The sequence below is a fragment of the Paenibacillus sp. J2TS4 genome (assembly GCF_018403245.1).
Taxonomy (GTDB): domain Bacteria; phylum Bacillota; class Bacilli; order Paenibacillales; family NBRC-103111; genus Paenibacillus_L.
Genome location: NZ_BOSH01000002.1, coordinates 519044 through 681875 on the forward strand (window position 1 = coordinate 519044; position 162832 = coordinate 681875).

140 protein-coding genes, 3 pseudogenes and 5 riboswitches (1 of these 148 only partly in view) are annotated in these 162832 nt (G+C 48.9%); of the genes and pseudogenes, 33 read left to right on the forward strand and 110 right to left on the reverse strand.

The features are described from left to right. The 3 genes from KJS69_RS06585 to KJS69_RS06595 form a co-directional block, all read right to left on the reverse strand. Positions 1–789, reverse strand: the 5' portion of a protein-coding gene (locus KJS69_RS06585) for an efflux RND transporter periplasmic adaptor subunit (protein WP_213582776.1). It extends 681 nt beyond the left edge of the window; 789 of the gene's 1470 nt are visible here — the first part of the coding sequence; the start codon lies at positions 787–789; the stop codon falls past the left edge of the window. A 131-nt stretch (positions 790–920) separates the two neighbouring features. Further along, positions 921–1079 carry a hypothetical protein gene (locus KJS69_RS06590; RefSeq protein ID WP_213582778.1) on the reverse strand — a complete coding sequence of 53 codons (159 nt, stop codon included), beginning with the start codon at positions 1077–1079 and terminating at the stop codon, positions 921–923. 222 nt (positions 1080–1301) lie between these two features. After that, positions 1302–2792: an MDR family MFS transporter gene (locus KJS69_RS06595; protein WP_213582779.1), complete on the reverse strand. Its 1491-nt coding sequence runs from the start codon at positions 2790–2792 to the stop codon at positions 1302–1304. Positions 2793–3171: 379 nt separating this feature from the next. On the opposite strand from KJS69_RS06595, the gene KJS69_RS06600 reads away from it, so the two are divergent. The 3 genes from KJS69_RS06600 to KJS69_RS06610 all read left to right on the forward strand — a co-directional run bounded on the left by KJS69_RS06600 (position 3172) and on the right by KJS69_RS06610 (position 7065). After that, the gene (locus KJS69_RS06600) at positions 3172–4233 is read left to right on the forward strand and encodes a Gfo/Idh/MocA family protein (protein WP_213582787.1); all 1062 of its coding nucleotides are present in this window, start codon (positions 3172–3174) and stop codon (positions 4231–4233) included. A 17-nt stretch (positions 4234–4250) separates the two neighbouring features. Then, positions 4251–5090, forward strand: a complete 840-nt coding sequence (locus KJS69_RS06605) for a Gfo/Idh/MocA family protein (RefSeq protein ID WP_213582789.1) — start codon at positions 4251–4253, stop codon at positions 5088–5090. A 373-nt stretch (positions 5091–5463) separates the two neighbouring features. Continuing rightward, complete coding sequence (locus KJS69_RS06610) at positions 5464–7065, forward strand: Vga family ABC-F type ribosomal protection protein (protein WP_213582790.1); 1602 nt, start codon at positions 5464–5466, stop codon at positions 7063–7065. Positions 7066–7665: 600 nt separating this feature from the next. Here the strand turns inward: KJS69_RS06610 and KJS69_RS06615 are convergent. From KJS69_RS06615 to KJS69_RS06640, 6 genes are all read right to left on the reverse strand, one after another. Then, complete coding sequence (locus KJS69_RS06615) at positions 7666–8919, reverse strand: multidrug effflux MFS transporter (protein WP_213582792.1); 1254 nt, start codon at positions 8917–8919, stop codon at positions 7666–7668. Positions 8920–9563: 644 nt separating this feature from the next. Beyond that, positions 9564–11447, reverse strand: coding sequence for a right-handed parallel beta-helix repeat-containing protein (locus KJS69_RS06620; RefSeq protein WP_213582793.1), 1884 nt, complete (start codon positions 11445–11447; stop codon positions 9564–9566). 80 nt (positions 11448–11527) lie between these two features. Continuing rightward, positions 11528–12520 (reverse strand): ComEC/Rec2 family competence protein, encoded by a 993-nt coding sequence (locus tag KJS69_RS06625; protein ID WP_213582795.1) that lies wholly within the window; start codon positions 12518–12520, stop codon positions 11528–11530. A gap of 218 nt (positions 12521–12738) precedes the next feature. Further along, complete coding sequence (locus KJS69_RS06630; protein WP_213582797.1) at positions 12739–14370, reverse strand: type 2 periplasmic-binding domain-containing protein; 1632 nt, start codon at positions 14368–14370, stop codon at positions 12739–12741. Between the two features lie 153 nt (positions 14371–14523). Then, positions 14524–15408, reverse strand: coding sequence for a carbohydrate ABC transporter permease (locus KJS69_RS06635; RefSeq protein WP_213582799.1), 885 nt, complete (start codon positions 15406–15408; stop codon positions 14524–14526). Between the two features lie 12 nt (positions 15409–15420). After that, entirely contained in the window at positions 15421–16344 is a 924-nt protein-coding gene (locus KJS69_RS06640) for an ABC transporter permease (protein WP_213583074.1), read from the reverse strand. 268 nt (positions 16345–16612) lie between these two features. Between KJS69_RS06640 and KJS69_RS06645 the strand changes: the two genes are divergently transcribed. Next, entirely contained in the window at positions 16613–18874 is a 2262-nt protein-coding gene (locus KJS69_RS06645; protein WP_213582800.1) for a helix-turn-helix domain-containing protein, read from the forward strand. 270 nt (positions 18875–19144) lie between these two features. Here the strand turns inward: KJS69_RS06645 and KJS69_RS06650 are convergent, their stop codons facing one another. Further along, positions 19145–20896, reverse strand: a complete 1752-nt coding sequence (locus tag KJS69_RS06650) for a sensor histidine kinase (protein ID WP_213582802.1) — start codon at positions 20894–20896, stop codon at positions 19145–19147. After that, a complete protein-coding gene (locus tag KJS69_RS06655; protein ID WP_213582809.1) occupies positions 20893–21573 on the reverse strand; it encodes a response regulator transcription factor in 681 nt (226 codons plus the stop codon). The genes KJS69_RS06650 and KJS69_RS06655 overlap by 4 nt, the downstream gene beginning before the upstream one ends. Positions 21574–21910: 337 nt before the next feature. Between KJS69_RS06655 and KJS69_RS06660 the strand changes: the two genes are divergently transcribed. Beyond that, positions 21911–22471 (forward strand): CDP-alcohol phosphatidyltransferase family protein, encoded by a 561-nt coding sequence (locus KJS69_RS06660; protein ID WP_213582811.1) that lies wholly within the window; start codon positions 21911–21913, stop codon positions 22469–22471. Between the two features lie 15 nt (positions 22472–22486). After that, a complete protein-coding gene (locus KJS69_RS06665) occupies positions 22487–22975 on the forward strand; it encodes a DedA family protein (protein ID WP_213582813.1) in 489 nt (162 codons plus the stop codon). Between the two features lie 304 nt (positions 22976–23279). Here KJS69_RS06665 and KJS69_RS06670 read toward each other — a convergent pair whose 3' ends face one another. The 19 genes from KJS69_RS06670 to KJS69_RS06760 form a co-directional block, all read right to left on the reverse strand. Continuing rightward, positions 23280–23687, reverse strand: coding sequence for an NUDIX hydrolase (locus KJS69_RS06670; protein ID WP_213582815.1), 408 nt, complete (start codon positions 23685–23687; stop codon positions 23280–23282). 23 nt (positions 23688–23710) lie between these two features. Next, positions 23711–24328: an NUDIX hydrolase gene (locus KJS69_RS06675; RefSeq protein WP_213582817.1), complete on the reverse strand. Its 618-nt coding sequence runs from the start codon at positions 24326–24328 to the stop codon at positions 23711–23713. Positions 24329–24414: 86 nt separating this feature from the next. Further along, the gene (locus tag KJS69_RS06680; RefSeq protein ID WP_213582819.1) at positions 24415–24852 is read right to left on the reverse strand and encodes a MarR family winged helix-turn-helix transcriptional regulator; all 438 of its coding nucleotides are present in this window, start codon (positions 24850–24852) and stop codon (positions 24415–24417) included. Positions 24853–25021: 169 nt separating this feature from the next. Further along, the gene (locus KJS69_RS06685; protein WP_213582821.1) at positions 25022–26446 is read right to left on the reverse strand and encodes an MFS transporter; all 1425 of its coding nucleotides are present in this window, start codon (positions 26444–26446) and stop codon (positions 25022–25024) included. Positions 26447–26715: 269 nt separating this feature from the next. Next, on the reverse strand, positions 26716–27300 hold the full coding sequence (locus KJS69_RS06690) for an ATP-dependent Clp protease proteolytic subunit (RefSeq protein WP_249730396.1): 585 nt from the start codon (positions 27298–27300) through the stop codon (positions 26716–26718). Between the two features lie 20 nt (positions 27301–27320). Next, positions 27321–27536: a hypothetical protein gene (locus KJS69_RS06695; protein WP_213582823.1), complete on the reverse strand. Its 216-nt coding sequence runs from the start codon at positions 27534–27536 to the stop codon at positions 27321–27323. Continuing rightward, complete coding sequence (locus tag KJS69_RS06700) at positions 27533–28129, reverse strand: ArsR/SmtB family transcription factor (RefSeq protein ID WP_213582824.1); 597 nt, start codon at positions 28127–28129, stop codon at positions 27533–27535. The genes KJS69_RS06695 and KJS69_RS06700 overlap by 4 nt, the downstream gene beginning before the upstream one ends. Before the next feature lie 616 nt (positions 28130–28745). Next, the gene (locus KJS69_RS06705) at positions 28746–29012 is read right to left on the reverse strand and encodes a metal-sensitive transcriptional regulator (RefSeq protein WP_213582826.1); all 267 of its coding nucleotides are present in this window, start codon (positions 29010–29012) and stop codon (positions 28746–28748) included. Positions 29013–29312: 300 nt separating this feature from the next. Next, positions 29313–29903, reverse strand: coding sequence for an SUKH-4 family immunity protein (locus tag KJS69_RS06710; RefSeq protein ID WP_213582828.1), 591 nt, complete (start codon positions 29901–29903; stop codon positions 29313–29315). Positions 29904–29988: 85 nt separating this feature from the next. Beyond that, positions 29989–30501: a hypothetical protein gene (locus KJS69_RS06715; protein ID WP_213582830.1), complete on the reverse strand. Its 513-nt coding sequence runs from the start codon at positions 30499–30501 to the stop codon at positions 29989–29991. Positions 30502–30565: 64 nt separating this feature from the next. Further along, on the reverse strand, positions 30566–30955 hold the full coding sequence (locus tag KJS69_RS06720) for an NUDIX hydrolase (protein WP_213583076.1): 390 nt from the start codon (positions 30953–30955) through the stop codon (positions 30566–30568). Between the two features lie 139 nt (positions 30956–31094). Beyond that, positions 31095–31589, reverse strand: coding sequence for a DUF4358 domain-containing protein (locus tag KJS69_RS06725; protein ID WP_213582832.1), 495 nt, complete (start codon positions 31587–31589; stop codon positions 31095–31097). Continuing rightward, positions 31586–32716 (reverse strand): DHHW family protein, encoded by a 1131-nt coding sequence (locus tag KJS69_RS06730; RefSeq protein ID WP_249730397.1) that lies wholly within the window; start codon positions 32714–32716, stop codon positions 31586–31588. Before KJS69_RS06730 ends, KJS69_RS06725 begins: the two co-directional genes overlap by 4 nt. Positions 32717–32748: 32 nt before the next feature. Then, positions 32749–34155 (reverse strand): MBOAT family O-acyltransferase, encoded by a 1407-nt coding sequence (locus tag KJS69_RS06735; protein WP_213582834.1) that lies wholly within the window; start codon positions 34153–34155, stop codon positions 32749–32751. A 36-nt stretch (positions 34156–34191) separates the two neighbouring features. Then, complete coding sequence (locus tag KJS69_RS06740) at positions 34192–34866, reverse strand: GDSL-type esterase/lipase family protein (protein ID WP_213582836.1); 675 nt, start codon at positions 34864–34866, stop codon at positions 34192–34194. Positions 34867–34885: 19 nt separating this feature from the next. Further along, positions 34886–35563: an N-acetylmuramoyl-L-alanine amidase family protein gene (locus KJS69_RS06745; protein WP_213582838.1), complete on the reverse strand. Its 678-nt coding sequence runs from the start codon at positions 35561–35563 to the stop codon at positions 34886–34888. A gap of 1257 nt (positions 35564–36820) precedes the next feature. Continuing rightward, positions 36821–38641 (reverse strand): sensor histidine kinase, encoded by a 1821-nt coding sequence (locus KJS69_RS06750; RefSeq protein ID WP_213582840.1) that lies wholly within the window; start codon positions 38639–38641, stop codon positions 36821–36823. Beyond that, positions 38638–39315, reverse strand: a complete 678-nt coding sequence (locus tag KJS69_RS06755) for a response regulator transcription factor (protein ID WP_213582842.1) — start codon at positions 39313–39315, stop codon at positions 38638–38640. The genes KJS69_RS06750 and KJS69_RS06755 overlap by 4 nt, the downstream gene beginning before the upstream one ends. A gap of 50 nt (positions 39316–39365) precedes the next feature. Continuing rightward, a complete protein-coding gene (locus tag KJS69_RS06760) occupies positions 39366–39782 on the reverse strand; it encodes a GNAT family N-acetyltransferase (protein ID WP_213582844.1) in 417 nt (138 codons plus the stop codon). A gap of 260 nt (positions 39783–40042) precedes the next feature. On the opposite strand from KJS69_RS06760, the gene KJS69_RS06765 reads away from it, so the two are divergent. Next, the gene (locus KJS69_RS06765; RefSeq protein WP_213582846.1) at positions 40043–40807 is read left to right on the forward strand and encodes an ABC transporter ATP-binding protein; all 765 of its coding nucleotides are present in this window, start codon (positions 40043–40045) and stop codon (positions 40805–40807) included. Further along, positions 40782–42671, forward strand: coding sequence for an FtsX-like permease family protein (locus KJS69_RS06770; protein WP_213582848.1), 1890 nt, complete (start codon positions 40782–40784; stop codon positions 42669–42671). Before KJS69_RS06765 ends, KJS69_RS06770 begins: the two co-directional genes overlap by 26 nt. Positions 42672–42732: 61 nt before the next feature. Here KJS69_RS06770 and KJS69_RS06775 read toward each other — a convergent pair whose 3' ends face one another. The 13 genes and pseudogenes from KJS69_RS06775 to KJS69_RS06835 all read right to left on the reverse strand — a co-directional run bounded on the left by KJS69_RS06775 (position 42733) and on the right by KJS69_RS06835 (position 54823). Next, a complete protein-coding gene (locus KJS69_RS06775) occupies positions 42733–44037 on the reverse strand; it encodes a response regulator transcription factor (protein WP_213582849.1) in 1305 nt (434 codons plus the stop codon). Further along, positions 44034–45860 carry a cache domain-containing sensor histidine kinase gene (locus tag KJS69_RS06780; RefSeq protein ID WP_306434395.1) on the reverse strand — a complete coding sequence of 609 codons (1827 nt, stop codon included), beginning with the start codon at positions 45858–45860 and terminating at the stop codon, positions 44034–44036. Before KJS69_RS06780 ends, KJS69_RS06775 begins: the two co-directional genes overlap by 4 nt. Positions 45861–45879: 19 nt before the next feature. Beyond that, positions 45880–46707, reverse strand: a complete 828-nt coding sequence (locus KJS69_RS06785) for a carbohydrate ABC transporter permease (protein WP_213582851.1) — start codon at positions 46705–46707, stop codon at positions 45880–45882. A 2-nt stretch (positions 46708–46709) separates the two neighbouring features. Continuing rightward, positions 46710–47594 carry a carbohydrate ABC transporter permease gene (locus KJS69_RS06790; RefSeq protein ID WP_213582853.1) on the reverse strand — a complete coding sequence of 295 codons (885 nt, stop codon included), beginning with the start codon at positions 47592–47594 and terminating at the stop codon, positions 46710–46712. A gap of 85 nt (positions 47595–47679) precedes the next feature. Continuing rightward, entirely contained in the window at positions 47680–49065 is a 1386-nt protein-coding gene (locus tag KJS69_RS06795) for an ABC transporter substrate-binding protein (RefSeq protein WP_213582855.1), read from the reverse strand. A gap of 251 nt (positions 49066–49316) precedes the next feature. After that, positions 49317–50108, reverse strand: coding sequence for a helix-turn-helix domain-containing protein (locus tag KJS69_RS06800; protein ID WP_213583079.1), 792 nt, complete (start codon positions 50106–50108; stop codon positions 49317–49319). Between the two features lie 351 nt (positions 50109–50459). Beyond that, positions 50460–50708 (reverse strand): annotated as a pseudogene (locus tag KJS69_RS29610) (acetylglutamate kinase); the annotation flags it as partial. Positions 50709–50796: 88 nt separating this feature from the next. Continuing rightward, the gene (locus tag KJS69_RS06810; protein WP_213582859.1) at positions 50797–51336 is read right to left on the reverse strand and encodes a histidine phosphatase family protein; all 540 of its coding nucleotides are present in this window, start codon (positions 51334–51336) and stop codon (positions 50797–50799) included. A 40-nt stretch (positions 51337–51376) separates the two neighbouring features. Next, a complete protein-coding gene (locus KJS69_RS06815; RefSeq protein WP_374706616.1) occupies positions 51377–52060 on the reverse strand; it encodes an NAD(P)H-dependent oxidoreductase in 684 nt (227 codons plus the stop codon). A gap of 104 nt (positions 52061–52164) precedes the next feature. Continuing rightward, complete coding sequence (locus KJS69_RS06820) at positions 52165–52485, reverse strand: winged helix-turn-helix domain-containing protein (RefSeq protein WP_213582863.1); 321 nt, start codon at positions 52483–52485, stop codon at positions 52165–52167. Then, complete coding sequence (locus KJS69_RS06825) at positions 52478–53110, reverse strand: hypothetical protein (RefSeq protein ID WP_213582865.1); 633 nt, start codon at positions 53108–53110, stop codon at positions 52478–52480. Before KJS69_RS06825 ends, KJS69_RS06820 begins: the two co-directional genes overlap by 8 nt. A 40-nt stretch (positions 53111–53150) precedes the next feature. Beyond that, entirely contained in the window at positions 53151–53903 is a 753-nt protein-coding gene (locus KJS69_RS06830; protein ID WP_213582867.1) for an ABC transporter permease, read from the reverse strand. After that, complete coding sequence (locus KJS69_RS06835; protein ID WP_213582868.1) at positions 53903–54823, reverse strand: ABC transporter ATP-binding protein; 921 nt, start codon at positions 54821–54823, stop codon at positions 53903–53905. Before KJS69_RS06835 ends, KJS69_RS06830 begins: the two co-directional genes overlap by 1 nt. A gap of 402 nt (positions 54824–55225) precedes the next feature. Here KJS69_RS06835 and KJS69_RS06840 point away from each other — a divergent pair, with 402 nt between their 5' ends. Then, entirely contained in the window at positions 55226–56041 is an 816-nt protein-coding gene (locus KJS69_RS06840) for a DUF368 domain-containing protein (protein WP_213582869.1), read from the forward strand. 149 nt (positions 56042–56190) lie between these two features. On the opposite strand, the gene KJS69_RS06845 is transcribed toward KJS69_RS06840, so the two are convergent. The 4 genes from KJS69_RS06845 to KJS69_RS06860 all read right to left on the reverse strand — a co-directional run bounded on the left by KJS69_RS06845 (position 56191) and on the right by KJS69_RS06860 (position 58786). Next, a complete protein-coding gene (locus KJS69_RS06845; RefSeq protein WP_213582871.1) occupies positions 56191–56976 on the reverse strand; it encodes a class I SAM-dependent methyltransferase in 786 nt (261 codons plus the stop codon). A 155-nt stretch (positions 56977–57131) separates the two neighbouring features. After that, positions 57132–57620, reverse strand: a complete 489-nt coding sequence (locus KJS69_RS06850; RefSeq protein ID WP_213582873.1) for a DUF3995 domain-containing protein — start codon at positions 57618–57620, stop codon at positions 57132–57134. 34 nt (positions 57621–57654) lie between these two features. Beyond that, positions 57655–58176 (reverse strand): phosphatase PAP2 family protein, encoded by a 522-nt coding sequence (locus tag KJS69_RS06855; protein WP_213582882.1) that lies wholly within the window; start codon positions 58174–58176, stop codon positions 57655–57657. A 22-nt stretch (positions 58177–58198) separates the two neighbouring features. After that, on the reverse strand, positions 58199–58786 hold the full coding sequence (locus tag KJS69_RS06860; protein ID WP_213582884.1) for a YqaA family protein: 588 nt from the start codon (positions 58784–58786) through the stop codon (positions 58199–58201). A gap of 474 nt (positions 58787–59260) precedes the next feature. On the opposite strand from KJS69_RS06860, the gene KJS69_RS06865 reads away from it, so the two are divergent. Further along, positions 59261–60619 carry a PASTA domain-containing protein gene (locus KJS69_RS06865; RefSeq protein ID WP_213582886.1) on the forward strand — a complete coding sequence of 453 codons (1359 nt, stop codon included), beginning with the start codon at positions 59261–59263 and terminating at the stop codon, positions 60617–60619. Between the two features lie 96 nt (positions 60620–60715). Here KJS69_RS06865 and KJS69_RS06870 read toward each other — a convergent pair whose 3' ends face one another. After that, positions 60716–61825: an AI-2E family transporter gene (locus KJS69_RS06870; RefSeq protein ID WP_213582888.1), complete on the reverse strand. Its 1110-nt coding sequence runs from the start codon at positions 61823–61825 to the stop codon at positions 60716–60718. 239 nt (positions 61826–62064) lie between these two features. Here KJS69_RS06870 and KJS69_RS06875 point away from each other — a divergent pair, with 239 nt between their 5' ends. After that, positions 62065–62649 (forward strand): DUF421 domain-containing protein, encoded by a 585-nt coding sequence (locus KJS69_RS06875; protein ID WP_213582889.1) that lies wholly within the window; start codon positions 62065–62067, stop codon positions 62647–62649. A 77-nt stretch (positions 62650–62726) separates the two neighbouring features. Here KJS69_RS06875 and KJS69_RS29615 read toward each other — a convergent pair whose 3' ends face one another. The 10 genes from KJS69_RS29615 to gcvT all read right to left on the reverse strand — a co-directional run bounded on the left by KJS69_RS29615 (position 62727) and on the right by gcvT (position 73439). After that, positions 62727–62792 carry a hypothetical protein gene (locus KJS69_RS29615; RefSeq protein ID WP_249730415.1) on the reverse strand — a complete coding sequence of 22 codons (66 nt, stop codon included), beginning with the start codon at positions 62790–62792 and terminating at the stop codon, positions 62727–62729. A 32-nt stretch (positions 62793–62824) separates the two neighbouring features. Further along, on the reverse strand, positions 62825–63124 hold the full coding sequence (locus KJS69_RS06885; RefSeq protein ID WP_213582891.1) for a hypothetical protein: 300 nt from the start codon (positions 63122–63124) through the stop codon (positions 62825–62827). A gap of 182 nt (positions 63125–63306) precedes the next feature. Further along, a complete protein-coding gene (locus tag KJS69_RS06890) occupies positions 63307–65613 on the reverse strand; it encodes a thiamine pyrophosphate-dependent enzyme (RefSeq protein ID WP_213582893.1) in 2307 nt (768 codons plus the stop codon). Positions 65614–65659: 46 nt separating this feature from the next. Next, on the reverse strand, positions 65660–66664 hold the full coding sequence (locus KJS69_RS06895) for a 2-oxoacid:acceptor oxidoreductase family protein (RefSeq protein ID WP_213582906.1): 1005 nt from the start codon (positions 66662–66664) through the stop codon (positions 65660–65662). A 773-nt stretch (positions 66665–67437) separates the two neighbouring features. Continuing rightward, entirely contained in the window at positions 67438–67611 is a 174-nt protein-coding gene (locus KJS69_RS06900) for a hypothetical protein (RefSeq protein ID WP_213582908.1), read from the reverse strand. A gap of 175 nt (positions 67612–67786) precedes the next feature. Further along, positions 67787–68437 (reverse strand): cysteine hydrolase family protein, encoded by a 651-nt coding sequence (locus KJS69_RS06905; protein ID WP_213582910.1) that lies wholly within the window; start codon positions 68435–68437, stop codon positions 67787–67789. Positions 68438–68785: 348 nt separating this feature from the next. Beyond that, the gene (locus KJS69_RS06910) at positions 68786–69310 is read right to left on the reverse strand and encodes a hypothetical protein (RefSeq protein ID WP_213582912.1); all 525 of its coding nucleotides are present in this window, start codon (positions 69308–69310) and stop codon (positions 68786–68788) included. Positions 69311–69368: 58 nt separating this feature from the next. Next, complete coding sequence (gene gcvPB / locus KJS69_RS06915) at positions 69369–70847, reverse strand: aminomethyl-transferring glycine dehydrogenase subunit GcvPB (RefSeq protein ID WP_213582914.1); 1479 nt, start codon at positions 70845–70847, stop codon at positions 69369–69371. Then, entirely contained in the window at positions 70844–72196 is a 1353-nt protein-coding gene (gcvPA, locus tag KJS69_RS06920; protein WP_213582916.1) for an aminomethyl-transferring glycine dehydrogenase subunit GcvPA, read from the reverse strand. Before gcvPA ends, gcvPB begins: the two co-directional genes overlap by 4 nt. Before the next feature lie 148 nt (positions 72197–72344). Beyond that, positions 72345–73439 carry a glycine cleavage system aminomethyltransferase GcvT gene (gene gcvT / locus KJS69_RS06925; protein WP_213582917.1) on the reverse strand — a complete coding sequence of 365 codons (1095 nt, stop codon included), beginning with the start codon at positions 73437–73439 and terminating at the stop codon, positions 72345–72347. A 238-nt stretch (positions 73440–73677) separates the two neighbouring features. Next, positions 73678–73770: riboswitch (glycine riboswitch) on the reverse strand. Positions 73771–73774: 4 nt separating this feature from the next. Continuing rightward, a riboswitch (glycine riboswitch) is annotated at positions 73775–73875 on the reverse strand. 235 nt (positions 73876–74110) lie between these two features. Between gcvT and gcvH the strand changes: the two genes are divergently transcribed. After that, complete coding sequence (gcvH, locus tag KJS69_RS06930; RefSeq protein WP_213582919.1) at positions 74111–74500, forward strand: glycine cleavage system protein GcvH; 390 nt, start codon at positions 74111–74113, stop codon at positions 74498–74500. Positions 74501–74929: 429 nt separating this feature from the next. On the opposite strand, the gene KJS69_RS06935 is transcribed toward gcvH, so the two are convergent. Then, on the reverse strand, positions 74930–76006 hold the full coding sequence (locus KJS69_RS06935; RefSeq protein WP_213582921.1) for a Gfo/Idh/MocA family protein: 1077 nt from the start codon (positions 76004–76006) through the stop codon (positions 74930–74932). A 138-nt stretch (positions 76007–76144) separates the two neighbouring features. Beyond that, positions 76145–77005 (reverse strand): AraC family transcriptional regulator, encoded by an 861-nt coding sequence (locus tag KJS69_RS06940; RefSeq protein WP_213582923.1) that lies wholly within the window; start codon positions 77003–77005, stop codon positions 76145–76147. Between the two features lie 379 nt (positions 77006–77384). On the opposite strand from KJS69_RS06940, the gene melA reads away from it, so the two are divergent. Continuing rightward, complete coding sequence (melA, locus tag KJS69_RS06945; RefSeq protein ID WP_213582925.1) at positions 77385–78683, forward strand: alpha-glucosidase/alpha-galactosidase; 1299 nt, start codon at positions 77385–77387, stop codon at positions 78681–78683. Positions 78684–78811: 128 nt separating this feature from the next. On the opposite strand, the gene KJS69_RS06950 is transcribed toward melA, so the two are convergent. Next, on the reverse strand, positions 78812–79615 hold the full coding sequence (locus tag KJS69_RS06950) for a LysM peptidoglycan-binding domain-containing protein (RefSeq protein ID WP_213582927.1): 804 nt from the start codon (positions 79613–79615) through the stop codon (positions 78812–78814). Between the two features lie 2 nt (positions 79616–79617). Continuing rightward, a riboswitch (cyclic di-AMP (ydaO/yuaA leader) is annotated at positions 79618–79785 on the reverse strand. Positions 79786–80154: 369 nt separating this feature from the next. Between KJS69_RS06950 and KJS69_RS06955 the strand changes: the two genes are divergently transcribed. After that, positions 80155–81852 carry an S-layer homology domain-containing protein gene (locus tag KJS69_RS06955; RefSeq protein ID WP_213582929.1) on the forward strand — a complete coding sequence of 566 codons (1698 nt, stop codon included), beginning with the start codon at positions 80155–80157 and terminating at the stop codon, positions 81850–81852. Between the two features lie 152 nt (positions 81853–82004). On the opposite strand, the gene KJS69_RS06960 is transcribed toward KJS69_RS06955, so the two are convergent. Then, entirely contained in the window at positions 82005–83672 is a 1668-nt protein-coding gene (locus KJS69_RS06960) for a DUF4091 domain-containing protein (RefSeq protein WP_213582931.1), read from the reverse strand. A 431-nt stretch (positions 83673–84103) separates the two neighbouring features. After that, a complete protein-coding gene (locus KJS69_RS06965) occupies positions 84104–84658 on the reverse strand; it encodes a helix-turn-helix domain-containing protein (protein WP_213582933.1) in 555 nt (184 codons plus the stop codon). A gap of 138 nt (positions 84659–84796) precedes the next feature. Between KJS69_RS06965 and tdh the strand changes: the two genes are divergently transcribed. After that, a complete protein-coding gene (gene tdh / locus KJS69_RS06970) occupies positions 84797–85840 on the forward strand; it encodes an L-threonine 3-dehydrogenase (protein ID WP_213582940.1) in 1044 nt (347 codons plus the stop codon). 44 nt (positions 85841–85884) lie between these two features. Beyond that, complete coding sequence (locus KJS69_RS06975; protein WP_213582943.1) at positions 85885–87069, forward strand: glycine C-acetyltransferase; 1185 nt, start codon at positions 85885–85887, stop codon at positions 87067–87069. Between the two features lie 123 nt (positions 87070–87192). Here the strand turns inward: KJS69_RS06975 and KJS69_RS06980 are convergent, their stop codons facing one another. Both KJS69_RS06980 and KJS69_RS06985 read right to left on the reverse strand, forming a co-directional pair. Continuing rightward, positions 87193–88638, reverse strand: a complete 1446-nt coding sequence (locus KJS69_RS06980) for a class I adenylate-forming enzyme family protein (RefSeq protein WP_213582945.1) — start codon at positions 88636–88638, stop codon at positions 87193–87195. Positions 88639–88808: 170 nt separating this feature from the next. Beyond that, positions 88809–89945, reverse strand: coding sequence for a M24 family metallopeptidase (locus KJS69_RS06985; RefSeq protein WP_213582947.1), 1137 nt, complete (start codon positions 89943–89945; stop codon positions 88809–88811). Positions 89946–90371: 426 nt separating this feature from the next. On the opposite strand from KJS69_RS06985, the gene KJS69_RS06990 reads away from it, so the two are divergent. After that, positions 90372–91901 (forward strand): MDR family MFS transporter, encoded by a 1530-nt coding sequence (locus KJS69_RS06990; protein ID WP_483874562.1) that lies wholly within the window; start codon positions 90372–90374, stop codon positions 91899–91901. Positions 91902–92075: 174 nt separating this feature from the next. On the opposite strand, the gene odhB is transcribed toward KJS69_RS06990, so the two are convergent. After that, complete coding sequence (odhB, locus tag KJS69_RS06995) at positions 92076–93344, reverse strand: 2-oxoglutarate dehydrogenase complex dihydrolipoyllysine-residue succinyltransferase (protein WP_213582951.1); 1269 nt, start codon at positions 93342–93344, stop codon at positions 92076–92078. A 21-nt stretch (positions 93345–93365) separates the two neighbouring features. Then, entirely contained in the window at positions 93366–96230 is a 2865-nt protein-coding gene (locus tag KJS69_RS07000) for a 2-oxoglutarate dehydrogenase E1 component (RefSeq protein WP_283777441.1), read from the reverse strand. Positions 96231–97036: 806 nt separating this feature from the next. Here KJS69_RS07000 and KJS69_RS07005 point away from each other — a divergent pair. Together KJS69_RS07005 and def are read left to right on the forward strand one after the other, a co-directional pair. Further along, positions 97037–97294 carry a helix-turn-helix domain-containing protein gene (locus KJS69_RS07005; RefSeq protein ID WP_213582952.1) on the forward strand — a complete coding sequence of 86 codons (258 nt, stop codon included), beginning with the start codon at positions 97037–97039 and terminating at the stop codon, positions 97292–97294. Positions 97295–97343: 49 nt separating this feature from the next. Next, the gene (gene def / locus KJS69_RS07010; RefSeq protein WP_213582953.1) at positions 97344–97862 is read left to right on the forward strand and encodes a peptide deformylase; all 519 of its coding nucleotides are present in this window, start codon (positions 97344–97346) and stop codon (positions 97860–97862) included. A gap of 167 nt (positions 97863–98029) precedes the next feature. On the opposite strand, the gene KJS69_RS07015 is transcribed toward def, so the two are convergent. The 8 genes from KJS69_RS07015 to KJS69_RS07050 all read right to left on the reverse strand — a co-directional run bounded on the left by KJS69_RS07015 (position 98030) and on the right by KJS69_RS07050 (position 107436). Next, positions 98030–98860, reverse strand: a complete 831-nt coding sequence (locus KJS69_RS07015) for a DUF92 domain-containing protein (protein WP_213582954.1) — start codon at positions 98858–98860, stop codon at positions 98030–98032. Between the two features lie 95 nt (positions 98861–98955). Then, positions 98956–100170, reverse strand: coding sequence for an MFS transporter (locus tag KJS69_RS07020; RefSeq protein ID WP_213582955.1), 1215 nt, complete (start codon positions 100168–100170; stop codon positions 98956–98958). Between the two features lie 13 nt (positions 100171–100183). Continuing rightward, entirely contained in the window at positions 100184–100642 is a 459-nt protein-coding gene (locus KJS69_RS07025; protein WP_213582956.1) for a MarR family winged helix-turn-helix transcriptional regulator, read from the reverse strand. A 384-nt stretch (positions 100643–101026) separates the two neighbouring features. Next, positions 101027–102328, reverse strand: a complete 1302-nt coding sequence (locus KJS69_RS07030) for a beta propeller repeat protein (RefSeq protein WP_213582957.1) — start codon at positions 102326–102328, stop codon at positions 101027–101029. Between the two features lie 341 nt (positions 102329–102669). After that, positions 102670–104595, reverse strand: a complete 1926-nt coding sequence (locus KJS69_RS07035) for an FtsX-like permease family protein (RefSeq protein WP_213582958.1) — start codon at positions 104593–104595, stop codon at positions 102670–102672. Further along, entirely contained in the window at positions 104570–105340 is a 771-nt protein-coding gene (locus KJS69_RS07040) for an ABC transporter ATP-binding protein (protein ID WP_213582959.1), read from the reverse strand. Before KJS69_RS07040 ends, KJS69_RS07035 begins: the two co-directional genes overlap by 26 nt. Positions 105341–105745: 405 nt before the next feature. Further along, positions 105746–106732 (reverse strand): sensor histidine kinase, encoded by a 987-nt coding sequence (locus KJS69_RS07045; RefSeq protein ID WP_213582960.1) that lies wholly within the window; start codon positions 106730–106732, stop codon positions 105746–105748. Continuing rightward, positions 106729–107436, reverse strand: a complete 708-nt coding sequence (locus tag KJS69_RS07050) for a response regulator transcription factor (protein WP_213582961.1) — start codon at positions 107434–107436, stop codon at positions 106729–106731. Before KJS69_RS07050 ends, KJS69_RS07045 begins: the two co-directional genes overlap by 4 nt. Positions 107437–107561: 125 nt before the next feature. On the opposite strand from KJS69_RS07050, the gene KJS69_RS07055 reads away from it, so the two are divergent. From KJS69_RS07055 to KJS69_RS07070, 4 genes and pseudogenes are all read left to right on the forward strand, one after another. Then, positions 107562–108584: a phosphotransferase enzyme family protein gene (locus KJS69_RS07055; protein WP_213582962.1), complete on the forward strand. Its 1023-nt coding sequence runs from the start codon at positions 107562–107564 to the stop codon at positions 108582–108584. A gap of 232 nt (positions 108585–108816) precedes the next feature. Beyond that, positions 108817–109200 carry a hypothetical protein gene (locus tag KJS69_RS07060; protein WP_213582963.1) on the forward strand — a complete coding sequence of 128 codons (384 nt, stop codon included), beginning with the start codon at positions 108817–108819 and terminating at the stop codon, positions 109198–109200. Positions 109201–109230: 30 nt separating this feature from the next. After that, positions 109231–109656, forward strand: coding sequence for an SRPBCC family protein (locus tag KJS69_RS07065; RefSeq protein WP_213583083.1), 426 nt, complete (start codon positions 109231–109233; stop codon positions 109654–109656). Next, positions 109649–109972: pseudogene (locus tag KJS69_RS07070) on the forward strand (ArsR/SmtB family transcription factor); the annotation flags it as partial. The gene KJS69_RS07065 and the pseudogene KJS69_RS07070, both read left to right, overlap by 8 nt. A gap of 502 nt (positions 109973–110474) precedes the next feature. Here the strand turns inward: KJS69_RS07070 and nagZ are convergent. Then, a complete protein-coding gene (gene nagZ / locus KJS69_RS07075; RefSeq protein WP_249730398.1) occupies positions 110475–111755 on the reverse strand; it encodes a beta-N-acetylhexosaminidase in 1281 nt (426 codons plus the stop codon). A 244-nt stretch (positions 111756–111999) separates the two neighbouring features. Here nagZ and hfq point away from each other — a divergent pair, with 244 nt between their 5' ends. Then, the gene (gene hfq, locus KJS69_RS07080) at positions 112000–112257 is read left to right on the forward strand and encodes an RNA chaperone Hfq (protein ID WP_213582964.1); all 258 of its coding nucleotides are present in this window, start codon (positions 112000–112002) and stop codon (positions 112255–112257) included. Positions 112258–112323: 66 nt separating this feature from the next. On the opposite strand, the gene KJS69_RS07085 is transcribed toward hfq, so the two are convergent. After that, a complete protein-coding gene (locus KJS69_RS07085; RefSeq protein WP_213582965.1) occupies positions 112324–113136 on the reverse strand; it encodes an AAC(3) family N-acetyltransferase in 813 nt (270 codons plus the stop codon). A 223-nt stretch (positions 113137–113359) separates the two neighbouring features. Here KJS69_RS07085 and KJS69_RS07090 point away from each other — a divergent pair, with 223 nt between their 5' ends. The 3 genes from KJS69_RS07090 to KJS69_RS07100 all read left to right on the forward strand — a co-directional run bounded on the left by KJS69_RS07090 (position 113360) and on the right by KJS69_RS07100 (position 117973). After that, positions 113360–114070 carry a response regulator transcription factor gene (locus KJS69_RS07090; protein ID WP_213582966.1) on the forward strand — a complete coding sequence of 237 codons (711 nt, stop codon included), beginning with the start codon at positions 113360–113362 and terminating at the stop codon, positions 114068–114070. Beyond that, entirely contained in the window at positions 114067–115428 is a 1362-nt protein-coding gene (locus tag KJS69_RS07095; protein ID WP_213582967.1) for a sensor histidine kinase, read from the forward strand. Before KJS69_RS07090 ends, KJS69_RS07095 begins: the two co-directional genes overlap by 4 nt. 196 nt (positions 115429–115624) lie before the next feature. Continuing rightward, complete coding sequence (locus KJS69_RS07100; RefSeq protein WP_213582968.1) at positions 115625–117973, forward strand: Ig-like domain-containing protein; 2349 nt, start codon at positions 115625–115627, stop codon at positions 117971–117973. A 66-nt stretch (positions 117974–118039) separates the two neighbouring features. Here KJS69_RS07100 and KJS69_RS07105 read toward each other — a convergent pair whose 3' ends face one another. Next, a complete protein-coding gene (locus KJS69_RS07105; RefSeq protein WP_306434396.1) occupies positions 118040–118315 on the reverse strand; it encodes a DUF1294 domain-containing protein in 276 nt (91 codons plus the stop codon). Between the two features lie 302 nt (positions 118316–118617). Here KJS69_RS07105 and KJS69_RS07110 point away from each other — a divergent pair, with 302 nt between their 5' ends. Further along, entirely contained in the window at positions 118618–119109 is a 492-nt protein-coding gene (locus KJS69_RS07110) for a cation:proton antiporter regulatory subunit (RefSeq protein ID WP_213582969.1), read from the forward strand. Positions 119110–119190: 81 nt separating this feature from the next. Here the strand turns inward: KJS69_RS07110 and KJS69_RS07115 are convergent, their stop codons facing one another. From KJS69_RS07115 to KJS69_RS07155, 9 genes are all read right to left on the reverse strand, one after another. After that, positions 119191–120405: a cation:proton antiporter gene (locus tag KJS69_RS07115; RefSeq protein WP_213582970.1), complete on the reverse strand. Its 1215-nt coding sequence runs from the start codon at positions 120403–120405 to the stop codon at positions 119191–119193. A 16-nt stretch (positions 120406–120421) separates the two neighbouring features. Beyond that, positions 120422–120919 (reverse strand): cation:proton antiporter regulatory subunit, encoded by a 498-nt coding sequence (locus tag KJS69_RS07120; RefSeq protein ID WP_283777445.1) that lies wholly within the window; start codon positions 120917–120919, stop codon positions 120422–120424. Between the two features lie 911 nt (positions 120920–121830). Then, the gene (locus KJS69_RS07125) at positions 121831–122028 is read right to left on the reverse strand and encodes a hypothetical protein (RefSeq protein WP_213582973.1); all 198 of its coding nucleotides are present in this window, start codon (positions 122026–122028) and stop codon (positions 121831–121833) included. A 286-nt stretch (positions 122029–122314) separates the two neighbouring features. Continuing rightward, entirely contained in the window at positions 122315–123526 is a 1212-nt protein-coding gene (locus tag KJS69_RS07130; protein WP_249730399.1) for an alpha-D-ribose 1-methylphosphonate 5-triphosphate diphosphatase, read from the reverse strand. Positions 123527–123853: 327 nt separating this feature from the next. Beyond that, positions 123854–125509 (reverse strand): MDR family MFS transporter, encoded by a 1656-nt coding sequence (locus KJS69_RS07135; RefSeq protein WP_213582977.1) that lies wholly within the window; start codon positions 125507–125509, stop codon positions 123854–123856. Between the two features lies 1 nt (position 125510). Further along, a complete protein-coding gene (locus KJS69_RS07140; protein WP_213582979.1) occupies positions 125511–125954 on the reverse strand; it encodes a MarR family winged helix-turn-helix transcriptional regulator in 444 nt (147 codons plus the stop codon). 314 nt (positions 125955–126268) lie between these two features. Then, the gene (locus tag KJS69_RS07145) at positions 126269–127903 is read right to left on the reverse strand and encodes a DUF4127 family protein (protein WP_213582981.1); all 1635 of its coding nucleotides are present in this window, start codon (positions 127901–127903) and stop codon (positions 126269–126271) included. Positions 127904–128044: 141 nt separating this feature from the next. Continuing rightward, positions 128045–128737, reverse strand: a complete 693-nt coding sequence (locus tag KJS69_RS07150) for a hypothetical protein (protein WP_213582982.1) — start codon at positions 128735–128737, stop codon at positions 128045–128047. Between the two features lie 137 nt (positions 128738–128874). Then, positions 128875–129078 (reverse strand): hypothetical protein, encoded by a 204-nt coding sequence (locus KJS69_RS07155; protein ID WP_213582983.1) that lies wholly within the window; start codon positions 129076–129078, stop codon positions 128875–128877. A gap of 74 nt (positions 129079–129152) precedes the next feature. Here KJS69_RS07155 and KJS69_RS30105 point away from each other — a divergent pair. Next, a pseudogene (locus KJS69_RS30105) lies at positions 129153–129248 on the forward strand (SMI1/KNR4 family protein); the annotation flags it as partial. 69 nt (positions 129249–129317) lie between these two features. Here the strand turns inward: KJS69_RS30105 and KJS69_RS07160 are convergent. From KJS69_RS07160 to KJS69_RS07200, 9 genes are all read right to left on the reverse strand, one after another. After that, entirely contained in the window at positions 129318–130175 is an 858-nt protein-coding gene (locus tag KJS69_RS07160) for a MetQ/NlpA family ABC transporter substrate-binding protein (RefSeq protein ID WP_213582985.1), read from the reverse strand. Positions 130176–130210: 35 nt separating this feature from the next. Then, entirely contained in the window at positions 130211–130870 is a 660-nt protein-coding gene (locus tag KJS69_RS07165) for a methionine ABC transporter permease (protein ID WP_213582992.1), read from the reverse strand. After that, positions 130857–131873 carry a methionine ABC transporter ATP-binding protein gene (locus KJS69_RS07170; protein WP_213582995.1) on the reverse strand — a complete coding sequence of 339 codons (1017 nt, stop codon included), beginning with the start codon at positions 131871–131873 and terminating at the stop codon, positions 130857–130859. Before KJS69_RS07170 ends, KJS69_RS07165 begins: the two co-directional genes overlap by 14 nt. Positions 131874–131950: 77 nt before the next feature. Next, positions 131951–132070: riboswitch (SAM riboswitch) on the reverse strand. Positions 132071–132149: 79 nt separating this feature from the next. Then, on the reverse strand, positions 132150–133022 hold the full coding sequence (locus KJS69_RS07175; protein WP_213582997.1) for an MBL fold metallo-hydrolase: 873 nt from the start codon (positions 133020–133022) through the stop codon (positions 132150–132152). A gap of 64 nt (positions 133023–133086) precedes the next feature. After that, positions 133087–133578, reverse strand: a complete 492-nt coding sequence (locus KJS69_RS07180) for a MarR family winged helix-turn-helix transcriptional regulator (RefSeq protein ID WP_213582999.1) — start codon at positions 133576–133578, stop codon at positions 133087–133089. A 175-nt stretch (positions 133579–133753) separates the two neighbouring features. Then, positions 133754–135898, reverse strand: a complete 2145-nt coding sequence (locus KJS69_RS07185; protein WP_213583001.1) for an MMPL family transporter — start codon at positions 135896–135898, stop codon at positions 133754–133756. Between the two features lie 451 nt (positions 135899–136349). Then, the gene (locus KJS69_RS07190; RefSeq protein ID WP_249730400.1) at positions 136350–137486 is read right to left on the reverse strand and encodes an NAD(P)/FAD-dependent oxidoreductase; all 1137 of its coding nucleotides are present in this window, start codon (positions 137484–137486) and stop codon (positions 136350–136352) included. After that, entirely contained in the window at positions 137479–138243 is a 765-nt protein-coding gene (locus tag KJS69_RS07195; RefSeq protein WP_213583003.1) for a methyltransferase domain-containing protein, read from the reverse strand. The genes KJS69_RS07190 and KJS69_RS07195 overlap by 8 nt, the downstream gene beginning before the upstream one ends. A 168-nt stretch (positions 138244–138411) precedes the next feature. Next, positions 138412–139548 (reverse strand): type III polyketide synthase, encoded by a 1137-nt coding sequence (locus tag KJS69_RS07200; protein WP_213583005.1) that lies wholly within the window; start codon positions 139546–139548, stop codon positions 138412–138414. Between the two features lie 301 nt (positions 139549–139849). Here KJS69_RS07200 and KJS69_RS07205 point away from each other — a divergent pair, with 301 nt between their 5' ends. Continuing rightward, a complete protein-coding gene (locus KJS69_RS07205; RefSeq protein ID WP_213583007.1) occupies positions 139850–140923 on the forward strand; it encodes a M42 family metallopeptidase in 1074 nt (357 codons plus the stop codon). Positions 140924–141184: 261 nt separating this feature from the next. Here the strand turns inward: KJS69_RS07205 and KJS69_RS07210 are convergent, their stop codons facing one another. The 6 genes from KJS69_RS07210 to KJS69_RS07235 form a co-directional block, all read right to left on the reverse strand. Then, a complete protein-coding gene (locus KJS69_RS07210; protein ID WP_213583008.1) occupies positions 141185–142231 on the reverse strand; it encodes a hypothetical protein in 1047 nt (348 codons plus the stop codon). A gap of 556 nt (positions 142232–142787) precedes the next feature. Beyond that, positions 142788–143792, reverse strand: coding sequence for a Gfo/Idh/MocA family protein (locus KJS69_RS07215; RefSeq protein ID WP_213583010.1), 1005 nt, complete (start codon positions 143790–143792; stop codon positions 142788–142790). Positions 143793–143886: 94 nt separating this feature from the next. Continuing rightward, positions 143887–144714: a carbohydrate ABC transporter permease gene (locus tag KJS69_RS07220; protein ID WP_249730401.1), complete on the reverse strand. Its 828-nt coding sequence runs from the start codon at positions 144712–144714 to the stop codon at positions 143887–143889. Further along, entirely contained in the window at positions 144711–145652 is a 942-nt protein-coding gene (locus tag KJS69_RS07225) for a carbohydrate ABC transporter permease (protein WP_213583011.1), read from the reverse strand. Before KJS69_RS07225 ends, KJS69_RS07220 begins: the two co-directional genes overlap by 4 nt. A gap of 111 nt (positions 145653–145763) precedes the next feature. Continuing rightward, positions 145764–147140 (reverse strand): ABC transporter substrate-binding protein, encoded by a 1377-nt coding sequence (locus KJS69_RS07230; protein WP_213583012.1) that lies wholly within the window; start codon positions 147138–147140, stop codon positions 145764–145766. A gap of 260 nt (positions 147141–147400) precedes the next feature. Further along, the gene (locus KJS69_RS07235) at positions 147401–149659 is read right to left on the reverse strand and encodes a helix-turn-helix domain-containing protein (RefSeq protein ID WP_213583013.1); all 2259 of its coding nucleotides are present in this window, start codon (positions 149657–149659) and stop codon (positions 147401–147403) included. Between the two features lie 227 nt (positions 149660–149886). Here KJS69_RS07235 and KJS69_RS07240 point away from each other — a divergent pair, with 227 nt between their 5' ends. Continuing rightward, positions 149887–150900 (forward strand): LLM class flavin-dependent oxidoreductase, encoded by a 1014-nt coding sequence (locus KJS69_RS07240; RefSeq protein ID WP_213583014.1) that lies wholly within the window; start codon positions 149887–149889, stop codon positions 150898–150900. Positions 150901–151111: 211 nt separating this feature from the next. Here KJS69_RS07240 and aroC read toward each other — a convergent pair whose 3' ends face one another. Further along, positions 151112–152167: a chorismate synthase gene (gene aroC / locus KJS69_RS07245; protein WP_213583015.1), complete on the reverse strand. Its 1056-nt coding sequence runs from the start codon at positions 152165–152167 to the stop codon at positions 151112–151114. Positions 152168–152390: 223 nt separating this feature from the next. Between aroC and KJS69_RS07250 the strand changes: the two genes are divergently transcribed. Both KJS69_RS07250 and KJS69_RS07255 read left to right on the forward strand, forming a co-directional pair. Next, positions 152391–153290, forward strand: a complete 900-nt coding sequence (locus tag KJS69_RS07250) for a LysR family transcriptional regulator (RefSeq protein WP_213583016.1) — start codon at positions 152391–152393, stop codon at positions 153288–153290. Between the two features lie 119 nt (positions 153291–153409). Further along, positions 153410–154303: a LysR family transcriptional regulator gene (locus KJS69_RS07255; protein ID WP_213583017.1), complete on the forward strand. Its 894-nt coding sequence runs from the start codon at positions 153410–153412 to the stop codon at positions 154301–154303. A gap of 67 nt (positions 154304–154370) precedes the next feature. Here the strand turns inward: KJS69_RS07255 and KJS69_RS07260 are convergent, their stop codons facing one another. From KJS69_RS07260 to nrdI, 7 genes are all read right to left on the reverse strand, one after another. Next, positions 154371–155114: a class I SAM-dependent methyltransferase gene (locus KJS69_RS07260; protein WP_213583018.1), complete on the reverse strand. Its 744-nt coding sequence runs from the start codon at positions 155112–155114 to the stop codon at positions 154371–154373. Positions 155115–155205: 91 nt separating this feature from the next. Further along, entirely contained in the window at positions 155206–155685 is a 480-nt protein-coding gene (locus tag KJS69_RS07265; RefSeq protein WP_213583019.1) for an 8-oxo-dGTP diphosphatase, read from the reverse strand. Positions 155686–155743: 58 nt separating this feature from the next. After that, entirely contained in the window at positions 155744–156361 is a 618-nt protein-coding gene (locus tag KJS69_RS07270; RefSeq protein ID WP_213583020.1) for a class I SAM-dependent methyltransferase, read from the reverse strand. A gap of 101 nt (positions 156362–156462) precedes the next feature. After that, positions 156463–157170 (reverse strand): SDR family NAD(P)-dependent oxidoreductase, encoded by a 708-nt coding sequence (locus tag KJS69_RS07275; protein WP_213583021.1) that lies wholly within the window; start codon positions 157168–157170, stop codon positions 156463–156465. Positions 157171–158213: 1043 nt separating this feature from the next. Beyond that, complete coding sequence (gene nrdF, locus KJS69_RS07280) at positions 158214–159209, reverse strand: class 1b ribonucleoside-diphosphate reductase subunit beta (RefSeq protein ID WP_213583022.1); 996 nt, start codon at positions 159207–159209, stop codon at positions 158214–158216. Positions 159210–159225: 16 nt separating this feature from the next. Beyond that, positions 159226–161280, reverse strand: a complete 2055-nt coding sequence (nrdE, locus tag KJS69_RS07285; RefSeq protein ID WP_249730416.1) for a class 1b ribonucleoside-diphosphate reductase subunit alpha — start codon at positions 161278–161280, stop codon at positions 159226–159228. A 10-nt stretch (positions 161281–161290) separates the two neighbouring features. Further along, entirely contained in the window at positions 161291–161671 is a 381-nt protein-coding gene (nrdI, locus tag KJS69_RS07290; protein ID WP_213583024.1) for a class Ib ribonucleoside-diphosphate reductase assembly flavoprotein NrdI, read from the reverse strand. A 209-nt stretch (positions 161672–161880) separates the two neighbouring features. Then, positions 161881–162077, reverse strand: a riboswitch (cobalamin riboswitch). Positions 162078–162832 lie beyond the last annotated feature (755 nt).

Sequence of the window (162832 nt, forward strand, 5' to 3'; positions counted from 1 at the left end):
TCCTTCTTGGGCCGGAAAAGCGATCGTAACATTAAACAACGATACTCCATTGGAAGGAGATCCTTCATCGGCAATCTTCACAACCTCTCCTTCAAGCTGCAGCTCTTCAAGAGCATCCAAATGAATCGTGGCAGGCTGCCCGGTCTTCACCTTCGGAATGTCCAGTTCATCTACCTGAATGACCGTTTGCAGATGGTTATAGTCGGTTATAGTACAGATGGCAGTGCCCTCCTGAACCCTTTGACCGTCTGTCGAAATGTCAATGGCGGTCACCTTCCCGGATATGGGCGCTGTGATGGTAATAACGTCTTGCTTTTGCTTCTCCAGCTCTGCGACCGACTCTCGATTGCTCTGCATTTCCAGGTTCAGCTTCTCGATTTCCAAAGCCGCATCCTCCCGTCCGCCATCACTTCCCGCTTCCAGGAACTTTTTTTTCAACTGCTCCAGCTGCAGCTCTTGCTTTTGGTATTCCGTGTCCAGCTTAGAAATATTATCGTCTACATCGGGAGGCTCATAACTCGCAATCAGTTGACCCTTCTCAATCATGTCGCCCTCTTTGATCAGCAAGGGCATCAGCTTTCCGGCTTCGTTAGCCTTAACAGCCTTGCTGTTCACTACAGAAACAGTCCCCGAACCGGATACTTTGACGCTAAGATCGCCTCGCGTTACCGTTGCCGTTTGCAAGGGAGCAGCAAAAACCTTTTCTTTAGTAAAGAAGGATTGGTACCCATAATAACCACCTGCTGACAGTAGCACCAAACCAACGCAAGCAAAAACCCACTTTCTCATTCACGCACTCCTTTCGATGTTTGGCCCAGTTTCGATTCGGTTCTACTAGTCTAGCAAAAAAATATGAACAAACTATGACCGACCCGCAGAATTGGATAAAGAGCGATGAAACGCAAAAAAACACGGTCGGATTAAAACCGTGTCCATGGTGTTGGCGGGTTCAATGACTCAGGAGCAGCGATAGACGGGGGCGTCCCCATCTGCTTCCTGCAGGCATCGCGTCGTACTTTATTGTAATCATCCAATGCCGCGATCAGAATGGTTTTCAAGCTGGGGATAATATTATTCAATAGTCTCTGCTGCTTTCGGCTAGAGAAGGGCCGATTATATCCGTCACGGCCCGGTATAGATTTGGGGGGCCATTTCACATAGTGTATATTTTACAGATCATAAAGACTTAGCAGCCGGAATCTGTGTAGACGGCCAAATGATCTTTGGTAAAGGCGAGACGGCAATGATTCACACATGCTCGTCGTAGTAAACAAAGCCGTTTCGTCCTCTCCTCTGCATTCCTATGCTTGTCCCTCTTGGGCAGAGTCCGCCTCTTCCCCTCTAGGCATAGCCCGGTAAATAAACCAGGTCATAATAAACGCGATTAAGGCTAAGCCGAAGGAAATGAGGTAAACCAGCTCGACTCCGGAAACCAAAGCTTCGTTAATCGTTGCCGGGTCTTCGGGATTGGCCGCCTGCTTCAGCAGGTTCGTCTGCCTGGCCGTCATTATACTGATAAACACCGAAACTCCGATAGCGCCGGCTACTGGCTGCAAAGTGGTCATCACTGCCGTTCCATGGGGATAGAGATGTTTAGGCAGCTGGTTTAATCCATTCGTTTCTGCAGGCATCATAATCGCGGAAATCGTGAGCATGAGTGAAATATATCCTGCAACAAGCATCCATATCGGAGTATCCATGCTAAGCATGCTTAACAGGAATAGCGTTACAGCTAATATGAATGTCGCCGGAATCATGAGTACGCGCGGACCGAATTTGTCGAATAAGCTTCCCATCAAGGGCGAAAGCAGTCCGCTTAATAGACTGCCGGGCAATAGAATTAATCCAGCGTTTGCCGGAGAGATAGCCAACGGGCCCTGCATATAGATTGGCAAAATAATCTCCGAAGCGAACATCGCCATAATAATAATCAAGAACAACAAGACGCCAAGGGTATACATCGGGAATTGAAACACACGCAAATCAATTAAAGGCTCCTTCAGCTTCAACTGCCTCAGTGTAAAAAACAGTAGCGCCAGTCCCCCTATAATAAAAGGAAGCAAGAAGTCCCGACTTAAAAAACCGGCCTCACTTTCACCCGCCGAGCTGAACCCATACACGATCCCGCCAAAAGCAAGTGTCGAAAACACTATGGAGAGAACATCAATTCTGGGGCGGGTTACCTCTGATACATTGATCAAATATTTATAGGCAAAAAAGAGAGAGAATATGGCAAAAGGAATGACTACAATAAACAGATAGCGCCACCCCAAATAGTCTACGATCACTCCGGACAAGGTGGGTCCGATGGCGGGAGCAAACATGAACACCAAACCGACGATTCCCATAATGGCCCCGCGTCGTTGCGGCGGAAATAACAAGAGGAACACATTAAAAATAATCGGGATTAATAGACCTGTCCCCGCTGCCTGCAAAAATCGGCCGACTAACAGAATCGGGAAGGTCGGCGCCATCGCGCAAATGATCGTTCCTACAGTGAAGACGCCCATCGTGCCTAGAAACAATTGCCGCGTCGTGAACCACTGCAGCATTAATGCCGATATAGGGATGACAATGCCCATGACCAGCATAAATCCGGTTGCCATCCATTGCACCGTCGACACATCAATATTGAATTCATGCATTAGTGTGGTTAAAGCAATATTTAACAAAGTTTCATTCAAGAAAGCGAAGAACGCCCCGATGATTAGAGAAATAATAATCGGCATCACCTTGACATTCGGATCGTCAGCTAGAAATTCGTAAATTTTACGCTCATTGATGTTATTCATGATCTGATTTGTCTCCTTGTCTATTCATGACTTGTGGTTTGGAGGAATGTGGTTAAAAATACAAAAATTCACCCTACTATAATATCAATGTTCGATGACCATAACAAATTAAAAAACAATTAAAATTAAACAATCCCTATTCCCACCAGCTTATAAAGTCAGTTGTAATCTTCCCTCGGACACCTATTCCACCGCACATAGATTTTTCGGCAAAATAAATGCATTGGTACCTTTATTTCAGCGCATTTGAAAAATTCAATTTTTTAAATCAGAAATGACAAAAAATTTCCCCATAAATGGTTGTATATTTCTTGAAAACCGTTACAATATACTTGTCAAAATAACTTTTGTTGGAAATGACCACGGGGAGGGAATTTGGATGGAGAAAATGAAAGTTGCCATTATTGGCTGTGGAACGATCGCAAACAGTGCCCACATTAAGGCATATCTGGCCAACCCAAATGCGGAAATTAAATATTTCTGCGACATTATTAAGGAAAGAGCCGACAAGGCTGTTCAAGATTACGGGTGTGGTCAAGCGGTAGAAGATTATCACGTCATTTTGAATGATCCGGAAGTAGAAGCCGTTTCCATTTGTACTCCGAATGACGGACACGCCGCGATCGCCATCGATTGCTTGCGCGCAGGCAAGAACGTCCTCTGTGAGAAACCCGCTGCGAGAACGTATGCGGAAGCGCTGGAAATGCAAAAGGTGCAGCATGAGACCGGCAAAGTTCTCAATATCGGCGTGGTCAACCGCTTTAATACCGGTGTGAATATCGTTAAGAAAATGATCGAAAACGGAGAACTCGGCGAAGTCTACCATGTGTATGTCAGCTTCCGGGTTCACCGCTCTATTCCCGGGCTCGGCGGCGCCTTTACGACCAAAGCTATTGCCGGCGGAGGTGTGTTGATCGATTGGGGCGTTCACTACCTGGATGTCGTAATGTACTGTACTGGCGATCCTAAGCCGAAGACGGTCAGCGGGCAAGCTTATTGCAAGCTTGGCAAAGACATGGAGAACTACACGTATACGAAGATGTGGGCGGGCCCCCCGAATTATTCCGGTACATATGATGTAGACGATTTTGTAACCGGATTGATCCGCACCGAAGGGCCGACGATTTCGTTGAACGGCGCCTGGGCACAAAACATCGGCGTCAACGAAACGTATATCGATTTTATAGGTGACAAAGCCGGGATTCGTCTGCAATACGGGGCTGACTTCAAGCTGTACAGCGCTAAGAACGGCGCTTTGCTGGAGACGATGCCGAATTACAATTCGACCGATATGTTCCAAAACGAGATTGACAGCTTCCTGAACTGCATTCGCACAGGTGAGAAGCTGCCGTCCCATATCGATACGGTCGTGCTGACTTCCCAAATCATTCAGGCCATCTACGATTCTTCCGATCAGCGGGCGGAAATTTCATTCGAGTAACAAGGAGGCGTTAAGACGTGAAAACGATTGGATTCATCGACTACTTTCTCGATGAATGGCATGCCAACAAATACCCGGGATGGATCCAGCAGGCGACGGACGGTGCAATGAAAGTCGCTTACGCCTACGGCAAGAAGGACTCTGAGCAAGGGCTCGACAACGCCACCTGGTGCCGGAATATGGGAGTCGAGCTGCTTGCTTCCATAGAAGAAGTCATTGACAAAAGCGATTACTTAATCGTGCTTTCACCCGACCATCCGGAATTTCATGAAGAGTTGGCCATTCCTGCATTGAAATCGGGCAAACCGACTTATGTCGATAAGACGTTTGCCCCTGACCGGGCGACGGCGCAGCTTCTATTCGATACGGCAGCCAAGCATGGAACGCCGCTCTATTCCTCTTCAGCTCTGCGCTTTGCCACGGAATATGTGGAGGCAGACAGACAAGGGATAGAATCTATTTGCAGTATGGGGCCCGGAACATACGCGAACTATTCCATCCATCAGATTGAACCGATTGTTTCCTTGATGGGCAGCAAGCCGGCCCGGGTCATGTATATCGGCACGAAGCAATCTCCTGCCCTGCTCATCCAATTTTCGGACGGCAGACAGGCGACGATTAATCATTTTGCGGACAGTTCCTTCGGCTTAGCGATAGGTTATGAATCGGGGCGCTCGGTTCATCTGAAGCCGGAATCGAATTTCTTCGGCTTATTCATTGATAATCTGGTTCAATTTTTTAAGTCTGGCCAACCGACGGTCGATCCATCGGAGACGGTGGCGGTTATTACGATCATCGAATATGGCGGCAAGGCCGCTCTCACTCCGTTCCAATGGGTGGAGCTTCCGCAGGACTGACTAGCCTGCAATCCAACTAGTTGGCGCTGTCCCATAGTACCAATACGGGCGGCAGGTCCATTTGACAAATGTTCACGTATCGTTTAAAGTTTCAGTATACGACAAGAACGGAAGGGTGAAATCAACTACAATGGATAACTAATCCTATTTACGAAAACCGTTATATTGAAGGTATTTTGAAACAGATGGGTTTTTCTGTCTTGTTTTCATTACCTTCAATCGGAGTTTTCAGAATAGGATTGGACTTCTATAGTTGAGCCCCAGAAGGATGATCTGTCTCTTCTGGGGATCTACCTATGCTATGCCTCCTATTCTGAATGTGGATAGGGGGCATTTTTTGTCCCCATAAAACAGAATAAATGGGGATGATTTTATGATTTTACTGGAAGCTCTTCATATCAAGCACTATGTCAAAGACCGCTTATTATTGGACATCGCTCAATTACAAATTCACCATGCGGACCGGATCGGGTTAGTTGGCCGGAATGGCAGTGGAAAGACAACTTTGCTGAACCTATTGGCCGACAAGCTTTCTCCCGAAACGGGTACCGTTCTGCGCCATGCTTCCTATGAACTGTTGCCTCAGCTTAAAAAAACGGACACAACCAAAAGCGGCGGAGAAGTGACCCAGGCTTACATTAATGACGCCATCATGAAAGCTCCGCAAATTTTATTGGCGGATGAACCGACCACGAATTTGGATACCGAGCATATCGAATGGCTGGAAAAGAAGCTGCTTCAGTGGAAAGGCGCTTTCGTCATCGTCTCTCACGATCGTGCATTTCTGGACGCCCTTTGCACAACGATATGGGAAATTAAGGAAGGGCAGTTGACAGAATATAAAGGCAACTTCAGCGATTATGCAGAACAAAAAGAATTGGAGCATCGGCAAAAGACATTAGCTTATGAAAAATACGAAATGAAGAAAAGGCAGCTTGAAGAAGCTTTGGACTTGAAAGTGAAAAAGGCTGAAAAAGCGACTAAAGCACCCAAAAAAGTTAGCCCATCGGAAGCCAGAATAACGGGTGCGAGGCCATACTTTGCCAAAAAACAAAAAAAGCTGCAAAAAGTTGCAAAATCGATTGAAACGAGATTGGAGAAACTGGAAAAAGTAGAGAAAATTAAAGAAACGCCTGCAATTAAAATGAATTTGCCTAATGCAGACACAGTTAAAGATCGAATCATTATTCGTGCAGAAAAGGTTCCGGGGGTTATAGGTGAACGTTTGCTATGGAACAAAACAAGCTTTCAAGTTCGTGGCGGAGATAAACTGGCGATAATCGGTCCGAATGGCAGCGGCAAAACGACTCTTGTGAAAAAAATAATCAACCAGGAGAAAAGCTTCACGATTTCACCATCCGTAAAAATTGGTTACTTTAGTCAAAACATAAATATCGTAGATGTTGACAAGTCGATTTTGGACAATGTCCGCTCCACTTCACGGCAGGATGAAGCCCTCATTCGCACGGTACTGGCCAGACTGCATTTCTTTAGAGACGATGTTTATAAGAAAGTTGCGGTTTTGAGCGGAGGCGAACGAGTCAAAGTGGCACTGGCCAAAATATTTTTAAGCGATATTAACACATTGATTTTGGACGAACCGACGAATTTTCTCGATATCGAGACCGCCAGCGCCTTGGAATCGCTTCTCAAGGAATATGAAGGAACCGTCATTTTCGTCTCCCATGACCGTCGTTTTATTGAAAATATTGCCACTCGAATTTTGACTATACACAATAAAGAGATCAAATTATTTGAAGGAACCTATCAACAATATAAACAGTATGAACAAGCCAAACCATCCAAACCATCCGAGGTCCAAAAAGAGCGAAATACGCAGGAAGATCAGCGGCTCTTACTTGGGACGAAAATATCTGAAGTTCTAAGTCGCTTAAGTATTGAACCAAGTGAAGAACTGGAAAGAGAGTTTCAATTGCTTTTGGAGGAAAAACGAAAATTGGACACCTTGGAATAACAGTGAAAAGGTTATATGGAGATCGAGGCACTTGTAAAACGCAGTTGCCTATAAATGTAGAAGCTATTCAGCCGATAACGAAGCAACAAGCCGTTCTGCAGCGTGAAAGCTGCGGGCGGCTTTGTTTACCACAATAGAATTTATAAGTTTCTGCTTCCTGAGTTCCATCAAATTCTATTTGGCGATAAAAACAACCTTTAAACGCGGTCGCTCTTCCTCGAAGTACTTCGATAGGAGTTTTTCTCATTAATCATCGTTGCCGCCCCGTTCTTGACTATTGGCTGATTTTTGGCGCCAAAACTAACTGGATTTTATACAGCTAAATAAGCGAAATCTGAAGATTTTTGCAAACTAATTGGAAATCATACAGTTAGATCGAACGAAATCTAGCCAAACCCTCCCCATCCCCATTTCTAACTGTAGGTACTCCATGTAGTTCGGCTATTTTGCGAGAAAAGTAAGAACTAGCTGGATAAATTCCATTTAGTCGGGTCAGGTTGCCCCTAAGATTTAGAACTGATCATCATACTAAAATAAGACTACCGAGAAACAATTCTCGATAGCCCTATATATAATTTTGTACACTTCTCCCCTCAATTTTTATCCAAGCTCAGAATTAAGCCGTCGCTTTTTTCTGTGGATCAGGACGAAGTAGCATACGATCGATCCAATATCGGCACAGGCGATAACGATTCCCATTGGAATGGCGGTCGCTTCTCCGCCAAGTCCGACAAGCGGTGCCACCAGAGCGCCGAAGATAATGGACAGCAGCCCAAGCAAGGCGGAAGCGCTGCCTGCGGATTTTCCTTGATTTTGCATAGCCAGGGAAAAAGAAGCCGTGCTCACCATTCCGACACTCGATACGACGAAAAATAATGGAATCATAACGCCATATAACCCGGCCTCCAGCATTATCATAGTGAACAGCGAAACACCGGCCAGTGATGCGATGCATAAGCCTCCGATTAACAGTTTTGTCTCGCTGATTCGGCCGGCCAGCCTGCCGGTCACTTGCGTGGCTATAATGATGCCCAGTCCGTTAATGGCGAAGAATAGACTGTACATTTGCGGTGAAGCTCCGTAAATCTTCTGAATGACAAACGGCGAACCGGAAATATAAGCGAACATTGCCGCAGATACTAAACCTTGGGACAAAGCATAGCCCATAAATATACGGTCGCGGATCAGCCCGCTAAAGGTTGAGACTGTATTCCTGATCCCGCTCTTCGAGCGGCGTTCGCGGGGAAGCGTCTCCGGCAAGCTGAAGAAAGCGGAAATAAACATGAATACCCCCAGCAGGCTCAGGACGATAAAGACTCCCGACCAGGTGGTGAATCTCAGCAATTGACCACCGGCTATCGGAGCCAGAATCGGGGCTGCCCCATTGACCAGCATCAACAGCGCAAAAAACTTGGTCAACTCCACTCCCGAGTACATATCCCTCACCGTAGCACGGGAAATGACCACTCCTACCGAGCCGGACAAGCCCTGAATCAAGCGGAGCACGATCAAAGCTTCTATCGAAGGACTAAAAGCGCACAAGAAGGAGGAAACGGTAAATATCGACAGACCGACAAGTAACGGAATTCGGCGCCCATATACGTCACTCATCGGTCCGGCAAACAGTTGACCAATCCCCATTCCTGCCAGAAAAAAGGTCAGACTCAATTGAACGAGCGATGGTGTCGTCTGGAGATGCTCTGTCATCGTCGGCAGCGAGGGCAGATACATATCGATGGAGAGCGGTCCAATAGCCGCAAGCATTCCTAGCAGCGCCGCCATTTTGATCCGATGAGATCGGGCAGGCCTCGGGGGCAATGCTTCTATCTCTGTGTTCTTCTGCAGTTGGCTCATTTCTCCCTCCCTAACCTTTCTAGCCTAGTATTTCAAAAAAATAGAGACTTAAGTCTACAGACTAACTTATTAATTGTAAGCATATCCATTTTTATTGTCAATTCTATATGTGAAACATTCCAAGCTAATAATAGGTGGCACTAAAGAATTCATTCCGTTCTGAAAGAAAGTCCCTCCGCAGCTTTACATGCTGGATCAACGTTTTTTTCTAGGCCAACGATACGGCTCCACATGCTGAAGCATCGTCCGAAACACAACCGCCCACTGGGCTTCGTTCAAATGTTATACAGGCATACAAAAAAGAGGGCAGGATCAACCTTCCCTCTTTATAAGCATCCCTATAAGGTTACCGTAGAAAATGGGCGGACCATTCCGATTGCTCTGCACAGGCAGAGGCTTTGAGCAGTATTCAATTATCTGCACAAAGTTCTCAATCGAATGAAAAACGTACCCACACGTAACCCTCCGTTCTTTCAAAGTATCCTCATCCTAACATATCGGGGAACAGACCTGCAATCTGATCACTCTGTAATAAACCGTTATAATTAAGCTTTCCGCCCCATTCTCCTCCCGTATGTCGCACATGTCCCGCGATTCCCCCGTTATCCTTACACTTCCGCTTCTTTATTGGACTGACATTTCATTCAGCCTTGGGTAAACACAGGTGCTCCATTGTTGCCGATCGTCATCTTGTATCTCGTTCCGTTCGGAGCATGGACATAAATACCATCGAAATTGCTCGACCCTTGAACGAGGACAGCGGCGGTTTTGCCTTCGGCACAGTTGTCGGCCACCTGTACATTGCTCGTCGTACCCGTAACGTTGATGCCATATTGGTTCTGGTTGCCGGACGGAGCTTTGCTGACCGTATTCCCGGCGACCTTACCATTCTTCGCCTTGTTGGCTACGAGGATACCGCTGCGTGTATTGTCGGTTTCGGTGGCAGGCGAGCTGATCGTGTTCCCTTCCACGCGAAAACCGTCCATACTTTGGATGAAGATCCCCGTTCTGCCGCAGCGCCGTATCTGGTTATAGCCTACATAGATGCCTGACGTATGTCCTTTATCCTGATAATCTGCGTCCGGCTCCTCGGTATACACCGCCTCCGTTTTCATATCGAGAAAACGATTGCCGCTGATGGACACCTCGCTAACGTAAGATAACAGCATTCCACGATATTGATTTCGGAACAGATTATTGGCAACCGTCACGTTATGAGTCCATCGCAGCGTGATGCAGTTATGGCTTATCGACCCCTCCTCGAAGAGGTTACCGGAAATGATCACCGACTCCATTTTGGCATAAACCGCATTGGTTTTGGGCCATCCTGCACCATAAATATTTTCCGACAACGTCCCTTTGAATACATTTCCCGATATCACTATGTTTCTACCTGATTGGGGGAGCCCGCTCTGAACCCCGTCCGCGTCTTTCGACGATTCGGTATTGGCCTGCGGATTCGACAGCATGATTCCCCGGTTGCAATTCAGAAATAAATTGTCTGTAACAAACAGCTCCGTATATTTGAAACTTCTTACTCCGGCGAAGGTCATTCCTTCGAACGTATTTCCATAAATTTTAATATTCGAATTGTACAAGTTATGCACGGCATAATGGTTGCCCACTCCGGCTGGCCAGGCCTGGGTGCCCGGGGTACCGCTGGCCCCGAAATAACAGTTTCGGATGGTAATGTTCCGGCAGGGAGTTCCGTCGAATACTCCAATCAGCGAAAATCCTTCCTTAGTATGGTTAGCAATCTGAATCGCTTCGGCATAATTCCTGGTTTGATTCGGTGTATCATCCCTATAGCCGAGGAAGCGGCAATTTTCGATCAGCACGTTCTCGCAAGCATTCATGTCAACTCCGTGCGCCGAAACGACGTCTCTCAACTCCACATTGCGAATAATGATGTTCCTCCCTCGGGCCAGACCGAAGCCGTTAAAGTCATCCGGGTATTGAAGAATGTTCCCTTCCCAGACACCCCCCTCGATAATAATATCGCCATGCCCTTCGTATCCCTGGAAGCTCGCGTTCAGCTTGCCGTTGACCATAAAAGAATAGTCGTGGCAGCGCAGCAGGGTGGCGCCTTGCTCCATACTGAATCGGGTATGGCGATAAATTCGCAGCGTATCGGTCACTTTATAGGTACCTCTAGGGACGACAACATGTGTATAGTGATTATGCTGAGCCTCGTTAAGCGCATTCTGTATGGCCGCCGTATCGTCGGTTTCTCCGTCACCGACGGCTCCGAAGTCGCGAACGTTGAGCACCGGACACGTTCCTCTGGCGGAAACAGAAGGTTTATCCGCTTGCTCGTAGACATCGCCAGTCACGGACATGGCAGAAACGCCGGGAACCGCCCGCAGCATACTGCTTCCGGCAACGAAGGCAAGCCCGCTCATTCCCAGAGAGGTCAACACCTTCCTCCGGCTGATTTTAGCCTCTTGTTTCTCTGGCTTCTCCAGCCTCGCTTGCTTCCCTGGTATCCCGCGCTCTTCCCGCGGCTCCCGAATCTCCTTTTCCAACATCCCTCATTCCTCCCTCTTTGGCATCGATAGCTTGCTATTATCCTATTTATACGGACCCATCCAGCCTTCATGCCCCTGCCCTAAGTGCCCCCTCCTTTTTGGGGAGGCTCCCAATCCTTCTCCGTCATCACTTGAATCGTCTGACCATCAGAGTGAAGCAGGATATGGCCGTGTAAGCCTGTGGAATAAACCTCTACACCTTTTTTCTCCAACCTTTCCTTCAGATTCGGACTCTGAAAATTATTCTGGCTCATAATGACGATCTTCGGCGAAACCGCTTGCAGGAATGCTTCCGACGACGAGGTCGATTCACTGCCGTGATGGGGAATGTCCATCATATCGGACTTCAGCTTTGCTGCCCATGGAGAGGCGGTAAGCTCAATTTCCCGGTGCTTGTAAATGTCCGCAGTGAATAAAAACGTGCGCTCCCCATACGTCATTCGGAAGACCATCGAATAATCGTTAATTTCTGGTGGGGAGAAGGCTCTCACCGCATCGGGCAACTCCCCCTTCGGCGGGCTGAGCACTTCGAATCGAACCTGATCGCCAAGCTGAAAAACATCGCCTTCTTCCAGCGTTCGCACAGGAACCTTCTTCTCTTCCATAGGGCTCATCGCATTGTTATACGCGGAAGATTTCGTGTACGGCAGGTTGACCATATAAAATTGCTTTATTTCCTTTTCCTTCGCCACAGCAGCAAAGCCGCCGATGTGGTCAATATGCGGATGCGTATTGAGAGCGATGTCCAGTGTTTCGATTCCCAGTCTGTTCAAATAATCGATCACTTGCGTTCCTGCTTCCGGAAGCCCTGCGTCAATCAGCATCGTTTGGCCGTCCGGGGATATAATCAGGAAGCTGTCCCCCATCAGGTCCTCGCCTTCCAGAAGAAAATATCGAATGGTCAGCTCATCTTTGTAAGCCTCCCTATCGAAAATTTGCTCCGTGCGTACACTCGCCGCTTCCGGTGCCGGCTCCATCGTGGAAGACTCCTTGCTGCAGGCCGTAAGCAGCAATATAACGGCGAGCGCTGTCCATATCGCTCTGCTGACGACAGTCAAGCGATTGAAGGACATCTCGATAACCTCCTTCCTTGATCATGTAAATTGGGAGGAGCGTCAAGCCGCCAATCCTCCTTCCAGGAGTCTGTCCGACAGAGCGCGCCCTGGTGACATCCTGCTTAGTCTGCTCCATGGACTCTGCCTCTTGGCGCCGACAATATGGCTCTTTAAGATTCGTCCATCGTTTCATCGGACGGGACTCCTTGGATGGCGTGGATCGAACGATAATCAGCTTAATTGCTTCCCTTGTAACGCTCGTAAGCCTGATTGTAAACTTTCATATAATCGTCCAGTCCCATTTTCTTAATCGTATCGACATATTTATCCCAATCGGACATCGGCTGGGAGCCGGTAATAAATTTCGCTTCCATCTCGGTAATGTAAGACTCGATATCGGAGCCGACCGTAGAGCGGAACTCGGTTTCCTCCTCCGTATAGTTGAAGCCGTTCCACAGCTCTTTAACTACATACGGTGCCGCTTTCTCCCCGGCCGCCAATGATTCGGGCAACGTTTCGGAGCCTTTGAAATACTTCTCCTGCACATACCCGGGGTAGCTGCCGCCAAGCCAAGTAATGTATTTGGCCAACGCTTGGTCCATCGTAAGCCCCTCTGGATTATTGGTAATCTCCTCTACAAACTCCAGCTTGCCTTCAGGAGTGGTTCGGTAGGTCTGTCCCTCGATGCCCATGAAGTAAAATGTAGCCCCTTCATCACCGAAGAAATGGTCGATCCAGCGAACGGTCGCTTCCGGGTGCTTGTTCTTATCCGTAATGACAAAAGCTCCCGGCCAGACGGCAGGCACTTTAACGTGAGTGTATAACTGATCGCCGTACGGTCCCTTGAGAGCTCTGAGACCGACATACCCCGCCTGATTAAGCTGGGTCATCGGATTCGGATTGATGGTCGCCCCGAAGACGCCTTTCTGACCTTTGGCATACAGCGCAGCCGTTTTGATCGTAAAAATTTCCTTATCGATCAGACCCTCGGTATACAGCTTGCGTACATATTCGATCACTTCCTTGTATTTCGGATCAACGCGGAAGAAACGAAGCTCATTCGTCTCCGGATCAACATCCACGTATTTATGGCCCAGACCGCGGTTGCCAAAGCCCCATGCTCCCCGAATCTGCTCCAACAGCGGATTGATTCCCGCGCCGGCATAAGGAATTTCGTCCGCCTCCCCATTCCCGTTCAGATCGGTTTCCTTGACGGCTTTTAAATATTGATACAATTCCTCGGTGGTCGTTGGCTCCTCCATGTCCAGCTTATCCAGCCATTCCTTGTTCACCCACAGCGGCGTACCGATGAGCATGGGCAAGAATTCCGGGCTGTAGAACGATGGGAAGGAATAAATGTTGCCGTCCGGCATCGTCAGGCCTTTTTTCAGGTCCGGGTATTTCTCCAACAAACTTTTAAAATTGGGCGCATAATTATCGATCAGGTCATTCAGCTTGATAAAAGTTCCCTGGGCTCCATACTTCATCAGATCTGCGGCCGGGACCCTTGCAGAATAGAAGGCATCGGGATAGTCGCCGCCGGCCAAAGCCAAATTTCGTTTTTCAGTCAAATTCTCGAACGGGACCAGCTGGAAGGTGATGTTCATGTTCGACATCTTGGCGTATTCCTTCCATACGAGTGTTTCCTCGAAATTGTTGCCGTTCGTTGCCGCTTTTCCTGTAAAAAAAGTAAGGGAAATCGGTTCCTTCACAATCGGCATCCCCGTCTCATTCAAATTTGTAACCTCTTCCTTTTCCGGCTGGTCACCCTTCCCTTCCGCCGGTTCCTTGCCGCCACTGCAAGCAGCCAACAAGCCGCCGGCCATTGTGACAGTCAACATGGCGGAGATCCATTTATTACTGCGCATTCCTTCTTCCTCCCTTTTCTCCAAAAAGTATCTATCGGCTAGTAGGGGGCTTAGCCCCTAACAAACCCAAAATTTGTTACGCACCCATCCAAGTGATACATCGCATATCACAAAGCCAATGTCTCCCAACCCCCGGCTCAACCGTGTTGAGACTCAGCCTTTGACGGCGCCGATCATGACGCCTTTGACAAAATATTTTTGCAGGAACGGGTACAGCAATAAAACCGGCAAATTGGCTACAATGACGACAGCGTATTTAATCGCTTCGCCTTCCATGACGTTGCGGGCATGGGAGTCATCACCGACCCCAAGCATCTCCTGCATCTGCCCCTGGATCAGAATTTCCCGCAGAAACAGCTGCAATGGGTATTTGTGGCGGTCGGTCAAATACATAAGGGCACTAAAATAGGAGTTCCAGTGGCCAACACTGTAGAACAATATCATGACCGCCAGAATGGGTAAAGACAACGGCAGCACGATTCGCATAAGGATGCCCAGATTGGAACAGCCGTCTATCGATGCGGCCTCCTGCATCTCATAAGGGATGGAGCTTTGAAAAAAAGTCCGCATGATCAAAATGTTGTATACGGATACCGCTCCCGGAATAATGAGCGCCCACATGGAATTGAGCATGCCCAGCTTTTTGACCAGAAGGTAGGTAGGGACCATTCCCCCGCTGAAAAACATCGTAAACACCATCAGCGCTGCTATGAGATTACGCCCGTACAAGTCTCTTCGCGAGAGCGGATAGGCCGCCGCCACAGACAGAATCAGGTTGATAGCCGTACCGACGGTCGTATACAGGATCGTGTTCATATAGCCGGACAGAATTTCCTGGTTTTGGAATATTTTCTTGTAGCCCATCCACGTAATGTCTTTGGGCCACAGCCACACCTCCCCCTGCATGACCGCTTCCGGGTTGCTGATGGATGCGGCGAGGACAAAGATCAGCGGATACAGCACGATGACGGATATGACCGCCAGAATGGCGTGGACAAGCCCTTCGAACAGCTTATCGCCGAAGCTTGGATTGTTCATGCTCTACACCTCCTACCATAAACTTGTATCATTCACTTTGCGGGCAATCCGGTTAACAATAACGAGCAGGATGAAGTTGACAACGGAGTTGAACAGCCCGACCGCCGCAGAATAGCTATATTGCCCGTCAATGATTCCTTTGCGGTATACATGGGTGGCAATAACGTCCGAGGCCGGCATATTCAGCGAATTTTGCATTAGAAATACTTTCTCGAAGCCGACGCTGAGCAAAGAACCCATATTCAGAATAAGTAAAATGGTGATCGTCGGAACGATCCCCGGCAAATTGATATGCCAGATACGCTGCCAACGGCTGGCTCCATCTACGCGGGCCGCTTCATGCAGTTGCGGATCGATCCCGGTCAAGGCGGCGAGATAAATAATCGAACTCCAACCCATCTGCTGCCAAACCCCCGAAAGGACATATACGGATTTGAACCAGGCAGGCTCGGTCAGGAATTCGACCGGTTCTCCACGGAACCATATAATGACCAGATTAATCAGACCGGTCTGCGGTGACAGAAAAATAAGGATCATTCCCACCATGACAACCGTGGACAGGAAATGCGGCGCGTATGTGACCGTTTGCACAAAACGGCTGAACGTTCTCGATCGAACCTCGTTAATCATCAACGCCAGAATAATAGGAACCGGGAAGCCGACGAACAGCTGATACAGCCCGATGCCAAGAGTGTTTTTGAGCAGCCGCCAGAAATAATAGCTTTGAAAAAAACGTTCGAAATGCTGAAAACCTACCCAGGGGCTGCCCCAAATGCCTTTGGTTGCGATAAAGTTCTTGAATGCAATCTGCACGCCGTACATCGGAACATATTCAAAGAGAATAAAGAACGCGATGACCGGCGCCAAGAGCAAATACAAGTCCCAGTTTTTCCGAATCCGTTTTGTGATCACGGACCTTTTTCTACTGAGACCCATCTCCGCCTGCACCGGCGGTAATGGTTGTTTTGACAAGCTCCCACCCTCCTTCGTCTATTCAATCCGGAGCATACCAGAGCACCCCGAGAAATTGAATATACACTTCTTTCGGTAGCTTGCAGCACATTGTCATGCAGAAAAAAATGATAACTATATAAAAAAGGGCATGTTTTACAATAAATCGACTTTAAGTATAATGAATACATATTTGATGTAAGCGCTTCTATTAATAGGAAGCCCTGATTAAACGGTAAGGGAGCATGTTCGATTGAAATGGGCCGTATTGAATCGCCAAAGCTTAGTCTTCAAAGTTTTTTTCAGCTTTCTCGTCATCATTTTGCTTTTTTCCGTTTTTAATCTGCTGTCCGTCCACTTGTTCAACCAAAGCGTGCAAAACGAAATTATCCAATACAACCGCTTGATACTGAAAAACACGGTGGAACGGTACCAAACGCATATCGAGAGGGTCAAGACACTGCTGTTCGACATCTATATGAATGAGCAAGTCGTAGCTTTCAACCGTAAGCTGCACAGGAAAACAGAGGCGGAAATCGATTATTGGAAAGCTGGGGATGTGGTGAAGAGTGTTCGCTCGCCGGCGTACAACCCGATGTTTTTTCTTAACAATCTGTTTCTTTATTTCGATTCACGATCTTTAATAGTAGAAAAAGAAGGAACTGTCGAGGCGGAGATGCTGTTCTCCCAGTTTTACGAGAGTGATGCCTATCCCCTATCCTATTGGAAGGAGCAAATGAACCGTAACAGCAACTATGTGCTGCATCCGGAAGCAACGTTTACCGTTTCTACCGTAAATTCGTCGGTGGATGTTCAGCTCATCCCGTTTTCATTCCGGGCAACTTCGTCCAATTACATGCTCATCGCTCTGCTGGACGCGCGGGCACTGCAGGAAGCGTTCTACGGAATCGATAACCGGCATTTCATGATTGTGACGCAGGACGGATCGCTTCTCTACCGTTCCTCCGACACGCTGTCGGCGAACGATATCCCCGTCTTCGCCAACGGTAAAGAATACGGCTTGGTCGGCAATTATTATTTCTTCATCGAAAGAACGGCCGACCTCACTTATGTGACGGCGGTGCCTTATGCGAATATTGCTTCTCAAGTCCGGAACGCAAGTCTGCTGCTACTTCTGATTTGTATCGTGTCTATTGTGATCGGGGTGTTTGCCAGCGTGTTCTTTAGCCGCAAGATCAACCGGCCTGTGAAACAGATGGTTACATCGATTATGCGCAGGGACCCGGTCAAGCTGCAGAGCGCTATTCTCGAGTTCGACTTGATTCATCAGAACATTTATGAGCTGATGAAGGAGAAGGAAACGATCCAGAAAGACCTGACCGGCAAAAGATCGCTGTTGACCAGCTTTGGCTACATCAACAAATTGAAGGCGATAACGTCCGATATTAACGAATGGAAAGATATCGCCGAGATGGATGAACCGTTCGTGATCGTGCTCTATCAGCTTCATTTCAAGACACGGACCGTAGCCAGCAGCCAGATGCAGACGGATCGGATGGCTTATTACATTCAGGAGTATATCAATGTCGTCATTTCGGAAAGAATGCCTTCCTCTCATACGTTTCAAATCGAGAATAACCAGATTCTCTCCCTCATCCGAGCCGAGGAAATACCGGGGGCACTGGACGAGACGCTGACGATGCTGAAGGAGATTCTGGATCGCGACCAATCCTATTTTTTGGTGACCATCGCTGTAAGCTCGATCTATGGCCAGGCGGCCGATCTTAACGATGCTTACCGCCAGGTGTTAAAGCTGGCCGAGCAGGCAAGACCGCTCGATGAGACCCAGGTGATCCGCGAATACCGGCGAGTGCCCGCCCATCCCGTGCTTACGGTGCCCCAGGAGCAGGAGCTGTACGCCAATTTGCAGGCGGGCAACCACCTTTTCTGCATCGCCTTCATGGAACGGATATTGGATCAGTTGGATAAAAAAGAAGCGAGCCTTCAGCAGCTTCGCGAGCTCGCTCTGGGAGTCATCGTGAGGGTAGCCAAAATGCTGGAGCCCTACGGGGAAGATGCGGATTCCTCCATGCGGCAGACGCAGCTTGAGCTTATGCAGGAATGCTGCACCATTGAGCAGTTCAAGCAGTTTCTTGCCCAACTGTTACATACCGCTGGAGCGATCATTCAGTCGAGAAAACAAGGCGAGGATCCGACCATTGCCTTCGTCATGGATTATGTGGAGAACCGGTTTGCCGAAGATTTGTCGCTCGATCTGCTGGCCGATAAACTGAACTTGTCCGTAGCCTACTTGTCGGTCTATATTAAGGAAAAAACGGGGGCTAATTTCAGCGAACACATTAATGCCGTTCGTATAAGCAAAGCGAAGGAGATGCTGCTCGATACCGATCTCAGCGTGAAGGAAATCAGTCTGAGGATCGGTTACCGCAACGTAACCTCCTTCATCCGAATGTTCAAGAAGATAACGGGCATACCGCCGGGAGAATACCGAAAAAGCAAAATGTTCGAATCCGGAGTCGGAGAGATGCCTTGAGCTGAGATGCCCCGACCCAGATATTGTGGCACTAAAGAAAAGTTCACCTCATGTTCCCGCCAGAACGACAAATCGCCCGGGAGGACTTCTTCACAGAAGGTCCCTCCCGGGCTGATTTTTCGGCAATAATAATTACTCATGACCTTTCAGTGGGGACTAGGTGCACTTTACCTCTTTTCCACTCTCATGGGCCATTCATGAGGAAACAAGTGCCATTATACCTTTAATTCCCCACTCCAGGTTCAATTAAAAGCAGTTCAATGGGCCGGTTCACAAAACAAAATAAAAAGCAACGCCCCGCTTCGTGTTGGCGACTCCGTACTCGCTTTCATGCAGCTCCAGAATATGCTTGACAATGGCGAGTCCGAGCCCGGTTCCTCCGGTTTTTCGATTACGGGACCGCTCTGCGCGATAGAACCTTTCCCACACGTGCTCCAGCTGATCCTCCGGTATCGGTTCCCCTTCGTTCTCAATGGACATCCGCATTTTGTCCTCTTCGTTATCGATCCTGACCGTAATCTCGTTGCCAGCGGTTGCATACCGGATCGCGTTCATCAGGATATTGAAGATAACCTGCTCGATTTTTTCCTGATCCGCATAGACGACCGGCTCGCTGGCTGTAACGGTCACCACCTTCAACTGCTTTTCATTCAGATGATGGGACAGCTTATCGACAATTTCCTCCATCAGCTCGCTAACACAAAAGCTGGTTTTTCTCAGCCTGATCGTTTTGGTCTCCAGCTTAGTAAGCTCCAGCATGTCTTTTACGAGGTTTTCCATCTTTCCGGTCTCATCCAGAATGACCTCGATATATCGCTCCCGCTTATTTTCACCCACCCCGTCCTTCAAGCCTTCCGCAAAGCCTTTGACAATGCTGAGCGGCGTTTTTAACTCATGAGAGGTGTTAGACATAAATTCCTTCTGCATCCGTTCGATCCGCTGCTTCTGCTCCATTTCCTCCTGAAGCTGATGATTGGTCTCTTGCAACTGCTTCAGAGTATCATCCAGCTTCTCAGACAGACTGTTCAAGCTGTCGGACAGGCTTCCGAACTCATCGTTGCTGCGGATGGGAGACTTCACCGAAAAATCGAGCTTCGCCATGCGAAGGGCAATCCGATTCAAGGAAAGAAGCGGCTTGGAAACGATTTTGGAAAAAATCAGGGACAGAAGCAGGATTAGGGCAAAGCCACCTATCCCGATGTATACATAAAATAATTGCAGCGCGTCGTTCGCTTCACTAATCTGCTGCAAGGAGGTTAACGCCATGATCAACTCGCTAACCTGCCCGTCCCGCATCACGGGTTGAATAGCGATTAGAGAGCGGATTCCCGTCCATGGCTCCGTCCATTCCGCCGACAGAATATGACCATTGTGCAGTCGGGCAGCATGAGCCTCCGACAGCGGAAACCATTCGTCCAGGGCGAGAAACAGAAGGCCTTGCCGCAAATTCCATTGGTTGGGACCCGGCAGCAATAAATCGGTAATCGTACCGGAAACTCGATCGAGCTCTTCCGGCTCTTCAATCCCCTTCAAAGTGCCGATGTCCTTTACGCCCGGTTTTTTGATGACGAGCGGAAACAGAAAATCATTCGTCTCATCCTCATACAGTCCCTCAGCTTCTATCTTGTCTCCGAGCGTAAGATTCGCGTTCCATAAATTTTCCAGATCCGAATGGTTAAATAAGGAGAGAGAAATCTTGACACTGTGACCGTCTTCCTCCTGAACGACGATACGGAACGGATTGTCATACTTCACTTTGCCGTCCGGATTCAGAATCGCTAACTGGGATTTATTATGAGTCATGAACAACGCGATTTCCCGGCTCATGCGCTTGTCATCCCACTGCTGCGTTACATAATATTGTTCGAAAGCCTTCAGCTTTCTTTCCAAATCGGCGCCTTTCTTCTGCTGATAAAATTTCTCGAAAAACAGCAGCTGCCCCAGCATGATGATCGCATAGAATAATAGAAAGAAGAGTGCTGTAATCGCAAACAGTTTGAAAATTACGCCTCTTTTTTTCATTGATCTTCCTCAAATTTATAGCCGGCCCGGATGACTGTCCGAATATGACGAGCCTCATCTCCCAGCTTGCTCCGCAATTTTTTGATATGCGTATCTACAACCCGCAAATCCCCGAAGTAATCGAACCCCCATACGTGATCGAGAATAGTTTCCCGGGAAAGCACGATGCCGGCATTTTTGATTAAATATAAAAGCAATTCATATTCCTTCGGTGTCAAATCGATTCGAGTTCCGTCCAAATCGACCAGATGAGCCCGCTTGTTGATAACAACCCGGCCAAACGTGACCAGGTGATCTTTTTTACCGATCGTGCCTTCCACCCGTTTCATTAATGTTTTGGCCCGGGCCACCAGCACCTTTGGGCTAAAAGGCTTGGTGACATAATCATCCGCCCCTAATTCGAAACCCATCATTTTATCATCATCTTCTGATTTGGCGGTCAGCATAATGATCGGAATGTCCGACTTGGCGCGAATCGATTTGCAAACCGTCCAGCCATCGCATTCGGGCATCAGAATATCGAGGATAACAAGGTCCACTTTCATGTGTGCCAGCATATCTAACGCTTGTCTGCCGTTCTCCGCCTCATAAACCGTCCAATGGTCCCGTTCAAAGTAATCCGCAACGATTTCACGGATTCGGCTTTCATCTTCAATAAGAAGAACCTTCCTTTTCATGTGTGCCTCCAGTTTCCAAGTCACCTCTGGCCTGCCCCTTTCATCGATAAAGGCAATATAACCGGCAGCCGCGACCGGCGGCTTTCCATTTCTCCAGGTTTTCCCTAAGGCGAAAACCTGGAGAATGGTTCCGTTCCTAGTATAACAAACCGATGTGTATTTTGTGTGTTAGCCTGTGAGAAATCGGACAAGAAAATCACTTTTTGTTAAGAATATACACATGAAATACACACGGGCAGGGTATAATGGGTCAAATACGCAACTTTGTTGGAAAAGGTTGTCAGATTCAAGCCATTTGCAGGTGGCGAATCGCATGCATTAAGGAGGAGCCATGACGATGATTATAGAATTGATCCCTTTATTTTTTACTACGGGGAGTTTAAGTGCGGGAGTCCTTTCACTTATTCATGTTTTTGAAGGTTATACCGCTTATGCCGTGTTGTTTGTCATGCTGGCGGCAGTGATTAACGGTCTCGGATGTTACATGACAGCCAAGATGCAGCTGGTTAACGAATTCGGCAAAGAGCTGCGGTCTTTGTCGGAGCTCATTTCATTCGGTGCCGCTCCGGCGATGATATTGTATGTCGTTGTCCTCCATCAGCTGGATGCCTTCGCACTCGGTATCATCATTACGTCTTTGTTCCCGATTTGCGGCGCACTGCGGCTGGCCAGGGACAATATCCAGACAACGCCCGGAGGCTATTATGTTGGACTACCCGTACCTATCGCCGGATGTATGCTCGCGATGCTTGCTCTTCTTGGTACACAGCTGGATAAACTCTTCCTCGCTCTAGCCGTCGTCCTTCTCTCTTATCTAATGATCAGCACGTTCAAAATCCCCGCAGGGCGCAAAGTCAAATCATTGCCGGACGAAAGGGACTTTTTGAACAACCTCTAGAACGGAGATACAGATATGGAATTTGTCCAGGAAATGATCGCACAATACGGATATATTGCTCTATACTTCCTCCTTGCCCTGGGAATCATTGGTCTTCCTATTCCCGATGAAGTGCTGATGACCTTCGTCGGTTACTTGGCTTCCATTGGAATATTTGGTTATTCAGCCGCCGTATCCGTCAGCTTGCTCGGAGCTATGTCCGGGATGATTCTAAGCTACGAGCTGGGTCGTAAAATTGGCAAGCCGCTGATATGGAAATATGGCAAATGGCTTCTCCTTACTCCGGAGAGACTAGAAAAAGCCGAAGGCTGGTTTAATCGATATGGCCTGTGGACGGTCAGCTTCGGCTATTTCATTCCGGGCATCCGTCACCTCACCTGCTACCTGTCCGGAATAAGCGGGATCGAGCGGCGCAAATATTGGTTGTTTGCAGGTGCCGGAGCTCTGGTCTGGTGTGTCTTGTTTATTACGTTGGGCTATTTTATCGGCGTGCAATTCGAATAAGACGTGAACCTCCCTGACTTACTCGCTATCTCTAGTTGATGTCGGGGCTTCTTACCACGGACAACTTCATGTACCTATTGTAGATAGGGATTTGCCCGATCTACTCCATATCAGCATACTCCAGCGAAGATGTTCGGGAAAGGCGTCATTCATGCTTCGCTTAGGAATGAGACTTCTGACGCAAGTTGTTAAATCAAACTAGCCTATACGGTTCCATAGCTGCGGCCATGGGATTGCTATGCAGCTTCGCACCGCATTCTAAAGTGCGGTGCGAATTCCCGAGAGGAATGGTACGCATCCTTGATCACGAAAGGGATTTCAAATATTCCAGCAGGAACGCCCGGTCTTCCGGAAAGGACAGCTCCAATTCCTGCAGCTCCTTGGCCGACTTCCATGCAATGTCATAGATAAGACCATCGGGGTCCTGGATCTTAGCTGTCCCGCCTATCCGTTCTACCGCGAAATAGGTAACCGTAAATTCGATCTGGTTATGCTTTCCTTGCTTCTTCTGAATCTCTTTAACTACCTTAACCTCGTATCCCGTTTCCTCATATACCTCTCTAACACAGCATTCCTCCAGTGTCTCGTCTCCTTCTTGCCCTCCCGACGGCACGGACCACACTTTCTTTTCTTCCGGCTTGCCCTGAAGCACCATAAGCAGCTGGCCTAAATCGTTAACACATACTCCGGCTGAGCCCGACCACGAATCCATCCAAGCTTCCCCTCCCTAAATGATTAATCGAACATAACTTCTTTATCCGGTTCCCTTAATAATTGGAATAGCGACCGGATTTGTTGGACCGTGTTTCGTGATTTAGACAATTCGGGCAACTGATCCTCTGCAAAAAATTCCACTTGCTCGGTTTCCGTTCCTCCCTTCGCTTCTCCCCCGATAATTTCACATAAAATAAACAGGATATACTCGTCGAATTTCGCCGAAGGGTGATCGTGAAGCCTTTTATCCAGAAGGGCCAATAGTCGAATCGGCTGGACTTCGAAGCCGGATTCTTCTCTAATTTCCTTGACGGCTATTTCTTTGGGAGACAGACCAATATCCGCCCACCCTCCTGGCAGAGACCATTTTCCGTCTGCTATTTCTTTGACCAGTAATAGTTTGCCCTCCTTGAATACCACCCCACGTACAGCGACTTTGGGTGTAGCGCCTCCCGACTCGCCGGCAAATAATGTGCTGATCCTCTCTGTTCCCGCATCTCGGCAGTTCTTCATAATGTCCGCACGGACGAGGGCCAGCTGTTCGAATCGTTCCCTATCAAACGTGTCTTTAGCATGGGCAAACCCTGCTTCGCTTATAGATTGAAGCCGCTGTGTCCACTCCCGCCATTTATGCTCCATAACTCCATCTTCCTCCTTTCTTGTCTTCATATCAGGATAAAATAAAAGGGACAACGGTATAGGAGTTGTCCCTGATGTCTTGGAAGTTATTTTAACATTTGGGTTAATTTTTCGATGCATCTTTCAAATACAGCAATTTCTTCCGGTGTAAACTGACGGCTGAGCTCTTGATAAAACTCATGATGAACCGCTTCGTGTGCACGGTAAGCCGACTTCCCGGTTGCTGTTAACGAAATGACAACGGCTCGTGAATCGTTCGGGTGAGAGCCGCGCTGAACCAGTTCCTTGCTCTCCAGCTTGGCAACCAGTTGGGTTACCGCTCCTTTGGTTACCCCGAGTCGGCCGGCTAGCTCACTCATCAGCATCCCGCTATCGCAGCCTATCGCATCAATCATGTGAATTTCACTGGGAGTCAGGACACCAGCCTCGCCAAAACGACGGGGTTCGCGCTCCAGCCGCTGTAATTGAAAAATAAGCCGGCCAAGAATATGGCTTCCCTTACCTGCAGGTTCAGTTGGAATCATGTTTTATTCGCCCCTATAATAATTTAGTTCTTAACCGATAGCATGTCAAGAATAGGAAAACCTTACGTAGTTTAACCTCCGAATGAGATCTACATATGTGGCACTAAAGAAATCGACCCTTCCGTTCCGAAGGAAAGTGCCTCCGAAGGATATGTATCGGTCCGCACTGCTAATCCATTTGTCGTTGAATGACTCTATGACGCTGTCCGAGGACGGTTTCACTCCCCAATATGGCCAAGCCGATCACACTTACGAGGATATTCATAGCAAAAGGAGTCAGCCATTCGCCAGAAGCCGATGCTTCACCGCTCCCAGCCGCGTCATTCATGAGCCCGAGTCCCAGAGCCGCGCCAACCACCATACCGGCATTGCGGGTTAAAGCAATGATTCCACCTATCGTCCCGATAAGAGAAGAAGGAACTTGCCTCAGAATGAAGCTGTTATTGGGAGCGGCAATGAGCCCCATCCCGATCCCGGTCAGAATCAGAGACGCGATAATTCCAAATAGGGCCGGAGTATCAGGAACCAGCATAAATAATAAAGACCCGCCTCCCATAGCGCATAAACCTATAAATAAAAACGGTCTGGAGCCGTAACGGTCGGACAGACGCCCGGACAGGGGGCCGGTGAAAGCGAGCGCCAGCGGATAAGCGGCCAGCAAATACCCCGCTTCTGCAGGTGCGAATCCGGCAGAAACAGTCATATAGAAGGGCATGACGACCAGAAGAGTATTAGCCAGAATAAAAGAGAGAAAGCTGACTGCTAATCCGGAAACGACGGCCGGGATACGAAAAACATTCATCGGCAAAAAGGGAGAGCTGTGAGTCGAGCCCCGCCATATGAGCCAGGACATGGACAGAGCGGCCAGTAAGAACAGAATTCCGGTATTCAGGGAAAGCCAGCCCCATGTATTCCCGTTCGAGACTGCGATGATGGCGAAGCTGATAGCCGCCGCAAACGAAACCGCGCCTGGAATATCGACTTGGCCGTTACGGCTTGCCGGGACTTGGACCGGAATGAAGCGATAGGCCAGCCATGCTGCCGCAAGGATGATGGGGACATGGACTATAAACAACCAATGCCAGTTAAGCCACTGTGCAATAAATCCGCCGGCGATGGGACCGCTCATCCCGCCCAGGGCGACAGCCGTGCTTAAGATCCCCATGGCCCGACCTCTAGCATTCGCGGGCATATGAATCGCAACCAGCGCCATATTGGTTGCTTGAAACATCGCGGCGCCGATCGCCTGCACCATTCTGAAGGCAAGCAGCAGAGTAATATTCGGGGAAAGTGCAACCAGCAGCGAGCTCGCTGCGAAGAACACATACCCGAGATTATGAATCCGGCGATGACCATATCGATCCCCGAGCTTCCCCATCAATGGAAGTAAAGCTGCGATGACTAACAAATAGCCGGTCGTTATCCATTGAACGATTCGGATCTCCGTTGCAAACAGCTCGGCCAAATGAGGAAGCGAGACATTGACAACGCCGGCCGTAAAATGGGAAACAAATGCGCCCATACAGATAGCAGCCAGCATAAACGTCGGATTTGGTTTGGCAGAACGTTCAAGAGACAGTGGTAAAGAATTCATGACGGGTTCTCCATTCCTAAGCTGATCATAGTATAGTTTTTCTAAATCTATCTCATTAATTAGTTTAGTTTCTATACTATATGGCTGTCAAGCCCTCCTTTTCCAATGTCCAAACAGCCATAAGGAATTACATCCCCACAGGGAAAGCCAAAAAGACCGCGAATGTTACCAGCATCCACGGTCATCAGGACAAACTATTCAGAGAAGAAAGGGGCGATGACGTACTTCACTTCCGCGACCCCGTCATGAACCTCCCCTTACGCAACTATTTACTTACAAATCCGGTCTATCAAGCCATATTCCAGCGTCTCTTCGGCAGACATATAATGGTCCCGGTCCGTATCCTTCTCTATTTTCTCCAGAGGTTGCCCGCACTTGTCCGCCAGTACGCGGTTGATCCGATCGCGGGTCTTCAGAATGTTCTGGGCATGGATAGCGATATCCGCCGCCTGGCCTTTGATTCCGCCGCCGCCCACCCACGGCTGGTGAATCATCACCTCGGCGTTCGGGAGAGCGAGCCGTTTGCCGGGGGCGCCTGCGGCAAGCAGTACGGCGCCGAAGGAAGCGGCGAGCCCCACGCAAATCGTGGACACATCCGGTTTCACATGCTGCATCGTATCGTAAATCGCAAATCCGGCGGACGTCGATCCCCCCGGGCAGTTAACGTACAGATGGATATCCTTATCGGGGTCATCCGCAGCAAGAAACAGCAGCTGAGCGATAACGGCGTTAGCTACTGAATCGTCAATGGCGGAGCCCAGAAATACGATTCGGTCCTTCAGCAGTCTGGAATAGATGTCATAGGACCTCTCTCCGCCCCTGCTCTGTTCCACTACGACTGGCACTATACTCATTTCGTTCCAATCCCCTTTCTTTAAGCCGCACAACGAAGCGAATGATTCGCTGTACCTGCGTTCTTGTTAGCTTGCGGCAGGCCAAAGCCTGAAGATACTACGCGAATGACAGGCATCTTCACCCCGGCTTCGCCGCCTGTATGCCATTCTTGTACGGTCGCCTCGCGGCCTTCCTCTGCTGCTTTCTCCCAAACCACTATCGGCCGGGCTGTGACCGGTTCACTTTTGATATTCATTGGTTACCTCCTTGTTCGGGTTCAGGATAAACGGCCATCAATACGCGATAGCCATTCTTATTCCCTGCGGTTCGATACTTCTCCGCCAGTGCCTTCATCGCCTCCGCATAGTCGCGGATGAACGATTGCCGGTCCGCTTCATCCGGCAAATAGACCTCTGTCTCCAGCGTGGCGCTTGGAATCTCCTCCGCTTCATCGGATGCCTCCATCAGCCGCAGAGCATCGCTGCGCATTCGCTCCGAAACGGTAATCAGATGCCGCAGCGCACCTTGATCCTTCATCCTGCTTACCGTCTCCTCCGGCCAACCGAACGATTCCGGAATGATAAATGTTCTGGCGATCGATTGATACAGCACCTCGATCAAATTCTTCACTTGACGGGTGCCGCTTCTCTGGATCAATCCGACTTTTTCAAGCGATTTCAGATGATAGTTGATTTTCTGCGGGGCTTCCCCTAGCTGCCGGCCGACCTCTGAGGCAGAGGAAGGCTCGTTCAGCATTCTCAAGATCTCCGCCCGCAAAGGATTCAGCAGCGCAAGCGCCTGTTCCGGGCTTTCCAGCCTATAGACTTCCATTATGTCTGTTTCCGCCATCGTCTTTGCGCTCTCCTAAAAATTATTTTTTACGTAAATTTATTTTATTATGATGAGTTAGTTTTGTCAATCTTATCCGTGAAAGTTATGAATCCAAATTTTTCTGATCCAAGGGGATACGGGTCCAAAGGAGGCCAGCCCCATAGTTGCCCACATATACCAATACATGTGGCTTCAATCAAATTATTTATAGGTTTGAGGCATTTTTTTAGTGGAGTTGTTACCAAATCAAAGTGCAAAAATACCTCTTAAATCCAAATTTTTCCCGAAAATGGAGATTAAAGCGCAAAAGTACCCTTTAAATTGGCGAAATCGTCGTTTTCAACAAAAAAGCGGAAAATGGAGTGCACCTTTACACCTTAATCACAAAAATGAATAGAACTGTGGAAATGAGGTGCACTTTAGCACCTTAATGTTATTCCTCTTTCGGTTTGCTACTGTGAGACGGCACGAGTCGCCTGTCTATGACTTCCTACCCTTCGTCACCTTTATTCAAATAATTCATAATTGAAAAAAGAACCTCCGTTCCCCCAATATATAAGGGTCCGAAGGTTCTTTGTCTATGGTTGGGCACGGATAATTTTTCAGAACATCTTGAGCAGATTGTCGCGCTTCATTACCTGCTTTTAATTAGCAATTCGACGGCTTCCTGAACCATCTTGCTCGTATCGCGGCCCGCACCCTTCTCTTCCAGAATGCACTGTTCCAGGTTGACTGCTACCACATAAGCAACCGCTTTGTCCACCGCACTGCGGACAGCGGAAAGCTGACTCACTACATCTTTGCAATTCTTTTGGTCCTCCATCATTTTCAGAACACCGCGAACCTGTCCTTCAACGCGGCGAAGTCTTCTTTTAACATCATCATCGTAATTCATAGTCATCTTGTTATCCCCCATCGGTACATTACATGTATAGGTATATTATAGCTTAATTCACACGAATTTCACGTTTAGTACTTATCCAATTCGTGAATCAGGCGCTGCATCATCAAGTCTCCCTCTTCCTTCGCTTTATCGCAACCCTTTTGCTTCATTGTTACGCATTTTTTAGATGCCTATTATTCTATCAAATCCTTTTTCATTCTTCCAAAAAATTTCCAGCATTAGACAGATTGTCGCGAAGCGCATTAAAATATAATAAGATGCTTCTTCTTGGTCCCGTCATTGTTCTTGTCCTGGCGTCTATAACAGACCGTCTTCCAGTTGCTCCAGCACGCAGTTCCACCAATGGTTTTCCTCCGCCAAACTGCTCGCATCCTCTTCTTCAAAACGGGCTCGCATCCGGGCCAGTTCTGCCTTTCGATTGAAGGCTTGCCGTTTCGGAGGCTTCGGAACGACTTCGCCGCGGCGAAAGGCAGCGAGACGCTCACGCGCTTCCTCCAGAGTCATGTGCGTCGCCGTATCGCCTTCGGACTGACTGGCGGTGAACGATCGTATGCAAGACAGAAATAACAGAAACCGGCGGATATCCGTGTTTACGAATCCGGCCTGCCCGGAGGCGGGATGGAAACTATACACATGTCCGGAATGTTCAGCCAGCCCCAGAACCGCTGTTTCCGGCTCCCATTCGTATCCGATGGGCAATAGCTTTTGTTCACCCGCTTGGATCAGCCCCATGTCCGGGAACGATTGAAAGCGAACGCCCAGAACGGCATGGGCTGGATCGACAAGAGGAAGCCCCTCGTCAAGCAGACGTGCCTCCGTACGCTTGGGTAAATTAACAGATCGGACGAGAACGGGATCATACCGGACAACAGGAGTATCTCTCTTCACAACTTCACCCCCATCTTCAGAATTAAACTCACTATATTCGTTGTGAATGAACTTCTTTTTCAAATGCCATACATATGGTTATATTTCACTTTGCATTCCATGCGGCATTACTCAACTCAACAGAGAACTCATAAAACTCGCTGGTTAGTTTTTGTTCATTAATTTCCTGTTTGTTCTCGATCCGGAACTCTACATTTGTCCTGACTTTGTACTGTCCGGGCTTATCTATGACGAATGTATAATACTCTTCGCTTCTATGTTCTTCTCCATTGATATGGAGAACCTCATCCGGTTTTAGTTGTGTCAGAAAGCCTATATTGTTTCGAAAGAGCATGCCGCTCTTTCGTTTGAGCGGATTTCCTTCCGCATCCACAATTTCATAGGTAAACATTCCGGCTCCGTGAGAGATCTCCCAAGAATGTTTCGAGTTGTTTTTCAGGTAACCGGTTATTATAAAAGGCTCATTCGCTTGGATACCCTGTAGTTCCTCAATCCCCACCTCTAACATACTTGCGTCAGGTTGGACGCTATTGGAACAACCGGCCAATATACTTATGAACATGAACGCAACTACTATTGCATTCGCAACCGCCTTCATAGCTTGTCCTCCTGCTTTGCAACGATTTCCACACAGTTATTTCACCAGAATCCGCTTTAAAATACTAACTTGAGAAGCCGTCAGGCTTTGCAGCCTCAAACTTGATCTTGTTCAAGTATAATTCCAAAGTCTTTCTACTTCCACCTCGATTTGGTGAAATCGCCGGAAATTCGTTAATCTTAAATATCTTTACTCTTCCTTCCTCACTGCTCGTTATTTCACCACCTATGGCACGTGCATGAAAATAAAAGCTAATCATAGGCCCTGGATAACCTATATTTCTCTTAAATTCCAGACAATCTACAATCTCTATATCTAATCCGGGTTCCTCTTTCGTTTCACGTATAGCTGCCTCTTCTGGTGATTCTCCATATTCTGCATGGCCACCGGGAAGGGCCGCAGGGAATTCCTCTGGCGAACGGGGTGGCAGTATGGCTACAATTAAGCGTGCGATCTGAGACGCCGTTCGAGCCGAAAAACCCGGAGCAGGCCTCTTCGCAGTTCAGGACAACTACGAATAGGCCTGCTCCGGGCCAACGACTACTATATATTTACAATTCTAACATAAATTTCTGCCGTTTACCGTTCAAAAATTAAAACGTGCCATCAAATGCGCGTTCCATCAGATCGGCCTCGTGGGAGACCGCCAAAAGAATAAAGGGGCCTTTGGTTTTCAAGACATGCTTTTCGATAAGAAAGTATTCGTCCGGACGATAGTCTTTAAATTTTACCGTTTGTGCTTCGATTCTTTGCCGTATTTTCTCTTTGACGCTTTCCACCTGATTCACATCTTTTACTTTGATGACAGCCAGCTCGTCCGCCTTCACATTGGATGAAGCCGTATAAAGGATAAAATCCTCCACCTCCCCGGCATCGATATGGTACAGCTTACTCAGCTTGCTGCTGTCCCCCTGCTTCATATCATCGAGGTTCACCGCCTGCCGGATTCGTTCCCCCACTTCAGCGGCCGACAGAGCATCGGCAGCCCCGTTCTCCTTGCCGGAACAACCGGCCATAACACCGACAGCCACGGCGAACGCCAGTATCGCGGCTATAAACTTCCCAATCTCTTTCCTGTAGCTTCTCATTCGATCCCCTCCGATAGCTTCTTAATAGATGGGTCTTCCAAAAAGGTTTGGATATTATAAAGCAGAAGCATGTCATCGATATCTTGTTCCTGCACGAGCTTCACCAAGTCTTCTTCGTAATAGCGCAGGTCTGCGACGTATATTTCACTAAAGTGCTCCGCTAAGAAAGGAATCAGGTTGTTGGCGTACGAATCTTTGACCACCAGCAATTTCTTTCCCTCCGGATGGCCCGTTGTTATATGGATAAGCGCATGATTGCCGTTAAGAAAAACCGCATACTTATCCTTCTTATTGAGATTGTCCATCTCATACAAGGAATCCGACGTTTGTTGTTCTTCGACATACTCAACCGTATAGCTCCGATCCTTCTTCGGCACATAAAGCTCGATACTGTCTGGCTGCATATGTCTGAATCCGCTCTTCGAATAGATTGAACCGTAAAATTCTTTCGTGACCTGCCGGATATGGAAATCTTCCCCCTCCTGTGGGGTGATCCCCATTTGCCTGCAAAGCTCCCGATAGGCGTAATAGGCGCCCCGGGTCGTCCAATGATGGTCCGTTTTGTAAAAAATGGGCTCCTCCCGTTCGGCATACAGCGCAGGATAGACGTCGACAAATCGAATATCGCTATGGAGCACTTGCCGGACTTGGTCCAAATACTTCGGTTCATCGCCGGCCGGGGCATAGGCCGGAAGTTTATCCTTGAGCAGGGTGACAGCCGTGGGCACAAGCATCACGTACTTATGAAGGCCCGGCGTGGCACTATCAAACGAATGAATGGCCTCTATCTTGTCTTCCAAGTCCCCGGCCGCCGGCTCAGTGAATTTTTGAATGAGATATCCGTCATCGCCCAAGTAAATTCCGTTGCTCTCCTTCTTTCCCATGAGCCGGTCCGCATCGGATTTCACGCCAATCCATACATCCCTGAAAGCAAATTGATCGGATACATACTTTTCGTAATTGGAAGTGAACCTTCCAGATACAAGAGCTTGCAGTGAAAAATCCGGAAGCCGCTCCAGCACCCGATTTTCCGATTCCGAGAATGCCCTGTCGGGCGTAAGAAGGTGGAGAGCGCCAATCGTGCCAATAAACAGCAGCAGCAGGATGGCCATTAGATTTCTGTACATTTTGTCATACCTGTTCAGAGCCGGCGCCTCCTTCAAAATCGAAAGTATAAGAATGGATTGTAGGTTTCATTGACCAAATAAGCCGTAGACAGAATCATAAATATGAAATAAATGGCCGGAACGGCGATTGCGCCTGCCATGTTTCCTCTTTCCCTAAGGGAAGACAACACTCTCCGGGGAAGCGGCGTTGCGCATAACGCCAGCACGATCAACAGGATGAAATTGGCCGACAGATCACAAAATGCTTGATGATCCGCAAATCCGTGCGCACCGAATCCGAACATCGTTCCGATGAATGTCCAGGCGGATGCCAGATTGTCAAATTCGAAGAATACCCACCCGATGATGACGATCAGAAGCGTGTAGAGATGTCCCACGAAGCCGGGGCTGCGCTGCAGCCATTTCAGCAGAAACAGCTTCTCGGCCGTCACGAAGAAACCGAAATACAAGCCCCATACAATAAAATTCCAGCTTGCCCCATGCCATAATCCGGTTAAAAACCATACGACCAACAAATTGCGGAGCTGTTTCGGAAGACCCGACCGATTACCGCCGAGTGGAATGTAGACGTACTCCCGGAACCAGGAACCCAACGAAATATGCCATCTGCGCCAAAATTCCGTAATGCTTTTGGAAATATAAGGGTAATTGAAGTTTTCCATAAAATCGAACCCGAACATTTTGCCGAGTCCCCGCGCCATATCCGAATACCCGCTAAAATCGAAATAGATCTGCAGGGTAAAAGCGATGATGCCGAGCCAGGCGGAAAGAACGCTCAGTTCTCCCATCGGCGTTGCCTTCACGCTCGCCCACAGCAATCCGATATTGTTCGCAAGCAGTACTTTCTTGGCCAGTCCCCGGATGAACCATTCCGTCCCTTCGCCAAACCGGTCCAGCGTCATCGTTCGGGAAGCCAGCTGCGCGGCGATATCGCCGTATTTAACGATTGGACCCGCAACGAGCTGCGGGAACATCGTCACGTAAGCGCCGAAAGAGATCATATTCCTCTGTACGGGCACTTTGTTCCGGTATACGTCCACCACGTAGGACATGGTTTGGAACGTATAGAAGGATATGCCGATCGGCAGCGGAAGCTCCGCCGCCTGGATTTGGAGGTGAAATAGCTGGTTGAGATTGTCTACAACAAACCCGGCATATTTAAAGAACCCGAGAATGCCTAAACTGCCGGCGATGGAGCCGATGAGAACCGCTTTGGCCATCGGCTGGCGATGTCTGTACTTATCGATCAACAGCCCGTTGGCATAGTCGAATACGGTCGAGAAAATCATGATAAAGATATACAACGGCTCGCCCCATGCATAGAAGATCAGGCTTGCAACGAGCAGGACGGCATTTCTCAGCTTCTTTGGTGATAGATAGTAAATAAGAATGGTGGCCGGCAGAAAGAGGAACAGAAAGATCAGGCTGCTAAAGACCAAATTCCGTCACCTCCGGTTATGAACCCGTCCCGCATATTACTTCACTTGATCCTTCAACATATCCAGCACTAACGGATAGAACCCGGCTTTAAAATGAATGCCGTCCGCATCGTACAGGTTGGGATGGTCGACAATGATTGGCGATAAATCGACAAATCCGACTTGTTCCTTGGCAGCCAGTTCTTTCAACCCCTGATTGTAATCCGCGATATTGCGATAACGGGGCTCCTCCTTCTCCGCTTCCGCAGTTACGGGGGTAACCGCTAAAATCGTTATGGCGGCATCCGGCAGCTTCTCCTTGATCGTACCGATCAATTGGGCGTAGTGCGTCAGTGCGTATTCCTTGGGATTGTCGGTAGGCCACAGAATATCGTCCGATCCCAATTGAATGAAGATATGTTTCGGCTTACGCTTAACCAAATCGTCGATATCTTCGAGCGCGAATTGGGCGGTTTTCCCCGCTCCCGCAAGCACATTCGCCTCATCCAGCACATCGTGGAACGACAGCCCCTCCGTAATCGAATCCCCCAGAAATACGCTCGTTTGAAACAGAGTCGCGTATGTAGCTTGTTCTGGAGCTGCGGGGTTCGCCCCCTTTTCTTGAGCCACAGACCCGGGCTTCTGCCCGCCTTCCGGGTTCCCGCACGCCGCCAACGATAATGCGACGAGTCCTATTAGCAGGGTAATCATCCTTTTTTTGGTCATGTTCATGTATGTCCCTCTCCCGTACTTAGTTTATTTTTAAATATTCCTTCATCCCGTCCAGAATGGAAGCGGCAATCCGATATTGAAAATCGTCTGTAAACATCTGAGCCTCGTCCTGCGGATTCGTGACATAACCCACTTCCAGCAGCACCGCCGGCATCTTCGTATCTTTCACAACGAAAAAATCCTCTTTCTTCACCCCGCGGTCGCGGAATCCGGTCGCCCCAGCCACATGCTTGTGCATAAGCTTGGCCAGATTAAGCGATTCTTTGCGGTAGTAATAAGTTTCCGTACCCGAAACATCGGGATCGGTATACGTGTTGCCATGAATGGATATAAATAAATCCGCATCCATCTGATTAGCAAATTCGGGTCTTGCCCGATCAATGGAAGACAGGAATCGGTCATCGGTTCGGGTCATATAGACCTCGATTCGCGGTTCTTGCTGCGCCAGTTCCTTCACCTTCTGTGATAGCTGCAGCGTAAAGTCCTTCTCGTCTTTGCCGCTGGCGCCGGCAGCGCCCCGGTCCTTGCCCCCGTGTCCCGGATCAATGACCACTTTATATACCGGGGCATCGGCGATATCCGCAGCCCCGCTCTCGCTCGCGCGAATTTCGCTGGTGTAGCCGGCCTGGAGCTTGTACACGGCAAAAATAAGGATGGCGGCCGCAAGCCATTTAAAGTACGGTTTCCATCGCTTCATCGCTCTCCCCCCTTTCCGTCAACCTTACATGCGATGACCCTGCTCCGAAATTCAGGCGGATAGTTGGGCATCGATATGGCTTCTGCATCGATCTCGCTCAAGGCGGACTCTTGCTGTCACGCTCCCACCTCGCAAAATAGAATAATAGAGAGAGATAAAGATAAGATGCAGATGATATAAAAGTAGTTTAAAAACTTAAAATAACCCCAGGTCCCCGCTTAGTTGTCATTTTCCCTGAGAGAAGCGATCTAGGAGTTTGTCCAAATGAACACGTAACTTATATGAGCATGCAGAATCACTACATAAAACCGGTGGTATAGCGAATTTATGCTTTGATGCTGCGCCGTTTACAAGGGGATATCCTTTCACTGGACAGACTACTAGCTGTATTCCCGGATACCCCTTCACCGGACAGTCTCCTTGCTGTAGTTTATGTAGGTAAATTAAAGCGATTGGTAGAAAGTAAGTGATTAACGGAGTTTTTCCCGTTAGTTTTGATTTTTCATATCATAGGGGGACATTAGCTGGAGGAAATCCATTAAGTTATCCAGGCCAATGCCTGCCGAGGTACAGTCAGGAAGACAGTTCTATTGGCCGGGAATGGAATCGGCATATAAATGTGGAGAGAAGCCCCACAATTTGATTCGGAGTCTACTCCAGCGGCGGATAGCCAGTGGTCTAAGGAGATCTAAAGAAGCCATGAGGTGATTTCAAGCTGCGAAAAATACAAAAAAGGGACCGTCCCAAAAGAGGGTTTGCGAATTTTCAGCCCCGCTCAGCACCGATTTTTTTTCGAGAAAAAGGACCTCACCATCCACCTTTGCAGTGGAATGCGAGGTCCTTCATTCGTAATATATACTGGAGGTTCTCGTTTTATGCGAACTCCTTCGGGACAGCCCACTCCCCCGTCGGGTAGTGTAAAAGACGGACGATAGTCCGGATCTTTTTTGGAAAAAAGCTGCCCCGTGCCTGATTCTAAAGCGAAACTGCAGGTCTTTTTGGGGAAAAGGCGCGCCATGCTTGATTCTAAAGCGATAATGCAGGTCTTTGGAGTGATTTTTGCGAAATCGCCCCATTTGCCAAAAAGACCTGCACATTTGACCGTCTTTCGCTCTCTTTGTAGAAAACGGCCGGATTTCAATGTGTTTTTGCTCGTCTTTGCGCCGTCCTTGACATCCATGCTCACGGTGGAACATTCCGTTCAGGCCGTTTCTCAGTCGTTTGGAAAACTACTTTGGAGATTGGAGACAGCCCACTCTACACTTTTTTATTCAGATGGAAATAAAACATTACGCCTTCGGTTGTATTGGTGACACCGTACGGCACGCCGTGCAGCTCCAGAATCTTCTTGGAGATTGCCAGACCCAGTCCGGTTCCTCCGGTTGCCCGATGGCGGGAAGCTTCGCCGCGATAGAAACGGTCCCATATCTTCTCCAGCTGTTCCTTCGGAATATGGGCTCCTTTATTTTCGATACTTACCCGGACGGTGTCCCGCTCCTCGACGGCCGAAAGAATAATGGATTCCTGTTCCGGCGTGTAACGGATCGCGTTGGTGAGGAAATTGACAACCACCTGCTCGATCCGGTGCTGATTGGCCACAACCTCGACAGGGGCGAGACGGGTATGCAGATGCAATGACTTGCTCTCCAAGTCCGAAGCGAATTTCGCGCAAACCCGCTCTATAAGTGTATCGAGAGGGAACGAATCCATCTGCATCTTGTAAGTGCCCGACTCATATTTCGCCAACTCCAGCATGTCCCCGATGAGCAGATCCATTCTTTTCACTTCATCTTCCATCGCCGCAAAATAATGATCCCGCTTATGGCTGGCAACCCCATCCTTCAGAATGGACAGACAGCTTTGGATGACACTTAACGGAGTTTTCAATTCATGGGACACTCCGGCTATAAATTCCTTTCGCGTATTTTCCAGCTGCTTTTCTTTCTCAATGTCCTGCTCCAGCCGGGTTATATGGGAATGCAGCCGTTCGGACAGCTCGTTTATATTGCGGGACAAGTCCCCGATCTCATCCTTGGTCGTTACCGGAATTTTCTCGGTGAAATCCAGGCCGGCCATTTGCTGCGCCGTACGGTTGATTCGCAGCAGCGGACGGGCAATCCGGCGGGAATAATAGAAGGAGGCGAGCAGCACGAGCAGAAGTGTGGCGATAACGATGTATACATAGTAATCCTGCATTACATCCGCGGCTTCACTCACCGGCTGAAGCGACACCATCGCAAACAGGTAGGCGGGATTCCCGTTCCGGTCTTCGAAGCGATCCACGAACAATTTGTAATTCACCTGGTTTTCTTCAATATCTATAATCTGGCTCGCATTCGCGCTGTCATCATAATCCCCATACAGAAGATCCGCTTGAAAGCTCTTGACCCGATCCAGAAATAAATGGTTCGTATAACGCGATGCTTCCGCCCCTTCCGGGGTCCGAACTTTTATAATCGTTCCTTTGACAAGAAACGACGGGTACTGATCAAAATATCGGTTCGGATTCTCAAACCTGGGGACGACCTCATATTCTTTGTTCACCATCTGCTGATTTTCCAGCCGGCCTTCCTCCCTCAGCCGGCCTGGATCCCTTCCCATCCGCTGCGGAACCGGCTGATTGTTCATCAGCAAGCCTTCAATAGCGATCCGTTCTCCCTCTTGAATCCATGTAGTGAGGAATGGATTGTCCTGACTGAAATCCTCCACATTCATGACGCTGTACAGCGGGATGGTCATCGTTTGGCCTGAAAGGGCAGGATCGTCAGAACGCTCCAACCGAACCTCCATATAAAAATCTCCGAAATAATTCAGATTGCCCATAGCGTCCAATGTAGTGACCCAGGTATTATGCCTTTGATAAAAGTCTTGTTCCAGCTTGGCCACGGCCTGCGGGTCCCCGGCATTATTGAAGTTGTCCTGCTTATAAGCTTGAAGGGCCGCCTGCACCTTCTCTACTTTCTGATGCACATAAAATTGCTTGAAGAAGACGGTCTGCCCGACAAAAAGAATCGCAAGAATGAACAGGCATAATGCGGTCGTTAATAGAAAAAGCTTGAGTACGATGCCTCTTCTCATGGCTGATCCTCGAATTTATAGCCCGAACGGACAACGGTGACGATACATCGGGCACTCTCTCCCAGCTTGGAGCGCAAATTTCGGATATGACTGTTGACCGTACGATCATCGCCGACGAAATCATATCCCCAAACTTTCGTAATTAGCTGCTCCCTGGTGATGATGATCCCCTTGTTCTTCATCAGGTAGGCCAGAATTTCAAATTCCGTATGCGTCAAGCTGCAGTTCGTCCCGTCCACCGTAACGGTGCGGGAAGGAAAATGGATCGCAATCCCGCCGTCGGATAAAGTATCGCTCTCCTGCCCGCTAACCCGCCGGTTTTCGAGAAGCCGTTTGGCCCGTGCCAGCAAAATGGGAGGACTGTACGGTTTGGTGACATAATCGTCAGCGCCCAGCTCGAAGCCGAGCAGCGTATCGTCCTCGTCCGAGCGGGCCGTCAACATAATAATCGGAACGTTGGACGACTTCCGGATGCGCCGGCATACCGCCCATCCGTCCAATTCAGGCAGCATGATGTCCAGAATGATTAAATCCACTTCATGCTCCTGAAATAATGCCAGCGCTTGTTTCCCATCTCCCGCTTCCAGCACCGCATAGCCTTCGTCAAGCAAATAATCCTTCATGATTTCCCGTAAAATAGGTTCGTCTTCCACAATCAGTATCGTTTTTGACATGGCTAATCACCTGCTGCAATTTTTCTTGCTATGCTATCACGTTTGCGATTTCAGCACAAATCTAGGGGTCGCCTCATAAATCTATTCTGGTCTCGGATAAACCCGAATGGTTCATAGAGTCCATGCGCGTCTTGTGTGCCTAATACTCCGGTCAAACCTCGCAATTCCTCTGAATGGACAATCACTTCTACTAATTTCTTGCCGATTCCTTGTCCTCTATAATCTTCATCAATAATCACATCGCATAAATAGTACAGTGTTGCCCCATCGGTAATAACTCGGGCAAAGCCGATTTGCTTCGCATGGTGATATACCCCGTAACAGATCGAATTTTGGATCGATGCTTCCACCTTTTCCATCGTTCTTTGGTTAGCCCAGTAAGAGCTGGATAAGAACCGATGGATCGTTTCGAGCTGTAATAAAGCCTTATCTTTGCTAATCATGTATTCTCCAAAACTAAGCTTCATAGTCCTCTTTCCCTCCTATTTCTTCATTCTATCTTTTCCGCGTCTGCTGAAAATCTCCATCCGGTCACTTCACAATTTTTAATTTGCTTTTAAGTATACACGTTTGACGTTTGTAATTCATTCAGCTGGTTTAACTTTTCTTTTGCAGATTAACATGACAATAATGAAAGCTTTCCGTAAGGAAGATCAATGGCTCTATTATTCGGAACCCATTACAGTTAATTGTATAGATAAGATTAAAAAGGAGTGTGTGGATCCCCATGTTGGAGGTTCGGAATGTATCCAAAGTCTATGAAGGCAAAGTAGCTTATCAAGCGCTGGCCAATTTGAATTTGGCCGTGAAGCAGGGAGAGTTTGTCGGTATCATGGGACCATCCGGCAGCGGGAAAACGACCCTGCTGAATGTCGTGTCGACCATTGACAAACCCTCTTCCGGAGAGGTATGCATTGCCGGGAAGAACGCGCATCAGTTGAATAAGCGTCAATTGGCGTTATTTCGCCGCCGGGAGCTTGGATTCGTCTTTCAGGATTTCAATCTGCTGCAAACTTTGACCGTTAAGGAAAATATAATTTTCCCGCTTACGCTGGAAAATGTAAGCATCCAAGAGCAGGAGGATCGAGTTCAGCGGATCGCGGACAAGCTGGGCATCACCAGCATCCTGAATAAGCGGACTTATGAAATATCCGGCGGTCAATGTCAGCGCACAGCGATCGCCCGGGCGATCATTCACGACCCCAAGCTGATTCTCGCGGATGAGCCGACCGGCAACCTCGATTCCAAGGCGGCTAAAGATGTGCTGGAGACCCTGCAGAGGCTGAATCAGGATGAGGGCGCCACTATGATGATGGTCACGCATGACTCTCAGGCAGCGAGCTACTGTGACCGCGTTATTTTCATTAAGGACGGTACGCTTTACCGGGAGCTGCACCGGACCGACAGTCAACAGGTCTTTTTCCAGGAAATTATGAACGTACTGACGTCTATAGGGGGAACGCCAGATGAATTTTCGGCAGTTCGCGTTTAAGAACGTATTTCGCAACAAACGGCTGTACGCCGGCTATTTCTTCAGCTGCGCTTTCTCAGTCATGATCTTCTTCGTCTACTCGATGCTGGTTTTCCATCCCGAATTGAACTTCTCCAACCAGGGCAATTGGGGAAAAGGCGCACAGACCGGAATGGATGTTTCCCAATACATCATTTATTTCTTTACGTTTTTCTTTATTTTGTATTCCATGAGCGTCTTCCTGAAATCGCGCAAGAAGGAATTCGGTATTTGCATTATGCAAGGGATGTCTGATTTTCAACTGAGAAGGCTTGTTTTTCTGGAAAATGTCATCATCGGACTGGCCGCGACGGTATCCGGCATTGGCATCGGGCTGCTGCTGTCCAAGGGGATGCTCATGCTGGGCACCTCAGTGCTATCTCTGGAGAAGCCGTTATCTTTCTATCTGCCTATTACGGCAGCCGGGTTTACTTTCGTAGCCTTTGTGCTTCTGTTCGTGTTCATTTCCTTGTTCACCGCCATGATTTTGCGCAGCAGCTCGCTGATCGACCTGTTGAAAGGAACGGCCAAGCCAAAGCCCGAGCCCAAGGCTTCCACCGCACTCGCCATTCTAGCGGCGGTGCTGATTGCTGTCGGTTACCTCATTGCGTTTCTGGTTAAAGGGATTCTCGTTATATTCGCACTGCTGCCCGTTGCGGTGATCGTCGGTGTCGGGACCTACTTCCTGTTTACGCAGCTGAGTGTCTATATTATCCATAAGCTGAAAAACAAGCCCAAATTGTATCGCAGCCGAACGAACCTGATTACGCTGTCGGATCTGGCTTACCGGATGAAAGACAATGCCCGTATGTTTTTCCTGGTGGCAATTATATCGACGGTCTCCTTCTGCGCCATCGGTACATTGGTCGGGATGAATTCCTTGTTTACGACCTTGATATCCGAATCGAGTCCTGCCCTCAAGTACGAATCGTATGCCGGAAACAAGCAGCAGGATCAGCATACCGCGCTTATTGAGGAGAGGCTGACGGAGGCCAATATCGCTTACGAGCGGCTCGTCATCCAGAAGAAGACGGCATCCGATGCTGTAACGAATAAGTCCTACAGAATCCTTTCGCTGTCCGATTATAATCGCCTGATGAATAAGAATGTGAGCTTAGGTGATGAGGAGGTTCTCTTGTTCTATCCCGATGATATGGGATTCGGCGGCAAACAGGCCCAAGGCGAGGAGAAACAGATCACTCTGCAAGAAGGGCACCCGATCACGGTAACGGAAAATACCGTGCTGCCGACTCCACTTCAGCAAATAGAAGCCTCGGGCATCGCCATTGTGTCCGATGCTATGTTTCTTTCGCTGCCGGAATCGTCGGAGGACTCTACCTCGTTCGTATACGATGTGAAGGATTGGCAGCAAACATTGGGTGTGTCCAAGCTGCTTATTGAGGAGATAACAGAGCATGGAGAGCATTTTCACTTGACCTCCCGGGCCTATGCCTTGAACGATATCAATCAAGGATTTGGTCAAATTCTGCTGACCGGACTGTTCATAGGCGCCGTATTCTTCGTTGCCGCGGGGAGCTTCCTGTACTTCCGTCTATATGCAGACCTCGACCAAGACCGTGTGCAGTATCGTTCCATTACAAAGCTGGGATTAACGGATGGAGAGCTGTCGCGGATCGTATCGACGCAGATCGGATTGTTGTTTCTCGTGCCGATCGTCGTTGCCGTCATTCATGGGGCGGTCGCCTTGAACACTCTGCAGAATACGTTCAATGTGAATCTGGTCAAGGAATCAGCGCTTGTGCTAGGCTCCTTCACAGTCATTCAATTGGTTTACTTCTTGTTCATCCGTGCCAATTATGTGAGGAAGCTGAAGGATGTCATGTAGAATGCCTCAATGAATAACGAATCTGCAAAGGAGCAGCCGAACATCGGTCTGCTCCTTATTTCTACCCCCGCCGCGCTTTGCGCCCTGTCTTTCTCTCCCGGTATTCGGAAGGAGTGATGCCGGTATACTTTTGGAATACTTTGGTAAAATATCTTCTTTCCAGATACCCTACCTGCTGACCGATTTGCCTGACGCTTTTATCACTTCTTAACAGGTAGGATTTCGCCAATTCCATCCGCTGCTTCGTAACATATTCGACGAAGGTTTCGCCGAAATAATTTTTAAACAGCAGGCTGAAGTAGCTTGTGCTAATCCCGAGATGGTGGGCTATCTCCTCAATTCCGAAGTCGGACGACAAACGGCGATGAATATAATCTTTGGCAGAAATCATCAGCAATTCACCGGGCTTCTTGTCGGAACGGGACGAACGGCCCTCTGCAAGCGACTCGGCTTGATAATGAATGAACGGCTTCTTGATGGGCTGTACCAACAAGCTCCACTGAATGTTTTTATAGGCTTCTGCTAATTGGTCCTGCTGGATGGGTCCTGGGTGGATCCCGATGCTAACGGTTAATTTCACATTTTGTTGGACGCTATGCTGGAGTTGGGCCGCCCTGCGAATCATGTCGTTCTTTGGTAACGGCAGCGTCTCATTATCCAACGGGAGAACGATGCACCATTCTCCCTCTTGTGTCTGTATGACAGCGAAACTCGAGCCATCTTCACGCATCGTCTCTTCCAGAACGTTCTTCACTGCAAAATTCCATAGCTTGCGTTCCTTCTCGTTCCAAGCCAGCGATTGTTGGGAGTAATCGTCTATCGCGATCAACATAATAGCGTATCCCATCTCTCGTTCCTGATCGTTAACTCCTCTTAAATAATAGGCGGGAATGGACGAATACCCCATTAAAACATCCAGCATCATTTTTTCGTTAGCCAGGTCAAGAACTTTGCTCCACTCCCTTTGCTTTCTATGCTCTTCCAGCTTGTCGGCGCGGATCCGCTCTGCCAGCTCGCGAACGGTCTTCTCCAACTGCTCATAGTTGATAGGCTTGGAAATATAGTCTCTTACGCCGTATTGCAAGGCGATCTTGGCATACTCAAACTGCTCGTACCCGGTGATGAGCAAAATTTCACAGCGGATGTCCCGCTTCCGAATCTCCTGTACAAAGGTCAGCCCGTCCATTTCCGGCATGCGGATATCACATAGAATAAAATCAGGCATCCCGGCCTGGATAGCATTCAGCGCTTCCTTGCCGTTCTTGGCAAGTTGGACTTGAACATTCATTTCTTCCCATGGAATGACCTGTTTTAAATTATGCAGAATCGGAATTTCATCGTCGATCAACATCGCTTGCAATTTCATGCAGATCCCCCACTCTCATATTTCGGAAGGGTACATTGAATAATCGTTTCCTTATTCCGCTCCGAACAAATCATTAATCCGTACCCCGCCCCATACTGGATACGAATACGGTCCGCCACGCTGCGAACGCCTAAACCGCGCCTCTCTTGGTGAAAATCAGGGACAGCCGCTCCCCCGTCACTCTCCTCCTCCTGCAAATAGCGGAATCGCTGCAGCTGCTCATTGGAAATTCCTTTTCCATTATCTTTAATATAAAAAATAACCTTCTCCCCTTGCAGACCGGCGGTAACCTGGATAAATCCTTTGCGTCCTATGCCTTCAAAACCATGCTGAATGCAGTTTTCGACCAATGGCTGCAGGGTCAGCTTAAGAATGGTGCAATTCATCACTTCTTCCGGAATCGCTAGCTCAAAATCGAATAGTTCCTGAAAACGAAATTTTTGGATTTCTAAGTAACTGCGTAAATGCTCGATTTCTTCCCGAATGGTAATCTCTTCCCGATCCTGAATGCTGATCCGCAATATATTCCCGAGACGGTACACCATTTGACTGACCTTTCTACCTTCGTTCTGCACAGCCAGCACGTTGATGGACTCCAAAGCGTTGAACAAAAAATGAGGCTTGATTTGCGCTTGTAGAACACGCAATTGAGCTTTCATCTGATGATTTTGCTCTTGCTTGACCTGCTCCAGTAAGACATGGACTCGTTCGACCAATCGGTTGAACCCTTGGGCCAGCAGATGCAGCTCATCGCGGCCGTTCGGCCGAATGCGGACCTGAAGATCGCCGTTCTCTACTTTACGCATAAAACGAACAATTCTGACGATCGATTTCGTAATCCGATTCATAAATAATAAGAAGAACAAGAAGGCAGCCAGCAAGCTGACAAATAATATGCCGACAATCCATTTGGTGAAGGTCATCATGTCTTGAGATAAGGAATTCCAGGAAGCAACGGAAATCAGATACCAGTCGAAGTCCTGCAATTTATCCATGGAGATAACGCTTTCATTGTCTCCAAAATGCCGCTTGAAGCTTTGATAGCCCGGCTCAAACTTAATCTCTCCGGGAATATAGCTGTGAATATTTTGGCCGCTGGCTTCTTCCAGATGGTCATATAGAATTAATCCTTCTTCATTCACGATTAAAAAACGGGTGTTCGCTAAATTTTTATTATTGCTAAAGGCTCTGAAGATTTGAGAAATGTCCCAGTCTTTAATCTGCACCGTCAAGATCCCTATTCTTTTCAGCGTACTGACCTCTTTCACCAGCCGGATTTGAGTAAATACCGAAGAGAAGCCGGACAGCTCCGGGTACTCGTAGGGCCCCACCCATACCGGCAGACCATTAAGCTCCATCACCTTGGAGTATAGAGAATGGTTCCTCAGCTCATTCAGAGGATAAGTGATAAAGCCGTCCTTGTTAAAAAGAGAAATCGCTCCAGGGCTCGCACCTTCCTGCAGATTATAGAGATAGGCGTAGCTTATGGCTGGATAACCATAGAGCATGCTTCTGAACATCCGCTGCTTTTCATTCAATTCCAAATAGTCGGCGGCCGTCAAATCTTGAACTCCCGGGTCCTTGGCATTGATGGCTGTTTCAAATACGGAATTCGCAATTCCGCTATCGGTAATTTGGTTCATTTGCTTAAACACATATTGAATATTCTGGATGATGGATTTGACCGAGAACTCGGCTTGTTGGCTGTATTGCTTTTCGATGAGGTTGAAAGCGACGAAGAAGATGAGCAAACCAATCAACAGAAGCGGCATAATGATGAGGGTAATAAAGGCGGCTGACAGCTTCCAACGCAATTTCATCATTAAACCGATCCTCTCTTGTTTAACCTTTAACGCTTCCTGCGGTCACTCCTTCGATGATTTTCTCTTGCAGCACCGCATAGATGAGCAGAACCGGAGCTACACTGAACACAATGCCTGCCGACATTTGGGCATAGTTCGTATTATACGCATCGCGAAAGCCGACCATCCCCACCGGCAGCGTCCGCAGCTCATCGTTGGAAAGGAAGTAATTCGCTAATAGAAACTCATTCCAATTTCCAAGAAAATTAATAATAAAAACCGTAACGATTGCCGGGATCGTTAATGGTATTACAATTTTAACAAATATTGCCTTTGCGCTCAATCCATCCATAATCGCCGCTTCTTCAATTTCACTCGGCAAGGAGCGCATGAATGCCGCCAGAATGATGACCGAAAAAGGAATGGCATTGGCGACATAAGGGACAATGAGTGCCAAATGAGTATTCAAAATATCCAGCTTGCGCATTAGTCCATAAATCGGAAGCAATAATGCATTGTTCGGAATCAGCATGCCCAGCAGAACAAACTGAAACAGAAAGGCGCTAAGCTTATGGAATCTCATCCGGGTGATAGCAAAGGCCAGCATGGACGCAAACAAGATAGACAGCACGGACGCAAGAACACCAATATATAAGCTATTGAAAAAATAGGTGCTGATTTTAGCGTTAACCCAGGCGGTCACATAATTTTGAAATTGAAACGACGTCGGAAAACCAAACGGATTCATAGCTATCGCCTGATTATCGGTTTTGACCGAGGAAAAGAGCACGAACAAAAAAGGATAGAGGATAATGACTAAATAGATCATTAAGAAAAAGTGCGGAATCCATTTCTTTAACGCTCTCATGATCAATACTCCGTCCTTTCACTTCGACTGGCAATAAGAACTTGATACAAGACTGTAACGATTAACGTAAAAATAAAAATCAACACGGCAATGGTATTGCCAAAGCCATATTTAAAGTTCGTTATCGCATACCTGATCATATAAGTGGCCATCACATCCGTTGAGCCCGCCGGCCCCCCTTTGGTCATGACAATGACGATATCCGCCGCTTTCATAGCCCCGGCTATGGACAGCATGATGACGACCGATACGATCGGCATAATAAGAGGAAGTGTAATTTTCATAGCCGCTTGGAATTTGGTTGCTCCATCTATCGCGGCCGCTTCCTCCAATTCTCTAGGAACCGCCAGAATCGCCGCCAGCACCATCACAATATAAAAACCGGTCCACTGCCAGGCGTTAGTGATTAGAATCGAGAGCATCGCCCATCGCTTCTCCGCCAGCCAATAAATCGGCTCGACTCCAAACAAACCGAGAAATTTATTCAACAAGCCGATGTCCGGGTTATAAATAAATCCCCATAAGATCCCGATGACGGCAGTCGACATGATGGAAGGCAGAAAAACAGCCGTTTTATAAAGCCCCTTCAACCGTTTGACATTGGCAATGAGCAAGGAAAAGACAAGGATTACCGGGACTTGAATGAAGCAGGAAAACAGGATGAAGTACACGTTATTTCTAACGGACTTCCAAAAGGCGATATCCGTCAGAGCCGTCTTATAATTACTTATGCCAATGTAAGTCACGTCTTTGGAGATGCCGTTCCAGCTTGTAAAGCTGTTCTGGACCGCGCTGATGATAGGATAAATAAAGAAAGAGATAAACAGCAGGAGCGCAGGCACCACAAATACGATGTAGGTGAGAGGACGTCTCATGGCTTTATTCATCGTTACCTCCGATATATTCATCGTTGTTATATTTTGAGAAAGGATACCTCCTTCTAACCGGAGGTATCCTTCTCCCTGCAGCAAACTATTCTCCTGAAGCGTTAGCCGCCTCCTGCGCTTTTTGCAAGTTATCCAGCATCTTCTCGGGTGTAAGCTCGCCTCCTATCACCTGCTGGATGCCGATATCGAGAGCTGTTTTTATCGAGGATTGCACCAGCGCGTCAAAGGCCGGGAAGGAGATGTCAATTTCACTGACTGCCTGGAATATATCCTGCATCAGAGGATCGTTGGAAGCAGCCGTTAATTGAGCTTGATCGATCTTCATAGCCGGCAGAACCCCATCCTCTTTTAAGCCGCGAATTTGCATTTCTTCCGTCCACATATTTTTAATAAACTCTTTAATCGCCTGCAATTTCTTCGGGTCTTCTGCCGCTCTGGCGGAGAAGCCGTAGCCATTATTCGTATCCTGCATGACGACGATCTCGCCGTTCTCCTTCAGCGGAGGCATATTGAAGAATCCGATCTGGCCGACCTTATCTCCAGCTTGCTGCGGGTCCGTGAAGACGGAATTGGCCCAGGAACCGTCCATCATCATAATGGCTTCCCCTGATATAATCTGATTCCTCATATCGGCATATTCCAGACCCAGCTCGCCTTTTTTGAAATACCCTTTGTCCACCCATTCCCGATGCTTGGCGAATCCTTCCACCACCTTGGGGTCCGTCCACTTCGCTTCGCCTGTTTTAAATCCATAAGTAATTTCAGGACCAGCGTAGTAGGACCATAAATTATTCGTGGTCATGAGAGGCACCCAGCCGTCCTTGGAGCCTTGGGCAAAGGGAACCTTGCCGTCCGCCTTAATCGCTTCCGCGATTTTTTCCAGCTCGTCAATCGTTTTGGGAATGCTGAAGCCTTTTTCCTCAAAGTAAGCTTTGTTGTAAAAGTACCCTTCAATGGATCCGCCAATAGGCAGTCCATAAATCTTTCCATCGTGGGTGAATGGGTCCAGGCTCGTGAATTGATCCTTCAAGCCGAGCTCCTCCAGAATCGGAGTAAGGTCTAGGACCAAGCCTTCCTTCCCGTAGAGCCCGGCATCCGGGCTGCCAAACACATCGAAGATATCCGGCGGACTGCCGGCAGCCATCTCTCCCCTCAGCTTCTCCGTCCGGTTCACTTCCGAGTCCACCGCGTCCAGCTTGAACTTCAAGCCCGGAATCGCGGCTTCCGTTTTGGCTACGACATCCTCCAGCAGCGCCAGACGGAACCTTTTGGCATCTCCAAGCTGGGTATGACGTATGGTCAATTCGAACGGCTCTGACGTTTCCGGCGACGGTGACGGGGCCGGCTTATTGTTTTCCGGCGGACTGCTCCCGTTATTATTGGTTGCTTCTCCCTGATTGCCGCCACAGCCAGCTAACACGATGGAGACGATGAATAGGAACGAGATAAGGAACGATACATGCTTCTTCATGGAATGACCCTCCCCATAAACCATTTATTTTTTCGCTACAAGGCTATTATAAGTTCATTCCATATTTTGGGTAAGGATGACATTTCGATCATATGGGGATAAAATTATCTACTCTACAGACTTCCCGGACGATTACATGTCTTAAGCTAATCTTTTTCATTAATATAGTTTAGTCTCTAAACTTTTTAATTATCATAGGAGAAGTCGCAGCTTCTCCCGCTGTCATCCCGTACATTTCTGATCTATGATGGCTAATTAACAGATTGAGATAAACTGTTAAGGAAATTATTCATCAACAAGGGTAGTGAAATGAGAATGGGCGGATCGTCCAAGCGCGGGGTGTGAAGCATAACTTGCTGATAAGGGACGGAGGAATAAGGTTTGACTATAATGGGCTGCCTTGACCGGGTACGCAAAGTGGCCTGCGGCAGCAGAATATCCATCGCCTGCATCTCCCAGGAGACCGATGTTGCCATCAGGTAATAAGTACCCGGTTTAACGTCCGTAAAGCAAAATTCCCCTAATGAGGAAAGAATCGTTCCGTACAGAGGAATGCCTTCAGGAATGGGCTTGGCAAACAAGCCAATCAGAATGACACCCTCAAATGGAATCTCTGCCTGCACATTGCCTTCTATTGTGGAGAATGGACCGGCAGCAGGAAGGTAGGAGGACCAGCCTTTAAGCCTTTGCAAGGACCGGAAATGGTTATCCGCATGCAGAACCTGATTCCGGAAGTCAGACGGCGATACGCCTACCCGTTCGGTAAATCGGGTAGTGAAAGTTCCCAGACTTTGTTGCCCGATCTCCAGACCGATATCCCGAACACTCATATTCGTTTGCAGCAATAAATCCTTAGCCTTTTGTAATCGTAAGGAGGATACATAATAATGCGGGGAAAGCCCCATTCTCGCTTTAAAAATACGGGTAAAATGATACGGGCTATAGCCGACAAAACGTGCAAGCTGGGAAAGCGGCAGCGGTTCATAAATATGCTGATGAATATATGCGATCAACTCGTCTATTTCCGGGTACCGATTAATCATCATCTTCTCCCTTATTATCGCATCGCAGTTTGAGCAAAACATGCCTTTACTTTCAAAGTTCGGGGCTTCTTCTACCAATTATATAATATCAAAATTTCATCCGAATCTGTACCCGATTTCTCACTAACTTATATCTCTCTACTTAGGCATAGCTACTTCCTCCCTCGGACAGCTCATGCTCATACGGTGTAATACGTGAAGGTCAAGGAATAGCGAGCATGTCCCCCCAAACTTTATGAGAAAATGTTTGGCAGTTGCTTTGAGAAAGCACTCAACATTCAGGCTTCTAACTGTTATCCCCTTGGTTCAGAACAAAAGTTCTGAGCCAAGGGGATATTGGTCAAAAAAGCCCTTTTCTTGCTTCCAAATTCTCGACACACCGGATTTGAAATCTTTGGCAATCATATTAACTGCTTCTGCTTTAGTCAAAGCCAGATGTTCATAGAACATCTTTCTTACTTCTTCTTTAGAGATCGGAGTGATCTTACTCCAAAATTCAGCGATGTCATCTGCATTTGCATGCCACTTTTTATCTATAGCAGCTACTTTATTTGGGTCGCCGGCTATTGCCGCTTTGACAAGATACGCGGCCCGGACAACTTCATGTACCTATTGTAGATATGGATTTGCCCCATCTACTCCATATCCAAGTACGGGGTATCTTTAAATTCGCTCGCTTCGATTTCACTTATTCCCAGATTCTGCTGATGGAAGCACCCCTTAGATCCACAGCTGCACGATAAACATCCGGATTGGAAAGGCTCTGCCAATCGTCAAAACCAAAGCTTGAAATAAAATGTTTTAATATTAGCGACATTAAAGCACCGTGGGTGACTACGGCTATATTGTTTTCCGGTCGATCATGCAGTTCATTAAGGACGGCTATTCCTCTACTCATAGCTTCATTCGACGATTCTCCGCCCGGGAATTTGAGATCGAGATCGGAATAGGTATCCTTGAGCCGCGACAGCCAATCCTCGTAATTTTCCGTACTTAACACCCGTTCCTTTAATCTCTCGTCCGTGTGACAGGGCAATTGATTCCTTTCGCAAAATGGCTTTATCGTCTCTACCGCTCGAACATAGGGACTGGAAACCACCCATTCAATCCCTTTGTCCTCCAGCATTTCCGCTAATCGTTCCGCCTGCTCCTGTCCTGTTCGAGTTAAGGGTGCAGCTGGTTCTTGCCCAGTAGCTTGGCAATGTCTGATGAGGTATATGGTTTTCATAGATCGTCTCCCCTCCCTTTGATCTCCCCAGGCCTTCACGTTAATTCACCCACTGGACAATCTCTTCAAGATTGAGCCGGGATTTGGAGTATTTGGGCTCATTCGCTCTATAGCCGAAGGCCACCATAACCGAGATGTCCAGTTTTCCGTCCTCCAGCAAGCCCTCTTTTCTCAATATTTCATGAGCCTTATCATAGTCAAAGCCCTCGATCGGACAAGAATCGATTCCTATCAAAGCAGCAGCGGTCATCATATTCCCCAGTGCAATATAGGTTTGTTTACACGACCAATCGAATAAGGCACGTTCGCTATCCAGTAAATGCCAGTCCGATTCTTGAAATTCTTTATACCTGGGCATCAGCTTCTCAATGAGATGATCCGGATAATTTTTAACGTTTTTCTGAAGGTTCAGGACATATTCGGAATCGTATTTCACATCTCGTCTGGCCAGAATAACGACAAAATGACTGGCCGTCGGAAGCTGGCCCTGGGCTCCCCAGGCCACCTCTCTTAACTTTTCCCTCAATTCCTTGTTTTGAATGACCAGGAACCGCCAGGGTTCATAGCCGACCGAGCTGGGAGACAGCCTTCCGGCCTCCAGAATAAACCGGAAATCCTCTTCAGGAATCAGCTGTGCCGGATCAAATGTTTTAGTTGCATGTCGAAAATAAAAAGCGTCGATAATTTCCTGTTTTTTTGCCTTCTTCGCATCCTTATTCTGCATCATATTCACCACTCATTAATAGGTTTAATCCGGAATCCATGCCGCTTGGTTGTGGACATAACGCCTCTTAAATAGTCCCTGCTGCACCCCGTCTGCTGCCATGATCAACGCTTGGTATTCGGCGATTGCGCCATTTGAATAATCCGCTCCAGCCCTTCAATATATTGCTTGAACATATTCAATCCCAGCTCCGTTGGACTGCAGACCGTTTTTGGCCGTTTCCCGGCGAACGTCTTTTGCACATCGATGTAACCGGCCTGCTCCAGCACGCGAATATGATTGCCGAGATTTCCTTCAGTCAATTGAAGCTCATTGCGCAAAAATCCGAAGTCGCAGGACCCGTTTACGACTAACAGACTCATGATGCCAAGACGGGCCTTGGCGTGGATTGTCTCATCTATTGCGTCAAAAATATTATCACCCATGACGCTTACTCCGCCAATGAAGGAATAATCCTGTTACGATATTGCTCCCTCCGCCAAGCAGACCCAAAATAAGAAATTGATATTCTCTTAAAAATAACCAGGTCGCTATCGATAGCAGGATAAACCAGCAGCCGATGACAGCCGGACCTTTGCCAATTAACGAGGCCAAGGATACATATGAAATGCCTACCAGAATAACCCAGAAGAACGAGGCGTACTCAAGTCTTACTATACCCGAAACCATCATGAAGAACCCGGACAGCATCATGACAAGGAACGGCAGCCAGAACATCCAGGCATAGGACCCGCCTTCCTGTGAAGTCGAGGCGATTCTGCGGGACTGCCTAATCCCTACCACAGTCGACAGAATCCCTCCCAGAATAGCAGAGATCGGCCAATACCACATAGGCCACACGGACAGATCGAAGTGCATCCCGATAAAACCGATCATCATGTGAGCTCCCCAAATATAGAGATAGGGAGGAGAGTGATCCAGCTTTTTCTGGTTGCGGGCAATTAATTGTTTAATAAATTCAATGTCCTGCAGCGCCTGCTGAGGCTCTGAAATCTTCATCGGCTCGCCCGATGTTTCCTTGCGGATTTGCGGATCCTTATCCATGCTCAACCTTACCACTCCCGAAGCCTACATAATTTACCTTCCTTCGTTATCGATTTTCCCATCGAAAGAGTAATAATGCAAGCATACCGCTAATAATCGTAAAACCAGCGAGCACGATCAGCTCCAATCCGAATCCTGACAGCGGTTGGCCATGCCATACCCCTTTCACTAGATTAACGAAATAGGTCATCGGGATCCACTGACTGGCAGACTGCAGAACCTTGGGGAAAATCTCCAGCGGCATCGCAATGCCTGAGAGAAACAACATCGGAAAAAAGATAACCATCGCCAGCCCGCTTGCCGCTCCCGGACTGCTGACGAGCCCCGACAAAGCAAATCCGATACTGAACAAGCCAATCATTCCAAATAACAAACATCCTAAAAACACCACCACAGATGCCGCGGAAAGCTGAATATCCCAGAGCAGCTTGGCAATGACGATAATTTCGACAGCGCCGGCCAGTACCAGAACAAGCCCCTGCACCGCGTGGGAGACCAGCACCGCTGATTTATGAATCGGGGTCACCCGGAATCTTCTCAGCATGCCATTCTCCCGATAAGTAACCATATTTATGTTAAGCGTAAACAGCGCTACAGACATAACATTCATCGCGCATAAGGCCGGGACATAGTCATCGATATATCGGCTGCCTGGAACGATCTGTCCTGGGGCATCGCCGTACATCGAGCCAAATAAGAGCAGCATCAGCGCGGGATAAACCAGCACCCAGAAGATAGTAATCCAATCCCGCAAATACAGCCGGAAATCAAAAGCCGTTAGTCTAATAAACGCGTTCATCAGGCTTCCCTCCTTAACGGTGAGGTCAATTCGTTAAAGACCTCGTTCATCGACGTTTCCTCCAGCTTCAGCCTGCTGACCATCCAGTTTTCCGCATCGGCCTGACGAAATAATTGCTGCAGCGTACGATCAATGTCGGTAGAATGCAATCGGATCAAATCCGGCTCCCATTCCACGTGGATGACATGAGATAGCGCCGCCAATGCTTTCTTGCTGGTCTGCCCGGTATTCTGGAAGCTGACCCTCTTCGCCCCGCCGAGCAGGTCAATAAGCCGCTCAGGAGTATCCAACGCAATCAGACGGCCGCGGCTCATGACGGCTACCCGGTCGCACAGCTCTTCCGCTTCTTCCATGTAATGGGTCGTAACGACAATCGTCCGGCCCGCCTCCCTTAATTGCTTAATCATTAGCCACATCTGATTCCGGGCTGTCGGGTCCAACCCCATGCTCGGCTCATCCAGGAAGACGATATCCGGATCGTTAATCAAGGCCAGTGCCAGCGATACACGCTGCTTCCAACCGCCGGATAAGGACTTGAAGGAGGCGTTTTGTTTATCCTGCAACCCAAGGAAACGGTTAATTTCGTTGAGATCGGATGTTCTGTCATAGAACGAAGAAAAAACGTTCAGAATCTCCTTCACCTTGGCATTCCCGGGGACCGAGGTCGATTGAAGCAGAACACCTATTCTCCGTTTAATGTCTTCCGCCTGGCTGCGAATATCTTTGCCCAGCACCTTCACACTGCCGCTATCCGCAACCCGCAGTCCTTCAATCATTTCGATCAAGGTCGTTTTACCCGCCCCGTTCGGTCCTACGACACCAAAGATTTCCCCTTTGTTGACCTGCAAAGATACATCATTCACGGCTACGTTAGCTCCATATTTCTTTATAACATGATCAAGCTCAATCACCGTATCCACTTCCTCACCCTCTCCCATAACTGCAATATTTATTTACTCTGAAATACAGAGTAATCTGTTTTTCAAATAATGTCAACGGCTTTGGCCGCTTTTCATCCAGAATTTATAGATTGCCACGTACCTGAATTCAGCCCTTAGTTCACGGCTTGACATAAGGCGATCAACCGGCTCCGAGGAATCTCGTAAACGAAGCGTCAACAGCCACGTTATCCAAAATGGTTCAAAATATGCAGCACTTTAGTTGGAAATTGGTTTCTCTCAACGATTTGGGAGGCGGAATGACAGATAAATATGGTATAGTATTTCTGGGCCAAAAACTGATGAAAGACGAAGAACTTTTCAAAGAAAAATCTCAAATCTATTTTTACTATGCTATTGGATAATAAGAGAGGACAGGATGACATGGAGTGGAGAAACATTTATAGAGGCTTGCTAATAGGAGCCACAGATTTAATCCCGGGAGTAAGCGGAGGCACACTGGCTATTATGCTGGGAATTTATGATCGGCTGCTGGAAGCGATCAGTGGGTTTTTTAGCCGGGAATGGAAACGCCATATCGGATTTCTCATTCCGCTGGCTGTCGGAATGGGAACAGCTTTAATTTTATTGAGCCGGTTGATCAAGTATCTTTTGGCGCATCATTACGAGCCTACCCAATTCTTTTTTGTCGGTCTAATTATCGGCATCGTCCCCTTCCTGCTGAAGCAATCCGATGCTAAACGTAATTTTTCAAAGCGGCATATTATCATGATGCTTGTCGCGGTTGTACTGGCTGCTTCCCTGGCCTTTCTGCCAACGGATAACTCTGCAGAACCGATTACCAGTTTATCGTTTCTTACTATCCTGGGCCTATTCTTCTCCGGCTGGCTCGCCAGTATGGCCATGCTGCTGCCAGGCATTAGCGGCTCCTTCGTGCTGCTCCTGCTGGGAGTATATCCTACGGCGATCCATGCTCTTTCCGAGCTGAATGTTCCACTCATCGCCACGATCGGAGCAGGAGTCATCATCGGTTTTATAGTGAGCAGCAAAGGGATCCGTTATTTGCTTTCCCATTATTCCCACACGACTTACGCTGTCATTATCGGCCTGATCTTTGGGTCCGTCGCGGTGGTGTTTCCCGGCTTCCCAAGCCATATAGAGACTATAGCTGTTAGTGCCGTTACTTTTGTTGCGGGTCTCAGCTTGGCCCTGGCCTTCGGCTCCAGAACCCGCCCATAACGGACTCATGCTCTAATAACGAGGGAGTTTCTCAGCTTAGCTTCACCGCTTATCATTGCTTGGCAAAAAAGACAGTCAAACCAGCCTATGCGCTGTCCGACTGTCTTTTCTTAAACTCAGCTCACTAAAGCATTGAAGACCTGCTTCATTTACGGCATCTGCAAAACCGCAACGGAATATTGGTGCGGAATGACAAGCAGTACGTCGCATTTGCTTAAATGATTCTTTATTTCGGTTAGAATATCGTTTTTGGCAGCTTCCTCCACCGAAGTCATCCACGAAATCGTCCTCACCTTCCCGCACCATTCTTCAATGGAGAACGATAGATCGTAATCATATTCCCATACATCAATAAGCTGGAAGCCAGCCTCTTCCCACTCCCGAAACCAATGAACAGGGAATCCGCATCGTCTTTCCTTGGTCTCGCCCATAGCACCGGCCGGCTTCACCTCCACCCCGCTATCCTTGACGATTTGCAGCGTTTGTTGGGCGACTTCCGATAGACGGGGGACGAATACGGATTGAATAACGATTAGGTGTCCTCTTGGTTTAAGCAGCCGCTGCACTTCTCGGATAACTGCGGTGCGGTCAAACCAGTGCCACGCCCTCAAGGCGGTAATGACATCCTGGCTGCGGTCCGGCCAATCCACAATCTCAGCTTGTGAATGAAGGTACTGTATGTTGTACCCTTGCGAAGAATCCAGAGCTGCCGCTTCCTTAATCAAGCTCCGTTCCGGTTCAATCCCGACTACTGAAGCACCCTGACTGGCCAATGCTCTGCTGAAGATGCCGCTGCCCGAGCCCAGATCCATTACTTTCTTCCCAGAGAGCTCTACGCCTCTCTGCTTGAATTGTTCAAAGATGACTTGCGGAAGCTCATCGCGAAACTTGGCATAATCGCTGGCAACCTGACCAAAACTGACTTTTTTGAGCATGCTTTAATCACCTCAAAGCAAGCTTACATCCACATCCATAAAAAGTAAAACTAATCATTTCTTTCAAATATATAAATTGTTTTTATGTGTCATGCTGCCAACCATTTCGCTGCGAGCTAAGTTTGGACTGCCGATCGCTGTTATCCCCGGATTTCTCATGATTTGACCCTTGAAAAGGTTGAAATCCGCTTAAACTTTATACTTGCCATCATATAGAGTACTCCACCAACCATCCAGAATGGCTCCCAGAAATACAAGCGCCAATGTATAGCATATATATTAAGCTCCATGTGGAGCCATCCCAGTTTGGCTAAGCCGATAGTTGTGAAGTTAGCCGCTCCATATAACAATAAAACTATTCCAGCTATCCAAGCGGTGTAGTATATCATTTTATTCCAGAGCCGGGAATGCCACTTTTTTAGCATGAATAACAGCAGCACTCCGCCCATCACCTTCACTATTCCGGTAAGCCATACCACAGGTAAGAAATCAGGATCTCTTTCAAGCGCCAGACGGTATATTTGACCTCCCAACGATTCCAGGCCCATCATCCCGCCAGCCGCCCAATAAAAACTCATTCCTGCAAAAATAAAGGACCATAAAGCTCCGGCGAAGACAGCCCATGTCCTGCTAATAAATTTCATAAGAGCTTCATCCTCTTCCTTCACAAGCTTGAGGTCAAAAATCAATAAAAAGAACAACCAGCAGCGCGGTTACCGTCCCTAAAGTTCCTCCCGCAACACAATCCGAAGGAAAGTGGTAGCCCCAGTAAACTCTGGACAACCCGACCAGCAGAGCGAGTAGGATCAGCAGGATGGAAACAGGCATCGGAAAAAGAAACAGAAAAGGCGTGACAACCGCAAAAATGGCTGTCGTATGACCAGATGGAAAGGAATAATCTTTAAGCGGAAAATTCCCTAATTTAACTTGCTCCAAAATACGAAAAGGACGAATTCGCTGGACCTTTTTTTTAATGAGAGTGGTAATGAGATGGCTGACGATGAGGGCGATCAGACTGTGCTTGCCCGCCCCCCTCCAATCTTCCGGAGCAAACCAAATAACGATCAAAGTGCACAGAATGGTAAAAGTAGCTCCGCCCATATGAGTTATCCATCCTAATAACCGATCCAAAAATCCGTTGCTGATTCTCTGATTGCACCACACAAACAGAGCGTGGTCGAATTGTTTTAACCGTTGCAACTTAATGATTCACCTCCGGATTTCAGCTTTCGCTCTCCGGCGCTTTACCTTTCTTCCGCTTACGATAATTTCGTATGAACAGCCACACTGCGGTGATCAGAACACCAGCCAGCAGCAGAATGATTCCCAGCACTCGACCTACCATATGCTCCGCCGCTCTGCCATAGATATAGAACATGAAGCCGACGGCGTAAAACTTGACCGCACGCCCGATCGCAGCATAAACCAGCAGCTTCCACAACGGATAGTTCATACAACCGGATAAAATAGTAAACAGTTTAAACGGAATCGGAGTAAACGAGCCTATCAGTATGGCCGCTTCCCCATGCCGACGAAACAGCGCCGTGGCCGCATCCAGCCACTTCTGTTTAATGATTTTGCTCAAAACTAAATTTCCTGACGCCTTGCCAATTCCGTAGCCTATCGGCGTCCCCGCCAAACAACCGGCATAGCCCAGCGTAGCTAGCCAGAGGGCCGATTCCGGATTCAAGGCGCTTAATGATAACTGAAGAAATAAAGCGGGAATCGGAAATAGAATAGCGTCTATCATGGCATGAATAAACAGTCCCGCAGCACCGAAGTTACGCAAAAACTCTAATATTGCATCCATCAAACCGTTTTCTTTCTTAAGCAACCTTCAGAATTCAACGGCTGGAGCACAAGCTTTCGTCCGAAGCTTAACATATTGTCCTGTCCCGCGTCCATAGCTTTGGAAGCATATTTGCACGGAGCCGCCATTATGAGTCGAATCATCTTTGTCTGTATGGCGCCGAAATCGGTTTGAGGCATCTTCCACTTGTTTTCTTCTGGCATTTCCATGACCCCCAACGAAAAAATGATAGCCTCATTTTAATCGGATCTATCGATTTGCAGAACCGACTGACGACGAGACTTGATCCTAGACCTAAGTCGTGGACCCGTCTGGAAATAGATTACCTTTGGGCTGAATAGGACAATTCTCACCGGCCCCTTGCGGAATGGCATCGATGTTAGCGGTATAATTTATTCTCCTGTGTGTTCTCTGTCCATCCTTAACCGCTCTATGATAATATGTAGGAAGTGGTAGACGAGGAGGAATACGATTATGGAGCTGCTTATCGGCAAACGATATAGCTTGGTCAAGCAAAAAGCATCCTTAATGGATGGATTCTTATATAGCGCTAGAGATATTTCTTTGCAGCGGGACGTCTTTCTTTTTTTGACCGAAAAGCCTGGAGAATCTGCAACGGAAATTTACTTTCACACGATTGGGGAAGCCGCTCGGATCAATGACGAAAGATTCATCCATATTCTTGATGCAGGAGTAGATAAAGATTATATTTTTATTTCCTTACACGCTTGTGAAGGGTATCCGCTGCTCCACGATCTGACCCATCCTGGCCGAACATCGCGAGATATTCTCGCTTTGTTGTTTGAGCTGGGGCGGGGTCTGCAAGAAGCGGCCGAGAATGATATGGATTATTTTTCCGTCACCGCCGAAAATATTTGGTGCCATAATGGCACGTATAAATTTATCAATTATTGGACGGAAGGAGCAAAAAACCGCAAAGGGGTCAAAGGACTCTGTATTCTTCTGTATCAGTTGAGTTCGCGTTCTGCAGAAATTCCATTGGATCTTCACAACTATGAACAGCAGCTGCGCGAGACGATGAGCGACCTGCCTATGCCGCATCGAGAGAAATTGATGGCTATCGTTCGACGTGCTATGAATGGCGAAGAATCGCTGCCTTCCTTTTTATTTGGCCTGCACGATCTTATTGTAGGAAGTGAACAAGAACCGCGAACTTATATACCTAGCCGCAGCACGAATGAAAGGCTCCAGATGAAAGCGGACAAAGACGCCCCTCATTCAATGAAAGCTGCTGTAGAAGAGCCCATAGAAAATAGGGAAGAAGAGGACTCCGATAAGAAATCGACCTCTCCCACAAGGAAAATATTTATTGCCGGGGTTTCCGTCGTCTGTGTCGTTCTAATCATTGGAGTTTTCTTACAAAAAACGAAAGGAGACTTGGCCGACCCGTCCCCCTCTCCCCCGCCGGTGACGACGCCAGGACCAGATTCCACAGAGCCCCCCGCCATTACGGATAATGACAATCCAGACGGCAGCTCAGACAACGGCGGACAGACTAAGGAGAAGGATAAGACCGGAGATGGGAATCAGGAAGGGCAACAAGATCAGGAAGATCCGCCAACGGATGCTGGTGATGAGCCAGATGAGGACGGAGCCGGCATCGATCCAGAACAGGCTATCGTTCCTGTCCCGAATCTGATTGGGCTTAGCAGAGAAGAGGCCGAGCAGACCGCTCTCGATAACGGGCTGCGTTACGAATATCATATCGAAAATAATGATGAACAGCCGCAAGGCAATGTATTTAAACAGGAGCCTGCGGCGGCAGAGGAAGTTCCGAAGGGAACTAATATTACCTTCTGGGTGAGCAGATAAGATTAGTAGATCCGGCTGCCGAATCGTATCGGCAGCTTTTTTCTTTCGAGATTTACCTTCATCCGCGGTTCCAACGGTCTAGTTTCATTTGCAGCCTCATATCGGATTTTGTTTCTCATGCAGCTTGCGATTAATGAACGTGTCAATGGCTGTTTTAATGACCGAGAATACAGGAACTGCGATAAACATGCCAATGATTCCGAACGTCCCGCCGCCAATCAGAATGGCCATAATGACCCATAGCGGGCTGATGCCGACCTTGCTGCCCAATATTTTCGGACCGAGGTAATAGCCGTCGAACTGCTGAACCAGGAATACAAACAGGGCAACCCATATAGCCTGCAATGGTGAGACGAATAATGTGATGATCGTTACGAAGACCATCCCGACTAGAGGTCCGAAGTACGGAATAACGTTCGTAATCGTGATGACGACAGCGGCCAGCAGCGCATGAGGCGCCTTCAATGCAAGCAGACCGAGAAAGCTGATGAAGCCGACAATTAGCGAATCGAAGATAACTCCGGCAAAGTATCTGGAAAATACTTCATCGACCCTTTTCACCGATTGAACGATTTTATCCGCACGCGCTTCCGTAAAGAGTGCCTTGAGAAGTCTTTGTGCCCCTACGGCCAGCTTCTCTTTATCTTTTAACATATAGATAGATATAACCAAGCCAAGAACAATGTTGATTAAAGTAGAGGTCAGCATAAATAGACCGGACGTAATATTGTTAAGAATCAATCCAAGAATATCGCTTACCGAATTGGACAAGGAATTAATCATTTCCTGAGCATGGTCGGCAATCTGATATTTCTGCGCCCACTCATGGCTTAGAATATTTTCCGTTATCCATGTATTCGTCTCCCGGATATAATAGGGCATATTGGACAGTAAGCGTGTAACGCTGTCAATGACCTTCGGAGAGACATAGGTAATGGAAACAATGATAAATCCAAGCACCCCGGCAAAAACGATCAGGATGCTGATCAACCTCTTGAACCGCAAGCGGTGCAGCTTCGATTCAATAAAATTGACGATCGGTCTAAGTAAATAGGCGATGAAGAAGGCAATGAAAAACGGAGTCAGCAGCTTTAGAATGGACGAAACCCAGGTCAGTACATAACCAACGTTGTCGATTAATTTATATAACAGTAAAGCAATGATCAGAACGACAAAAAAATAGATTGTTCTTTTATATTTTAACACTAGACCCTCCCCATGCTTCATCCGGTCAGGCTTCCTGGAAGCCGGGCCCGTAGACTATGTATTGACTATACTTGATTCAACCCTTTATTTTCAACTTAAGGCGGACGCAACCTTCCTGCTGTTCTCATTCCCCTAAATCATTTCACTTCTTTCATCTCTCCACCCTCCTGCTAATTGGGTATAATTGTCGAAAGCGGAGACAAGCTATTCTTGACAAACATTTAAGGAGGCAGTTTTAGATGGGCTTTCTTTGGAATGCTCTAATCGTTTTATTTTGCGGGTTTATCTTTCTAAGAATTCTGGGCAAAAAAACGGTTGCCGAAATGACCGGACTGGAAATCATCACCTTGCTGGCGATGGCATCCGTCATGGGACATGCTGTGTCCGAGGACGGGTTATGGAAAACATTGCTCACCCTAGCAACTTTTGTAGTATTGCTACTAACCGTACAGTACTTGGCATTGAAATTCAACTTAATGGAAAGATTATTTATGGGCAGGGCTACACTTGTGATTAAGGACGGAAAGATTATCACTAAAAACTTGAAAAAGCTGCGAATCACCGTGGATCAGCTGGAGGCGAGAATGAGAGAAAAAGGAATCGCTTCGTTCAGCGATGTCAAAACGGGGACAATCGAAATCAACGGGCTGCTGGGCTATGAACTGATGAGACAGGCTCAGCCGGTAACCATTGGAGAATTGGAGAAGATTCTGGCCCAGCTTAACTTGATGCGGCCTAAGGAAAGATCGCAGCCAAGCATGAATCTGTTTGACGAAGTGATAAGCGAAGAGCACCGTCCCCCTATTCAGCCGGATTTGGATTAATGAGCAGTCGTCAATTTCTATATAATGAAAAGAGAAGAGATACAAAAAAATCCCGGAGGGTTCCCGGGAATTATGGATTAGGACAAAAACGCCCGCAGCATCCAAAGATTTTTCTCCAGCTCGGCTTGAATATTAACCAGCATGTCCGCGGTAGGCCGATCCCCTGCATCTTCCGCTATGGCTGCGGCTCGCTCCAGGAGTGGTTGTGACCGTCATAATATAATCGGACCTTAGGGCTGTTATTTAGTTTGACATTAAACAGCTTTAGTGTCCTTTCGTCTACCTCCACTAACGTCCAAAGGTCTGCATCCTGCAAGCCAAAACTTCTAATTAATTCCGTCTGTTCTATCTTTGGGATGCCGTTCTCTTCGTCCATCTCATTATACCAAACCCCGTAGTACTCCATATTGTATTTGTTAAGCTGCAAGCGCGTATAAACCTGCTTCGTCTCGGAATTCCAGCATATGTAAGGCAAGGCCTGTACTCTCTCCTTTCATGGCTAAAAAGTTCTCCAAGCTGCTTTTCCTCCGGCTGCGCTAGCCAACCTGAAATTCGGATTTATAAAGGCACCCCGCCATAGACGGTGGTGCCTTTGCTTAGCCATAACAGAACCTGGACGGTCACACATTAGGTCGCGCGCCTAATTCAAATCAGCCTCTACAGAGCAGGGTGCTCGTGCTTAGCTTTCAGAGCAGACCAACGTCTCTCGACCTCTGCTTCGAACGCCTGTAAAGCCTCCGCGTACTCCTCCTTCACCATGTGCTTTGTTTTCCCCATTGTTTTCAACCAGTCCACCAGTGGAATGCGCTTCTTCTTTTCATCTGGATTGTACGTAATATTCGTTATTCCCCGCTCCACTTCATACAGCGGGAAGAAGCAGGATTCGACAGCCGCTCCCACAATGTTCGAGCCGTCCTGATCTTCCGACAGCCAATTTAACGGACAGGCGATCAAGATTTTCCCGTAGACCAGCCCTTCATTCTGCGAGTACCATTGAGCTTTGGCCGCTTTGCGGACCAAATCCTGGGGATAGGCCTCAGAGCCGGTGAAGACGTACGGAATATGGGTGGCCGCCATAATTTGCGCTGTGTCTTTATGATGAAACAACTTGCCTCCCTGGAAAGATCCTACATTGGAAGTAGAGGTGCGATGCCCCATCGGCGTCGAGTAAGACAATTGTGCCCCTGTGTTCATATAGCCTTCATTATCGTACTCCAGAATGATCATTTTATGATTGCGCAGCGCAGCCCCAATGGCCGGGCCCATGCCGATATCCATTCCTCCGTCTCCGGTAATCATGACGAAGGTAAAGTCATCGGGCAAGTTCAAGTCATCCAGCTCGCCTCTTCTTTTACGCTCCCAGAACATCTCCACGACTCCGGAGAGAGTGGCGGCTCCGTTCTGAAACAGGTTGTGAATGTAGGTGGCCTTGTGGGAGGAATATGGGTATCCGGTCGTAACGACCATCGCGCAGCCGGTATGGAACAGGGCGACGATATCGCCTTCGATTCCTTTGAAGAACAGCTCCAGCCCCGAGAAAATCCCACAGCCTGGGCAAGCTCCGTGACCCGGAGCGATTCGTTTGGGCTTGCGGGTTAGCGATCGCAGCGGAGGCATTTTGACCGTCAGCTTGCCGCTTTGCTCATCCGGCTTAACCGTAATAAGCCCGGTTTTAAGCTCCTCGAACTTCATGGGCTTCAGAACGCGCTTGGGCGCTTTCGCAGGATCGCCTGGAGTATGTCCGAAATAGTCAAACGGAACCTCCACCTTGCCCTTATTCACGGCATCCATAGCCAATTGGAAGAAGTGATGGCCGTCCTCGGCATAGAAATCCTTGCCGCCCAGGCCGTATACTCTGCTGATAACCTGCGTGTCCCGGTTCCCATGGGTGAACAGAGCCGCCTTCACTTCCAGAACCATATTGCCTCCGTGTCCGCCATAGGAATCCGCCCGGTCGCCCACCGTCACTGCTTTAACCTTCCTCAGTGCTTCAGCTATCGCCTTGGCGGGAAACGGGCGGATCATGTTAGGCGAGATAGAGCCCGCTTTGATTCCCTCGGCCCGCAGTTGATCGACGACATCTTTAATGATCTCGGCGGAAGAGTTGAGCAGGAGCACCGCCACCTCCGCATCCTCCATCCGGTACAGATCCAGAAGCGGGTAATCTCGCCCGGTTAATTCGCAATACTCCCGCCGAATCCGGTCGTAGACTTCTTCCGCCTTGTACATGGCCATAGACTGCTGATAACAGTTGTTAATATAATCAGGTTCGTTCATGTACGGACCTACCGTAATGGGATTATGGCGGTCCAGTGTATCCGGAAACCCGCGAACCGGCTGCTCTCCGATAAACTTGTGAACATCCGCGCGATGCGCAAACGTCTGTACTCTCCGCTTTTGATGAGAGGTGAAGTATCCGTCGGAAGCTACCAATACAGGCAGACGGACCTCAGGATCCTCAGCCAGCTTGATTGCCATAATATTCATATCATATACGGCCTGCGGGTCCCGGCACATCAGGATCGGCCAACCGGTGTTCAAGGCGTAGTATAAATCGGAATGATCCCCGTGTATATCCAGCGGCCCCGACACGGACCGGCACACCAGATTCATCACCATCGGAAAGCGGGTCCCCGATTGCACCGGCATCTGCTCCAGCATGTACAGATAGCCGTTGGCGCTCGTAGCGTTGAACACCCGGCCGCCCGCCGTCGACGCCCCATAGCAGACTCCCGCAGAGCCGTGTTCGCCATCAGCGGGAATCAACACAATATCATGCTGGCCATTTGCCTTCATCAAATCGAGAAATTGGGCTACTTCCGTCGAGGGGGAGATCGGAAAGTAACCCATAATGTGATAATTTATTTGATGGGCCGCATAAGCCGCCATCTCGTTTCCCGATTCATAGACAATCCTTTGTTCGACCTTCCCTTGACCTATTTCTTTCTTCAAATCCATTGCCATTGGCTATTCCACCCTTCTCCTTATGGAATGATCTACTATGGATTCCTTATAAAGCCAAGTCAAAACGGTGCGGAACCCGGTGTTGATCGGCATAGCCCTCCTCTTCTCTCGCGCTGGCCAACGCTTCCGTAGGACAAGCCTGAACGCATTTAAGACAGCCTTTGCAGTACTGATAATCGATGCCTTGCAGAAACATTTGCGGACGCCCTCGCCTGTCCTCCTGCTCATCCCAGACGAAGCAAAAATCCGGGCAAACGTTATCGCATGCCGCGCAATGAATACATTTGTCCAGGTCAAAATGAGGCATCATCCCCGCCCGGGATATGCTCAAATCTTTCAATATACTATTCCCCGGATTAGTAATCGTTCCTCCCATCGGCTGTGTGGCATAGCCTAGCAGCGGAGTATCCTGACGTACATAGCCCGGCATAACCTCGCCTTCCGGGAGCTCGAACGTTTGGGACTTAACCTCATTGTAACCCCTTTCAAACGTGTTGAGCGCCGGTTGAACCGCTTGGGGGTATTTCTTTTCAAGAGACTTGCGGATGACCTGCTTCATTTGATCCGGATCGAGAAACGGACAAAGCTTGAACAGGGCTCCAAGCATCGCCATATTGACCCGGTTTTTTTCCTCCAAGGCGATAGCAATGGCATCTAATACGGCTATAGTGCCGCCCTTCAGATTCATTCTTTGTTTAAGCTGTTCGGGGGTTTTCGCTGAATTGACCAGAACAAGGCTGTCTTCGTAGATTCCGCTGATGACGTTGATGGTTTTGGATAGAGATTCATGGAAGATACCGACAATGTGAGGCCGTTCGACTGGAGTAGTATCGCGGATGTTAGTAGTATGATCGCAAAAACGGATGTGCGCCTTAACAGGGGAGCCTTTCTTTTCCGAACCGTAAGAGGAGAAGCTAACGCCGTTCAAGCCGGAACCGACGACACCGGCTTCCGCAAGCATTTTGCCCGCCAGGTTGGCCCCGAGACCGCCAATCGATTCCAATCGGATTTCAAAAAATCCCAGTTCATTTAGTTTTGGCAAAGTAACCATAGCACTGCTCCTTTCGCAGGATCATTACATCCAATATATTTCGAATATTTCTATAATTTAATATTATCAGTTAATTCTCTATAATCAACCATTTTTTGTATCCAAAAACCGAAAGACAAGCCCTGATCTGCGAAAAATGACGCCCGGATTTGAAACGAATGAGCAAGGTGTAATCATTTAATTTAATTAATATTTAATGTTATTAATTAAAATTTCGGAGCATCTTAAAATTGGGGGTGATTTTGCAACATAGTATGAGCTGGAATCCAATAAAGCCACTTATAGAAGTTATTCATTAGCCGCTCCATAAATGCCCGTAGAATGTATGAATTTTGCTTGGGGAGGCTTTCTTTGATGCCATAGTGAACCTCCCCGACTTACTCGCTATCGTGAGTTGAAGTCGGGGCTTCTTACCACGGATAACTTCATGTACCTATTGTAGATAGGGATTTGCCCGATCTACTCCATATCAAAAGTACGGGGTATCTGTGAAGTTGTCTTAGTAAGCAACCTATGCCTCTTGTAGACATCGGGGGCGGAACAGCCCGTCTACTACTTTCTTGCCTAAGCAATCCGTAGATACTTCATCTTGCTTTCTACATCAAAATGCAGGAACTCGCCATAGAATGCTTGGCTGAGTATATTCCTGGCTCACCTTGAACCCGTCTTTGACCCATTTCGTATTGTAGTGCTTCTTGATCTTATAGGGGTATTTAGCAGATTGGATGCCCTTACGCACCGCTTGGTGGGCGACGTCTCGTGCGAACAAGTACTTATGACTGCTTCTGAAGCTCTGACTGCGAAATCCATTTCCGATGCTCCAAATAGTAGTTCTTAGCGAGCTGCAAGCACGTATTCCACACCTGGGCAGATTCGCGATTACAGGCATATAGTCGCTCGATATCTCGTTTGGAGGCATGGAACCGTACAATTTGAACACTAATCATAGAACCCACCCCGAACATTTGTTCCATTCTTACACACATACATTCCTGTTCGGGGAATTTTTCACATCAAAGTGACTAGAACAAATCCAGGCTTTCCCTGCATATCTCCGTTCGGGAAAGGCCTCATTCATCTCCCACCTGCTTCGCTGAGGAAGGAGACTTCTGACGCAAGTTGTTAAATAACCAGAGTTGAAAGAGATTCCAAAACATCGGCTGCTTTACATACCGTTACGCCTATATTCCCCATCTCCTGTATCCCTCTATCATACACTTGTGACATGGCATCCTTAACCATCACTATACGAAAGTCTCTTTCACTAGCTTCGTACATGGAGGTACGCGGGCAATTCGGAAAATTACAGCCCGTGAATACTAGTGTATTCATTCCTTGATTTTGCAGGAAGCTCTCTAGATCCGTTTTATAAAATGCACCCCAACGAGATTTATACATGACCCATTCTTTATTACCTATCGATTGGAATTCGCCGTTTAATAACTTGCCGGCATTCAACTGTTTGTAGTCCGGTGGCCGAATCTCTTCCGCCAATTCCGCACCCTCACTATTTGGAGCAGCGATTCTGGCCCCATTCTCAACGGCTTCTTTACGGCATAAATCCACATTGGAACCATCTTCCTTGTAGTAACGAATCACATGTAAAACAGGTAATCCTTTTGCTCTATATGCCTCCAGGACCTGATTCATTGTCGGCAAAACCGCGGCTGTCCCTGTGATTTCAGCAGGGGCACCTGGTAATGTGAAGTCGTTTTGTGTGTCGACGGTTATAAGAATGGAGTGCTCCCAATGCGGCTCTGTATATTTACTCATTTTGTCCCTCCTCTTTCAGCGCTACTATTATTAACATTATATAAGATTATGGTTGGGCTTAGCTAACCCTTTTCAACAGTGAATTGTGTTCTATTTCATTCAACTTCAGGTGCGTTCGCGCAAGGATCATCTGATATGGATGGGACACATCTATAGAACCAGCAAATGTGCAGGTCTTTGGGAGGGGTTGAATTGAAATCAGCAAATGACATGCAATTGTGCAGGTGAATTTAGCCTTTTGGCCGATTTTCCACTTTTGGTGGCGAATGACCTGCACTATCGCACGTCTTCTTCAATATTTGCTGATTTTCGCAAACTGACATGTATTTCTGCATGTCTTTGCGATTTTCAAGAGGTTATTCTCATCGCAGAAATAACAAGAGGAGCGAGGGGACAACCGATAGACCCGGATTTATCCCCTCGCCAATACGGTGCATCCACAGAACAGTGCGGTCCTTGCGGAGTAGGGTTGCTTTTTGCACTATGCCGTCCATGCGCGGTGCACAGCTGCTCTGCACTTGCCGTCCATGCGCGGTGCACAGTTGCTCTCTCCACTTGCCGTCCATGCGCGGTGCACAGTTGCTCTCTCCACTTGCCGTCCATGCGCGGTGCACAGTTGCTCTCTCCACTTGCCGTCCATGCGCGGTGCACAGTTGCTCTCTCCACTTGCCGTCCATGCGCGGTGCACAGTTGCTCTCTCCACTTGCCGTCCATGCGCGGTGCACAGTTGCTCTCTCCACTTGCCGTCCATGCGCGGTGCACAGTTGCTCTCTCCACTTGCCGTCCATGCGCGGTGCACAGTTGCTCTCTCCACTTGCCGTCCATGCGCGGTGCACAGTTGCTCTCTCCACTTGCCGTCCATGCGCGGTGCACAGTTGCTCTCTCCACTTGCCGTCCATGCAGAGCCACAGTTGCTTTCTTCACTGAGCTATCAATAAGGAGCGCAGCTGCAATTCAATACAGGCTTGCGGGCCGCCAACGTTTCATCCAATCTTTGGACAACCGTAGAATACGGCGCGTTTTTCACCAAATCGGGATTCTCTTCCGCTTCCTTGGCAATTTGAATCATCGCTTCGATGAAGCCATCCAGCGTCTCCTTGCTCTCGGTTTCGGTCGGCTCTATCATGATGCATTCCTCGACATTAAGCGGAAAATAAATCGTTGGCGGGTGATATCCGAAATCGAGAAGCCGTTTGGCTATATCTAATGTGCGTACTCCGAGCTTTTTCTGGCGGTTGCCGGAAAGCACAAATTCATGCTTGCAAAATCGCTCATACGGAACATCGAAATACGGAGCGAGCTTCTTCAACATGTAGTTGGCATTAAGAACAGCGTTCTCCGACACCTGCCGCAAGCCCTCCCCGCCGTAACTCAATATATACACATAGGCGCGCAGCAGAATTCCGAAGTTGCCATAGTAGCTTTTCACTCGGCCGATGGAGTGAGGCCGCTCATAATCGAGGAAGAAGCTTCCGTCTTCCCGACATGCAACAATCGGCGCGGGCAAGAAAGGAATCAACTTCGCTTTCACGCCTACCGGTCCGGCTCCCGGCCCCCCGCCTCCATGAGGTGTGCTCATCGTCTTATGCAAGTTGAGATGAACGACGTCAAAACCCATATCACCGGGACGGGTAATCCCCATAATGGCATTGGCGTTAGCCCCGTCATAATATAACAGTCCTCCGGCCTCATGGACAATGCCGGCTATCTCCTCGATCCGTTCTTCGAATAAGCCTAGCGTATTCGGATTCGTCAGCATCAGGGCCGCGACGTCGGGACCGATCGCTTCCCGCAGCGCCTCCAGATCGACCAAGCCTCGCGAATCCGATGGAATCGTGACCGTTTCAAAACCGGCTACTGATGCGCTGGCGGGATTTGTCCCGTGGGCAGAATCAGGGACGATGACCTTGGTCCGTTGTTCCCCACGGCTTTCATGATAGGCACGGATCATCATTAGCCCGGTCCATTCTCCATGGGCGCCGGCCGCAGGCTGCAGAGTGATTTGGTCCATGCCGGTAGTTTCTCTCAGATCCTCCTGCAGACGATACAGCACTTCCAACGCTCCCTGTATCGATTCTTCCGGCTGGTAAGGATGAATTTTGGCAAAGCCGGTAAAACGGGCCACATCCTCGTTAATCTTCGGATTATACTTCATCGTGCAGGAGCCCAGTGGATAAAACCCGTTGTCTATTCCAAAATTCCGCCGGGACAGCTCAGTATAATGACGAATGACATCAACTTCATAGACCTCCGGCAGTTCAGCTTGCTTCTCCCGCAGCATCGATGCAGGCAGGAGAGTCGTCCATTCGACTTCCGGAACATCGCTAGGCGGCAAGGAATAGCCGATGCGTCCGGGCCTGCTTAATTCGAAAATGGTAGCTTTGTCATGCTTCTCACCGTTGCCGGTCATAGCCATCCCTCCAATGCAGATGCGAATAATTCTATCTCTTCCCGACTCCGCTGCTCGGTGACGGCGACCAGCATATGCCCGGCCAGTTCGGAATAATCCCGTCCCAGATCGAATCCGCCGATCATGCCGGAAGCCAGCAAGTGCCGGTTAAGCTCCCGGATATCGCTTCCTTCCGGCAGCTTGATTACGAATTCGTTAAAGAAAGGCGCGGAGAACGGCAATTCTATCCCCTTGATAGAGCTAAGGGCTTGCGCTGCAAAATTCGATTTTTGCAGGTTAAGGGCGGCAACCTCGCGGATGCCCTGTTTGCCCATCGTCGATAAGTAGACGGATGCGCATAAAGCTAGCAGCGCTTGGTTGGAGCAAATATTGCTCGTCGCTTTTTCCCTGCGAATATGCTGTTCCCGCGCCTGCAGCGTCAGGACGAAGCCTCTCTTGCCATGACGATCCACCGTCTGCCCGACTATCCGCCCGGGCATTCGCCTCATCCATGGAGTCGAGGCGGCAAAGTAGCCGCACGTAGGTCCTCCAAGAGCGGCGGGAATACCGAGCGGCTGGGCGTCTCCCACCACGAGATCGGCTCCCATCGCCCCCGGCGCCTCCAGCAGGCCGAGCGCCAGCGGATTGCTGCTTACGACAAGCAAGCCCTTCACCCGATGAATGAGCGGCTCGATAGCGCGGATATCCTCGACACAGCCGAAAAAGTTGGGCGATTGCACGAGAACGGCCGCCGTCTCTTCATCGATCAGGGAAGCCAGCTGCCGCACATCCGTTACTCCATTCGCATAGCCGGCTTCTACTACTTCGACATTCAATCCTTTGGCTGTTGTCCGCAATATTTGCCGGGCTTCGGGGTGGACCGTGCCGGAGACGATAAGGCGCTTGCGTTTGGTCGCTCCGACCGCGAGTGCGCCAGCCTCGGCCAAGGCAGTCGCCCCGTCGTACATCGAAGCATTGGCAACGGCCATACCGGTTAGCTCGCAGATGTAAGACTGGAATTCGAAGATCGCCTGCAGCTCCCCCTGGCTGATTTCCGGCTGGTACGGAGTATACGCCGTATAAAATTCCGATCGGGAAAGGACATGGTTGATCACGACTGGAATATGATGATCATAGATGCCCGCTCCCAGAAAACAGGCATACTGCTCAAAATCTGCGTTCTTGGCGGACAGCTTACGCATGAGGCGAAGCAATTCCGGCTCGCTTAACGCAGCAGAAACATTCAGCTTTCCTTTATGCCTGACACTGTCGGGGATATCGGCAAACAGTTCGTCCATGGAGGATATTCCGATGTCCGCCAGCATCTCTTTCCGATCCTGCCCGGTCAACGGCAAATAACGGTGCATCATCGCTTCAAGCTCCTTTTTTAATAAGAGTTAGATTACTGCTATGCTAAAGCCCCCTCCGACAGCAGCCACATCTGGCTTTCCGGCCCTATTCCGTAACTAAGAGGAGTGTGTCTCGTAAAGATGTATCAAGCCGTATCTAAGGAATGCCTCACTTTCCGGATCGTTTATAGAATGGAGTGGGAACGACCTTGGCCTTAAGTCTTTTTCCACGGATCTCCACCCAGATCTCCGTTCCGGATTGCGCATAGGAGCGGTCGATCAGGGCCAGACCGACATTCTTTTTCAAAGTGGGAGATTGAGTGCCGGTCGTCACTTCCCCAATCCGGTCATTGCCGGAGTAGATCGGATAAGTGCTTCTCGGAATTCCACGATCCACCATTTCGATCCCTACCAGCTTGCGGAGAGCTCCCGCCTTCTTTTGCTCCAGCAGAGCCTCACTACCGATGAATTCGCCCTTATCCGCTTTGACGAACATACCCAGCCCGGCTTCAATCGGAGTAATGTCGGCGGACAACTCCTGGCCGTAAAGCGGCAGCCTCGCTTCGAACCTGAGCGTGTCTCTTGCTCCCAATCCTGCCGGAACGAGCCCCTCTTCTTCGCCCAAGGTCAACAAACGCTCCCAAAGTAGGATCGCATCATCCCGGTGGACGTAAAGCTCGAAGCCGTCCTCTCCTGTATATCCGGTTCTGGACACAATGGCTGGAACTTCGGCGACCTTCACATCCTTCATGAAGTAAAACGGCTTCAATCCGGATACCGGGGCATCAATCGCCTTCTGCAAAATCCGTTCGGCCTGCGGACCTTGTAAAGCCAGCAGCGCCGTCTCTTCAGATACATCCTGATATTCGGTGTCCTCACCAATATGCTGATCTATCCACTCTATATCCTTCTCCACATTGGAGGCATTGATAACGAGCATAAATTCTTCTTCGTTAAACCGGTAGACGATCAGATCGTCGACTACTCCACCGTGCGGATAGCACATAAAGCTATATTGGACCTGGCCGTCTTCCAGCTTGGACACGTCGTTGGTGGTTAACCGTTGAAGGAATTCAATGGCCCCTGGACCGAGCACCTTCACTTCCCCCATGTGCGACACATCGAACAATCCAGCCTGCTGCCGGACGGCGTGATGCTCCGATTGAATTCCGGCATATTGCACAGGAAGCTCCCAGCCTCCAAAATCGATCACTTTGGCTCCGTACTTTTCATAAATCGGAAACAGCGGCGTTCTTTTCAGCATCCGACCCTTCCTCCTTGTCAGTTATCAAACAAAGAACTATTAAACACCCACTATCAGCATAGGCAACTGTATCGATTTTCATGATCTGCAGCCTTTTCGCCAAGGATAAACGCCTGCGTCGCACTTGATCTCTGATCAAGAAAGCCTGCATTTACCGTCGAAATTTACCGATAACGATTTTTGTGAATATTTCACAAAAAAACAGAGCGAAACAACACAGTTCTCCTGCGTTATTTCGCTCTGTCCTTTTACCTGAGAGTTGCCTCTAGCCTCCTGCTGCCGCTAAAGTTTCCCCTTGGGTGTCCTCGCAAAATGCGGGATCTCTCCAGAGTTGCGTCCGATACAGGTCCTTTTGCCTGAGAGATTCACCTTGCGGCTTACTCCTTCGGCGTTACCGTCTGACTCCGTCAGCGGCAATCTCTCCCTTGTATCCTCATTCGCCTATATGGATTGTATTATGATCGTACTCCAATTTATGTGCACCCGCTAATGAGCCATGCAGATTAATTCCCCATTCCGTGTGTTAAATGGGTATATATCCCATTATTTCACAACTTCTCTGTTTGTCAACCCTTTTCCAGCCTCCTTGACACCCGTTCTTTAAGTATAATAAGCTATTAGCGAATCCGTTAGACGCAGTTCGAATATGTGTAGAAGTGAGGGATTTGTCAATGAGCGAATTAAAATCCGGATTATTGTACAGTAAAGAACATGAGTGGGTACAGAAGCTTGATGGCAATAAGGTCCGAATCGGAATAACTGATTTTGCACAAAATCAGCTGGGCGACATCGTTTTCGTTGAGCTGCCGGCTGAAGGAGACGAAATTACTGCCGGGGACAGCACAGGCAGTGTCGAATCCGTCAAAACCGTATCGGACATTTATTCCCCCGTCACAGGCAAAGTAGTCAGCGTTAACCAAACATTGGACGACTCCCCGGAGCTCGTCAACACCGATCCTTACGGACAAGGCTGGATGTTTGAAGTGGAATTGGAGAGCGAAGAAGCTCTGGCCGGTCTATTGAGCGAGGAAGATTACCGCTCCTTTACAGACAGCGAGTAATAAGTCACACCGGGGAACTCTTGAGGATCGCCGCGGTGTCTGGTCCTCGCGCATCCGAAGCGGGGCCAAGCACGATGTATGAAAGCGAGTTTGTAACTGCGCAAGTTCACCCGCGATATATTCGCAACTAGCAAAACCGCCCAGTTCTCTGTGGCGGTTTTGCTAGGATCAGGCCCCATCAAATCCGGTCTGACCCCAACTGCCGGAGCCTTCCCCACTGAAGGATGAAGATCAATTCTATCAGGTGAAAGCTTTACTAAAGCGTCGTGCCGCAACTTGACGAAGCAAGGAATAGAGTAACCAACCCGCAAAAGCACCGCTTCCGTAGTAAATGATGTCGTTAATATTAAAAGCAATAGAAAAACCCGCCTATAGCCGGTTTGTATCCGTCCAAGCGGGTTGTATAAATTATTAATGCCATTAACCATTCTAGAAGCTATGGTTAGAAAACTCCGGATTTTGTCGGAAGCATTCTTCCATGACAGCAATTTGCTGACGGACTTGCTCAGGGGTAATATCCAGCGGCTCTCCGTTAGCTAGTGTATTATAGAGCATTGTATAGAATTTCATACCCATTTGGTCGAAGAAGCTCCCGCCATCTTCAGAGATGCTCCAGCTCTCTTCATACCATTTCAGTTCTTCCCCACAGTAGGCAGGAGTACCATCGGCCTTGCTCAGCGGCTCGCTTACCACGCTCTGGTCGGGCGCTTCTTCGGGCTTGAAATATTTCCAATCCAGACGCTGGATCGACCCTTTAATCCCGCCGAGCGTTCCTTGTACATTATAGGTCCCTTCCGGGTAAATACAACAGGACGATATTTCGACGTCGATATTCGGGCGTCCATTGCCGTGCAGAATTAGCTTAACATAATCCTCCGCGTCTCCGAACGAAACGGCCCGATCCATGATACAGGTCACTTTCGGCATAATATCGGTGCCGTATAATTGAAGAGCTTGGTCTACAGGATGAGGACCGGTATTCAGCAGGTTCCCCCCGTTTTTCTCTTGCAGCGTCTGCCAATCCCATCTTCTGGCAAACCCGTTATAGGAAATATTCACTTGAACAACCCGGCCGATAACGCCCGAGTCGATAATTTTGCGAATTTGCTCAAAGGCTGGAGAGTAGCGGGATTGCTGATAGATCGCCAGCACTTTTCCTGATTTCTTGGAGGCTTCAATTAATTGGTCCACATCGGCGACTCTTCTGGCCAATGGTTTTTCACAGAGGACGTTGAATCCGTTGTTAAGACATTCCAAAGAGACGGGTACGTGAAGCTGGCTGGGTGTCGCGTTGACGATTAGATCCAGATCGTCCCGTTGGAACAGATCTCGGTAATCGGCGTAAGCGTCACAATGGAGCTCGGTCTCCGCCCTTGTTCTACGTTCTTCCAGCGGATCGGACACCGCGACAATCTCAAATAATTCCGGCAGCTTCTGAATTATGTAGCCGTGAATATCGCGACCGCTTCTGCCTTGACCGATAATCCCTACCTTTAATCGTTTCATTAGGTGCAACCTTCCTTTTCTGGATTGGATATTTACCTATGTTCTACCATATCAACGGAAGATCAGATTGACAAGTCCTTTCTTACAGGGAGACAAATCTATTTTTAAACGTACTATAGATAAAGCCGTCTAGCCCCTCTAATATTGGCAATCATAGACGGACTCGGCCTGCTCCTCCCGATAACGGGTTGGAGAGCTGCCGAACCATTTTTTAAATTGCTTGGAAAAATAAAGCGCATCCGGAAAGCCGACACTGGAAGCCACCTGTTCGATGGTCAGCGGCTCCCGCAGCAAAATCCGGGCACGCTCCATACGAATTTTGAGCAAAAATTGCATAGGGGACATTCCTGTATGCTGCTTGAAAATTTTAGATAAATAGGAGCGGTGGTAGCCCAGCGTATGCGCCATCTGCTCTATCGAAATCGGCTGAGGATATTGCAGATTCAACCAGCGAACCGCCTGCTCCACCTGAAGCTGTCCCGGGTCCGCACTGGAAGAGCGGGAAGGCAGCACCTTCAGTTGTTTACCATATTCCGCAAGAACAAGACGAAAATAAGCTCCCGCCTGTAAGTCGCAGAATGGCTGACCTTCCTTAAGGACTCGGGCTATTTTATGAAATAGAACAGTAATTTTACGGTTGCCTGTCGTGCTTACCGTTGGCTGATGTGGAGTGATTTGAAGCTCTGCCAACAATTCATCCGCCCGGCTTCCCTTGAATCCGATCCATAGATATTGCCAAGGCTCCTGCTCGTCCGATTCGTAGCTGGACAGCTCCGATGGAAAGATAAAGAAGTGCCCGCCCTCGGTAATTTCGTAATCCCTCCCCCGGCAGCGAAAGGTGCCTTTGCCGGAAATGACATAGTGGACGAGATGATAGTCGAGTAATTGCGGACCTACCTTGTGCCTTGCCGGAGTTTGCGCATAGCCGGAAAATAATACAACCAGTTCCCCTGTTCCCGGGTATGGATTCAAGGAAACCGTATGAGTGGGTGTGCCCATTTCGCATCTCTCCCTTTCTTTGGCTTTCTGCTTTCATTGTCTCTTATCGGGGGTATCCGGGATCTATCTTATGGTCTATCTTCCTTTGTATCTAAGTCTGTATGTATACCATCTGGCTGCTGCCAATTGCGAAGGAAGAGCGCGGCTTTTCTATCTGTCTGACACTCAGTTCTCCTTCATTGTCACGCAGAATTCTGCTCAGGTGCCGCCGGACTTCTATTTACAAGGTAATGCAACTTGCCGTTCTTTTCAAGACTAATCAGAGCAAATAAACAACATTTCTCCATATGAAAGTGGTATGATTCCATATGCAAGCTTCCTCCCAGACCGTATAGTTTATGGTAACGCATCACTTTACTATTAAGGGAGGAACAACAACATGTCCAAAATTACTTTTCTCGGAGCTGGAAGCACCGTCTTTGCCAAAAATGTTCTGGGCGACTGCATGCTGACCGAATCGCTTCAACAGTTTGAGCTTGCTTTATTCGATATCGACCCTGAGCGATTGAAGGATTCCGAAAATATGCTCAACAATTTAAAACAATCGACGGGAAGCGGTTGTCGGATTACTGCCTACTCTGACCGCAAGGAAGCATTGCGAGGCGCCAAATACGTTGTCAATGCCATTCAAGTGGGAGGATACGATCCTTGTACGATTACGGATTTTGAAATCCCCAAAAAATACGGCTTACGTCAAACGATTGGAGACACCATCGGCATCGGCGGTATTTTCCGCAACCTCCGGACGATTCCAGTTATGCTGGACTTTGCCCAGGACATTCAAGAAGTCTGCCCTGACGCCTGGTTCCTGAATTATACGAACCCGATGGCTGTATTGACGAATGTTATGAATACCCACGGCGGTGTCAAAACAGTAGGCTTGTGCCACAGCGTTCAGGCCTGCATGCCCCATCTGTTTAAACAATTGGAAATGGACGCCACCGGAGTTCAGACCAAAATTGCCGGCATTAACCATATGGCCTGGCTGCTGGAGTGCACCAAAGACGGAATCGACCTGTACCCGGAAATCAAACGGAGAGCGAAGGAAAAGCAGCAAGAAAAACATCACGACATGGTCCGGTTTGAACTCATGTTCCGCTTCGGATATTATGTTACGGAATCGTCCGAGCATAATGCGGAATATCATCCGTACTTCATCAAAAGAAATTATCCCGAGCTGATTGACCGCTTCAATATTCCGCTGGATGAATATCCGCGGCGCTGCGTTAACCAAATCCAGAGATGGCAAACGATGCGGGAAGAATTGGTTAACAATCGCAACCTGGAGCATCACCGCTCCAACGAGTATGCCTCTTACATATTTGAGGCGATGGAAACCAACCGCCCGTTCAAAATTGGCGGCAACGTGATGAACACCGGACTCATCACCAATCTTCCTCAAGAAGCGTGTGTGGAAGTTCCCTGCCTGGTCGATTCAACCGGGGTGACACCGACCTATGTGGGAGATTTGCCTCCACAATTGGCGGCACTTAATCGGACCAACATCAATACGCAGTTGTTGACGATCGAAGCGGCCATAACCCGCAAGAAAGAACATATCTATCATGCTGCTCTATTAGATCCACATACATCAGCCGAGCTATCGATCGATGATATTGTGGCTCTGTGTGACGATCTAATTGAGGCTCACGGTGACTGGCTCCCTAAATTTCACTAATTTTTTGACTAAATAGAAAAAAAGACAGCCTCCGACTTTGGCCGGAGGCTGTTTCTATTGGATAGTATCTAATCATTGTAACTTTCTATGAAATAAACCGGCTGCTGCAACTTATACAGCTTAGCAAATTAGTCCAGAATATAAACGGTTACATCCTGAATGCCAAATCGATTAACTTCGGAACGGCTGCCGGGCATGAATATGTCAATTCGATTGCCTTTAATGGCCCCGCCCTGGTCTGTCGCTTTGCCTACCATTCCTCCTACAGGCAGGCCTGCGCTATTATATCCGGTAATATAAACGGTAGAATTCATCGGAATCACCGACGGATCTACAGCGATCGTCCCCAATTGCAGCGGGTTGCCGTAATAATCGACCGGTCCCCACCCATTCTCTTCGTGAGAAGCGGAGTACGCAGTAGCTTTCGCATTAATCACTTTGCTATAAGTATAGGATTCCCCCGAAGCAGTCGTAATGGTGGAGGCATCGCTGGCAGGAGCCGGGATTACGGTCGGCTGGGACTCCGCCATTAAAGCCGTCATGCGATTATTCGTAAATCCTTCCGGAAGCGCAAGCACGATTCCCGGGTATAGATTGAGCGGATCATACTGGGGATTAGCCGCCATTAACAGATCCAGAGGAATATTTAATTGTTGTGAAATCTTCCAGAAGGAATCTCCCTGCTGCACCGCATAGGAATTCGCGCCGGATACCGGAAGATTAACCGTTTGCCCGGCTTGCAGATTGTACATATCCAAATTCATATTCGCATTTATAATAGATTCCAATGAGATTTGGTGCTTTTGAGAGATCGTCCATAAAGTATCGTCATCCTGCACCTGATAGGTCGCGGCAAAAGCCGGAGAAGCCAAGCTGGCAAGCGATACACCTAACGTTAGCGTCAACGCAGTTTTTCTCACAAACCGTTTCATGCTGCACTCCTTTTCACTGCCTGCGGAGTTAGTTGTCGGATTCGGAATAAAGGATACATCCCTACGCCCAAAAAAGCGATTCACCCCAGTGCCGCGCAAGCCCATAGGCGGCACAACGGATCCCCCGCACTTCAAGTTAAATTTTATTGAAGTTTCGGCGGTTAAAGTCTAGCATAAAACAGCGGCCCTTTGAATGAGTAAAATATGGAAGGAGCGATCCGTTAATCAGAGATGCCCCCATTTTACGGACAAGTGAAAAGAATGTGAAGAAGACCGGCGGAACCTGCTTTGGCGGAAACTCCCATCCCGTTTTCCATCTTTTGGCCGTTTTAGTTTCCTGCATTCTCCTTTATAGTTAAATTAGAGCATTCTAAGAGAAAACCTCTATCGGAGTATTTAGAGGAAGAGCCGACAAGATCAGCGAAATGGCTTCAATTAGAGGCTTTTTATCGCCTAATAGAATTATTCAGGAAGTAGAAAGTTATAGAATGCTATGGCGGTTTTAATATTGGAGATCTCACAAAAAGGAGAGTCATCGGTTGTCCAGCATCTTTAGAAAAACGATCCTTACCGCAGCCATTGCCGCATCTCTGCTTTCCAGCTCCGTTCAGGCGGAAGCCGGGAAATATAATATGTCCTATTTATTCCACGGTTCACCCGGAAAATATATCGATCACGTGGATAAAGCCAAAGGCTCGCTTGATGTCGTTTCCCCCTCCTACTTCAAGCTCAACATAGACGGCACTTTGCAGCTTTCCCCTTCCCTCGACCCAACCTTTATTAGGGAAATGCATAGCCGCAATATCCGCGTCGTTCCGTACTTAAGCAATGATTGGGACCGGGAGCTCGGCATTCAGGCTCTGATGAATACGGAGCAATTGGCTGAGCAAATGGCCGAAGCCGTACATACCTATCAACTGGATGGAGTAAATATCGATTTAGAGAATATACCAACGCCATACCGCGATAACTTGACCTCTCTAGTTCAACGCCTTCGCAGCCTGCTCCCGGAGGATAAAGAGGTTTCCGTAGCAGTAGCCGCTAATCCGGAAGGAAGTGAGCAAGGCTGGATCGGATTGTATGATTACAAGGCGCTTGCCGAACATAGCGATCATTTAATGATTATGGCCTATGACGAGCACTATGAAGGAGATCTCGCCCCCGGATCGGTGGCCAGCCTGCCTTTCCTAGAGCAATCCATCCGCTACGCCCTCACCCAGGCGCCTGCGGACAAAATTGTTCTCGGCTTCCCTTTCTACGGTCGGATGTGGAACCTGAATGGAGCCCTGTTGGGTATTCCCGTGCAAAACCGGATGGTGGATGACCTTGTCCGAACCTACCACGGAACCGTGCAAGTGGATTCGCCAAGCGGATCTGCCCGGGTTACTTTTACCGTCCGGCCTTCCGATCCAGCCTTAACCGTGAACGGAAGGAAGCTCACTCCTGGCAATTACGAGCTGTGGTACGAAAACGATACGACGCTAATGAACAAGCTTGAATTGGTGGAGAAATACGGATTGAAGGGAGCCGGAAGCTGGAGCTTGGCTCAAGAGGATTCGAGAACTTGGGATTTCTTCCGTCTCTGGTTGAACGGAGCGGCTTATCCTGACAGTATCGGCCACTGGGCACATAATGAAATTGCCGAAGCTTTCAGCCGCGGCTGGATGGATGGAATGACGGAGACGACCTTCTCGCCCGATGGAACATTAACGAGAGCCCAGGCTGTCACAGTCTTGTCCCGCATCGCAGAACGGACTATGGCGGCAGCGTCGGCAGGCGAGCCGATCCCAGGCGTGACCGGCGCTCCTCTGCCGGGTATCTCGCCAAACCCTATGGATGACCGGAGCTCGAACCAGATGCTTAATCTTCTTGGGCGTCAAGCTTTCTCTGACGTTCCGAGCGATCATTGGGCTGCCGAGGCGATTGCCTGGGGCTATGCCACCGGTGTCATCGACGGCATCGAGCCCGGCCGATTCGCGCCGGACGAGCCGCTGACCCGGGAGCAAATGGCCGCCATCCTTGCTCGCTGGCTGGATTTCCCCTCGGCCGGGAGCGGCGGCAATGCCTCCTTCTTCAGCGATGTAGCGTTCGATCGCTGGTCCTATTCCGCGATTCGGACTTTGTCCTTGAACGGAATCATAGATGGCTTTGCCGACCGGACCTTCCGTCCGTCCGAGCCGGTCACGCGAGCGCAAATGGCCGTGCTGATGAACCGTCTTTTTGTTTCTTCTGAATAAACGAACCAAGAATGAACGCCTCCGGCGTCCTTGATCTCTGATCAAGAAAGCCTGCTTTTACCGGCGAAATTTACCGATAGCGAATTTGATAAATTCTCTAATTTTGTAAAAAAGAACGCCCTGGGCAAAGGGCGTTCTTCCTATTAATTCTATTAATCAGGCTGCTTCGACAAATATTCCTTGATGGTCTGATTGATTTGCTCCCGCTTGTTTAATAACCAGTCGGAATCTCTCGGATACTCACGGAAAGTCATCTCCTTCTCCAGCCCATCCTCGACGAGTTTCATGACCTCCTCTTTGCCGATCAGGCTCTCCAATAGCTGCAGTGCGCGCAAATCCTGAAAGGCATCATAGAACACTTTCAAACGGAGTGATTCAACCACCTGACCGCCTTTTCCCGGGTAAACTACAAAGGCGTCTCCCGCCGGAAAGCCGTAGTTGGAGTCCGTGTTCGTATAAGGATCGATAGGCTTGATCGAATATTGGGCGTACCAGAAGTTATAGCCCCAATGCAGGAAGCCGGCAATATCATATTTATATAATTGATAGCCCAGTATCCGGTTTCGCGCAGACGGCATATTCAAAAATCGGTTCGCTACTTCCTTATACTGCGAGCAGCAGTAATACGTCCATAGATTGGGTACTTTGTTATCGAGGAACGGCTCGATGTGATTGCTGGCCGGAATAGGATTTTTGACATAGCCTTTTTCATAAAAATCATAATCAGACAGAGCGTCGATCATCGGAAAATCAGACAGGTATTGCTTCAATAGATCGCTTGCTCTTTGGTAGCTTTCCAAATGCTTCTTATGCGGCTCATCGGAAACGTGGAAATAGCTGCGGTCCTCCAACTGATTATCCTTAATAAAGCGGACGAGCTCCGGTAAAAATTGCGATAAGAACACTCGGTAATCGTCCCCGGCTGCATCCGTCTCCCAACCGAATATGCGCCGCGACTCCCCATTCACTGTTGCCACGATTTTAGGGGCATGCTCGGCCCCCCACTGAGTAAACAGATGGGAGAACTCAAAATACCGGATTCCATGTGTCGTGCTAAGTTCGATCCATCTCTTCAGCTTATCGAAAGCAAAGCGATACGTATCGCCGGTTTTCTCGACGTCCACCAATTGAACGGTCGGACGCTCTTCTCCTACCTTCGTATCCAAAGGAGGGGTGAACAAAGGGGTTAAAATCATATTCATTCCATGCTTTGCCGCAGTCTCCATGAAATTCTCTATCACTTTCCAATGCTCTTCGCTGAATACAGGATAGGAATAATAGGTCGCCAGACAGTCGGTATGAAACCAATTGGTATACTTCAGCTGCTGTTCAGGAAGCTCGGCGCCAATCACCTCCAGCTCGAACGTTCCCTCAGCAAGACACTCGCCGGAATGCTCGAAAGAGATGCGAATCGGATAGATGCCCGACTTCACCTTGCCCTGAAGGTCTACTGTGATCCATAGGGAACGCCAATGTCCGGGCAGACCCGCCAAGCCTTCTTCCGGAAGCTCATACAGAGGATCGGGAAACAGTCCCGGCGTCGAACGCAGGATGTAATCGTCGTGGTCGTGGTAGGCAACCATTTCTGCCGGAACCAGTCCAACAGAGCGAACCGTTACCACTTCTTCCAGCTCCGAATCCACCTTGATATCGATCCATTTCAATAGCAGCTTGGATCGATAAGCCATTTGAAAGGAAAACATTTCGTTAGCGAGAGCGGAGCCCCTGTGATAGGCTTTGGCCTTCAATTGTTCATCTGCGAACACCTTCTCCAGCGAGCTTAAGCAGCGAATTTCGAGTTTTTCCAGCTTGGTACTCAACCGGTATCTCCTCCTTCAATATACTATGATCCAGCTTCGGTTATCTTGATCCCACTTTATCTATCACAATCATCCCCAAGATTTTCCCGCGCTTCCCTGACTCCGGTCTTTATTAGGGATTCAACGGTACACACAGCTTCCTAGTTAATTGGGATAACCTGCATATTATCCATTCGACATTGATAAACTGTGTCCCTGCTTATCCAGTACGAAATTTCAATATACGGCCCCATTGGCAGGGAAAGGGATATTTTTGCAACCTTTTTCTGGTTCAGTCGAATGAACCTGTAATGTCTCTAATCCCATTGCATAACCTAATAGAAAATCAGGCTGTTATTTACGGCTTGCTGCGCATTACAACTTACTGCAAAGGAACTTGCTATCTACGTGCAGATATATTCGGCTTGTTGTATACAGCAACAGCATTCGATTTACGAAGAATAGTAAATGAGAGCGTAGAATTTCGTTTTTTGATCGACTGGATTGTGATAGATATGGGGGAGATCGCCTTGAAACTGGATGGCGCTCTCTTGTTTAACGTTATAAACTTCATTCTGGATAGTGACTTGAAGCTCCCCTTGAATCACATAAATAGATTCCTCTACCCCCTCATTGTGCGGTTCCGATTCATGTGTGCAGCCCGCTTCCATCTCTACAATAAATACTTCAAATCGTTTACGCTGGTTATAAGGAATCAGCGGGTAAGAGCGAAAACTTCCTTCCGCCTCCATGAATGGGCTCAAATCCTCCAGCCGGGTAATGGATACAGAAGGCTCACTTTCTTCGATAAGTGAAGTGAATGAGATGTGCAGTCCATTCACGATTTTCCATAACACCGATATAGTGGGATTGGAATCCCCCCGTTCAATTTGACCCAGCATCGCTTTGCTTACTCCCGTAAGCTCCGATACCCGTTCGAGGCTAAGTGACCTCGCCTTGCGAATCGCGAGTAAATTTCTGCCGACTTTTTGATGAATTGGTTCCATAGGTCCCTCCTACTTAAATGGCGCTAATAATCGCCCCTGTATACAATATAACATATTTCTGTAATATATAGCATTTACATTATAACATCCATATGTATAATATAATGTATAAGACGAAGTGAAAGGGGGAGATTGGCCATGAGTCGTATGATGGAAGCGTTGGTTAAGGAGCATAGAGGCTTTGGAGCCGTATACAAACAAGTCCCGATCCCGGATTACGGGCCCGATGAAGTATTGGTTCGGGTAAAAGCCTCCTCGATCTGCGGCACCGATGTGCATATATACAAGTGGGACACCTGGGCAGAAAGCACTGTCGTTACCCCAAACGTATTTGGCCATGAATTTGCCGGTGTCGTAGAGGCTGTTGGCGATCGTGTGCTGAATGTAAAAGTAGGTGACCACGTGTCGGTTGAAGGGCATTTCGTATGTCGAACTTGTAAGGCATGCCGTACCGGAAATGCCCATGTTTGCTTGAATACTCGATCGTTCGGGATAACCATCCCGGGATGCTTTGCTCAATATGCCGTCATTCGGGCCGATCAGGTTATCCATAATCGGCCGGATGTGCCGTTTGAACTAGCCTGTCTGCAGGATCCGTTAGGCAATGCGGTACAAGCGGTGCTGGCTGGAGACATCGTGGGCAAATCCGTCGCAGTCATTGGAGTCGGACCGATCGGTCTGTTGGCGGTCATGGTTGCCAAAGCATGCGGGGCGGGTCAAGTATTCGCCATTGATGTAAATGATTACCGTCTTGCCCTGGCGGCACGTCTTGGCGCGGATATGACTATTAACAGCCGGGATGGCTCGCTGGTGCAAACGATACTCCAGCACACTAATCATGAGGGTGCGGAAGTCATTCTCGAGATGTCCGGGCATCCAGCGGCTATACGTGAAGGATTCGAAGCGGCCGCCCCGGCCGGCAGGGTTGCGCTGCTCGGCATTCCATCGAAGGAAGTATCGTTCGATGTGGCGCGCCACATTATTTTTAAAGGCTTGCATATAGATGGCATTACTGGAAGACGGATGTACAGCACATGGTATCAAATGAAGGGGCTTCTGGATAACCACCGGATGGAGTTATCCCAGCTGGTCACTCATCGTTTTCCGCTGGAACAATTTGAAGAAGCCTTTTCACTAATGATGTCGGGGCAATGTGGAAAAGTTGTTTTTATTCATGAATAAAGGCAAGGCTATTCTCCAGGACTATGGAAGGGAGGACTATTCGGATGACATTTATGAATCGTTTGCAAAAAGAACTGGAATTGCTTAAAGAGGAGGGCCGATACCGTGACCTGACAGCATGGGACAGCGGCTCGGGGCCATGGATGAGTCTCAACGGCCGTAAAGTGCTGCAGATGTCTTCCAACAATTATTTGGGCTTGACCGCCCATCCGAATTTGAAGCAAGCCGCGGTCCAGGCGATCGAAACCTACGGTGCAGGCAGCGGATCCGTTCGGACGATAGCGGGAACACTCGATATTCATCAGCGTTTGGAGGAGGAGCTGGCCCGCTTCAAAGGAACCGAAGCCGCGCTGGTCTTTCAATCCGGATTTACAGCAAATTTGGGCATTCTTTCTTCCCTGCTCGGTCCAGACGACGTCGTAATCAGCGATGAATTGAATCATGCCTCAATCATTGACGGTATTCGATTGACCAAAGCACACCGCAAAATTTACGCACATAAAAATATGAGCCAGCTGGAGACTTGTCTGCAAGAAAGTGCTCATTACGCCCAGCGCTTTATTGTTACCGACGGCGTCTTCAGTATGGACGGCGATATTGCACCGCTTCCTGAAATCGTTGATCTTGCGGAAAAATATGATGCACAAGTGTATGTGGACGATGCTCACGCAAGCGGAGTGCTTGGGCGGAGCGGCAAAGGCTCCGTAGACCATTTTGGCCTAAACGGACGTGTATCTATTCAAGTCGGGACTTTATCGAAGGCCGTCGGGGTCGTCGGAGGTTATTTTGCGGGACCGCTCGTAATTAAACAATACCTGATCCAAAAGGCGAGATCGTTTTTGTTCAGCACCTCTTCGACTCCTGCGGATGCCGTTTCCAGCCTGGCCGCCATTGAAGTGCTCAAGAACAGCACTGATCTCATGGAGCGCCTTTGGTCGAATACGAAATACTTTCGCGATTCCTTGCACGAGTTGGGCTTCAATACGGGGGAAAGCGAGACACCGATTATTCCTATCATGATAGGCGCTCCCGACAAAACATGGAAGTTCTCCGAGCATTTGTTGGAGCAGGGAATCTTCGCCCAAGGGATTGTCTATCCGACGGTCGCCTTGGATAAGGGCAGGGTGCGGCTCATTGTAACAGCTGCCCACACTAAAGAGGACCTGGATTTTGCTCTGGCGAAGCTGCAGAAAGCGGGCAGACAGTTCGGGTTGATTGGACAATCCTGATTGGACGGCCAACACTCGAATCGTTAACAGCGATACACAGCATCAGGTCCCTGACATAATATAAATAGCAAAAGCAGGAACAAACACCCTCCTGCTTTTGCTTTTACCCTTCTGTTTGTGCTTCTACATTTCTGCCGCTGCACCGGCTTCAACATATTCCTTCAACAATCTCTTGGCCACTTTACCATTGCGGTTCTTGGGGAGCTCCTTCAGAATGCTCCATTTTCTCGGACGTTTATGCGGCGCCAGCTTGAGCGCACATTGCCGTTTAATCCAGGACAGCTGATTGGGCTCTTCCAGCACAAGGACAGCATGGATGATTTCCCCTCTGGTCTCATCATCTTCCCCTAACACCGCTGCTTCCTCAACTCCTTCTATTTCTATAAGGACGGCTTCGATTTCGGCGGCATGGATCAAGCTGCCTCCTGATTTGATCACATCCCGATCCCGACCAACCAATACGATTCTGCCATCTTTCCTGCGATAACCGAGATCGTGGGAGGTTACCCATTCACCGTTCCAGCTCTCTTCGGTCAGTTCCTGCTCCGAAGCATAGCCTTCGAAGGCCTGCAAGGTGCGGACATACAATTTGCCAGGGAAATCCTCTGTCGCATGGAATAGTCGGCCTTTGTCATCCAAAAACGCGATCTCGACTCCCGGGAACGGACAACCGACGGTGTCGGGGGCTTGCTTCGCATCCTCCGGGCTGACCAGCGTCACATATCCCATCTCGGAAGATCCATAGTATTCATACAAGGAGCTTGCGTTAAAGCAGCTCTCGAACTTCCATCTCTGAGACGGTGACAGCTTCGCACCAACCGAAATGACCGTCCGCGGCATCCTGTTCCGAGAATTAGGAGACAATCGCTTCTCCGAGTAACGGAGTAACGAGTCGATAAGCGCTGGAGTTATCGTTACACAAGTAGCTTCATAGGCCAGAAGCCCTTCGGGCGTATAGTTGTCCATCAGTAAGACCTCTGCCCCTGTCGCCAATCCGTGAACGGCCGGATATAGCTGGGCGGAATACGACATCGGAAGAGGAACGACAATTCGCTCTTTGTCGCCTAACCGGAACGACTCGGTCCAGCCCTCAAGACCACATGTCCATGAGCGGTGACTTTTAACATAGCCCTTGGGCTTGCCTGTCGAGCCTGACGTATACCCGATCAGAAACAGGTCCTTGACCGATTCCGTCTGCCGCAAGGGCAGCTGTGATGCAGGAGCCGGTCGCTGACGCCGCACTTCATCCGGCCGCAGCATCCAATGCGGCGGGACCGAGGCGAATAATTTATCCCGTTCGTCATCCGTCGTCTCCGGATGAAGCGGCATGATGATGCCGCCCAATGCCAGCACGGCAAGCATATCCGTCACCCATTCAATGCTGTTCGGTCTTTGCAAGCTGAAGATTTCCCCCTCTGCCGCTCCAGCTCCTGCCCTCCTAAGTTCTCGTACCCTTTCTTCTACCTCTCCCGTCCATTCCCTGTAAGTCAATCGCCGACGGGAATCCGCTATCGCCCAACGATTAGGCATCCGTTGTGCCTGTTTACTGATGATTTCTTCTATTCTCATTCTGTTCGTGTTCTCCTGTTTTTACTCTTTTGCACACAGTTTTCAATCATGGACCAACCGAATGACTCGTTTATCAGCTTTACTTTAACGAATAAACTGATCGTCCCCGGTAATTATTTAAACGGGAGCCGGCCCGAAATCGACCGTCTCCCGTTCGTTATCTCATTTGATTACAGATTAGTATCAAAAGGAGTTAGATTTTCCGGGCCTCCCTCCCGGATCACATAAACATTTTCTATCCGAATGCCGAAATGTTCTATGTAAATTCCAGGCTCCACACTGACGACCATGCCTTCCTGCAGCATATCCTCACTGCCAGGGACCAGGTAAGGCCCTTCCTTATCGCTCACCCCAACACCATGTCCGAGATGATGGACAAGTGAATAACCGTGGCCGATCGATTGCAAAATTTCGTTTGCCGTATGAAACAGCTGCTTGGCGGAGGCTCCCGGCTTCAGCAGCTTTTCCACCTGTTCAAGCGCTTTCATCACAACTCCGTGCGCCTTCTGCTGGAGCTCTGTCGGCCGTCCCCCAATACAAATCGTCCGGCAATTATCCGCATGGTAACCAAGAATAGTCGGAAACAAGTCGGCCATCATTAAATCTCCGTTACGAACTATCCGAGAAGTCGGCGGTCCTCCGATAGAATGAGTCCTTTCCCCGGTTACTAGATCGGACATACCCGCAAACTGAACGATTTGCTGGGTTTTCCGAATCGCTTGATCCGTCATAGCAGCGAATAAATCATATTCTGACATGCCTTCCTGGGCACATTCTCTCAGCGTATGGTAGCTCACTCCGTTCACGGCAGCCCCTGCCCGGATTCTGGCTATTTCATAAGGCTCCTTCAACAGACGCATCCCATTGAGGCATGAACGGGCATCGCCCCACTCTGCTCCGGCAAACTTGCGGCTCAACGGATCACTCCAGACCGTCGGGTAAGCGTCCGTCGCTATCTTTCCGGCTTCCATCGAGCTCACCGTATCCGCTATAAGCTCTGCCGCATTTTTCAACGGATCGGCCCATACATTCATATTATACGTCGGGTAAAGTTTGACATCGACGAAGGCAGGCAGCTTCTTTGGCTTATCCGATTCTCCGACAACATAAACGGCCTTTCCTTCCTTCGTAATGAATAACGAAGCCGGATGTTTGACCAGACCTTCGATATCCAGCAAATAACGATGGACTACAGGATCCGACATCCAACAAAGGTCTACGCCAGCCTCATTCATAAATCGAACCAGCTTATCCAGTCTGCCTAACAGAACGCTTTCTTCAGCCCATAAAGCTTCAGTTGAAAACATATAGACCATCCCCTCCTCAACATAAAAAAACAATAGCTCTGGTGAAATGATTCTTCAACCGCGCCTTCCGGTAATTAAAGGGTCCGACGTTGACTGCGGGTTCAATGGAAGATTATCAATAAAATAATCTCAAAAGATGATAACATAAACAGAATACCATAGATTATGAGAAAAAGGCTTCAGTAGTGGCTTTTCTTATCGCCAAATACAATTGGGCGGGATTCTGGAAGCGAAACCTTATCATTTTTTCCAGACAAAAATATATTCAAATGACGCAACCTTAACTATAATAAATAATGTCAGTCGATGAAGGTGCCGTCGTCATCGCAGCTTAATTGGCTAATAAACAAGGCGCTTGACCACAATTAGTCCTTGACAGATCGAGCACTGATTTCAAGGTTGAGCCATATAAAGGAGATGCATTTATTGATTGCCAATCAAAGAAATATTGGATATGTTATCGCCGGGCTTCTGCTCGGTATCCTTATGGCGGCCATGGATAATACGATTGTCGCCGCAGCTATGGGAACGATTGTTTCCGAACTCGGCGGAGTAGATAAAATCGTCTGGGTTACTTCAGCTTATATGGTAACGACTATGGCGGGAACGCCGGTTTTTGGGAAATTGTCCGACATGTACGGCCGCAAACGCTTTTTTATTTTTGGAATGCTGGTGTTCCTGCTCGGATCCGTCCTTTGCGGAACGGCACAAAGTATCGAACAGCTCAGTATATACCGAGCGATTCAAGGGATTGGCGGAGGCGCCCTGATGCCCATCGCCTTTACCGTTGTATTCGATATTTTCCCTGCGGAAAAACGGGGCAAGATCACTGGCCTGTTCGGCGCGGTATTCGGCATTTCCAGCATATTCGGACCTTTACTGGGCGCCTATATTACCGAATACATAACCTGGCATTGGATATTCTATATCAATCTCCCGCTTGGCTTGGTCTCGCTTGCTTTTATTTATATTTTTTATCATGAGTCACTCGCGCATTCCAAGCAAAAAATCGATTGGTGGGGAGCGTCTACTCTTGTAGCAGCGGTAGTAAGCCTGATGTTTGCCCTTGAATTGGGCGGACAACAGTATGCTTGGAGCTCACCGGTCATTATCGGGCTTTTTGCAGCCTTCATCTTGTTTTTAGCTGTATTTTTATATGTGGAAACGAAAGCCGCAGAACCGATTATATCGTTCAAAATGTTTAAAAATCGTTTGTTTGCTGCTAGTAATGCGGTAGCCTTGTTCTATGGCTCCACTTTTATTGTCGCGACGATTTATATTCCGATTTTTGTGCAGGGCGTATTTGGCGGTTCCGCCTCGCAATCCGGCCTCATTCTGATGCCGATGATGATTGGATCGGTTGTAGGCAGCCAGACCGGAGGTTTCCTGACGATCAAAACGAGCTACCGCAACATAATGATCTTTTCCGGCTTTTGCTTCGTTACCGGTATTTTCCTGCTGTCGACGTTGTCTCCCGAAATGGCCCGATCGATGCTTACCTTCTTCATGATTATTACCGGGTTTGGCGTCGGTTTTTCGTTCTCCGTCTTAAGTATGGCGGCCATTCATGGCTTCGATATGCGGCAGCGCGGCTCGGCGACGTCTACGAACGCTTTTATGCGTTCCTTGGGGATGACCCTTGGAATCACAATTTTCGGCATTATCCAGCGGAATAAATTTGCCAATGGGCTGGAGGAAGCATTGGGCGGTGCCGCCGGATCAGCTCCGATCAACATTCAAGATCCCCGGGAAATGCTGTCACCGGAAAAGCGCTCCCTCATTCCGGCGGAATTGCTGGATAAAATGACGGACACCTTGTCCTCGTCCATCGCCCAGACCTTCCTGTGGGCACTCGTCCCGGCAGTGCTCGCGCTAATATTTGTGTTTACCATGACCGGCGAACGGCTGCAGATGTCGGAAAAAAAAGCGGTACAGCCCGCTCCCAAAATGCGCTGATATCTTCACTTGTTCAATACGAGTGCCTTTCTCGGCGTGCGCTCCAGCGTCACGAAGGTTCAGATCAAAGCGATTTGCTGCATGCTTCACCACTTTCTGGAAACCCAAAACCCCTCCGAGGAGCTCAGAGGGGTTTTGGGATTACTTATTTAAAAGGAGAGTTGCGCCCACTCATTACCCTTCGAGCAGCAAAGACTCCGGATCTTCCAGCAATTCCTTGACCGTAACGAGGAAGCGGACCGCTTCACTGCCGTCAACGATACGATGGTCATAAGACAAAGCGATGTACATCATCGGGCGGTTTTCCATCCGCTCTTCGTCAATGGCAACCGGACGCCATTGAATTTTGTGCATGCCCAGAATACCTACTTGCGGTGTATTCAGAATAGGAGTCGATAAGAGCGATCCGAACACCCCGCCATTGGTAATGGTGAAGGTTCCGCCTTGCAAGTCAGCCAACGACAGCGAATTGCTGCGTGCTTTGCCTGCCAAGTCGACGATTTCTTTTTCGATTTCGGCAAAGCTTAGACGGTCGGCGTCGCGGACTACCGGAACGACCAGACCTTCTTTAGCGGATACGGCAATACCGATATCATAGTACTTCTTGGCTAAAATTTCTTCGCCGGAAATTTCGGCGTTCAACAATGGGAAAGCTTTAAGAGCACCGACAACAGCTTTAGTAAAGAACGACATAAAGCCAAGTCCAACTTCATGCTTTTCTTTGAACTTATCCTTCCGGCGCTTCCGTACATCGAGGATTGCAGACATGTCCACCTCGTTAAATGTCGTCAGCATCGCCGCCGTTTGCTGAGCTTCTACTAAACGGTTAGCGATGGTAATCCGGCGCCGCGACATCCGAATGCGTTCAATCGGCTTGGCCGGGTTAATGACTGCTGGCTCCGCTGCCTTGACAGACTCCGGACGTTGGGCAGCCGGAGCTTTAGCAGCTTGCGTGCCAGCGGCAAACGACTGGACATCGCTAGGATAAACTCTGCCGCTCGGGTCTACCGCTTGCACTTGACGCAAATCGATTCCTTGCTCTCTGGCCAGCTTTCTGGCGGCTGGAGTAGCTAATGGCGCTGCCTCCGCAGATGGCTGACTGGTGCTGCTAGCCGCAGGAGCAGCAGCTTCAGCTTGAGGAGCAGCCGGGCTCTCTTGAGCAGAAGCTTCGGCAGCCTGAGCTGCTGGAGCGGCTCCGGCTGAAAGAGCTCCCGCTCCAATCATCCCGATCACTTCGCCCACCTGAACGGTGTCTCCTTCTTGTTTAAGAATCTGGGTCAGCACGCCATCCTGTTCAGCGGTGATTTCCAAATTTACTTTGTCGGTTTCCAGTTCAAGCAGCAGATCTCCCTGGCTGACCGACTCCCCTTCTTTTTTAATCCATTGGGCAATGGTTCCTTCCGAGATCGATTCGCCAATCTCAGGTACTATGATTTCACTCACAGCTGTATCCTCCCTGCTTTATTAGTTTTCAAAGAAGCTTCGATTTAATGCATTCGAGATCAGCCGTTGCTGTTCCATGCTATGGACGGACTGATAGCCACTTGCTGGGCTGGAACGATCCGGACGGCCAATATAACGGACATTGACTTTGCTCGGAGCTATCGACCGGATACGGGGATCCATAAAGAACCAGGCCCCCATATTGCGAGGCTCTTCCTGAACCCAGACGATATCCTTCAATTTGGGGTAACGCTGAATGATAGCTTCGATTTCGCTTTGGGCGAACGGATACAGCTGCTCGACACGAATGATGTGGAGCCAGTCATAATCCTGATTTGCGTCTGCTTCCAAAGCCTCTTCCAGATCAATCGCTACTTTGCCGCTGCAAAGAATCAGCCGTTCCACTTTTTTCGGATTAGCTCCGAGACCAGCTTGCTCCAATACGGGCCGGAAAGTTCCTTCACTGAATTCGGAGCCCGGGGAAGCTACCCGCGGATTACGGATTAAGCTCTTGGGAGCCATCAGCACGAGCGGACGCGCATCTTCGGTTTCCGTTAATGCTGCCTGCATACGGAGCAGATGGAAATATTGGGAAGCGCTGGTTAAATAAGCAACCTTCCAGTTCTCCTCGCCGGCGAGCTGCATAAACCGCTCCAATCGAGCACTCGAGTGCTCTGGGCCCTGTCCTTCATAACCATGCGGCAGGAGCATGGCCAAGCTTGATTTTTGCCGCCATTTGCTGCCACCAGCCGAGATGAATTGATCAATAATAACTTGGGCCGCGTTAGCGAAGTCGCCATATTGGGCTTCCCACAGAACGAAGGTTTCTGGCGCAAATACGTTATATCCATACTCAAAACCAAGGACAGAGGCTTCCGACAACGGGCTGTTATAGACCGCGAACGAAGCTTTAGCCTGCGGCAAGCGGTGCAGCGGTGAATATTTCCGACCTGTCTCCGCATCGTTAAGCACCACATGTCGATGAGCAAAGGTGCCCCGCTCTGAATCCTGACCGCTTAACCGAACCGGTTTGCCGTCCGCAAGAATCGTCGCAAAAGCGAGCGTTTCGGCCAAGGCCCAATCGACTTTTTCCCCATCCTCCAACGCATTGGCGCGTCTTTCCAGTATTCGTTTAAGCTTGGGGTAGACTTTGAAGTCTTCCGGCCAAGCCAGTAAATCCCGATTGATTTCCTTAAGCAGCTCCTGCGGAACCGCCGTAACGATACTTTGCGAGCTCAGCCCATTTCCGGCTCCATTGCCATTAACGCCATTCTCCTGGGGCGGGTTATCTTTAATTTCGTCATAGGCTTCCTTAAGACGCGCAGCAATATTCTGTCTCATTTGCTCGGTCTTTTCTTCCGTTATGAACTTATCGTTAATCAGCTTACTGGCGTACAGCCTGCTGACCGTCGGATGATTCTTCACTTTGGAATACATAATCGGCTGGGTCGTTTCCGGATCGTCAGATTCATTATGGCCGTAGCGGCGGTAACCGATCAGATCAATCAGGAAATCCTTCTTAAACCGGGAACGATAATCACACGCCATGCGAACTGCTGCGATACACGCTTCCGGGTCGTCTGCGTTAACGTGAACGATCGGGATTTCATAGCCTTTGGCCAAATCACTGGCATAGTAAGTCGAGCGAGAATCCGAGCTTTCAGTAGTAAAGCCAAGACGATTGTTGACGATAATGTGAATGGTGCCGCCATTGCTATAGCCCTTCAATTTATTGAAGTTTAGCGTTTCTGCAACGATTCCCTCTCCGGCGAACGCCGCATCCCCGTGCATAAGCACAGCCGCAGCCTTGCTCTCATCCTGCTTCGGATAGCCTGGCTCGCTGCGATCATCCTGAGCGGCCCGGGTGAATCCTTCCACTACCGGATTGACAAATTCCAGGTGGCTCGGATTGTTAGCCAGAGTTAGTCGAATAGGAGGCATTTCTCCTTCCGTTACGGAACGATCCGCACCCAAGTGGTACTTCACGTCGCCGCTCCAGCCATAGTTGATGCCGGTCGAGCCTTCTGATGGAAATAGATCTTTATTGGGCGAATGGTGGAACTCGGAAAATATTTTTCCATAAGGCTTGCCCAATACATGAGCAAGGACGTTAAGACGCCCGCGATGCGCCATTCCCATTAAAATATGCTTGCAGCCTTCCCGGCCTACCGAACGGACGACCTCATCCAGCATCGGAATAAGCACGTCGTTGCCTTCTACGGAAAACCGCTTCTGTCCAACAAACGTCCGGTGCAAGAACGATTCAAATTGCTCCACTTGAATAAGCCTGTCCAATAATTCGGTCCGCTCTTCCAAAGAAAGCTGCTTACCGGACAGCGCCTCGGTTTCTACACGATGATTCAGCCAATTCCGCTCTTGCTCTTCATGGACGTGGCTAAACTCATAGGCTGTCGATTTCGTATAAATTTTCCGCAGCTGTTCGATCGCATCCCATGCGGTTACGACATGTCCCGGGGCATTCTCCCATATTAGAGAAGCGGGGAACGCCAATAAGTCGTCTTTGCTCAACTGGTAAGTTTCCGGCTCAAGAAGCCGGGTATCCGCAGTTAAGCCAAGTCCCAACGGATCTAAATCCGCTGCCAGATGACCATAAGTACGGATGTTCATAACCAATGTTTTAGCTGCGACGACCTTTTTTAACAAATCTGCCGAAATTTCGATGTTTTCAATGGATTGCGGTGCATTGCCGCCCTCTGATTTTAACCAGGATGGCGGGGCTCCCCATCTGACAAACAATTCCTTGAACGTCGGTTCCACAGAGTCGGGATCGGCTGTGTATCGCTCATATTGCTCGTAAATGTACCCCAGGTTCGGACCATAGTAGGTTTGCCAAGGATTTAGCTTGGTCATATCCCCAATCGCCATTGAAGTTAAACCTCCCCTTGCATCATCATGATAGCCGTAAGTAAGCTGCTTGTTTTCATGTTCCCGTTAATTTTGTAAGTAATATTCCCGTTTTTGTACTGCGGTAGTCTTCTTAATTCAATAAGTCCTCTCTATACTATAAACCTTAATAATGTAAATATTAAATATTGATTAGTCATCATATCGATCTAATTTTGAGATGAATCCACCCTCCCTTTAATTAAGAACATTCAGAGCGTGTTCCCCCGTTTCTAGGCGGAAATCGCTGTTCTTCCCCCGGACATACCGAAAAGACCGGGCTCGTTGATCTCTCTCAAACCGATCTCCTTATGGTATAGAACCGCTAATGATCCCAAGGGAAATTTCATTGCTGATGCAAACATTAATTAAGGAAAGAGCCTGTTGATCATGCCGGGCATTCCTGCTGCAGCATCGTTAATAGCTCTGGTCTTTTTTGCCGCGAAATTTGACATCATTTGTCGATTTTTCGTCACTCTATTGTCATATTTAGTCGCAGCATCTACTACTCTATCATATTACCGAGCTAATGTTAAGCTTTCGTTGAATAAAGGAAGAATCTCGTGTTCAGCCTCCTTTTAATTCTATAAAAACTTAATGATATGGCATCATTTGGCCAATCATCCAGCCAATAATTCTGATTTCAAATAATTAGCCATCCTATTGCTCGACGCCAGCTGATTATGATATATTAGGCAGTGTCTAAATTAATTAGGTGCTGCCTAACTTTATACTTAAAGATGATCAACCCCACGATAATCAAATGATGATCAAGAAGGAGGATCGGCATGCTCATCTGGATGCTGCGACAGTTAATGGCTGAAAGAGGAATATGGACAGGGGCGGAGCTGGGGAGATTATTAATGGACCAGGCCGGATATCGTTTATCTCCTCCGTCCATCAGCGCTTTGCTTAACGGCCAGCCCAAACAAATGAAAGCGGATACGATGGATGCGTTGTGCACCGTCTTGAGATGTACTCCCAGTGATTTATGGGTTCATATCCCATCGACTAAGGGGGATCATAATCTTCAGAACATTTCATAGCTTCTGCTCGGAATTAATCCCTTATTTAAGAAAGGCATGGTGATGAACAATGGCTATCAGGACTATTCTTCCGTTTGGAGAGGCTGTATTAAGGAAAAAGGCCAAGCCCGTTACGGAGTTCTCCCCTAAGTTGTTCAAATTGCTGGATGACATGAAGGATACGTTATATGAGGCCGACGGGCGCGCCGGTTTGGCCGCTCCGCAAATCGGCATCTTGAGAAGAGTGGTAGTCATGGATTGCGGAGAAGGATTGATAGAACTGATCAATCCGGAGATTATAGCCATGGAAGGAGAACAAACAGGCCCGGAAGCCTGTCTGTCCTATCCCGGTTATACGGGAATCGTTAAAAGAGCATACTATGTGAAGGTCCAGAGCATGAACCGACAAGGCGAGCGCTTCACACTGGAGGGAGAAGGTTATCTTGCCCGATGCATCCAGCATGAGACAGATCATTTGAACGGTGTGCTGTTCATCGATCACATTGAAGGCAACTCCCTCTTCGACGATCATAGCGGTCAAAGCGTCAATGTACTCGATGCCCTCCGTCTATCTAATCGGGACCTGTAGAATGCAGTTGCCTGTTGCAGAGAAGGACAACTGCCGTATTTCTGCTTATACCCTTAGACGAAAATCCCGCAATATACCTGAGAAAAAACACCCCGGCATAGGCTATGCCTGCGTAAGAGGTGCTTCCCGATTGGTTGTATTTGCTTCGTTGATCCAGACACAAGGGATTACGGTATAACAAGGGTTAGCAGCAAGCTAACCAAGCCTCCCGCCGCAGAGCTGAGCGCATTGACCGCATCATTGGTCATCCAGCCGAGACCTCGGATTCTATCGGTCGACGTTTCACAGTGGCTCGTTTTCTCCACCTCCGCTCCGCAAATCCGGCAGCGATACATTACTTGAACGACCGCCCCCAGCCAGGAATCGATCAGCGATCCGGCAAGTCCTCCGATTATTCCCAAGGCAAGCAGTGGCCACGGCCCGGCAGCTATGCCTAATGATGAATCTAACGCATCCTGTTGCAGCAGCGATAACAGCCAGGCGGTGGCTCCGATGACCAGCCCCCCGGCCGCAGAAGCAGCAATGCCCAGCTTCGTGATCCCGCCCGAGGTACCGGCCGCTACTTTACGTCCAGTTACGATGGAGCGAGGCTGACTGCGGCTCCATCCTCCGATTTCTGTTGCCCAAGTATCGGCGGTCACCGTTGCCATCACTCCGATAAACGCCGCCCACCACCCGGGATTCGGCCATAAGGCATGACCGAGACAAAGCAATAGCCCCAATCCACCGTTAGCAAGCACTTGTCCCGCATCCCTGCGTCCTGATTTGGCATAGCCGCTCTCAGCCTTCGCTTTACTCCGGCTTTTCCATTTGGACAGCAAGGTGGAAGTAACGAAGAACGCGATCAGGGTACCATACCACGGCAAGCTTCCAGCCGCATACATAGCCGTGCCGAGAACTACCGCCGCAACCAGCCCGGATCGGGATAGGGAGCTTTTCCAGTAAGCCGCTCCGGCGATGACTAAGCTGCCGGCTAATCCAATCCACCATTCCCCCACGGGTATCCCCCTCTCCTATGCTTCAAGCTACCCAACGAGAATTATATCAAATATACAGTTTAATAAAACCTGTAAGGAGAGGAACATTGGGATGATCACAATGAAGAGTTTTCGGGGATGATCGCTTCCCGACTCTTTTTAGCCGACACCCATTGAGTCATAATATATACGACCAGGAACAAGATCATAAAACCGGCTGAATAACGGTACATCGCAGCATAGCTCGAAACGGTAGATATCGCTCCCAGCATCAGGGCTCCCACAGCAACCCCCAAATCTGTAGAATTGTAGAACATACTGTTTGCCATGCCGTGCTGTTCCCGCGTAGACGAGCGGATCATCCAGGCTTGAATGGTGGGCTGAATTGCGCCAAAGCCCAATCCGTACAGCAGTGCGGACACAATGAGCAGCAGCAGCGAAGTCGTATACGAAAGCACTATCAAGCTGGCAATGACACTAATGGCTGCCGGAATAAGGACAGCGGCATGACCTCTGCTGTCGAACAGCCTGCCGGAAATAGGTCGGATAATAATAATAGTGAACGCGTTAAACAAAAAGAATAAGCCGACCTGCTCCAGATGCACTGACTCGCCGAACAAAGCAATAAAACTGAGCAGCCCGCTGTAGGTAATCGCCAAAAGCACATTCAATAAAGCGGGAAAGATCATTTTCGTATTAAAAGATCGACTCTTATTAGGACCAGTACCGGTTCCCTCGGGTTGCCTTGGCGGAGCGGGCGGAATCGAACGCGTTAACAGCAGGATGGGCAAAATAAGCAGAACAGTCACAGCGCCTACAATAGCAAGCGTGTTAAAACCAAGCTCCCTCATCACGTTTAAACCGATCACCGGACCGATCGACATCGCAAGACTGGAGGATAGGCCAAAATAACCGATCCCTTCCCCGATCCTTCTAATCGGAATAATTTGTGAAACCAGGGTTGGAATAATCGTACTCGACATTCCGAAGCCAATGCCATATACAACTCTCATGACAAGCAGCGAGCCAATAGATTCGGCCATAATATAGAGTACGGATGTAAGGGCATAGACGGCCAGCCCTACGAACAAAATGACATTGCGATGCACGATCCGCATCAGCGCTGCGGTTAAAAAGCGGGTAGCAATAGCCGAAGCCGCAAATACACTCGTTACCAGACTGACCGTAATATCCCCTGCCTGAAATTCATTTTTGACATAAGCCGGGAAGGCGGATATGAGCATCTGTAAATTTAAAAACAACAAAAAGGAACAAATAGTTAATGCTATAAAGGATTTCGTCCATAATCTCGATTCGGGTTCAAGTGGCATGATTCCTTCTCTCCTACTCTCTGTCTGTTAAATGGTCGGCATAACGGTGAACTCGGAGGAGAAGCTCCAGGAGAACCTCATACTCGTCATCCGAAAGACATTGTTTAATGTCATTAATAAATTGCTTTTCGACAGGGATGGTCGACTCGATCAATTGCTTGCCTTTATCGGTAATATGGACCAGAAAAGATCGGCGGTCCGCTATTCCTGTTTTTTTGTAGACAAGCCCCTTCCCCTCCAAATGATCCAATATTCGGGTGGTCGTCGGCTTATCCTTGCCCGAGCGCTCGCCAATTTCTTTCTGAATTAACCCATCGGCCCGGTTGATCTGATATAGGACCGACCATTGCTCAGGGGTAATATCGTATTCCTTGAGCCGATTCTGCAGCAGAAGCGCTAATTTACGATGAGTAATCCCCATTAGAAAGCCGATAGAATGGTTCAGACCGTTCTCCCAATTGTCCGTGCTCATCTTCCACATCACCTTTATCTTAATCACTTCGTAATTTAGTTGCTTTAACAACTATATGGTAAACAACGAGAGCTGTCAACGTAGAAATTAGAACCAATAGCAACAATCACCCGCTAAACCTACTGCAATAATCCATTATTTCTGATAAAACCTGCTTTTTTCAACGATCTGAAAAATTGAGATTCACAGATTCCTTCTACTGAAGCTTTTCTTGCCGCCCTTATAATGGGACGTGGTTCAAGGAGCGGAAACTTATACATGCAGTCGTTCACAAAGAAAACAGACTACCCTGCGGGTCAATTCATATCCGTAGGGTAGTCTGCCTTGCATAGAAGCGAGCACTCCACCTGAACTAAGAGCAAGCGGAGCGAAAGACGATATCCTTCAGTTCTCTGCCGGGGGATCGAATGTATGCGCCTTGTTCCAATGCTTGCCCCCATCCGATGTCGTGTACATGATGGACGGCTCGATGCTGTCGGTAATAATCCACCACACATGGTCGGCGTCGGCTGCAGCCAGCAGGGCATTACCGTAGCCCGGGAATTCCGCTTCGCCGTTCTCCCAGCTCTTGCCTCCATCCTTCGTCCAGCCGATCGTATTCGGATTGTCGCAGGCTGGACACTGTCCTCCCATGAAGGCAATCTTGGGATTCACCACATAGAGGGGGCCAGGCCTGGAGCCGGTATTCGAAGGAGCCTGTGAATCGTTGTCCGGGAAGCCCGGGGCAGGTCCTCCACCGGCTGTTGAGTTGGCAAGGACCGTCAGCCAATTTTCCCCTCCATCCGTCGTATGGAACAATGAATAGGATGTTTGAGTCATTCCGGAATCCCCGATAAGCTCCACCCATGCATCGCCGGCTCCGGCCGACCTGATTATCGACCCATTTAACGGCCCCGCCGTCTTGCCAGACATGACGTTCTGCCAGTTCACCCCTCCGTCGGTGGTTCGCTGAATCTGGAACGATTGATCCCCTTGGGTAACCGCCCATCCGTTGGCCGCATCATGATAATAGGCTTCGCCAACGATAGACTCCGGCACGGGCAGCGCGGTCCAAGTCTTGCCCCCATCTGTCGTATGCTGGTTCCCGATAAACGCTTCCTGCGAGGAGACGAAATGAAGGAATTCTCCTATCGGAACCTTCCCCGCCGGAGCCCATTCTCTCCCCCCATCCGTCGTATGCAGCAAAGGACGATCCGCAGCGGCTTCAGAATCTTCTCCTAACACCGCCCAGGCCTCTTGGCCGTTCAGCGCAAACAGCTGCTTTACCGTCTGCTGTCCTTTATATTGAACCGTCCAGCTCTTCCCGCCGTCCTCTGTGCGGGAGATCCATCCCTTCCCCCCGCTCCACCCGGAGGAAGGATCTATCAAACGCACAGCGGTGACAGGGCTCATCATTGCCTGCTGCGAATCGGAAGAAGGCGGGCTTGTCGCTTTATTCGAATCCGGATTCGGCGTGGCTTGCTGCGGGCTGGAAGAGCTGGAAGGAAGAGCTCCCCCCGAATTCTCGGCCCGGGGAGATTCACTTGGCTCGGAGCTGGAATCCGTGCCTGAAGGAGTCATCATCACTCCTTCAGATTCGCCTGGATTCGGAATCTCCTGACCATTCTTCACATCACTGCAGCCGGCAGAAAGAAGCAGAACCGCCGACAGAATCACTGCAACTATTTCTTTGCGTTTACAACCCATGTTATCTCTCCTCGTGTCTCTTTATATTAAAGGACAGGGCAAAGGTTAATTTTGTTCCCGATTTCAGAAAATCGAGTGGAGTTTATTTTGTTTAAAATGCTCCTTCCATGATGACTCCCCAACCCTTTCCTAGCTTATTAATACAAAAACAAGCATCCCAAACCTTATGGAAGAGGATGCTTGCTCTGTAACTATGATATAGCTTTCCAGCCATGATGAGCTTAGTTCGAGCTTGAACTGCTATTTTGCAGAATCGTTAAGCCTTCCAAGTGCTTTACTTGCTCTTTCAAATCTTTGGTCCGCTTTAACCATTCGGTATTCGACTCCACTCTGCCGGCAACCTAATGCATAGTATCGTTTTTCTGATAGAGGTGCTGCAAATAACGCCAGCGAACTGCCAGGAAATAGACGATTTGCACAGCGATAAAGGAGACTATGACCACGATGGAATCCGCCGCCACGGAATAATCGACCAACTGCTGCAGCGCCGTAAAGGCTACACTGCTATGGATAAGAGCCAGGACGAGCGGCAGGAAAAAGAGAAGCACAAGCTGGCGCGTCACCATTCTTCTCAGCTCCGATCGGCTTAAACCGATTTTGGATATCATCTGATATTGCTTTTCATCGCGTTCCAAATCGGCATATAGACGGAAGTAAATAAAACTTGCCGCAAATGTAAAGAATACGATGCCCACCAATACACTGACAATCATTAAAATACCATTCTCTTGTTTAGACGTTAGCCATTCGAATACTAAGGCGGAAAAATGGTATTCCGCTCCTCTATCTGACTCCAGCGAATCCAGCAGCTTTTGCGAGACTTCCCTAGATTTTTGCCATTGATCTACTGCAAAAAAATAATAGGTGCGTAGACCATATTCCTCCATAGGCATCTGGTCGTACAAGGCGTCTGAAACGACGATTACCGTTCCTCCGAAATTGGAAAGGACGATGTAGGGCATCGCTTTCTGGACAGATAAAGAGATGTCCAGCTCCCCTTTCATGAGAGGAATAGAGGTCGGGACATTAGTGGACTGCTTCTTATACCCGTCTCTTTGACTGACCGATGTTGGCGTCAACAGGGCTTCCTCCCCCTGGATCGTCTCGCTTTCATAACCGAGAGCACGGGCCAAATCATTGTAATCGCTAAGCTTCAGAACGGTATGACCGTCATCTGTATACTGCGGAGTGGCTTTAGCCATACGGTAGGAGAAATTGGCTTCAGCCAGCTGCTTTCCGATTTCCTGAATGTGCTTATGCTCCTGGGCATTCTCCGGACTGGAGGAATAAGTAAAGGCAAAGGGATTCACCATCTGAGCCAATCCCGGACTTCCTATAGCCAGGCTGGTACCGATGCCGGTAAAGGCGACCGCCGATATAATCGAAACCATAAAGAACATAATCGCATTATCTTTCATCCGATAGGTCAGCTCCGAGAAGGTCAGCAGATTGATCTTTCGGAAAAATAGCCAGTCCCTCTTCTTTAATGCCCGGATCGTGTAAACACTCCATTGCGTGAATAAAAAATACGTCCCCAACACGACAAAACCTACACCCGCAGCTAATGACAGGAACGAAAACAGAAAGCGCAAAGCAAAGAGAAATACGAGTCCGTAGCCTAACCCAATAAACAGAACAGCCAATATCGAGAGCCACACGGATGCTTTAGGCTCCGGCTTCGGTTTATCCTCGGCTTGAATCAGCTCCACGAGCTGAGTTCTTTTACCCATTCTAAAGGTAAACAAAGCGATAAGCAGAAACAGGAGGAAGAACGCACCGGCGGTTGTCCATACAGCTTGCATGGGGATATAAAAAGGCAGCCCGTTTTGAATGAATAGAATGCTGGCGCTAATTAATAAAATGAGCTTGGAAAAAACAAGGCCCACGAGGATTCCGGTAATAATCGAGGCGATCCCGATGATCATATTTTCAATAAAAACAAGCTTGTTCAATTGCCGGGGCGACATCCCGAGCAGCATCAGAACACCGAAGTCCTTCTTGCGTGTTTTAAGAAACGCACTGACCGAATAGAGCAGGAAGAAAAAAGAGAAGATGAAAATCAAATATTGAGAAATCTGCATTCCCATCGTTCCCAGTTGACTCATCGTTTTACTAGTGGAAGCCAGCTCCCCTTGCAGATTCGGATGAAATAGAAGCAAGGCATACGTAAAAAAGATCATGACCGAGAAGGCACTGCTCAGAAAATGAGCGACATAAGTACGCTTATTACGAATAATATTATTAAACGCGAATTGGCGAAAAGTCATGCCCATCCCCTCCCAGCAGCGACAGAACATTGATAATTTTTTGATAAAATGAGGCCCGGCTGTCCCCACAGTGAATTTCATTATAGAGCTGCCCATCCTTAATGAAGATGACACGGTTACAGTAGCTGGCAGCCATCGGATCGTGGGTCACCAGCATCATGGTCGCCTCCTCTTCTTCATTCAATTTGGCCATCAGCTCCATGACATCGCGGGCCGCTTTGGAATCGAGATTCCCCGTCGGTTCGTCGGCCAGTACCAGCTTGGGGGTATGAATCAGCGCCCGGGCAATAGCCGTGCGCTGGGCTTGGCCTCCCGAAATTTCATAGGTTCGCTTGTTCAAGATCGATGTAATCCCCAGCTTCTCCGCCATCACTCCGAGCCGTCGGTTCATTTCTTTCAAATTCATTCCGTCCAAAGTTAGTGGGAGAACAATGTTTTCCTTGACGGTTAGCGTATTAAGAAGGTTGAACGATTGGAACACAAAACCAAGCTCCCGCCGGCGAAAATAAGCCAGTTTGTCTGGGGACAGGCGATGGGGATTTTCCCCTTGAATCCGGACTTCTCCCGCTGTCGGAGAATCGATAGTTGAGACCAGGTTCAGCAAGGTGGTCTTCCCGCTTCCGGAAGGCCCCATAATTCCTACAAATTCCCCTTTGTTAATAGTCAAATCTATATTGGTAAGGGCCTCGTATGGAATTTTTCCCGGGTAAATCTTATTGAGCTCGCGCGCTTTTAAAATTTCCATGAATCTTCTCTCCTTTACTCACTAGTTGCTGGTAATTATATATGTGGCACTAAAGAAAGCTATCATTCCGTTCCGAAGGAAAGTGCCCCCGAAGGCTTCAAACATCTAAACTGTTACCCCAAAAAGTGAAGTGATGCTTCGTAGTGAAGTCCTATTACTTTTCGGGGACCCCGAAACCAACAGATTCCTTCTATATAGATAGGCCTTCGGATAGTAGGAATACAAAGCCAAAACTCGCCCTGGAAGCATCTTTCTTTCTCCACTTCATGAGCTTTGAAATCTTTAGTGCCGAGCATATAGTTTACTCCAGCTTTGCCGTTTTTCATATAAAACAATCTTTCAATAGTCTAACAACTTTGTAAGGTAATGAAATGAAAAAATCGATGAATGACAGACATTCATCGATTAATGGACGGCGTACGGAAATCTAATGCGCACGGTCGTTCCTTGGCCGACTTCCGATTGGATTTCAATTTCATGATTCAGCTTCTCTATCACTTCCTTGACCAGATACAGCCCCATTCCGGTAGACTCTTTAAACTGCCGGCCATTCTCGCCGGTATAGAAAGGATAGAACACACGGGAAAGATCCGAAGACGGAATCCCTACTCCACGATCCTTAATTTCGAGGATGACGGCGCGATTCTGTGAAGAAGCGGCTACGGTCACCTTTTCACGGTTCCCCGCAGAATATTTGATGGCGTTGGACAGCAGTTGCTGAAGAATAAAGCGAAGCCACTTCGCATCCGTTTCCACCGTAAGCCCGGAATCAACTTCGATTTCCGGATAGACGTAGCTGCGGATAAATAACCGCTTGTTCTCCCCAATCACTTCATTGACAATTTCTCTTAAACTTACTTTGTCCACGTGAAAATCCTGCTCGAACGTTTCCAGTCTTGCCATGTAGAGCACCATTTCGAGCCCGGCCCGCATTCGATCCGTCTCTTCCGTAATGCTTTCAAACTGCGGGCCCTCTCCATTCTGGGCAATTAATTCGATGACGGACAGCGGAGTCTTCATTTGATGAACCCATTGATTCATAAAGGTCAGGTGGTTCTGCTGCTTCCGTTCCCAGCTTTTCAATTGCTTCTGATAATGGCTGTATTGAGACTGGAGCAATTCGTTTAAAGCTCTGGATAAAGGAGCGGCATCCGCGTGTTGGATCGATTCTTTAAGCGAGGCTTGCGGGCTGGATAATCGCTCATATAATTTACGATGGCTCCAGTAGCGATAAGCCAAATAAGCGATCAGCAGACAAATGCCTAGAAAAACAGCATACAGCGCGGTTGGCAAATCGCTGTATCCATCAAACCAATAAACGAGCAGCACGATGAACAATTGAACGATCGTAAACCCGATAAGCGGGAGATGCTCTCGTACAAATAGCTTCATAGCCCTTCCTTCTCTTCCCAGACGATATTCAACCGGTAACCGACGCCGCGAACCGTTTCCAGAGCGTCTTCAATGCCAAGCTCCGCCAGCTTCTTGCGGATTCGCGTTATATTAACGCTGAGAGTATTGTCATCAATATACGTATAATCGTCCCAGAGCTTGTCGAGGATAATTTCCCGGCTGACGATGCGGGGACAGCGCTCCAGCAGTGTTTCGATCAGCACGGTTTCTTTTTTCGTCAGCGGAACCATTCCACCCTTCAGATGCAGCTCCATTCTTTCCGGATATAGGGTCAAGCCGGACTTCTCGACCGTCCGCTCGCTCATTTGAGCCGCATAATCGCCATACACGCGCCGCAGCTGGCTGCGGATTTTAGCCATGACAACCTCATAATGAAACGGCTTCGTTATGTAGTCGTCCGCCCCATTCTCGATGGCCCGCACCTGATCCATCTCTCCGCTGCGCGCAGAAATAAAAAGAATAGGACAAGTGGAAACCGTACGAATTTGGCGGCACCAGTAATATCCGTCAAAGCTTGGCAAATTAATATCCAGCAGCACAACATGCGGCTGCGCCTCTATAAATACGTCCAGCACACGCTGAAAATCATTGACGACCAGCCCTTCATCCCCATATTTTTCGATATAGGACTGCAGTAACTCGGAAATTTTGGGATCGTCCTCCACGATCATAATTTTATACATAGCCTATTCTCCCTTGATTTGGCATCGAATAATATTATTTATTAGATTTGCGAAAAGAAGCCCGTTGAAGGAATGAACTCCATGATGGTCGAAAATAGTAACATCTCAACTTTCAGGAGGGGAATATGGATAACAGTGTGGCTATCCTGCGTGAAGCTATAGAAGACTACGGCCTGGATCCGGATAAGCTGATTATCGTAAAAAAGCTGTCCGGCCATTCCCATGGCGACTCTCATTACCAAATTCGAATTCAAGACAAATGCTATTCCGCCCGATTCATAAGCAACAAACGATATGACCATGATGTTTTTATTGATTTAACGGATGCCGTGCTAGAACAACAGATGAAATTCATTGATTTTTTAAATGGCCACGGCATTCCTTTTATGCGGCGATTTACTACGTTAACCGGTCATTCCTTTAAAAAACTTAACTGGAATGGAACGGACTATCGCTTTTTGTTATTCGAATGGATAGACGGTATTCATATGACCCGCTGTACAGAAAAGATTGCCTACAAATCTGGGGTAATGGCTAGACAATACCATAATGTTTCCTCCAAGTTCAATGCCTCGCTCCCCAAAATATCTCACTTCGAAGGAAGTATGAAGTGGTTATCCATGATTAAAGACACCGCCGGCAATGCAAGCCTTGCACCTGAAAACTCAGCTATTCTGCAGGAGTACATTCAACTGGCAGAACATCATATAGAAGCCGCCTACTCCTCTCCCGCCAATGACTTTATTATGCAATCCGATCTGAATCCACTGAATATAGTTTGGGATGAAGGGGAGAACATTGTCGGGCTGGTCGATTTTGAGCACATTGGCTATACCGATCGGGTCGAGGGTCTGGCTTGGCTAATTAAATGGTATTCTCGGCCGGAGGGGATCGCATCCCACAGCTTCTCACCACATCTCGCCCATAGTCTGTTACAGGGATATGGCGCCGAAGATTTCCTGCGGCCGGAGGATTGGATGCGACTGCCCTCATTAATCTGGCTAACGGGCTGCCTGAATTGGGGATTCGTCCGTGCCACGATCCAAATCCTCCAAGGCGGAGAAAAACAGCCGGCCTTCCAGCTGCAACAACATTTGAACAAATATCGGCAGCGAGGAGAGAAGCTATCCTCTTTAGTTTCCAAATAAAATGAACGTTTGCATGGCTCCCCCATCCATTCCGGGAATCAGATGGATCTTGCACTGGAATCTCATTACCCATCATCCATTCTTCCGTATAAGGCTCCGTCAGACTGTTCAGATAGTTGAATAAAGGCAGTTGGATAAACATGGAGAAATAAAGCCATTGACACGAAACCCAAAGGTTTCATACAATCAAAAGAGAAACCAAATAGTTTCGTAATGACAAAGGAGTGAGGCTATGAAGGAAGAGCTATTACAAAAATTACGCTACAAAAATGGACAAGCGGCTGTTCTTAATGCCCCTTCCGGCTTTAGCCTGGGCATTGAAGACGGTGAGATGCTGGATGGAACCATCTACGATTTCGTGCTATTGTTCGTCAATAATGCTCGGGAGGCGGAGGAATGGTTGCCTCGAGTCCTTCCGCTATTGAACGAGGACGCTCTGTTCTGGATCACCTATCCCAAGCAAAGCTCGAAGGTCAAGACCGATATTAACCGGGATACATTAAATACAATGGTACAAAATAACACTGTTTACAGAGCTGTCAGCAATGTATCGGTGGACGAAACTTGGTCAGCATTGCGTTTTCGTCCTCAAAATAAGGTCAAAACAAAAAAATAACTTTAACTGTGCCCAAGGAGGAACATGATGATGCAAAAGAAACCCGATACTCTGCCCGACATCCGTCAGACAAAACGGCTGAACGCCCCCATTCAAAAAGTATGGGACGCTGTTTCAACTGCCGAAGGTCTGGCTGCCTGGTTTATGCCGAATGATATGCAGCCTGTAGTCGGCCATGAGTTTCAATTAAACGCCGGACCGTTCGGCATGTCCCCCTGCAAAGTGACGCAGGTCGACCCGCCGCGCCGTCTTTCTTTTACATGGGGCAAGGATTGGAGCCTGACTTTTGAATTGATCGATTTGGATGGCCAAACGGAGTTTACGTTAATCCATTCGGGATGGGATATCGAAGCCGTTACCGAATTTGGCGAATCCCACGCCTTGGTCCGCGATCGGATGAATGAAGGCTGGGTCGGACTTGTCAAGAAGTTGAGCACCTATGTCGAGAATGAATAAGAATGCTGCTAAGGTAGACGTCTTTCAGGCTATCGCTGATCCTACCCGCCGCAAGCTGCTCGAGCTGCTGGGAGATCGGGAGATGTCGGTGACCGTAATTAGCGGGCACTTCCCGATGACCCGAACGGCTGTCTCCAAGCATCTGCGAATTTTGACTGACGCCGGTCTTCTCAAAGATACAAAAGTAGGCCGGGAGACACGATATCGCCTTGAACCGGAGCCGCTGCTCGAGCTGAAGCGCTGGCTCGCCTACTATGAGCGGTTCTGGGAGAATAAGCTGTCCGCCCTTCAGCGCTATGTCGAATCAGACAGGTCCGGGTCCGACGTTCCGGAGTCTGTTGTATCGAAGGCTGCTACACTGGAGGAAGAGGGCCTATCGACTGAACCGGGCTTGGCCAATCAGCCGCACTCATCGGACAAAGCTCCGAAAGGAACGAAATCAAGGAGTACTTCTGACTCCTGAGGCGGTCAATCGGATTAAATGCGCGCTTAAAGTGCAAAAATGCACTTCAATTCTATAGTTTTTCCCTTTATTGAAATTAAGGTGTAAAAGTGCTCTTCATTCTCCACATTTTTCGAAAATCGACGATTTCGATAAATTAAAGGGTACTTTCGCACTCCATTTGCTCAAATTGAGAAAATGCTCGAATTAAGGGGTACTTTTGCACCCGATTTCACGAATTTGCAACTTGGCTCTCTACTTGCCCTGTACACATCAAAACCCCGCACTGCCGAAAGTGCGGGGTTTTGTCCGTTCAACTTCCATCCTTTTGGAAGGAATTGATGAATCGCCGTTTAATTTTCGAGTTCATCATTGTCTATTTTAATTTATAGGTGTCTATCGCCTTCCTTATCCGTTCATTAAGTAACGTCAAATCAGGGGGATCGAGCGGCTTGTCCTCCAGGTTGAACTTGGTTTTCAACTGCAGAATCCTCCGAACGCTTTCGTCAATCCTCTCTTCGGAAAGCGTGCCGTCCGCTACGCTTTGCTTCAAGGCGGCAGTCACTTCATCGACATTAGAGTATTCATGAGCAATGAGAAGAATATCGGTTCCCGCCTGCACCGATAGAACAGACGCCTCCCCGATTCCATACCGGTTCACAATCGCTCCCATGGTCAGGTCGTCCGTCAGGATGACACCCTCGAAGCCCAGCTTATCGCGTAATTGGCCCGTCACTACCGCCGGTGATAAGGAAGAAGGATATTGCTCATCGATTTGCGGAAACAAAATATGAGCCACCATAATAGCGTCCGTCCCTTCCTCAATCGCTTTGACGAACGGCTTCCACTCCAGTTCGGTCAGATCCTTCTCGCTCTTATGAATAACCGGCAAATCCAGATGGGAATCCGTCTCGGTATCCCCATGCCCCGGAAAATGCTTGACGACCGGAATGACCCCGGTTAGCTCCATTTGCTTCATAGCTTCGATCCCCATGGAGGACACGATTTCGGCTGTCGAGCCGAATGAGCGGTCTCCGATAACCGGGTTCTTCGGGTTGTTATTAATATCGAGCACCGGAGCAAAGTTCATGTTCAAACCCATTGCCTTAACTTCTTCGCCGAGGATAGCGCCAATCTCCCCCGCCGCTTCCCGGCTATTCCATTGCCCGATTTCCTGTGCGGTCGGCAGAAGATCAAGTCCTGGCAAACGACTGACTCGCCCGCCCTCCTGATCTACAGAAAGCAGCAGCGGGACAGAATGGCTCTCGTTCCATTGCTTGAGCTGGTTTGCGAAACGAACGACCGAGGCCGGATCGGCCAAATTGTTTTTATAAAAAATAATCCCTCCGACATGCTGTTCCTTAATCATTCTTTCGTCCTCGGATGAGGCGGAAGTCCCTTGTACACCGGCAATGATCATCTGCCCGATTTTTTCCTCCAGCGTCATCTTGTCTATCCTTGCACGAATAGCGTCCTTCTCCGCTACAGGTGCAGACGGACTCGGAGACGGCTCGGGACTCGCCTCGGGCGAAGGGACTGAAGATGGAACGGGAGAGGATGGATTAGCGGGAGTGGTCTGCTGGTTCCAGGAGCATCCGGACTGTAGCCCGATGAATAACATAGACCATAAACCTAATAGTACGGACAGCTTCTTCATGTTTATCACCTGCTAGCCTAAATTTATTCGTTTATCATACCATACCAAGGGTTCCATCCCAAAATCATATCATTTTACTTCTGCTGCGAACAAAATGCGGTATGAAACGACAATCCCCGAATCCATTGGCTTAATAATCGGTTTTCGCTTTAAATTAATAAGGCGTTAGACTCTTGTTACTTCTGTGCCCATCTATGTTATGATTAGACTAAACCCTTAAAAAGAGAGAGAGGGATAAAAACCTATGCTAGATCAGCAACAAAGCACCCAGCCAACGTTCGATCAGAACATGTTTCTTAACACTTTGCGAAAAAAACGGACCAAATGCACAGTTATTACCGTAAATGGAGTGCAGATTAAAGGAACCATCGGAGCTTTCGACAAATACGTCATTGTCCTTCAGGATTCCTTCGGCAAGCAGCACACCCTTTACAAATCCGCCTTGTCTACGATCATTCCAGAATTCCCGGTCGATTTACACCCCTCTTCTGCAAGCCAATAAGACACAACAAAGCCACCGGCGACGGATCGCGGTGGCTGTTTTTATTCCTTTTGTCCCGAACCTTCCTTATGGCTCATTGCAGTGAACATTTTCTCCAGGCATAAATTCCCTCTTTACCCGTTCGTTTAGAGGTACGTTATCCGAGAACAGGTGCGGATCGAACCGCAGCATTCGGTTGAGAAGCTCCGTCATCGGAACCGTATGGCATATCCTGACTTCAGCATCGCCCCACCGGCCCTTAACCAACGCCCCTTCTTTCTCCAGAACCTCTTCGACTTTCCAGAAATGCTCCGACCAGGGTAAGCCGCAGTGCCTCCGTGACGGGACCGGGATCTCTGTTCCATCCCCCAAGATCGTGTATAGCTGTTGATGCCCCTCTGTAAGCCGGCCTGGAATATCGACCCATTCCTCCACACCGTGGATGAATGTATTGCGGCGGAGATCGACGCCCACCAGCAGGATGGTCGCTTGCCGGTCCAGCAGCTTCCCCCATGCCGACCCTCTGGCGCAGGGAGTATCAAACCGTTCGTCCCCCGCTGTAAAGCTTTCCGCGTCGCTTCCCAAAGCAGCGACAGAATGTGTCGGGTGCCAGGAACGGATTACTTGGGGCCTTTTACGGAACAATTCCGGCAAAATACCGACGCATGAAGGAGATTCTTCTACATAAAACCGGGGGTTCTCCGCGTTAATATAGGACCACGTATGGGTTGGCAGCACCAACAGACCGTCTTTCATATACTCTGACAACGCATCTAAAACCGTATCGGCACCCCCCTCCACCTGCCCCATACTTTTCATGGAGGAGTGAACCAACAGCGTTCCTGTACGGTCAATTCCCAATTGCTCCAATTGATCTATTAATATGGATTTGGTATACATTCCAAAGTCCTCCTTCTTTATATAAATTAACTGCATTAGCCTCGTGGCTGCTGCGGCTAAATCTGCTCTCCTCATAAACGATAATGCTATTTCTCCAGTAAGTCCAGCGGCCGGACGGTGAGATGTAGAAAAAATGTAGAATTCTCCTCGAACCCGACTCTCTATATCTGCTATTCTGTTACAATATACATGATTTTACAGACTACGGAGGACTGAGTAGAGAATGTCTCAGCTTATTGCAATTGTGGACGATGAGCTCCATATCCGGCAAATTGTCGAAGCTTATATGCAGAAAGAAGGATATCGCACGATCGGCCTATCATCCGCCGAGGAAGCGCTGGAGCTGCGTAAAGTCATGCCGCCCGATCTGTGGGTATTGGACATCATGCTGCCCGGAATGGATGGTTATCAGTTCTGCCGGCAGATTCGGAACGTTGACGAAGTGCCGATAATAATGATTTCCGCCAAGGATGAAGAAGTGGATAAAATTTTGGGACTGGAGCTCGGCAGCGATGATTATTTAACGAAGCCGTTCAGTCCGCGCGAGCTGGTAGCCAAAGTGAATCGACTGCTATTACGGTGGTCAATGCAGCAGGTTAATGGCAGAACGGGAAGCGAGAGCTCTCCCAAGACGCTGCTTGCCGGAATTCTGCAAATTTTTCCTGAGGAAAGAAGAGTGTGGTGGCACGGCACCGAGCTGGAGATGACCGCTAAGGAGTTCATGCTGCTGAATATATTGGCAGATAAGCCGAATCATGCTTATTCCAGAGGCGAGCTGTTGGATGCGGTGTGGGGAACGGATTATTACGGCAGCGACCGGGCTGTGGACGATTTGGTGAAGAGGATACGCAAAAAGATGAACCGTCTCCCGTTAGAAACGGTGTGGGGATACGGATATCGGCTGCGCTCCACGGAAGAGGAGAGCTGGTCATGAAGCTGCTGACCCGTCTGAATCTCGCCTTCGGCTTGCTTCTTCTGTTCCTCTTTGTCGTCACCGTCTGGTTAATGAACAACTTATTGCTCGATGCACTGATTGACAGTCAACGTAAGGAAATGCGGGAGCAGGGCAAAGCCGTCATGCTGCATCAAACCTCTCTTCACAGCAATGACCCGGAGAGAAAGGTCGATCTGGTCACCCGGATCCTATCGCCAGGCGCCAATATGGCCTTCATGTATTCCAACAATCAAACGCTCTCCTTGGCTGGTTCCGAGAGCGATAGCGGGTATGCGGAAATCGTTCAGAACGCCCAAGAGCTCGCTATTGGAGAAGACAAGGTGTGGAAAGGACAGCAGGGCACCTATCTGATCGAAACGATACAAACGAATAATGTTTCGGACAAGCTCGTCGTAGCATCTCCAATGGAACGATTAAAATCGCTCCAGCTCAGCATCATCCAACGGATGATCCTCATCTTTGCTATGGGCGCCTTGTTCGCTCTCCTGCTTAGCGTATTGATTACACGAAGGCTGGTTACCCCCCTGTCCACTCTGCGGGATGAGCTGCACAAAGTACAGAATCGCCGTTTCTCCGAAGTTCAGCGGGTGGAGGCGGGCGGAGAAATCGGAGAGGTAGCTTCCAGCGTCTACAAGCTGGCTGCCGAGCTCGACGGCTATCACAAGACGCAAAAGGAGTTTTTTCAGAATGCATCGCATGAACTAAAGACTCCTTTAATGAATATTCAAGGGTATGCCGAAGGCATTCGGGACGGCGTTTTTCAAGAGGAACAGGCGAAGCACGGAATGAACGTCATCGTCGAAGAGTGTGAACGGCTTAAAAGGATCGTAACGGAAATGATGCTGCTGGCCAAGCTCGATATCGAAGAAGGAATTTTCCAGCATACGGAAGTATCGGTCAGTCAAATCATTGCCCAAACGATAGAGAAGCTTGATCCGCTCGCCCTCCAGAAGCGGATAACGCTCGATTACAAAGAAGATGAATCTGCAGGAAGCGGCCATCCTCCTTTTATCTATGGCGATCCGGACAAGCTTCTTCAAGCATTGGTGAATGTAATCGCCAATGCGATCCGACATGCCCTTACGAAAGTCAGCATACATACCTATTGCAAGGGCCGGCAGCTCATTATTGAGGTGGCCGATGACGGTAACGGGATTGCGGAAGAAATCGTTCCGAAGCTTTTCTACCGCTTTGTCAAAGGAAACGACGGAGAGAACGGTCTTGGCCTAGCGATTTCCCGGGCCATTGTGGAACGTTGCTCGGGAACGATTTCCGCTGCGAATCGGCCCGAAGGAGGAGCCCTGTTCTGTCTCTCCTTCCCTCTGCTGGAGCGTTAAGGAAGAAAGTCGATTTCCTTTCTCGTTTTACACAATTTTTACACAATTTTTTCGTCTCTAAACCCGAAGATTATGCTCTAAGTTTGCCGATATATATCATGATTCGGAGTGCTGCTCCTCGTCCCCGCCGGTAAAGAATCTCGAACCCTAATACTACTTGCTCCGGCTGCATATTAAACTACCAAGGAGGACATTGATGTTGAAGCTAGTAAGGTCTAATAAAATCGTTCAGGTTGTACTGTCTATCGCAATGCTTTTCTATTTCATGGGCGCAGGCAGCGCGATGGCGTCAGAAGAAATTTCCCGGCTCGTTCTGTCCAAGAATGAGCTAAAAATGGAGATCGGCGATACACAATCGTTAACAGCTACCGCAGTCTATGTAAACGGCAAAACAGACGAAGTGACGATCAAGACGGATTGGGTGAGTGAGAATCCGGAGGTGGCTGCGGTCTATGCCGGCACCGTTACCGCTAAAGGCGAAGGAACCGCGGTCCTAACGGCAACTTATCAGGGCAAAACGGTTGTCGTCAACGTGAAGGTTCATAAAAAAGTGAAGGCGCTGACGAAGGATAAGCATTCCCTGCAGCTTCGTACCGGCGCTAAAGAGCAAGTCGCTTTAACCGCTTTTTACAGCGACGGAACTAAGGAAATCGTCACGGAAAAAGCCGAATGGAGCACCGACAATTATGAGGTAGCGACAGTCGTCAACGGTACGGTCGAAGGATTGGGCTCGGGGACGGCAACCATAGTAGCCAAGTACGGAAGCCAGTCGATTTCGATTCCCGTAAGCGTGGAATTGGTCCGCCGGCTCGATCCGGACAAGCCCCAGGTTAACCTGCTTGTCGACGGTACGGAGAAGGTGACGCTTCAGGCTACCTTCCCTGACGGAACGGTAGAAGATGTGACCGATAAGGCCGAATGGTCCAGCAACAACGAAGCTGTGGCGGACGCCATCCAGGGGGAAATTACTGCTTATGCTCCCGGTGAAGCCGTCATTACAGCGAAATATGGCAGCAAGTCGGCTACGATTAAAGTCGATGTCGATTCCGCCAAAAAACTCGAGGTCAACAAGCAAAGCTTATTCATGCGGGTGAACGATACCGAGCAGTTTACGTTAAAGGCCACTTATGCCGATGGACGAATCGAAGACATTACGAGTACAGCCAAATGGACCTCCAGCAACGAGAATGTCGCATTTGTCAGCAACGGAAAGGTCCACGCTGCCGCTCCGGGCGAGGCTGTTATTACGGCCCGCTTCGAAACGAAATCGATTGACATTGCAATTGATGTTGAGGTTCCGAGAATCCTTGAAATCGATCGGGAATTTCTTACTCTGCAGCGCGGCCAGGCAGAGCAGTTGAAGCTGTTCGCCACTTATCAGGACGGAACCCGCGAGGAGGTAACCGTCAAAGCGGAATGGAAGTCGGATAAAGAAAATGTCGTTTTTGCGACGAAAGGCAAAGTAACCGGGAAAAGCTCCGGGGAAGCTACCGTGACAGCGAAGTACGGGAATAAAACGGCATCCATCGTTGTCGATGTGGACATCCCGAGAAAGCTGATGGCGGACACCGACTCGATTGCCTTGCAAAAAGGCGATGCCCATCAGGTTATTCTTAATGCCGTGTTCGCAGACGGCCGGATGGAAGAGATTACGGATAAGGCGGAATGGTCGGCGAGCTCCGGCTCCGTGGAAGTTCGCAGAGGGCTGGTCACTGCAACGGAGAGCGGCGAAGCTAAAATTATCGCTAAATTCAGCGGCAGGTCGATCACCATTCCCGTCTATGTAGATGTCGTTAAAGAGCTTGGCGCGGATCGAAAAACGTTGATGCTGAATCGGGGGCAAACGGGTTATATTAAATTAACATCCACCGATAAGGCCGGAAACACCCGCGACGTTACCCGCGATGCGGAATGGTCGTCCAGCGCCCCCAAATATGCCGAAGTAAGCAAAGGAGCGGTCACTGCCTTCGAACGAGGCAAAACGACAATAACCGCCAAATACGGCGGTCAATCCGTCAGCATTGCGGTAGAAGTCGATATTATTGAGAAGCTGACCGCCGATACGCGTGTCCTGTCTCTTAAATCCGGCGATCAGGAGGAAATTGTCGTGACGGCTACCTTCTCCAACGGAAGCGAGAGAGACGTAACGGCCGAAGCGGATTGGAAAACCTCCTCCTATAAAGTGGCCGACGTCGATCATGCGGGGCAAGTAACCGCAATCGGTTACGGGAAGACAAAAATTACCGCCTCCTATGGCGGCAAATCGATCTCGGTGGCAGTGGACGTCGATACATTGAAATATTTAAAAACAGATGTGGTTCAGCTGGAATTGAAAAAAGGACAGACCTACCATGCCAAGGCCATCGCTACTTATGCAGATAACAAGGACGAAGACGTCTCCGTAGCTGCCTACTGGCAATCGTCCAAAATTATAGTAGCTGATGTTAAGGACGGAATCATCCAGGCGCATGGGCCCGGCAAAGCAACCATTACGGTCAAATTCGCAGGGAAACGAACCAAAATCGTCGTTACGGTTAAAGAGTAAACAAGCATAAATCCCCTTTCCGCTTCAAGCGGAAAGGGGATTTATTTTAGTGCTCTATTCAAGGTGCTATGCAATAACCCATCTCCATAAGGCATAGACACAAGCCGCATTAACGGCAATCAATGCAGGAATACCTACAGTGAAAGAAGGATGCTTCGTTTTATGACGATAGCTCTGCATCCCTATCCAGGCACCGAGCCCGCCTCCGGCCCAAGCCAAACCAAAAAGCCTCTTCTCCGGTATTCTTCTTTTTCCCCTGGCTGCCAGTGCTTTATCGCGTCCCATCGCTCCATAGCTAATGACATTGATCAGCAGCAAATAAGCTATCATCCATTTCAACAATCCCCGCCCGTCCTTCCCCTTGTCCGTTGCAGACACTTTACCGATACCAGTTAAAATCCCGCTCCAAGCTGAATTTACCCGATTCCCAGATTCCATACTTGTGGTCTATGGCGATAATGCTAATGGATTTTCGTCAATCTTGCAACCCATGCTGCATTTATTCGGGTACCCTGTAGAAGTCTGCCGCCTCAAGTTCCCATCGATGGATACACAAATTCAACCTTCGGTCGCCCTATTTAGCCCAGTCGTGTATAATAGAAACCAAATTTGTAAACATAAAGGGGTAAAGGAGGTTCAATCGTTTGAATATCAGGGAAGTAGATTTACCGGGGATCGGCCGCAAATTTGAACTCAAAACTCGCTCAGACTACTCCATGGTCATCGTTATCCACGATAATGGGCTGCGAGAAATTTATCATTTCGGAGAGAACGATCCGGAAGAGTGTGTCTCGAACATCTCTCTTGAAGACGATGAAGCGAGACAAATGGCTGCCATCATTGGCGGGATGAGCTACAAGCCTAAGGCGTTGGAAGAAATTGAATTGTCCCTGGAGGACTTGATCATCGAATGGTTCAAAATTGAACCTCATGCCGCTTGCGTCGGCAAAACGATCGGGGAGCTGACCATAAGGCAAGCAACGGGCGCTATCATTATTGCCGTCATAGACAAAGCTGAGCAGACTAAAATTATTAACCCTGGCCCCCAGCACAAGCTAGCCGCCCATTGCACTCTTGTCGTAGCCGGAGAAAGACAGCAGTTGAAGAAGCTGAAAACCATTTTGCAGGATGGCTAGAACCTCTAGCGAATAAAGTAAGGCAATGCGGAGCTCACCTATTGGTTGAGCATACCGCATTGCCTTTTTTGAAATATGAAATTACCCGTCCTGCAGCTTCTGTTCTTTTTTATCTTGACCGCTTATCTTCAGGATCAGGTTGTATATCCTTTTGGATTCCTTAGTTAACAGCGGACCCAGTATAGCCAGCAATAGGACATACAGCACTGCAAAGGACTGAACGACAGGAAGAAGTCCGCCCGCCTTGCCGATATTAGCCATGATGATAGAGAATTCGCCCCGCGAAGCTAGTGTAAATCCTATATTGAAGGAAGCACGGTTGGAAATCCCGGCAATCCGGCCGGCCAGCATTCCGGCCCCTACATTTCCGATAATCGTCAGCACGACCGCGATAATCGCCATGCCTACCGCTCCGCCAAGAGAAGACGGGGCGATGGTTAATCCGAAGCTGAAGAAGAACATCGCGCCAAAAAAATCACGGAACGGCACTACCAACTGCTCGATCCGTTTGACATGGGCCGACTCAGCCAGTACAAGCCCGACCATAAGCGCTCCAATCGCTTCCGCGACATGCGCAGTCTCGGAGAAACCGGCAATTAGAAACAACGCAGCCATTATAACGAGCAAAAATAATTCGGATGAAGAAATATTCAAGCCTTTGTCAACGTATTTGATCACCTTTCGTCCTACGATGAGGAACAATAAGATAAAGATAAGCGCCGATAAGGAGGTCAGAAGCACACCGATGAAGGAGGTAGCCCCGCTCAGCACCAGTCCCGACAGTATGGAAATGTGGACAGCGATAAATAAATCGTCGAACATAATCATTCCCATAATAATTTCAGTCTCCCGATTTGCAGTCCGTTTAAGATCAACCAATACTTTGGCCACAATAGCCGTGGAGGAACTTGTCATAATCCCGGCAATGACGAGCGTTTCTTTTAAAGGCATGTCCATCATCCAGCCTACGAGCAGTCCAAACAGGAAATTAATAATAATGTAGAAAAGACCGCCCATGACAATCGCTTTACCGGATTTCATCAAGCGACTTACGGAAAACTCCAGACCTAGATAAAACAACAGGAACAGGACACCGAGCCGCCCCATAAAATCAATAAACTCCATACTTTCAATAAAGCGAAAGTCGAATATCCAAAAATGAGGTGCATGAGGTCCGACAGCCATTCCAACTAAAATATAGAAAGGAATAACTGAAAAACGAAGCTTTGTGGCAATCAATCCAACTGTGGCCACCAAAACAACGGCTAATCCGATTTGAAAAACGATCGTATCCATAATTCCCCCCCTGTTGTTATTCGTCTCCTGACAACAAAAATTGCTTTAGTTTTTTAATGTGCTGTCTTTCTCCAGCGACAATCAGGGTGGAATCTGCCGTCAGCTTATATTCAGGCCCTGGATTAATATATTTTTGACTGCCCTTTTCGACCACTGCGATGACCGATGCCCCCGTCTTTTGCCGCACATCCAAGTCGCCTATCGTATATCCTATACATTTTGCAGTGTGCTCAATTTTATACCACTCGATCACTAAACCATCTAACGCGACATCAATCGTTTCCAACGCTCTAGGCCGATAGGTCATGCCTCCTACAATGGCCGCGATCAGTCTGGACTCATGATCGTCCAATGTGACCATAGAAAGACTTTCCTCCGGATCCTCATGTTGAAAATGAAACAGCTCGCGTCGACCATCGTCATGAACGATAACGACCAGTTTATCTCCGGCACGGGTTTCCATCTGGAACTTGCGGCCAATTCCCGGTAAATCAGACTCACGAATATTCAAAATCTATACCCTCCATTATTTCGTAATCACTACATGAAGATGTCTTCGCACGCTAAAAAGCAGTACAAAACAGGCACCTGGTTTTTCAGGATCTGATTTACCATAATGGTAATTCAAATCGCAGGTGAACACATCAAAAGTCTTGAGTTTCACGGATGAAATGGATGTATAAATTAAATCACGAACGTCGAAGTAAATTTAATAGGGATGAGAAATAAGCTCCTTATGGAGAGTGGAATAAAAAGGAACAAATAAATAAAAGAAGGTGCCGTTAATGATAATAAAAGCTGTGGAAAAAGCATAATCCAGGATATGGATTTAAGAGGCCACGGAGTACTCGATGTGGTTGGATTTCTAAAGCTGACTACGGAGTGTTCCTTGATGGAAGTAGTCAATGTAGGAGATTCTTCAACAAGCGGGTGACTCGTATCGACATACGTGGAAGCAGCCACGAAACAAACTAACAGGATTAGCGCTAGGAATAGAAAAGAGAGCCTATGACTTGGACTAGAGATTCGTGGAGCTAGGGCCATTAGCGCACCTCCTGTTGTTAAAGTCGATGAACGGTCACCTTTAAGGGCGAACATCCCGTACAACCTATGGATAAGAGCATTCTGTATTAAAAACCTAATATTTAGTTAAAACATATTGGAATAAAGCAAGAAAAACTCCCTAACACCTACATGTAAAGACTATAAAGAAGAGTCTTCCAATAAATAAGGTTATCATTCCAACTGTAACCAGTCAAGTTTCAATATAATGCTTCTGTACAATTTTCCTCCCTTTCATGACATAAATAAAAAAGGCCACTGTCTTTACCCTGAATGGGCGCCAGACAAATGACCTTGGGGATATGAACTTGTATGGAGCCTCCTGCCCGTCAACAAGCTTCGACCGTTAATCGTTTATTAGTTCTACTCCGCGTTGCGAACTTTAATAAACAATTTGCGAAAAACATCAACCGGACGCATTCCCAATTCCGTCTGGGCCTTTCCCGGTACTTCCTTACGTAACTGTTCGTTCACCCGTCGATCATTCTCCATCGCAATAAATAAACATACGCTTCCCAGTAAAACCAGTCCGATGGTGACGATCGGAAGTAATAGACTCATCTTAACGTCTCCCTTTTAATCATTGGATAATGAACAACAATGATAATCATTATCATTATTGTATTCGACTTTCAGCCAAATTTCAATGCCTTTTATAATAATATTCTGAGCATTTAATTTGGCTCCTATTCATTACCGCGATTTCAACATGAGAGCCGTTTGTCAAATCAACAACCTTGTTCTTTCTAGCGAGCTGAAGAACAAGGTTGTTGACAATGATTACGCGTAACCCGGCACTGACCCGCTGATGTTCGCCAATATTCCGATCCGGGTATTTAGAAGTCATTCAAAGAGCTTGCCGTTCGTGTTCATTCTGGCGATAATAATTCGCTTCGTAGACTGAAAGTCCGTTCACCCACGTTTTACGAACAAGCGGGTAGCCGTTCTTCATCTGAATCAATATCAAATCAGCCTGTTTCCCGACCTCGATGGAACCCAAACAGTCGTCTATTCCGACCGCTTTGGCCGGGTGAAGGGTGGCCATTGCGGTGGCTCGGGCTATTCCGATTCCGGCCTCGTCCGCGATCCTAACGATGGCAGATAGCATAGAGGAGGGATAATAATCGGAGCATAGAATATCGACGGCTCCAGCTCGAATGCCGTCCATTGCTTTCATGTTGTTATCATGCGAACCTCCACGGACCACATTCGGAGCCCCCACACACGTTTGCAGCCCGCGCTGCTTGGCATATTGGGCTGTTTCCAGATTAAGGGGAAATTCAGACACCGAGGCGCCAAAGCTCCTGGCTTCATCCACCTTCTTCAGCGTATCATCGTCATGGGAAGCGAGCGCAATTCCGTCAGCCAGAGCCTCCTCAGCCAAATAACGGAGTCTTTCCCAGTCAATCTGCTCTTGCTTCTGCAGCGCATTCTCAGCTATGCGGCGCACCTCTTCCTTATTGACTCCTTGATTTTTCATGACATAGGCTTCAAACGAGCCCGGCGCCCGATATTGTCCTTGACCGGGGGCGTGATTCATATACGATAAATATTCCACTTGTCCCGAACGAACAAGCTCCTCGGCCAAGGGCAAGCCATCCAGATAAATCACCTCATAACGCAGATGAATGCGATGGCGGATCATTGCCTGCTCCTGCCGATAGCAACGGATAAGACGGATCATCTTCGTCACCAGATCCTCTCCCCGCAGGCTAAGCCCCGTCCCGAGCGAAAGAGAATGATACATCGTAGTAATTCCGTTACCAGCGAGCTTTCTTTCGAGCTCCAAAAGCGCCATTTCCATCGGAAACAGTGTGTTCGGCCGCGGCTGTACTTCCTTCTCGATCGCATCGCAATGAATATCGATCAAGCCCGGCAGCAAATACATACCGTCCTGCCAAACATAACCACGCTCCCCAGGCGAATTTCCATCCGTGCCCCGGTTATCCGCCAGCCTAATTTCTGCGATCTGCCCTCTCTCGATCCTAAGACTTCCCAGTACGACTTCTTCCGGCATCACGATCGCAACCTGATCTATCCATTCGTCCTGCTGTGCCAATGCTCTCCCCTCCTTGATATGCAAATAGCTTAGGCAATACCGTCCCATTCTCGCTGCAGTCCCCGGTCACTAAAGTCATTATAATTCATTTGCAGGCCGGAACAATACCCATGAATATAAAGAACAGGCCCTTCTATGTAAGGATAAACGCCTGCGGCGTCCTTGATCTCTGATCAAGAGAGCCTGCGTTTACCGTCGAAATTTACTGATAACGATTTTTTATAAATTCTTATAGTTTTACAAAAGGACACCTCAGTAATTTATTAAGGTGTCCTTCTTTAATCCAAATTAGATTTGTTGCACAAGGGTTAAGACTCTGTACGAGGGTTAAGACTCTGTACGAGGCTTAACCAGTTCTTTTTTTCTTACCTTTCCGGCCGCTTTTCCTTCTTCAGGTTTGGCGTCCTTGGCGGAACGAAGAGGGATTTCCTTCAGGAATAACGTCAGCACAACTGCGACGATGGTTACAACAGCGCCGGCCAGGAACGTACTGGTGACCCCATAGCTCAAAGCTTCGCGCAGCTTATCCAGCAGTTGATTAAACATCACTTGCACATCTGCCGGCAGGCCAGCCATAAATTCAGCAAGCTTGGGCTGATCCAGAAGAGCCTGCGGATTTAAAAATTCCTTCATTTGCTCAGCCATAGCCGGATCTATTGGTACTTGTTGCGCTGCTCCTCCCTCGGAAGCGAACTGTTCGGCCAATTTGCTGCTCATGCGGGAAGCCATAACAGTCCCCATGATAGCAATACCTATCGTTCCTCCAAGCGAACGGAACAACTGAGAAGAAGCGGTGGCCACACCGAGTTGCTTAGGCTCTACGGCATTTTGCACAGTAAGGGAGAAGACCGGCATGCTGATCCCCAATCCTAGACCTACAACACACATATATAGGACGGTAACATATATCGGCGTATCCATATGCATGAAATGAAGCAGCGTCATTCCTACCGCCATAACGACAAGGCCCAGGATCGCTATCTTTTTGTATTTGCCCGTCTTGGCAATCAGTTGACCGACGAAAGCCATCGTCACGATCATCCCTATAGACATCGGCATAGTCACATAACCCGAGTAAGTAGGTGAAATCCCTTTGACCCCTTGAACGAAGAAGGGAACATAGATGATCGCCCCCATCATTCCGGCGTTCAGGACAAATCCCGCCAGGTTAGAAACCGTAACGACGCTATTCTTAAACAAAGATAACGGAAGCACAGGCGATTTGGCCTTTGTCTCTACGATAATAAAGATAAGGAGGGAAACAACAGTTATAGCAAACAAGCCTATAATTTGCCACGAGCCCCAAGGATATTTGCCCTCCCCTTGCCCAGCCCACGAAAAAGCCAGCAACAGCGGAACGATGGTCGTCGTTAAAAATAAGGAGCCCAGGTAATCGATGGACTCGCCTTCTCTGCGCTCCACTTTCGGAAAAAGCATGATGATCATAATAAATGCAACAATTCCGAGAGGCAGGAACATCCAGAACACCCAATGCCAATCGAGATGGTCAACAATATAGCCCCCAACCGGCGGTCCCAATACGCTGGAAAGGCCAAAAATCCCGCTCATTAACCCGGTCCAACGCGCCCTTTCCCTAGGCGCATATAAGTCCCCAACGGCTGTGAAGGCGGTCGACATAATAATTCCCGCTCCTAGCCCCTGAATTCCCCGATAAAAGATTAATTCAATGATATCTCTTGAAAAGCCGCTTAAAAAAGCGCCTAACATAAACACAGCAATCCCGGTTAGAATAAATGGCTTTCTTCCATAAATATCCGATAGCTTACCGACCAGAATAGTAGCAACAGTCGAGGTTAATAAATAAATAGTAATGGCCCAAGTATAATAGTCCATTCCACCAAGCTTAGCGATAATTCGCGGCATGGCCACACCAATGATGGTCTGGTTGATAGCGGAAAAAAACATGGCCGCCATAATCGCAATCATAATCGATACTTTACGTTTTTCGGAAAGATGCTCCATACTACTTCTCCCTTCGGCAATGCTCTATGTTTTGTATAAGTTTTTCATAAATTCTGACCAAATGGTGAATATCTTCTTCCGGCAAACCATTGAACACTTTGTTGATCATTGCTTTGCTCTCCTCTTGAATTTCCCGCAAGATCTCCTTTCCTAATGGAGTAATTTCCAAGTAAACCACCCTGCGATCTTCCTCGTCCCTACTTCGAGTAGCAAAGCCGCATGCAATTAATTTATCGGAAATACTTGAAATCGCTCCGGGAGTAATGTCCAATGCCTCAGCAAGAACCGTGATTTTTTGAGGTCCCTCGGCATCCAATTTAATTAAAATGTAGGATTGGGTATTGGATAACCGCTGTTCAAAATTTCTCTTCCAGATAGATGACAAGCCTCTAGATACTAGCCAAAACATTTCGACGTATCTGGACACATCATCGCTCTTCGACATTGAATCACTCCTTTAATGACAAAGTATTATCCTAACTAAATAGTTTACTTATTAAAATAATAATAGTAATTATATTAAAGGCTCTCTTTCTGAGTGTCAATATTTTTTTAATAAGTTTTTTCAAGCTAAGCTTAGTGTTATCGTTCCGGCTAAAAAAGAAAACGGAAAACAAAGGAAATAAGAAGAAGTTATAGTTTAGCGAAAAAACTCAAATTAGAAGGCCGTTCGGGGCTTCTCCATAAAAAAACCGCCAATAGGCGGTTAGGAATAAATTCAATGGACTGTACGCAAGGTCCATCGGGGTCGCTTACTTCTCAATCTACTAATTCCACATCAACCCGGACATCCAGCTCGAACGTTCGATTCCAGGGTAATTGTACAAAGGCGAGTTCAGCATCCTGAACAATTGAAGGGAGTTCCCCCTCTCCACGATCCTCGTCACAAATCAGCGGCTTCGTGGCCTCAAACAGTTCTTTTAAGCGTTGGACGATCCAGGCGTTGACCTGCTTGTACTCTGTTTCCAGATCCCAGGGACTAACGGATAGATGCGCTTCAATCCACTTATTCGTTGCCCCGCGTATTTGGGCCTGATAGCCCCATTCATCCATAAGACGGGACAGCAGGAACGAGTAATGCGCCTTTTCAGGCTTGTCCGGATTAACTCCCGTATCGGTCTTTTTCACCTCACTGACCGCAGGTTCTGAATCATATTCTCCTTTTGTGCTCAGCATTTCATACATTGTGCGGGCAATAGCGTGAGAAATACATGTGCCCAGACTATTGCCCGCCGTATTCCAACCGGCATAACCAGAAAGACGGGTAAATAGACGTTCATCGAGCAAGTAGCGGATTAACTCCATGTCAGAAGCGTTAGGCAAAGCCACATCCGCAATCGCCACGCGCCGCCCCTGCTCTAAGTGATATCGAACGTTCTCCGCCAGATCGGCGATCAGATGCCGGGGATTAAATAAAGCTTGCACATTCTCCGTCTCTTTGCCTCTATTGGATATATCATTCAGTGGCGAATTCACCGCTAAAATCAAATCCGCCTCCAAAAGCGAGTCCACAACGACCGCACCCGCTGACAGCAAATGCGCCTTGACCGTCTCTTCCAAAGGACGATCCTCGTATTCCGGAATGACCCGCTTGCCCATCTCGGACGTAAATCTCGGATAGATTCTCACCTTGCGCCTATTCAATGTCTGCAGCATCCGAGCAAGCAAGGTTTGGGTTCCCTCATCCGCGCCAGGATATATCATCGTCTTCGCCTGAACATGCCGGTCATAGATATGACGCTGCAGCTCCCACTGTTCCTTAATATGGACGCCTGCAGGACTCGCATCCTCCTGTGTAATGCTCAAATAGTCGAGGATGCCTTCTGCCGTCCAATCAATCAACAGCTTATGGACATCCATATTTCGTTCGCGCGCCTGGAAGTAATCCAATAAAATCTCATTCGGAATTTGGGCTTTAACACGTAATAGTTCTTGCTCAAGGCCGGCTTCCTTCAACCGCAAATGCCGATCGGACAGTTCGGAATATTGCTGCACGAGGTGTTTGTATCGAACGAATTCGGCATTTTTTCCCGTTATTGTAATTCGCATGAGTACACTTGAGACGAATAAAGGCTTGCTGGGGTGCCTCTCCTTAACGGCACGCAGCGCTTTCAGCGTTTCTTGAGCCTGCTCCAGAGTCCGTTCGTTCGTGCGTGAAGCAATCAAGCCGCCAAAGGCGAGCTGATCCGCCGCTACGACCAGACCATCGACAGAACCTGCCGTCTCCAACAACCAATCACGAATGTTCTCACAGTTTCCGGATTTCATAAACATTCCAAGCATTTCGATTGGAGGAGTATGCAAATCCACCCCGGCGATCTCGGCAATTTTTCGAGGGAACCACTGACAGCACGGCCGGCTATCCAGTGGAACAAGCGCTATACGATGTCTCATAGTCCTCACGCTCCGTTCCTATGTTTAAAGCTTTGCTTTGTAATGCATTGTCCATTCGCCACAATTCGCTAATAGCTTTTTTGGCAGTCCTTTTATAGCCGCTTTTATCTTGCCTCTAGAGACTCTGCAATTTCATTCCATTTATTCAGCCAAACGGTCCAATTCTCTCCGAAATCTTCTCGTCGCATCAAAGATCGATGGCCCATCGGTACCCGTCACAATCGCCCCAATCATGATGCCCTTCACCCCGGCAAGTTGAAGAGCCTCGAGTTCCTCGACCTGAAGGTCCCGTTGACTCGGAACGATGACCGGCTTGCCGGACCTATCCACAAGCCAGCGATAATTCAGCAAATCCTTGATGGATAGGGGATCGCCGTATTCCTGAGCTGGAATGATGGACGCCTCCAGCATCTCAATCGGCAAGGTCCGGAATGCGGAGACAGCGCTTTCACTATAATCACCGTTTACGGCGAGCATCTTGTAGATCCTTTGGTCGCTAAGCAGCCAACCAGGCGCATGGTGAGCATACAAGGAAATAAAATCAATTCCGGAAGCAATTAATCGGTCCACTTCTTCTTTCGTTACCTTCTGAAGTGAGTCCCCGACCACAGCCCCGATCGAACCATCGAACCTCTCTCGCATCTCCGCTAACAGATCCGTATATTCAGTTGTCGGGCCAAACGATGTTCCGCTTGCGCGATGCTCGATGTTGAAATGAAGCTTGATAGCATCCGCACCACCTTCTACTGCCGCTTGGAACAATTCCAAGGAATTAGCAGGGAGACTGACGATCAACGCTGTCTTCTGCTGGAGCAATGGAGCAAGCTGATTCATAGCAGACCTCCTATACATCTTTTTTGAGAGCGCTCCCAATCCGGGGCTGACCCCATTGTATCAGCTCATTACAAAAAACGTCAATCCACAATATTCATTATATGAGAATCCTTTTCTAATAGGCTTCGGTTTTTCGGTTAGTTTGATTTTCCTTTTTGCTCTATAGCCTTGACCATGCGTATAAACCAATAAAGTGCGATCCAGGGTAACAAATATTTCGTAGCCCACTCTGCAATAGCTGCAATATCGGTATTCCATCCGGCCGCCACCAGACTGGCTACAGCGATAAGGCCAAAAAATACGACAACGCTAGTGGTAACATAATAAAAAATAGATTTCATAACGGCCCCTTTCTTGGTTACCCTTCTTTCCATTCACTATATCATATTTTAACATTTTACATCCAAAGCTTCATATTTGGAAATCAGAAATAACTGCGTGGTGGGATAATTACTTGCCAATAGTTATGTCAGTTGATGGTGGATATTCCTTCTATGCGATTGATTTAACAGAGCCTACAAAAAAAGAAGACGGCCTTAATTTCAGCCAGTCTTCTTCCATTCGATTATCGCAATCTATATTAAAATGCAGGGATAATGGCCCCTTCGTACTTTTCTTCAATAAATGCTTTGACTTCTGGTGTCTGCAGAGCTTTAACGAGCTTCTGGATCGCTTCGGAATCTTTATTATCTTCCCGGGCCGCGATAATATTCGGGAACGGAGAATCTTTGTCCTCCATGAACAAGGCATCTTTCGTAGGAACAAGATCAGCTTGGAGCGCGTAGTTCGTATTGATCAGCGCAAGGTCGACTTCGTCCAGAACGCGCGGCAGCATAGCAGCTTCCAATTCTCTAAATTGGAGGTCTTTTTTATTGGCCACGATATCTTTAACCGTTCCGGCAATCCCTACTCCTTCTTTGAGCTCGATCAGACCGTTCTTCTCCAGCAACGCGAGGGCCCGCCCTCCATTGGAAGGATCTGAAGGAATCGCTACCGTAGCACCGTCGGCCAACTCGTCGATCGATTTGATTTTATTGGAATAGCTACCGAACGGCTCCACATGAATGCTTCCTGCACTGACCAGCTTGGTGCCTTTATCTTTATTAAACTGCTCCATGTATGCCAAGTGCTGGAAAAAGTTGGCGTCCAACTGTTTTTCGTCAACCTGGATGTTCGGCTGAACGTAATCGGTAAATTCTTTAATCTCCAGAGTGACGCCTTCCTCCTTCAGTTGATCCTTGACCAGATTCAAGAGTTCCGCATGAGGAACAGAGGATGCTCCGATCTTCAGTGTAACTTCCTTGGCACCTTCATTGTCGGCAGCCGGTGAAGATGATGGCGAAGTCGAAGGCGTGGGTGCCGCGTTTTTCTCTCCGCAGCCGGCGAGGGCGACTAGAGAAATAATGAGCAGAAATGCGAATAAAACTTGTTTTTTCATTTGGTTTCTCCCCTTTTTTTGTAATATCTATTGCATTATTTGCGGCTGAATCGGAGCACAAGACGATCCCCGACCATCTGCAAAACTTGCACCAGGATAAGCAATATAATAATAGTAACGATCATTACTTCCGTCTCGAAGCGCTGATAGCCGTATCGGATCGCAAGGTCTCCCAATCCGCCTCCGCCAATCATGCCCGACATCGCGGTATAAGACACGAGCGTGACGGTCGTGATCGTAATGCCGGCTATCAAGCCCGGCAGAGACTCCGGCAGCAGCACTCGCCAGATGATCTGTCCGCGCCCGGCTCCCATCGATTGAGCGGCCTCGATAATGCCTCGATCCACTTCTCTGAGCGCGGTTTCCACCAGACGGGCGAAGAACGGCGCGGCCGCAATAACTAGCGGCGGGATGGTTCCCTTGACACCGATGGAGGTGCCGACCAGCAGCTTCGTGAACGGAATGAGCGCAACCATCAGAATGACGAATGGAACAGAGCGGAGCACGTTGACGACGAACGAGATAATGACATGGATGAATCGGTTTTGCAGCATATTGCCCCTGGTCGTCAGGTAAAGCAAAATCCCGATAGGCAGGCCGATGATAAAAGTGAATACGGTGGATAGACCGAGCATGATAAGCGTTTGTTTGGTTTCGTTTGCGATCTCAGGCCAATGAATACTAGACCAATCCATGCTCGTACACCTCCACATCCAGACCATGTTCCTTGAGCAGTCTTATCGTTTCGTCAGCCGCCGGTCGGGAACCTTCGATGCGGATGACCAACTGTCCATACGGGGTATTCTTCATCCGCGATATCGTCCCCTGCAATATCGAGAACGTGACGCCTGTCTGCTGCACAGCTCTGGATAATATCGGCTCATAGGTGGACTCGCCCAGGAAGCTGATCTTGAGCACGGTCGCTCTTTCATCCTTTACGCGACCCCGCAAGTCGACAGCATCCACCACCTGCTCGATAAATTGCCGGGTCACTTCATGCCGAGGCTTGATAAAAACTTCAGCCACCGGTCCCTGCTCTACAATCTGACCTTGATGAATGACAGCCACACGGTCGCAGATAGATCGGATCACTTGCATTTCATGCGTAATAAGCACGATCGTAATTCCCAGCTTGCGATTAATATCGAGCAGCAAGCCAAGGATCGAATTCGTCGTCTGCGGATCGAGCGCTGAAGTGGCTTCATCGCAGAGCAGAACATGTGGATTGGTCGCCAGAGCGCGGGCTATGCCTACTCTCTGCTTCTGCCCTCCCGACAATTGAGCCGGATATTTTTTGCTTTGATCCGATAGCCCGACCAAGTCCAGCAGCTCGTCCACCCGCTGTTTCACTTCCTGTTTGGGCGTTTGGACCAACTTAAGCGGAAAGGCTACATTTTCTTCAACGGTTGCAGAGGAAAGCAGATTGAAATGCTGGAAGATCATTCCTATTCGCCTGCGCTGCTCTTGAAGCTGCTTTGTTGGGAGCGCAGTAAGCTCAACGCCATCCACTATGATCGATCCCGCTGTCGGGCGCTCCAGCAGATTAATGCTTCTCAGGAGAGTGCTCTTGCCGGCGCCCGAGTGCCCAATAATTCCGTAAATTTCCCCTCTCTCAATTTGCAGATTAATATCGTGCAAAGCGTGAGTCGTATGAGAACCGTTACGGTACTTTTTTTGCACATGACGCAATTCAATCATGGGTTCACTCCTTTGGTTAATAAAAAAAAGCCCTTTTTTTTGCAGAGCAAAAGGGCTTCCGATATCGAAATCAACCCTTCTCATCTGCCAGAATCGTCTCGATTCTGAAGGAATTGGCACCATAGACACCGCGCGATGAACGCGCGATCGGTTGCCGGGCTTCATAGGGCCTGTCCCTCCGCCTCTCTGGATAAGAAGTTGTTCTATTCTGTTATCTATTGAAAAACAGTAGTTTCAGTATACCTAACCAAATTTCTTTCGTCAATCCTCTCAGGCTCAACCCCCATTCTCCGAACGAAATCCTTGAACAAAGCAGTGGACGGCTTCCAGCATAAATGGTTCAGGCGGCCCTCCCCATCGATCGGTCAGTTCTTGAATCATCCCTTCACCATGCCCTTTAGTTTTCTCCGTCAAATGACACAGCAGCCTCAATAAATCACAGTATTGTCTAAACTCGTCCGGGGATAAGGGCATCTCATGAGATAACACATAATAGTCCGCGCTGTACCGATCCAGCTTCTCCAACAAGGATAGGGTACCCGCAACAGTATATCTTCCATTAAGATTCGGATACAAGCAATCTCCTATAAAAAGCGTCCTTTCTCCCTCTCCGTTTCCTTGAGTATACACGACAATGGAATCGTTGGAATGATCTCCTCCCACATATTCGAGATAGCATTGAGTCCCACCCAGATCGATCTCCATTTTATCTTTGAAGGTCTTATGCGGCCTTTGAATGACGATGTCACGGTCTTTGGCGAACTCCTTTTTAATCATATCCGCGCAAAATTGAAATTCAGTCCCTTTATTTACCCTCTCATCCAGAGCTTCGTCCGTCCAGGAAAGGGGAATCATTTGCTCTATAGCGTCTTTCGTCCTCTCATGAGCAATGATCGGCAGATTCAGACGATGAGCCCCAAAGATATGATCCCAGTGACAATGAGTCAACACAACGGAATGCAGATTGGATATTTGCTCCTTGGCTACCTCCTCAAGAAAAAGAGCAGCATGGGAAGGTGAATTTCCCGCATCTACAATTAATGTCCGCTCTTGACCGCATATTGCGGCGAGAACGGGCCGATCGGTATTCGCTTCAGGCGGTAAGAAATAGACAGAATCTGTCAGTCGCCTTAATTTTCTATCCTGCATCTTCTCTTCTCCTTCCTTAGATCAGCATATCACCTGTATTTCAGGAACCACGGTGAGAAATCGACTAATTTGGCGGATTTCCGGTCCCTTGGTCCCTATTTGGTCCTTCTCCGAGATCCTCCTGGGCGGCAGCAATTAATTGATGAAGGACTTCAAGTACTTGCTGAAGGTCCTCCAGAGGAACCTTGGAATAATACTGGCGTACCAGCAGTTCGTCTATTTGATGAAGCAAGGCCGCATAAGCCTTCCCCTGCTCGCCCAAGTATACAAACGATTCCCTCCGGTTGTCCGGATTAATCCGGCGGACGATCATCTCTTCTTTCTCCAGCTTTGGCAACACTTGACTGACTGCGCTTTTAGAGATTTGGAACGTTGCGGCGATTTGATTCGCGGTCACCGGCTCATTGCGGATAATATAATACATGATTAACTCTTGTTGTGGAGTCAGTTGGAAACTATTCAATTGCTCAATTTCTGTCGTCTTCCGCCATACAATCGATTTGAATTGCTCGAACGCTTGGTTGATCCGATCCACAACGCTCAGATAGGAATCCAATAAGCCCCTCCTCCTCCATTCCTTACCGTTGAATATGTCGATAACCTATTTTATTTAGTTAACTAAACTTAACTATATAGATCAGTCTATCCAGGCCGCTCTACTTCGTCAAGGTCGATTCTTCGCCAAAAGTGAACGACACGTGACAAATAGCCACCCTAATCGGTTCGCTGCCTCATTTGGAGCCCCCACTCCATGGCATCCACCAGTTCCATTTACCGAGCAGCTTCATTAAAGACGGAACAAGCATCATCCGGACGAGAGTCGCATCGATGAAAATAACTGAAGCAATTCCGATGCCGAGCTGCTTAACCCCTGCCACTCCTCCTAAAGCAAAGGGTGCGGTGACCGCAATCATAATTGCTGCTGCAGAAGTAATGATTTTGCTTGTGACGGCCAGTCCCTCCTGAACGGAGCATTCATTGTCTTGTGTCCGTTGATAAATTTCGTAAATACGGGATAGCAAAAAGACCCCATAGTCCATACTGATTCCAAAAGCCAGGCCGAAGATAAAAACTGGGATCATTAAAGCAATGCTGGACGGCTCCATTCCGAAGCGGCCATCCTCAAAAATCCAGGCCAGAATTCCAAAGGCTGCTCCCAGGCTTAACAGATTCATGAGGATCGTTTTGACCGGGATTAAAAAAGAACGAAATGCAAGATATAAAATAAGGAAGTTGGAAACGAAAATAAATAGAAGAATATATTTAATGTTGTTAATAATTTCATCATAAACCTCCTGCTGATATTTAGGCTCTCCTCCCATAAGCACGAACAAATCCGAGGACGGGGCTTGCCAATTCCGGACCCAATCAAGAGCTTCCTTGGATGAAGCACTGCCCTGCAAGGTTAAGGAAATAAGCATCCTGTTTCCTTGCACTGAAGACTCTAATATCGGCCCATACGTTTTCTTTGACAAGGCGTCTTGCTGGATGAGACTCATTTGCTTCGGTGTCATAGGAAGGCGGCCATAGATAGAATCGACTGCCAAGACAGCGGGATCCCGCTCTAATTGCTGTACCAGTTCATAAGCGGACTGCCAATCGGTCAGCTTCCATTCCCGTTGTTTACTTTGGGCAATCATGAAGACTTGAGAGCTGGAAGAAGGAAAGAAATGGGCGTTGACTTGTTCTGCCGCTTGACGAGATTCGTAATTTTGCGGCAAAGAGGCCGCATCCGGAACGGCCAAATTCATTCGAGCGAGCGGAACAAGACAGACGAGAAGCAGACCTGCAGCCAATAATGCCATTCGCAATGGCCGCCGCATGACAAAAGCGGATAAAGCATGCCAGATCCTCATGCTCCTCGACCGGGCTCCGTGCCCGCCTTCTGCCCCGATTCGTCCTCCCGCCGCTACTAATAGCGCCGGCACCAGAGTAAAGGACAGCAGCAGCGATACGGTGAGAACGAGGATAGCCCCAATGGCGACCGTGTTGAATATCGGCATCTGGATAAAAAAAGTACTGGCCAGGCCCAAATAGACGCAGAGCGCGGAAAAAAACACGGCGCGTCCGGCCGTGGACAGAGTGATCCGGAGTGCCGTTGCCAGTGAGTGGTGCCGAAGCTCCTCGCGAAAGCGGCTGACCAGCATCAAGGCGAAATCAATGCTTAACGCCAACCCAACCATAGGAATGACGTTCAAGACGAAGATAGAGAGCTCCAGCCCGCTTCCCAGCCAATACAGGATGCCCATCGTGCCAATGACTGCGATCCATCCAACCGCAACCGGGATCAGCGAGGAAAGCAAGCCTCCGAACGCGAGCCACAGAATAATAAAAGCAACGGGAATTCCGATCATTTCCGCTTGGAGCAGATCACGATGACTTGTCCGGTTCACATCCTCCTGCACTACGGGCTTGCCGGTCATGGCTACGGTCATTCGCTCGTCCCCGTCCAGCAGCCCTCTAAGCCGCTCGAGGGCAGGCTTGATTTCGCGGGATTCCCATTCCACTGCAAGCAGCGCATAAGCCAGATTCTCTTTTACCATCCCGCCTCTGGCAAGCGGGGAGATCACTTCCTTAATCCCCTGTACACGTTCTACTCGGGTGAGGGCTTGCTCTATGGCCTGGTGAAATTGCTCGCGAGAAACCGGATCCTTTTTCTCAAACAGGAGGACAACCGGTTCGTTCGGAATATGAAAATCTTCGGATAGCATCTGCTGAACCTCGGCGTAGACACCGTCTACCCTTAATCCGTGGTCTTTCAGAACCGCAGGCAGCTTGGCAGCATAAAAGCCGAGCACAACCAGGAAGCCAAGCCACAGGACAATAATCTCTTTGGAATATTTGATAGACAAGCCGGCAAGCATTCGATACAACATAGCCTGGTCTCCTTGCTGGGGCAAATTAGCCGTTTCTCCCCCGCCTATCCTTCTATAACCTGCACTTATTTCGCTCCGAACGCCACTAACGCAGACAAATAAGGGTAAATCCCAGACTGTTGAAAAAGCATCCACGTGGCTTGTACGCGCCCTATCCGCCGGGCCCCTTGCATAGTCAAATAGACTTACAAATGGGCGAAAGATGGATGCGAACAAGTGCGGTTTGTACGAAATATCATACATTCGGACATGCGTATGCCGCGGAGGTTTCGCTTTGGTATGAATAATCGTACAAATGGGCACGCCAGTTCCGTGAAAGGGTCATCTTTGTACGAAATATCGTACATCCAAACTAGGTATAGGTCGCGAAGATCCGCTTTGGTATGAATAATCGTACCAATGAGTACACAAGATCCGTGAACCGATTTTTTCAACGGTCTGAAATCCGCATCTATTTCCCTTCCGTGCTTTTTAATCTTGTCGCCAGCACCATTCGGTAAGCCAAGTGAGGCATAAGGTTCCCTGTACGAATCAATATAGGCGACAACAGGCGATTGCCAAACAGCCGCTGAAACCATTTGCCCCATCTTAAAAGAGAGGAGCAATCCCGGCGCATAGCTTGCGTATAGTTGTGGCGCCAGTCGGACAGGGTCATTCTTCCGCACAGGAACTCGTCCGCCCAGCGAGAGCATAGGACGACCGAGTGCAGAGCTATGGCCATCCCGTCTCCGCAAAGCGGAGGGATGACCAGCGCAGCGTCGCCGATGTGAGGAACCTTCCCCCAGGCCGCCGGTTTACGGCTTATTCGCACAGGCGAGACGGCTGCCTCGGTTCCAGATACCGGCTCACCCAGCGCCAACCGACGGCGCAATGCCGGGTTCAGGCAGGCCGCCATTTCTATGGCGCCCTGTACGGATTTGCCGGCTTGCTGGAAGACGTCCCGAGTCATCAGCGCCGCTACGTTGTGGCGCCCTCCTTCCACAGGACAAATCCCCAGGTATCCGCCGGAAAAAAGATACAGCTCCACTACAGGCTCCATCCCTAGTCCATCGTAATGAGACTTAACTCCGACATAACGGTTGGCACCAGCCGGCTCCAGTGAGCTGGCCAGCCCGGAGCGCGGGTTGCGCCCCCAAGCGCCAATCACCGCTCTGGCTTCGATCGTCTCGCTTGCGCGCCTGCCGCGAATTTCAATCTCGTATCGCTCTCCAGCGCGGTTAACGGATAGGACCGTCATGCCGCCGTGAGTCTCAGCCCCCCGATCCAGCGCCGCTTGATGCAGGGCGTGGTCCAGCGCATAGCGGCTGACTCCGAGAGCAGCTCCGGGCAAAGGAATATCCAGCGAGTTTCCAAGGGCTGTGTGCAGCCTGGCACTGTTCATTTCGACTGGCTGAAGCGATCGGATCCTGGGCTCCAAACCAAGAGAGGACAGGCTGTTCCTTGATTCGGGAGACAGGAATTCGCCACATACCTTGTGCCGGGGGAAGGTGCTTTGATCGATCAAGACGGTGTGCCAGCCCATGCCCGCCAGAGCTGCCGCCATACTGCCCCCGGCTATCCCGCCGCCCAGGACGGCCACATCATACATTCGTTCTGTCCTTTCCCCCCGCGTCCCCATGTCGGATCGCTGAAGGGACATTCTCTGACTTGTGCGCAGTGACCACATACCGGAATAACGGTCTCCAGATCACCGACAGGTTGGACGCCACGATGCTCTCCGACAGAGTTTTCCATTCCGCCGTACGGAACCCTTTGGCTACCGATAAAGGACCGTCATGGCGAATATAACGGTTGCGCGAGATCGAACGGGTTACGAGCCAAACGGCCAGCCAGGCGAGCCAATGCCGGTGAATATCATGGATGACGATGCCCATTCGGGAAGCAAATAGCAGCTGCTGAACAACTTGCGGCAATTCCTCCGAAGGAAAATGATGAACGAATTGGGTGGCCGTCACGATGTCTGCACAGCCTTCCGGCAATTGGAACAAATCCTGGCGCACGACCTGTATTCGCGGCTCCCGCTTATAGAGCAGCCTGGCTTCCTCACATGCCTCCTCGGTAATATCGGATAAAGTAATCGTTAATCCGATACGATGGCGATCGGCCCATTGCAGCAATGAGCGATTGACATCCCCGGAACCGGAGCCGATGTCCAGAATCGTAAACCGCTTCGGCCTGCCAGCCTCCTCCCAGATCCGCCTGACTCCGTACAGGGTTGGCCCGGACGCTCCAAAAATCCGGTTAAGCAGGCGAAGATGCCGCAGCGCCTCCCGCAGGCCGGCTCCCCCCGAACTCAAATCATCCATCAATTCGGGTTCTGCCGCCCTCCGCTTTAATCCGTTCATAGCAGCGCCTCCTTCCAATGTATCCCTCTTGCTCTACACCCATTTGCTTCTCTAGGCAGCCCTATTCTCTTCTCTTTCAATCCTCTTCCAAATCTTTTTCACTTCTCTTTCGGTTCTCCCCCCATTTTCTTCCCGCGCTTTTATGCTTCTCGTGATCTCAGAACTCCCTCACCGTTCCATCGGGAAGGATGGCGGCCAATAAGTCAGTTGCATCAATTCCGCATTCAAGCCGGGGCCGAAGGCCAGGGCCATTCCCTGTTTCGGACTGCGGGCGGTTGTATCCAATGCTTGTCTTAGATGCTGCAGCACAAACAGAATCGTGGCCGAGGAAAGATTGCCGCACTGGCGAAGAACGGAACGGCTCGCTTCAGTTTGCTCCTCGCTTAATCCGTATAACTCTTGAATCGTATCGATTATCCCGCGACCGCCCGGATGAATAGCCCAAAATTCGGGAACTGGCCCGCCGTCCAGCAGACGATCCACTTCGGGAGGCACATATTTCCCAATAAGCTTTGGAATATGAGGGGACAGATACAGATCAAAGCCGTAATTGCCGACATTCCACACCATCTCGTCCGCAGAGTCCGGGAAGAGGACGGCCCGTTGACGCCCCAGAGAGATAACACCTTTTTCACGAAAATCAGGGGTTCCCACGACGCAAGCCGAGGCCCCATCGCCAAAAAACGCCGCCCCAAAGAGCGCTTCCCTCTCGCCCGAGGGCTGAATATGAAGAGTGCATAATTCTACGCACACGACTAACACTTTAGCTGCTGGATAATGCTCCACAATATCCGCAGACATACGAAGGGCCGTCATTCCAGCCGCGCAACCGAGAAAAGTAAGCGGAATCCGCTTCACATCTGCGGCCAGCTCCAGCTTGTGGGTAAGCGCCGCATCCAAACCAGGCAGAAATATCCCGGTACAGCTGACGGTGATCAGATGGGTGATATCGGCTGTATGGACACCACTGTCTTCCAGTGCCCTAACGGCTGCCTCGAAGCCTAGCGGAACGGCCTCTTCCCTATACTTCTTCATTCGCTCATCCGTAGAAGGCACTTGATTCAAACTGGAATACGCCACATATCGGCAGTTGTCCCCCGACTCCAATAATTCGGGCTCACAGGTGAAACGGGTTTCGACCCCGCAGCTGCTAAAAATTTTTTTGGCCCAGCGCGCCGCCTGCCGATATCCTGCGCTCGTCAGAGCTTCGGTCAGCTTGGACGAGGTCTCCTCCTGCTCCAGACGATAAGACGGCAAAGCCGTGCCGATTCCCAATATCGCCATGTCCGTTCCTCTTCTGGTCATTTCATTTCCTTCCTCTCTCCTATGGTCATCTGTACAGTATTAAAGGATGGACAAGTTCGTTATAGAATTGTATGAATGAGGTTAACGGTTTATTCCCGGGAGCCGACCAGAACGGTAACCCTACCAGGCGTCTAACGCACCACGTACTAGAAGCTAAGAATGATGCGATTAATAGACCGGTTAAAAGCATTCCCTTCCCTTCTCACAGCGCTGGTTGATGTTAGAGCGTTAAGGCGCTTATACTGTAGAAGAGTTATTTAATGAAACGATCCTTAATGGAGTGACCGAAGGAGGAACAAAGATGAACCGAGAGACGATCGAGTTATTTCAAACCTTGACCGAGCTGCCGGGACCGCCTGGCTTCGAGCATGAAGTGCGCCGCTTCGTGCGCGGGGAATTGGAGAAGGTAACGAACGAAATTGTGCTTGACCGTTTAGGCAGCATTTTCGGTGTTCTGCGAGGCGATGAGCATGGCCCTAAAGTGATGGTCAACGGCCATATGGATGAGGTCGGATTTATGATCTCGAGCATTCAGGAGAACGGAATGCTTAAGTTTCAGACACTGGGCGGCTGGTGGAATCAGGTACTGTTGGCGCAAAGAGTACAGGTCATAACGAAACAAGGCCCGCTGACCGGCGTCATCGGCTCCACTCCGCGCCATTTACTGGATGAAGCCCAGCGCAGCAAGCCGGTAGAGATCGCCGCGATGTTTATCGATATCGGCGCGGACAGCCGGGAGCAGGCGATGGAGATGGGCGTACGCCCCGGCTTGCCGGCGGTCCCGGTTTGCCCCTTCACCCCGCTGGCCGACGGCAAAAAAATAATGGCCAAGGCATGGGACAATCGTTTCGGCGTCGGGTTGGCTCTGGAATTGGCCAAGGAGCTTCACGGCAAGCCATTCCCGAACGTGCTTTATGCCGGAGCAACCGTTCAGGAGGAGGTCGGATTGCGCGGTGCGCAGACCGCGTCCGCTTTAATTCAGCCCGATATTTGCTACACGCTTGATGCCGGACCGGCGAACGATACGACGGGAGACCGTCATTCCTTTGGCCAGCTGGGCAAAGGAACACTTGTCCGAATACTGGACAGCTCGATCGTTCCGAATCAGGCATTGATCGAATTCATTCTGGATACGGCAGAAAGTGCCGACATTCCGTATCAATACTTTATTTCTCCCGGGGCGACGGATGCGGGCAAGGTTCATTTGTATGGCCAAGGGGTACCTACCGCGGCTCTCGGCGTATGCGCCCGCTATATCCATACTTCCGCCTCGATTCTGCACGTGGACGATTACGCGGCTGCCAAAGAGCTGTTAGTCCGCCTGGTGCAGGCAACAGATCGAACGCTTCTGCAAACCATTACAGAAAACGCCTAGAGAGGGATCATAGGGAATTAACCCGACGAGGAGTCGCTTGAAAAACACCACGCACAGTATTCGATTAGCTGATCAACTGAATTTCTTCCAGAGAGACCTGCACTGTTGCAGATTCCTGCAACTTTTTCATCAGAGTCATAGGAAAACCCTTGTTGTATGAGAGATGCTCTAGAGTCGGCAACTGTATGGCATCCTTTTCACCGCACTTAGAAAGTGCGGTGAAAAGGACCCGTTATGTGCTTCAGAAGGACTCCAATAACATTACCTTTCCTGATTAGTGAAGTATATGACGTGCGGGCCGGGGGCTCCTCCGGTAAGACTTATTTCCGACTTATAAATTCTGCCCTTGGGGTTTAATGTAAAGTTGGCGAACGGCCAGGCCTGTTCATAAGTGATATAACCGGATAGCTCGAGCCGATTTTGCCATTTGACTACATAATGGCCCGCGCCCCCTGACGGATTATGATACAGCGTGACCGCGCGGGGACGGCGATGATCATTCTCGATGTCCACGCTAAGCCGGTACATGACCCCGTAGTTGCCATTATTGACCACAGTCCTCCCATCGACCGCATTGTATCCTTGCTCGTATTCCCCGGGCATGGCATCGCTCCATTGGCCCGATTCCGCGCTGGATATCCGGATCAGGGCATTGCCCATACCGGTGTTATATTTCAATGTGCCTATCCGGTCATAGTGCGGAAACGTGCCGCGGGTATGAGAATCACCAGGCAGAACCGTAACGGTTTCCGGATGGGCCGGCCTATCCTTGTAATTCAAGACGGTGACCGTTACGGTAGCCGGCCGGTTCCCCTTCTTCGTATTCGCCAAAAATTGGGCGATCCCGCTATTGGTGAAGGTGGACGGCGTCAAGGATTCGAGATAGTAGCTTTCTCCAGGAGCGAGCGAGGCGAGAAACTGCTTTTTGAAATTAACCCTCATAAATTCGGCCAGCGCATTTTGTCCGGCCACATCCACATAATAATTCGTTCCCACTCCGCTGCCTTCCGAGAACAGCTTCACCTCTTCCTCGGATTCATTCGTAATGGCCACAGCTACCGTCAGCGGCTCGCTCGACATATTCTGATGATGCCAGAAAACACGGAACGAACCGCTTACCCGATCCCGATAAAAGGCTCCTTGCTCCGTGAACGATTCCGGGGAATCGCTGAGAATCAGCTTCCCGCCCACTCCTGTAAGCTGAGGCTTTTCCATAGACTGGGCCGGCTTCAATTCAGATACCGGGATAATTCCATCCCAGGCAAACACAGTGCTGGCGGATAACAAGCCGATCAGCACAACGGCCAACAAAATTCTCAGTTTTTTTATTATTTATTCCTCCTTTTTTTGTAATGCTGAGGAAGTCGGCTCCTCAACAGGCCAGGCGGCGAGCTTCTCCCCAGAAAGCGGGCACTGCTGACGGCAGCAAGAAGCTTTATCCAGCATTAAATCGGAAACAGGTATGGCCGACAGTCCCAAGCTCCGTCTTGCTTTCCATTGGAAGCGAGCTATCTTTTCAGACGATAGCTTCATCATTATTCAATCAGCGACAACCAGCCCCCCTGACTTCAGCGGGGGTGTTCCTTGCCAAAGGTCTCCCTCCTTATCGTTATATGTAATGGGCCCTGCCGCCTACCTTTATTGTATTCTGAGGATTACTTTACTTTCCCATTTATGTAAATTTCCACTTAAGAAGAAGCTCCCCCAACATTTGCAAATCGCAGCTTATCCAGCAGCAGGTTCAGCGGGAATAATCCCGCCTACTGTTCCTGCCGCGTCCACCTTGCAAAGGAGAGCTATCACCATGTTTCGATATCAATATAAGTGCAGCGGATAGGGATAGTTCCAGCGAGCACCTGTGCGATTACAAATCCAGCGGCGTCCCTAATTCAATAGAGCGGTGAATGGCATGCACCAGCTTCGTATTGAGCAGTCCGTCCTCCGGTCCGGCAAGCGGCTCGGTATCCATCCGGATATTATCGATGAAAGCATTCAGCATATGACTTGGGGGCCCAAGCAGCATTCCGTTCACCGGGGTGCCCAATGTCGGTACATGCTTGAAAGCCTGGCCGGCCTGATGCACCATCTGATCGTGCAGATCGATGTAGAAGGCCCCATCCTCCCCAATAATTTCATATTTGAAATCTACAATCAATGGCATCGATTCCGGTAAAATCCAGCTCGTCGTGAACGTGGCATTCGTACCATCGGCAAAAGTTACCACCGTCTGAATCGAATCGTATGTGTCGATGCCCATAGACAATAGCTTTTGTTTAGTCCCGACAGCATAGACTCTAACCGGTCTAACCCCCGCCTTAAGATAGCAGGCCATGTCGGTGGAATGGGCCAGCAAGAACCAGCCCGGCGAAGAGCCCTTCGACCATTTCAGCATTTTCGTCGGCACGAAGATCGTATCGTTAAGCCGCGAATTCATCGTCAGAATGCTGCCGATCTCTCCTCGGCGCACAGCCTCGCTGACGGCAATGAACGGAGCGCTCCAGCGATTCTCGAACGCCACCAAACATTTGACTCCGGCATTCTGCACAGCATCGTACATCCCCTGCGCTTCTTCCACGCTGGTGGAGAACGGCTTCTCCACCAGGATGTGCAGGCCGCGGGCCGCCGCCAGCATGACTGGCTGCTTATGGAGAAAATCGGGAGTAGCCACTACAAGAGCGTCCAAGTCCGCCTCGCGAATCATTTGCTCTACATCCGTATAGCCCTTTACTTGATAACAGTCAACGCTGTGCTTCAGGCTCTGCTCGTTCAAGTCGCTTACCGCAGCGAGCTCTGCGTAACGGTTCTGCCCTATAGTATCGGCGAACAGCTTGCCGCGCAGCCCCATTCCAACGATTCCGATTTTAATCATCTGCGTATCTCCCCTATAAATTAAAGTGGTTTAGTCTGTAATACTGAGACCGGCCGCCGCAGACTGCGGCATGACGGATTATTGTAACCGGACTTTATTTAACAGCCCCTGCGGTCATGCCCCTTACCAAATATTTTTGCATGGACCAGAAAATAACGACGATCGGCAGCGTAGTCAATGCGGAGCCCGCCATAATATAATCCCAATTCACAATGTATTGTCCCTGGAAGCTGGCGATGCCAACGGACAGCGTCCATTTCTCCGCGCTATTCAGCAAAGTGAAAGCGAACAGAAACTCGTTCCAGCTGGTTATAAAGGAAAAGATGGCAGTTACGACCAAACCCGGCAAAGTCAGCGGCAGCAGAATGCGCAAGAATGTCGTCCATCGGTTCGCCCCATCAACCATCGCGGCTTCGTCAATCGTCGGAGAAATCGTATCGAAGTAGCCTTTGAGCATCCATGTGCAGAAGGGGACAGCAAACGTCGTATAAGCAAGCACCAGCGCCAGATGAGTGTTCAATAAGTTCAGGTCTTTCATAATAATGTATAGCGGGATAATCAAAAGCGAGCCGGGCAGCATCTGAGTAATCAGGATGATATACCCTATCCCCATCCGGCCGCGAAACTGGAATCTCGACATCGCATAACCGCCCAGCGCGGAGATGGTGATCGAAAACAGAGTCGTCAGTAGAGAAACGACCGTGCTGTTGACGAACCAGTTAATAAAGTTCAAGTTATCGTCGGCTTTGGTGTTCAGCATATTATCGTAACCGCTCCAATTCAGCTGATCGGGAATAATGACCGGAGGATTGCGATAAATTTCTTCCTGCGGTTTAAACGATATATCGACCATCCAGAGGAACGGGAAAACAGCAAACAGACAGACGAGAATAACGAGACAGTAAATGACTAGTTTTTTCAAGATGCCGACTCCCCCGCTTTCGATGCTTTTAAATAGATGAAAGTAAAGATGAGCGAGAATACGAGCAGAATCATGCCGCCCGCGGCCGCTTCCCCGAATTTATAGTAATCGAAGCCGGACCGATACACGAAGATCGAGAATATTTCCGTAGCGCGGTTCGGACCGCCTCCCGTAAGCACATACACCAGCGCAAAATCCCGGAGCGTCCAGACGACGAGCAACAAAAATACGATCATCGATACGGGACGAAGCATAGGCATAGTAACGTGGAGGAATTTCCTCCAGATGGAGGCTCCGTCCATCGTCGCCGCCTCATACAAATCATCGGGAATACTTTGCAGCCCGGCCAGAAGCATAAGGGCGACAAAGGGGAAGCCCTTCCAAATGTTGACCAGCATCGCCGCGTTAAGCGCCAGATTGCCCTCTCCAAGAAAAGAGAGTGGAGTATCAATGAGATGCAGGGACATTAAAATATGGTTGATAATGCCGTATTGGTAGTCGTACATCAGGACAAAAATAAGGCACGTCACCACCTCGGACATCGCCCAAGGGATTATAATCAACGCCCGGGCGAGACTTCTCCCGGCAAATTTTTTATTGAGCAGGAGAGCGGTGCCGAGCCCGAGCAAAAACCTTGCGATGACGGTTACGGCGAGGTAGATGCCAGTAATTCCAAGCGATGTGAAGAAATAGTCGGATTTAACGACACCCACGTAATTTTGCAAACCGACGAAAGGATGTCCGCCAATCGGCTTGGCGATATACCAATATTGAAAGCTCATCAGCGCCGCTTTAAAGATGGGATACAGCAAAATGCAGCACACGGTAATGACCAGCGGAGCGATGAAGAAATAAGCGGTTCTGTTCTTTTTAAGCGCTCTCCACTCCCTTCTCCAGAAGGATACTTTAGGAGCAAACGTTGCTTTGTTCGTTATCATGCGGGATTACCCTTCCTTTCTTCCGGTCCCTCGCGGGAACGCGAACGCTCCCGCAATAGACTTCCGGAGGATTGGCTAGAATCGGCCGGAATCGGTTTAGCCTTGCCGAGCCTACTTCATCACTTCCTTCATTTTGGCTGCGGCTTCGTCCAGCGTCTCCTTGGCGTCGGCCTGACTGACGAACATTTTCTCCGCCGCATTCTGCATAATTTGCGCCAGCTCGCCCTGCTCGGCTATTGGCGGGTCCATAACGGCCGGACCGTAATCCTTCTCGACATAGTCCAGAAATTTCGCGGCAAGCGGATTTTCCTTGCTGTATGCTTCTGAGCCGGAGTATTCCTTGTTGCTCGGAATCATCCCGGACAGTTGAATGATCTCCTGTGCTTCCGGCGTCGTCATCCACTCGAGAAACTCCCAGGCTTCCTTCTGATGCTTGCTCTTCTTGGAAATCATGGTAACGAGCGGATACATCGTCGGATTAGGCTTATACTCCTGTCCGTTGTACTCCACGACCGGCTGGGGGATCATCCCGAGATCGTCCATCAGCTTCTCGTCCCTCTCCCGGGTCATGCCGATGAACCACGGGCCGTCCATGATCATCGCCGCCGCGCCGTTCCAGAACATTTCACGCGTCGTCTTCTTATCTCGGGTTCCAGCCGGTGTGGCGTTGGAATCCTTCAGCAGATCCTGCCACCACTCAGCCGCCCATACGTTCGCTTCGGAGTTTACGTTGATGCGGTCCGGATCATAGGGACCGCTCTCTCCATCCGGGAAATAGACACCGCCCGAAACCGGACGCGCCACAAGCCGGTACCATTCGGAGGAGGTGAACGTATGGGACGAGGCGACGCTGGCGAATCCGTATTGATCTAGCTTACCGTCGCCGTTCGTGTCCGCTCCGAGCTTGGCGGCCGCGTTCTTGAAATCTTCCAGCGTGCGGATGTCGTCTGGGTTCACGCCGGCTTTTTCCAATAGAGATTTGCGGTAAAAAATCCCCGTCGATCCCCAGGCATAGCTGGATATTGCGTAATAAGAACCATCCAGTTTATTCAACTCCTGCCCGACCAGCTTCGTCTCCAAATCCGTGCCTTTAATGTACTCATCCAGATTGACGAAAGCGCCTCCTTCCACAAGGGCGTTGTAGCGGGCCAGGTTTTCAGGATACAGCTGGACGATGTCTCCCTGGGTCCCGGCAACAACTTCCGTCGTCAACTTGTTAAAGAAGTTGTTATAATCGGTTCCGTGAACGGTAATTTCCACATTCGGATTGATTTCGTTATATTTTTGCAGCAGCATGTCGATCGCCTTCTTATGCGGGGCTTCCGTATAAACAGACGTTTCGAACGTCAGTTTAACCTTCCCGCTGCCGTTTCCATCCGCAGAATTCCCGCCTTCCGTATCCGTTCCTCCACAGCCGGCCAATACCGCAGGGACTGCTACCATTAGCGCCATTCCGGCGGCCAATTTTCTCGTAAGCCTTTTCATCATATTACGCTGACTCCCTTTCGTGGACATGATAGTGTTCACTGACCTATTCGTGTTGCGGAATTCCATACTCTATATTTCAGGTTCCGGACCTGCCACGATTCTATACCGGACCGGAACCACGGCTCAATAAACACTTTTCCCCCGCATAGACTTAATGTCAGCTTTAAACGGGAAAAAACCGGTAAGCTTCAGACGATGGCGTTGTTAAAATTTGCCTCGCTTCGATCTTGCCGGTGTTCACCATAAACTTTTTTCGCCGATTAATTTATGTCGCCATGACTACTGTTTTTGCGGAAATCGCCAGGCGATACTCCGGTGATTTTCTTGAACGTGCGGATGAATGAAATCGAGCTTCCGTAGCCTGTCTGTACGGCAATATCTTGAACGGAGTCCGCCGTTTCCGTTAACAGCCGCTTGGCATGCCTCATTCTCAATTCGATGAGGAAATCGACGAACTTCACGCCGAATACTTCCTTGAACAGCTTGCTGACATACTTGCCATTCATGCCGAACTGATCACCGAGTGAATCGAGAGACAGGTCCGGATCGGTGAAGCGGTTTTCTATGAACGTCTTCACTTCCTCCATAAGCATCAGGTGATTACGCGATTGGCGAAGCTCTCGGACATGTCCGGCATAATCGTCCAGAATCGTTGTCCATTGTTCCTCGATCCCGTCCACCGTTTCGAAAGAATCCAGCGCCTCGTACATCCGGGGCAATATTTCATTATTCCATAGACTCTGGAATTCCTCTCCCATGCCATCGATGGCCCGATTCAAGTGAAACAGGAAGTGATTCATCAACCCAGCGATATCCTGCCGCGACAGCAAGCTGCTTCTAATTTGTGCAAACAGCTCATGCAGACTGCTCCTCCACTCTTCCTCAGAAAAACGATAATGCCGGACCACAGCTTGGATAAGCTGCTGGTGACTGTAAACCTCCCCGCGGGGTTTGCCGATTTCGGTAGAGCGGATCCATCGGTTTGTTCCCAGCACCGCCTTGTAGTTGAGTCCATCCAATGCTTCTCTATATGAATTTTTGAGACCCGTCGGATGATCGACCGCTTCTCCTATTCCGATCGTTACGGTCAAGCTGAGATTATGATCTACCCAATCCCGGATCGACTCGAGAAGTGACACCGAATACGCCCCGTCGTCCCGTTCGCCCTCAGGCACGTGCAGCATCCCGCTCAATTGATTCCCTGACGACCATAGAGTCCAGATCGGACCGTAACGGGTGCCCGCACTTTCCTGAACGACGCTGCTCAAGGCGAATTTCATTAAATTTTGATCCCGGCTGTTATACTTTCGGCAAAAATCCGAATACCGGTCGATTTCAATCACAAAAACCATCTGCCGTCCGAACACTTCGGGCATATGGAACCTGCCCATCTCCTGCCTCCATTCCTCCATGCTCAACGGCCTTGTGCCTTCCAATAGCTCGTAAAACATAAATTTTCGTTTGACGGACAAATCTTTTTCATGTTGCTTCTCGAAATCATTGGCCTCTTCGATCAAGCCTTCCAAAGCGGTCTGGATGAAATGAAATTCGTTCCGCTCGCTGCTCCCCCCTGACCTCGCCTTCTGCTGGGAATACGTTTGGATTCGAGAAACGATTAATTCGATAGGCTTATAATTTCTCTTCGTGACGTAAATCATCCAAACAATTCCACCGATCACCATCATTAGTCCGACGGCCAGCCAAATATTGTACAAGCTCGTTATAAAATGCACTACCGTCCCGTTCCGCAAGCCGCTCTGCAGCTTCCATTCCGTATAATCCGACGAATATTCGGCAAACACTTCCTGACTCGCTATGCCTTGTTCGGATGCCTGCTGCACCCTTTCTGAGCCGGCTGCGGAAAATAATTGATTGCCTTCCCTATCCAGCAAATTCATAAAACTGACTTTGGCATCGAACATCTGACTGACCGATTCCAGCAGTGTATCCGTTTTCACATTGACGACCATCATTCCCTTATTCTGGCTGAATATAGGAATCCCGCGGGTGAGGCTGACGACCGTATGATCGGTATTGGTGAAAGTTTCCTTGTAGGTTCTTGCGTTGGACCATCGGCTGTTCGGCGCATGCTCCTGCTGCTGGACGAATGAAGCATCCGGAAACTGCTCCAGCGGGTAGGACGTCCCTCCGCTCAACACCGTTTGATCATTGAAGCGCACGAGATAGATCGAATCAATCAACGGATTGGCGAGCTGCAGCTGCTGCATCGCATTCATGGCCTGAACATCCAGATACAAATCGACATTCTGATCCTGAGCAAAATAACGGGCCAGGTCCTGATTGTTCATAATATCGAGAGTCACCTTCTCATCGATCGATTTCAACGAATAGTCAAGAAGCTGAATGGCCTGCTGAGCCAGAAAATCATTCGCTTTGACCGCATTGTTCCGATTCTGTACGCTTAAGGTCTGAAAGAAAATAAAAAATAAAAAGGCGGTTACAATGAAAAAGACAGGAAGATAAGAAAAGAGCGTCCGGTAAAACCAAGTTTTATTCATTCCGAATCCCTCACTGATTCTAATTTTGGAAGTAAGCGGTTACTATAGGAATTATTAACCAAATGCCTCCAGGGAGCGAAAAAACATCCCTTTTCCCTGTGGCTTTGCTCTAAGACCCGCCAAGGGAAGGATGTCTTTTACTTGATGATCCTATCATATTTTGCTGCCGCTGAACAGCCTTTGACCTGCACAGTTCATTTTGGTACATTCAGGACAGAGGTGATCCAATGATTAAACTGGGCATTCTGGACCAATGTCAAATAAGCGAAGGCCGAACCGCGGCCGACGCATTGAATGAATCGAAACAGCTCATTCAGGAAGCGGAGAGGCTCGGCTACACCCGGTATTGGGTGTCCGAGCACCATGCTTCCAAGGCGCTGGCTTTTTCCAGCCCGGAAGTGCTGGTGGCTCATCTGGCGGCGGCAACGTCCCGCATCCGCGTCGGCTCCGGCGGCGTTATGCTTCCCCATTACAGCTCGTACAAGGTGGCGGAAAACTTCCGCCTGCTTGAAGCGCTTCATCCGGGAAGAATCGATCTCGGGCTGGGCCGTGCTCCGGGCGGCTTGCCGCTGGCTACCCGGGCTCTCCGCGAGGGCAAATATACCGGTGTGGACCAGTATCCGCAGCAGGTCGCCGATTTGACCGGTTATTTGCACGATGCCCTCCCGCCGGAGCACCCTTTTGCCGGGCTGCTGGCTTCCCCCGCTATCCCCACGGCACCGGAGCTGTGGCTCCTCGGTTCGAGCCAGGATAGCGCAAGAATTGCCGCGCAGCAAGGGACGGCTTACGCTTATGCGCAATTTTTCGGCGTACCGGGCGGCGAGACGGCGATGAAATACTATCAGGAGAACTTTCAGCCCTCGCTTCTGAACGATCGCCCCCGAGCGTTAACCGCCGTCCTGGCCGTTTGTGCCGAAACGGAGGAAGAAGCCAACCGGCTCGCGTCGAGCACCGAATTGTTCTTCCTGCGCTTGGAGCGCGGAATGGAGCTGTCATCGTTTCCATCGGTAGAAACGGCCATGAACTATCCCTACACCGATTTCGACCGGGAGCGAATCCGCCACGGCCGCGAACGGCGCATGGTCGGTACGCCCGCGCAGGTGAAGGAGCAAATGCTTCAATTGAGCAAGCAATATAATACCGATGAACTGGTCGTTGTCACCCCGACCCATGACTTCTCGGCCCGGATTCGTTCTTACCGGCTTCTGGCCGAAGCTTTCGGGTTGAACGGGCGCGTCTAACCGTAAGTCCGCCGTTGGACGAAGGACGCGAGACGCAGGAAACGAAATGGCGGACCACGGATGCAGCCTCATAGAGCTGGTGCCGGAGGCTCACTAAACGGGGTGCGGGTATATTAAATCCACCATTCACCCCGTCCCCCATTGTACGCCGAAAACCTCCAAATCCAAGGTTACTAGTGGAATTGGAGGTTTTCTAATTTAAGTGGAACCCTTATGAATGAAGGGCCGCCTGCCGTTTGAAGTGATCCTCCAGAACGATGCAAGCCATGGCCTCGACGACCGGAACGATTCGGGGACAGATACAGGGATCGTGTCTTCCCTCGGTCCGGATCGTCTGCTCCTCCCCGTTGATGTCGATCGTCTGCTGGGGAACAGAGATGGAAGAGGTCGGCTTGACAGCCAATCGGAAGACAATTTCCTGGCCGGTACTGATGCCCCCGATAATTCCCCCCGAATGATTGCTCAAATATCCGGAGCTGTCCATCGGATCATTATGCTCGCTTCCCAGCATCCGGGCCGCCTTGAACCCGGCACCGAATTCGATCCCTTTAACGGCACCGATCGACAGCATCGCTTTGGCGAGCTCTGCGTCCAGCTTGTCAAATACAGGCTCCCCGATGCCCGGGACCACTCCTCTGATGCGGCATTCAACAATGCCCCCGCAGCTATCTCCGACACGGGCCAACGACTCGATTTTTTCCACCATTTGCCCTACTACATCGGGATCACAGGCCCGAACCGGGTTGTTCTCGATTTCGCTTTCCACAAAGTTCTGGCATTGAATTCCACCGACTTCCGTCGTATAGGCCACGATGCTGACGCCCCGTCTTTCCAGCAGCTTCCTGGCCAGAGCGCCCGCGGCTACCCGGCCGGCCGTCTCCCTTCCGGATGCCCGGCCGCTTCCCCGATGGTCTCTTATCCCATATTTCTGCAAGTATGTGAAATCCGCATGTCCCGGACGGAATGAATCTTTAATCTCATCGTATGCGGAAGGCCTCATATCTTTGTTATATAAAATCATAAACAGAGGCGTCCCCGTCGTTTTTCCTTCATAAGTTCCTGATAGAATCGATACGGTATCGTACTCTTTTCTTGATGTCGTAATGGAAGACTGCCCCGGCTTTCTCCTATCCATCTGCTTCTGGATGTATTCCAAATCGATCTCTACTCCGGGGGTGACCCCGTCCACGATTACACCCACCGCCTCGCCGTGAGATTCCCCAAATGTAGTAATTTTATACGCTTGCCCGAATGAATTTCCTGCCATCCAAACCATCCCCCTTAATTTAGGTCAGCACTCTCTTAATTTATGATATCGAGAATGATTACTGCAAGCTCATGCTCCGTTGCTCCAGCATGCTTGGACCCGCTGCAAAAAACCATTTCATTTTGACACATGAGCTTGACTCTCCTTGACTCTCATTATAATGTGGAAATTGAAATAAATGAAATCGAAATATTACCACATTGCGATAGAGGGGTTCTATACCATGATGAATTTGGAAGGATACCGCATCTTTCTCCATACCGCCAGAGCAGGGAATTTAACCAAAGCGGCCCAGGAGCTTCACATCACTCAGCCGTCGGTAAGCTACGCCATTAAGCAAATGGAGGACGCTCTCGGCGTCAAGCTGTTTCACCGCTTGTCCAAAGGAGTGGAGTTGACGGCGGAGGGCCGCGCTCTGCTTGAGTACGTAGAGCCCTCCTTCTCCCTGCTGGAAGCGGGAGAGAACAAAGTCCGCTCGCTGAAACGCCTCGAAGCGGGGGAGCTCCGCATTGGCGCCGGAGGATCGCTCATCCGGCATCTGCTATTACCCTATCTCGATCGATTCCATACTCAATATCCGGACGTTCGGATCCGGCTGTCTCACGGCAAAACCCCGGATCTGGCCAAAAGACTGATCGATGGCCAGATCGATTTGGGAATTGTGCACATGCCGTTTACGGATCGGCAGCTTGACGTTCGGCCGCTGATCACGATCGAGGATTGCTTTGTCGTAGGAGAGGCTTACCGGCACATGGCAGAACGAATCTTAGCCGCAGAGGAGCTGTTAAACCTGCCGCTTCTCCTGTTATCCAGAGGAAGCAGCACCCGGGAATTCGTCGAGCAATGGTTTGCCGCACAAGGGATGCCGCTTGAGGTAGACATTGAGCTGGGCAGTTTGGAGCTGCTGATCGAACTGGCGCGGCTCGGGTTTGGCGCCGCCTTCGTCACCCGCTCTTTTGTCAAGAAGGAGCTGGAAGCCGGAAGCCTGTACGAACTGCGGATTCGCGAGCCGATTCCATCCCGCAGTGTCGGAATTGCCCTGCGCCGCGACATATCTTTATCCGAAGCGGCAAGCCGCTTTGTGGAGACGTTAACTTCACCGCCAAGCGAATTATCCAACTAATGGCCCCCTTGGTATAATCCATCGACACTCTGAGGATTGCCTGCTTGGATGGAACAGAATATAATTGAGGTCCATAACCTCATCACTTTGTTTTGAATGGAAGACGGGAGGAAGCCCAGTTGATCGTAGATACATTGAAGGTGTTTGTAACTGTGGTAGAGCAGAGCCACTTTTCCAGGGCGGCCGAGAAACTCAATCTGTCTCAGCCCGGCGTAAGTCTGCATATTCGAAACTTGGAGAATGAATTCGGGAGCAAGCTATTGCACCGGACCTCCAAGCATGTCAAAATGACGGAGGCCGGCTCCATCCTGTATAATCGCGCCAAGCAAATATTGGCTCTATATGAGGAAGCAAGAGAGGAAATTCACCTGTTAAGGGATGAGGTGACGGGCTCTGTAAACATCGGGGCCAGCTATACGATCGGAGAATACGTACTGCCGCATTTATTGGCGGAATATACGAATGTATATCCGTTGGTCGAAACATACGTCACGATTGCCAATACGGAAGAAATCACCCGGGCCGTACGCGCCAATGAGCTCGATCTGGGTTTAGTGGAGGGAGAGGTCGATGTGCCGGAGCTTCGGACCAGCCCTCCTTTTGCCGAGGATGAAATGGTACTGGTGGCTCCACCCGTGTGCCCCCTCTGCTCGATGGGATCAGTAGACGTATCCAAGCTTCAGGATCAGACATGGGTCTACCGAGAACCCGGCTCGGGAACCCGCGCATACAGCGACCGTTTTATTATGGAATCGGGACTTCGTGTGCAACGCTCTTTCGTGTTTAACAGCAATCAGGGAGTTAAGGAAGCGGTGATGGCCGGATTGGGCATCGCTGTGTTATCCCGCCTCGTTATTCGCAAGGAATTGGAGTCAGGGGAGCTGTGCGGCATTACTATAAAAGGCAGGCGCATGAAGCGGAATTTTTCTATCCTCCAGGATCCAAAATCCCCCTCTACCATGGCGGTCACCATGTTCATCCGCAAACTGGGAGAGCTCGAATCGTTGAAATAGATGGGATTCTGTAAATAGGGCTGCGCTGTTTATCTTCTCGGAGGCATGACGCAGCCCGATATAGGGGTTATTTTTTCCGGCCCTTCACGATTCGCACAGGCGGAAACATTTGATAATGAGGGCCTATCACTTTCACTTCAGCCGTATGGAGCCGTTGGAGGGTTTCCGCATATTGACGCACATGCTGGAAATCCAATAGGGCAAAGCGCCCGCCCTTCTTTAACACGCGGACAATTTCTGCCAGCGCCTTGTCCCTATCTTCCTTATTCTTAATATTATGAATGGCCAAGCTGGAAACGACCGCATCAAAATGATTATCGGGAAACGGAATCTGCCGCATGTCTCCGTCTACAACCTCCACCCGGTCGGCCACTCCTTCCACTCGAGCATTGGCTAGCGTCGCCTCCGGATGATTTCCGGATTGATCCTGCTTATTCCAAATGTCCAAGCCAACCGCTTTACCGGACGTAAGCCTTCTCGCCGCCTCATTCAATAGAAGCCCGCGGCCGCATCCGGCATCCAGCACCAGCTCGTCTCCGCGAAGCGGAATGAGGTCAAGCAGTCTTTCTCGTTCACGGAATTTCCCCACCTTGCTGCTCCATACCATATACACTCCTTCCCCACAACCGATAAGGAAGGTAATCAGCAGAATCGTCCCGAGAGAATTACCCAGCCACTGAAGCTTTGCTGGAAATACGTTATAAGATAGAATAGATAAAATCAAACAAGCGATCCCAAGCAGAATCAGATTGCGAACAACATTCGGGGCATCCACCCCGTAGTTCCCTTTGCGATACCCGACGGAATCCACTCTTTCTTCCCCCTTTTTCTCCAAAGCTTACTATTACACTACGTCCCTGACTTTGCTTTCATTCCATTGGCAGTCGCCAAAAAATGATTCCTCATTTCAATATAGTGATCTTATCTTCGATCGCGCATTGATTTTCCTCATCCCATACAATGGATATTTCAAAGGTCCCCTCCTCGAAGAACAGCGGAAACCTTCGCCTGAACCAAGGCTGCATCGGCAATTCCAGCGCTTCTTTAATCGGCACCCATGCCAGTTCTCCTTCGGGAGGGTTATGGAGCAGCTCGCCTTCATAATCTTCTGCCAAATAATTAAACACCATATACCGGTAGTTGGTCTGAGGAACGACGTATTCGTCCAAGCCCTTATAGATCAGGCGGTTAATTCGTAAACCGGTTTCTTCATAAACTTCCCGAATGGCCCCTTCTGTCGGACTCTCCGGAAAATCAATCTTGCCTCCGGGACCAATATACCCGGGAAACCCTCTATGATCCGGACGCCGGATCAACAAAACCCGGTCTTTCTCTTTGACTAAACACATAGTATACATACCATATCGAATCTCGTTAGACATAGCTGCTTCTCCTTAAAAAGTGTGCTCTTAGTATTCCTTAACAGATTTACACTCGTTATTACTTATTCTCTTTGAATTCATTCCTCCGGGATTTGCATTTACTAGATTCATGCTTGTGGGACTTATGAGCATAGCTTGACGATTTCTTGATGGACTTGAATACATAATAGCCCTGCTCTTCATATATTTGGACACCGCCAAAAATAGCGATCATCTTCTGTTTATACCAATCCTTCCGCTTCGTTACCAGATACATTCTGCCTCCAAGCTCCAGCCGGTTAAACCCTTTTTCAATAAAATGCTTCGGAACGGCAAAATCAACATGATAAGGAGGATTGGACAAAATGACGCTGAAGCCGGTCTCCTTGAAATCTTTAAAACCATCGCTGCAATAAACCTTAATCCCGGGTACTTGATTAATCTCGATGTTTTCCTCTGCTGCATCAACAGCCGCCTTATGGACATCCACCATAACTACTCTTTCCGGTCCGACGATTTTGGCCGCATAAATACCGACTACCCCATAACCGCAGCCCAGATCCAATACTTTATCCTCTTTGCCAAATTCAACCTTCGATAGCATAGCCAAGGTCCCTTGATCGATCCGGTCTGGAGAAAAAAGGGCTGGATCCGTTTTAAAACCAAGGGACTGACCCTGAATCATGACATGGATCAATTACATAACCTCCAAGCTTCGCCTAACCGAAATCCCCCTCCCCAATCCTCGCTATAGTAGTAGAAAGAGACTTCTTGGGAAACGGTTAATCAAACTCTCCATTACCAAGGGAATTCCTCGTTCAAAGGCTGTGTGAAGCTCCCTGTATCTTTAATCGTCAAGCTGTTGGCCCAATGGTACAGGTTCAGAGCTCCAGTGGAGGGCTCCATATCCGCATCAGTGGAGGCCATTCTCGTTTTCAATTTTCCCGGATGCACCGCACAAACCGTAATGTTCTGCTCAAGCAATTCCTGGCTTAAACATAGACTGAACATATTCTGTGCGGCTTTGGCCATCCGGTAGGAATACGAAAAATGACGGTCGCTAAATTCCCCGGATGCCACTTTATTTAGCGAGCCCAAACGCGATGATATATTAATAAGACGAGGATTGTCCGAATTGCGCATCAACGGCAAACACGCCTGCACCACCCGTATGGGACCTAGGCAATGAATGTTGAACAGGTCGCTGATCTCCCCGGTCCTTACCTCCTCAATGAGATATTCTTTCCCCGAAATCCCGGCGTTGTTAATGACAATATCCAACCGATTCGTTCGCTTGGCTACGGCTTCGGAAATAAGCTTCTTGGCCTGATCATCAGACAGATCCGCGATTATGGGAAAGCAGCGCTCAGGATGAGCATCCTCCAGAAATCGGGCCGCTTCTTCGGTTCGCACAACCGGATAAACCGTACAATGATTGCTTAAATAAACTTTTAAACACTCATATCCGAATCCGCGATTGGCTCCGGTAATCAATACATGATCCATCGGTATCCCTCCTTCCAACCATGTATACCCTATGCGGCACGAAAGAAGTACTCCCTTCTGTTCCAAAGGGAACGTGCCTTTTGAGGTTCCAACCCCCAACCACATGGCATGAATGTCTGGCGACAGCCTCTCTTATTTATTAAATAGAAATTGCTTCCATTTATTATACTACTACCCACTCTTTCTTTACTACTTATTTCCTTTTTAACTTAATATCTCAACTTTCGTAGAGCGAAAATTAGCTTGAAACCTCGCAGTGACTGAGCGTGAAGAGATCAGGTAGTCTTGCTTTTTTCGCCTAGTTGTCATTTTCCCCGTAAGAAAAAAGCAGCATCTAACTGCTTCTCCGCCTGGTTGTCCTTTTTCGCACCTGGGAAAAGTGCAGGTAGAAGGGAAGCGTCTAACTGTATTTTATGTAGGTAAATTGAAGCGAATGGGGCAGTTTGATTAGACTAGATGGAAAAACCGCATTTAAAATGGAGGTTTTTTGCTGATATCCCTCTTTTCGAACAAAATAGATGGAGGTTTTCCATTTAATCTTCGATTTCAACCTCAATGGAGCAAACTAGCTGCATGAAATCCATTTAGATCCCCACACTGTGCGAAAGTAGACTGCTAACGTGGTGTGGCACCCGAGATGCTTACGGCTGCTGCCACTTTATGCTCTCCCCATGTTGTGCGAGTATACTGCTAACGTGGTGGCACTAGCAGTTGTCCTATCTTGCGACCTTTTAGCCACCTATGCTCATCTGTACCCCGGTTGGGGGTCCATGAGGCGGGTTGTTCTGTTTGGCTATGTGATGAAGTCGGTATCACTCGACTGGGCTTTAGCCTGCAGCAACGGCTCGAATCGATCAATAAAATCTCCACAAAAGCCGGAAGGAAGCTCACCCTTTGATTCAGCGTCAACTCCAGCAATGAATAGCCAAAATTGCCTAATTACATAAAGGCTGTGTGACGATTTCAAGCTGCGAAAGTTGACTTAATATAGACAAAAAAAGCCGCGGACTCTTCATCAGAAAAATCCACGGCTTGTTTATATACTACCAAATATTCGACTCGGCAGCTCTTTGATTCAAAAATTGGAAGTCTTCATCCTGCAAAGGCTCGACCTTTCCTTTTTGATACCCTTTGCCTTTGGTGGAGAAAAAGTCATGCGTGCTCGTCTCCGTTCTAATACCATTAAGCACGACAGGATTGACCTCCTCCTCTTCAAAGATAGGCTCGATGCCAAGATTCATCAACGCTTTATTGGCGTTGTAGCGAATATACTTTTTAACCTCATGGGTGAGACCAATCGGATCATACAGCTTTTCTGTATATTCCAGTTCATTCTTGTACAGCTCATTCAACAGCTCGTGAACGAACGCGGATGCGGTATTCTGTTCCTCCTCGCTTAACTGCTGGAACAGCTCCTGCGCCAGCAGACCGACGAATACGCCGTGCACGCTTTCGTCCCGAATGATCAGTTTAATAATTTCACCGCTCGCTACCATCTTGCCCTGCCCCGCCAAATATAAAGGGTAGAAAAATCCTGAGTAAAACAGGAAGCTTTCGAGAAATACCGAGGCAACCATTGCCTGATACAGGCTCAGTTGATCCCCTTCCTGAATGTCCCGGTAATAGGAATCGATCCGGTAGGTTTTATATTGGAGCTGTTTATTCTCGCGCACCCATTCGAAGGTGTCGGCAATCAACTCCGAGCTCGCCACCGTCGTAAAGATCGTGCTGTAGCTCTTGGCATGGATTTCCTCCATCGCCGCCTGAAAGATCAGGATCGCTTTCTTCTGCTTGCCCTTCACATGCTGGGCGATTAACGGCATGCCTACGTTACCTTGCTCCGTATCCAGCAGCGTCAATCCGCCCAGCACTCTCATAAACGTCGTCTTCTCATCGTCGCTCAGCTTGGACCAGGATCTCAAATCTTTGGAAATCGGAATTTCCGTATCCAGCCAAAATTGCGACGTGTTCTGGGTCCACAGCAACTCCGTGTAATCGGATTCCGGTGAATTCCAGTTCACCGCTTCAAATGTTCTCATTAGGCTTGCTCCTTCCTTAAACAACGCAGCTGACGCATTCTTCGATCGTTCTCTTTTTCGTCCGCGTATAATAGAGAGTTTTCAATCCTTTTTTCTGAGCGTAAATATAGTACTTGGCTAAATCTCTCGTCGTCAGATCGTCCTTGACATAGAGAATGGTGGATATCGCCTGGTCGATATGAACCTGGACCTCGGCAACGAGATCAATCAGATTGAACATATCCATATCATAAGCTTCTTTATAATAGAAGTAATTTTCTTCACTCAAAAACGGCATCGGATAAATCGTACGGGAATCCCCGTATTCACGCTCCTCAATCCGCTGGGTAATCGGCGCTATCGAAGCCGTCGACGATTGAAGATAAGAGATCGAACCGGTCGGAGCGATCGCCATCCGGTAAGCGTGGTAGACGCCGTGTTCCTTCACCTGTTCTTTTAAGTGGAGCCAGTCTTCCTTCGTTGGAATATCGTGACCTTCGAACAAGGCGATGACTCTATCCGTCTTGGGAGAATAATCGTTCTCGAGATATCGGTCGAAGTAGGCCCCGTTGGCATACTCGCTTTTCTCAAAATCTTTGAATGTTTCCTTCCGCTCTTTAGCAATAAGCATCGAACGTTCCAATGAATAATAGTTAATCATCATAAAGAAGGTGCGCACAAAATCAATCGCTTCCCTGGATTCGTAAGGAATTTTGTTAAGCGCGAGATATCCGTGCAGATTCATCGCGCCCAAGCCGACGGAATGCAGCTCCCGGTTAGCTTTGGCCACGGATGGGACAATGCTGATATTGGTCCGGTCGCTCACCTCGGTCAAAGCGTCCATAGCCAGATGGACGGTACTTCTCACCCGCTTGTTCTGCATCACATTGACTATGTTAAGAGAACCGAGGTTGCAGGAAATATCGCGTTCAATGACGTCTTCCACCCCGTAATCGTTAATGGTCGACACTTCGCTTAATTGAGCAATTTCGCTGCACAGGTTTGAAAACTTGACCCGCCCGATTTCTTTCAGCGCATGATATTTGTTGGCATTATCTACGTACATTATGTAAGGGTAGCCGGATTCCATCTGGATTTGTGCGATTTTAATAATCAAGTCTCTCGCCACGATTTTTTTCTTGCGGATATTCGGGTTGTTTACGAGCTCGTCGTACATTTCTGTAATGTCCATATCGTCCAGATGCTTGCCGTATTCTCTGTAAACCGTGTGCGGATAGAACAGATACATATCTTTGTCCTGCTCCACCAGCTCAAAAAACTTATCCGGGGCCACTACGCCGAGCGACAACGTTTTGATGCGGATTTTTTCGTCGCTATTAATCTTCTTTGTATCGAGAAATTCGTGAATATCCGAATGGAACAGATTCAGGTAGACGACACCGCTGCCGTCGCGCTGCCCCAGCTGGTTGGCATAGGAAAATGCATCCTCAAACAATTTCATGACTGGCAGAACACCGCTCGCTTTGCCGTCCAGACCTTTGATCTGCTCATCCGCTCCGCGAATTTTGCTTAAGTTCAAGCTGACCCCGCCGCCGATTTTGCTTAATTGCAGCGCCGAATTGATCGCAAAGCCGATCGAGTTCATCGAATCGTCTACTTCCAGCAGGAAGCAGCTAACCAGCTCTCCGCGACGTTTTTTACCCGCGTTCAGGAAGGTGGGAGTCGCCGGCTGATATTCTTGTGAAATGAGAAGGTCCGCGTAAAGAGCCGCTTTCTCCATATCCCCGTCGCCCAAAAAAAGCGCCACAACCGCAATCCGATCCTCGTAACGCTCTAGAAACTTCGTCCCGTCGTTCGTCTTCATGGCATAGTTGTTATAAAATTTAAAAGCGCTCATAAACGAAGGAAAGCGGAATTTTTTCGCGTACAGGTCGTCGTATAACTTTTTTACCTCTTTAAAATCATATTGATCAAACAGCTCTTTCTCATAATAATCATGCTCGATCAAATAATCGATTTTCTCCTTCAAATCGTGAAAGAAGACTGTATTTTGGTTGACATAATCAACAAAATAACTGCGGGCGGCTTCCCGGTCTTTCTCAAACTGGTATTTCCCGTCCTTCAACACCATAATTTCATTATTAAGCTGAATCCAATCGGATAGCTGTGTGGACAATGTTATCTACCTCCTGTTTAAACCGTTCGACGTCTTTATTCGTGCCGCTCAGTTCGAATTTCATCAGTAAAGGAACCGAGTACATTTCGGCAATCCGATCTCCGGCCAAGCCGTAGCGGGTACCCCAATTCATGTTTCCGCTGGAAGCTACCCCTTGCAGCAAATGACCGTTGTTCTCCAAAAATTGCAACGTTGTCGGCGGGGCTTGGCCCACACCCGTAGTAAAGGTGATCAGGATGAACGGCTGATCGACGGTCAACCCGTCCGTGATTTGCACACATTCCCGTCCCAGCTTGCTAACGAACCGTTTAACGTTACCCGTCTTAGAGTCGAATACAATGAGCATGGGTTCCCTCCAAAGCAATACTATTAAGCTCTCTACTGTTTGCAATCTTCGTCTTCGGATAGATTCCTAGAAACACAAATCTATCTGCTGATGGAAAATATAAATAAGCTCATCCGCTAGAGATGAGCCTAAAACGACAGCAATAAACCGACAGAGCGTTAATAGCGCTCTGCAAGCATGTCGTTTCTACTTCTCATTCCCCGAAGATGCGAAACTATAGAGAGGAGGCAGGTCTACTGGCTTGTGCGTCATCTTACTTTGAGCCCTTCCCATATAAGCCGCCGTGAGACGATTCTTATACAGTGGCATGCCCATTTCATCCGCACTTACAGTTGCGGGGACAGCTCCGGTATTCCACCGGATTCCCTATTAAGTCGTACTCGACACCTCGATCTCTTGTAACAATATTCAGTTAAATATCCCATATATAGTATCAATGCATCACTTGAGACACTAAATATAGTTCCCTATCGTAATATACACATTTTTTTAGCAATAATCAAGTGGTATTTTTCCGAGAACGTGTTTCATAGCTTTGGCATGGGGCAAAAGACCAACCCAAGAGCCGGTCATTGGGCATTATTTGAAATACAAAATGACACTTGAAGCTCGGAGGCACCTTCCTTGAATGGAAGGACTGCTTTTTTTTCGTGCAGCACATGTACTTCTCAGGGCTGCGGAAATAAGGTCTGCAAGCAAACTCGTTACTGCAACTATTGGACTCGTTTAGACTTTCGTCTCCGGTATTCGACTGCTAAACTCGTCTAGTCTTTCGTCTCCGGTATTCGACTACTAAACTCGTCTAGTCTTTCGTCTCCGGTATTCGAGTATTGTCGTTCAGCGGAGGTGGCTTTGGATCGACTGCAAAAATACAGCAGATAAGATAAGAATCAGACCGATTTCGAGAATCGCCTGCAAATGTGCAGTGGAATCATCCGTTTCATCCCTTATCGAGCCGAAAATGGCCGAAAGCACTGTATTTTTGCAGTAGATGAGCAAAGATCAGACAAATTCTCTCCACAAGGCTGCACTTTCGGCTAGGCCCCCTAATTCCGGAGTCCGTACCACAAAAGAACTAACTTGTATACAATTCCTCTCTTTTTAGAGGTTTTTCATAAGTTTTCGTGATTCTATCGCCGTAAGGGGCCGACTTGACACGGA

Bases quoted from the DNA above. Each gene is read 5' to 3' on its own strand.
- KJS69_RS06595 (WP_213582779.1), bottom strand. From the start codon at position 2,792: ATGAATAACATCAATGAGCGTAAAATTTACGAATTTCTAGCTGACGAT.
- KJS69_RS06600 (WP_213582787.1), top strand. From the start codon at position 3,172: ATGGAGAAAATGAAAGTTGCCATTATTGGCTGTGGAACGATCGCAAAC.
- KJS69_RS06610 (WP_213582790.1), top strand. From the start codon at position 5,464: ATGATTTTACTGGAAGCTCTTCATATCAAGCACTATGTCAAAGACCGC.
- KJS69_RS06615 (WP_213582792.1), bottom strand. From the start codon at position 8,919: ATGAGCCAACTGCAGAAGAACACAGAGATAGAAGCATTGCCCCCGAGG.
- KJS69_RS06620 (WP_213582793.1), bottom strand. From the start codon at position 11,447: ATGTTGGAAAAGGAGATTCGGGAGCCGCGGGAAGAGCGCGGGATACCA.
- KJS69_RS06625 (WP_213582795.1), bottom strand. From the start codon at position 12,520: ATGTCCTTCAATCGCTTGACTGTCGTCAGCAGAGCGATATGGACAGCG.
- KJS69_RS06630 (WP_213582797.1), bottom strand. From the start codon at position 14,370: ATGCGCAGTAATAAATGGATCTCCGCCATGTTGACTGTCACAATGGCC.
- KJS69_RS06635 (WP_213582799.1), bottom strand. From the start codon at position 15,408: ATGAACAATCCAAGCTTCGGCGATAAGCTGTTCGAAGGGCTTGTCCAC.
- KJS69_RS06640 (WP_213583074.1), bottom strand. From the start codon at position 16,344: ATGGGTCTCAGTAGAAAAAGGTCCGTGATCACAAAACGGATTCGGAAA.
- KJS69_RS06650 (WP_213582802.1), bottom strand. From the start codon at position 20,896: ATGAAAAAAAGAGGCGTAATTTTCAAACTGTTTGCGATTACAGCACTC.
- KJS69_RS06655 (WP_213582809.1), bottom strand. From the start codon at position 21,573: ATGAAAAGGAAGGTTCTTCTTATTGAAGATGAAAGCCGAATCCGTGAA.
- KJS69_RS06660 (WP_213582811.1), top strand. From the start codon at position 21,911: ATGATTATAGAATTGATCCCTTTATTTTTTACTACGGGGAGTTTAAGT.
- KJS69_RS06665 (WP_213582813.1), top strand. From the start codon at position 22,487: ATGGAATTTGTCCAGGAAATGATCGCACAATACGGATATATTGCTCTA.
- KJS69_RS06670 (WP_213582815.1), bottom strand. From the start codon at position 23,687: ATGGATTCGTGGTCGGGCTCAGCCGGAGTATGTGTTAACGATTTAGGC.
- KJS69_RS06675 (WP_213582817.1), bottom strand. From the start codon at position 24,328: ATGGAGCATAAATGGCGGGAGTGGACACAGCGGCTTCAATCTATAAGC.
- KJS69_RS06680 (WP_213582819.1), bottom strand. From the start codon at position 24,852: ATGATTCCAACTGAACCTGCAGGTAAGGGAAGCCATATTCTTGGCCGG.
- KJS69_RS06685 (WP_213582821.1), bottom strand. From the start codon at position 26,446: ATGAATTCTTTACCACTGTCTCTTGAACGTTCTGCCAAACCAAATCCG.
- KJS69_RS06690 (WP_249730396.1), bottom strand. From the start codon at position 27,300: ATGAGTATAGTGCCAGTCGTAGTGGAACAGAGCAGGGGCGGAGAGAGG.
- KJS69_RS06695 (WP_213582823.1), bottom strand. From the start codon at position 27,536: ATGAATATCAAAAGTGAACCGGTCACAGCCCGGCCGATAGTGGTTTGG.
- KJS69_RS06700 (WP_213582824.1), bottom strand. From the start codon at position 28,129: ATGGCGGAAACAGACATAATGGAAGTCTATAGGCTGGAAAGCCCGGAA.
- KJS69_RS06705 (WP_213582826.1), bottom strand. From the start codon at position 29,012: ATGACTATGAATTACGATGATGATGTTAAAAGAAGACTTCGCCGCGTT.
- KJS69_RS06715 (WP_213582830.1), bottom strand. From the start codon at position 30,501: ATGAAGGCGGTTGCGAATGCAATAGTAGTTGCGTTCATGTTCATAAGT.
- KJS69_RS06725 (WP_213582832.1), bottom strand. From the start codon at position 31,589: ATGAGAAGCTACAGGAAAGAGATTGGGAAGTTTATAGCCGCGATACTG.
- KJS69_RS06730 (WP_249730397.1), bottom strand. From the start codon at position 32,716: ATGTACAGAAATCTAATGGCCATCCTGCTGCTGCTGTTTATTGGCACG.
- KJS69_RS06740 (WP_213582836.1), bottom strand. From the start codon at position 34,866: ATGAACATGACCAAAAAAAGGATGATTACCCTGCTAATAGGACTCGTC.
- KJS69_RS06745 (WP_213582838.1), bottom strand. From the start codon at position 35,563: ATGAAGCGATGGAAACCGTACTTTAAATGGCTTGCGGCCGCCATCCTT.
- KJS69_RS06750 (WP_213582840.1), bottom strand. From the start codon at position 38,641: ATGAGAAGAGGCATCGTACTCAAGCTTTTTCTATTAACGACCGCATTA.
- KJS69_RS06755 (WP_213582842.1), bottom strand. From the start codon at position 39,315: ATGTCAAAAACGATACTGATTGTGGAAGACGAACCTATTTTACGGGAA.
- KJS69_RS06760 (WP_213582844.1), bottom strand. From the start codon at position 39,782: ATGAAGCTTAGTTTTGGAGAATACATGATTAGCAAAGATAAGGCTTTA.
- KJS69_RS06765 (WP_213582846.1), top strand. From the start codon at position 40,043: ATGTTGGAGGTTCGGAATGTATCCAAAGTCTATGAAGGCAAAGTAGCT.
- KJS69_RS06770 (WP_213582848.1), top strand. From the start codon at position 40,782: ATGAATTTTCGGCAGTTCGCGTTTAAGAACGTATTTCGCAACAAACGG.
- KJS69_RS06775 (WP_213582849.1), bottom strand. From the start codon at position 44,037: ATGAAATTGCAAGCGATGTTGATCGACGATGAAATTCCGATTCTGCAT.
- KJS69_RS06780 (WP_306434395.1), bottom strand. From the start codon at position 45,860: ATGATGAAATTGCGTTGGAAGCTGTCAGCCGCCTTTATTACCCTCATC.
- KJS69_RS06785 (WP_213582851.1), bottom strand. From the start codon at position 46,707: ATGAGAGCGTTAAAGAAATGGATTCCGCACTTTTTCTTAATGATCTAT.
- KJS69_RS06790 (WP_213582853.1), bottom strand. From the start codon at position 47,594: ATGAATAAAGCCATGAGACGTCCTCTCACCTACATCGTATTTGTGGTG.
- KJS69_RS06795 (WP_213582855.1), bottom strand. From the start codon at position 49,065: ATGAAGAAGCATGTATCGTTCCTTATCTCGTTCCTATTCATCGTCTCC.
- KJS69_RS06800 (WP_213583079.1), bottom strand. From the start codon at position 50,108: ATGATTAATCGGTACCCGGAAATAGACGAGTTGATCGCATATATTCAT.
- KJS69_RS06810 (WP_213582859.1), bottom strand. From the start codon at position 51,336: ATGAAAACCATATACCTCATCAGACATTGCCAAGCTACTGGGCAAGAA.
- KJS69_RS06815 (WP_374706616.1), bottom strand. From the start codon at position 52,060: ATGCAGAATAAGGATGCGAAGAAGGCAAAAAAACAGGAAATTATCGAC.
- KJS69_RS06820 (WP_213582863.1), bottom strand. From the start codon at position 52,485: ATGGGTGATAATATTTTTGACGCAATAGATGAGACAATCCACGCCAAG.
- KJS69_RS06830 (WP_213582867.1), bottom strand. From the start codon at position 53,903: ATGAACGCGTTTATTAGACTAACGGCTTTTGATTTCCGGCTGTATTTG.
- KJS69_RS06840 (WP_213582869.1), top strand. From the start codon at position 55,226: ATGGAGTGGAGAAACATTTATAGAGGCTTGCTAATAGGAGCCACAGAT.
- KJS69_RS06845 (WP_213582871.1), bottom strand. From the start codon at position 56,976: ATGCTCAAAAAAGTCAGTTTTGGTCAGGTTGCCAGCGATTATGCCAAG.
- KJS69_RS06850 (WP_213582873.1), bottom strand. From the start codon at position 57,620: ATGAAATTTATTAGCAGGACATGGGCTGTCTTCGCCGGAGCTTTATGG.
- KJS69_RS06860 (WP_213582884.1), bottom strand. From the start codon at position 58,786: ATGGATGCAATATTAGAGTTTTTGCGTAACTTCGGTGCTGCGGGACTG.
- KJS69_RS06865 (WP_213582886.1), top strand. From the start codon at position 59,261: ATGGAGCTGCTTATCGGCAAACGATATAGCTTGGTCAAGCAAAAAGCA.
- KJS69_RS06875 (WP_213582889.1), top strand. From the start codon at position 62,065: ATGGGCTTTCTTTGGAATGCTCTAATCGTTTTATTTTGCGGGTTTATC.
- KJS69_RS06890 (WP_213582893.1), bottom strand. From the start codon at position 65,613: ATGGCAATGGATTTGAAGAAAGAAATAGGTCAAGGGAAGGTCGAACAA.
- KJS69_RS06895 (WP_213582906.1), bottom strand. From the start codon at position 66,664: ATGGTTACTTTGCCAAAACTAAATGAACTGGGATTTTTTGAAATCCGA.
- KJS69_RS06900 (WP_213582908.1), bottom strand. From the start codon at position 67,611: ATGATTAGTGTTCAAATTGTACGGTTCCATGCCTCCAAACGAGATATC.
- KJS69_RS06905 (WP_213582910.1), bottom strand. From the start codon at position 68,437: ATGAGTAAATATACAGAGCCGCATTGGGAGCACTCCATTCTTATAACC.
- gcvPB (WP_213582914.1), bottom strand. From the start codon at position 70,847: ATGACCGGCAACGGTGAGAAGCATGACAAAGCTACCATTTTCGAATTA.
- gcvPA (WP_213582916.1), bottom strand. From the start codon at position 72,196: ATGATGCACCGTTATTTGCCGTTGACCGGGCAGGATCGGAAAGAGATG.
- gcvT (WP_213582917.1), bottom strand. From the start codon at position 73,439: ATGCTGAAAAGAACGCCGCTGTTTCCGATTTATGAAAAGTACGGAGCC.
- gcvH (WP_213582919.1), top strand. From the start codon at position 74,111: ATGAGCGAATTAAAATCCGGATTATTGTACAGTAAAGAACATGAGTGG.
- KJS69_RS06935 (WP_213582921.1), bottom strand. From the start codon at position 76,006: ATGAAACGATTAAAGGTAGGGATTATCGGTCAAGGCAGAAGCGGTCGC.
- KJS69_RS06940 (WP_213582923.1), bottom strand. From the start codon at position 77,005: ATGGGCACACCCACTCATACGGTTTCCTTGAATCCATACCCGGGAACA.
- melA (WP_213582925.1), top strand. From the start codon at position 77,385: ATGTCCAAAATTACTTTTCTCGGAGCTGGAAGCACCGTCTTTGCCAAA.
- KJS69_RS06950 (WP_213582927.1), bottom strand. From the start codon at position 79,615: ATGAAACGGTTTGTGAGAAAAACTGCGTTGACGCTAACGTTAGGTGTA.
- KJS69_RS06965 (WP_213582933.1), bottom strand. From the start codon at position 84,658: ATGGAACCAATTCATCAAAAAGTCGGCAGAAATTTACTCGCGATTCGC.
- tdh (WP_213582940.1), top strand. From the start codon at position 84,797: ATGAGTCGTATGATGGAAGCGTTGGTTAAGGAGCATAGAGGCTTTGGA.
- KJS69_RS06975 (WP_213582943.1), top strand. From the start codon at position 85,885: ATGACATTTATGAATCGTTTGCAAAAAGAACTGGAATTGCTTAAAGAG.
- KJS69_RS06980 (WP_213582945.1), bottom strand. From the start codon at position 88,638: ATGAGAATAGAAGAAATCATCAGTAAACAGGCACAACGGATGCCTAAT.
- KJS69_RS06985 (WP_213582947.1), bottom strand. From the start codon at position 89,945: ATGTTTTCAACTGAAGCTTTATGGGCTGAAGAAAGCGTTCTGTTAGGC.
- KJS69_RS07000 (WP_283777441.1), bottom strand. From the start codon at position 96,230: ATGGCGATTGGGGATATGACCAAGCTAAATCCTTGGCAAACCTACTAT.
- KJS69_RS07005 (WP_213582952.1), top strand. From the start codon at position 97,037: ATGCTCATCTGGATGCTGCGACAGTTAATGGCTGAAAGAGGAATATGG.
- def (WP_213582953.1), top strand. From the start codon at position 97,344: ATGGCTATCAGGACTATTCTTCCGTTTGGAGAGGCTGTATTAAGGAAA.
- KJS69_RS07020 (WP_213582955.1), bottom strand. From the start codon at position 100,170: ATGCCACTTGAACCCGAATCGAGATTATGGACGAAATCCTTTATAGCA.
- KJS69_RS07025 (WP_213582956.1), bottom strand. From the start codon at position 100,642: ATGAGCACGGACAATTGGGAGAACGGTCTGAACCATTCTATCGGCTTT.
- KJS69_RS07030 (WP_213582957.1), bottom strand. From the start codon at position 102,328: ATGGGTTGTAAACGCAAAGAAATAGTTGCAGTGATTCTGTCGGCGGTT.
- KJS69_RS07035 (WP_213582958.1), bottom strand. From the start codon at position 104,595: ATGACTTTTCGCCAATTCGCGTTTAATAATATTATTCGTAATAAGCGT.
- KJS69_RS07040 (WP_213582959.1), bottom strand. From the start codon at position 105,340: ATGGAAATTTTAAAAGCGCGCGAGCTCAATAAGATTTACCCGGGAAAA.
- KJS69_RS07045 (WP_213582960.1), bottom strand. From the start codon at position 106,732: ATGAAGCTATTTGTACGAGAGCATCTCCCGCTTATCGGGTTTACGATC.
- KJS69_RS07050 (WP_213582961.1), bottom strand. From the start codon at position 107,436: ATGTATAAAATTATGATCGTGGAGGACGATCCCAAAATTTCCGAGTTA.
- KJS69_RS07055 (WP_213582962.1), top strand. From the start codon at position 107,562: ATGGATAACAGTGTGGCTATCCTGCGTGAAGCTATAGAAGACTACGGC.
- KJS69_RS07060 (WP_213582963.1), top strand. From the start codon at position 108,817: ATGAAGGAAGAGCTATTACAAAAATTACGCTACAAAAATGGACAAGCG.
- KJS69_RS07065 (WP_213583083.1), top strand. From the start codon at position 109,231: ATGCAAAAGAAACCCGATACTCTGCCCGACATCCGTCAGACAAAACGG.
- nagZ (WP_249730398.1), bottom strand. From the start codon at position 111,755: ATGAAGAAGCTGTCCGTACTATTAGGTTTATGGTCTATGTTATTCATC.
- hfq (WP_213582964.1), top strand. From the start codon at position 112,000: ATGCTAGATCAGCAACAAAGCACCCAGCCAACGTTCGATCAGAACATG.
- KJS69_RS07085 (WP_213582965.1), bottom strand. From the start codon at position 113,136: ATGTATACCAAATCCATATTAATAGATCAATTGGAGCAATTGGGAATT.
- KJS69_RS07090 (WP_213582966.1), top strand. From the start codon at position 113,360: ATGTCTCAGCTTATTGCAATTGTGGACGATGAGCTCCATATCCGGCAA.
- KJS69_RS07095 (WP_213582967.1), top strand. From the start codon at position 114,067: ATGAAGCTGCTGACCCGTCTGAATCTCGCCTTCGGCTTGCTTCTTCTG.
- KJS69_RS07100 (WP_213582968.1), top strand. From the start codon at position 115,625: ATGTTGAAGCTAGTAAGGTCTAATAAAATCGTTCAGGTTGTACTGTCT.
- KJS69_RS07115 (WP_213582970.1), bottom strand. From the start codon at position 120,405: ATGGATACGATCGTTTTTCAAATCGGATTAGCCGTTGTTTTGGTGGCC.
- KJS69_RS07125 (WP_213582973.1), bottom strand. From the start codon at position 122,028: ATGAGTCTATTACTTCCGATCGTCACCATCGGACTGGTTTTACTGGGA.
- KJS69_RS07135 (WP_213582977.1), bottom strand. From the start codon at position 125,509: ATGGAGCATCTTTCCGAAAAACGTAAAGTATCGATTATGATTGCGATT.
- KJS69_RS07140 (WP_213582979.1), bottom strand. From the start codon at position 125,954: ATGTCGAAGAGCGATGATGTGTCCAGATACGTCGAAATGTTTTGGCTA.
- KJS69_RS07145 (WP_213582981.1), bottom strand. From the start codon at position 127,903: ATGAGACATCGTATAGCGCTTGTTCCACTGGATAGCCGGCCGTGCTGT.
- KJS69_RS07150 (WP_213582982.1), bottom strand. From the start codon at position 128,737: ATGAATCAGCTTGCTCCATTGCTCCAGCAGAAGACAGCGTTGATCGTC.
- KJS69_RS07155 (WP_213582983.1), bottom strand. From the start codon at position 129,078: ATGAAATCTATTTTTTATTATGTTACCACTAGCGTTGTCGTATTTTTT.
- KJS69_RS07160 (WP_213582985.1), bottom strand. From the start codon at position 130,175: ATGAAAAAACAAGTTTTATTCGCATTTCTGCTCATTATTTCTCTAGTC.
- KJS69_RS07165 (WP_213582992.1), bottom strand. From the start codon at position 130,870: ATGGATTGGTCTAGTATTCATTGGCCTGAGATCGCAAACGAAACCAAA.
- KJS69_RS07170 (WP_213582995.1), bottom strand. From the start codon at position 131,873: ATGATTGAATTGCGTCATGTGCAAAAAAAGTACCGTAACGGTTCTCAT.
- KJS69_RS07175 (WP_213582997.1), bottom strand. From the start codon at position 133,022: ATGCAGGATAGAAAATTAAGGCGACTGACAGATTCTGTCTATTTCTTA.
- KJS69_RS07185 (WP_213583001.1), bottom strand. From the start codon at position 135,898: ATGTTGTATCGAATGCTTGCCGGCTTGTCTATCAAATATTCCAAAGAG.
- KJS69_RS07190 (WP_249730400.1), bottom strand. From the start codon at position 137,486: ATGTATGATGTGGCCGTCCTGGGCGGCGGGATAGCCGGGGGCAGTATG.
- KJS69_RS07195 (WP_213583003.1), bottom strand. From the start codon at position 138,243: ATGAACGGATTAAAGCGGAGGGCGGCAGAACCCGAATTGATGGATGAT.
- KJS69_RS07200 (WP_213583005.1), bottom strand. From the start codon at position 139,548: ATGACCAGAAGAGGAACGGACATGGCGATATTGGGAATCGGCACGGCT.
- KJS69_RS07205 (WP_213583007.1), top strand. From the start codon at position 139,850: ATGAACCGAGAGACGATCGAGTTATTTCAAACCTTGACCGAGCTGCCG.
- KJS69_RS07215 (WP_213583010.1), bottom strand. From the start codon at position 143,792: ATGATTAAAATCGGAATCGTTGGAATGGGGCTGCGCGGCAAGCTGTTC.
- KJS69_RS07225 (WP_213583011.1), bottom strand. From the start codon at position 145,652: ATGATAACGAACAAAGCAACGTTTGCTCCTAAAGTATCCTTCTGGAGA.
- KJS69_RS07230 (WP_213583012.1), bottom strand. From the start codon at position 147,140: ATGATGAAAAGGCTTACGAGAAAATTGGCCGCCGGAATGGCGCTAATG.
- KJS69_RS07235 (WP_213583013.1), bottom strand. From the start codon at position 149,659: ATGAATAAAACTTGGTTTTACCGGACGCTCTTTTCTTATCTTCCTGTC.
- KJS69_RS07240 (WP_213583014.1), top strand. From the start codon at position 149,887: ATGATTAAACTGGGCATTCTGGACCAATGTCAAATAAGCGAAGGCCGA.
- aroC (WP_213583015.1), bottom strand. From the start codon at position 152,167: ATGGCAGGAAATTCATTCGGGCAAGCGTATAAAATTACTACATTTGGG.
- KJS69_RS07250 (WP_213583016.1), top strand. From the start codon at position 152,391: ATGATGAATTTGGAAGGATACCGCATCTTTCTCCATACCGCCAGAGCA.
- KJS69_RS07265 (WP_213583019.1), bottom strand. From the start codon at position 155,685: ATGTCTAACGAGATTCGATATGGTATGTATACTATGTGTTTAGTCAAA.
- KJS69_RS07275 (WP_213583021.1), bottom strand. From the start codon at position 157,170: ATGGATCATGTATTGATTACCGGAGCCAATCGCGGATTCGGATATGAG.
- nrdF (WP_213583022.1), bottom strand. From the start codon at position 159,209: ATGAGAACATTTGAAGCGGTGAACTGGAATTCACCGGAATCCGATTAC.
- nrdE (WP_249730416.1), bottom strand. From the start codon at position 161,280: ATGGTGTTGAAGGACGGGAAATACCAGTTTGAGAAAGACCGGGAAGCC.
- nrdI (WP_213583024.1), bottom strand. From the start codon at position 161,671: ATGCTCATTGTATTCGACTCTAAGACGGGTAACGTTAAACGGTTCGTT.